204 protein-coding genes, 2 tRNA genes and 1 riboswitch (1 of these 207 cut by a window edge) are annotated in these 230,686 nt (G+C 58.5%); of the genes, 97 read left to right on the top strand and 109 right to left on the bottom strand.

From position 1 onward, the window contains the following. From hldE to ACQR3R_RS28275, 4 genes are all read left to right on the top strand, one after another. On the top strand, positions 1-878 hold the 3' portion of the coding sequence (gene hldE / locus ACQR3R_RS28290) for a bifunctional D-glycero-beta-D-manno-heptose-7-phosphate kinase/D-glycero-beta-D-manno-heptose 1-phosphate adenylyltransferase HldE (protein ID WP_428277621.1). The gene continues 532 nt to the left of window position 1, outside the view; only the last 878 of its 1,410 coding nucleotides appear in the window; its start codon lies beyond the left edge, outside the window; its stop codon occupies positions 876-878. Positions 879-977: 99 nt separating this feature from the next. Further along, positions 978-1,952 carry a glycosyltransferase family protein gene (locus ACQR3R_RS28285; protein WP_428277619.1) on the top strand — a complete coding sequence of 325 codons (975 nt, stop codon included), beginning with the start codon at positions 978-980 and terminating at the stop codon, positions 1,950-1,952. Then, on the top strand, positions 1,953-2,666 hold the full coding sequence (locus ACQR3R_RS28280) for a hypothetical protein (RefSeq protein WP_428277617.1): 714 nt from the start codon (positions 1,953-1,955) through the stop codon (positions 2,664-2,666). It abuts the gene before it with no gap. Between the two features lie 37 nt (positions 2,667-2,703). Continuing rightward, a complete protein-coding gene (locus tag ACQR3R_RS28275) occupies positions 2,704-3,516 on the top strand; it encodes a hypothetical protein (RefSeq protein WP_428277615.1) in 813 nt (270 codons plus the stop codon). Positions 3,517-3,543: 27 nt separating this feature from the next. Here ACQR3R_RS28275 and ACQR3R_RS28270 read toward each other — a convergent pair whose 3' ends face one another. The 4 genes from ACQR3R_RS28270 to ACQR3R_RS28255 form a co-directional block, all read right to left on the bottom strand. Then, positions 3,544-4,509: a hypothetical protein gene (locus ACQR3R_RS28270; RefSeq protein ID WP_428277613.1), complete on the bottom strand. Its 966-nt coding sequence runs from the start codon at positions 4,507-4,509 to the stop codon at positions 3,544-3,546. A gap of 32 nt (positions 4,510-4,541) precedes the next feature. Then, positions 4,542-5,354, bottom strand: coding sequence for an aldo/keto reductase (locus ACQR3R_RS28265; protein ID WP_428277611.1), 813 nt, complete (start codon positions 5,352-5,354; stop codon positions 4,542-4,544). Next, positions 5,351-6,526: an FAD-dependent oxidoreductase gene (locus ACQR3R_RS28260; RefSeq protein ID WP_428277609.1), complete on the bottom strand. Its 1,176-nt coding sequence runs from the start codon at positions 6,524-6,526 to the stop codon at positions 5,351-5,353. The genes ACQR3R_RS28265 and ACQR3R_RS28260 overlap by 4 nt, the downstream gene beginning before the upstream one ends. 102 nt (positions 6,527-6,628) lie before the next feature. Next, positions 6,629-6,961 (bottom strand): DMT family transporter, encoded by a 333-nt coding sequence (locus tag ACQR3R_RS28255; protein WP_015093202.1) that lies wholly within the window; start codon positions 6,959-6,961, stop codon positions 6,629-6,631. 104 nt (positions 6,962-7,065) lie between these two features. Here ACQR3R_RS28255 and ACQR3R_RS28250 point away from each other — a divergent pair, with 104 nt between their 5' ends. Together ACQR3R_RS28250 and waaA are read left to right on the top strand one after the other, a co-directional pair. After that, positions 7,066-7,986 (top strand): LysR substrate-binding domain-containing protein, encoded by a 921-nt coding sequence (locus ACQR3R_RS28250; RefSeq protein ID WP_428277606.1) that lies wholly within the window; start codon positions 7,066-7,068, stop codon positions 7,984-7,986. Beyond that, complete coding sequence (waaA, locus tag ACQR3R_RS28245; RefSeq protein WP_428277604.1) at positions 7,979-9,256, top strand: lipid IV(A) 3-deoxy-D-manno-octulosonic acid transferase; 1,278 nt, start codon at positions 7,979-7,981, stop codon at positions 9,254-9,256. Before ACQR3R_RS28250 ends, waaA begins: the two co-directional genes overlap by 8 nt. 40 nt (positions 9,257-9,296) lie before the next feature. On the opposite strand, the gene ACQR3R_RS28240 is transcribed toward waaA, so the two are convergent. After that, the gene (locus ACQR3R_RS28240) at positions 9,297-10,730 is read right to left on the bottom strand and encodes a TolC family outer membrane protein (protein WP_428277602.1); all 1,434 of its coding nucleotides are present in this window, start codon (positions 10,728-10,730) and stop codon (positions 9,297-9,299) included. Positions 10,731-10,934: 204 nt separating this feature from the next. Next, a riboswitch (TPP riboswitch) is annotated at positions 10,935-11,040 on the top strand. 141 nt (positions 11,041-11,181) lie between these two features. Here ACQR3R_RS28240 and thiC point away from each other — a divergent pair. Beyond that, positions 11,182-13,092: a phosphomethylpyrimidine synthase ThiC gene (gene thiC / locus ACQR3R_RS28235; RefSeq protein WP_428277600.1), complete on the top strand. Its 1,911-nt coding sequence runs from the start codon at positions 11,182-11,184 to the stop codon at positions 13,090-13,092. Between the two features lie 149 nt (positions 13,093-13,241). Further along, the gene (cytX, locus tag ACQR3R_RS28230) at positions 13,242-14,534 is read left to right on the top strand and encodes a putative hydroxymethylpyrimidine transporter CytX (RefSeq protein WP_428277598.1); all 1,293 of its coding nucleotides are present in this window, start codon (positions 13,242-13,244) and stop codon (positions 14,532-14,534) included. Here the strand turns inward: cytX and ACQR3R_RS28225 are convergent. Further along, positions 14,503-15,249: a DUF3298 domain-containing protein gene (locus ACQR3R_RS28225; RefSeq protein ID WP_428277596.1), complete on the bottom strand. Its 747-nt coding sequence runs from the start codon at positions 15,247-15,249 to the stop codon at positions 14,503-14,505. The two genes, cytX and ACQR3R_RS28225, sit on opposite strands and share 32 nt — an antisense overlap. Positions 15,250-15,455: 206 nt before the next feature. Here ACQR3R_RS28225 and ACQR3R_RS28220 point away from each other — a divergent pair, with 206 nt between their 5' ends. The 9 genes from ACQR3R_RS28220 (at position 15,456) to ACQR3R_RS28180 (ending at position 24,768) form a co-directional block, all read left to right on the top strand. Then, positions 15,456-16,073: an NUDIX domain-containing protein gene (locus tag ACQR3R_RS28220; RefSeq protein ID WP_428277594.1), complete on the top strand. Its 618-nt coding sequence runs from the start codon at positions 15,456-15,458 to the stop codon at positions 16,071-16,073. Next, a complete protein-coding gene (locus ACQR3R_RS28215) occupies positions 16,064-16,516 on the top strand; it encodes a DUF1249 domain-containing protein (protein ID WP_428277592.1) in 453 nt (150 codons plus the stop codon). Before ACQR3R_RS28220 ends, ACQR3R_RS28215 begins: the two co-directional genes overlap by 10 nt. Positions 16,517-16,604: 88 nt before the next feature. Next, a complete protein-coding gene (gene cpdA, locus ACQR3R_RS28210; protein ID WP_428277590.1) occupies positions 16,605-17,444 on the top strand; it encodes a 3',5'-cyclic-AMP phosphodiesterase in 840 nt (279 codons plus the stop codon). A gap of 93 nt (positions 17,445-17,537) precedes the next feature. Continuing rightward, the gene (locus ACQR3R_RS28205) at positions 17,538-18,146 is read left to right on the top strand and encodes a YqiA/YcfP family alpha/beta fold hydrolase (protein WP_428277588.1); all 609 of its coding nucleotides are present in this window, start codon (positions 17,538-17,540) and stop codon (positions 18,144-18,146) included. 42 nt (positions 18,147-18,188) lie between these two features. Continuing rightward, complete coding sequence (parE, locus tag ACQR3R_RS28200; RefSeq protein ID WP_428277586.1) at positions 18,189-20,093, top strand: DNA topoisomerase IV subunit B; 1,905 nt, start codon at positions 18,189-18,191, stop codon at positions 20,091-20,093. After that, on the top strand, positions 20,093-21,082 hold the full coding sequence (locus tag ACQR3R_RS28195) for an esterase-like activity of phytase family protein (RefSeq protein ID WP_428277584.1): 990 nt from the start codon (positions 20,093-20,095) through the stop codon (positions 21,080-21,082). Before parE ends, ACQR3R_RS28195 begins: the two co-directional genes overlap by 1 nt. Next, positions 21,079-21,603: a TIGR02281 family clan AA aspartic protease gene (locus ACQR3R_RS28190; RefSeq protein ID WP_428277582.1), complete on the top strand. Its 525-nt coding sequence runs from the start codon at positions 21,079-21,081 to the stop codon at positions 21,601-21,603. The genes ACQR3R_RS28195 and ACQR3R_RS28190 overlap by 4 nt, the downstream gene beginning before the upstream one ends. Before the next feature lie 7 nt (positions 21,604-21,610). Beyond that, positions 21,611-23,878, top strand: coding sequence for a DNA topoisomerase IV subunit A (gene parC, locus ACQR3R_RS28185; protein ID WP_428277580.1), 2,268 nt, complete (start codon positions 21,611-21,613; stop codon positions 23,876-23,878). A 176-nt stretch (positions 23,879-24,054) separates the two neighbouring features. Further along, complete coding sequence (locus ACQR3R_RS28180) at positions 24,055-24,768, top strand: ABC-type transport auxiliary lipoprotein family protein (RefSeq protein WP_428277578.1); 714 nt, start codon at positions 24,055-24,057, stop codon at positions 24,766-24,768. A 230-nt stretch (positions 24,769-24,998) separates the two neighbouring features. On the opposite strand, the gene ACQR3R_RS28175 is transcribed toward ACQR3R_RS28180, so the two are convergent. Continuing rightward, positions 24,999-26,534, bottom strand: a complete 1,536-nt coding sequence (locus ACQR3R_RS28175; protein WP_428277576.1) for an AhpA/YtjB family protein — start codon at positions 26,532-26,534, stop codon at positions 24,999-25,001. Between the two features lie 135 nt (positions 26,535-26,669). Between ACQR3R_RS28175 and serB the strand changes: the two genes are divergently transcribed. Next, a complete protein-coding gene (gene serB, locus ACQR3R_RS28170) occupies positions 26,670-27,884 on the top strand; it encodes a phosphoserine phosphatase SerB (RefSeq protein ID WP_428277574.1) in 1,215 nt (404 codons plus the stop codon). A gap of 128 nt (positions 27,885-28,012) precedes the next feature. Here serB and ACQR3R_RS28165 read toward each other — a convergent pair whose 3' ends face one another. The 4 genes from ACQR3R_RS28165 to ACQR3R_RS28150 form a co-directional block, all read right to left on the bottom strand. Then, the gene (locus tag ACQR3R_RS28165; protein ID WP_428277572.1) at positions 28,013-29,800 is read right to left on the bottom strand and encodes a hypothetical protein; all 1,788 of its coding nucleotides are present in this window, start codon (positions 29,798-29,800) and stop codon (positions 28,013-28,015) included. Positions 29,801-29,866: 66 nt separating this feature from the next. After that, positions 29,867-30,727: an archaetidylserine decarboxylase gene (gene asd, locus ACQR3R_RS28160; RefSeq protein ID WP_428277570.1), complete on the bottom strand. Its 861-nt coding sequence runs from the start codon at positions 30,725-30,727 to the stop codon at positions 29,867-29,869. 18 nt (positions 30,728-30,745) lie between these two features. After that, on the bottom strand, positions 30,746-31,561 hold the full coding sequence (gene rhdA, locus ACQR3R_RS28155; RefSeq protein ID WP_428277568.1) for a thiosulfate sulfurtransferase: 816 nt from the start codon (positions 31,559-31,561) through the stop codon (positions 30,746-30,748). Positions 31,562-31,603: 42 nt separating this feature from the next. Continuing rightward, complete coding sequence (locus ACQR3R_RS28150) at positions 31,604-33,142, bottom strand: HDOD domain-containing protein (RefSeq protein WP_428277566.1); 1,539 nt, start codon at positions 33,140-33,142, stop codon at positions 31,604-31,606. A 165-nt stretch (positions 33,143-33,307) separates the two neighbouring features. On the opposite strand from ACQR3R_RS28150, the gene motA reads away from it, so the two are divergent. Then, on the top strand, positions 33,308-34,159 hold the full coding sequence (gene motA / locus ACQR3R_RS28145) for a flagellar motor stator protein MotA (protein ID WP_428277564.1): 852 nt from the start codon (positions 33,308-33,310) through the stop codon (positions 34,157-34,159). A gap of 3 nt (positions 34,160-34,162) precedes the next feature. Further along, entirely contained in the window at positions 34,163-35,203 is a 1,041-nt protein-coding gene (gene motB / locus ACQR3R_RS28140) for a flagellar motor protein MotB (protein WP_428277562.1), read from the top strand. Positions 35,204-35,257: 54 nt separating this feature from the next. Here the strand turns inward: motB and rsgA are convergent, their stop codons facing one another. After that, a complete protein-coding gene (gene rsgA / locus ACQR3R_RS28135; protein WP_428277560.1) occupies positions 35,258-36,289 on the bottom strand; it encodes a small ribosomal subunit biogenesis GTPase RsgA in 1,032 nt (343 codons plus the stop codon). Between the two features lie 107 nt (positions 36,290-36,396). Here rsgA and orn point away from each other — a divergent pair, with 107 nt between their 5' ends. Together orn and ACQR3R_RS28125 are read left to right on the top strand one after the other, a co-directional pair. Then, complete coding sequence (gene orn, locus ACQR3R_RS28130) at positions 36,397-36,939, top strand: oligoribonuclease (RefSeq protein WP_428277558.1); 543 nt, start codon at positions 36,397-36,399, stop codon at positions 36,937-36,939. Positions 36,940-37,159: 220 nt separating this feature from the next. Next, the gene (locus ACQR3R_RS28125) at positions 37,160-37,771 is read left to right on the top strand and encodes a TRIC cation channel family protein (protein ID WP_428277556.1); all 612 of its coding nucleotides are present in this window, start codon (positions 37,160-37,162) and stop codon (positions 37,769-37,771) included. A gap of 4 nt (positions 37,772-37,775) precedes the next feature. Here ACQR3R_RS28125 and queG read toward each other — a convergent pair whose 3' ends face one another. Next, complete coding sequence (queG, locus tag ACQR3R_RS28120) at positions 37,776-38,837, bottom strand: tRNA epoxyqueuosine(34) reductase QueG (RefSeq protein ID WP_428277554.1); 1,062 nt, start codon at positions 38,835-38,837, stop codon at positions 37,776-37,778. A 63-nt stretch (positions 38,838-38,900) separates the two neighbouring features. On the opposite strand from queG, the gene ACQR3R_RS28115 reads away from it, so the two are divergent. From ACQR3R_RS28115 to ACQR3R_RS28060, 12 genes are all read left to right on the top strand, one after another. Then, entirely contained in the window at positions 38,901-40,400 is a 1,500-nt protein-coding gene (locus tag ACQR3R_RS28115) for an NAD(P)H-hydrate dehydratase (RefSeq protein WP_428277552.1), read from the top strand. Continuing rightward, on the top strand, positions 40,388-40,858 hold the full coding sequence (tsaE, locus tag ACQR3R_RS28110; RefSeq protein ID WP_428277550.1) for a tRNA (adenosine(37)-N6)-threonylcarbamoyltransferase complex ATPase subunit type 1 TsaE: 471 nt from the start codon (positions 40,388-40,390) through the stop codon (positions 40,856-40,858). Before ACQR3R_RS28115 ends, tsaE begins: the two co-directional genes overlap by 13 nt. Positions 40,859-40,873: 15 nt before the next feature. Further along, positions 40,874-42,286, top strand: a complete 1,413-nt coding sequence (locus ACQR3R_RS28105; protein ID WP_428277548.1) for an N-acetylmuramoyl-L-alanine amidase — start codon at positions 40,874-40,876, stop codon at positions 42,284-42,286. Next, on the top strand, positions 42,283-44,193 hold the full coding sequence (mutL, locus tag ACQR3R_RS28100; RefSeq protein ID WP_428277546.1) for a DNA mismatch repair endonuclease MutL: 1,911 nt from the start codon (positions 42,283-42,285) through the stop codon (positions 44,191-44,193). The genes ACQR3R_RS28105 and mutL overlap by 4 nt, the downstream gene beginning before the upstream one ends. Beyond that, entirely contained in the window at positions 44,193-45,164 is a 972-nt protein-coding gene (gene miaA / locus ACQR3R_RS28095; protein WP_428277544.1) for a tRNA (adenosine(37)-N6)-dimethylallyltransferase MiaA, read from the top strand. Before mutL ends, miaA begins: the two co-directional genes overlap by 1 nt. A gap of 94 nt (positions 45,165-45,258) precedes the next feature. After that, positions 45,259-45,519 (top strand): RNA chaperone Hfq, encoded by a 261-nt coding sequence (hfq, locus tag ACQR3R_RS28090; RefSeq protein WP_007902656.1) that lies wholly within the window; start codon positions 45,259-45,261, stop codon positions 45,517-45,519. A gap of 12 nt (positions 45,520-45,531) precedes the next feature. Continuing rightward, positions 45,532-46,833 (top strand): ribosome rescue GTPase HflX, encoded by a 1,302-nt coding sequence (gene hflX, locus ACQR3R_RS28085; protein ID WP_428277541.1) that lies wholly within the window; start codon positions 45,532-45,534, stop codon positions 46,831-46,833. Between the two features lie 96 nt (positions 46,834-46,929). Further along, entirely contained in the window at positions 46,930-48,102 is a 1,173-nt protein-coding gene (hflK, locus tag ACQR3R_RS28080; protein ID WP_428277539.1) for an FtsH protease activity modulator HflK, read from the top strand. Then, on the top strand, positions 48,102-48,971 hold the full coding sequence (hflC, locus tag ACQR3R_RS28075; protein ID WP_428277537.1) for a protease modulator HflC: 870 nt from the start codon (positions 48,102-48,104) through the stop codon (positions 48,969-48,971). Before hflK ends, hflC begins: the two co-directional genes overlap by 1 nt. 317 nt (positions 48,972-49,288) lie before the next feature. Continuing rightward, the gene (locus ACQR3R_RS28070; protein ID WP_428277535.1) at positions 49,289-50,476 is read left to right on the top strand and encodes an ATP phosphoribosyltransferase regulatory subunit; all 1,188 of its coding nucleotides are present in this window, start codon (positions 49,289-49,291) and stop codon (positions 50,474-50,476) included. A gap of 54 nt (positions 50,477-50,530) precedes the next feature. After that, a complete protein-coding gene (locus ACQR3R_RS28065; protein ID WP_428277533.1) occupies positions 50,531-51,820 on the top strand; it encodes an adenylosuccinate synthase in 1,290 nt (429 codons plus the stop codon). Between the two features lie 151 nt (positions 51,821-51,971). Continuing rightward, a complete protein-coding gene (locus tag ACQR3R_RS28060) occupies positions 51,972-53,906 on the top strand; it encodes a methyl-accepting chemotaxis protein (RefSeq protein WP_428277531.1) in 1,935 nt (644 codons plus the stop codon). Positions 53,907-54,010: 104 nt separating this feature from the next. Here ACQR3R_RS28060 and ACQR3R_RS28055 read toward each other — a convergent pair whose 3' ends face one another. From ACQR3R_RS28055 to ACQR3R_RS28040, 4 genes are all read right to left on the bottom strand, one after another. Further along, positions 54,011-55,576: an ABC transporter permease subunit gene (locus ACQR3R_RS28055; RefSeq protein WP_428277529.1), complete on the bottom strand. Its 1,566-nt coding sequence runs from the start codon at positions 55,574-55,576 to the stop codon at positions 54,011-54,013. Beyond that, entirely contained in the window at positions 55,576-56,586 is a 1,011-nt protein-coding gene (locus ACQR3R_RS28050; RefSeq protein ID WP_428277527.1) for an extracellular solute-binding protein, read from the bottom strand. The genes ACQR3R_RS28055 and ACQR3R_RS28050 overlap by 1 nt, the downstream gene beginning before the upstream one ends. 305 nt (positions 56,587-56,891) lie before the next feature. Further along, positions 56,892-56,978: transfer RNA gene (locus ACQR3R_RS28045), tRNA-Leu, on the bottom strand. Between the two features lie 164 nt (positions 56,979-57,142). Next, positions 57,143-57,229: transfer RNA gene (locus ACQR3R_RS28040), tRNA-Leu, on the bottom strand. Positions 57,230-57,454: 225 nt separating this feature from the next. On the opposite strand from ACQR3R_RS28040, the gene rnr reads away from it, so the two are divergent. The 11 genes from rnr (at position 57,455) to ACQR3R_RS27985 (ending at position 74,285) form a co-directional block, all read left to right on the top strand. Further along, entirely contained in the window at positions 57,455-60,085 is a 2,631-nt protein-coding gene (gene rnr / locus ACQR3R_RS28035; protein WP_428277525.1) for a ribonuclease R, read from the top strand. Beyond that, on the top strand, positions 60,082-60,849 hold the full coding sequence (rlmB, locus tag ACQR3R_RS28030) for a 23S rRNA (guanosine(2251)-2'-O)-methyltransferase RlmB (RefSeq protein WP_428277523.1): 768 nt from the start codon (positions 60,082-60,084) through the stop codon (positions 60,847-60,849). The genes rnr and rlmB overlap by 4 nt, the downstream gene beginning before the upstream one ends. 315 nt (positions 60,850-61,164) lie before the next feature. After that, positions 61,165-61,587 carry a 30S ribosomal protein S6 gene (rpsF, locus tag ACQR3R_RS28025; protein ID WP_003217491.1) on the top strand — a complete coding sequence of 141 codons (423 nt, stop codon included), beginning with the start codon at positions 61,165-61,167 and terminating at the stop codon, positions 61,585-61,587. Positions 61,588-61,615: 28 nt separating this feature from the next. Further along, on the top strand, positions 61,616-61,846 hold the full coding sequence (rpsR, locus tag ACQR3R_RS28020; protein WP_002551829.1) for a 30S ribosomal protein S18: 231 nt from the start codon (positions 61,616-61,618) through the stop codon (positions 61,844-61,846). Between the two features lie 36 nt (positions 61,847-61,882). Continuing rightward, entirely contained in the window at positions 61,883-62,776 is an 894-nt protein-coding gene (locus ACQR3R_RS28015) for a hypothetical protein (RefSeq protein WP_428277519.1), read from the top strand. Between the two features lie 19 nt (positions 62,777-62,795). After that, positions 62,796-63,242 (top strand): 50S ribosomal protein L9, encoded by a 447-nt coding sequence (rplI, locus tag ACQR3R_RS28010; protein WP_003197251.1) that lies wholly within the window; start codon positions 62,796-62,798, stop codon positions 63,240-63,242. Positions 63,243-63,376: 134 nt separating this feature from the next. Further along, positions 63,377-64,771 (top strand): replicative DNA helicase, encoded by a 1,395-nt coding sequence (gene dnaB, locus ACQR3R_RS28005; RefSeq protein ID WP_428277517.1) that lies wholly within the window; start codon positions 63,377-63,379, stop codon positions 64,769-64,771. 125 nt (positions 64,772-64,896) lie between these two features. Beyond that, positions 64,897-67,203: a YgiQ family radical SAM protein gene (locus ACQR3R_RS28000; RefSeq protein ID WP_428277515.1), complete on the top strand. Its 2,307-nt coding sequence runs from the start codon at positions 64,897-64,899 to the stop codon at positions 67,201-67,203. Between the two features lie 341 nt (positions 67,204-67,544). Further along, positions 67,545-70,820 (top strand): transglutaminase family protein, encoded by a 3,276-nt coding sequence (locus ACQR3R_RS27995; protein ID WP_428277513.1) that lies wholly within the window; start codon positions 67,545-67,547, stop codon positions 70,818-70,820. Positions 70,821-70,908: 88 nt separating this feature from the next. Continuing rightward, the gene (locus tag ACQR3R_RS27990) at positions 70,909-73,395 is read left to right on the top strand and encodes a circularly permuted type 2 ATP-grasp protein (protein ID WP_428277511.1); all 2,487 of its coding nucleotides are present in this window, start codon (positions 70,909-70,911) and stop codon (positions 73,393-73,395) included. Then, positions 73,395-74,285: a transglutaminase N-terminal domain-containing protein gene (locus ACQR3R_RS27985; RefSeq protein WP_428277509.1), complete on the top strand. Its 891-nt coding sequence runs from the start codon at positions 73,395-73,397 to the stop codon at positions 74,283-74,285. The genes ACQR3R_RS27990 and ACQR3R_RS27985 overlap by 1 nt, the downstream gene beginning before the upstream one ends. A 216-nt stretch (positions 74,286-74,501) precedes the next feature. Here ACQR3R_RS27985 and ACQR3R_RS27980 read toward each other — a convergent pair whose 3' ends face one another. Together ACQR3R_RS27980 and ACQR3R_RS27975 are read right to left on the bottom strand one after the other, a co-directional pair. After that, positions 74,502-74,693, bottom strand: coding sequence for a hypothetical protein (locus ACQR3R_RS27980; RefSeq protein ID WP_428277507.1), 192 nt, complete (start codon positions 74,691-74,693; stop codon positions 74,502-74,504). A 68-nt stretch (positions 74,694-74,761) separates the two neighbouring features. Further along, a complete protein-coding gene (locus tag ACQR3R_RS27975) occupies positions 74,762-75,349 on the bottom strand; it encodes a cytokinin riboside 5'-monophosphate phosphoribohydrolase (RefSeq protein WP_428277505.1) in 588 nt (195 codons plus the stop codon). Positions 75,350-75,692: 343 nt separating this feature from the next. Here ACQR3R_RS27975 and azu point away from each other — a divergent pair, with 343 nt between their 5' ends. After that, a complete protein-coding gene (gene azu / locus ACQR3R_RS27970; protein WP_428277503.1) occupies positions 75,693-76,139 on the top strand; it encodes an azurin in 447 nt (148 codons plus the stop codon). Between the two features lie 164 nt (positions 76,140-76,303). Here the strand turns inward: azu and nadE are convergent, their stop codons facing one another. The 3 genes from nadE to ACQR3R_RS27955 all read right to left on the bottom strand — a co-directional run bounded on the left by nadE (position 76,304) and on the right by ACQR3R_RS27955 (position 79,513). Then, entirely contained in the window at positions 76,304-77,131 is an 828-nt protein-coding gene (gene nadE / locus ACQR3R_RS27965; protein WP_428277501.1) for an ammonia-dependent NAD(+) synthetase, read from the bottom strand. Between the two features lie 4 nt (positions 77,132-77,135). After that, entirely contained in the window at positions 77,136-78,371 is a 1,236-nt protein-coding gene (gene pncB, locus ACQR3R_RS27960) for a nicotinate phosphoribosyltransferase (protein WP_428277499.1), read from the bottom strand. Between the two features lie 236 nt (positions 78,372-78,607). Further along, positions 78,608-79,513: a LysR substrate-binding domain-containing protein gene (locus tag ACQR3R_RS27955; protein ID WP_428277497.1), complete on the bottom strand. Its 906-nt coding sequence runs from the start codon at positions 79,511-79,513 to the stop codon at positions 78,608-78,610. Between the two features lie 174 nt (positions 79,514-79,687). Here ACQR3R_RS27955 and amaB point away from each other — a divergent pair, with 174 nt between their 5' ends. The 10 genes from amaB (at position 79,688) to ACQR3R_RS27905 (ending at position 90,636) form a co-directional block, all read left to right on the top strand. Beyond that, on the top strand, positions 79,688-81,178 hold the full coding sequence (gene amaB, locus ACQR3R_RS27950) for an L-piperidine-6-carboxylate dehydrogenase (protein WP_428277495.1): 1,491 nt from the start codon (positions 79,688-79,690) through the stop codon (positions 81,176-81,178). Between the two features lie 157 nt (positions 81,179-81,335). Continuing rightward, entirely contained in the window at positions 81,336-82,619 is a 1,284-nt protein-coding gene (gene amaA / locus ACQR3R_RS27945) for an L-pipecolate oxidase (protein WP_428277493.1), read from the top strand. A gap of 363 nt (positions 82,620-82,982) precedes the next feature. Continuing rightward, entirely contained in the window at positions 82,983-84,116 is a 1,134-nt protein-coding gene (locus ACQR3R_RS27940) for an ABC transporter substrate-binding protein (protein ID WP_428277491.1), read from the top strand. A gap of 284 nt (positions 84,117-84,400) precedes the next feature. After that, the gene (locus ACQR3R_RS27935) at positions 84,401-85,315 is read left to right on the top strand and encodes an ABC transporter permease subunit (protein ID WP_428277489.1); all 915 of its coding nucleotides are present in this window, start codon (positions 84,401-84,403) and stop codon (positions 85,313-85,315) included. Between the two features lie 3 nt (positions 85,316-85,318). Beyond that, positions 85,319-86,602: a high-affinity branched-chain amino acid ABC transporter permease LivM gene (gene livM, locus ACQR3R_RS27930; RefSeq protein WP_428277487.1), complete on the top strand. Its 1,284-nt coding sequence runs from the start codon at positions 85,319-85,321 to the stop codon at positions 86,600-86,602. Beyond that, entirely contained in the window at positions 86,599-87,471 is an 873-nt protein-coding gene (locus ACQR3R_RS27925; protein ID WP_428277485.1) for an ATP-binding cassette domain-containing protein, read from the top strand. Before livM ends, ACQR3R_RS27925 begins: the two co-directional genes overlap by 4 nt. After that, positions 87,468-88,187, top strand: coding sequence for an ATP-binding cassette domain-containing protein (locus ACQR3R_RS27920; RefSeq protein WP_428277483.1), 720 nt, complete (start codon positions 87,468-87,470; stop codon positions 88,185-88,187). Before ACQR3R_RS27925 ends, ACQR3R_RS27920 begins: the two co-directional genes overlap by 4 nt. Positions 88,188-88,390: 203 nt before the next feature. After that, on the top strand, positions 88,391-88,792 hold the full coding sequence (locus tag ACQR3R_RS27915) for a hypothetical protein (protein ID WP_428277481.1): 402 nt from the start codon (positions 88,391-88,393) through the stop codon (positions 88,790-88,792). A 143-nt stretch (positions 88,793-88,935) separates the two neighbouring features. Next, positions 88,936-89,700, top strand: coding sequence for an SDR family NAD(P)-dependent oxidoreductase (locus tag ACQR3R_RS27910; protein ID WP_428277479.1), 765 nt, complete (start codon positions 88,936-88,938; stop codon positions 89,698-89,700). 30 nt (positions 89,701-89,730) lie between these two features. Then, on the top strand, positions 89,731-90,636 hold the full coding sequence (locus ACQR3R_RS27905) for a cation diffusion facilitator family transporter (RefSeq protein WP_428277477.1): 906 nt from the start codon (positions 89,731-89,733) through the stop codon (positions 90,634-90,636). 30 nt (positions 90,637-90,666) lie between these two features. Here ACQR3R_RS27905 and ACQR3R_RS27900 read toward each other — a convergent pair whose 3' ends face one another. The 7 genes from ACQR3R_RS27900 to ACQR3R_RS27870 all read right to left on the bottom strand — a co-directional run bounded on the left by ACQR3R_RS27900 (position 90,667) and on the right by ACQR3R_RS27870 (position 96,080). Further along, on the bottom strand, positions 90,667-91,794 hold the full coding sequence (locus ACQR3R_RS27900; RefSeq protein WP_428277475.1) for an AGE family epimerase/isomerase: 1,128 nt from the start codon (positions 91,792-91,794) through the stop codon (positions 90,667-90,669). 430 nt (positions 91,795-92,224) lie between these two features. Continuing rightward, complete coding sequence (locus tag ACQR3R_RS27895) at positions 92,225-92,797, bottom strand: HupE/UreJ family protein (protein ID WP_428277473.1); 573 nt, start codon at positions 92,795-92,797, stop codon at positions 92,225-92,227. Between the two features lie 35 nt (positions 92,798-92,832). Continuing rightward, positions 92,833-93,447, bottom strand: coding sequence for an urease accessory protein UreG (gene ureG, locus ACQR3R_RS27890; RefSeq protein WP_428277471.1), 615 nt, complete (start codon positions 93,445-93,447; stop codon positions 92,833-92,835). 23 nt (positions 93,448-93,470) lie between these two features. Then, positions 93,471-94,145 carry an urease accessory UreF family protein gene (locus ACQR3R_RS27885; protein ID WP_428277469.1) on the bottom strand — a complete coding sequence of 225 codons (675 nt, stop codon included), beginning with the start codon at positions 94,143-94,145 and terminating at the stop codon, positions 93,471-93,473. Then, entirely contained in the window at positions 94,142-94,642 is a 501-nt protein-coding gene (gene ureE, locus ACQR3R_RS27880; RefSeq protein WP_428277467.1) for an urease accessory protein UreE, read from the bottom strand. Before ureE ends, ACQR3R_RS27885 begins: the two co-directional genes overlap by 4 nt. 185 nt (positions 94,643-94,827) lie before the next feature. Then, positions 94,828-95,460, bottom strand: coding sequence for a TetR family transcriptional regulator (locus ACQR3R_RS27875; protein ID WP_428277677.1), 633 nt, complete (start codon positions 95,458-95,460; stop codon positions 94,828-94,830). Positions 95,461-95,651: 191 nt separating this feature from the next. Further along, the gene (locus tag ACQR3R_RS27870; protein WP_428277465.1) at positions 95,652-96,080 is read right to left on the bottom strand and encodes a hypothetical protein; all 429 of its coding nucleotides are present in this window, start codon (positions 96,078-96,080) and stop codon (positions 95,652-95,654) included. Between the two features lie 385 nt (positions 96,081-96,465). Here ACQR3R_RS27870 and ACQR3R_RS27865 point away from each other — a divergent pair, with 385 nt between their 5' ends. Next, positions 96,466-98,541: an AsmA family protein gene (locus tag ACQR3R_RS27865; protein ID WP_428277463.1), complete on the top strand. Its 2,076-nt coding sequence runs from the start codon at positions 96,466-96,468 to the stop codon at positions 98,539-98,541. A gap of 446 nt (positions 98,542-98,987) precedes the next feature. On the opposite strand, the gene ACQR3R_RS27860 is transcribed toward ACQR3R_RS27865, so the two are convergent. Next, positions 98,988-99,518 carry a ferritin-like domain-containing protein gene (locus ACQR3R_RS27860; protein WP_428277461.1) on the bottom strand — a complete coding sequence of 177 codons (531 nt, stop codon included), beginning with the start codon at positions 99,516-99,518 and terminating at the stop codon, positions 98,988-98,990. Between the two features lie 208 nt (positions 99,519-99,726). On the opposite strand from ACQR3R_RS27860, the gene ACQR3R_RS27855 reads away from it, so the two are divergent. Continuing rightward, the gene (locus ACQR3R_RS27855; RefSeq protein ID WP_428277459.1) at positions 99,727-100,617 is read left to right on the top strand and encodes an alpha/beta fold hydrolase; all 891 of its coding nucleotides are present in this window, start codon (positions 99,727-99,729) and stop codon (positions 100,615-100,617) included. Positions 100,618-100,641: 24 nt separating this feature from the next. On the opposite strand, the gene ACQR3R_RS27850 is transcribed toward ACQR3R_RS27855, so the two are convergent. Continuing rightward, positions 100,642-101,529 (bottom strand): EamA family transporter, encoded by an 888-nt coding sequence (locus ACQR3R_RS27850; protein WP_428277457.1) that lies wholly within the window; start codon positions 101,527-101,529, stop codon positions 100,642-100,644. Positions 101,530-101,624: 95 nt separating this feature from the next. On the opposite strand from ACQR3R_RS27850, the gene ACQR3R_RS27845 reads away from it, so the two are divergent. The 3 genes from ACQR3R_RS27845 to ACQR3R_RS27835 all read left to right on the top strand — a co-directional run bounded on the left by ACQR3R_RS27845 (position 101,625) and on the right by ACQR3R_RS27835 (position 104,001). Further along, the gene (locus tag ACQR3R_RS27845) at positions 101,625-102,407 is read left to right on the top strand and encodes a helix-turn-helix domain-containing protein (RefSeq protein WP_428277455.1); all 783 of its coding nucleotides are present in this window, start codon (positions 101,625-101,627) and stop codon (positions 102,405-102,407) included. A gap of 116 nt (positions 102,408-102,523) precedes the next feature. Further along, positions 102,524-102,829, top strand: coding sequence for a PsiF family protein (locus tag ACQR3R_RS27840; protein ID WP_428277453.1), 306 nt, complete (start codon positions 102,524-102,526; stop codon positions 102,827-102,829). 158 nt (positions 102,830-102,987) lie between these two features. Next, positions 102,988-104,001, top strand: coding sequence for an AI-2E family transporter (locus tag ACQR3R_RS27835; protein WP_428277451.1), 1,014 nt, complete (start codon positions 102,988-102,990; stop codon positions 103,999-104,001). A 312-nt stretch (positions 104,002-104,313) separates the two neighbouring features. Here the strand turns inward: ACQR3R_RS27835 and ACQR3R_RS27830 are convergent, their stop codons facing one another. Further along, on the bottom strand, positions 104,314-105,588 hold the full coding sequence (locus ACQR3R_RS27830) for an Hsp70 family protein (protein WP_428277449.1): 1,275 nt from the start codon (positions 105,586-105,588) through the stop codon (positions 104,314-104,316). 297 nt (positions 105,589-105,885) lie between these two features. Here ACQR3R_RS27830 and ACQR3R_RS27825 point away from each other — a divergent pair, with 297 nt between their 5' ends. Continuing rightward, positions 105,886-106,833 (top strand): DnaJ C-terminal domain-containing protein, encoded by a 948-nt coding sequence (locus tag ACQR3R_RS27825; protein ID WP_428277447.1) that lies wholly within the window; start codon positions 105,886-105,888, stop codon positions 106,831-106,833. A gap of 23 nt (positions 106,834-106,856) precedes the next feature. After that, complete coding sequence (locus ACQR3R_RS27820) at positions 106,857-107,162, top strand: chaperone modulator CbpM (protein ID WP_428277445.1); 306 nt, start codon at positions 106,857-106,859, stop codon at positions 107,160-107,162. Positions 107,163-107,182: 20 nt separating this feature from the next. Here ACQR3R_RS27820 and ACQR3R_RS27815 read toward each other — a convergent pair whose 3' ends face one another. From ACQR3R_RS27815 to ACQR3R_RS27805, 3 genes are all read right to left on the bottom strand, one after another. After that, positions 107,183-108,106, bottom strand: coding sequence for an RHS repeat-associated core domain-containing protein (locus ACQR3R_RS27815; protein WP_428277443.1), 924 nt, complete (start codon positions 108,104-108,106; stop codon positions 107,183-107,185). A gap of 104 nt (positions 108,107-108,210) precedes the next feature. After that, positions 108,211-108,507, bottom strand: a complete 297-nt coding sequence (locus ACQR3R_RS27810; RefSeq protein ID WP_428277441.1) for a DUF6124 family protein — start codon at positions 108,505-108,507, stop codon at positions 108,211-108,213. 89 nt (positions 108,508-108,596) lie between these two features. Then, positions 108,597-109,724, bottom strand: a complete 1,128-nt coding sequence (locus ACQR3R_RS27805; RefSeq protein ID WP_428277440.1) for an ATP-binding protein — start codon at positions 109,722-109,724, stop codon at positions 108,597-108,599. A 334-nt stretch (positions 109,725-110,058) separates the two neighbouring features. Here ACQR3R_RS27805 and ACQR3R_RS27800 point away from each other — a divergent pair, with 334 nt between their 5' ends. Beyond that, the gene (locus ACQR3R_RS27800) at positions 110,059-114,660 is read left to right on the top strand and encodes an NEL-type E3 ubiquitin ligase domain-containing protein (RefSeq protein ID WP_428277438.1); all 4,602 of its coding nucleotides are present in this window, start codon (positions 110,059-110,061) and stop codon (positions 114,658-114,660) included. Positions 114,661-114,681: 21 nt separating this feature from the next. Here the strand turns inward: ACQR3R_RS27800 and ureC are convergent, their stop codons facing one another. The 25 genes from ureC to cbiE all read right to left on the bottom strand — a co-directional run bounded on the left by ureC (position 114,682) and on the right by cbiE (position 139,320). Further along, the gene (ureC, locus tag ACQR3R_RS27795; protein ID WP_428277436.1) at positions 114,682-116,382 is read right to left on the bottom strand and encodes an urease subunit alpha; all 1,701 of its coding nucleotides are present in this window, start codon (positions 116,380-116,382) and stop codon (positions 114,682-114,684) included. A 111-nt stretch (positions 116,383-116,493) separates the two neighbouring features. Further along, complete coding sequence (locus ACQR3R_RS27790) at positions 116,494-116,802, bottom strand: urease subunit beta (RefSeq protein WP_428277434.1); 309 nt, start codon at positions 116,800-116,802, stop codon at positions 116,494-116,496. Then, positions 116,802-117,335 (bottom strand): GNAT family N-acetyltransferase, encoded by a 534-nt coding sequence (locus ACQR3R_RS27785; RefSeq protein ID WP_428277432.1) that lies wholly within the window; start codon positions 117,333-117,335, stop codon positions 116,802-116,804. Before ACQR3R_RS27785 ends, ACQR3R_RS27790 begins: the two co-directional genes overlap by 1 nt. Before the next feature lie 6 nt (positions 117,336-117,341). After that, positions 117,342-117,875, bottom strand: a complete 534-nt coding sequence (locus ACQR3R_RS27780; protein WP_428277430.1) for a GNAT family N-acetyltransferase — start codon at positions 117,873-117,875, stop codon at positions 117,342-117,344. Between the two features lie 9 nt (positions 117,876-117,884). Continuing rightward, a complete protein-coding gene (locus ACQR3R_RS27775; RefSeq protein ID WP_428277428.1) occupies positions 117,885-118,187 on the bottom strand; it encodes an urease subunit gamma in 303 nt (100 codons plus the stop codon). A gap of 158 nt (positions 118,188-118,345) precedes the next feature. Beyond that, complete coding sequence (locus ACQR3R_RS27770) at positions 118,346-119,185, bottom strand: urease accessory protein UreD (protein ID WP_428277426.1); 840 nt, start codon at positions 119,183-119,185, stop codon at positions 118,346-118,348. 41 nt (positions 119,186-119,226) lie between these two features. Continuing rightward, positions 119,227-119,925 (bottom strand): urea ABC transporter ATP-binding subunit UrtE, encoded by a 699-nt coding sequence (gene urtE / locus ACQR3R_RS27765; RefSeq protein WP_428277424.1) that lies wholly within the window; start codon positions 119,923-119,925, stop codon positions 119,227-119,229. Between the two features lie 118 nt (positions 119,926-120,043). Then, entirely contained in the window at positions 120,044-120,913 is an 870-nt protein-coding gene (gene urtD, locus ACQR3R_RS27760) for an urea ABC transporter ATP-binding protein UrtD (protein WP_428277422.1), read from the bottom strand. Further along, positions 120,910-121,989, bottom strand: coding sequence for an urea ABC transporter permease subunit UrtC (gene urtC, locus ACQR3R_RS27755; RefSeq protein ID WP_428277420.1), 1,080 nt, complete (start codon positions 121,987-121,989; stop codon positions 120,910-120,912). The genes urtD and urtC overlap by 4 nt, the downstream gene beginning before the upstream one ends. Further along, on the bottom strand, positions 121,989-123,491 hold the full coding sequence (urtB, locus tag ACQR3R_RS27750; protein ID WP_428277418.1) for an urea ABC transporter permease subunit UrtB: 1,503 nt from the start codon (positions 123,489-123,491) through the stop codon (positions 121,989-121,991). Before urtB ends, urtC begins: the two co-directional genes overlap by 1 nt. A gap of 192 nt (positions 123,492-123,683) precedes the next feature. Continuing rightward, the gene (gene urtA / locus ACQR3R_RS27745; protein WP_428277416.1) at positions 123,684-124,949 is read right to left on the bottom strand and encodes an urea ABC transporter substrate-binding protein; all 1,266 of its coding nucleotides are present in this window, start codon (positions 124,947-124,949) and stop codon (positions 123,684-123,686) included. 215 nt (positions 124,950-125,164) lie between these two features. Next, positions 125,165-126,175 (bottom strand): iron chelate uptake ABC transporter family permease subunit, encoded by a 1,011-nt coding sequence (locus ACQR3R_RS27740; protein ID WP_428277414.1) that lies wholly within the window; start codon positions 126,173-126,175, stop codon positions 125,165-125,167. Next, complete coding sequence (locus tag ACQR3R_RS27735; RefSeq protein ID WP_428277412.1) at positions 126,172-127,131, bottom strand: ABC transporter substrate-binding protein; 960 nt, start codon at positions 127,129-127,131, stop codon at positions 126,172-126,174. The genes ACQR3R_RS27740 and ACQR3R_RS27735 overlap by 4 nt, the downstream gene beginning before the upstream one ends. Then, positions 127,128-127,916 carry an ATP-binding cassette domain-containing protein gene (locus ACQR3R_RS27730; protein WP_428277410.1) on the bottom strand — a complete coding sequence of 263 codons (789 nt, stop codon included), beginning with the start codon at positions 127,914-127,916 and terminating at the stop codon, positions 127,128-127,130. Before ACQR3R_RS27730 ends, ACQR3R_RS27735 begins: the two co-directional genes overlap by 4 nt. Before the next feature lie 116 nt (positions 127,917-128,032). Continuing rightward, positions 128,033-130,153: a TonB-dependent siderophore receptor gene (locus ACQR3R_RS27725; RefSeq protein ID WP_428277408.1), complete on the bottom strand. Its 2,121-nt coding sequence runs from the start codon at positions 130,151-130,153 to the stop codon at positions 128,033-128,035. A gap of 151 nt (positions 130,154-130,304) precedes the next feature. Then, complete coding sequence (locus tag ACQR3R_RS27720; protein ID WP_428277406.1) at positions 130,305-131,684, bottom strand: PepSY domain-containing protein; 1,380 nt, start codon at positions 131,682-131,684, stop codon at positions 130,305-130,307. A gap of 124 nt (positions 131,685-131,808) precedes the next feature. After that, on the bottom strand, positions 131,809-133,926 hold the full coding sequence (locus ACQR3R_RS27715) for a TonB-dependent copper receptor (RefSeq protein ID WP_428277404.1): 2,118 nt from the start codon (positions 133,924-133,926) through the stop codon (positions 131,809-131,811). A 73-nt stretch (positions 133,927-133,999) separates the two neighbouring features. After that, entirely contained in the window at positions 134,000-134,458 is a 459-nt protein-coding gene (locus tag ACQR3R_RS27710; protein WP_428277402.1) for a DUF2946 family protein, read from the bottom strand. 21 nt (positions 134,459-134,479) lie between these two features. Continuing rightward, entirely contained in the window at positions 134,480-134,959 is a 480-nt protein-coding gene (locus ACQR3R_RS27705) for a copper chaperone PCu(A)C domain-containing protein (protein ID WP_428277400.1), read from the bottom strand. A gap of 48 nt (positions 134,960-135,007) precedes the next feature. Next, the gene (locus ACQR3R_RS27700; RefSeq protein WP_428277398.1) at positions 135,008-135,406 is read right to left on the bottom strand and encodes a DUF2946 family protein; all 399 of its coding nucleotides are present in this window, start codon (positions 135,404-135,406) and stop codon (positions 135,008-135,010) included. A 97-nt stretch (positions 135,407-135,503) separates the two neighbouring features. Then, complete coding sequence (locus ACQR3R_RS27695) at positions 135,504-135,794, bottom strand: addiction module antidote protein (protein ID WP_428277396.1); 291 nt, start codon at positions 135,792-135,794, stop codon at positions 135,504-135,506. A 3-nt stretch (positions 135,795-135,797) separates the two neighbouring features. Next, the gene (locus ACQR3R_RS27690) at positions 135,798-136,100 is read right to left on the bottom strand and encodes a type II toxin-antitoxin system RelE/ParE family toxin (protein WP_428277394.1); all 303 of its coding nucleotides are present in this window, start codon (positions 136,098-136,100) and stop codon (positions 135,798-135,800) included. 193 nt (positions 136,101-136,293) lie between these two features. Then, on the bottom strand, positions 136,294-137,022 hold the full coding sequence (locus ACQR3R_RS27685) for a cobalt-precorrin-6A reductase (protein WP_428277392.1): 729 nt from the start codon (positions 137,020-137,022) through the stop codon (positions 136,294-136,296). Then, positions 137,019-138,116 (bottom strand): cobalt-precorrin-5B (C(1))-methyltransferase, encoded by a 1,098-nt coding sequence (locus tag ACQR3R_RS27680; RefSeq protein ID WP_428277390.1) that lies wholly within the window; start codon positions 138,114-138,116, stop codon positions 137,019-137,021. Before ACQR3R_RS27680 ends, ACQR3R_RS27685 begins: the two co-directional genes overlap by 4 nt. Further along, positions 138,109-139,320 carry a precorrin-6y C5,15-methyltransferase (decarboxylating) subunit CbiE gene (gene cbiE / locus ACQR3R_RS27675; RefSeq protein ID WP_428277388.1) on the bottom strand — a complete coding sequence of 404 codons (1,212 nt, stop codon included), beginning with the start codon at positions 139,318-139,320 and terminating at the stop codon, positions 138,109-138,111. Before cbiE ends, ACQR3R_RS27680 begins: the two co-directional genes overlap by 8 nt. 227 nt (positions 139,321-139,547) lie before the next feature. Between cbiE and ACQR3R_RS27670 the strand changes: the two genes are divergently transcribed. The 6 genes from ACQR3R_RS27670 to ACQR3R_RS27645 all read left to right on the top strand — a co-directional run bounded on the left by ACQR3R_RS27670 (position 139,548) and on the right by ACQR3R_RS27645 (position 145,612). Continuing rightward, complete coding sequence (locus tag ACQR3R_RS27670; RefSeq protein ID WP_428277386.1) at positions 139,548-140,198, top strand: hypothetical protein; 651 nt, start codon at positions 139,548-139,550, stop codon at positions 140,196-140,198. Between the two features lie 37 nt (positions 140,199-140,235). Beyond that, entirely contained in the window at positions 140,236-141,615 is a 1,380-nt protein-coding gene (cobG, locus tag ACQR3R_RS27665; RefSeq protein ID WP_428277384.1) for a precorrin-3B synthase, read from the top strand. After that, a complete protein-coding gene (locus tag ACQR3R_RS27660) occupies positions 141,608-142,234 on the top strand; it encodes a precorrin-8X methylmutase (RefSeq protein ID WP_428277382.1) in 627 nt (208 codons plus the stop codon). The genes cobG and ACQR3R_RS27660 overlap by 8 nt, the downstream gene beginning before the upstream one ends. Further along, entirely contained in the window at positions 142,231-142,965 is a 735-nt protein-coding gene (locus ACQR3R_RS27655) for a precorrin-2 C(20)-methyltransferase (protein ID WP_428277380.1), read from the top strand. Before ACQR3R_RS27660 ends, ACQR3R_RS27655 begins: the two co-directional genes overlap by 4 nt. Continuing rightward, complete coding sequence (gene cobJ, locus ACQR3R_RS27650; protein ID WP_428277378.1) at positions 142,965-144,677, top strand: precorrin-3B C(17)-methyltransferase; 1,713 nt, start codon at positions 142,965-142,967, stop codon at positions 144,675-144,677. The genes ACQR3R_RS27655 and cobJ overlap by 1 nt, the downstream gene beginning before the upstream one ends. A 119-nt stretch (positions 144,678-144,796) precedes the next feature. Beyond that, on the top strand, positions 144,797-145,612 hold the full coding sequence (locus ACQR3R_RS27645; RefSeq protein WP_428277376.1) for a hypothetical protein: 816 nt from the start codon (positions 144,797-144,799) through the stop codon (positions 145,610-145,612). 13 nt (positions 145,613-145,625) lie between these two features. On the opposite strand, the gene ACQR3R_RS27640 is transcribed toward ACQR3R_RS27645, so the two are convergent. The 13 genes from ACQR3R_RS27640 to ACQR3R_RS27580 form a co-directional block, all read right to left on the bottom strand. Then, a complete protein-coding gene (locus tag ACQR3R_RS27640; protein WP_428277374.1) occupies positions 145,626-146,222 on the bottom strand; it encodes a MarC family protein in 597 nt (198 codons plus the stop codon). A 64-nt stretch (positions 146,223-146,286) separates the two neighbouring features. Then, positions 146,287-149,064, bottom strand: coding sequence for a response regulator (locus tag ACQR3R_RS27635; protein ID WP_428277372.1), 2,778 nt, complete (start codon positions 149,062-149,064; stop codon positions 146,287-146,289). A 99-nt stretch (positions 149,065-149,163) separates the two neighbouring features. After that, positions 149,164-150,459, bottom strand: coding sequence for a phosphoribosylamine--glycine ligase (gene purD / locus ACQR3R_RS27630; protein ID WP_428277370.1), 1,296 nt, complete (start codon positions 150,457-150,459; stop codon positions 149,164-149,166). Between the two features lie 153 nt (positions 150,460-150,612). Next, entirely contained in the window at positions 150,613-152,220 is a 1,608-nt protein-coding gene (purH, locus tag ACQR3R_RS27625) for a bifunctional phosphoribosylaminoimidazolecarboxamide formyltransferase/IMP cyclohydrolase (RefSeq protein ID WP_428277368.1), read from the bottom strand. 81 nt (positions 152,221-152,301) lie between these two features. Then, complete coding sequence (gene fis, locus ACQR3R_RS27620; RefSeq protein WP_201062591.1) at positions 152,302-152,613, bottom strand: DNA-binding transcriptional regulator Fis; 312 nt, start codon at positions 152,611-152,613, stop codon at positions 152,302-152,304. Between the two features lie 5 nt (positions 152,614-152,618). Beyond that, a complete protein-coding gene (gene dusB, locus ACQR3R_RS27615) occupies positions 152,619-153,629 on the bottom strand; it encodes a tRNA dihydrouridine synthase DusB (RefSeq protein ID WP_428277366.1) in 1,011 nt (336 codons plus the stop codon). Between the two features lie 185 nt (positions 153,630-153,814). After that, positions 153,815-155,041, bottom strand: coding sequence for a DUF3426 domain-containing protein (locus tag ACQR3R_RS27610; protein ID WP_428277364.1), 1,227 nt, complete (start codon positions 155,039-155,041; stop codon positions 153,815-153,817). Positions 155,042-155,071: 30 nt separating this feature from the next. After that, the gene (prmA, locus tag ACQR3R_RS27605) at positions 155,072-155,950 is read right to left on the bottom strand and encodes a 50S ribosomal protein L11 methyltransferase (protein ID WP_428277363.1); all 879 of its coding nucleotides are present in this window, start codon (positions 155,948-155,950) and stop codon (positions 155,072-155,074) included. Between the two features lie 271 nt (positions 155,951-156,221). After that, a complete protein-coding gene (gene accC, locus ACQR3R_RS27600) occupies positions 156,222-157,580 on the bottom strand; it encodes an acetyl-CoA carboxylase biotin carboxylase subunit (RefSeq protein ID WP_428277361.1) in 1,359 nt (452 codons plus the stop codon). 17 nt (positions 157,581-157,597) lie between these two features. Continuing rightward, positions 157,598-158,056 (bottom strand): acetyl-CoA carboxylase biotin carboxyl carrier protein, encoded by a 459-nt coding sequence (gene accB / locus ACQR3R_RS27595; protein ID WP_428277359.1) that lies wholly within the window; start codon positions 158,054-158,056, stop codon positions 157,598-157,600. 48 nt (positions 158,057-158,104) lie between these two features. Further along, positions 158,105-158,557: a type II 3-dehydroquinate dehydratase gene (gene aroQ / locus ACQR3R_RS27590; protein WP_428277357.1), complete on the bottom strand. Its 453-nt coding sequence runs from the start codon at positions 158,555-158,557 to the stop codon at positions 158,105-158,107. A 183-nt stretch (positions 158,558-158,740) separates the two neighbouring features. Beyond that, the gene (locus ACQR3R_RS27585) at positions 158,741-160,687 is read right to left on the bottom strand and encodes a methyl-accepting chemotaxis protein (RefSeq protein WP_428277355.1); all 1,947 of its coding nucleotides are present in this window, start codon (positions 160,685-160,687) and stop codon (positions 158,741-158,743) included. A gap of 52 nt (positions 160,688-160,739) precedes the next feature. Continuing rightward, positions 160,740-162,410 (bottom strand): diguanylate cyclase, encoded by a 1,671-nt coding sequence (locus ACQR3R_RS27580; protein ID WP_428277353.1) that lies wholly within the window; start codon positions 162,408-162,410, stop codon positions 160,740-160,742. A gap of 287 nt (positions 162,411-162,697) precedes the next feature. On the opposite strand from ACQR3R_RS27580, the gene ACQR3R_RS27575 reads away from it, so the two are divergent. From ACQR3R_RS27575 to ACQR3R_RS27545, 7 genes are all read left to right on the top strand, one after another. Beyond that, positions 162,698-163,765, top strand: a complete 1,068-nt coding sequence (locus tag ACQR3R_RS27575) for a DUF2333 family protein (RefSeq protein ID WP_428277351.1) — start codon at positions 162,698-162,700, stop codon at positions 163,763-163,765. A gap of 3 nt (positions 163,766-163,768) precedes the next feature. Further along, complete coding sequence (locus ACQR3R_RS27570; RefSeq protein WP_428277349.1) at positions 163,769-164,326, top strand: NUDIX domain-containing protein; 558 nt, start codon at positions 163,769-163,771, stop codon at positions 164,324-164,326. Between the two features lie 214 nt (positions 164,327-164,540). Next, a complete protein-coding gene (locus tag ACQR3R_RS27565) occupies positions 164,541-164,912 on the top strand; it encodes a translation initiation factor Sui1 (protein ID WP_033059567.1) in 372 nt (123 codons plus the stop codon). 218 nt (positions 164,913-165,130) lie between these two features. Then, positions 165,131-167,044: an arginine decarboxylase gene (speA, locus tag ACQR3R_RS27560; protein ID WP_428277346.1), complete on the top strand. Its 1,914-nt coding sequence runs from the start codon at positions 165,131-165,133 to the stop codon at positions 167,042-167,044. 233 nt (positions 167,045-167,277) lie between these two features. Next, positions 167,278-168,594 carry a contractile injection system protein, VgrG/Pvc8 family gene (locus ACQR3R_RS27555; RefSeq protein ID WP_428277345.1) on the top strand — a complete coding sequence of 439 codons (1,317 nt, stop codon included), beginning with the start codon at positions 167,278-167,280 and terminating at the stop codon, positions 168,592-168,594. After that, entirely contained in the window at positions 168,591-169,373 is a 783-nt protein-coding gene (locus ACQR3R_RS27550) for a DUF4123 domain-containing protein (protein WP_428277343.1), read from the top strand. Before ACQR3R_RS27555 ends, ACQR3R_RS27550 begins: the two co-directional genes overlap by 4 nt. A gap of 18 nt (positions 169,374-169,391) precedes the next feature. Then, entirely contained in the window at positions 169,392-170,267 is an 876-nt protein-coding gene (locus ACQR3R_RS27545) for an alpha/beta hydrolase fold domain-containing protein (protein ID WP_428277341.1), read from the top strand. Here ACQR3R_RS27545 and ACQR3R_RS27540 read toward each other — a convergent pair. Together ACQR3R_RS27540 and ACQR3R_RS27535 are read right to left on the bottom strand one after the other, a co-directional pair. Beyond that, entirely contained in the window at positions 170,261-171,610 is a 1,350-nt protein-coding gene (locus tag ACQR3R_RS27540) for an MATE family efflux transporter (RefSeq protein WP_428277339.1), read from the bottom strand. The two genes, ACQR3R_RS27545 and ACQR3R_RS27540, sit on opposite strands and share 7 nt — an antisense overlap. A gap of 49 nt (positions 171,611-171,659) precedes the next feature. Continuing rightward, positions 171,660-172,001 carry a hypothetical protein gene (locus tag ACQR3R_RS27535; RefSeq protein ID WP_428277337.1) on the bottom strand — a complete coding sequence of 114 codons (342 nt, stop codon included), beginning with the start codon at positions 171,999-172,001 and terminating at the stop codon, positions 171,660-171,662. 128 nt (positions 172,002-172,129) lie between these two features. Between ACQR3R_RS27535 and ACQR3R_RS27530 the strand changes: the two genes are divergently transcribed. From ACQR3R_RS27530 to ACQR3R_RS27510, 5 genes are all read left to right on the top strand, one after another. Next, the gene (locus tag ACQR3R_RS27530) at positions 172,130-172,432 is read left to right on the top strand and encodes a MazG-like family protein (protein ID WP_017336358.1); all 303 of its coding nucleotides are present in this window, start codon (positions 172,130-172,132) and stop codon (positions 172,430-172,432) included. Then, a complete protein-coding gene (locus ACQR3R_RS27525) occupies positions 172,432-173,181 on the top strand; it encodes a methyltransferase domain-containing protein (protein WP_428277335.1) in 750 nt (249 codons plus the stop codon). The genes ACQR3R_RS27530 and ACQR3R_RS27525 overlap by 1 nt, the downstream gene beginning before the upstream one ends. A gap of 12 nt (positions 173,182-173,193) precedes the next feature. Further along, complete coding sequence (locus tag ACQR3R_RS27520) at positions 173,194-173,799, top strand: DUF4136 domain-containing protein (protein WP_428277333.1); 606 nt, start codon at positions 173,194-173,196, stop codon at positions 173,797-173,799. Positions 173,800-173,853: 54 nt separating this feature from the next. After that, entirely contained in the window at positions 173,854-174,411 is a 558-nt protein-coding gene (locus ACQR3R_RS27515) for a DUF4136 domain-containing protein (RefSeq protein WP_428277331.1), read from the top strand. 189 nt (positions 174,412-174,600) lie between these two features. After that, a complete protein-coding gene (locus ACQR3R_RS27510) occupies positions 174,601-176,457 on the top strand; it encodes a pilus assembly protein TadG-related protein (protein WP_428277329.1) in 1,857 nt (618 codons plus the stop codon). Here ACQR3R_RS27510 and ACQR3R_RS27505 read toward each other — a convergent pair. Both ACQR3R_RS27505 and ACQR3R_RS27500 read right to left on the bottom strand, forming a co-directional pair. Further along, positions 176,454-179,195: an ATP-binding protein gene (locus ACQR3R_RS27505; RefSeq protein ID WP_428277327.1), complete on the bottom strand. Its 2,742-nt coding sequence runs from the start codon at positions 179,193-179,195 to the stop codon at positions 176,454-176,456. The two genes, ACQR3R_RS27510 and ACQR3R_RS27505, sit on opposite strands and share 4 nt — an antisense overlap. Next, positions 179,192-179,632, bottom strand: coding sequence for a TadE/TadG family type IV pilus assembly protein (locus ACQR3R_RS27500; protein ID WP_428277325.1), 441 nt, complete (start codon positions 179,630-179,632; stop codon positions 179,192-179,194). The genes ACQR3R_RS27505 and ACQR3R_RS27500 overlap by 4 nt, the downstream gene beginning before the upstream one ends. A 75-nt stretch (positions 179,633-179,707) precedes the next feature. Between ACQR3R_RS27500 and ACQR3R_RS27495 the strand changes: the two genes are divergently transcribed. Both ACQR3R_RS27495 and ACQR3R_RS27490 read left to right on the top strand, forming a co-directional pair. Continuing rightward, positions 179,708-180,178 (top strand): prepilin peptidase, encoded by a 471-nt coding sequence (locus ACQR3R_RS27495; RefSeq protein ID WP_428277323.1) that lies wholly within the window; start codon positions 179,708-179,710, stop codon positions 180,176-180,178. A 124-nt stretch (positions 180,179-180,302) separates the two neighbouring features. After that, positions 180,303-181,094: a response regulator gene (locus tag ACQR3R_RS27490; RefSeq protein ID WP_428277321.1), complete on the top strand. Its 792-nt coding sequence runs from the start codon at positions 180,303-180,305 to the stop codon at positions 181,092-181,094. Positions 181,095-181,448: 354 nt separating this feature from the next. Here the strand turns inward: ACQR3R_RS27490 and ACQR3R_RS27485 are convergent, their stop codons facing one another. The 8 genes from ACQR3R_RS27485 to cpaB are packed head-to-tail and all read right to left on the bottom strand — an operon-like array spanning position 181,449 to position 188,898. Continuing rightward, on the bottom strand, positions 181,449-181,709 hold the full coding sequence (locus tag ACQR3R_RS27485) for a DUF3613 domain-containing protein (protein ID WP_428277319.1): 261 nt from the start codon (positions 181,707-181,709) through the stop codon (positions 181,449-181,451). A 19-nt stretch (positions 181,710-181,728) separates the two neighbouring features. Then, entirely contained in the window at positions 181,729-182,439 is a 711-nt protein-coding gene (locus ACQR3R_RS27480; RefSeq protein ID WP_428277317.1) for a hypothetical protein, read from the bottom strand. An 11-nt stretch (positions 182,440-182,450) separates the two neighbouring features. Next, entirely contained in the window at positions 182,451-183,341 is an 891-nt protein-coding gene (locus ACQR3R_RS27475) for a type II secretion system F family protein (RefSeq protein ID WP_428277315.1), read from the bottom strand. A gap of 1 nt (position 183,342) precedes the next feature. Further along, entirely contained in the window at positions 183,343-184,227 is an 885-nt protein-coding gene (locus ACQR3R_RS27470; protein ID WP_428277313.1) for a type II secretion system F family protein, read from the bottom strand. 18 nt (positions 184,228-184,245) lie between these two features. Further along, positions 184,246-185,520 (bottom strand): ATPase, T2SS/T4P/T4SS family, encoded by a 1,275-nt coding sequence (locus tag ACQR3R_RS27465; protein WP_428277311.1) that lies wholly within the window; start codon positions 185,518-185,520, stop codon positions 184,246-184,248. Continuing rightward, entirely contained in the window at positions 185,517-186,707 is a 1,191-nt protein-coding gene (locus ACQR3R_RS27460) for an AAA family ATPase (protein ID WP_428277309.1), read from the bottom strand. The genes ACQR3R_RS27465 and ACQR3R_RS27460 overlap by 4 nt, the downstream gene beginning before the upstream one ends. Then, positions 186,704-187,927: a pilus assembly protein N-terminal domain-containing protein gene (locus ACQR3R_RS27455; protein WP_428277307.1), complete on the bottom strand. Its 1,224-nt coding sequence runs from the start codon at positions 187,925-187,927 to the stop codon at positions 186,704-186,706. Before ACQR3R_RS27455 ends, ACQR3R_RS27460 begins: the two co-directional genes overlap by 4 nt. Before the next feature lie 20 nt (positions 187,928-187,947). After that, on the bottom strand, positions 187,948-188,898 hold the full coding sequence (cpaB, locus tag ACQR3R_RS27450; protein ID WP_428277305.1) for a Flp pilus assembly protein CpaB: 951 nt from the start codon (positions 188,896-188,898) through the stop codon (positions 187,948-187,950). A 326-nt stretch (positions 188,899-189,224) separates the two neighbouring features. Here cpaB and ACQR3R_RS27445 point away from each other — a divergent pair, with 326 nt between their 5' ends. After that, the gene (locus tag ACQR3R_RS27445; RefSeq protein ID WP_428277303.1) at positions 189,225-189,428 is read left to right on the top strand and encodes a Flp family type IVb pilin; all 204 of its coding nucleotides are present in this window, start codon (positions 189,225-189,227) and stop codon (positions 189,426-189,428) included. Between the two features lie 105 nt (positions 189,429-189,533). After that, on the top strand, positions 189,534-189,911 hold the full coding sequence (locus tag ACQR3R_RS27440) for a response regulator (protein ID WP_428277301.1): 378 nt from the start codon (positions 189,534-189,536) through the stop codon (positions 189,909-189,911). Positions 189,912-190,793: 882 nt separating this feature from the next. Here ACQR3R_RS27440 and ACQR3R_RS27435 read toward each other — a convergent pair. The 4 genes from ACQR3R_RS27435 to ACQR3R_RS27420 form a co-directional block, all read right to left on the bottom strand. Continuing rightward, on the bottom strand, positions 190,794-192,464 hold the full coding sequence (locus ACQR3R_RS27435; RefSeq protein WP_428277299.1) for a POTRA domain-containing protein: 1,671 nt from the start codon (positions 192,462-192,464) through the stop codon (positions 190,794-190,796). Between the two features lie 166 nt (positions 192,465-192,630). Then, positions 192,631-193,980 carry a collagen-like triple helix repeat-containing protein gene (locus ACQR3R_RS27430; RefSeq protein ID WP_428277297.1) on the bottom strand — a complete coding sequence of 450 codons (1,350 nt, stop codon included), beginning with the start codon at positions 193,978-193,980 and terminating at the stop codon, positions 192,631-192,633. A gap of 347 nt (positions 193,981-194,327) precedes the next feature. Beyond that, entirely contained in the window at positions 194,328-195,182 is an 855-nt protein-coding gene (locus ACQR3R_RS27425) for a MaoC/PaaZ C-terminal domain-containing protein (protein WP_428277295.1), read from the bottom strand. Between the two features lies 1 nt (position 195,183). Continuing rightward, positions 195,184-196,536, bottom strand: coding sequence for a 3-oxoacyl-ACP reductase (locus ACQR3R_RS27420; RefSeq protein WP_428277293.1), 1,353 nt, complete (start codon positions 196,534-196,536; stop codon positions 195,184-195,186). A 253-nt stretch (positions 196,537-196,789) separates the two neighbouring features. Here ACQR3R_RS27420 and ACQR3R_RS27415 point away from each other — a divergent pair, with 253 nt between their 5' ends. Beyond that, the gene (locus ACQR3R_RS27415) at positions 196,790-198,067 is read left to right on the top strand and encodes an acetyl-CoA C-acetyltransferase (protein ID WP_428277291.1); all 1,278 of its coding nucleotides are present in this window, start codon (positions 196,790-196,792) and stop codon (positions 198,065-198,067) included. A 247-nt stretch (positions 198,068-198,314) separates the two neighbouring features. Continuing rightward, complete coding sequence (locus ACQR3R_RS27410) at positions 198,315-199,106, top strand: helix-turn-helix domain-containing protein (RefSeq protein ID WP_428277289.1); 792 nt, start codon at positions 198,315-198,317, stop codon at positions 199,104-199,106. A 457-nt stretch (positions 199,107-199,563) separates the two neighbouring features. On the opposite strand, the gene ACQR3R_RS27405 is transcribed toward ACQR3R_RS27410, so the two are convergent. After that, positions 199,564-201,510 (bottom strand): methyl-accepting chemotaxis protein, encoded by a 1,947-nt coding sequence (locus ACQR3R_RS27405; protein ID WP_428277287.1) that lies wholly within the window; start codon positions 201,508-201,510, stop codon positions 199,564-199,566. Between the two features lie 456 nt (positions 201,511-201,966). On the opposite strand from ACQR3R_RS27405, the gene ACQR3R_RS27400 reads away from it, so the two are divergent. Next, on the top strand, positions 201,967-202,860 hold the full coding sequence (locus ACQR3R_RS27400; protein WP_428277285.1) for a PA4780 family RIO1-like protein kinase: 894 nt from the start codon (positions 201,967-201,969) through the stop codon (positions 202,858-202,860). A 210-nt stretch (positions 202,861-203,070) separates the two neighbouring features. Here ACQR3R_RS27400 and cueR read toward each other — a convergent pair whose 3' ends face one another. The 3 genes from cueR to ACQR3R_RS27385 all read right to left on the bottom strand — a co-directional run bounded on the left by cueR (position 203,071) and on the right by ACQR3R_RS27385 (position 206,326). Next, positions 203,071-203,484, bottom strand: coding sequence for a Cu(I)-responsive transcriptional regulator (gene cueR / locus ACQR3R_RS27395; RefSeq protein ID WP_428277283.1), 414 nt, complete (start codon positions 203,482-203,484; stop codon positions 203,071-203,073). Further along, positions 203,481-205,874: a heavy metal translocating P-type ATPase gene (locus tag ACQR3R_RS27390; protein WP_428277281.1), complete on the bottom strand. Its 2,394-nt coding sequence runs from the start codon at positions 205,872-205,874 to the stop codon at positions 203,481-203,483. Before ACQR3R_RS27390 ends, cueR begins: the two co-directional genes overlap by 4 nt. Before the next feature lie 68 nt (positions 205,875-205,942). Further along, positions 205,943-206,326: a hypothetical protein gene (locus ACQR3R_RS27385; protein WP_428277279.1), complete on the bottom strand. Its 384-nt coding sequence runs from the start codon at positions 206,324-206,326 to the stop codon at positions 205,943-205,945. Positions 206,327-206,484: 158 nt separating this feature from the next. Here ACQR3R_RS27385 and ACQR3R_RS27380 point away from each other — a divergent pair, with 158 nt between their 5' ends. Both ACQR3R_RS27380 and ACQR3R_RS27375 read left to right on the top strand, forming a co-directional pair. Continuing rightward, a complete protein-coding gene (locus tag ACQR3R_RS27380) occupies positions 206,485-206,682 on the top strand; it encodes a cation transporter (RefSeq protein WP_428277277.1) in 198 nt (65 codons plus the stop codon). A gap of 90 nt (positions 206,683-206,772) precedes the next feature. Further along, positions 206,773-207,969, top strand: coding sequence for a Bcr/CflA family efflux MFS transporter (locus ACQR3R_RS27375; RefSeq protein ID WP_428277275.1), 1,197 nt, complete (start codon positions 206,773-206,775; stop codon positions 207,967-207,969). Positions 207,970-207,975: 6 nt separating this feature from the next. Here the strand turns inward: ACQR3R_RS27375 and ACQR3R_RS27370 are convergent, their stop codons facing one another. The 3 genes from ACQR3R_RS27370 to ACQR3R_RS27360 form a co-directional block, all read right to left on the bottom strand. Beyond that, on the bottom strand, positions 207,976-208,143 hold the full coding sequence (locus tag ACQR3R_RS27370) for a hypothetical protein (protein ID WP_428277273.1): 168 nt from the start codon (positions 208,141-208,143) through the stop codon (positions 207,976-207,978). A gap of 146 nt (positions 208,144-208,289) precedes the next feature. Further along, on the bottom strand, positions 208,290-209,303 hold the full coding sequence (locus ACQR3R_RS27365; RefSeq protein WP_428277271.1) for a zinc-binding alcohol dehydrogenase family protein: 1,014 nt from the start codon (positions 209,301-209,303) through the stop codon (positions 208,290-208,292). Positions 209,304-209,335: 32 nt separating this feature from the next. Further along, positions 209,336-209,629: an antibiotic biosynthesis monooxygenase gene (locus ACQR3R_RS27360; protein ID WP_428277269.1), complete on the bottom strand. Its 294-nt coding sequence runs from the start codon at positions 209,627-209,629 to the stop codon at positions 209,336-209,338. 116 nt (positions 209,630-209,745) lie between these two features. On the opposite strand from ACQR3R_RS27360, the gene ACQR3R_RS27355 reads away from it, so the two are divergent. Beyond that, the gene (locus ACQR3R_RS27355) at positions 209,746-210,675 is read left to right on the top strand and encodes a LysR substrate-binding domain-containing protein (RefSeq protein WP_428277267.1); all 930 of its coding nucleotides are present in this window, start codon (positions 209,746-209,748) and stop codon (positions 210,673-210,675) included. A gap of 204 nt (positions 210,676-210,879) precedes the next feature. Next, a complete protein-coding gene (locus ACQR3R_RS27350; protein WP_428277265.1) occupies positions 210,880-211,614 on the top strand; it encodes an ArsR/SmtB family transcription factor in 735 nt (244 codons plus the stop codon). A gap of 50 nt (positions 211,615-211,664) precedes the next feature. Here ACQR3R_RS27350 and ACQR3R_RS27345 read toward each other — a convergent pair whose 3' ends face one another. The 3 genes from ACQR3R_RS27345 to ACQR3R_RS27335 form a co-directional block, all read right to left on the bottom strand. Continuing rightward, positions 211,665-212,618: an adenosine deaminase gene (locus ACQR3R_RS27345; RefSeq protein WP_428277263.1), complete on the bottom strand. Its 954-nt coding sequence runs from the start codon at positions 212,616-212,618 to the stop codon at positions 211,665-211,667. Positions 212,619-212,697: 79 nt separating this feature from the next. After that, positions 212,698-213,666: a 2-oxoglutarate and iron-dependent oxygenase domain-containing protein gene (locus ACQR3R_RS27340; RefSeq protein WP_428277261.1), complete on the bottom strand. Its 969-nt coding sequence runs from the start codon at positions 213,664-213,666 to the stop codon at positions 212,698-212,700. 81 nt (positions 213,667-213,747) lie between these two features. Next, positions 213,748-214,830, bottom strand: a complete 1,083-nt coding sequence (locus ACQR3R_RS27335; protein WP_428277259.1) for a BMP family ABC transporter substrate-binding protein — start codon at positions 214,828-214,830, stop codon at positions 213,748-213,750. A gap of 306 nt (positions 214,831-215,136) precedes the next feature. On the opposite strand from ACQR3R_RS27335, the gene ACQR3R_RS27330 reads away from it, so the two are divergent. Then, on the top strand, positions 215,137-216,225 hold the full coding sequence (locus ACQR3R_RS27330; protein WP_428277257.1) for a calcium:proton antiporter: 1,089 nt from the start codon (positions 215,137-215,139) through the stop codon (positions 216,223-216,225). Between the two features lie 119 nt (positions 216,226-216,344). On the opposite strand, the gene ACQR3R_RS27325 is transcribed toward ACQR3R_RS27330, so the two are convergent. The 3 genes from ACQR3R_RS27325 to ACQR3R_RS27315 all read right to left on the bottom strand — a co-directional run bounded on the left by ACQR3R_RS27325 (position 216,345) and on the right by ACQR3R_RS27315 (position 218,965). After that, a complete protein-coding gene (locus ACQR3R_RS27325) occupies positions 216,345-217,703 on the bottom strand; it encodes an 8-oxoguanine deaminase (protein WP_428277255.1) in 1,359 nt (452 codons plus the stop codon). A gap of 193 nt (positions 217,704-217,896) precedes the next feature. Continuing rightward, a complete protein-coding gene (locus tag ACQR3R_RS27320; RefSeq protein WP_428277254.1) occupies positions 217,897-218,586 on the bottom strand; it encodes an SDR family oxidoreductase in 690 nt (229 codons plus the stop codon). Positions 218,587-218,611: 25 nt separating this feature from the next. Next, entirely contained in the window at positions 218,612-218,965 is a 354-nt protein-coding gene (locus ACQR3R_RS27315; protein ID WP_428277252.1) for a MerR family transcriptional regulator, read from the bottom strand. An 80-nt stretch (positions 218,966-219,045) separates the two neighbouring features. Between ACQR3R_RS27315 and ACQR3R_RS27310 the strand changes: the two genes are divergently transcribed. Further along, positions 219,046-219,477: a hypothetical protein gene (locus ACQR3R_RS27310; RefSeq protein ID WP_428277250.1), complete on the top strand. Its 432-nt coding sequence runs from the start codon at positions 219,046-219,048 to the stop codon at positions 219,475-219,477. Positions 219,478-219,532: 55 nt separating this feature from the next. Here the strand turns inward: ACQR3R_RS27310 and ACQR3R_RS27305 are convergent, their stop codons facing one another. The 7 genes from ACQR3R_RS27305 to ACQR3R_RS27275 all read right to left on the bottom strand — a co-directional run bounded on the left by ACQR3R_RS27305 (position 219,533) and on the right by ACQR3R_RS27275 (position 227,452). Continuing rightward, positions 219,533-220,459, bottom strand: coding sequence for an ABC transporter permease subunit (locus ACQR3R_RS27305; protein WP_428277248.1), 927 nt, complete (start codon positions 220,457-220,459; stop codon positions 219,533-219,535). Continuing rightward, entirely contained in the window at positions 220,459-221,565 is a 1,107-nt protein-coding gene (locus tag ACQR3R_RS27300) for an ABC transporter permease subunit (protein ID WP_428277246.1), read from the bottom strand. The genes ACQR3R_RS27305 and ACQR3R_RS27300 overlap by 1 nt, the downstream gene beginning before the upstream one ends. Positions 221,566-221,576: 11 nt before the next feature. Beyond that, positions 221,577-223,142, bottom strand: a complete 1,566-nt coding sequence (locus tag ACQR3R_RS27295; RefSeq protein WP_428277244.1) for an ATP-binding cassette domain-containing protein — start codon at positions 223,140-223,142, stop codon at positions 221,577-221,579. Positions 223,143-223,674: 532 nt separating this feature from the next. Then, the gene (locus ACQR3R_RS27290) at positions 223,675-224,256 is read right to left on the bottom strand and encodes a YigZ family protein (RefSeq protein WP_428277242.1); all 582 of its coding nucleotides are present in this window, start codon (positions 224,254-224,256) and stop codon (positions 223,675-223,677) included. 7 nt (positions 224,257-224,263) lie between these two features. Continuing rightward, positions 224,264-224,914 (bottom strand): TetR family transcriptional regulator C-terminal domain-containing protein, encoded by a 651-nt coding sequence (locus ACQR3R_RS27285; protein ID WP_428277240.1) that lies wholly within the window; start codon positions 224,912-224,914, stop codon positions 224,264-224,266. Between the two features lie 87 nt (positions 224,915-225,001). After that, entirely contained in the window at positions 225,002-226,396 is a 1,395-nt protein-coding gene (locus ACQR3R_RS27280) for a solute carrier family 23 protein (RefSeq protein WP_428277238.1), read from the bottom strand. A 135-nt stretch (positions 226,397-226,531) separates the two neighbouring features. Next, positions 226,532-227,452: a LysR substrate-binding domain-containing protein gene (locus ACQR3R_RS27275; protein WP_428277236.1), complete on the bottom strand. Its 921-nt coding sequence runs from the start codon at positions 227,450-227,452 to the stop codon at positions 226,532-226,534. 124 nt (positions 227,453-227,576) lie between these two features. On the opposite strand from ACQR3R_RS27275, the gene ACQR3R_RS27270 reads away from it, so the two are divergent. Together ACQR3R_RS27270 and ACQR3R_RS27265 are read left to right on the top strand one after the other, a co-directional pair. Then, a complete protein-coding gene (locus ACQR3R_RS27270; protein ID WP_428277234.1) occupies positions 227,577-228,926 on the top strand; it encodes an omega-aminotransferase AptA in 1,350 nt (449 codons plus the stop codon). A 74-nt stretch (positions 228,927-229,000) separates the two neighbouring features. Beyond that, entirely contained in the window at positions 229,001-230,494 is a 1,494-nt protein-coding gene (locus tag ACQR3R_RS27265; protein WP_428277232.1) for a CoA-acylating methylmalonate-semialdehyde dehydrogenase, read from the top strand. Positions 230,495-230,686 lie beyond the last annotated feature (192 nt).

Raw genomic sequence — 230,686 nt, 5'->3', positions numbered from 1 at the left:
TCTCGATCTACCGGGGCGCGAGCCTTATTACGCCTAACCTCAGTGAATTCGAAACCATCGTCGGCGGTTGCGTCGATGAGCACGAACTCGTGAGCAAAGGCGCGCAGTTGATGCACGACCTTGACCTCGGCGCCTTGCTGGTCACGCGCGGCGAGCACGGTATGACCTTGCTGCGCCCGGATCATCCGGCACTGCATTTGCCGGCGCGAGCCCGTGAAGTGTTCGATGTCACCGGCGCGGGCGATACCGTGATTTCGACCCTGGCAGCAGCCATTGCCGCAGGTGAAGAACTGCCACACGCGGTCGCCTTGGCCAACCTGGCCGCTGGCATCGTGGTTGGCAAACTCGGTACTGCAGCTATCAGCGCACCGGAACTACGTCGCGCCATCCAGCGCGAAGAAGGTTCCGAGCGCGGTGTGCTGGGCATCGAACAATTGTTGCTGGCGGTCGACGATGCGCGTGCGCATAAAGAGAAGATCGTCTTTACTAACGGCTGCTTCGATATTCTGCATGCCGGTCACGTGACTTACCTCGAACAAGCGCGCGCTCAAGGGGATCGCCTTATCGTTGCGGTCAACGATGACGCTTCGGTCAGCCGGCTGAAAGGGCCGGGCCGTCCGATCAACAGTGTCGATCGCCGCATGGCTGTATTGGCAGGGTTGGGCGCGGTAGATTGGGTGATCAGTTTTGCTGAAGGCACCCCTGAAAACCTGCTGCGCCAAGTCAAGCCAGACGTACTGGTGAAGGGCGGGGATTACGGCATCGAACAGGTCGTTGGCGCTGACATCGTTACCGCTTACGGTGGAACGGTGAAAGTGCTGGGCTTGGTGGAAAACAGCTCGACCACCGCCATTGTCGAGAAGATTCGCAGCCATTGATCAGGTGATTTGCTCACTTATGTGCCGGGTGGGGGCGGGCACAGTTTCAGATACTTCCCGCCCGACCGGTACACACCCAGTGCGTTGGTAAATTAATTTATGAAAGTCATGCTTCTGGTGATGGACGAACAGCGAGTTATTCTCGACCGTTTGTACGAAATCGTGCAGCAGAACTGCGATGAGTGTGATGTCTATCGCCTAAGCAAAGAACAACAGATGAACCTTGGTCCGTTCCTCACTTCGGTGAATTATCAGAACTTCGACCGAGTGGTGATTTTTTCGAGACTCAAGCGCCTGGACCGGCAACTCAGTTTATTGAAGTGCATTCCCGGGCTGGTGTTTCTCGAGCACGACGCCTATCAAAACTACATGCCTGACAGTAAGTACTACGGCGCGTATTCGCGCCTTTACTGTCGTTTACCCAGCGCTCGCGCGTTGGTCTCGGGTGCTGTGGTTGCGCGTCGTATGCAAGCCGAAAACATTGACGCCGTATTCGTCTCCAAGGGTTATGACGAACAAATGCTGCGCAATACCGGTGGTGTTCGCGACATACCCATTGGGTTTCTCGGCAGTCTGAAAAGTACTGAATATGCACAGCGCAAAGCGCTCCTGGAGTCGTTGGCGCAACGTACCGGCATGTTGGTGACGCGTACCAAGTCCGGTGCCGAATACCTCGAAACGCTCAATCGAATCAAGATTTTCGTCAGTGCCGATATCGGCATGGGCGAATTCATGATCAAGAACTTCGAAGCGATGGCATGTGGGTGCGTCCTGTTAGCCTGGAGCCAGGGTGAAGAAGACGCACTGCTAGGGTTCGAGGATATGCACAACACCGTGTTCTATCACAGCGAAGACGAAGCGGTGGAGAAGCTCAAGTTACTGCAGAGTGACCCTGAGCTGGCTTCGCGGATCGCCAGTAATGGCCAGGCATTCGCAGAGAACCAATACTCCTTCGCGCGTGTGGGACGGGCTCTCGCTGTCGAGATACAGCGGGAAATGCGCCCTTGGCAACCACCTTCGGTACTAACCCGTTTGTGGGCCAGGCTACGCCACAGGATCAAGGTTGCAGGGTAGATGACGGACCTTCAATCGCTCCAGACCTGCGCGGAAATGGACCTGGATGCACTGCCTGGCGGCCATCAACCTGTTTTCGATGCGCTGCCAATAGAGCTCAAAGAATGCCTGCGCAACGCCTCGCGTGTGTTGTTGGTGGCCAACAACCCGGCAATTACGGCCGCTGACTTTGAGGCGCTGAATATCGGCGTCGATGATGTTGTCGTCAGTTTTAATACCTGTGTGAAATCTGCGTTGCTCAGCCCGCTGAGCGTGAATGTTTTTGTGCATGGTTTTAATGCCCCGGATGCTTATTTTTTTGGCCTTCCTTATGGGCCTCAAGTGCAGCAACTGTTTGAACAACCGGGCACCCGTTGCTTCACGATGTTGGTCGGTTGCACGGGCGCACTTTGTGCTATGCCGCAAGTGACTCTTTACTGGGAGCGTATTCCGCTGCCGCCGCTGTGGAACTACCCGGTCGATCGGCCGGGAGGTAAACGCTATGTCGGGCCCTCCACCGGATTTAATGCGTTGGTGCTGTTCGATTGGCTGCGCGGGCATGCCGGCTACACCTACCAACTCATGACGCTGGGGTTTTCCAACGAAGCAGGGAAACTTTGGGGCGGGCACGCCTGGGATTACGAGCGCGACTGGTTGAGCAAGTCCAATGTCGTCAGTATTCAACTGCAGCCTCGGCGCAAGCGTTGGTGGCAGGTGTTACTGGGCCGTACATGAATAGTCAGAGGCTTGTTATTTTTTGGGGTGTGGTCGAGTGTTAAAAGTTGCGGTCGCTTTTTTTGGTATCCCTAGAAATTCGGAAATCTGCTTTCCCTCCATTCAAGAAAACGTTCTTGCGCAATTGCCTGCGAACAGTGACGTGAAGTGCTTCTACCACCTCTACGAAATCCAGGAAATACAGAACCAGCGTTCGGGTGAAATGGGTGAGTTGAAGGCCGATAACTACGAGCCCTTTCACGGCATGACTGGAGTGCTCGCCTCAACTGACGGCGTACTTGAGCGCTGGGACTTCGAACGAGTCAAAGCGCTTGGCGATACGTGGGCGGACGAGCATGCGTCGCTCCGAAACCTGATCTATCAGCTGAATTCCCTGCACACCGTCACCGCCATGATGGAGTCTTTCGATCCTGATTTTGTGGTGTTTGTGCGCCCCGACAATTTCTATCACTCCCCGCTGCCGGCTTACGTGTTCGCGCATCCCGCTGCTCGGCGACGCAATGTCTACATTCCTGATTGGCAGTGGTGGGGAGGATTGAACGATCGGTTCGCCATTTGCGGCCGAGATGCGTACCAGGCCTATGGAAAGCGCATCGAACACATCTTCGATTTTTGTGAGGCCACCGGAAGAAAGCTGCATTCCGAGCGGTTGCTGAAATACGTTCTGCAAAAGGCCGGTGCACGGGTCTGCACCATGGACACGAGAGCGTCGCGAGTTCGTATCAATGGCGCGTTTGCTGATGAGTCGTTTTCGCCGAAGCGTGGAATGGGCAAGCGAGAGAATCGCTATTTCCATCTGTTTGCCCGGCTGCGCACGATGATGGACCGCTGGCGATCGAAACACGCTTGAGGTCAGGCGTATAACTTGCCGGACTCGTTACTTTTCTACGGTTCTGCGCACCAGTCCTACCAGGCGCAGTGCCTTGGCTTTCAGGCGGACCAGCCCTTGGCGCTGGGCTTTTGGAACTCCCAACCCTTGTTGAATCACCCAGTCTTTCCAGCGGATGCGTTCTTCACGGACTACCCAGCCGTCCTGAGTTGCAAAGCTCTCTGCCAGGTAAAGTCCTCGGGTGCTGGCTGTTACCAGTTTGTCGCGTTTGAGGGTGTACAACTCGGGTAGCGGCACGCCATCTTCAAGCGGCATCAGGTACAGATCGGGACGCTTGCGATCAAGCCGTGCAACCAATTGATCACCCTCCAGACGCTCGTCGACATGGAACAAACTCAAGGATTTGGCTTCCTTGGGCACTTCCAGTCGCAGGTCATAAATAAGCTGCAGTGAAGCGGTCGGCAAGTGCACATAAGCACGCGGGCGCTCGATCAATTGCATGTTGGCGCAGCGCACCGGCCGCGCCGAACCAGACAAAGGTGTCAGGCGAAACGGCAGGGCTTCACGGTAGTGCAGAGCGGAGGCGTAAGGCGCTGGCAGCCAAGTGTCGTTGAAGCGTCCACCGAGCCAGCCTTCCGGCGTTTCCAGCAGGCATTCTTCGGCGATCTCTTGGATGGCCGTGTGCAGCGGCAGGTTCAGTTCGTGAGCCGGAACATAGCCAGAGATCAACTTCAGCACCACATCGCCACGGTCTTGCCGACGTTGACGAACCAGCACCCAGTAATCGCGACCCTGCCAATGCAGGGTCAGGCGCACCGAAACCCCAAGGTTGGCCAACTCCAGCGCGAACCTTTCGTTGTCGGCCACCGCCACCGGGCGCCGACGTTGCAGGGTCTGGGAGAAATTCAACGGCATCCCGACGCTCTGATAACTCAGGCCTTCGGGTGTCGCTTCGACGAATAACGGCAGGGTCTTGAAGTTGCTCGGGTTCTTTCTGATGAGCGTACGCGGCATGTCGGCTCCTGCTTAAGGCCGCGTGGGCGGCGTCAATTTCTACGTAGGACCTGGGCAACAGTCGAGACGTTGTGGGCGAGGTGCAGCGGATTGATGGTGCCGACAATAGCACTGGCGACGCCGGGGTGTTCAAACAACAATTCGAAACTGGCAAGCACCGGGTCCACGCCCGGGCTCAGGCATACATGACCGCTGGCGAGGGCTTTTTTTACCAGGATGGCTTTGCCGTGAGCAGCAGCATAGTCAATGACCGGTTTCTCGTTCTGTTGGTTCAGATTGTAGGTGACCATCGCGCAATCGCCTTGCTCCAGAGCCTTCAAACCGCCTTCGACGGTTTTGCCGGAAAAACCGAAGCCACGGATTTTTCCTTCAGTCTTCAGCTCGGCGAGGGTTGCATAGACTTCGCTGTCATCGAGGATGGCCAGATCGTTGCCGTCGGAGTGCACCAGTACCAGGTCGATAAAATCCGTTTCCAGACGTTTCAGGCTGCGCTCCACCGACAGTCGCGTATGAGCCGCGCTGAAGTCGTGACTTGATTGGCCGTTGGTAAACTCTTCACCGACCTTACTGACGATCACCCAATCCTGACGCTGACCGCGCAACAATGGGCCGAGGCGTTCTTCGCTGCGGCCATAGGCCGGGGCGGTGTCGATCAGGTTGATGCCCATGTTGTGCGCCAGTTTCAGCAGCATGCGCGCTTCATCGTCGTTCGGGATCTGGAAGCCGTTGGGGTACTTCACGCCTTGGTCGCGGCCGAGTTTTACCGTGCCCAGGCCTAATGGCGACACCAGCAGACCAGTGCTGCCCAATGGGCGATGGAAATCGTGCAGGGTTGGTTGGCTCATGGCAGCAGTTGATCCCAGGCAGGCACGCCCATCGGTGGTGTTGGCAGGGCCGGCAACACCGGTGCCGGACCTGGTTGAATGCCGTCGCGCGCGAGACTGGTAATCACGCGGTCGGCGAAGTCCGGCGCCAGAGCCAGTTTGGTCGGCCATCCGACCAGCAATTTGCCCTCTTCGGCAAGAAACGCGTTGTCGGGCCGTGTCAGCCCAGACTGCAGCGGCTCGGCGCGATCCACGCGCAAGGTCGCCCATTGAGTCGTGCTCAGGTCGATCCACGGCAGTAACTGGCCCACTTCTTTTTGTGCTGTCGCTATTTGCGCGGCGGGCTCGCGGGCCACGCCTTCGGCTTCGGCGATATCGCCGCCCAGATACCAGACCCACTGGCCATCGGCCGCCGGGTGCGTGGTTACGGTAATACGCGGTTTGGTGCCGCCTCCCAGGCAGTGTGCGTACAGCGGTTTGAGGCCTGGCCCTTTGGCGATGATCATGTGCAGCGGGCGGCGTTGCATCGCAGGTTTGCTCAGCCCAAGCGCTTCCAGGAGTGCCGCTGTGCCGGCACCGGCACTGAGGACGATGCGCTGGGCGCGGATCTCGCGTTCATCGACCTTCAGGCCGACCAGTATTCCACCTTCCAGCAACGGCTGGATGTCTTGGCCCGCAAGCAAGCCATCACCCGCCAGGTCAGCGAGACGCTGGATCAGGCTCGGCACATCGACTACCAGCTCTGCCAATCGGTAAACCTTGCCCTTGAAGCGCTTGTCTTGCAGCGCGGGCGGCAATTGGTCGCCCGTGACCTGGTCGACACGGCCGCGCACCGCTTTGCTGGCGAAGAAACTGGTGAGGTTGCCGGCCAGTGTGCCGGGGGACCATAAGTAATGAGCTTCGGACAACAGGCGCACGCCCGACAGGTCCAGTTCGCCGTCACCGGCCAATGCTTCACGCCACCGGCGCGGCATGTCGGCGATGGCTTCCGAGGCGCCGGTCAGCGCCCCGTGTAGCGCATATTTGGCGCCGCCGTGAATGATGCCTTGCGACTTCACGCTTTGCCCGCCACCCAGGCTGGCATTTTCCACCAGCACGGTCGAAAACCCCTGACGGCGCAGACGTGCATTCAGCCAGAGGCCGGCGACACCAGCGCCGACAATCAGAACGTCGGTGGAAATTACGGATGGCATGCAGCGACCTCAGTGTTCAAGACGAGGTCGCAGTATACAGACTCAAAGATTGGGGGGCTGTAGCACATGTGGGCGCGAGCAAGCTCGCGTTTACTATGGGTTTTAGTGCCCGGCGGTTTTGGAGAACAATTGAATCACCACCACGCCCAACACAATCAACGCCATGCCGAGCATTGCCGGCACGTCCAGTTTCTGTCCGTAAATAAACAGCGCCGCGACGCTGACCATCACGATACCCATGCCGGCCCACACCGCGTAAGCCACGCCGACGGGCACGCTGCGCACCACCAACGTCAGCATCCAGAACGCGATGCCATAACCGACGATGACCAACACCAATGGCAACGGTGTGCTAAAGCCTTTGACTGCTTTCATCGAGACGGTGGCGATCACTTCGGCGCAGATGGCGATGGCCAGGTAGTAGTAAGCAGTCATGGGTGAATCCTCATTGGAAGTGTTGCTTTCTGAGCTCGGCATTCTAGAGACTCTTCAGATGCGGTAAAGTCATTACCTATCGATTTTGAAGATGGGTTGGCCTGATGAACACACAATGGAGCCTAGAGCAGTTGCGGTTGTTTGTGAGCGTAGCGGAACAACGCTCGTTTTCTGCGGTGGCTCGTCATCAGCGCAAGGCGCAATCGGCGGTCAGCAGTTCGATTGCGTTGCTGGAAGACGATTTGGGGCTCAGCCTGTTTGATCGCAGCAGTGGCCGCCAGCCCAAACTTACCGAGGCCGGCACCGCGTTGCTGGAGGAGGCGCGAGAGGTGCTGCGCCAATGCGAGCGCCTCAATGGCCGGGCAATGGCAATGATGCGCGGTCAGGAGGCGCGCTTGCGTGTGGCCCAGGATGAGGCCATGCCTTATCAGCCGATCATCCAGAGTTTTGAAGCGCTGGCCGAAAAATTTCCAAGCGTGGAGGTGCAATTGACCAGTGCCGCTCAGGGTGATGTGGCGCGCAAACTGGTGGAGCGGCGGGCGGATCTGGGCTTGTTGTTTTTTCACGATCAAATTCCCGAAGCCCTTGAACGGCGAGTGCTTGGCAGCGTTGAGATGGTCACCGTGTGCAGCGTCGGGCATCCGTTGGCTGCGCAGGCTGAAGTGGATTGTCAGCAATTGGCCAAGCACCGACAGTTGTTGATGTCTACGCAGTCCAGCGTATACCCCGGCAGTGAGGCCGCCAGCCCGCAAGTCTGGCGTGCCGACAGTTTTTACGTGATGGCCGAGTGGTTGGTGCGTGGCCTCGGTTGGGCCTGGCTGCCACGCCATGTGGTGCAATACCCGGCTTATCAGGGGCAGATGGTTGAGTTGGCAAGCGAATGGACTCCGCCGGCGCTGGTGGTGGAACTGGTTTGGCGTCGCGACGAGCCGCTCGGCCCGGCAGCACGCTGGTTGGCAGAACGTTTTGCCGTGCACTTGCAGGCGATCGGCGAAAAAACCGATAAACTCCGCCGCCATGAATAGAACTCTCTACACCGCGCTGTTTTACCTGGGGCTGCCATTGGTAGCGATTCGGCTGTGGTTACGATCACGCAAGGCGCCGGCCTATGCCAAGCGCATCGGCGAGCGGTTTTCCATCGGGCTGCCGACGATGGTACCGGGTGGCATTTGGGTGCATGCCGTCTCGGTGGGCGAGAGTATTGCCGCGGCGCCGATGATTCGCGCCTTGCTGCAACGTTATCCACAGTTGCCGATTACCGTCACCTGCATGACACCCACCGGATCAGAGCGAATCCAGGCATTGTTCGCCGATGAGCCGCGCATTCAGCACTGTTACTTGCCTTATGACCTGCCATGCGCCGCTGCGCGTTTTCTTGATCGAGTAAAACCTGTGCTTGCGGTGATCATGGAAACCGAGCTGTGGCCCAATCATATTCATCAGTGCGCCAAGCGCGCGATTCCGGTGGCATTGGCCAACGCGCGATTGTCCGAGCGTTCGGCCAGAGGTTATGGCCGCTTCCCGAAACTTACCCGGCCAATGCTCGGTGAGATGAGCCTGTTTGCGGTGCAAACCGAAGCCGAAGCACAACGCCTGCGTGACCTGGGTGCCCGGCCGGAAACGGTCGACGTGACGGGCTCGATCAAGTTTGACCTTACGATCGACCCGCAACTGCTGCAGCGCGCAGGCGAGTTGCGCGCCCAGTGGCAAGCGCTGGAGCGTCCGGTGTGGATTGCGGCCAGTACTCATGAGGGCGAAGACGAGGTGGTGCTGGCGGCGCATCGTCAGCTGCTGGCCAATCATCCGGATGCGTTGCTGATTCTGGTGCCGCGCCATCCGGAGCGTTTCAGCACGGTGTTCGAGCTGTGTCGCCAGCAAGGTTTTGCGACGATTCGCAGGTCCACGGGCGAGTCGGTGACTGGCGCAACGCAGGTGCTGCTGGGCGACACCATGGGCGAGTTGCTGTTCTTGTATGCGCTGGCAGACAGTGCCTTTGTCGGTGGCAGCCTGGTGCCCAACGGCGGCCATAACTTACTCGAGCCTGCCGCGTTGGCAAAACCGGTGTTGAGCGGACCACATCTTTTCAACTTCCTTGAAATTGCCGCGCAGCTGCGTAGCGCCGGAGCGTTGCAGGAAGTGGATGATGCGCAAGGATTGGCGCTGGCAGTGCAGCGCTTGTTCGAATTGCCGAGGGATGCGCAGCGGATGGCCGAGGCAGGATTAAAAGTGATGCGCACCAATCAAGGCGCGTTGCAGCGGTTGTTGAACGGACTCGGCAGGCTGATCAACGATTAACCTGCAGGAGCCGGCGCGCCAGGCTCCTGCGGATTGTTTGTCAAGGTCGTGCTTTGAGTTGCTCTGCTGCAGCCTTCGCCAGGTCCGGTGGCAGGAAGTCCTTGTCCGGGTTGTAGTCAGCCTTGAGGTAGCGTTTCAAATCCTGCAAATCCCCCGGATTCAGCGTGCCCGCAGCCTGCTTCAAACGCAGGTTGTCGAGGATGTAGTCGTAGCGCGTGTTGTTGTAGTTGCGCACTGAGGTGTACAGCTGACGCTGGGCATCGAGCACGTCGACGATGTTGCGCGTACCCACCTGATAACCGATTTCAGTGGCTTCTACCGCACTCTGGTTGGAGATGATCGACTGCTTGCGCGCCTGCACCTGTTCCACGTCCGTGTTTACCGCGCGGTGCAGGTTGCGGGTGCTTTCCACCACTTGGCGACGCAGACCTTCGCGCTGCTGCTCGGATTGATCAAGGCGTGCGTAGGATTCGCGCACTTGGGAGTTGATCAGGCCGCCGCTGTAAATCGGGATGTTCAACTGCAAGCCGACGGTCGTTTGTTCAACGTTACCGCCATAGGGCTGGCCGAAGACGCTTGGGTTGCTGAAACCGAACGAGTCGTTGTCGCCTTTTTCATATTTCGCCACTGCATCCAGCGTCGGAGCATGCCCGGCCTTGCGCTGTTTGAGGGTTTCTTCGGCAGCGCTGACAGCGTAATTGCTCGCCAACAAATTCAGGTTCTGCCTGGCGGCCGTATCGACCCAGGCTTTGGCGTCATTCGGTGTTGGCGGCAGGATCGGCAGCGTGTGCACGATGCCTTGAATCGAGTTGTACTGGCGGTTGGTGAGGGTTATCAGTGCTTCAAACGCATCATCGACCTGGCGTTGCGCAACGATCCGGTTAGCGCGCGCGGTGTCGTAACTCGCTTGCGATTGCAGCACGTCGGTCTTGTCCGACAAGCCCACATCGAAGCGCTCGTTGGACTGATCGAGCTGGCGTTTGAACGCGGCCTCTTCAGCCTTGGTCGAGGCCAGGTTGTCCTGGCTGCGAAGCACGTTGAAATAGTTTTCGGCGGTTTGCAGGATCAGGTTCTGTTCAGTTGCCGAAAGCTGCAAGGCCGCTTGCTCGTTGACGTCCTTGGCCGCTTGAAACTGGAACCAGCGGTCTGCGCGGAACAGTGGCTGTGCCAGGGTCGCCTGATAGGAATGCGCGTCGCGATTGGTGGTGGCCGCAGGCTGGTCGAGTTGGGTCCGGACAGCGGCAACGTTGGCCCCGCCAGAAAGATTAGGCAAAAGCCCAGCACGCGCCTGCGGCACGACTTCTTTTTGCGCCCCATATTGGGCGCGGGCGGCAGCCAGGTCGGCGTTGTTATCCACCGCTTCCTGATAGACGCTGACAAGATCGGTGTTGGTCGATAAGGGCGCTTCTGCTGCCCAGGCCATTCCATTGGAAGCACAAGACACGGCGAGAGCCAGTGAAAGTTTGCGCAGCATGAGGCGATCCCTAAAAAAATTACGCTTATAATTTGCGCCAAAGGTACGACGCGGACTTTTCTACCGTCAAGGCAAGGCATCAAGGTGCGGCATGGGTTGCGAGTGTAGTGGCGCACACGTTCGGCAACAATCCTGTAATTACGCCATTCATCACGGTGTTTACAGCGGTGTTGGCGTTCTTTGCCAGTTGTGTCTAGACTGGCCGGGTTCTTGTCGGGGTGCCTTGCTATGAGGCTGAGATCGAATAATTTCGGATCCCGTTGAACCTGATCAGGTTAGCGCCTGCGTAGGGAACAAGATTTCTCGTCACCCGGCGAGTCCTCTTGTGCTTCGTCCGGGATGTTGTTCGACAATCGAACACCCCTCGAGCACTGAGCACAGCACCCGCTAGTTTTAGCGACGCGTGCGTCCATTCGTTACAGGTTTACTCCGACAAAATTCCACTGCCTGGATGCTGTCTGGAGAGCCCGTGATGACGATAAAATTAAAAAACACTACGAACCTTAGTGATTCGGCCCAAGTCGACCAACAATCGGTTCAGCCGTTTACCCGCTCGCAAAAAATCTATGTGCAGGGCTCTCGCCCGGACATCCTCGTGCCAATGCGCGAAGTCAGCCTCGATGTCACTCCCACCGATTTTGGCGGTGAAATCAACGCCCCGGTCGTGATCTACGACACCTCGGGCCCTTACACCGATCCCAACGTGATCATCGATGTGCGCAAAGGCCTGGCCGATGTGCGCTCGCCGTGGATCGAAGCACGTGGCGATACCGAGCGCCTGCCGGGCTTGAGTTCGAATTTCGGGCGTGAACGTCTCGCCGACGCCGAACTGACCAAGCTGCGTTTCGCCCACGTCAACAACCCGCGCCGCGCCAAGGCTGGCGGCAACGTCACTCAAATGCATTACGCCCGCCAAGGCATCATTACGCCCGAGATGGAGTTCGTTGCCATCCGTGAAAACATGAAGCTTGAAGTGGCACGTGCTTCTGGCCTGTTGGACCAACAGCACGCCGGTTACAGCTTCGGCGCCAGCGTGCCGAAAATCATCACCCCGGAATTTGTCCGTGAAGAGATTGCCCGCGGTCGCGCGATCATTCCGGCCAACATCAACCACACCGAACTGGAACCGATGATCATCGGCCGTAACTTCCTGGTGAAGATCAACGGCAACATCGGCAACAGCGCCTTGGGGTCGTCCATCGAAGAAGAAGTGGCGAAGCTGACCTGGGGCATTCGTTGGGGGGCGGACAACATCATGGACCTCTCCACCGGCAAGCATATTCACGAAACCCGCGAGTGGATTATCCGCAACTCGCCGGTGCCTATCGGTACCGTACCGATTTACCAGGCGCTGGAAAAAGTCGGCGGCGCGGCAGAAGACCTGACCTGGGAACTGTTCCGTGACACGTTGATCGAGCAGGCCGAGCAAGGTGTCGACTACTTCACCATCCACGCTGGCGTGTTACTGCGCTACGTGCCGCTGACCGCCAAGCGAGTTACCGGCATTGTTTCGCGTGGCGGCTCGATCATGGCCAAGTGGTGCCTGGCGCATCACAAAGAGAACTTCGCCTACACCCATTTCGAAGAAATCTGCGAAATCATGAAGGCCTACGACGTCAGCTTTTCGCTGGGCGATGGCCTGCGTCCGGGCTCGATTGCCGATGCCAACGACGCTGCACAATTCGGTGAGCTGGAAACCCTTGGCGAGCTGACCAAGATTGCCTGGAAGCACGACGTGCAAACGATGATCGAAGGCCCTGGCCACGTGCCGATGCAGTTGATCAAAGAGAACATGGACAAGCAGCTCGAGTGCTGTGACGAGGCACCGTTCTATACCCTGGGCCCGCTGACCACCGACATTGCACCAGGTTATGACCACATCACCTCGGGCATCGGTGCTGCAATGATCGGCTGGTTTGGTTGCGCGATGTTGTGCTACGTCACGCCTAAAGAGCACTTGGGGTTGCCGAACAAGGATGACGTGAAAACCGGGATCATCACCTACAAGATCGCGGCCCATGCCGCCGATCTTGCAAAGGGGCATCCGGGCGCACAGATTCGCGACAACGCCTTGAGCAAGGCACGTTTCGAATTCCGTTGGGAAGACCAGTTCAACCTGGGGCTCGATCCCGATACCGCACGCTCGTATCACGATGAAACCCTGCCGAAGGATTCGGCCAAGGTCGCGCACTTCTGCTCCATGTGCGGGCCGAAATTCTGCTCGATGAAAATTACCCAGGAAGTGCGCGTCTACGCCGCTAACCAGCGTATCGAAACCATCGACGCCGAAGTCGCCCAGGGATTGGCAGACCAGGCTGAGCGGTTCAAGCGCGAAGGCAGTCAGCTGTACAAGAAAGTTTGAACTGACCTGAAACGGTGGGGCCCGCAAGGCCCCATCGCCAGCAGGCTGGCTCCCACATTGGATCTGTGACGTTCACAGGTCTGCTGTGGGAGCCAGCCTGCCGGCGATTGAGATCTACACAACAACAAATATCCCTCCGAGATAACACCTTGAGCATTCAACCCAGCACTTACTCACCCGACATCGCAGTACCGATCGACAAACGTGTGTTCGGTGGTCGCGACCTGTTTTCCCTGTGGTTCTCCCTCGGCATTGGCCTGATGGTGCTGCAGACCGGCGCTCTGCTGGCGCCAGGCCTGGGCCTGTCCGGTTCGCTGCTGGCGATTTTCCTCGGTACGCTGGTCGGCGTACTGCTGCTGGCCTGTGTCGGCGTAATCGGCAGTGACACGGGCCTGTCGTCGATGGCCGCACTCAAACTCAGCCTCGGCAGCAAAGGCGCGAGCCTGCCGGCGTTACTCAATCTGCTGCAATTGATCGGTTGGGGGTCGTTCGAAATCATCGTCATGCGTGACGCCGCCAGCCTGTTGGGTGCGCGGGCATTCAGCGAAGGCAGCCTGTTTACCAGTCCGTTGCTCTGGACGTTGATCTTCGGTGCCTTGGCCACCTTGCTGGCGGTCAGCGGCCCGCTGACTTTTGTACGGCAAATTCTTCGCAAATGGGGCATCTGGCTGCTGCTGGCCGCGTGCATCTGGTTGACCTGGAACCTGTTCGCCAAAGCGGATCTGGCCGCGTTATGGGCGCAGGCCGGCGATGGCACGATGCCGTTTGCCGTGGGCTTCGACATTGCTATCGCCATGCCGTTGTCGTGGTTGCCGTTGATTGCCGATTACTCGCGTTTCGGCAAACGTGCGAAAAATGTATTCGGCGGCACGGCGGTCGGCTTCTTTATCGGTAATTTCTGGCTGATGAGCCTGGGCGTGGCCTACACCCTGGCGTTCGCGCCGAGCGGTGAAGTGAATGCCTTGCTGTTGGCGTTGGCCGGTGCTGGCCTGGGGATTCCGCTGCTGCTGATTCTGCTGGACGAGTCTGAAAACGCGTTTGCCGATATCCATTCGGCGGCCGTTTCCAGCGGGATTCTGTTGCGCTTGAAGGTCGAGCACCTGGCGTTGGCCATCGGCGTGATCTGCACCTTGATCGCGTGCCTGGCACCGTTGGCGCAGTACCAGAATTTCCTGCTGTTGATCGGTTCTGTATTCGCGCCGCTGTTCGGCGTGGTGCTGGTTGATCACTTCATCCTGCGCAAGCGCAGCGCACGGGTGGCATCAGCCGGATTACGCTGGCCGGCGCTGCTCGCCTGGTTGGGCGGTGTCAGCACCTATCACTTGCTGGCTAATCTGTACCCGGACATCGGCGCAACCCTGCCATCGTTGATCCTGGCAGGGCTGCTGCAACTGGTGCTGGGTCGGGCCTTCAGTTACGGCCGGGGAACAGCTCAGGCTTGATGATGCCGTTCAGGCGAGGGTAGGGGATCTTCAGTTCGACGTGGCCCAACGCGTAAGGCGCAATGGTGCTGGTTTCGTACTTGAGGATCACCCCGCCATAGGTCAGTGCCACGTTTTGGGTTTTCTGGAACGGCCAGCTCTTGACGTACTCGGGCTCTTGATCAAGTTTGGTGCTGATCAGCCAGCTGTTGTGCGCCACTTGTGCAGCCTTCCAGAACGCTTCTTCCTGTCCGGGCACCAACATGTCCGACAGCGTCAGCACCTTGTGTTGCTGGCGCGAATAGTTGATGAAGCTGCGGCCCGGCGTGCCATGCGCGCCGCCGGTGTCCAGGTAGCTGGAAAACTCAACGATCACCAAGCCGTCATGCTGCTCACGTACCTTGGCTTGCAAATAGCTGCTGTAACGCGGGCCGGCGGTGCGCAAAAACTCATCCCGATAAGCCGCCAGCGTGGGTGCAACCGGTGCTTCAGGCGAGGTACGGGTCATTTGCAGCAGGCGTTTTTCAACAATGCCATCCAGTTGCGGTTCGCCCGGGAAGCGCAGTGTGTCGATATTCACCAGCGGGCAATCCGGCGTCGTGCAGCCCGGCTTCAACTGTTCGGAAGCGTCGCGGGTAACGTCCAGCGGCGTCCGGTAATTGGGCTGGAACAGGCTTTGGCACGCACCCAGGGTCAGGGCGATTGCAGCCACGGAGGCGATTTTAAAAAGTGACATGGGCGTCCTTCATAAAACAGGGAAAGGCGAAAAGTTATCCGCTTCGACTATCAACGAAGCGGTCAGTTCGCCACTAAGCTAATTAGAGTTGGTTTCGCCTTCACCGTCTATCCCGCTGACGGGAAAGGGGCTGCATCAAACGTCACGAGCGCGTTAGGATGGCGCGAAGTCGAGGCTGGAGCCTCGGTGCAGATACGAGGATTGTCATGCCTGATTTTGCCAACGCCATACCGACCGTCGTTGATATCGTTCAGCGCGAAAGATGCTACGAGGGCTTCTACAAGCTCGACCGTGTGCACTTGCGCCATGAGTTGTTCGCCGGAGGCATGAGTCGCGAGATCAACCGTGAAGTGTTTTTACGTCACGATGCAGTTTGCGTTCTGCCCTACGATCCGCAGCGTGACGAAGTCGTGCTGATCGAGCAGTTTCGCGTCGGTGCCATGGGCAAGACCGACAACCCGTGGTTGATCGAGCTGGTCGCTGGTCTGATCGACAAGGATGAAGTGCCGGAAGAAGTTGCTCACCGCGAAGCGCAGGAGGAAGCTGGGCTGGTATTCGGGGCACTCTGGCCGATGACCAAGTATTTCCCGTCACCGGGCGGCAGCAATGAGTTTGTGCATTTGTTCCTGGGGCGTTGCGAGACAACCGGTGTCGGCGGCCTGCACGGGCTGGTGGAGGAAGCAGAAGATATTCGTGTAACGGTCTGGGCGTTCGACGATGCCCTGCAGGCCGTACGCGATGGACGAATTGCCAACGCGGCCAGCATCATTGCCTTGCAATGGTTAGCTTTGAACCGCGCTGAAGTGAGGGGGTTATGGTCGTAAACAAGTTGCGCGATCGCTACAGGGTCGATCTTGCGGGGCTGCAAGCCTCCTGCGAGGCGAACTACGCGCGCCTGATGCGACTGTTGCCAGATATGCGCAGCGAGCCTGCGGCGCGGCGCATTGCCGTGACCCATGGCGACCAGATGCTTGGGGTGCTGGCGCTCGAAGTGTTGCAGGTGTGCCCGTACACCACGACGCTGCAAGTGCGCCAGGAGCACAGCCTGCCGTGGCTGCCGGTGCCGCAACTGGAGGTCCAGGTTTATCACGATGCCTGCATGGCCGAAGTCGTGAGTGCCGAACATGCACGACGTTTCCGTGGGATCTATCCTTACCCGAACGCCTCGATGCATCAGCCAGACGAAAAGGCCCAACTGAACCTGTTTCTCGGCGAATGGCTGAGCCATTGCCTGGCGCTGGGGCATGAGTACGAAGTGGTGCGCTAACCTTGAACTGCAGTTGTGAACTGCGTCAGGTTCACAGATTTCCTCTTTTGTTTGTCTCCCAGCATAATTGCGGCACCCGACCCATCCCGTGATTCAGCCCTGGGAGAACGCCTTGCCGAGCGTATCCACATTGACCACAGCCGATTCGGCATTGCTGGTGCAGCTGTCCGACAGTCATCTGTTTGCCGAGGCAGACGGTAGTTTGCTGGGCATGAAAACACGTGAGAGCTTGCAAAAAGTGATCGAGCTGGTGCGGCTGCAACAGCCACGCATCGACCTGATTGTTGCCAGCGGCGATTTGTCTCAGGACGGTACGCTTGAGTCCTACCAGCAATTTCGTGACCTGACGCGGCAGATCGATGCGCCTGCGCGGTGGATTCCCGGCAATCACGACGAACCGCAGGTCATGGCTGAAGCCGCGGTGCAGAGCGCATTTCTGGAGCCGGTGGTCGACTTGGGGAATTGGCGTATCACCTTGCTTGACTCAGCAGTCCCGGGTTCGGTGCCGGGGTACCTGCAGGACGAGCAATTGCAGTTACTGGCCCGGTCGTTGAGCGAGGCGGCGGAACGCCATCATCTGGTGTGCTTTCACCACCATCCGGTGCCGATCGGTTGTGCATGGATGGAGCCTATCGGGTTACGCAACCCGGAGGCACTGTTCGCCGTGCTGGACCGGTTCCCGCAGGTGCGTGCGGTGCTTTGGGGGCATGTGCATCAGGAAATCGACCAAACACGCAACGGGGTGCGATTGCTGGCATCACCGTCGACCTGCATTCAGTTCGAACCGGGCAGTGATGATTTCAAGGTTGGGGAGCAGGCGCCGGGGTATCGCTGGTTGCGGTTGTTACCGGACGGGCGGCTCGAAACCGGTGTGGAGCGCGTGACCGGCTTCGATTTTCAGGTGGATTACGGTTCTAACGGTTACTGACAAAATCTTCGGCGGCTCCTGCAGGGTTCGTGGCACCCAATGTGCCCGATCCCTGTAAACTCCGTGTCTTTACCCGACGCACAGGGAGTCCAAATGGCCGGTTCGATCCTCTATATCCATGGCTTCAACAGCGCGCCGTCGTCCCAAAAGGCGACTCAGCTGGTTGAAGTGATGACGCGTATCGGCTTGGGCGATCAGTTGCGCGTTCCCGCGTTGCATCACCATCCGCGTGAGGCCATCGGTCAGTTGGAACAGGCAATTTCCCAGCTCGACCGGCCACTGCTGGTCGGCAGCTCACTCGGCGGCTACTATGCGACTCACCTGGCCGAGCGCCATGGCCTGAAGGCCTTGCTGGTCAACCCTGCGGTCAGCCCGCACCGGATGTTCGACGGGTATCTGGGGACGCAGAAAAACCTGTACACCGAAGAGACCTGGGAACTAACCCACGACCACGTAACGGCCCTGGCCGAGCTGGAAGTGCCGGCGCCGCAGGATCCTGCGCGGTATCAGGTGTGGTTGCAAACCGGCGATGAAACGCTGGATTATCGCCTCGCCCAGCAGTATTACCGAGCCTGTGCATTGCGCATTCAGGCCGGCGGCGACCATGGCTACCAAGGTTTTGCCGCGCAACTTCCGGCGATGTTGAGTTTTGCCGGCATCGGCGCAGATTTGTATCAGGCGATTGATTTCACTGCACTGTGATTGTTCGCCCCCTTTTTTAACGAACACTGACGACGAGACCCCATGGCCACTCCCAGCGCTAGCTCTTATAACGCAGACGCCATCGAAGTCCTCTCGGGCCTCGACCCGGTGCGTAAACGCCCCGGCATGTACACCGACACCAGTCGGCCGAACCACCTTGCCCAAGAAGTCATCGACAACAGTGTCGACGAAGCCTTGGCCGGGCACGCGACCTCGGTGCAGGTCATCCTGCACGCCGATCACTCCCTGGAAGTCAGCGATGACGGCCGTGGCATGCCGGTGGACATTCACCCGGAAGAGGGCGTGTCGGGTGTTGAGCTGATCCTCACCAAGCTGCATGCGGGCGGCAAGTTTTCCAATAAGAATTACCAGTTCTCCGGCGGTTTGCACGGGGTGGGTATTTCGGTGGTCAACGCCTTGTCGAACGAAGTCCGGGTACGCGTGAAGCGTGACGGCAACGAATACCAAATGACGTTCGCCGATGGTTACAAAAAAACCGAACTGGAAGTGATCGGCACCGTTGGCAAACGCAACACCGGCACCAGCGTGTTTTTTGCGCCAGATCCGAAATATTTTGATTCGCCGAAATTCTCCATCAGCCGCCTCAAGCACGTACTCAAGGCCAAGGCCGTTCTGTGCCCAGGGTTGCTGGTCAGTTTTGAAGACAAGGCCACCGGCGAAAAAGTTGAATGGCATTACGAAGACGGTTTGCGTTCGTATCTTGTCGATGCGGTCAACCAATTCGAACGCCTTCCGGATGAGCCATTTTGCGGCAGCCTGGCCGGTAACAAAGAAGCGGTGGATTGGGCGCTGTTGTGGTTGCCGGAAGGTGGCGACAGCGTGCAGGAAAGCTACGTCAACCTGATCCCGACGGCCCAGGGAGGTACTCACGTCAACGGTTTGCGCCAAGGCTTGCTCGATGCCATGCGCGAATTCTGTGAGTTCCGCAGCCTGCTGCCGCGTGGCGTGAAGCTGGCGCCGGAAGACGTCTGGGAGCGTATCGCTTTCGTCCTGTCGATGAAGATGCAAGAGCCGCAATTCTCCGGCCAGACCAAAGAACGCTTGTCCTCGCGTGAAGCCGCAGCGTTTGTTTCCGGTGTGGTCAAGGACGCCTTCAGTCTGTGGCTTAACGCCAACCCGGAAACCGGCATGCTGCTGGCGGAGTTGGCGATCAACAACGCCGGTCGTCGCCTCAAGGCCAGCAAGAAGGTCGAGCGTAAGCGCATCACGGCGGGGCCGGCGCTGCCAGGCAAACTGGCCGATTGCGCCGGGCAAGACCCGATGCGCTCCGAGCTGTTCCTGGTGGAAGGTGACTCCGCCGGCGGGTCGGCCAAGCAGGCGCGAGACAAAGAGTTTCAAGCGATCTTGCCGTTGCGCGGCAAAATTCTGAACACCTGGGAAGTTGATGGCAGCGAAGTGCTCGCCAGCCAGGAAGTGCATAACATCGCCGTGGCCATCGGTGTCGATCCTGGCTCGGCGGACATCGCGCAGCTGCGTTACGGCAAAATCTGCATCCTCGCCGACGCCGACTCCGACGGTCTGCACATCGCGACCTTGCTGTGCGCGTTGTTCGTCCAGCATTTTCGCCCGTTGGTGGATGCCGGCCACGTCTACGTCGCGATGCCGCCGCTGTACCGGATCGACCTCGGCAAAGAGATTTACTACGCCCTCGACGAAGCCGAGCGTGACGGCATCCTTGATCGTCTGGTGGCCGAGAAGAAACGCGGCAAGCCGCAGGTCACCCGATTTAAAGGCCTGGGTGAAATGAACCCGCCGCAGCTGCGCGAAACCACCATGGACCCGAACACTCGGCGTCTGGTGCAGCTGACGCTGGACGATTTCGAAGCGACCTCGGAAATGATGGACATGCTGCTGGCAAAGAAACGCGCCGGTGATCGCAAGTCCTGGCTGGAATCCAAAGGCAACCTGGCCGAGGTTCTTGGTTGATGCGGGTTGGCTTTGCCCTGGCGTGTGCGTTACTTCTGACCTCGGTGTCGGCATTTGCCGAACCGGCTCCGCAGTTGCGCCTGTTATCCGAGCATGCGGTGGACGGAATGCGCGGCGGCAACCTGTCGGGGTTGGCGCAGTGCGGCAAAGATTTGTGGACGGTTTCTGATCGCGATGATGATCAAATCTACCGTCTCGATACCCGCGAAAACACCTGGCAGGCCGAGGCCGTGCACATCGATGTGCCTGCCGTGCCGCCCAGCGGATTGCCGTGGGGGCTAAGTTCGCGAACCTGGGCTGCGTCGTTCGTGCGCGGTGGCGATCTGGACTTCGAAGGCATCACCTGTGACAGCGCCGGTAATCGCTACATTGTCAGTGAAGCCCATGCAGCAGTGCTGCAAGTGCCGCCCGAGGGGCCTGCATCCTGGTTGAAAATCACCCCCATGCTGGTGCGCGAAGCACGGGCCAGCGGCATGTTGTTGCACTTCAATGCATTGTTTGAAGGCCTGGCGATCAACCCGGCCGGTGACAAACTGTGGTTGGCGGCTGAACGTGAGCGCCGTGGTTTGTTGTTGATCAAACGCCAGCAAACTGTCTGGGACTGCGAGGCAGGCTGCGTGCTGTTGAGTGAGGCGGGGCTGGAAATGCAACCGGCCCAGTTTCCCAAGGCCCGCGCGGTTTCCCGGGACTTTGCCGATCTATCATTATTCAACGGCAAGCTGTTTACCTTGGAGCGCAACGCATTTGAGATTTGTCGTCGCGATGCAGACACCGGCAAGGTAGAGCGCTGCTGGTCTTTTGCTGAAGACGCACTGCAGGAAAACCGTCGTTATCCACAGGCCTATGGCTTGGCGGAAGCGTTGGTCGTGGACGCCGATGGCGCCTGGATAGGCATCGACAACAACAACGGTGCGCGCGCCGATGGTGAAGTCCGCCCGATTGTCTGGCGCTTTGCCGCGCCTGATGGTGGCTGGAGTGCCAAACCGTGAGCCAACAACCGCCGGGCAAGCGTGCCGGCCGAGTATTGCTGGTGTTGGCATGGTGCGCCGGGTTGTTTCTGGCCACGCGTTTTTTTGGTGATTGGGAGGCGCGTCAGCAAAATCCCAACGTCGTCGTCAGCACGGAGCAGGGCGAAGGCTTTATCGAAGTGAAACTGGTGAGTAACACCCAGGGACATTTCGTCGCCAGCGGCCAGATCAATGGCCAGCCGGTAGATTTCATGCTGGATACCGGGGCCACCGACGTGGCGATCCCGGCAGAAATGGCCGAACGGCTGAAGCTGGAACAAGGCTTCGGGGTGACCCTGAGCACGGCCAATGGTCGTACCGAGGGCTATCGAACCCGCATCGAACGGCTGCAACTGGGCGATATTGTGTTGCGTGATGTGCGTGCCATCGTCGTGCCAGGCCTGGATGGCAATCAAGTGCTGCTCGGTATGAGCGCACTGAACAAACTTGAATTTACCCAGCGCGGTGGCACCATGCTGCTGCGCCAGACAACGAACCGATGAGGCCCGCATGAGCGACTCCCTTGATCTCAGCCTGGACGGTGTAGAGCGCCGGTCACTGGCTGACTTCACCGAAAATGCCTACCTCAACTACTCCATGTACGTGATCATGGACCGTGCTTTGCCGCATATCGGCGACGGCCTGAAACCGGTACAGCGACGCATCATCTATGCGATGAGCGAGTTGGGGCTGGATGCCGATTCCAAGCACAAGAAATCGGCGCGTACCGTCGGTGACGTGCTCGGCAAGTTTCACCCGCACGGCGATTCGGCGTGCTACGAAGCCATGGTGCTGATGGCTCAGCCATTCAGCTATCGCTACACGTTGGTCGACGGCCAGGGTAACTGGGGTGCGCCGGATGATCCCAAGTCCTTCGCCGCCATGCGTTACACCGAGGCGCGGTTGTCGCGTTACTCCGAAGTGCTGCTCAGTGAGCTGGGCCAGGGCACTGCGGATTGGGGGCCGAACTTTGACGGCACTCTCGATGAGCCGCTGGTGTTGCCGGCACGATTGCCGAATATTCTGCTCAACGGCACCACCGGTATCGCCGTCGGCATGGCCACGGACGTTCCGCCGCATAACCTGCGTGAAGTCGCTACTGCGTGCGTACGTTTGCTCGATGAGCCGAAAGCAACGGTCGAACAGCTCTGCGAGCACATTCAGGGCCCGGATTACCCGACCGAAGCGGAAATCATCACACCGCGCGCCGATCTGCTGAAAATGTACGAAACCGGCAAGGGCTCGGTGCGTATGCGCGCCGTTTATCACATCGAAGACGGCGACATCATCGTCACCGCGTTGCCGCATCAGGTATCCGGTGCCAAGGTGCTGGAACAGATTGCGGCCATGATGCAGGCCAAACCGTCCAAAGCCCCACAGATTGCCGACCTGCGAGACGAGTCCGATCACGAAAACCCATGCCGGATTGTGATTATCCCCGGTGCTCGCAAGAACTTTGACCACGATGCGTTGATGCAGCATCTTTTCGCCAGCACCGAGCTGGAGTCGAGCTACCGCGTCAACATCAACATCATCGGCCTGGATGGCAAGCCGCAGCTGAAAAACCTGCGGGCGTTGCTGGTCGAGTGGCTGGAGTTCCGCGTTCAAACCGTGCGTCGTCGTCTGCAATTCCGTCTCGACAAGGTCGAGCGTCGCTTGCACCTGTTGGACGGTTTGTTGATTGCCTACCTCAACCTGGATGAAGTCATTCATATCATCCGCACCGAGGAGCACCCGAAAGCCGCATTGATCGCGCGTTTCGCTCTTAGCGAGATTCAGGCGGACTACATTCTCGATACCCGCTTGCGTCAATTGGCGCGGCTGGAAGAAATGAAGTTGCGCGCCGAGCAAGATGAACTGCTCAAGGAACAAGCCAAGCTGCAAGCCCTGCTGGGCAGCGAAGCCAAGCTGAAAAAACTGGTGCGCACCGAGTTGATCAAGGACGCCGAAACCTACGGTGATGATCGTCGTTCGCCAATCGTCGAGCGTGCAGAGGCCAAGGCCCTGACCGAGCACGATCTGCTGCCAAACGAGAAAGTGACCGTCGTGCTGTCGGAAAAAGGCTGGGTTCGCTCTGCCAAAGGGCACGAAATCGATGCAACCGGGCTTTCCTACAAGGCTGGGGATGGTTTCAAGGCCCTGGCTTCCGGGCGCTCCAACCAGTTTGCGGTGTTTATCGACTCCACTGGCCGCAGCTATTCGGTGGCCGCGCACACCTTGCCATCGGCTCGCGGACAGGGCGAGCCGTTGACCGGTCGTCTGACGCCGCCACCCGGCGCCACGTTCGAATGTGTGTTGATGCCTGAAGATGATTCGCTGTACGTGATTGCGTCTGACGCCGGTTACGGGTTCGTGGTCAAGGGCGAAGACTTCCAGGCCAAGAACAAGGCAGGTAAGGCGCTGTTGAGCTTGCCGAACAATTCGAAAGTCATTCTTCCGCGCCCTGTCACGGATCGCGAGAACAACTGGTTGGCTTCGGTGACCACTGAAGGACGTCTTTTGATCTTCAAAATCAGTGACTTGCCGCAGCTGGGCAAGGGTAAGGGCAACAAGATCATCGGTATTTCCGGTGAGCGTGTGGCCAATCGCGAAGAATATGTTACCGATATCGCGGTGATTCCGGACGGTGCCACGTTGGTACTACAGGCCGGCAAACGTACTTTGTCACTGAAAGCTGATGACCTCGAACACTACAAAGGTGAGCGTGGTCGCCGTGGTAACAAGTTGCCACGTGGCTTTCAGAGGGTGGATGCACTGCTCGTCGAAAACCTCAATTAAGCGTACTAGAGCGCTCGATCTACGATTTAACGCGTAGATCGACGCTTTCGCGCTGGAGTCGGAACGCATATTCACGGATGATATGGCCTTTCAAGCGCCGGCGTGGCCGAGCGTTCTTCATATTTATTGAGTATTTTCACTGTGGTTAGCCTTGTGGCAACCACCTGGATGGGACGATGACCGCTCTGCGCCTTCCTTTAATTTTGATGCTCGCTGGCGTTTTAGGCCTGGCGGGTTGCAGCGTTCACCAGCCGGTGTCGCTGTATCAGCTGGACAGTGGAAGTCCGGCTCAGCCTGCGCAAAGTGCAGGCATGGCTGTTTTGCTGGGCCCGGTAACGATCGCCGATTACCTGCAGCGTGAAACCCTGTTGCAGCGTCAGGCGGATGGCAGCCTCCAGGCTTCCACCGACGGTCGCTGGGCGGGCAGCCTGTCTTCGGACATCGATCAATTGTTGCTGCGCCAAGTCGCTGGTCATCTGGACAGCCAGCGCGTGGTGTTGGCCCCGGCCACTCTGGGCTTCGCGCCGGATGTGCAGGTTTTGCTGACGATTACCCGTCTCGATTCCGGGGAGTCGCAACCGGCTATCCTCGATGCGCAATGGCGTTTGATTGACCGCCGTGGTCAGGTCCGCGACAACCGTATTGTGCATTTGCAGGAAGAGCACGCGGGTGGCACTGCGGCGCAAGTTCAGGCGCAAGGTGTGTTGCTGCAGCGCCTGGCCGAGCAGCTTTCGGTGGCCCTCAAGCCTTTGGCCAACCAGCCGCCAATTGCCGAGGCACCGCGCAAACCGGCAGCCAAGCCTGCAGCGCCTGCCGCTGAGCAGGACAAACAGCCGAAGATCCCGATGGCATCGCCTATTCGTACCGATATGGAAGTGTTCAGGTTCTAAGCCTGGATTGATTCAACACAAGGCCCGCAGAGATGTGGGCTTTGTTGTTTCTGTAGCCCAGAGAGATTCAGCGCAGCTTAAGGCCTCATCGCCAGCGGGCTGGCTCCCACAGGGGACATGTGGTCGCCACAGCTCCAATGTGGGAGCCAACCCGCTGGCGATGGGGCCAGAACAGGCAACAAAAAGCCCGCAGACAATCGCTCATCTGCGGGCTTCTTCATTTCAGGGCTTTACGCCCGGCGCTCATGCATCCGCGCCAGTTGTCGTTCCAGCATCGATGGATAAGGCTCCATCAACCGCTCGACGCAGCAAGCACCTTCAGGACTCGCAATCGGACGAATCCGGGCGCGCTGTTTGATCAGCACGTCGTCGCTGATCTTGCGTTCCACCAGCAGCAGGTTGCGGCTGTGTTGCGACAAGGCCAGCGCGTCCTGTGCCGCTTCGGTCAGCAGCAAATCAATTTGACTTAAACCGAACAATTCATCACCCAGCGTCAGGCCCAGTTGCAGTTGCAGGGTAATGCCGCTGTCAGCAACCTCGATCTGTAACTGATGGCCCAGTGCACGCAGCAGCTCGCCGCAGCAGATGGCGTTGGTCAGGTAATCTTCGCCGCTGTCTTCGGTGTGGAACAGCATCAGCGTGCTGCCATCGTTAAGGGTGTGCAGTTCGCTTTGGTAAAGCGAAGCAGCCTGATCGAGGCAGTCGCGATAGCGTTTCAGCAACTCTTCGAGGCGCGTACGTGGCAAACGACGCAGTTGATCCTGGGCGCCCAACTGTACCGCCAGCACTGCGCTGTGTTGCGGCACGTTCGAAATCACTGGTTTTATGACTGGCTTCGGTGCGCTGGAGGCTGATTCGTCGCGCAGATCGGCGAAAGGATCTTCGTCGTCATCGTCGTCTTCGACCGTGCTTACAACGTGCCGTGGCGCAGGCTTGAGGCCGGCTACAGGCTTGGTTTCGTCGAAACTTGGGTCACGCAGATTGCGCACCTCGAACGTCGGCTCGTTATCGTCGGCGTCGTCGTAATCGCTTTCGTCATATTCGGGTTCGGGCGCCGGTTCTGGTTCAACGCGCTCAGGCGCGAAATTGGCATGCAGCTGACGAGCCAGGTCGCCGATTTCATCCTGACGCTCAGTGGCCGGGGTGTATTCATCGATATTGCGCAGCCAGACACGCAATTGCATCAGCGGCGTAGAGATGTGCCGACCCAGGCGCAAGCTCAAGGCCAGCGACAGCGCCAACAGGATAGCGCTCAAAATGCCCATGCTTTGCAGGCTGATGGTCATGGGTTGCTGGAACTGATCCATGTCCAGGCTGATACGCAGTTGGCCCGCGGTCACGTCCTGAAAGGTAATCTTGCTTTCATACATGCCTTCGGCTTCGCCCAACAAGCTGTGCTTGGGGCGCTGGCCGGCTTCGGCAAGGATGCGGTTATCCACGCTGTAGATGGCAGCATGGGCGACCAATTTGTTTTTGGTCAGGTTATTAAGCAGCACGTTAAGACTGAGGATGTCATTGGACACCAACAGCTCCGTGGCGGACGTCGCAGTCTGCGTCGTCAGGCTTTCGCCCAGGGCGTCTGCTTGCTCGTGCATGGCCTGCTTGAACTGCAAACCCATCACACAGGCATAAATAACCAGGGCCAGAGCGACCAGGATCACGTTATGGCTGGCAATGCGTAATGCAATCGGTACACGGCGATGGCGCAGTGCCCGGAAGATCAGCAGAAAGAAGTTATCGGTTTTTACTGGCGTGGGCCGGTTCACTTGCGCTCGGCTCTTTTGTCCGTGAAGTTGACGCGCAGTATAGCGACAGGCCCCAGACCGGCAAAGCGCTGACGGTGCCCGATGGTCACTGAAAGTGGGTAGAATGCGGTTTTTTTCCACTTGCGGGGGTGCGCCTTGCGCGAAATCGTCCTGATAAACATCACGGGAGTCGACCGTCCGGGTCTGACTGCGGCCATTACCGGCGTTCTGGCCCAAGGTGGTGTGAACATTCTCGACATCGGTCAGGCAGTGATCCACGACACGTTGTCGTTTGGCATCCTGGTTGAAATTCCTGATACCGAGCAAGGCAAGTCGGTGCTTAAAGACATCCTGTTCACGGCTTACAAGCTTGATCAGCAGGTTCGTTTTACCCCGGTCTCCGAAGAGGATTACCAGCAGTGGGTTGGCAATCAGGGCAAAAAGCGCCACATCGTGACGCTGCTGACCCGCAAAGTGACCGCCGAGCAATTGCAGGCCGTTAGCGCGATTACCGCCAAGTACGGGCTGAATATCGACCACATTGATCGCCTGTCCGGGCGTATGCCGCTGGACACTCCGGCTGATCAGGGCAAGGGTTGTATCGAGTTTTCGGTGCGTGGCGAAGCAGCTGATCCACAGGCGCTGCGGGCCGAATTCCTGAGCGTGGCCCAGGAATTGAACGTCGATATCGCCTTCCAGGAAGATTCGTTGTTCCGCCGTAACCGCCGTCTCGCGGTATTCGACATGGATTCGACGCTGATCGAAGCCGAAGTCATCGATGAGCTGGCCAAGGCTGCGGGCGTCGGCGATCAGGTGTCTGCCATTACTGAACGGGCGATGGCTGGCGAACTGGATTTTCGCGCCAGCTTCAAGGAGCGCCTGGCCTTGCTGAAAGGGCTGGACGTTTGTGTGCTGGATTCTATCGGCGCTTCCCTGCGCCTGACCGAAGGCGCGGAAACGCTGTTCGCTGAACTCAAGCGCCTGGGTTACAAGACCGCGATCCTGTCAGGTGGCTTTACCTACTTCGCCAAGCAACTGCAGGCCAAACTGGGTATCGACTACGTGTTCGCCAATGAGTTGGAAGTGGTGGACGGCAAGGTCACGGGCGTAGCCATCGAACCGATTGTGGATGCACAGCGCAAGGCGGATCTGCTGCGTGAGTTGGCGCACAAGGAAGGTTTACGCCTGGAGCAGACCATCGCGGTCGGCGACGGTGCGAACGATTTGCCGATGCTGGCGATCGCCGGACTGGGCGTCGCTTTCCGTGCCAAACCGCTGGTAAAACAGTCGGCGAAGCAGGCGATTTCGACCCTTGGGCTCGATGGCGTGCTGTATCTGTTGGGCTTCAGGGACCGCGACGGCCAGCTCTGATTTTGCTGGTTGTCGGAGCGGGCCTCTTCGCCAGCAGGCTCGCTCCCACACGTGGGCTCGGTTTGTTATGGACCCGATGTGGAAGCGAGCCTGCGCGAAGGCAGCGACTTGGTCTCAGGCGCTTACACTCAAAGCGATTTCCATAACGAATCGAAATCCTCTTCGAGATGCGCCGCGCCATTGGCAGCGGCGTTTTCGTTTCTGGTCGTTTCCAGCGAGCGGTAGGCGAACTGATTGAAGCTGTTGGTGCTCGCTACCCGCCGATCCAGCCCTGCACGGCGCTCTTCGCCATTAGTGTTGATCAGCACTTTGTTGCCCTCCTGGAAGGGCAGGCGTGGTGCGAGCAAAGTGGCGGGGAGATCGATGGCGCTGATAGCGGGTAGCAGCAGGCCCCGCAGGTATTGGCTGTGATCGTCACGGGTGCGCACCAATTGCAGGCCACAAGGCTCTGCGTACGGAGCAACCTGCTCGATACCCATTTGTGTACCACCGCCCCGTACCTGGCGAATCCAGCGCACCACCGCAATGCTCCAGCCACCGCCGGCAGTGTCCTCGATGCCGACCATCTCGCCGGCCTGCAGCTCGGCGGGCACAGCGGTTGGCCACGACAGGCAATATCCGCCGGGACTGTGATTGACCACCGGCAACACATACGTCGGAAAGTGCCGATTACTGTCGGCGGCTTCATGATGGTCATCGGCCTGGACTTGCGGGTATTCGATTTCTTCGTAGGGCAACAAGGCATCGGCATTGCCATGGGGCGCCGCATCAAAAGCATGTCGCCATTGATCTTCTGCTTTGGCCGTTGGGGACGTTGCCGCAAATTGGGCATGACGAGAGACGGGGTTCTTCAAAATGTCACTGAACGAACGTTGTCCACCCAGGTAAAAGTGTATCGCGCTCATCCCGACGCACAGGGTCAATGTGCCTTCGCTGGCAGTGCGTTGGAAACTGCGTTCGGCCGTTTGCCCCCACGCGGCATTCAGATGTAACAACGTATCCAGGCTCAGGCCTGCCGGCACTGGCAGCGGCGTTGCGCTCTCGGCTTTTTGCAGATGGGCTTCAATGGCGGCCACCAACGGCTGTGGATTGATCGCCAATAAGCTTTGCTGTTGCTCGGCTCTGAATCGGGAGCGGTAACGTGGCCCGGTATCGAGTTCCGGTGCCACCGCAAACAGCCCGTGTCCCGGTGTTTCAGGTTGCAGTTTGATCCAGTGGCTCCACGGCTCCAACACGTCGGCGACGCGGGCAATCTGATTCTGCCGCAGTTGGTTGCACCGGGCGGCGCCCAAAAGCAGAGCGACCGTGTAGGTCTGTTCAATGCTCAGGTTTTGGGTCTGGCTGGCCAGTTCGTCGCGTAAGCTCAGGTTTTGCAAATTATGAGCGCAGGCGATCCGATACAGCTGATGCAGCTCCAGCCACAGGCCTTCCGGCGCCGGGCAATACAACTGCGTGGCGCGAATCAGCGGCCCGTTCAAGCAGTGCATTGCTCGCTGCAGCGCCTGAGTCAACAGCGGTGCACGGTCCTTGGTGAAGCGCGGGGTGATGCGCACAACGATCTGCTTATAGCCAATCGCCAAGTGGCTTTGCAGCGCCTGGCACAGGTTGGCAATTTTGCGCGAGCGTTCATCGAGCACAATGGCCTGGTGCAGGAAGTGCCGCTCCAGGTGTTTACAGACGTAATGCACCTCGGGTCGCAGCAGTTCGAGCAGTTGTAGGCGATTGTCACTCGGAGTCAGCAGTTGGTTGAGTTCGCTCAAACCTTGGTAGAGCTGGCGAGCGGTTTCGCCGATATTGGCTTTGGGCAGGTTGGCGATCCAGCGTTTCAGGTCGCGCGGGGTGGCCTCACAGAACGACAGGCGTAACTGCGTTGGAATGGGGGCGCGTAACAATAGATGCGGGCTAGTCTCGTTCATGCCCAAAACCATAGCAGGAATCGAATCCTGCAGGAGCAAGCTTGCTCGCTCCTGCAGAAATCTGGATCAAGCGTTTGGCAATCCGAGGCCCTGACCCATCTGCACTGGCGAGCCTGCGACCAGTGTTTCGGCCCATTTCACTTGATCAGGTCCGAACAGTACGACAGCGGTCGAACCCAACTTGAAGCGACCCAGTTCTGCGCCTTTTTCCAGGTGGATCGGTGCGCGGGCTGCTTCGTCGTAGCGGAAGGTTTTAAGTTCGCGCTTCGGAGGGGTTACCAGGCCTGCCCAAACGGTTTCGATCGATGCGACGATCATTGCGCCTACCAACACCACCGCCATCGGTCCGCGCTCAGTGTCGAAAATGCACGCGACACGCTCGTTGCGGGCGAACAGTTCGGGAACGTTTTCGGCAGTGGTCTGGTTAACCGAGAAGATTCGGCCCGGAATGTAGACCATCTCACGCAGGGTGCCGGCCAGCGGCATGTGCACGCGGTGATAGTCTTTGGGCGACAGGTAAATGGTCGCGAAATCGCCGCCCATGAACGGGGCTGCGTTAGCCGCGTCACCCCCCAACAGTTCCAGCACGCTGAAACTGTGGCCCTTGGCCTGGAACACGCGTCCGTGTTCGATCGGGCCGAGTTGGCTGACGGCGCCGTCCGCAGGGCTGAGTATCGCGCCCGGGGTTTCGTCCAGTGGGCGGGCGCCTTCTTTTAATGCGCGGGTAAAGAAGGCGTTGAAGTGCTCATAAGCCGTCAGGTCTTCGACCAGCGCTTGGGACATGTCCACTTGATAACGCTTGGCGAACCAGGCGGTAAAGGCGTTTTTGAACCAGCGCACACGGCATTCGGCAATGCAGCCGGCCAGCCGCGAGAGCAAGTGATGGGGCAGCAGGTATTGGCTGAGGATAAACAGACGCTTATTCATTAACTGTCCTTAAAAACCTTATTTCTCTACAGGCGTATCGGGATGGTTGCCCCATTCGCCCCAGGAGCCAGCGTAGCCCTTGACCCGCGGATAACCGAGAGCCTTGGCCACCAGGTAAGTGAAGCCAGAGCGATGGTGTGTCTGGCAGTGAGTAATAACTTCTTTGTCTTTGCTGATCCCGAGTTGCTCCAGGATCTGCGGCATGTCGGTGCGGATGCGCAAGTTGCGCGCCTGATCCATACCCGCCGTCCATTCGAAATTGACTGCGCCGGGAATATGCCCGGCCTTGGCTGCCAGGACTTTTTCGCCTGCGTATTCCAGTGGCCCGCGTGCGTCCCAGATAGCCAGGTCGGCGGCGCCGAGACGACTTTGCAGGTATTCGCGGGTGGCAGTGGGTTCATCGTGCAGGGTCAGGCTGGCCGGGCCACCCGCAGCTGCAGGGACATCGGTCGACACTGGCAAACCTTCCGCCAGCCATGACAGCAAACCGCCATCCAGGTAGTGATACTTTTTATGACCAATGACGTCCAGCAACCAGATGAATCGTCCCGCCCAGCCGCCGCCCTCGTCGTCATACACCACGTAAACCGCATCCTTGTCATGGCCCAGTTCGCCAAACAGCGTTTCAAGCGCTGCTTGCGACGGCAACAGGCCGGGCGCAGGAGGCTGCCCGAGTTGCGTGCGTTTGGGATCGACAAAACGCGCGCCGGGGATATGCCCTTCGGCATAGCGAGCGCTGCTGGTCAGGTCCACCAGAATCAGTTCGCGGGCGTCGAGACGAGGGAGCAGGTCACTCGGTTCGATGACCAGCGACAAGCCAGAGAAGTCAGACATGTGAGGTCTCCAGAGCACAAAGGGGAGGATTGTAGCGCAGCGTTACTGGCCGCGCTGCGTAAAGCTGTGCAGGGCCTTTTCGATGCACTGTGCGGTTTTACCGAAGGCTTGCACGGTGATTTCCGAGAACGGCCCGCCGCCCTGATCCGCCACCACAATCATGATCACCCGACCGTTGTTCACCAGTGAACGCAGCAGCAGGTGTTCGCCGCTGAACTGCGCGCGCAGGCTGGCGGGTAGCAATGCGGAGAATTGAGCGTTGTTGTCCGGCGTAATGCGCACCTGTGCCTGTTGCGAGAGCAGGCGTTGCAGCACCTTGCTCTGGCTGACCACCAGGTTCAGTCCGAAGGCTTCTTTTGGTAGCCCGGCGGTTTGATTCGCGCGCAAATTGGCATGGGTTCTATCAGCCATCAAAATCATCACCCGGCGCATGCCGCACGCGACCAAGGCGTCCCTGGCCGACAGGGTCAAGTGCATGGCGTTGGTGAAGCGGCTCGGTTCAACCAGCAACTCGGCACATTGTTTACGCCAGTTGCCCAGGTCTTCTGTCGTGGGGGCCTGGGCTGGCAGTAAACCTGCGTGAACGCGCTTCATCCCCCAAGGCCAGATCAACGAGACGGCCGGGTGCCAAAGGTCGGGCATGGCGTGATAGCGCGCACTATTGGCCGCTTGTTGGTGCAACTGCTGCTGCACCTCATCCATCGGCATCTGCAGATAAAGGCTGGTCAGCAATTGCCAGCGCTCACTGTGAGGGCTATCCCAGGCTTGTTGCGCCGACAACGCCAAGCCGTTTGCCAGTAACACGGTATTGGCCGGCTGATTCAGCCAGCGGCGCAGGGTCGGGTCGTCATCAAGGCGATTTTGTTGACGCAGCGGATGATCGATGTCGCGGGCAATGCGCAGTACTTTCACCAACTCCCGCTGTTCGCTGAGCAGCAGCCTGTAGCCCTGCTGCACCCAGATCGGCAGGCGCCAGATTTCCACCAACGCCTGGCAAATTTGCAGCAGGCGTACGCCGAACAGTTGCTTTTCGACTTTGCGTGCAGACTCGCCCTTATGGATGACGCGCAGTTCCCACTCTTCCAGCAACTTTGGATAGGCCAGAGCCATGGGCCACAGTGGCGACAGAAAGAGCAGGCTGCCCCAGTGAATGTCTTGCCACAGCCGTGCCAGGCGACTGGCGAAAAAACCATTGGCCTGCTGGGTTGCGTGCTGACTGATCATCTGTAACTGGCGCAAGGTCGCGGGTATTTCCATTTGCGGCAGCGCGGGCAGGCGCTCGAGCAGTTCTTCGGTGCGCTTCAAACCGAGGCGATTGATCGCCACCTCAAGGTTTTCAGCAGGCTCCGTCACGTTGCCATGGGTATGCCGGTTGGCTTCGCGAATGACGCTTAAGGCCAACGCCGGACTTTCCTGCATCAGTTCGGCGATATCACGCAGAGAGCTGCGGCTGTCGCGAATCGCCTTGCACACCCGATCATGGCTGGCCTGCGGAACGGGCAGGCGCACTCCATCCAAAAGCTTGATCCAGCCTGTCAGATTGGTTGGTTTTGGAGTGGGTACGTTCGTTTCGTTAGCCATGGTTGGACGTGATCATCGTCTGCATTACCTATGCCCTGATGGGCCAAATTGGCTTTTCGCCGGAACTGGCTATAGTCTGGCGCAGTTTTGCCGATAAGTAGAAGAAGAGATTTTTTAACTTCCGAATATGACCTTGAACCCGACTCAGTAAGTGCTCCCCTACCTATGGCTAAAATAATCGGCATCATCGTCGTATTCGCGAGCGTGCTCGGCGGATACGTGCTCTCCCACGGCAAAATTGCTGCCTTGATCCAGCCTTTCGAGGTGATGATTATCGGCGGTGCTGCGCTTGGCGCATTCCTCCAGGCCAACCCCGGCTACATGACGATGCACGTGCTCAAAAAATCCTTGAGCATGTTCAGTTCGCGCTTCAGCCACACGTTCTATCTGGAAGTGTTGGGCTTGATCTACGAGATCCTCAACAAAAGCCGCCGCGAAGGCATGATGGCCATTGAAGGCGACATCGAAGACGCCGCGGCCAGCCCGATTTTCGCCAAATACCCGACCGTGCTCAAGGACGCGCGCATGACCGCGTTCATCTGTGATTACTTGCGCATCATGTCGTCCGGCAACATGGCCCCTCATGAGCTTGAAGGCCTGTTCGACATGGAGCTCTACAGCCTCAAGGAAGACCTCGAGCATCCGTCCCACGCGGTCAACGGTATTGCCGATGCCATGCCGGGTTTCGGTATCGTCGCGGCGGTATTGGGTATCGTGGTCACCATGGCTTCGTTGGGTGAAGGCGACCAGAAAGCCATCGGCATGCACGTTGGTGCGGCGCTGGTAGGTACCTTCTTCGGTATTCTGGCGGCTTACGGTTTCTTCGGCCCGCTGGCGCATTCCCTGGCCCACGATGCCAAGGAAGAGCTGAACGTCTACGAAGCCATCAAGGCTTCGTTGGTGGCTTCGGCCTCCGGCATGCCGCCATCCCTGGCGGTAGAGTTCGGGCGCAAGGTTCTGTACCCGGCGCACCGTCCAAGCTTCGCTGAGCTGGAACAAGCGGTTCGCGGTCGTTAAGTCATGGAAAATAATCAGCCGATCATTATCAAGCGCGTCAAGCGCATCGCCGGTGGGCATCACGGGGGCGCCTGGAAAATCGCTTTCGCCGACTTCGCGACGGCGATGATGGCGTTCTTCCTGGTGCTTTGGCTGCTGTCCACCGCGACGCCTGAGCAGAAGATCGCCATCGCCGGTTACTTCAAGGACCCGGTCGGTTTTTCCGAAAGCGGAACGCCGTACATTATCGACTTGGGCGGTACACCGACGCTGGCGCCGGAGAACACCCTCAATCCTGAGGTGAAGTCCCAGCCTCAGCCCGACAAGGTTACCGTCGACGCCGAACAGGTCGAGGGCATGGCCGAGCAGGTCGAGAAGGAGCGCCTGGAGTTGTTGCTGCAAGAACTGCAGAACAAGGTCGAGGAGAATCCGCAGCTGCAGAAGTTCAAGGACCAGATCCTGTTCGAAATCACCCCGAACGGTTTGCGTATCCAGATCATGGACGCCGAAAACCGGCCGATGTTTGATTCGGGCAGTGCGCGCCTGAAGCCGTATTTCGAAGATATTTTGCTGGCCATGGCCGACACCATTAAAGCGGTGCCGAACAAAATCAGCATCAGCGGCCATACCGATGCCAAGCCTTACACCGGCACCGGTGATTTTGGTAACTGGGAGCTGTCGGCCAACCGCGCCAACGCGGCTCGTCGTGCGCTGATTGCCGGTAGCTATCCGGAATCGCAAGTGGCGCGCGTTGTCGGTTATGCCTCGTCGGCATTGTTTGACCGGGAAAACCCGTTTAACCCGGTCAACCGTCGTATCGACATCGTGGTGCTGACCAAGAAGGCGCAGGCAGCCATCGAAGGTGCACAAGGTGCCGAGCCTGCGCCTATCCCGGGTCAAGGTGCGCCGGGTGAAGCCCCGGGCACGCCGGCTGACCCGAATGCCTTGCCGGCTGACAAACAACCGGTGCCAGCGCATGAACTTCGCGAACGATTGAACCTGTTCGACGACGCAGCGCCCAAACCCGGCGATCCCGCTAAACCGGCTGAACCACCCAAGCAGTGACCTACAAAAAAGCCGCGATTTGATCGCGGCTTTTTTGTCTCTGTGGGAAGCGGCTTAGTAGCTGCTTTCCGGCAGGCTGGCGATGATCGAGCGATAGCTGTTCATCCGTTGCTGTTGCACGCGGCCTTCTTCCAGGGCCTTGAGCAGTGCACAACCCGGTTCGCGGTCATGCTTGCAGTCGCGGAAGCGGCAGGTGCCGATCAGGTCGTTGAACTCGATGAATCCGGCTTCGACGTCGGCACGGCTGACATGGCCCAGGCCGAATTCGCGGATGCCCGGGGAGTCGATCAACTCGCCGCCACCCGGGAAGTGGAACAATCGCGCGGTGGTGGTGGTATGAGTGCCCTGGCCGGACAGTTCGGACAGCGGGCCGACACGGGTGTCGACTTCAGGCAACAGGCTGTTTACCAGCGAGGACTTGCCCACGCCCGACTGGCCGACGAATACGCTGATGCGCCCGTCCAGTTGTTCCTGCAGTTGTTCCATGCCGTTGCCGTGATGCGCCGACACTTCGAGTACCGGGTAACCCAGCGTGCGGTAAACCGCGAGCAAGGCATTCAGCGCCGGGGCATTCTGCTCATCGATCAGGTCGAATTTGTTGAGCAGCAGCAGCGGCCGAATGCCCGCGTGTTCGGCGGCGACCAGGTAGCGGTCGATCAGGTTCGCATGGGGCTCGGGCAGTGGGGCGAAGACAATGACGATCATGTCGACGTTGGCCGCCACAGGCTTGAGCTGGCCACGGCTGTCCGGGCGGCAGAGTTCGGTATTGCGTGGCAACTGCGCCACGATAACGCCGATACCCTGGTTGCCCGCACGCCACACAACCTGATCGCCGGTCACCAGCGCAGGCAGGTTGGCGCGCAAATGGCAGCGGAACACCTGGCCAGCCAAATCGCCATCGAGCGCTTCGACTTCGACTTGTACACCGAAGTGAGCGATTACCAGCCCGGTCTGTTCCGGGCCCAAGTCGCCACCCTCAAGTGCCTCGACAGCCGAGGACTCGCGTTTGGCGGCGCGTGCAGCGCGTTCGCCCTGAATCTTTTCGATGCGCCAGTTTTGACGACGATTGAGTTGGCGTTTGGCCATGGGTGTTCCGTATGAAGAATGCAGCGATTAGGTAAAACGGCCGCGAGTTTAGCACGCCCGGCTGCCTCGCTAGGCTAAACTGCGCAGCATTGCCTAGGAGCCGACACATGCAAAACCCGCAGAATCTGATCTGGATCGACCTGGAAATGACCGGTCTGAACCCCGATACCGACGTCATCATCGAGATGGCAACCATTGTTACTGACAGTAATTTGAACACCTTGGCCGAGGGCCCGGTGATCGCGATCCATCACACTGATGAGATTCTTGCCGGCATGGACGAGTGGAACACCCGTCAACACGGCGGTTCCGGCCTGACTCAGCGGGTGCGCGACAGTCGCATCAGCATGGCCGAAGCAGAAGCCGAAACCATCGCTTTTCTCGAAAAGTGGGTGCCAAAGGGTAAGTCGCCGATCTGCGGCAACAGCATCTGCCAGGACCGTCGCTTCCTTTATACGCACATGAAATCCCTGGAAAGCTACTTCCACTACCGCAACCTCGACGTGTCGACCCTTAAAGAGTTGGCCGCACGTTGGGCGCCGGATGTGCGCGACAGCTTCAAAAAGGGCAGCACCCATTTGGCGCTGGACGACATCCGCGAATCCATCGCCGAGTTGCAACACTACCGCCAGCACTTCATCAAGTTCTGATCCCGGGACGAGGGCTTTTGTGGCGAGGGGATTTATCCCCGTTCGGCTGCGCAGCAGTCGTAAAACCTGCAAATGCGGTGTGACTGGAATGCCGGGGAGCGCTTCGCGCTCCAGCGGGAGCAAGCTCCCTCGCCACAGGTTGCGTGTGATGCGTTCTCGCCCTCTTTTGGTGCCGCGCCGAAATGGCTAGACTGCGCGCCTTCTTGCAAGGACCGCCACCATGTTGCTGATGCTTTACCTGATCGCCATTACTGCCGAAGCCATGACCGGGGCGTTGTCTGCCGGTCGTCGCGGGATGGATTGGTTCGGCGTGGTGCTGATCGCTTGCGTGACGGCGCTCGGTGGCGGTTCGGTGCGCGATGTGCTGCTGGGGCATTACCCGCTGACGTGGGTAAAGCACCCTGAATACTTGGTGCTGACAACCATCGCGTCAATGTTCACGGTTTTCGCTGCGCGCTGGATGCGCCATTTGCGCTCGTTGTTTTTGGTGCTCGACGCCGTGGGGTTGGTGGCGTTTACCCTGATCGGCTGCATGACCGCGCTGGAGATGGGGCACGGCATGTTGGTGGCTTCGGTTAGCGGGGTCATCACAGGGGTTTTCGGCGGCATCCTGCGTGACATCTTCTGCAACGACATCCCGCTTATTTTCCGCCGCGAACTCTACGCCAGCGTCTCGTTTGCCGCCGCGTGGTGCTACATGTTCTGCCTCTATCTGCAAATGCCCGGCGAGCAAGCGGTTCTGGTGACATTGTTTGGTGGCTTCCTGCTGCGCTTGCTGGCGATCCGTTTCCACTGGGAAATGCCGAAATTCGTTTATAACGACGAAGCCTGAACGGCTACAACCCGTGTTGTTTCAGGGCCCACTCAACGTGTTCGCGTACCAGCTCCGAGGGATATTCGCGTCGCGCCTTCAGCGCTTCCAGTACCGGAATGCTCGAAGGTGCGTTGCCCAGGCCTACCGCCAGGTTTCGTAACCAGCGCTCATAACCGGCCCGGCGTAGGGGCGAACCTTCGGTGCTGCCGAGAAATTTCTCCTCATCCCACATAAACAGTTCAGCCAGCTCTGCGTTATCCAGATTGTGCCTGGGTTTGAAGTCGCTTTCGCCGGAGGGGCGGGCGAAACGGTTCCATGGGCAAACGATCTGACAGTCATCGCAGCCAAATACCCGATTACCGATCAATGGGCGTAAATCTTCGGGGATGGCGGTTTTCAATTCGATGGTCAGGTAAGAAATACAACGTCGGGCATCCAGCACATACGGCCCGACGAATGCATTGGTTGGGCAGATATCCAGGCACGCGGTGCAGCGGCCACAGTGTTCAGTGGCGTGGGGCGGATCTATGGGCAGCGGCAGATCGACAAACAGTTCGCTGAGGAAGAAATAACTGCCAGCCTTGCGATTCAACACCAGGGTGTTTTTGCCGATCCAGCCAAGACCGGCCTTCTCGGCAATAGCCTTCTCCAGCACGGGAGCGCTATCGACAAACGCGCGATAACCGAAAGGACCGATCAGCGCCTGAATCTTTTCTGCGAGTTGCTGCACACGTTTACGGATCAATTTGTGGTAATCGCGGCCCAAGGCATAACGCGATACGTAAGCCTTTTCCGGTTGCGCCAGGCGCTTGGCCATTTCGGTGTCGCCGGGCAGGTAATCCATGCGCAGGGAAACCACCCGCAGTGTGCCCGGCACCAACTCCTCCGGGTGGGAGCGTTTGCTGCCGTGGGCGCCCATGTAGTCCATTTCGCCGTGGTAACCGGCCTCGAGCCAGCGCTGCAGATGCTGTTCATGCTCGGCGAGGTCCAGGCCGCTGATGCCGACTTGCTGAAAGCCCAGCTCGCGGCCCCATTCCTTGATGGATTGGGCGAGGGCGGGCAGGTCTGTGGTAATAGCGGGCATGAGGCGAGAGAAACCGGAGCTGAGGTGCGTATAATTCTGCCAGACATCGGAGCCCTAAGACGCATGCCGCACACTAAAGATGATTTACCCGACGCGCTGTACAGTGCCGCACAGGTGCGCGAGCTCGATTCGCGCCTGATCGCGGGTGGCACGCCGGGCTTCGAATTGATGCAGCGAGCGGCTCATGCGACATGGCGTGCGCTGGTTCGTCAGTGGCCCGAGGCACGTGAGCTGACTGTGCTGGCCGGCCACGGCAACAATGCCGGTGATGGTTACCTGGTGGCGTTGTTGGCTGAGCGAGCGGGTTGGTCGGTGCACGTGTTCGCGGTAGGTGATACGCAACGCTTGCAAGGCGATGCGGCGCTGGCACACGCACAGGCCCTGTCACAAAAAGTCTCGATTGAAGCGTGGCATGCCCAACTGCCGTTGCGGGGTGTTGTGCTGGACGCCCTGCTAGGCACCGGCCTGACGGGGCAAGTGCGCGAGCCTTACGTCAGTGCCATTCATGCGATCAACGATTGCGGTTTGCCGGTTGTTGCGGTGGATATCCCTTCAGGCCTGTGTGCCGATACCGGGCGAATTCTGGGGGTTGCTGTCAGGGCGGACCTGACGGTTACATTCATCGGTTTGAAGCTGGGGTTGTTTACCGGCGACGCCGCGGACGTGGTTGGAGAGCTGCTTTTCAATGACCTGCGCGCCGATTCGCAGTTGCTCGCTGACACTGCCGTCAGCGCTTGCCGATTGACCGCCGGCAATCTTCCGCGACTGGCCTCCCGAGCGCCCACGGCGCACAAAGGTAAATTCGGCCATGTGCTATTGATCGGCGGTGATCGCGGATTTGGCGGAGCGATCCTGCTGAGTGCACAAAGTGCGCTGCGCAGCGGTGCCGGCATGGTATCGGTGGCCACGCGTGCCGAGCATGTCCCGGCTGCCCTGGCCAGACTTCCGGAGGTCATGGTGCTGGGCACTTCGTCGGCCAATCAGTTGATGGAGTTGCTGCAAAAGGTCTCGGTATTGGTTGTCGGCCCTGGCTTGGGGCAGGCCGCTTGGGGGCGCAGCCTGTTGTCGGCAGCCGCCAATGCTGCGCTGCCACAGGTGTGGGATGCGGATGCGTTGAATATGCTGGCGCAAGCGCAGGTGAGTTTGCCCCGCGACTGCGTGATCACACCGCATCCGGGTGAGGCCGCGCGGTTGCTGGGGATGAGCATCGCCGAGGTTCAGGCTGATCGCCCGGCGGCTGCGCATGCATTGAGCAAAAAATATACAGCTGTGGTGGTGCTCAAAGGTGCTGGCAGCCTGATCGCCAGTCCCGACGGACGTTTGGCGTTATGTCATCAGGGGCATCCAGCCATGGCTACCGCTGGGTTGGGCGATGTATTGGCCGGTTTGATTGGCGCTTTGCTGGCGCAGGGCATGACGCCGTACGATGCTGCGTGCCTGTCTGTATGGCTGCACGCCAATGCTGGCGCGCAACAAGGTAAATCGGGCCGAGGGCTGGCGGCCAGTGATCTGATTCCAGCCATTCGTCAGTTGTTGGAGGAGCAAGCACCGTGTCTGAAGTAACCCTGTACCTGGCTGATGAAGAGGCGATGACTGCCTTTGGCGAACGCATCGCAAAAACCACCAAAGGGCACGGTCTTATTTTCCTGGAGGGAGATTTGGGGGCCGGTAAAACCACCTTGTCTCGCGGTATCATTCGCGGGCTGGGGCACGTAGGGGCGGTAAAAAGTCCGACGTTTACCTTGGTCGAACCCTACGAGATCGGTGACATCCGCGCCTTCCATTTTGACCTCTATCGGCTGGTCGATCCGGAGGAACTGGAGTACCTAGGGATTCGCGACTACTTCGATGATGACGCCTTGTGTCTCATCGAATGGCCCCAGAAGGGTGCAGGCTTTTTGCCAAAGCCCGACCTGACCATTACCATTAGCCCGCAAGACAGCGGGCGTACGCTGAAAATTTTGCCCCAAGGCGCGCGCGGCGAGTCGTGGTGTGCCGCTTTGGCATTGGAATTCAATTAAATGATGGGGTTAGGTATGCGCTTTCGCGCGATGGTAGCTGCCGTAGGGTTGTTGTTTTTGGCGGTGACCGTCAACGCTGTGGCCGACACAAAGGTCAACAGCGTTCGCCTGTGGCGGGCACCGGACAACACACGTTTGGTGTTCGACCTGACCGGGCCAGTCCAGCACAGCGTTTTTACCCTCACATCACCGGATCGCTTGGTGATCGACATCAACGGAGCGTCCCTTGGCGCCCCGCTTAACATCTCCACGGCCAATACTCCGATCACCGCCATGCGCTCGGCTCAACGCACGCCGACTGACCTGCGGGTGGTTATCGACCTTAAAAAAGCCGTCACGCCGAAGAGTTTTACCCTGGCGCCAAATGCCCAGTACGGCAATCGGCTGGTGGTCGACCTGTTCGATAACGCCGCCGATGCTGCGCCTATTCCGGCGCCGACCAACGTCGCTACCGTGGCGCCGGTACCGGTTACACCGATCGATCCGCCGGTCAAGCTGCCGCCCGCGCCTGCCGGCAAGCGCGACATCATTGTCGTGATCGATGCTGGCCACGGCGGTGAAGACCCGGGCGCCTCGGGTTCACGTGGCCAGCGCGAGAAAGACGTGGTATTGGCCATCGCTCGCGAATTGCAGCGTCAGGTAAACGGCATGAAAGGTTTCCGTGCCGAACTGACCCGAACCGGCGATTACTTCATCCCTCTGCGCGGACGCACTGAAATCGCCCGTAAAAAGGGTGCCGACCTGTTCGTTTCGATCCATGCCGATGCGGCGCCGTCAGCGGCCGCTTTCGGTGCATCGGTGTTTGCCTTGTCTGATCGCGGTGCCACCTCGGAAACCGCTCGTTGGTTGGCTGACAGCGAAAACCGTTCTGACTTGATCGGCGGCGCCGGCAACGTCAGCCTCGACGACAAGGACCGCATGTTGGCGGGTGTATTGCTGGACCTGTCGATGACCGCTTCGCTGACCTCCAGCCTGAACGTTGGTCAGAAGGTCCTGAGCAACATTGGCCGCGTAACGCCTTTGCACAAGCAACGTGTGGAGCAAGCAGGGTTCATGGTGCTGAAATCGCCGGATATCCCGTCGATCCTGGTCGAAACCGGCTTTATTTCGAACGCTAACGAGGCATCGAAGCTTGCCGCCGCAAGCCATCAGCAAGCGCTGGCACGTTCAATCAGCAGCGGTGTACGCCAGTTCTTCCAGCAAAATCCTCCACCGGGCACTTACATCGCCTGGCTGCGAGATTCCGGCAAAATCGCACAAGGCCCGCGTGATCACCGTGTCAACCCTGGCGAAACGCTGGCGATGATTGCCGTGCGTTATCAGGTATCGCCGGCCACGTTGCGCAGCGCCAACAATCTTAAAAGCGATGAGCTGAAAATTGGTCAGACATTGACCATTCCCGGCACTGAACTGGCCTCCAAGCAATGAACCAGGTGCTGACCAATACTGCTCGTATCGAGCTGCTCAGCCCGAGGCTGGCGAACCAGATAGCCGCCGGTGAGGTGGTTGAGCGCCCGGCATCGGTGATCAAGGAGCTACTGGAAAACAGCCTCGACTCCGGCGCCAAACGTATCGATGTCGATGTCGAGTTGGGCGGCGTCAAACTGCTGCGGGTGCGTGACGACGGCAGCGGTATATCTGCCGATGACCTGCCGCTGGCGCTGGCTCGCCACGCCACCAGCAAGATCCGCAACCTGGAAGACCTCGAACAGGTCATGAGCCTGGGGTTTCGTGGTGAAGCCCTGGCCTCAATCAGCTCGGTCGCGCGCCTGACCCTGACCTCGCGTACCAAAGACGCCGACCAGGCATGGCAGGTCGAGACCGAGGGGCGGGACATGGCGCCTCGCGTGCAGCCCGCCGCCCATCCGGTCGGCACTTCGGTGGAAGTGCGCGACTTGTTCTTCAATACCCCGGCGCGGCGCAAATTCCTTAAAACTGAAAAAACCGAATTCGATCACCTGCAAGAAGTGATCAAGCGTCTGGCGCTGGCGCGTTTTGACGTGGCGTTCCATTTGCGTCACAACGGCAAAACCATCCTCAGCCTGCATGAAGCCCATGACGACGCGGCCCGTGCACGGCGCGTGGCGGCTATCTGTGGTTCCGGGTTCCTGGAGCAGGCGCTGCCGATTGAAATCGAGCGTAACGGCTTGCACTTATGGGGTTGGGTTGGGTTGCCGACGTTCAACCGCAGCCAGGCAGATTTGCAGTACTTCTTCGTCAACGGACGGGCCGTGCGCGACAAACTGGTCGCCCACGCGGTGCGCCAGGCGTACCGCGACGTACTGTTCAATGGCCGGCATCCTACCTTCGTACTGTTTTTTGAAGTGGATCCGGCAGGGGTTGACGTCAATGTGCACCCGACCAAACACGAAGTTCGCTTTCGTGACGGGCGCATGGTTCACGATTTCCTTTATGGCACTTTGCACCGAGCCTTGGGTGACGTGCGTCCGGAGGATCATCTGGCCGCGCCTGTTGCGACGGCCATCGTGCGCCCGACCGGCATTGATGCGGGTGAGTTTGGCCCTCAAGGAGAGATGCGCCTGGCCGCGAATGCGTTGCTGGAGCAACCCCAGGGCCAGCCGACTTTCAACGCGCCGGCAGGCTCGGGAGCGGGCGCCGGGTATCAGTATCAATACACCCCGCGGCCTCAGTCCGGAGTACCCGCAGCTGAAGCCCAGGCGGCGTACAGGGAATTTTTCGCGCCGCTGCCAGAAGCCAATGCCACTGCGCTACCGGCCGGGCAGGATGATATTCCGCCATTGGGCTATGCGTTGGCGCAGCTCAAAGGCATCTACATTCTTTCCGAAAACGCCCAGGGCCTGGTGCTGGTCGACATGCACGCCGCTCATGAGCGGATCATGTACGAACGCCTCAAGATTGCCATGGCCAGTGAGGGCCTGAGCGGTCAGCCGCTGTTGGTGCCGGAGTCGTTGGCGGTTAGCCAACGTGAAGCCGATTGCGCCGAAGAACACGTAGCGTGGTTCCAGCGTCTGGGCTTTGAATTGCAACGTCTTGGCCCGGAAACATTGGCGATCCGGCAGATTCCGGCCTTGTTGAAGCAGGCCGAAGCCAATCGCTTGGTCAGTGATGTACTGGCCGACCTCATGGACTACGGCACCAGCGACCGGATTCAGGCGCATCTCAACGAGCTGCTGGGCACCATGGCCTGTCACGGGGCGATTCGTGCAAACCGTCGCCTGGCGTTGCCGGAAATGAATGGCCTGCTGCGCGATATGGAAAACACCGAGCGCAGCGGTCAATGCAACCATGGCCGACCGACCTGGACCCAACTGGGCCTGGACGATCTGGACAAACTGTTCTTGCGCGGTCGTTGATGAGCCAGCTCCCACCTGCGATTTTCCTGATGGGCCCGACCGCAGCGGGCAAGACCGATCTGGCGATCGAGTTGACCAAAGTATTGCCGTGCGAACTGATCAGCGTCGACTCGGCGTTGGTTTATCGCGGGATGGACATCGGTACTGCCAAGCCTTCGAAAGAAATCCTGACGGAATTCCCGCACCGCTTGATCGATATTATCGACCCGGCAGAGAGCTATTCCGCCGCCGAATTCCGCCGAGACGCGCTGGAGGCCATGGCTGACATCACTGCGCGAGGCAAAATACCGCTGCTGGTCGGCGGCACAATGCTCTATTACAAGGCTTTGGTGGAGGGCCTGGCAGAGATGCCCGCCGCCGACCCCGACGTTCGCGCACAGATCGAAGAAGAGGCTGCACGCCTTGGCTGGCAAGCCCTTCACGATCAATTGGCGGTAATCGATCCGGTCTCCGCGGCGCGCATTCACCCGAACGATCCGCAGCGTCTCAGTCGCGCACTGGAAGTTTATCGCGTCAGCGGTCAGAGCATGACTGCGCTACGCTTGCAACAATCTGCGCAAAGTACTGAAGCAGCCGCTTCGGGGCGTCAACAATTGCCCTATACTGTCGCGAACTTGGCCATCGCTCCGGCGAATCGCCAGGTACTGCACGAACGAATTAAACAAAGATTCACTTTAATGTTGGAACAGGGATTCATTGACGAGGTCGTAGCCCTGCGTATGCGAAGTGACCTGCATAACGGGTTGCCTTCAATACGTGCGGTAGGCTACCGACAAGTCTGGGATTACCTGGATGGCAAGCTGACGCAAGCCGAGATGCAGGAACGTGGAATCATAGCCACGCGCCAATTGGCAAAGCGCCAGTTCACCTGGCTACGCAGTTGGGCTGATTTACACTGGCTGGACAGCCTGGATTGCGACAATCTGCCGCGCGCCTTGAAATACTTGGGGACCATCTCCATATTGAGCTGAGTCCTTGCAATTGCCGTCTATCCTTGGGGGTGTGACGGCCACAAGCCATCTGTTTACCTATTTTTTATATTGAATCCTTAAAGGAGTGCGGCACATGTCAAAAGGGCATTCGCTACAAGACCCTTACTTGAATACTTTACGTAAAGAGAAAGTTGGGGTTTCCATCTACCTGGTCAACGGGATCAAACTGCAAGGCACGATCGAGTCTTTCGACCAGTTCGTTATCCTGCTGAAAAACACCGTTAGCCAAATGGTTTACAAGCACGCTATCTCGACAGTGGTACCGGTTCGTCCAATTCGTCTGCCTAGCGCAACCGAATCCGAAGCGGGTGACGCTGAGCCAGGTAACGCCTGATAGGAGTCTCCTTTGTTCTTTGAGCGCCACGGTGGTGGTGAGCGAGTAATCCTCGTTCACTTGGATGGACAGGACCCTGAGGCGCGCGAAGATCCGCAGGAGTTTCAGGAGTTGGCTAATTCGGCCGGCGCCGAGACCGTTGCGTTTTTTAACGTGCCGCGTCATCGGCCAACCGCCAAATTCCTGATTGGCAGCGGCAAGGTCGAGGAACTGCGCGACCTGGTCAAAGCCGAAGAGGCCGATCTGGTGATTTTCAATCACATCCTCACGCCCAGTCAGGAACGTAACCTCGAACGTGTTTTCGAGTGCCGCGTGATCGACCGCACGGGACTGATTCTCGATATTTTCGCCCAACGCGCCCGTACCCATGAAGGCAAGCTCCAGGTAGAACTGGCCCAGCTTGACCACATGAGCACCCGGCTGGTTCGTGGCTGGACTCACCTTGAACGCCAAGGTGGCGGTATCGGCATGCGTGGCCCGGGTGAAACCCAATTGGAAACCGACCGCCGTCTGCTGCGGGTTCGCCTGCGACAGATCAAGGGCCGGTTGGAAAAAGTGCGCAGCCAGCGCGAACAGTCGCGCCGTGGCCGTACGCGTGCGGATATCCCGACCGTGTCGTTGGTGGGATATACCAACGCCGGTAAATCCACACTCTTCAATAACGTGACGAAATCCGACGTGTACGCGGCTGACCAATTGTTCGCCACGCTGGACCCGACCCTGCGCCGTCTGGAACTGGACGACTTGGGGCCGATTGTCCTGGCCGACACGGTGGGATTCATTCGCCACTTGCCCCACAAGCTGGTAGAGGCATTTCGGTCTACGCTCGAAGAGTCGAGCAATTCCGACCTGTTATTGCACGTGATCGATGCGGCTGAGCCGGATCGCATGTTGCAGATCGAGCAGGTGATGGTGGTGCTGGGCGAGATTGGCGCCCAGGACTTGCCGATCCTCGAGGTCTATAACAAACTCGATTTGCTCGAAGGCGTTGAGCCACAAATCCAGCGCGACGAAAACGGCAGGCCTCAACGGGTGTGGTTGTCGGCACGTGATGGCAGTGGTCTTGAATTGCTTGAACAAGCCATTGCCGAGTTGCTCGGCGGTGAATTGTTTATCGGTATCTTGCGCTTGCCGCAACGATTCGCCCGACTGCGTGCGCAGTTTTTCGAACTCGGCGCAGTGCAGAAAGAAGAACACGACGAAGAAGGTGTCAGCTTGCTGGCCGTTCGATTGCCGCGCTCGGAGCTCAATCGGCTGGTGAGCCGTGAAGGCGTTGTCCCGACAGAGTTCATCGAACAACACACTTTGCAATAAAAGCCTGAGAAAGCGGTTGTGCCGTGGTGACAGGCATTCTGTAGCATTGGTCGGCGCGCCGTGGGTGCGTCTTTGCTTTATCAGATGGAGAGCGCTATGGCTTGGAATGAGCCGGGTGGCAACTCGAATAATCAGGATCCTTGGGGTGGCAAGCGCCGCAATAACGGCGACCGCAAGGGACCACCGGATCTCGACGAGGCCTTCCGAAAGCTGCAGGAAAGCCTGAACGGGTTGTTCGGTGGTGGTAAAAAACGTGGTGATGACGGCGGTGGCTCGGGCAAGAGTGGTGGCTTCGGCGGCATTCTTGGCATCGTGCTCGTCGTATTGGCGGCCGTATGGCTGTACAGCGCCGTTTACGTAGTCGATGAGCAGGAACAAGCCGTGGTGCTTCGTTTTGGCAAGTACTACGAAACCGTTGGCCCGGGTTTGAACATCTACTTCCCGCCGATCGATAAAAAGTACCTGGAAAACGTCACGCGTGAGCGTGCCTATACCAAGCAGGGTCAAATGCTGACTGAAGACGAGAACATCGTCGAAGTGCCGCTGACTGTGCAGTACAAAATCAGCAACCTGCAGGACTTCGTGCTGAGCGTCGATCAGCCGGAAATCAGCCTGCAACACGCGACTGAAAGTGCCTTGCGCCACGTGGTGGGTTCCACTGCAATGGACCAGGTGCTGACTGAAGGTCGTGAACTGATGGCCAGCGAAATCAAGGAGCGTCTGCAACGCTTCATGGACACCTACCGCACCGGTATTACCGTGACTCAGGTCAACGTACAGAACGCTGCTGCACCGCGTGAAGTGCAGGAAGCCTTCGATGACGTGATCCGTGCCCGTGAGGACGAGCAGCGTTCGCGTAACCAGGCTGAAACCTATGCCAACGGCGTCGTGCCGGAAGCGCGTGGTCAGGCCCAGCGCATCCTTGAGGATGCCAATGGTTACCGCGATGAAACGGTATCGCGCGCCAAGGGTGAGGCAGACCGCTTCACCAAACTGGTCGCCGAATATCGCAAAGCACCTGAAGTGACTCGTGAGCGTCTGTACCTGGACACCATGCAGGAAGTCTTCAGCAATACCAGCAAGGTTCTCGTGACCGGCAACAAGAATGGCCAGAGCAATCTGCTGTACTTGCCGCTGGACAAGATGATCGACAGTGGCCGCAACACCAGTGCACCGGTAACTGCTCCGGCAGCCGCCAGCAGTGAAGCGAATGCACGTGCGGCAGCAGATCTGCAGCAACAGCAAGCACGTACCAGGGAGAGTCGCTGATGAGCAATAAATCGCTGATCGCCCTTATTGTCTGCGTCGTCGTGGCGATCGCAGCCTGGAACTGCTTCTATATCGTGGCTCAGACCGAGCGAGCGGTATTGCTGCAGTTCGGTCGCGTGGTCCAGGCTGATGTCCAGCCGGGCCTGCATGTGAAAGTGCCTTACGTTAACCAGGTGCGCAAATTCGACGCACGCCTGATGACGCTGGATGCACCGACGCAACGTTTCCTGACGCTGGAAAAGAAAGCCGTCATGGTCGATGCCTACGCCAAGTGGCGCGTGAAAGATGCCGAGCGCTTCTACACCGCAACTTCCGGCCTCAAGCAGATCGCTGACGAACGTCTTTCCCGTCGTCTGGAATCGGGCCTGCGTGACCAGTTTGGTAAGCGCACGCTGCATGAAGTGGTTTCCGGTGAGCGTGATGCGCTCATGGCCGACATCACTGCCTCGTTGAATGCGATGGCGGAAAAAGAGCTGGGCATCGAAGTTGTCGATGTTCGGGTCAAGGCTATCGATCTGCCGAAGGAAGTGAACCGTAGCGTGTTCGAGCGCATGAGCTCCGAGCGTGAGCGTGAAGCTCGCGAGCACCGCGCCAAGGGTAACGAGCTGGCAGAAGGCATCCGTGCCGACGCCGATCGTCAACGCCGCGTGTTGCTGGCTGAAGCCTATCGTGAATCTGAAGAGGTTCGCGGTGACGGTGATGCCCAGGCTGCTTCGATCTACTCCAAGGCTTACGGTCAGGACCAGGAATTCTACGGTTTCTATCGTAGCCTGCGTGCCTACCGCGAAAGCTTCGCAAGCAAATCCGATGTCATGGTCCTGGACCCGAGCAGCGACTTCTTCCGTTACCTGGAAAAAGCCAAACCTTGATACGGCGTTGACCTGAATCTTCCCCGCCTGGCGGCTAAAACCTCGGGCGGGGTGATCCTTTCGGAAAACGTGTGTATGATGCGGCAGCCGGGAAATTCCCGGCTTTTTTGCGTCTGCACGTTTGATTGCTGTATGTCATGCAGTCGCCCGAGTTGATTGACTCGACAGATTTTTCGAGGAAAGTGGTTGGCGAAGCCTGGTTCAGGTTTTTTGCCACGTTGTTCATGCGCGCGGTTTGCACGCATGGGCCGACTATTTTCTGCTTCACTCAAGGCTCGCCCAAAGGCTTGCCGCCCGGATCATAGGGGAATGGCGTAATGGCAACGGTAGACCGCTGGCTGCTGCCAGATGGCATCGAAGAAGTACTGCCACCAGAAGCTGCGCGCATCGAAGTTGCGCGTCGTCAGGTGTTGGATCTGTTCCAGAGCTGGGGTTACGAGTTTGTCGTGACTCCCCATATCGAGTACCTGGAATCCTTGCTGACCGGCGCGGGCCAGGACCTCGATCTGCGCACCTTCAAGGTCATCGACCCGCAATCGGGTCGGCAAATGGGCTTCCGTGCGGACATCACGCCGCAAGTGGCGCGCATCGACGCGCACACCCTGCGTCGCGAAGGTCCAAGCCGTCTGTGCTATGCCGGCAGTGTGCTGCATGCCAAGCCACGCGCCTTGTCTTCCTCGCGCAGCCCGATTCAATTGGGCGCAGAGCTGTACGGTGATGGCAGTCCGAGCAGTGATGTGGAAGTGATCAGCCTGATGCTGGGCATGTTGCAACTGGCGGATGTGCCGGATGTGCACATGGACCTCGGTCATGTGGGTATTTACCGTGGCCTGGCCCGCGCTGCCGGATTGTCCGGTGAAGTTGAGCAGCAGTTGTTCGACGCGCTGCAACGCAAGGCCATCGATGAGGTCATTAGTTTGACCGAGGGTTTGCCTGCCGATCTGTCGGGCATGCTGCGAGCGTTGGTTGATCTGTGCGGCGGGCGTGAAGTATTGAGCGCTGCGCGCGAGCGCCTGGCGCGTGCGCCGGCCCCGGTATTGGCAGCGCTGGACGATTTGCTGGCGATTGCCGAGCGTCTGTCTGCGCGTTTCCCGCAATTGCCGCTGTATTTCGACCTGGGTGAATTGCGTGGCTACCACTACCACACCGGTGTGGTGTTCGCGGTGTTTGTGCCAGGCGTTGGCCAGTCCATCGCTCAGGGCGGTCGTTACGACGACATCGGCGCCGATTTCGGTCGCGCTCGTCCGGCAACAGGTTTCTCTACCGATTTAAAAACCCTGGTGACCCTGGGGCGTGCTGAGATCAAGCTACCGTCTGGCGGTATCTGGATGCCTGACAGTACGGATGCGGCACTCTGGCAGCAGGTTTGCCAGTTGCGCAGTGAGGGTCAGCGTGTCGTTCAGGCATTGCCTGGGCAACCATTGGCCGCCGCCCGTGAAGCGGACTGCGACCGGCAATTGATTCAGCAGAACGGGCTTTGGCAAATATTGCCGCTGGCTTCTTGAGTTTTCCTGCCGGCCGCTGCCGGCACCAAGTTTGCGCGAATGAGGACAAGTGTTATGGGTAAGAATGTCGTAGTCCTGGGCACCCAATGGGGTGATGAGGGCAAAGGCAAGATCGTTGATCTGCTGACCGAACATGCTGCCGCCGTAGTGCGCTACCAGGGTGGGCACAACGCTGGTCACACCTTGGTCATCGATGGCGAAAAAACTGTCTTGCACCTGATCCCTTCGGGCGTGCTGCGCGAAGGCGTGCAGTGCCTGATCGGTAATGGCGTGGTAGTTGCTCCCGATGCCTTGCTGCGGGAAATCATCAAGCTGGAAGAGAAAGGTGTACCGGTGCGTGAGCGCCTGCGTATCAGCCCGTCCTGCCCGCTGATCCTGTCCTTCCACGTTGCGCTGGACCAGGCCCGTGAAAAGGCCCGTGGCGAGCTGAAGATCGGTACCACCGGTCGCGGTATCGGCCCGGCGTACGAAGACAAAGTTGCGCGTCGCGGCCTGCGTGTTGGTGACCTGCTCAACATGCCGCGCTTTGAAGACAAGCTGCGTGAACTGGTGGATTACCACAACTTCATGCTGGTGGGTTACTACAAAGAGCCTGCCATCGAGTTTGAAAAGACCCTGGCCGAATGCAAGGAATACGCTGAGCTGCTCAAGCCGCTGATGCTGGACGTGACGGCCGAGCTGCACAACCTGCGTCGCGCTGGTAAAGACATCATGTTTGAAGGCGCCCAAGGTTCGTTGCTGGACATCGACCACGGTACCTACCCGTACGTGACCAGCTCTAACACCACTGCGGGTGGCGTTGCTACCGGTTCGGGTGTTGGTCCGATGTTCCTGGACTACATTCTGGGTATCACCAAGGCTTACACCACCCGTGTAGGTTCGGGTCCATTCCCGACTGAGCTCTTCGACGAAGTCGGTGCGCACCTGGCCAAACAAGGTCACGAGTTTGGCGCGACTACCGGTCGCGCACGTCGCTGTGGCTGGTTCGACGCCGTTATCTTGCGTCGCGCTATCGATGTGAACAGCATCTCGGGCATCTGCCTGACCAAGCTGGACGTTCTCGACGGTCTGGAAACCATCAACATCTGCATCGGCTACAAAGATGCCGAAGGTAACGATGTCGCCCCGACTGACGCCGACAGCTACGTAGGCCTGCAGCCTGTGTACGAAGAAGTGCCGGGCTGGACCGAGTCGACCGTCGGTGCGAAAAACCTGGATGAGCTGCCAGCCAATGCGCGCGCCTACATCAAGCGCGTCGAAGCGCTGATCGGCGCGCCGATCGACATTATTTCGACGGGCCCGGATCGCAACGAAACCATCGTTCTGCGCCACCCGTTCGACTGATAAGCTGTTGATGTAAAACACAAAGGCCCCTTAATTGGGGCCTTTGTCGTTTATGCCTGTCAGACGGCATGACCTTTGCGTGTGATGTTGATAAATAGCAACGATTCTGGCGTGCCATCAATTTAATGGCGTCCATGCAGAGGGATATCAAGTGTCGGCCGTTCTCTCACTGTTACAAAGCCGTTTGTTGCGGCCCGTGTTCGTTACCCTTGGTATCGCACTTTTGGTGCAGGTGCTTGTAGCCGTCGCTCTGACCCGGAGCACGGTGACAGCGCTGGAAGCCGACCTGGGGGTGCGCCTGGGCCTCGACAGTCAAAAACTTTCTGGTGAGCTGGAACAGGCCGGTCGAGAAGTCACGTCAAGTCTGGACAGTCTTTCCGCCAGTACTCGCCAGCGCCTGACCGCAGGTTTGTCCTCCAAACTTGAGGACGAACAGGCGCAATTGCGTGCGACGCTGGAAAAAGACCTGAAGGACTCCGCGAACGACATGGCGCAGCTGCTGGCCTCGGTTGCACCGCGTGCCATGTGGGATAGCGACGTGCCCACCCTGTCCGAATTCGCGCGCCGGGCGCAGCGCAATCCAAATGTGTTGTTCGTGGTTTATGACGACGCGACGGGCCAGCATCTGACGCGTTACCTCAATCGCGAAAACCCGATCAACAAGGCTCTGTTGGAAAAAGGCCAGGGCGAACGGGCGCTGGACAAAGTGCTGGATGCGGCGAAGAACGATCCCTCGGTGTATTACCTAGAGGCATCGATCAACCCTAATGGCGTCGAAATCGGCAAGGTGTTGATGGGTGTGTCGACGGCTTCGGTTGAAACTGATCTGGCGGCCCTCGATAAGCGTTTTTCGGCACTGATTGCCAGCAGTGATCAATTGGTGGGCGACAGCCTCAAAGGTGCGGCTGCAGACAGCGCCACGGCGATGCGTGCACGCCTGGCGTCCGCGCAATCCACCGCTTCTGACATGCAGGCCAATACTGCCAGCACCGTGCAGGAGGCGGCGGGCACTTTGCGCTGGCGCATCGGCTTGGGGCTGGCATTGGTCGGTTTTGGCGTGCTCTTGCTACTGGCGGTGGTGTTGGGGCGGCGTGTGGTCAATCGTTTGAAATTGCTGATTGCTGCCATGGATGACCTGGCGGCGGGCGAGGGCGACCTCACCAAGCGTGTGCAAATCAATAGCAAGGACGAAATCGGCGACATGGCGTCGGCGGTTAATCGCTTCGTCGACAAGCTGCAACCCATCGTGCGCGAGGCGGGTGATGTCGCGCAGCGTACTGGCGTTGAAATTGGTGCCATGACGTTACGAAACGCCGGCGCTGATGCTGCTGCGGGCATGCAGCGTGATGAAGTGGCCGAGAGCCTGCGCGCGCTCTCTCAGATGGCGGATGAGGCGCAGTCCGAAAGCAACGCCATGCAGGCGGCGTTGCAGCAAGTGGTGGATATTCGCCAGGCGACCGACGAGAACACCCGGACCTCGGCGAAAGTCGGCAGCTTGATCGAGGCGCTGGCCGGGCAAGTCGACACGGGGGCGAAAGTCATCGAGCGGCTGGCGCAGCAAAGTGAACAGATTGAAGTGGTGCTGACGGTGATTCACGGGATCGCCGAGCAAACCAACTTGCTAGCGCTGAACGCGGCCATCGAGGCGGCGCGTGCCGGTGAGACCGGTCGCGGGTTCGCTGTGGTAGCGGACGAAGTGCGCGCGTTGGCGAGCAAGACTCAAAGTTCTACGGGCGACATCCAGGCGCACATCGTAGCCTTGCAGCAAGGTGCGCGTGAGGCAGTGGCAGCGATAGGGCAAGCCGGGCGTCAGGCCAGCGAAGGTCTTCTGGTGTTGCGTGACAGTGCGCGGTTGCAGCAGTCGGTGCAGGCGTCAGTTGAGCAGGTGCATGCAGCGATTGGTCTGGCGACGCAAGCTGCGGCTCATCAGGCACAAGGTGCGCAGGCGGTGCGGGGGCGAGTCGAGACCATTCATGCTCAGGCTGAAAAGGCTGCGCAGGCCGTGGTGGAGACAACGGCCAGCGGCAAGGTGCTGGATGGCTTGGCGGCGCAGCTTAAGGCAAGCCTGGGGCAATTCAGGGCTTAAACGTAGTTGTTCGCACTGACCCCTTCGCGAGCAACTCCGCCCACATTTGATCGCGGTCTAATGTGGGCGAGCCTGCTCCGGACGGTGTTGCGACGAAAGCAATCTCAGCGGCTCAGATACATCCGCGTCGTCAGCAGATAAACCGGCAACCCTGACACCACGATCAACAATGCCGCGTAGGGCGCTGCTGCCGCGAACTCGACGTTCGCGGTGTGCGCCCACACTTCTGTCGCCAAGGTATTAAGCCCTGTAGGGCTTAGCAGCAGCGTCGCTGTCAGTTCCTTCATGGCGTCCAGAAACACGAGCGCAAATGCTGCGCCCAATGCCGGGAAGATAATGGGCAACGTTACCCGGCAAAATGCACTGAAGGACGACGCGCCCAGAGTGCGGGCCGCTTCTTCCAGTTGCGGCGCGGCTTTGTTGAGTGCCGTACGAATTGGCGCCTGTGCCAACGGCAGGAACAACAGCGCATAAGCGATCAACAGCAGCGCAGAAGTCTGATACAGCGCCGGTACATAGTGCAGGGCGAAGTACACCAGCGTCAGTGCGATCACCAGCCCTGGCAGCGCATGCAGTAAATAAGGCAGGCGTTCGGCCCAGATCGCCAATTGGCCTTTGTGGCGCACCACCAGTAACCCGACCGGTACTGCCAGCACCAGGCACAGCGCCGCGCCTCCCAGCGAAAGTGCCAGTGACGACAACAGCGCCTCGCTGATGGCGGCAACCGGGAAGGCTGCAGAGGAGCCGACCGCCAGCCAGTACGCCAGCATCCCCAGCGGAATGCCGCTGCCAACGATTGCCAGCACCAGGCAATAAACCTGCCCGGCAACCATCCATGATCCCAGACGCACTTGCTCTGCCTGTCGGGCTGCGCCTTGTCCGGTGCGCACGTGTCGACCTTTGCCGCGAACACGCAGTTCAAGCCATAACAGCGCCAGGCACATCGCCAATAACACTGCGGAAAGCATCGCTGCGTTCGCGTTACTGAACTCCAATTCGAACTGTTGATAGATTGCTGTGGTGAATGTCTGCAAGCCGATGATCGACAGTGCGCCGAACTCCACCAGCATGTGCAGTGCAATCAGCAGCGACCCTGCCAATAATGAAGGCCAGAGCAGTGGCAGCGTAACCCGGAAAAACACGCCCCAGCGGTTTTGCCCCAGCGTGCGTGCTGACTCTTCCAGGGCAGGGTCAAGATTGCGCAGGGTCGCGGCCACCGGGAGAAATATCAGTGGGTATTTGGATAAGGTCATCACCAGGATGGCGCCGCCCAAGCCTTCGAAGTGGGCACTCAATGAAACCCAGGTGAAGCTGCTGACAAACGCAGGCACTGCAAAGGGCAGGCACAGGATCACGCCCCATAGGCGTCGCCCCGGCAGGTTGCTGCGCTCCAGCAGCCATGCCAGCGACAGGCCGATAACGCCGCAGGCCAGCGTTACGCCCGCCATCAAAGCCAGCGTATTGCGTAGCAGTCCGAAAACGTAGGGCCGCCATAGCAGATGCAGCGCTTCGGCCCAGCCGGCCTGCCAGGTCTTGAGCCCGACATACGCCAGCGGCAAAAGGCTGAGGATTACCAGCAGCAAAACCGGCAGCAACAGCCAAATGGATGGCCGTCTACGCCGTGGCACGTAACCCCCGCGCGAGGCGGGGGCGGATAACGGTGCGCTCATCAGTTCAAGCCAACGTCACGTTCCAGGTCCAGCGCTTCTTCGGCGTTGCCAAGGTCCGCTGGCGTCACTTTCGGAGGTTCAAGTTCGCTGAACGGTTTCAAGCCGCGATCTGATTGCATGCCTTTGTGCAGAGGGTATTCGGCAGTGGTCTGGGTAATGACCCGCTGGCCTTCTTCGCTGGCCATGTAGGCGAGCAATTGTTGGGCTTCTTTCGGATGTTTGCTGGATTTCAATACCGCAGCGCTGGAAACCGTAATCAAACCGCCGACGTCGCCGCCAGTGAAGTAATGCAGTTTGGAGTCGAGTTGGCCTTTCTCGCGTTGCAGGGCGAACCAGTAATAGTTGTTCACCAGGACGGTTGCGACTTCACCATTTTCTACCGCCTTCAGGGCCACCATGTTGTTGCTGTAGGTTTTGCCGAACGCACGAAGGCCGGTCAGCCACTCTTCAGCTGCATCCATGCCGTGAACCTTGATGATCGCCACGGCTTGTTCCTGAAACGCGCCGCTGGTAGGCACGAAGCCAACCTTGCCTTGCCATTTGGGGTCGGAGAATTCCATCACCGATTTTGGCAGGTCTTTTTCGTCGATCAGTTTCGGGTTGTAGGCAACTACCCGAACTCGGGCAGTAATGCCGATCCAGGTGCCGTTGCCGGCCACATATTCTTTCGGCAAAACGGCCAAGGTGGCAGGATCGGCCGGAGCCAGGATGCCTTGTTCGCCAAGTTTGTTCAGGGGTGGCGATTCTTCGGTGTAAATCACATCGGCAGGCGAGCGATCACCTTCTTCGACGACCTGGCTGGCTAACTGATTGCTACTGCCTTTGCGCACATTGACGTGAATCCCGGTCTTGGCTTCGAAGGCTTTGGCAACAGCGTCGCCGACTTCCTTGTGTTGACCGTTATAGAGTGTCAGGGAAACTTTATCGGCTGCCTGGGTGAGAGGGGTGGCGAGTGCCAGGCCGAGCAGGGTGATGGTCAGGCCGCGGCGCAGGGTATTTCGAAACATCATTCGCAGGGTTCCTCACTGTCGCATTGCAAAAACTTGCAACAATGATAAACGATATTAGTTCTCAAGTGCGCCTTGCAGGGCTGGGGAGACTTTGCTAGCGCGTTTGTTTCGGCCCCTGTGGAAGCGGGACTTGCGCGCGAAATCAATATGTCAGCCACATCAATGTCAGCAGAGGCGCCGCCTTCGCGAGCAAGGGCGCTCCCACAACGGTTGGATAGGGGCAAAAGAATTTTTGAAGGTCAGAAACGCAAAAACCCGCTTTCGCGGGTTTTTGGTGAATTCCAGATCCACTCTGAAATTTGAATTGGTGCCCAGAAGAAGACTCGAACTTCCACGACCTTGCGGTCACCAGCACCTGAAGCTGGCGTGTCTACCAATTTCACCATCTGGGCATATCTTCAGCGTTGCCGCTGTTGATGTGGCGCACTATACGGAGCGCCTTTTGATCTGTAAACCCCTGATTTGGTTTTAATAAATCAGATAGCTTGAATGCAAAAACCCGCTTTCGCGGGTTTTTGTGTGAGCCTTGAAATTGATCTAATCTCAAGCTCGAAATTGGTGCCCAGAAGAAGACTCGAACTTCCACGACCTTGCGGTCACCAGCACCTGAAGCTGGCGTGTCTACCAATTTCACCATCTGGGCAATATCGACATGCGTGTGCGTCGTCGATGGCGCGCACTATACGGAGCGTCTTTTTAACTGTAAACCCCCGGCACTAAAAAAACCTGGAAAATAGTACCAGCGGCATTTAAATACGCTTTGTGGTGCCGATTAAGGGCTTTAGATGGGCTGTCACAGCCTGAAATTTCCCGTTTCATTACGCCTATGCCAAACTAACCCGCATATAGACAAGGTGAAAACTCTCTAATGGCCGATTGGCAATCCCTCGATCCCGAGGCCGCTCGTGAAGCGGAAAAATATGAAAACCCTATTCCTAGCCGCGAACTGATCCTTCAGCACCTCGCTGATCGAGGTTCGCCTGCTAACCGCGAGCAACTGGTGGAAGAGTTTGGTCTGACCACAGAAGACCAGATCGAAGCCCTGCGTCGCCGTCTGCGCGCCATGGAGCGCGATGCTCAACTGATTTACACCCGTCGCGGCACGTATGCGCCGGTGGATAAGCTTGACCTGATCCTGGGCCGCATCAGCGGTCACCGTGACGGCTTCGGTTTCCTGGTGCCGGATGACGGCAGTGACGACCTGTTCATGAGCCCTGCGCAAATGCGCCTGGTGTTCGATGGCGACCGTGCTCTGGCTCGTGTCTCCGGCCTGGACCGTCGTGGTCGCCGTGAAGGCATGATCGTCGAAGTGGTATCGCGCGCTCACGAGACCATCGTCGGCCGTTACTTCGAAGAGGGCGGTATCGGTTTCGTCGTCGCAGACAATCCGAAGATCCAGCAAGAAGTGCTGGTCACGCCTGGCCGTAACGCCAACGCCCAGGTCGGTCAATTCGTTGAAGTGAAGATCACTCACTGGCCGACTCCACGCTTCCAGCCGCAAGGCGATGTGGTTGAGGTTGTGGGTAACTACATGGCGCCGGGCATGGAAATCGACGTTGCCTTGCGCACCTACGATATCCCGCACGTTTGGCCTGAAGCTGTCTTGAAAGAAGCTGCCAAGCTCAAGCCGGAAGTCGAAGAGAAAGATAAAGAGAAGCGCATCGACCTGCGCCATCTGCCATTCGTGACCATCGACGGTGAAGACGCTCGAGACTTCGATGACGCCGTTTACTGCGAAGCCCGCCCGGGCAAGCTCCGTCTGTTCTCCGGTGGCTGGAAGTTGTACGTGGCGATTGCCGACGTCTCCAGTTACGTCAAGATCGGCTCTGCGCTGGATAACGAATCGCAAGTGCGCGGCAACTCGGTGTATTTCCCCGAGCGCGTGATCCCGATGTTGCCAGAGCAGCTGTCCAACGGCTTGTGCTCGCTGAATCCGCACGTTGATCGTCTGGCCATGGTCTGCGAGATGACCATCTCCAAATCCGGCGAGATGACCGACTATTGCTTCTACGAAGCGGTCATTCATTCCCACGCTCGCCTGACTTACAACAAAGTCAGCGCGATGCTGGAAACGCCGAAAGCCACCGAAGCACGCAAGCTGCGTGGCGAATACACCGACGTGGTGCCGCACCTCAAGCAGCTGTACTCGCTGTACAAAGTGTTGCTGGCGGCCCGTCATGTGCGTGGCGCGATTGATTTCGAGACGCAAGAAACCCGAATCATCTTCGGTACCGAGCGCAAGATTGCCGAAATCCGCCCAACCACCCGCAACGATGCGCACAAACTGATCGAGGAATGCATGCTGGCGGCCAACGTGGCCACCGCAGAGTTCCTGAAGAAGCATGAAATTCCTGCGTTGTATCGCGTCCACGATGGCCCGCCCCCGGAGCGCCTGGAAAAACTGCGCGCCTTCCTCGGCGAACTTGGCCTGTCGCTGCACAAAGGCAAGGATGGCCCCTCACCGAAGGATTATCAGGCGCTGCTGGCCAGCATCAAGGATCGTCCGGATTTCCACCTGATCCAGACCGTCATGCTGCGTTCGTTGAGTCAGGCTGTGTATAGCGCGGATAACCAAGGCCACTTCGGTTTGAATTACGAGGCCTACACGCATTTCACTTCGCCAATTCGTCGTTACCCGGATTTGCTCACGCATCGGGCGATTCGCAGCGTCATCCATTCGAAACTGGATACCCCGCACGTTCGCCGTGCAGGCGCGATGACCATTCCGAAGGCGCGCATTTATCCGTACGACGAGGCCACTCTGGAGCAGCTCGGCGAGCAGTGCTCAATGAGCGAGCGACGTGCCGATGAAGCCACTCGCGACGTTGTGAACTGGCTCAAGTGCGAGTTCATGAAGGACCGTGTGGGTGAGTCGTTCCCTGGCGTGATCACAGCTGTCACCGGGTTTGGCCTGTTCGTTGAACTGACCGATATCTACGTCGAAGGCCTGGTGCACGTCACCGCGCTGCCGGGCGATTATTACCACTTCGATCCTGTGCATCACCGCTTGGCGGGTGAGCGTACCGGGCGCAGTTTCCGTCTTGGCGACACCGTTGAAGTGCGCGTGATGCGCGTTGACCTCGACGAGCGCAAGATTGATTTCGAGATGGCCGAAAAAACCATCAGCGCACCGATCGGTCGCAAAAAACGTGGCGCCGAAACCGCCGCGCCCGCTGCGAAAACAGCGGCAGAGCCCGCGCCGGCGAAAACCGGTCGTCGTCCAGCCAAGGAAAAAGCGGTCGAAGCTTATCGCCCGAGCGATGCAGCGGCGAAAAACGCTGAGCTGCGTAAAAGCCGTGAGATGAAACAGGCGTTGTTGTCTGAAGCGAAAAGCGGTGGTAAAGCGGCGTCTGGGGGAAAGACCGGACGGTCGGCGCCTGACAAGGCTCCCGGCGGCAAGCCAGCAAAACCGAGTAAACACCGTAAAGGCCCGCCAAAAGCGGGTACTGCCCCTGCTGCCAAAAGTGGCGGAGTGCGTAAACCTAAGGCCAAGTCATGAGTCAGTTGGAAAAGATCTACGGCGTACACGCCGTAGAAGCGTTGCTGCGCCACCACCCGAAACGCGTCAAGCAGATCTGGCTGGCTGAAGGGCGCAGTGAACCGCGTGTGCAGGCGCTGATCGCGCTGGCGAACGAAAATCGCGTGCCTGTCGGCAACGCTGAGCGTCGTGAACTCGATGCCTGGGTTGATGGCGTGCACCAAGGCGTGGTGGCGGACGTGAGCCCGAGCCAGGTCTGGGGCGAGGCGATGCTCGACGAGCTGCTTGATCGATCCGAAGGCGCACCGCTGTTGCTGGTGCTCGACGGCGTGACCGATCCGCACAACCTTGGCGCTTGCCTGCGTTCCGCCGATGCGGCCGGTGCGCTGGCAGTGATCGTGCCTAAGGACAAGTCAGCCACGCTGACCCCGACCGTGCGTAAAGTGGCTTGTGGCGCTGCGGAAGTGATTCCGTTGGTGGCCGTTACCAATCTGGCGCGCACCCTCGAAAAGCTCAAGCAGCGCGGCTTGTGGGTTGTCGGTACGGCAGGCGAGGCTGAGCAGAGCCTGTATCAACAGGACATGACTGGCCCGACTATCTTGATCATGGGTGCCGAAGGCAGCGGTATGCGCCGCCTTACCCGCGACCTGTGCGACTACCTGGTGCACTTGCCGATGGCCGGCAGCGTCAGCAGTCTCAACGTGTCGGTGGCGACTGGCGTTTGCCTTTTTGAAGCTCAGCGTCAGCGCAGTGTCAAAGCGGCTGCGGGCAGCAAGAAGTCCTGAGTCATTGCGTTAGCCCTGTGGGAGCAAGCCTGCTCGCGATAGTGGAGTAGCATTCAGCATCAATGTTGAATGTTCAGTCCCTTCGCGAGCCGGCTTGCTCCCGCAGTGGTTTTTGGCATGGCGAATATTTTGCGTGCCGCTCAACTGTTCAAATAATCACCAATTGCCTTGCGCCTCTTCTGTCCCTTCTCTACAATTGCGCCCCTTGCTGTGACGGCAGGCACGCATGTGTCTATCGCAGGCAAGTCCATAAGTGTCATTCACTCCTTGTCTGACCGCTTTTTAGCGGCAGGCTACAACCCGTAAGGAGCATTCATGCGTCATTACGAAATCATCTTTTTGGTCCACCCGGATCAAAGCGAGCAAGTCGGCGGCATGGTAGAGCGTTACACCAAGCTGATCGAAGAAGACGGCGGCAAAATCCACCGTCTGGAAGATTGGGGCCGTCGTCAACTGGCCTACGCAATCAACAATGTTCACAAGGCTCACTACGTGATGCTGAACGTTGAGTGCACTGGCAAGGCCCTGGCCGAGCTGGAAGACAACTTCCGCTACAACGATGCAGTGATCCGTAACCTGGTCATCCGTCGCGAAGAAGCCGTTACTGGCCAATCCGAGATGCTCAAGGCTGAAGAAAACCGCAGTGAGCGCCGTGAGCGTCGCGACCGTCCTGAGCACGAAGGCGCTGAAAGCGCTGATAGTGATGACAGCGACAACAGCGATAACGCTGACGAGTAATCCACGGACCTTTTGAGGAGCCTATTACATGGCACGTTTCTTCCGTCGTCGTAAATTCTGCCGCTTCACCGCTGAAGACGTGAAAGAGATCGATTACAAAGATCTCAACACTCTGAAAGCTTACGTATCCGAGACCGGCAAAATCGTTCCAAGCCGTATCACCGGTACCAAAGCACGTTATCAGCGTCAGCTGGCCACCGCTATCAAGCGCGCCCGCTTCCTGGCCCTGCTGGCCTACACCGACAGCCACGGCCGCTGAGACCGGGCAGTCGACACGTAGCAAAGGATTGAATGCATGCGCGCCTTAGCTGAGTTCATCATGCGCGGCCGCATGCAAGCCACTCTTGTAGTGGCTGGATGCGCGACATTGCCGCTGTTGTATTGGTTGGGTGCTGCCGCTGGGTGCTTCGTGCTCCTGCGGCGCGGATTGAAGGACGCCTTGAGCGTTCTTGCTCTGGGACTGCTGCCAGCATTGGTCTGGTGGTTTTACGCCGAAGACCCACGCGCACTTCTGGTGCTGTTGGGGTCTTGGAGCCTTGCGTTGGTTTTGCGCGCAAGTGAGTCCTGGAACCGCGTGCTGCTGGTCAGCATAGCGATGGGAGTGGTGTTTTCAGTGGTGCTGGGGATCGCGTTCGGTCCCCAAATCGAGATGCTGGCGCAGGCTTTGATAAAAGTCATGCCGTCGCTACTCGGTGATGTCTACCAGAAGTTGTCGGTAGACGAGCAAGCGCATTTTGCGTCCCTGATCGCACCGGTCCTGACCGGCCTGATTGCGGCCTTGTTGCAAATCGTCAGTGTGCTGAGCCTGATTGTCGGGCGCTACTGGCAGGCGTTGTTGTACAACCCGGGTGGTTTTGGTCGCGAGTTTCGCGCCATCCGCTTCCCGCTGGGGCTGGCGATGTTACTGCTAGCGTTCATGCTTCTGGGGCCGAACATCGGTCCGCAGATGGCCATGTTGACGCCGTTGTGCAGTGTACCGCTGGTGTTCGCCGGGCTGGCCCTGATTCATGGGCTGGTGGCGCAAAAGCGACTGGGCCGGTTCTGGCTGGTGGGGTTGTACGTAACGCTGTTGCTGTTCATGCAGCTGATCTATCCGTTGCTGGTGGTCTTGGCCATCGTCGACAGCCTGATTGATTTTCGCGGTCGTCTCGCGTCGAAAGACGCCGATAACGCGAACGGTGAAGGTTAAAAGTTAAGAGGATTTTCACATGCAACTGATCCTTCTGGAAAAAGTCACCAACCTGGGCAACCTGGGTGACAAAGTGAACGTTAAGGCTGGTTACGGTCGTAACTACCTGCTGCCTTACGGCAAAGCTACCGCTGCGACCGCTGCCAACCTGGCTGCGTTCGAAGAGCGTCGCGCTGAGCTGGAAAAAGCCGCAGCAGACCGCAAAACTTCGGCTGAAAGCCGTGCCGCCCAACTGGCTGAGCTGGAAGTGACTATCACTGCCACCGCTGGTGACGAAGGCAAGCTGTTCGGTTCGATCGGTACTCACGACATCGCTGATGCACTGACCGCCTCTGGCGTTGAAGTTGCAAAAAGCGAAGTTCGTCTGCCGAACGGCACTATCCGCAACGTAGGCGAATTCGACGTAGCCGTGCACCTGCACGCCGAAGTTGAAGCCACCGTACGCGTTGTCGTGGTAGCAGCTTAAGCAGCACTGTCGGCTGGCACCCTCGGGTGCTTGTCGGTAACATCGGGCACGATCCTGTTTACAGGTCGTGCCCTTTGTCTTTCTGCAGTTCCTGATTCTTACAATTCCTGCTTTTCCTGATAAACCAAGTGGCCATGAACGATATTTCCGCTCCCGAGCAATATGATCTGCAAACTGCGTCCCTGAAGGTGCCGCCGCATTCCATCGAGGCCGAACAGGCCGTGCTCGGTGGTTTGATGCTGGACAACAACGCTTGGGAACGCGTGTTGGATCAAGTCTCCGATGGCGATTTCTATCGGCATGACCACCGCCTGATTTTCCGGGCAATCGCTAAACTCGCGGACCAAAACTCCCCGATCGACGTCGTGACCCTTGCCGAGCAATTGGACAAGGAAGGTCAGACTTCGCAAGTCGGTGGTCTTGGTTACCTCGGCGAGCTGGCGAAAAACACACCGTCCGTCGCCAACATCAAGGCCTATGCGCAAATCGTTCGCGCGCGGGCAACGTTGCGACAACTGATCGGCATCGCTAGCGAAATCGCCGATAGCGCCTTCAATCCGGAAGGTCGCACCGCAGAAGAAATTCTCGACGAAGCCGAACGGCAGATTTTTCAGATCGCTGAGGCCCGGCCAAAAACCGGCGGCCCGGTGAGTGTGAATGACCTGCTGACCAAGGCCATCGACCGTATCGACACCTTGTTCAACACGGATAACGCCATTACCGGTCTGTCGACCGGCTACACCGACCTTGATGGCATGACGAGTGGCTTACAGCCCTCCGACTTGATCATCGTTGCGGGCCGTCCATCGATGGGTAAAACCACCTTTGCGATGAACCTGGTGGAAAACGCCGTACTGCGCAGCGACAAATGCGTGCTGGTTTACTCGCTCGAGATGCCAGGCGAATCGCTGATCATGCGTATGTTGTCTTCCCTCGGGCGTATCGACCAGACCAAGGTCCGCGCCGGCCGGTTGGAAGACGACGACTGGCCGCGCCTGACCTCTGCGGTCAACCTGCTTAACGACCGCAAGCTGTTCATCGATGACACGGCCGGCATCAGTCCCTCTGAAATGCGTGCGCGCACCCGACGCCTCGTGCGTGAGCATGGCGACGTTGCGCTGATCATGATCGACTACCTGCAGTTGATGCAGATCCCGGGCTCGGGCGGCGACAACCGTACCAACGAGATTTCCGAGATCTCGCGTTCCTTGAAGGCCCTGGCCAAGGAATTCAATTGCCCGGTCGTCGCGCTGTCCCAGCTCAACCGCTCCCTTGAGCAGCGTCCGAACAAACGCCCGATCAACTCCGACTTGCGGGAATCCGGAGCGATCGAGCAGGATGCCGACGTCATCATGTTTGTGTATCGGGATGAGGTTTATCACCCCGAAACCGAACACAAGGGCATTGCCGAAATCATCATCGGCAAGCAGCGTAACGGTCCGATCGGTACGTCCCGACTGGCGTTTATCGGCAAGTACACGCGTTTCGAAAACCTCGCGCCGGGCAGCTACAACTTCGACGACGAGTAACTTTTTCGCACCGCAGCACTTACAAGGGGCCGCGCAATTTCCGACCATTGCGGTCGGAATTGGTCATTTTTTGTGCTATATTCCGCGCCCGCGAAATTCAATGAAAGCCAACACCGGTTATCGACATGATGCAATCAGCCAAGCCGCTATTTGACTATCCCAAGTACTGGGCCGAGTGTTTCGGACCAGCGCCGTTCCTGCCCATGAGCAGGGAGGAGATGGATCAACTTGGCTGGGATTCCTGCGACATCATCATCGTCACCGGTGATGCCTACGTTGACCATCCGTCGTTCGGCATGGCGATCATCGGCCGGCTGCTGGAGTCGCAAGGCTTTCGCGTCGGGATCATTGCCCAGCCAAACTGGCAGTCCAAAGACGATTTCATGAAGCTAGGTGAGCCGAACCTGTTCTTCGGTGTCGCGGCCGGCAACATGGACTCGATGATCAACCGCTACACCGCCGACAAAAAAATCCGTTCCGATGACGCCTACACACCAGGCGGCATGGCGGGTAAACGTCCGGACCGTGCGAGCCTGGTTTACAGCCAGCGCTGCAAGGAAGCCTATAAAAACGTACCGATCGTGCTCGGCGGCATCGAAGCGTCGCTGCGCCGCATCGCTCACTACGATTACTGGCAGGATCGGGTGCGTAACTCGATCCTGATCGACGCCTGCGCCGATATCCTGCTTTACGGCAATGCCGAGCGCGCGATTGTCGAAGTCGCCCAGCGTCTTTCCTATGGCCACAAGATCGAAGACATCACGGACGTGCGCGGCACCGCGTTCATTCGTCGCGACACGCCAAAAGACTGGTACGAAGTCGACTCCACGCGTATCGATCGTCCGGGTAAGGTCGACAAGATCATCAACCCGTACGTCAACACCCAAGACACCCAGGCCTGCGCTATCGAGCAGGAAAAGGGGCCGGTCGAGGACCCGAGCGAAGCCAAGGTCGTGCAGATTCTGGCCAGCCCGAAAATGACCCGCGACAAGACCGTGATTCGTTTGCCGTCGGTTGAAAAGGTTCGCGGTGACTCGGTTCTTTACGCTCACGCCAACCGCGTGCTGCACCTGGAAACCAACCCGGGTAATGCCCGTGCGTTGGTGCAGAAGCATGGCGAAGTTGACGTCTGGTTCAATCCGCCGCCGATTCCGATGACCACCGAAGAAATGGACTACGTGTTCGGCATGCCTTATGCGCGTGTTCCGCACCCGGCGTACGGCAAGGAAAAAATCCCTGCTTACGACATGATCCGCTTCTCGGTGAACATCATGCGAGGCTGCTTCGGCGGCTGCACTTTTTGCTCGATTACCGAGCACGAAGGCCGGATCATTCAGAACCGCTCCGAAGAATCGATCATTCGTGAAATCGAAGAGATTCGCGACAAGGTGCCAGGTTTTACCGGTGTTATTTCCGACCTCGGCGGCCCGACTGCGAACATGTATCGCATCGCGTGCAAGACCCCGGAAATCGAATCGGCGTGCCGTAAGCCTTCGTGCGTGTTCCCTGGCATTTGCCCGAACCTGAATACCGACCACTCGTCGCTGATTCAGCTGTACCGCAGTGCGCGTGCGCTGCCAGGCGTGAAGAAAATCCTGATTGCTTCCGGCCTGCGCTATGACCTTGCGGTCGAGTCACCGGAATACGTCAAAGAGCTGGTGACCCACCACGTCGGTGGTTACTTGAAGATCGCCCCGGAACATACCGAGGAAGGTCCGCTCAATCAGATGATGAAACCGGGCATTGGCAGCTATGACAAGTTCAAGCGCATGTTCGAGAAGTACACCAAGGAGGCCGGGAAAGAGCAGTACCTGATTCCTTACTTCATCGCCGCGCACCCTGGCACCACCGATGAAGACATGATGAACCTGGCCTTGTGGCTCAAGGGCAACGGTTTCCGTGCAGACCAGGTGCAGGCGTTCTACCCGTCGCCGATGGCGACCGCCACCGCGATGTACCACTCGGGCAAGAACCCGCTGCGCAAGGTCACTTACAAAAGTGACGGCGTGACCATCGTCAAGAGCGAGGAGCAGCGCCGTCTGCACAAGGCGTTCTTGCGGTATCACGACCCGAAAGGCTGGCCGATGCTGCGTGAAGCGCTGACTCGTATGGGCCGTGCCGACCTCATTGGGCCGGGCAAGACCCAGTTGATTCCGTTGCACCAGCCAGCAACCGACAGCTACCAGAGCGCGCGTCGCAAGAACTCGACGCCAGCCGGCAGCCATAAGGTCGCGGGTGAGAAGACCACCAAGATCCTGACGCAACACACCGGTTTGCCACCTCGCGCCAGCGATGGCGGTAATCCGTGGGACAAGCGTGAGCAGGCCAAGGCTGCGGCATTTGCCCGCAACCAGCAAGCCGCCAAGGATCGCAAGGACGCGGCCAAAGGCAAGGGTCCCAAGCCTACGCGCAAGCCAGTCGTGCCGCGCTAAGCCTCGCTTGCTCTAAACAGAACGCCAACCTTCGGGTTGGCGTTTTGCGTTCCAAGGGGCGAGTAATCATTGTGGCGAGGGAGCTTGCTCCCGTTCGGCTGCGAAGCAATCGTCTACTTTCAGGGCCGCTGCGCGCCCCAGCGGGAGCAAGCTCCCTCGCCACAAAAGCTATCAGCCATGCTCCTGCGCCACATTTACGTGCAATCCCCTCCAACCTATTTCCCGCATTGCGCGATTTTGGTGCTGTACTGCCTCAAGCAATTGCAAAAAGCGCCAGCGCTGCTGGATGGCATAAGTCTTGCGCGCTTTGCAATACGCTTTAGGCTCGCAGGAGGCACGCCGTGTCGATACATGTCGCATTGCACCATGTCACGCATTACCGCTACGACCGCGCCGTCGAGCTCGGACCGCAGATTGTTCGCCTGCGTCCGGCCGCCCACAGTCGTACGCGGATACTTTCCTATGCGTTGAAAGTCTCGCCCGAGCAGCATTTCATCAACTGGCAACAGGATCCCCAGGGCAATTACCTGGCGCGATTGGTGTTCCCGGAGAAAACCGATGAACTGCGCATCGAAGTTGATCTGCTGGCCGAGATGGCCGTTTTCAACCCCTTCGACTTCTTCCTTGAGCCTTACGCGGAACACATTCCTTTCACTTACGCCGCTGATGAGCGCAAGGAACTGGCGCCCTATCTTGAAACATTGCCCCTGACGCCAAGGTTCCAAGCCTATCTGGATGGCATCGACCGCACGCCCCTGCCGAGTGTGGATTTTCTGGTTGCGCTTAATCAGCGGCTGAGTGAGGACATTGGCTACCTGATCCGCATGGAGCCGGGTGTGCAAACTCCCGAACACACGCTCGAACACGCGTCCGGCTCCTGCCGTGACTCGGCCTGGCTTCTGGTGCAGTTGCTGCGCAATCTCGGCCTGGCGGCGCGCTTCGTTTCCGGCTACCTGATTCAACTCACCGCCGACGTCAAAAGCCTCGATGGGCCATCGGGCACCGAGGTCGATTTCACTGATTTGCATGCTTGGTGCGAGGTCTATTTACCCGGTGCTGGCTGGATCGGCCTGGACGCGACTTCAGGGCTGTTTGCCGGTGAAGGACATATCCCTTTGGCGTGTAGTCCCGATCCGGGCTCTGCGGCGCCGATCAGCGGCTTGGTGGAGCCGTGCGAATGTGAGTTCACCCACGAAATGTCCGTCGAACGGATATGGGAGGCGCCCAGGGTTACAAAGCCCTACACCGAAGAGCAATGGCTGGCGATTCAGGCGCTGGGTCGGCAAATTGATGCTGATCTGCTGGAAGGCGACGTGCGCCTGACCATGGGTGGCGAGCCGACGTTCGTTTCCATTGACGACCCGGATGGCGAGGAGTGGAACACCGCAGCGCTGGGGCCGGACAAGCGTCGCTTGTCTGCCGAATTGTTCCAGCGCATGTGCAAGCACTACGCGCCCAAAGGCCTGGTGCATTTCGGTCAGGGCAAATGGTATCCGGGTGAGCAACTGCCGCGCTGGTCGTTGAACTGTTACTGGCGCCGCGACGGTGTACCGATCTGGCACAACAGCGCGCTGATCGCCGATGAGCAGGAAGATTACGGCGCCGATGGCGAATTGGCCGGGCGCTTTCTGGCCAGTGTCGCTGAGCGTCTGAAAATTCCTGCGCGGTTTGTGTTTCCGGCTTACGAAGACAATTTCTATTACCTGTGGCGTGAGGGCACGCTGCCACTGAACGTCAGCGCTGAAGATTCGCGTCTTGAAGAGCCGCTGGAACGTGCACGTCTGCGCAAGGTTTTCAGCCAGGGCCTGGATAAAGTCATCGGCCAGGTGCTGCCATTAGCGCGCACCGCCAAGGGCGATCAATGGCAAAGCGGTCGCTGGTATTTGCGCGATGAACATTGCCGGTTGGTGCCGGGGGATTCTCCGCTGGGTTATCGCTTGCCGCTTGGCTCACAGCCTTGGGTCAAGGCTGCGGAGTACCCGTTCATCCATCCCAATGATCCGAACCAGGCATTTTCGCCGCTGCCGGACACTGTTCAATTGAACAGTCCCGGCGCATCGGCGCAAGCGCTAGAGCGTGAGCCGAAGATAGACGAATCAGCGGACTGGCTGACCCGCACCGCATTCTGCGCCGAGGCTCGAGAGGGGCGGTTGTACGTGTTCATGCCGCCGCTTGAGCGCCTCGAGGATTACCTGGAACTGGTCACGGCCATCGAGGCCACTGCTCAAGAGTTGCATTGCCGGGTATTGCTGGAGGGTTACGAGCCGCCGAGCGATCCGCGCCTGAGCAATTTCCGTATCACCCCGGACCCGGGCGTGATCGAAGTCAACGTACAGCCCAGCGCGACATGGGACGAGCTGGTCGAACGCACTGAGTTTTTGTACGAAGAAGCACGCCAAACTCGACTGACCACTGAAAAATTCATGATCGACGGCCGACACACCGGTACCGGCGGCGGTAACCATTTTGTGCTGGGGGGCGCGACACCGGCAGACTCGCCGTTTCTGCGTCGCCCGGACTTGCTGCGCAGCCTGATCAGCTATTGGCATAACCATCCGTCCTTGTCCTACCTGTTTTCAGGATTGTTCATCGGCCCGACGTCCCAGGCACCCCGTGTCGACGAAGCGCGCAACGACGCGTTGTACGAACTGGAAATCGCTTTTGCCCAAATGCCCGAGCCAGGCGAGGAGTGCGCGCCATGGCTGGTTGACCGCTTGCTGCGCAACTTGCTGATCGATGTCACCGGCAACACGCATCGCGCCGAATTTTGTATCGACAAACTGTATTCGCCGGATGGCGCGACGGGGCGTCTCGGCTTGCTGGAACTGCGCGCCTTTGAAATGCCGCCGCATGCGCGCATGAGCCTGGCCCAGCAGTTGTTGTTGCGGGCATTGGTTGCGCGTTTCTGGCGTGAACCCTATGCGCCGCCGAAACTGGCGCGTTGGGGCACTGAATTGCACGACCGTTTTTTGTTGCCGCATTTTATCGAGCAGGATTTCGCCGACGTCATCGTCGATTTGAATGCTGCCGGTTATGCGTTGCGGGCGGAGTGGTTCGCTGCACACCTGGAATTCCGTTTTCCCAAGGTTGGCGATTACGCCGTCAGTGGTATCGAGCTGGAGTTGCGTCAGGCCCTGGAGCCTTGGCATGTGCTGGGCGAAGAGGGGGCGGTTGGCGGCACGGTGCGTTACGTCGATTCATCACTGGAGCGGTTGCAGGTCAAACTCTCTGGCTTGCCGCCACAGCGTTATCTGCTGACGTGCAATGGCATTCCGGTGCCGCTGCAGCCCACCGGGCGAGTCGGCGAGTTTGTTGCCGGGGTGCGGTTCCGTGCCTGGCAACCGGCTAACTGCCTGCAGCCGACCATCCCGGTCCACGCGCCGTTAGTATTTGATTTGCTCGACACCTGGATGCAACGCTCGGTGGGTGGTTGTCAGTATCACGTTGCGCACCCTGGCGGGCGTAACTACGACAGCTTGCCGGTGAACGCCAATGAGGCCGAGAGTCGGCGAATGGCGCGTTTCTTCCGCATCGGCCACAGTCCGGGAAAACTGCCCGTGCCACTGCTGCAAATTAATGACGAATTGCCAATGACCCTCGATTTACGACGTTTCTGAACCGTACGCGACGCCCGGGTTTTTCGTCTATCCGGGCGTCACAAGCCTGCGTTAGTCTGACCGTTCTTTGCTGTCTGCCGAGCTCTCCATGCCTGACCTGCTTGACCGATACCCGCTGACGGCGGGCACTTACCACGAACTGCTCGACCCCAACGGCGCCGTGCGCCCGCACTGGCGTCGTCTGCTCGATCAACTGCAACGCAGCACGCCAGCACAACGGGTGCAGCGTCAGGCGCTGCTGAGTCGGCAGATTCAGGAAAACGGTGTGACCTACAACGTCTACGCCGACCCCAAAGGTGCAGATCGGCCGTGGGAGCTGGACCTGCTGCCGCACGTGATACCGGCCGATGAATGGCAGCAGTTGGCGGCCGGGATCGCGCAGCGGGCACGCCTGCTGAACGCCGTGCTCGCGGACTTGTACGGCCCACAACGATTGATTGCTGAAGGCCTGCTGCCTGCCGAGCTGGTATTCGGACACAACAATTTCCTCTGGCCTTGCCAAGGCATAATGCCGCCCGATGGGGCGTTTCTGCACCTGTATGCGGTAGACCTGGCGCGTTCACCCGACGGTCGCTGGTGGGTGACGGCGGACCGGACTCAAGCGCCCTCCGGTGCCGGTTACGCGCTGGAAAATCGCACGATTGTGTCCCGGGCTTTCCCTGAGTTGTACCGTGATTTGAAGGTGCAGCACCTGGCGGGCTTCTTCCGCACTTTGCAGGAAACCCTGGCCCGTCAAGCGCCCAGCGGTGATGAAGCACCGTTGGTGGTGTTGTTGACGCCAGGTCGTTTTAACGAAAGTTATTTCGAACATCTTTATCTGGCGCGACAGCTGGGTTATCCGCTGGTGGAGGGTGGCGACCTGACCGTGCGCGATGCAACGGTGTACCTGAAAACCCTCAGCGGGCTACGCCGGGTCCACGCCATCATGCGGCGACTGGACGACGATTTCTGCGATCCGCTGGAGCTGCGCACGGACTCGGCCCTCGGCGTGCCCGGGCTGCTGGAGGCCGTGCGACGTGGTCGGGTGCTGGTCGCCAACGCGCTCGGCAGTGGGGTGCTGGAATCACCGGGGCTGTTGGGCTTCTTGCCCAGAATCAATCAATTCCTGTTTGGCGAGGAACTGTTGCTGCCGTCGATCGCAACCTGGTGGTGCGGCGAGGCGCCCGTACTGGCTCAAGCGTTGGAGAAACTCCCCGAGCTGCTGATCAAACCGGCGTTTCCCTCGCAGAGCTTTGCTCCGGTGTTTGGCCGTGACCTGAATGAAAAACAGCGCAAACACTTGGCTGAGCGCATGCAGGCACGCCCTTATGCTTACGTTGCGCAAGAATTAGCGCAGTTGTCCCAAGCCCCCATCTGGCAGGCTGAAGATGGACAATTGCAACCACGCGCCATTGGTATGCGCGTGTACGCGGTGGCCAGCCGTGATGGTTACCGAGTGTTGCCGGGCGGTTTGACCCGGGTCGCCGCCGAGGCCGATGCCGAAGTGGTGTCGATGCAACGCGGTGGCGCGAGCAAGGACACCTGGGTGTTGGGCGATCGGGCGCCGAGCGGTGAACAATGGCAAACCCAGCGCCCGATTGGGGTCCACGACCTGGTGCGTCGTGACCCGTATCTGCCGTCGCGCGTAGTGGAAAACCTGTTTTGGTTCGGCCGCTATTGCGAACGTTGCGATGACAGCGCGCGATTGCTGCGCATCATGCTGGCGCGCTATATCGACGGTGACGACCCGCAGGCCTTGCAGGCTGCGGTCGATCTGGGTGAGCGATTGAATTTGCTACCGGACGAAGGCGAGTTGCCTGAGCGTTTGTTGGCGGCATTGCTCGGCGATGACTGGCCGTTCAGCCTGCGCTCCAACCTGCAGCGTCTGCAGTGGGCGGCGTCCCAGGTTCGCGGCAAGCTGTCGCGGGAAAACTGGCAAGCGTTGGTCGAGTTGCAACGCGAGGCCATTGAACTTGAAACCCAAGAGCCGGATTTCGGTGAGTTGCTGGATTTTCTCAACCGGTTGGTGATGTCGTTGGCGGCGCTGTCCGGTTTTGCCCTGGACGACATGACCCGTGATGAAGGCTGGCGCTTCCTGATGATCGGTCGCCGAATCGAGCGGCTGCAGTTTCTTAGCGCCAGCCTGGCGGCGTTCCTGCGCGGCGCCGGTGCTTTCGATCAGGCCGGACTCGAATGGCTGCTGGAGTTGGGCAACAGCAGCATCACCTACCGCTCACGCTATCTGGCGGTAGCGCAATTGCTGCCGGTACTCGACCTGCTGCTGCTCGACGAGCAGAACCCGCACGCGGTGTTGTTTCAGTTGAAATTGGTGACCCGGACCTTGAAACGCCTGAATGACGACTTCGGCGCCCCGCGTGAAACGGGTCTGCCGCGGTTGGTTGAGCGTTTGGCGCAGTTTGATCTGGGCTGCCTGGAAAACTCGCTGTTCGGTGAAGCCAGTGTTCACGCCGCCATCGAGGGGTTGGCCGATTTGCTACAAGAGATTGCCGATGCCAGCGGATCGGTGTCGGATCGTCTGGCGCTGCGCCATTTTGCGCATGTCGATGACGTGAGCCAGCGCACGGTGTCCGTCTGATGAGCGCCCACTATCAGATTTTTCACGATACTCATTATCATTACGACAGCCCCGTTTCCCTGGCGCAACAACTGGCGCACCTGTGGCCACGGCCTTGTGCGTGGCAGCGCTGTACTGCGCAGCAATTACAGATCAGCCCATCGCCGACGTCGCGACGCGATGAACTGGACGTGTTCGGTAATCCGCTGACGCGCCTGGCATTTGAACGTCCGCACGATGAACTGTTGGTCAATGCCAGCCTGACCGTTGAGGTGCTGGCCCGGCCGCTGCTGGACTTCAATCGGTCGCCGGCCTGGGAAGCTACTCGCAATGCACTGACTTACAGCGGTCAGCCGCTTTCGGCCGAGCTGCTGGAAGCCTGCCGATATCGGTTTGAATCGCCTTATGTGCACTTGAAGCGCAACTTCGTCGAGTTCTCTGAAAGCTGCTTCGCACCGGGTCGGCCCCTGTTATCGGGCGTGCAAGCGCTGATGCAGAAAATTGTCAGCGAATTCACCTTCGATGCCGAAGCCACTCAAGTGGCCACGCCACTGGTCGAAGTGCTGGAGCGTCGGCGCGGTGTTTGCCAGGATTTCGCTCACTTGATGCTCGCTTGCGTGCGATCCCGTGGCCTGGCGGCGCGATACATCAGCGGCTATTTGCTGACGCAGCCACCGCCCGGCCAGCCACGTCTCATCGGCGCCGATGCATCGCATGCGTGGGTTTCAGTGTTTTGCCCGGTATTGGGCTGGGTGGATTTTGATCCGACGAACAACGTGCAACCGGCGCTCGAACACATCACGTTGGCCTGGGGCCGTGATTTTTCCGACGTGTCGCCGTTGCGAGGGGTAATTCTGGGAGGCGGCAATCATGACCCGGAAGTTCGAGTCACCGTGATGCCACTGGAGTAACAAAAATCAAATGTGGGAGCGAGCCTGATCGCGAAAGCGATCTGACAGTTACAGGAATTTTAGATGTGCCGCCGGCTTCGCGAGCAGGCTCGCTCCCACAGGGGATATGCGTTTTTTCGGGGGTATTTCAGATCGGCCTGTGAGGGTCAGCAAAGGTTATGCTGACCCTGGACACAGATCCGGTGGGCCTGATCAGATCATCCGGCCCTGAGGGTCTCAGGCGTCGGGCGCCTGATCTTTCGGTGCTTCTACATCACTGTCTGCTGCCACTTCACCTTCTGCTTCCGGGTTCAGTGCTGCTGCTTCTTCTTCAGCTGTAGCTTTCTTGCGCTGAAGCTTTTCCTCTTTCTTCTGCTCCTTGGCCAAGTCTCTCTGACGTTTGGCGAAGGAATAATTAGGTTTAGCCATGGGCGATCCTCTGGGGTCGAAGGTGAGGTTGAGCGGCGCATATTCTGCCCTGTATCGGTGCCGAGCCGTTAGCTGGGTTTTTCTTCGGCCCATTTTGGCGGTACCGAAGGTTGCCAGGCGTCCAGTGCATCGAGCAGGGTTTGCGGCGATTCGCTCACTTGCAGCATGTCACGGTGCGGTTCGCGAACGAAGCCTTCGCCGACGATATGATCAAGAAAACCGGTCAATTGGCTATAGAAACCGTTTACTTCGAGCAAACCGAGTGGTTTGCCGTGGTAGCCCAATTGGCCCCAGGTCCACACTTCGAACAGTTCCTCAAGCGTACCCAAACCGCCCGGGAGCGCGATGAAAGCGTCGCTGAGCTCGGCCATTCGTGCTTTACGCGCGTGCATGCCGTCGACCACTTCCAGGCGCGTGAGACCACTGTGGCCGATTTCCTTGTCTTTAAGGCTTTGCGGGATGATGCCAATGACTTCGCCACCCGCTTCGAGCGCGGCGTCGGCGACGACGCCCATCAGGCCCACGGCGCCGCCGCCATACACCAGGGTCAACTGGCGCTCAGCGAGTGCTCGGCCGAGGGCCACGGCGGCTTCACGATAAGCCGGGTGGGTGCCGGTGCTGGCACCGCAAAATACACAAACGGACTTTAGAGGCATGCTTCACTCCCTGATTTTCAGCACCACAGAGTAAAGGCAGGCTGGCGTCGTTCCAAGTTTTAAACGTCGCGTTCAGGTTTTTCGTAAGTACCGCTGGCTCCGCAGGCATAGGCGGCCAGCAAGCTGTTTAAAAGGCTGTTCCAAGACATGTCAGGCGCTCCGGGTAAGTGATGAGGCCCCGAGAATAGGCCCGACCCAGACGCTTTGGCTGTTAGTTTGTTTGAATGAGAGCCATAGCGCTAAAGTTGTATACAATTTTTGACTCAAGTCATAGGAACTTGCGAAGATTTCAGGCAGTCTTCTGTCCATTCGCACTTCGTTAACCCTGCCTTGGAGATTCACCATGTTTGCCAAACTTGTTGCGGTATCCCTGTTGACACTGGCCAGCAGCCAATTGATGGCTGCTGAGTGCAAGACCACCATCGACTCCACCGACCAGATGTCTTTCAACAGCAAGGCCATTGAAATCGACAAGAGCTGCAAAACCTTTACCGTTGAGCTGACCCACTCCGGCAGCCTGCCGAAAAACGTGATGGGCCATAACTGGGTGTTGAGCAAAACTGCCGACATGCAGCCAATCGCAACGGCGGGCATGGCGGCCGGCATCGATAAAAATTACCTGCCGGACGGTGATGCACGCGTCATTGCCCACACCAAAATCATTGGGGCTGGCGAAAAAGACTCGGTGACCTTTGACGTGTCGAAGCTGGCTGCTGGCGAGGACTATGGTTTCTTCTGCTCGTTCCCAGGCCACATTTCGATGATGAAAGGCACGGTTACGCTGAAGTAAGCGAATCACGCGCATAAAAAAAGCGTCCACTTCGGACGCTTTTTTTGTGCCTGACGTTTGACCGCGTCATCGTTCATCGCTAGCAGGCTAGCTCCGACAGGTACTGCGCTGTGCTTGTGGGAGCTAGCCTGCTAGCGATGGCGTCAGTCCAGACGCCGGCTTACTTATGGTGCGAACGGCATCACGCGTTTGTGATGGGTCTTTCTGTAAGTGTCGCAAATAATCTTGAACGCTTCCTCGCGCACCGGTTGGCCATGCAGGAACGCGTCAATCTCGGCGTAGGTCACGCCATGTGACGCTTCGTCCGGTTTGCCGGGCGACAGGTCTTCAAGGTCGGCCGTCGGGATTTTCTCGACCAGTGATTCTGGGGCCCCGAAGCTGCGCGCAATGTTGCGTACCTGATTTTTCACCAGGCCACTCAGGGGCGCGAGGTCACAAGCGCCGTCACCAAACTTGGTGAAGAAACCCATCACCGCTTCTGCCGCATGATCGGTTCCGATCACCAGTCCATGCGCCGCACCGGCAATGGTGTACTGGGCGACCATGCGCATCCGTGCCTTGGTGTTACCCAGGACGAAGTCCACCGAGACCGCGTGCTTGCCTTCGAAGGCTGCAACTTCATTGGCCAGGGATTTGACCGCTGGGCCGATGTTGACTGTGTGGCGCTCATCGGGTGCGATGAAATCCACCGACGCCTGGGCGTCGTGTTCATCGAACTGGGTTTCGTACGGCAGGCGCACAGCGATGAACTTGTAACTGTTGTCGCCGGTGCGCACGCGCAATTCACGCATGGCGCGTTGGGCCAGCAGGCCGGCGGTCAGGGAGTCGACACCGCCGCTGATGCCCAGCACCAATGTCTTGAGCCCGGAATTGACCAGGCAATCCTGAATGAAACTGACCCGCCGGGCGACTTCAGCTTCAAGCGCGGCGTCGTTGGCGAACGGGGGTTGAACCTTGAGCTGCTCAGCAATCTCACGCTGTACGGCTTGCATGAATTCACTCCTTGCTAGATGTGCCAGATAGGCTGGAAATGGCGGCAGGTACTTTGAATACGTGTCGCAAGTAGGCGACGAAATTCGGGTCTTTACAGTGAGTCTTGCCTGGCTCGTCGGAGATCTTTGCCACCGGCTGGCCGTTGCAGGCTGTCATTTTAAGCACGATGCTCATGGGTTCGACACCTGGAATATCGCACGTCAGGTTGGTGCCGATGCCAAAGCTGACATTGATCCGCCCGCGCAACGCCCGGAATATCTCCAGCGACTTGGGCAGCGTCAGGCTGTCGGAGAACACCAGCGTCTTGCTCATTGGGTCGATACCCAACTCGTGGTAATGGGCAATCGCCTTTTCCGCCCAGATGATCGGATCGCCGGAGTCATGGCGCAGGCCATCGAAGAGCTTGGCAAAGTACAGGTCGAAATCGGACAGGAAGGCGTCCGTGGTGATGCAGTCGGTGAGTGCAATCCCCAGCAGGCCGCGGTATTCGCGGACCCAGCAATCGAGGGCGGCAATCTGGCTGTCGATCAATCTCGGGCCGAGTTGCTGGTGCGCCATGATCCACTCGTGGGCCATGGTGCCGAGGGGTTTCATGTCCAGTTCCCGCGAGAGATGCACGTTGCTGGTGCCGACGAAACGCCCCGGGAAGTCGTGTTTGAGTACGCTGACGACTTCTTCCTGCACGCGGTAAGAAAACCGACGGCGGGTGCCGAAATCGGCTACCTGCAATTCGGATAATTCTTCGCTGCTGGCATTCGCAGTCAACCAGTCGAACTTGCGATAGAGCTGTTCGCGGGCCTGCTCCAGCACTATTTCCCGGTAGCGATAACGGTTACGTACTTCGCTGACGATGGACAGCAACGGCACTTCGAACAGAATCACGTGCAGCCAGGGGCCACGCAGACGGATATACAGTTCACCGTTTTCGATACCGGTGTGTACGTAGCGCAGGTTGAATCGAAACAGCCCTAGAAAGCGCAGGAAGTCCGGTTTCATGAAGCTGATGCGCTCCATGAAGCTCAACTGATCGGCGCTCAGGCTCAATTCTGCGAGGCGCTCGATCTGATAACGGATCTCCGCCAGGTACGGGCGCAGGTCCTCACTGTTACGGCAACGAAACTCCCATTCGACTTCAACGTTGGGGTAGTTGTGCAGCACCGCCTGCATCATCGTCAGTTTGTAGAAGTCGGTGTCGAGCAGGTTCTGCACGATGCGATCGGCAAACACACTCTCGCTCATAACGGGTTTCTCCAGGCTGGCCGCGACCCGTGGTCGCAACGTTTCAGCTGTTTCAATGATTGGGGCTAGTGGCGCATATCCGTGGCGGTTATTGCCAGCGATTTTTTAGACCGCACAGATCCTTGTGGGAGCGGGCTTGCTCGCGAAAGCGGTTTATCACTCAACATCAATGCCGACTGACAGATTACGTTCGCGAGCTAGCCCGCTCCCACAGCAATTGTGTGACCGGCTCAAATCTACGGCGAATCCGGACCATCAATCTGCTCCAGCATCCACTTCACAAAGTCCCGGACCTTGGGCACTTCGGCGGAGTGCTCGGGGTACGCCAGGTAATAAGCGTCGGAGCTGGGCATCGCATGCTGCCAGGGTATGACCAGTTTGCCGTCGGCCAATTCCTCTTCCACCAGAAATCGTGGCAACAGCGCCACGCCGCAGCCGACCTGCGCTGCGCGGATGCACATGTAGAAGGTTTCGAAGCGAGGGCCGTGGTAACTGTGCTCGGTGTGGTAACCCTGACTGTCGAACCAGTCATGCCAGGCTTGCGGTCGGGAAGCGTTTTGCAGCAGCACTAGGTCGGTGAGCTGGGTCGGATCGGTGAACGGCGTGTCGGGCAGGCTGCCGGGTGCGCACACTGCCACCAGCTCTTCACTAAACAGTTTCAGGCATTCGGTGCCCGGCCGGGAGCCTTGGCCAAAGTAGAACGCCAGATCACTGCGCCCTTGCAGCAACTCATCGGCCTCCTGCTCGCTGCACAGGTCCAGGTGAATGGAGGGATGACGCAGTCGCCAGCCTTTCAGGCGGGGCACCAGCCAGCGCGCTCCGAAGGTTGGAGGCGTAGAGACGCGCAGGACCTCAGTCTCACCGCCGTAGGAACGCAGGTAATGCGTCGACATTTCGACCTGTGTAAGGATTTTTCTGACCTCAACCAGGTACAAATCACCGGCCGGTGTCATTTGCAGGCGTCGGCGCACCCGGCGAAACAGCAGGTGCTGCAGCAATTCTTCGAGCTGCGCGACCTGTTTGCTGACCGCGCTTTGGGTCAGGTTCAGCTCTTCGGCTGCCCGGGTGAAGCTCAAATGCCGGGTCACGGCCTCAAAACACTGCAGGGCAGTGATCGACGGCAGGTAGCGTTTATTCAGCATGAGGGGTCCTTTTCTTGTTTCTTTATCACCGGTAATGCACAGCATGAATAAACGGAATGATATCTCTCTTAAAGGTCGTTTGTTGGGTAACCTCCCAAGCGCTAAAACTACAAGTCTGATCAGCCGATATTTTCCGGCTGCACACTTTCTGTTTTTTGCTTGAGGAGTGATCCCATGGTTGCCGCATTGCTTGATCGTCTTGGCGTAAACCCGGCGCTGTACCAGAACGGCAAAGTGCCCGTGCATTCGCCGATCGATGGCAGCCAGATTGCCGCCGTGAACTGGGAAGGCGCTGCTGAAGTCGAGCAGCACATCAGTCGTGCAGATCATGCGTTCGAGTTGTGGCGCAAGGTCCCGGCGCCGCGCCGTGGCGAACTGGTGCGCCAATTGGGCGATATCCTGCGTGAATACAAGGCTGACCTGGGTGAACTGGTTTCCTGGGAGGCGGGCAAGATCACTCAGGAAGGTTTGGGTGAAGTTCAGGAAATGATCGACATCTGCGACTTCGCGGTCGGCCTCTCGCGTCAGTTGTACGGGTTGACCATTGCCTCCGAGCGTCCTGGCCACCACATGCGCGAAACCTGGCACCCGCTGGGCGTTGTCGGGGTGATCAGTGCATTCAATTTTCCGGTGGCGGTCTGGGCCTGGAACACGACCCTGGCCCTGGTGTGCGGTAACCCGGTGATCTGGAAGCCGTCCGAAAAAACACCCTTGACCGCACTGGCCTGTCAGGCCCTGTTTGACCGCGTGCTGAAAAACTTCAGCGACGCGCCTGCGCACTTGAGCCAGGTGATCATCGGTGGCCGCGAGGCCGGCGCCGCATTGGTCGATGACCCGCGTGTGGCACTGGTCAGCGCCACGGGCAGCACCCGCATGGGGCGCGAGGTTGCGCCGAAAATCGCCGCGCGTTTTGCCCGCAGCATTCTCGAACTGGGTGGCAACAACGCGATGATCCTCGGCCCAAGTGCCGATCTGGACATGGCCGTTCGGGCGATCCTGTTCAGCGCTGTCGGCACGGCTGGCCAGCGTTGCACCACGCTGCGTCGTCTGATCGCGCATGAGTCGGTGAAAGAAGAAATCGTCACTCGTCTCAAAGCTGCCTATTCCAAGGTGCGCATCGGCCACCCCCTGGAAGGCAATTTGATCGGCCCGCTGATCGACAAGCACAGCTTCGAAAACATGCAGGACGCCCTGGAGCAGGCACTGAGCGAAGGCGGCCGGGTGTTCGGCGGCAAACGTCAGTTGCAAGACAAATTTCCCAACGCGTACTACGTCTCGCCGGCCATTGTTGAAATGCCTGAGCAAAGCGACGTGGTGTGCAACGAAACCTTCGCACCGATCCTTTACGTGGTCGGCTACAAGGACTTCGATGAAGCGCTACGCCTGAACAATTCGGTGCCACAAGGCCTGTCATCGTGCATTTTCACCACGGACGTGCGTGAGGCCGAGCAGTTCATGTCGGCCGTCGGCAGTGACTGCGGGATCGCCAACGTCAACATCGGGCCGAGCGGCGCCGAGATCGGTGGCGCGTTTGGCGGTGAGAAAGAAACGGGCGGTGGCCGTGAGTCCGGCTCCGATGCCTGGCGCGGTTACATGCGTCGTCAGACCAACACCGTGAACTACTCGCTGGAGCTGCCATTGGCGCAAGGGATTACGTTCGACTAACGCTCAAGTCGAGCAGTGATTCCCTTTCGGGGCCTGCTTGCTCGCGAATGCAATCTGTCAGTCGACATTGATGTTGCCTGGCACACCGCGTTCGCGACCGAGCCCGCTCCCACACTGGGAACTGTGTGTTGGTTAGGTTTCTGATTGGAGTCTGGCAATGCCGTTACGCGAAGAGTGTCTGTGGGAAAAACTGACGCCGCAAAGGCCTGACAATGCCGCGCTCAGGGGCGAAGTAACGGTTGATGTGTGTGTCATAGGCGCCGGGTTTACCGGGCTGTCGGCAGCGGTACACCTGCTGGAACAGGGCAAGCGAGTGTGTGTTCTGGAAGCGCAGCGTGCGGGCCATGGTGGTTCGGGGCGTAATGTCGGGCTGGTCAACGCCGGCATGTGGATACCGCCGGACGAGATTGAAGCCGGGTTCGGCGAAGCGGTCGGCAGTCAGCTCAATCGCATGTTGGGCGCAGCGCCATCGCTGGTGTTCAGCTTGGTGGACAAGTACAAAATCGATTGCCAGTTGCGCCGCGAAGGCACGCTGCACATGGCGCACAACGCGCGCGGTGAAGCCGATTTGCGCAGTCGAGAACAGCAATGGAAACGTCGTGGCGCCCCGGTTGAACTGCTGACCGGGCACGCCTGCGAGCAAGCCACCGGTACCCAAAAAATCGCCGCCGCACTGTTGGATCGACGTGCCGGTACGCTCAACCCGATGGCGTACACCACGGGGCTGGCCAAAGCAGCCATCAGCCTGGGTGGCCAGTTGTTCGATCACTCGCCAGTGACTCGACTTGAGCGCCAGGGCCAGCGCTGGTCGGTGCAAACTGCTCAAGGCTCGGTGCTCGCCGAACAGGTAGTGATCGCCTCCAACGCTTATACCGAAGGTGACTGGACCGAGCTGCGTCGCAACTTTTTTCCCGGTTACTACTATCAAGTGGCATCGGTGCCGCTGACCGAAGACGCTGCCCGGCAAATATTGCCGGGCGGTCAGGGTTCCTGGGATACGCGCCAGGTACTCAGCAGCATTCGGCGTGATCAGGACGGTCGTCTATTGCTTGGCAGTCTTGGCAATGGCAATCAGAAACCTGCCTGGTTCCTCAAGGCCTGGGCCGATCGCGTTCAGCAGCATTATTTCCCTTACCTCAAGCCCGTGGAGTGGGAATGCACATGGACCGGTTGCATCGCGTTTACCCCCGACCATCTGATGCGTTTGTTCGAGCCAGCGCCCGGTTTGGTGGCAGTCACTGGTTATAACGGCCGTGGAGTCACCACGGGAACAGTGGTGGGCAAAGCCTTTGCCGACTATTTGTGTAACGGAGACCCGCACGCCTTGCCGATTCCTTTCGCGCCAATGCAGCCGTTGTCCGGCGTTGGCATTCGCAGCTGTCTGTATGAAGCGGGCTTCTCGCTGTACCACGCAGGCCAGTGCTTGCGGATCGTTATCTGATTGTTGAAATTTGTTGCTGAAAGCGGCGCTTTTCGGCGCAGCGACTAGCCTGTAATGGTGCGGGTTGTAGCAGTCCCGCACCAGCAGTGTGCACTTCGGTGACGCGTGCTGTTACAGGCTGGTTGCACGTCGTTTGGCGCCGCGGTTGCAATGATGGCGCGTGCGGGTTGCGCCTTTTGATTTAAACGGTTTCACCTTCCGCGGTTTAGACGGTTGCACGCCCAATAAAAATGGGATCAAAACAGTCGAAATAACAATAAAGCAGCGACTTTTTTCAGAATAAAAAACCGATGGCACGGCCCTTGCTCTGAGCATTCGGAGAACTCGCAGTGCCAACTAAAAAAAACCTTGGAGCACCACCTCATGTCCCAGACGTTTTACAAGAAAGGCTTTCTGGCCCTCGCAGTGGCAGCTGCGCTGGGTGTTTCTGCGTTTGCACAGGCTGATGTGAAAATCGGTGTGGCGGGTCCAATGACTGGCGCCAACGCGGCATTTGGCGAGCAGTACATGAAGGGTGCGCAAGCGGCGGCCGATGCGGTCAACGCAGCGGGCGGTGTCAACGGTGAGAAAATCGTACTGGTGAAAGGCGATGACGCTTGCGAGCCTAAACAGGCCGTGACCGTTGCCAAAGACCTGACCAACCAGAAAGTTGCCGGCGTTGTCGGTCACTTCTGCTCCTCCTCCACCATTCCGGCCTCCGAGATCTACGACGAAGCGGGCATCATCGCAATCACCCCAGGCTCTACCAACCCGCAGGTTACTGAACGCGGCCTGAGCGCCATGTTCCGTATGTGCGGCCGTGACGACCAGCAAGGTATCGTTGCCGGTGACTACATCGTCGATGTGCTGAAGGGCAAGAAAGTCGCGGTCATCCACGACAAAGACACCTACGGCCAGGGTTTGGCGGATGCCACCAAGGCTCAACTGATCAAGCGTGGTGTGACGCCGGTTATCTACGAAGGCCTGACCCGTGGCGAAAAAGACTTCAGCGCCCTGGTCACCAAAATCCGCGCTGCCGGTGCTGACGTTGTTTACTTCGGCGGCCTGCACCCTGAAGCCGGTCCACTGGTTAAACAACTGCGCACTGAAGGCCTTAAAGACGTGAAGTTCATGTCTGATGACGGCATCGTGACCGACGAACTCGTGACCACCGCTGGCGGCCCGCAATACGTTGACGGCGTGCTGATGACCTTCGGCGCCGACCCGCGCATGTTGCCGGAGAGCAAGGCTGTCGTTGAGCAATTCCGCAAGGCCGGCACCGAGCCTGAAGGCTACACCCTGTATGCCTATGCTTCGATTCAGGCACTCGCCGCAGGCTTCAACGGCGCCAAGTCCAACAAGGGCGAAGACGCTGCCAAGTGGCTGAAAGCCAACCCGGTCAAAACCGTGATGGGCGAGAAAACCTGGGACGCCAAAGGTGACCTGAAAGTCTCCGACTACGTGGTTTACCAGTGGGACGCGACCGGCAAATACCATCAGCTGGAAAAACAGAAGTGATATGAGCTGCTGATCTGCTGTGGTGAGGGGATTTATCCCCGTTGGGCGGCGTAGCTGCCCCTGGACCCGCGATCACACACGTGGTCGCCGGACTTGCGACTGCTTCGCAGCCGAGCGGGGATGAATCCCCTCGCCACAGTGTTCCCCCTTCAGCAGACTTAAATCAGTCATGGCTCGTCTGTCTTTTCTCGTAGAGCTGCACACATCCGTGTTGCCCCGGTGGCTGAACCCCAGTCCGTAGCACCCGGTTTCTGTGCAGTCTCTCAAATGCGTGAGATTGCGTTATGGATGGTATTTTCCTGCAGCAACTGGTCAACGGCCTGACCCTCGGGTCGGTCTATGGCCTGATCGCCATCGGCTACACAATGGTCTATGGCATCATTGGCATGATCAACTTCGCCCACGGCGAGGTTTATATGATCTCTGCGTACCTCGCGGCGATCAGTCTGGCACTGCTGGCATACTTCGGTATTGAATCCTTCCCTCTGCTGATGCTTGGCACACTGATCTTCACCATCATCGTCACGGCGGTGTATGGCTGGGTGATCGAGCGTGTCGCCTACAAACCCCTGCGAAACTCCACACGCCTGGCTCCGCTGATCAGCGCCATCGGTATTTCGCTGATCCTGCAAAACTATGCACAGATTGCCCAAGGCGCACGCCAACAAGGTGTTCCAACACTGTTGACGGGCGCGTGGCGGATTGACGTCGGTACCGGCTTCGTCCAGCTCACCTACACCAAGATATTCATCCTGGTCGCTGCATTCGCCGGGATGGGTTTGCTGACCTACGTCATCAAGTACACCAAGCTGGGACGCATGTGTCGTGCTACCCAGCAAGATCGCAAGATGGCCTCTATCCTGGGGATCAACACCGACCGCGTGATTTCCTACGTGTTCATCATCGGTGCAGCAATGGCGGCCCTGGCCGGCGTGCTGATCACCATGAACTACGGCACGTTCGACTTCTATGCAGGCTTCGTCATCGGTATCAAGGCGTTCACCGCGGCGGTACTCGGCGGGATCGGCTCGCTGCCCGGTGCGATGCTCGGCGGGATCATTCTCGGGATCTCCGAGTCGCTGTTCTCAGGTTTGGTCAATTCGGACTACAAAGACGTTTTCAGCTTCTCGCTGCTCGTACTTGTTCTGGTCTTTCGACCTCAAGGCCTGCTCGGCCGTCCTCTTGTGTCGAAGGTGTAAGCGATGTCTTCAGCCCCTAAACATACGATTGAAATCAAAAAAAGCCTGGTCGACGCCATTCTTGCCGGCCTCATTGCCTTGATTGTGTTCGGCCCGATTGTGGGCATTGTCCTGGACGGGTACAGCTTCAACCTGCAACCGGTTCGGGTGGCGTGGATCGTCGCTATTGTGATGGTCGGCCGTTTTGCCCTGAGCCTGTTTCTGCAAACCCCAAAAGGGCGGCAGATTCTCGAAGGGTTTGAAACCACGGGGTCCGGTGTGCACGTGTTGCCACCCGATTACAAATCCCGACTGCGCTGGATCATCCCGCTGATGATCGTGATTGCCGTGGTGTTTCCATTCTTCTCCAACTCTTACTTACTTGGCGTGGTTATTCTTGGGCTGATCTACGTGCTATTGGGCCTGGGCCTCAACATCGTGGTGGGCTTGGCCGGTCTGCTCGACCTGGGTTACGTGGCGTTTTATGCCATCGGCGCCTACGGCCTCGCGCTCGGTTATCAATACCTCGGGTTGGGATTCTGGACGGTGTTGCCGCTGGCGGCGATCACGGCCGCATTGGCCGGGTGCATTCTGGGTTTTCCGGTGTTGCGCCTGCACGGTGACTACCTCGCGATCGTGACCTTGGGTTTCGGTGAAATCATCCGGTTGATCCTCAACAACTGGCTGTCACTGACTGGTGGTCCAAACGGCATGCCTGCACCGCTGCCGACTTTCTTCGGCCTGGAGTTCGGCAAACGGGCGAAGGAGGGCGGTGTACCGTTCCATGAGTTCTTCGGTATCGCCTATAACCCCGACGTGAAGTATTACTTCATCTACGCGGTGTTGTTCCTGGTCGTCCTGGCGGTGCTGTACATCAAGCACCGCTTGACCCGCATGCCGGTTGGCCGCGCCTGGGAAGCATTGCGTGAAGATGAAATCGCTTGCCGCTCAATGGGCTTGAACCACGTGCTGGTGAAGCTTTCGGCATTCACCCTTGGCGCATCGACTGCCGGCCTGGCGGGCGTGTTCTTCGCCACCTATCAAGGTTTCGTCAACCCGACCTCGTTTACCTTTTTCGAGTCGGCGTTGATTCTGGCGATTGTGGTACTCGGCGGCATGGGTTCGACCATCGGCGTGGTGATTGCAGCGTTCGTGCTGACGGTCGCACCGGAGCTGTTGCGTGGCTTTGCCGAATACCGCGTGCTGCTGTTCGGGATCCTGATGGTGTTGATGATGATTTGGCGACCGCGCGGCCTGATTCGAATCAGCCGTACCGGTGTGACCCCGCGTAAAGGAGTAGCGCCATGAGCGAAGTCGTACTCTCGGTCGAGAAGCTGATGATGCACTTTGGCGGCATCAAGGCGCTTAGCGATGTCAGCCTGCAGGTGCACCGCAATTCCATCTTCGCCCTGATCGGCCCTAACGGAGCCGGCAAAACGACGGTATTCAACTGCCTGACCGGGTTCTACAAAGCCTCCGGCGGCAAGATCGAGCTGAATGCCCGGGGCGAAAAAACCAACGTCATCCAGCTGTTGGGCGAGTCATTCAAGGCGACCGATTTTGTTTCACCGAAATCTTTCGCCAGCCGCCTGTACTACAAAATGTTCGGTGGCACCCATTTGGTAAACCGAGCGGGATTGGCGCGAACCTTCCAGAACATTCGCCTGTTCAAGGAAATGTCGGTACTGGAAAACCTGTTGGTCGCCCAGCACATGTGGGTCAACCGCAACATGTTGGCCGGCATTCTCAACACCAAGGGCTACCGCAAAGCAGAAAGCGATGCGCTGGACCACGCCTTCTACTGGCTGGAAGTGGTGGACCTGGTGGATTGCGCGAATCGGCTGGCCGGTGAATTGTCCTACGGGCAGCAGCGTCGACTGGAAATCGCCCGGGCCATGTGCACGCGGCCGCAGATCATCTGCCTTGATGAGCCGGCCGCCGGCCTCAACCCTCAGGAAACCGAGGCGCTGAGCGCGATGATCCGGTTGCTGCGCGATGAGCACGACCTGACCGTGGTCTTGATCGAACACGACATGGGCATGGTCATGAGCATCTCTGATCACATCGTGGTACTGGACCACGGCATCGTTATTGCCGAAGGCGGGCCTGACGCTATTCGCAACGATCCGAAGGTGATTGCGGCCTATCTGGGCGCAGATGAAGAGGAGCTGGTATGAGCAACGGCGCAATCCTCGAGTTGAAGGAACTGGATGTGTTTTACGGGCCGATTCAGGCCCTGAAGAAAGTCTCGCTGCACATCAATGAAGGTGAAACTGTCAGCCTGATCGGCTCCAACGGCGCCGGCAAGTCGACCCTGTTGATGTCGATTTTCGGTCAGCCGCGAGCGGCTGGCGGCCAGATCATTTATCAAGGCGTGGACATCACTCACAAATCGTCTCACTACATCGCGTCCAACGGCATCGCTCAATCGCCTGAGGGCCGGCGCGTATTCCCCGACATGACCGTTGAGGAAAACCTGCTGATGGGCACCATCCCCATTGGCGACAAGTACGCCACCGAAGACATGCAGCGCATGTTCGAGCTGTTCCCGAGACTCAAGGAGCGGCGTACGCAACGGGCCATGACCATGTCGGGTGGCGAGCAGCAAATGCTCGCCATCGCGCGTGCGCTGATGAGCCGGCCCAAACTGCTGTTGCTGGATGAGCCGAGCCTGGGTTTGGCGCCGATCGTGGTGAAACAGATTTTCGCGACGTTGCGGGAGCTGGCAGCCACCGGCATGACGATTTTCCTGGTGGAACAGAATGCCAACCATGCGCTGAAGTTATCGGACCGGGCGTACGTGATGGTCAACGGCGAGATTCGCCTCAGCGGCACCGGTAAGGAGCTGTTGGTCAACGAAGAGGTGCGTAACGCTTATCTCGGCGGGCACTGATTACACGCGAAGTATCCACAGCCCCGGCGAGCGATCGCCGGGGCTTTTTTATAGGGCCAGACGTGCAAAATATGCCGTGGACACAAGCTTTCTGGAAATTGTGGAAAACAATATTGGAGACCTCTGAAAGCGCGACATAAAGCCGCTGCAAATAGTTGTTTTGTCACACTTTTGACTTGTCCCCGTTTGCTGTGGAGCTGGCTGTGAATAACGTGGGAGTAGCTGTCTACACGCCTTTGAATACGCGGGTTGTAGCGATGCGGTTGTTTTTTGATCAGTCGCTTTTGCGCGACCGAGAGGTGACTTTGTCAACCTTTTTATTAGGGGTGAAAGCGCTCATGAATCGCACTGGCCAGCCTGTGGATAAGTCTGTGGTTAAACTCTGGAAAGACTTGGCTGAGGGCCGTAGTTACTGGCGTGGCGCCATCGTTGGTTTGGCTCGTTCAAGGCTGAAATTGCGATGGGCTACACAGCCAGCCTTTCAGGGTCAAGCAAAAAAATTTCCAAATGCCTCGCAAAGCCTTGTACACAGCGGGTTTGGGCTTTTCCACTTGCCCCCGGAATGTGTGGATGGGGTTGTGGATAAGGTGCGCGCAAATGCCTGAAAGCCACGGCAGGTAAGGCGTCGCGAAGATTGGTCGTTTTTTGTACAGTTGCAGCGTGGTTGCCGCTCCGGGCAAGGCCGGGCATGCTGCCAGCTGATTTTCTATTTCAATGGCTGATTGTCAGCCGAAGCAAGGAGAACACGATGTCCAACACCCTGTTTATTACCGGCGCGACGTCCGGTTTTGGCGAAGCCTGTGCCCGTCGCTTTGCCGAGGCTGGCTGGAAACTGGTGCTGACCGGCCGTCGTGAAGAGCGCCTGAATGCACTGTGCGCCAAATTGTCGAAGCAGACTGAAGTACACGGCGTGGTGCTCGACGTGCGTGATCGCAAAGCCATGGAGGAAGCCATTGCCAACCTGCCGCCATCCTTTGCCAAGTTGCGCGGGTTGATCAACAACGCAGGCCTTGCGCTGGGCGTTGATCCGGCACCGAAGTGCGATCTCGATGATTGGGACACCATGGTCGATACCAACATCAAAGGCCTGATGTACAGCACTCGACTGTTGTTGCCGCGCCTGATCGCTCACGGTCGTGGTGCCGGCATCGTCAACCTGGGCTCCATTGCCGGCAACTACCCGTACCCGGGCAGCCACGTGTATGGCGCGAGCAAAGCGTTCGTTAAACAGTTCTCGCTGAACCTGCGCTGCGACCTGCAAGGGACCGGCGTACGCGTCAGCAACATCGAGCCTGGGCTGTGTGAAAGCGAATTTTCGCTGGTGCGTTTTGCCGGTGACCAGGAGCGTTATAACGCGACCTACGCCGGCGCCGAGCCGATTCAGCCGCAAGACATTGCCGACACCATTTTCTGGGTGCTCAACGCCCCGGCGCACATCAACATCAACAGCCTGGAGCTGATGCCGGTCAGCCAGACCTGGAGCGGCTTCGCCATCGAGCGTAACGCCAAGTAATAGCGTTAACAGATCAGGCTGGAGGGGCATGTGAGTAACCGAGGCGAGCAAACGCTGCTCAAGCAATCAACGATCCTGATGCTCGCCGTGGCGGTGGCCGGGATCGTCACCGGTGTCGTCTCAGGTGCCCAATCCATCCTGTTCGACGGTTTTTTTTCGTTGATCGCGACCTTCATCAAGGTCTTGATGCTGATTACCGCGAAGCTCATCGCCAAGGAAAGCAACGAACGCTTTCAGTTCGGCTTCTGGCATCTAGAGCCGATGGTGCTGTTGATCGAAGGCAGCTTTCTGTTTTTGATCGCGATCTATGCGTTTCTCAACGGCGTATTCGGCATCATCAATGGTGGGCGCGAGATTGAACTCGGGCTGGTGATTGTTTACGCCGCGGTGTTCACGGTTGTCGAGTTCGCTTATTTTTTCTACGTGCGGCATCGCAATCGAAAGCTCAAATCAACGCTGATCCAGTTCGACAACATCAGTTGGCTGGTGGACGCGATGCTTTCGGTGGGACTGCTGGTCAGTTTTCTCGCAGCGCTGCTGCTCAAATCTCAGGGTTACGGCGCGTGGGCGGTGTACGTCGACCCGCTGATCCTGATTCTGTTGGCGCTGAGCATGCTCTGGCCAGCGTTCAGGATTCTCGGCCCGGCCTTGCGCGATGTGCTGGGGATTGCACCGGATCAACTCGACGACAAAGTGCGTCAGGTGATGGACGCGGCCAAGCTCGAACATGGTTTCGATGACTACATCTCTTACGTGCAGAAGCACGGGCGAGCACGTTTTATCGAAATTCATGTGGTGTTACCGACTGATTACCCGCTGCACAGCGTGGGCCAACTGGACAGTCTGCGCGAAGACATTTCCGCGAAGCTCGGCAAAGCCGATGCGGCGAGGTGGCTGACCATCAGCTTCACCGGCGACAGAAAATGGATTGCCTGATCGGCACTCTAGCAGCGTGCTGCTTGCTGGTTAACGCAGGTACTCGGCCAAGCCGTGGTAACACGTTGCCAAGTGATAGGGCGTCGTGGAAGGCATGTCCTGGCGGCTGACATTACCGTTTTCGTCACGGCACTCATGCCAGCCGCGCGGATGCAAAGAGTACTGTTGCAACGCCTTCAGTTGGCGCAACACGGCGTCTTCGCTATTGGGCCGCAAGGTCAGTGACCGAAGGTATTCAGCTTGGGCCCAGATGCGTTGGGTGGCGTCTTTGGTCTGGCCGTCCAGCGTGAGCATCGCCTGTACCGCACCGGTTTGTTGGTTGACGCCCAACTGTTCGGTGAATGCAAAAGCGCGCTCCAGTGAAGCGTGCAGCGTCGAGCCGCGCAGCAACGATGAAGACTCCAGCAGGAAATACCACTCGAACTGATGCCCCGGTTCAAACCAGTTATCAACAGCCCCCAGCGGTTTTTCCATCAACACACTGTGTTCCGGGTCGATAAAGCGCTGCTGCATGGCTGTGCATAACGCGAGCAGTGCATGCTGCACGGCCAGGTCATCTCGCACCGCAAGGATGGCGAGGAAGGCTTCGGCAAGGTGCATCAGCGGATTCTGCAATGGCCCGGCATTCAGCGAAGCCCAGTTGCGGTCGAGGGTGGCTTCGTACAGGCCGTCGCCTGTTGCGAAATGCCGCGCAACCACTTCAAGGGCGGCGTTAAGTGCCGATTCCACCTGCGGTTCGCGGACCTTTTCCCAATAGTGGGCGCAGGCAAACAGGATGAAGGCGTGGGTGTAAAGATCTTTGCGCTGATCCAGTGGGGCCCCGTGCGGGTCGACGCTGTAAAACCAGCCGCCGTGCTCGGCGTCATGAAAATGCTGTTGCAGTGAATTGAACAACGCTGCGGCGCGTTGTTCCGCCCCTGGTACCTGACCTATCAGGCTCGCAAACACGTACAGCTGACGCGCGCAGGCCATGGCCCGGTAGCGTTGCGGCGGTAGCGGCTGATGCTGGGCGTCCAGCGCTTCATAAGGCAATGCCAACTCGGCATTCCAGCCGGGGCCTTGCCATAAAGGCACGATCACGTCATTGAAATGCTGTTGCACGGTGGCGAACAGAGCGGTCAATTGAGGTTGGGAAGCAGAGCGGGAAACAGGCGGCATTGGCTGGCGTCGTCACGGCAGGGTTGATTGCGCGACATGTTAACAGCCTCAGATATGCAGTGTCTGTCAGGCCGCCATCGCGAGCAGGCTCGCTCCCACATTGGAGCGGTGTCGAACACAGGGTTGGTGTTCACTACAGATTCATGTGGGGTCTGTGTCGAACACAGGGTTGGTGTTCACTACAGATTCATATGGGGTCTGTGTCTAACACAGGGTTGGCGTTCACTACAGAACCCTGTGGGAGCGAGCCTGCTCGCGATGAGGCCGGCACATTCAATATCAGTATTGGCAGGTACATTGCCATCGCGAGCAGGCTCGCTCCCACATTGGAGCGGTGTCGAACACAGGGTTGCTGTTCACTACAGAACTCTGAGGGAGCGAGCCTGCTCTGGGTGGCTCTGACGATGACGGCATCGCAGTCGGAACAAAATCAGCCGGCCAGCAACCACACGCCGGTCGCCGCAGAGGCAGCGCCAGCGACCCGGACCAAGGGCGCCGCTGCTTGCGGTAACACGCGCACCACCGCATAGCCCGCTGCATGCAGCGCGGCGGTTGCTGCGACAAAACCTACGGCATACGCCCAAGGGCTGGACATGTCGGGCAGCTCCAGGCCATGCGCCACGCCATGGAACAGCGCAAACAGCGCTGTAGCCCCGACCGCGACGCTCAATGGCGGACGTACTGCCAATGCCACCGCCAGTCCCAAGGCCAATACTGATGCAGCAATCCCACTTTCCAGCGCCGGCAAGTTCAGCCCTTCAAAACCGAGCAGGCCACCGATCAGCAGGGTGCCGACGAACGTGCACGGTAGCGCCCAACGCGCGGCGCCCTGTTGTTGCGCCGCCCACAAACCGACCGCGACCATGGCCAGCAAGTGATCGATGCCACCGAACGGGTGGCTGATACCGGCGATCAAACCGTTGTCACCGTGGCCTGGATGGGCGAAGGCAATGGCTGGGGTCAGCAGCAGGGCCAGGGCGCCCAGGATGCGTTTGAGTGTCATGGTTAAGCGTCCTTGTTGATAAAAGTTAATCGTGATCAGGCGCCAGTCAGCAGACCTTGGCGCTCGATGAAGGCGATGATTTCTTCCAGGCCCAGACCGGTTTTCTGGTTACTGAAAACGAAGGGTTTGCCGTTGCGCATGCGTTTGGTATCGCTGTCCATCATTTCCAGCGAGGCACCCACCAATGGCGCGAGGTCGACCTTGTTGATCACCAGCAAGTCGGACTTGCAGATCCCCGGCCCGCCCTTGCGTGGCAGTTTGTCGCCGGCCGAGACGTCGATCACGTAGAGGGTCAGGTCCGACAGCTCCGGGCTGAAGGTTGCTGAAAGGTTGTCGCCACCGGACTCCACCAGAATCAGATCCAGACCCGGAAAGCGGCGGTTGAGTTGATCCACAGCCTCAAGGTTGATCGAGGCGTCTTCACGGATTGCCGTGTGCGGACAACCGCCGGTCTCCACGCCGATGATTCGTTCCGGTGCCAACGCTTCGTTGCGTACCAGAAAGTCCGCGTCTTCGCGGGTATAGATGTCGTTGGTCACGACCGCCAGGTTGTAGCGGTCGCGCAGCGCCAGGCACAGGGCCAGCGTCAGGGCGGTTTTTCCGGAACCGACCGGGCCGCCGATGCCGACGCGCAAAGGTTGTGTGTTCATTTGATTCTCCAAGATAGCGGGCCCTAGGAACGGAACAGGCGGCTGTACTGGCGCTCATGGGCCATGCACGCCAGGGACAGGCCGAAAGCGGCGCTGCCATAGTGTTCGGGGTTGATTTGGGTAGCGTTCTGCTGGGCCTCTTGCAGCAGCGGCAGCAGTTGACTGGTCAGGCGTTGCGCAGCCTGCTGACCCAGCGGCAGGGTTTTCATCAACACCGCCAGTTGGTTTTCCATCCAGCTCCAGAGCCATGCAGCCAACGCGTCTTGCGGGCTGATACGCCAGGCACGCGCGGCCAGCGCCCAGCACAACGCCAGATGCGGCTCGGGCCGTTGCTCAAGAAAAGTGCGGGCGGCGGCATCGAGTTCCGGCAAGCCATCAAGCAGTTGCTTCAGGGAATAGCCCATCTGCCTGCTTTCCAGATGCAGTTCACGGGTTTCCCGGCTGGCGCGGTGTTCTTCGCAGCGTTGCAGCAACTCGCCCCAATGCTCCTCTGTTGCGGCCATGCAATGGGCGAGTAACAACGGCGCTTCGAAACGGGCCAGGTTCAACAGCAGTTGATCGCTGATCCAGCGTCGCGCGCTGTCGGCATCGTTCACCCGGCCATTATCCACAGCCATCTCAAGCCCTTGGGAATAGCTGTAGCCACCGATCGGCAACTGCGGGCTGGCCAGGCGCAAAAGCGCCCAGGCCGGATTCATGGCCGTACGCCAAATTGATGCAGTTTGGGCGGGTAATTGAAATCTTCGTCGCCGTGACGCGAATGATGATGTCCGCCGCCGTAAGCACCGTGTTCCGGTTGGAAGGGGGCTTCGAGGTTTTCAACCACGGCGTCAAGCTGTTCGAGCATGGCCTTGAGCACGTAGTCGTCGAGCAAGCGCAACCAGCCGTCGCCGACTTGCAGCGCGACATGCCGATTTCCCAAGTGATAAGCCGCGCGAGTCATTTCGAAAGCATTGGCGCAGGTAACGTGCAGCAATTGTTCGGGGCGGGCGCACACGCGCACGATGCGTCCGTCTTCGGCTTGCAGGCATTCCCCGTCAAACAGTGGCGGTTGACCGCGCTCCAAAAACAAGCCGACGTCTTCACCCTCGGCACTGAAACAGCGCAAACGGCTTTTGCTCCGGGCTTCGAAGGTGAGGTGCAACTCAGCAGCCCAGTCGGGTTGAGGGTCGATTCTGCGATGAATCACCAGCATCGGGAAGGCTTCCAGCAATGGACAATGCTCTGGCTAGAGCAAGGAGCTTGCCAATCGTGGGATATCTTGGAAATGCCTTGCGGAGCTTAGTGTGTGTTTCAGGATGTTGCGGATTTTTGAATTGATTTGGTGCGCAGGCGGATTTGGCGCACCAGATTGACGCGCTGGCCGATATGGAATCTGTCCTATTCGGTGCTGCCCAAGCCTTGCCAATGCTTGAGGCCAATAAAGATAAACCTCAACTGTTGGGTAATCTTGGCTTGCGGCGTCAAGTGCTCGGGCAACGCCTGTACCGGCGGATCGATAATATCCGGCAAGGTTGCGAACACACTTTTAACAATCAGATCGGCCATCACATTAAGGCCGGCGATGTCCAGGTGATGCAGTTTTGGCATCAGCGACAAATCGGCGGCAAGGTCCGAGCTGATGTCTTCGCGCAACCGCCCGATAGCTTGCCGCACCGGGAGTGATCCACCGTATTGCTCGCGCGCAAGAAACAGAAATTGCGAACGGTTGGCCGACACCACGTCGAGAAAAATCCGCACCGAAGCGTCGATAATGCCGCCCATGACGAACTCGTTGTGGCGCACCAGGCGAATGGTTTCACGGAACGTCTGGCCAACTTCGCTCACCAGTACCAGGCCCAACTCGTCCATGTCGGCAAAATGCCGATAAAAACCGGTGGGCACGATCCCGGCGGTCTTCGCCACTTCGCGCAGGCTCAGGCTGCCGAATCCTCGGCCGCACTCCATCAAATGGCGGGCAGCGTCCATCAAGGCGTTGCGGGTTTGTTGTTTCTGTTCGGCGCGGGGCAGCATCACAAAGGTTTTTCTGAGGAGGGACAGCGACGCACTCTAGCAAATCGGCTTTGCTGGCGTCGAACGACTCTCTATAAGGAGGCGCAGCGTAAGGAGGCGCAGCGGGGGGATAGTCGGGCTGAAAGTCGCAACATCCGGAAAATCAAAAGCCCAATCCAGTGATTGGGCTTTTTTTGAAGGCCGCCATGGGCTTAGCTCAGAGCGCTGTTGCGTTCGATTACGCGATCACCACCGCCTTCAGCAACGGCTTGGCCTTGTGGGGTTTTGTCAAAGCCATCTTCAGCAACGGCTTGGCCCTGTGGGGTTTTGTCGTAGCCATCTTCAGCAACGGCTTGGCCCTGTGGGGTTTTGTCGTAGCCATCTTCGGCAACGGCTTGGCCTTGTGGAGTCTTGTCGTAACCGTCTTCAGTAATCAGGCCTTTTTCTTTCAGGCGATCGTTACCGCCTTCAGCAAGGGTCTGGCCTTGTGGCGTACGGTCCGAACCATCAGCGGCGATGGTCTGGCTGAATACAGAGTGGCTCGATTTAACTTGTGGAGTGGCCTGCTCAGCGGCTGGCAAAGCGAAAGCGGTGCTGGCCAGCATTGAGAGGGTAAGACTAAGCAGTAATTGACGTTTCATGATTGGGTGCTCCGTAGGAGGGCGATAAAATGGGTACGAGGTCAATGCTACTCTCGATAAGTCGATATAAAAGTTCATAAACGCAATGGTAATAATCAACGGAATTGATTGTTCTGCGCGAGGGCTCTAGAACGGGCCTTTGCGGCGGGTGTTTTTGCACCGAGGTGGGTATTTTCGACCCACTCGCGCCGCACAAACGTGCGCGAGCGGTAACGATGGACGATGAGAGGGTCGACGCAGACGGGCTAATTACGCGCAAAGAGCGCTTTCGATTAAACCTGCGAGCCGATTGCGAGTCGTAGTTTTCATGGCAGGCCGTTTATGGCCTAACGTTTCATATGTGCGTCGCAGTCAGGGCGCTCAGTCGTATCAGGAGCCCTGTGCAATGACGCGCACCCCAAAAATCTTCGGCTGGATCGTTGGCAGCCTTGTTGTACTGCTGGCTGTATTGGTTCTGATCATCGTGTTCTTTGATTGGAACCGGATAAAACCGCCGCTCAACGCCAAAGTATCCGAGGAGTTGCACCGACCGTTCGCTATCAACGGCAACCTGGCGGTGATTTGGCAGCGTGAACCTGATGAAGGCGGCTGGCGTGCCTGGGTGCCATGGCCGCATGTGGTGGCGGAGGATTTGAGCCTCGGCAACCCGGATTGGTCGAAGAAACCGAACATGGTCACCCTCAAACGCGTCGAGTTACGTATCTCGCCGCTGGCGCTGTTGGCGCAGCGTGTGGTGATCCCTCGTATCGACTTGACCGAACCCAATGCCGACCTGCAGCGTCTGGCCGATGGTCGTGCCAACTGGACGTTCAAATTCGATCCCAAAGACCCGAATGCAAAGCCTTCAAACTGGGTGGTTGATATCGGCGCAATCGGCTTCGATAAGGGCCACGTCACGCTGGACGACCAGAGCCTGAAGACTCAGCTCGACGTATTGATAGATCCGCTGGGCAAACCGATTCCCTTCGGCGATATCGTCGGCGACAAAGCGGCAAAGTCTGCGATGGAGAAGGGCGCTGCACCGCAGGATTACGCGTTCGGCCTGAAGGTCAAAGGCCAATACCACGGGCAAAAACTCGGGGGCGAAGGCAAAATCGGTGGTTTGCTGGCGTTGCAGGACGCGGCCAAACCGTTTCCGCTGCAAGCTCAAGTGCAGATTGCTGACACCCGTGTCGAGCTGGCCGGTACGTTGACCGACCCGCTTAATCTTGGCGCGCTCGACCTGCGTTTGAAACTGGCGGGCAGCAGTCTTGGCAACCTGTACCCGCTGACGGGTGTGACATTGCCGGATACACCACCCTATTCCACCGACGGGCATTTGATTGCCAAGCTGCATGAGCCCAGTGGCGCGACGTTTCGCTATGAGGCGTTCAACGGCAAGATCGGCGAGAGCGATATTCATGGCAGCCTGGCCTACGCTGCCAGTCAGCCGCGCCCCAAACTCAGCGGTGCCCTGGTTTCCAATCAATTGTTGTTTGCCGACCTGGCACCTTTGATCGGCGCGGATTCGAACGCCAAGCAAAAGGCCCGTGGCGGAGACAGCAAGCAACCGTCAGACAAGGTGTTGCCGGTTGAAGAATTCAAGACTGATCGCTGGCGCGATATGGACGCCGATGTCGAGTTCACCGGCAAACGCATTGTCCACAGTGAAAAGCTGCCGTTCACTGACCTTTATACGCACTTGGTGCTGACCGACGGCGTGCTCAGCCTGGAACCGCTGCGTTTCGGTGTGGCGGGCGGCAAACTGGACGCACAGATTCGCCTCAATGGTCATACCGAGCCCTTGGAAGGGCAGGCCAAGCTGACGGCGCGCGGCTTCAAGCTGAAGCAGTTGTTCCCGACTTTCGAACCGATGAAAACCAGTTTCGGCGAGCTCAACGGCGACGCTGATATTTCCGGGCGTGGCAATTCGGTTGCAACCCTGCTGGGTACCGCCAATGGCAACCTGAAAATGCTGATCAATGACGGCGCGATCAGCCGCGAGTTGATGGAGCTGGCGGGGTTGAACGTAGGTAACTATGTGGTCGGCAAGATTTTTGGCGACAAGGAAGTGAAGATCAATTGCGCGGCAGCGGATTTTGATATCAAGACGGGATTGGCGAGCGCGCGGTTGTTTGTCTTCGATACCGAGAACGCGATTATCTACATTGATGGCACCGCGAACATGGCCACGGAACAGTTGGACCTGACGGTAACACCGGAGTCCAAGGGCTGGAGGCTGATTTCGTTGCGTTCGCCGTTGTATGTGCGCGGTAAATTCATCAAACCGGACGCCGGCGTGAAAGCCGTGCCGTTACTGCTGCGCGGGGCGGGAATGGTGGCGTTGGGAGTGATAGCAGCACCGGCCGCAGGATTGCTGGCGCTAGTGGCGCCGAGCGGCGGAGAGCCGAATCAGTGTGCGCCCTTGCTGCAGCAGATGAAGGCAGGTAAAGCGCCAGTGACAGTCAAGCCAACCCGGTGATTGTTCGGCGTCTGAAAGGACGCCATCGCGAGCAGGCTCGCTCCCACAATGGGCCAGCGTCGTAACCAGGTTCAGCATTCACCGAGCATCCCTGTGGGAGCTGGCCTGCCAGCGATGAATACACCTCGGTTCATCGAGATGAACTATCGAACAAGCAGACGCCATCGCGAGCAGGCTCGCTCCCACAGTGGGCCAGCGTCGCCCTAAGGTTCAGCATTCACCAGTAGGCCAGCGTCGCCCTCAGGTTCAGCATTCACCGAGCATCCCTGTGGGAGCTGGCCTGCCAGCGATGGATACACCTCGGTTCATCGAGATGAACAATCGAACAAGCAGACGCCATCGCGAGCAGGCTCGCTCCCCCATTGGATCTGTGGGGCGCACGTATTCAGCGTGCACCGAAGATCCCTGTGGGAGCGAGCCTGCTCGCGATGGCTGTAGCGCAGCTATTACAGGTCTTTCAGAATATCGGCCATGTCGTCGGCATGTTCTTCTTCCTGAGCCAGGATGTCTTCGAAGATGCGTCGGGTGGTCGGGTCTTTTTCGCCGATGTATTGAATGATCTCGCGGTAGCTGTCGATGGCGATTCGCTCGGCAACCAGGTCTTCGTAGACCATTTCCTTGAGGTTCTTGCCGGCCACGTACTGCGCGTGGGAGTTCTTCGACAGCAAATCCGGGTTGAATTCTGGCTCACCGCCCAACTGCACAATGCGCTCGGCCAGACGGTCGGCGTGTTCGGCTTCCTGATTCGCGTGTTCAAGGAATTCATCGGCCGCGACGTGGGCTTTCAAACCATTAGCCATGAAGTAGTGGCGCTTGTAACGCAACACGCACACCAGTTCTGTGGCCAGCGATTCATTAAGCAGGCGCAATACTTCTTCGCGGTTGGCACTGTAGCTTTCGGTCACTGCACCGTTTTCGACATTTTTGCGGGCGCGTTCGCGAAGGGTATTTACATCAGATAACTGCATGTCGCTCATCTCGTTCTCCTGGAGGCTAATCCGGTTTGCGTCACCTTCTAGAGAAGTGATCGCTACGTAGGGTGTGAGTGATGAGCGCGGCGAAAAGTTTTATGCAATTTGGCAATCGATGACATTAAACGACCTGCTGTCATGTTTGATGACCATGCTTGGCTGATGTCTTGCATCGAGCCTTGCGCTACTTCGCCGATCACAAGGAAGTTCGCCCATGTCGCAACATTGCGCTACGCGTTACCCGTTGGTACTGATTCCGGGAATGCTCGGGTTTGTCCGCCTGCTGCTTTACCCCTACTGGTACGGAATAATTTCGGCACTGCGTGACGGTGGTGCGACGGTGTTTGCAGTGCAGGTTTCGCCGCTGAACTCCAGCGAGGTGCGTGGTGAGCAACTGCTGGCGCGAATCGAAGAGATTTTGCGTGAAACCGGGGCTGATAAGGTCAACCTGATCGGCCACAGCCAGGGCGCGTTGACGGCTCGATATGCCGCCGCCAAGCGACCGGATCGAGTCGCCTCCGTCACCTCGGTGGCGGGCCCGAACCATGGGTCGGAACTGGCGGATTACCTGGAAAAAAACTACCCGGCGGATAGCGCCAAGGGTCGCCTGCTGAGCGGAGTGTTGCGCCTGGTCGCTGCGGTGATGAGTTTTCTGGAAACCGGCTATCGCGGGCCGAAACTGCCCGTGGATATTCACGCCTCCCATGCTTCCCTGACCATGGCTGGGGTGGCGCTGTTCAATCAGCGTTTCCCGCAAGGTTTGCCCGAAACCTTTGGTGGTCAAGGCCCGGAGGTAGTCAACGGCGTGCGCTATTACTCGTGGTCCGGAACGCTGCAACCGGGCAAAACCGATCGGGGGCTTAACCTGTTTGACGGGACTAACCGCAGTTGCCGGTTATTTGCCAAAACGTTCGTCCGCGAAATAGGCCACTGCGACGGCATGGTCGGGCGGTACAGCTCACACCTTGGGACGGTGATCGGCGACGAATATCCGCTGGATCATTTCGACATCGTCAATCAGTCACTGGGATTGGTTGGCAAGGGCGCAGAGCCGGTGCGGTTGTTCGTCGACCACGCGGCGCGGCTAATAGCTGCCGGAGTGTAAGCCGTAAAACCGCGTTTTCGTTCTTCAGGCAACACGTACCTTGCGCCCGAGCACCGTGGTCCAACGTTCGGACACAATCACCCCGCCCAGCGTCAACACGCCACCCACCAGGTGATACATCGCCAATTGTTCATGCAGCACGCCTGCCGCAATCAGCGCAGTGAGCACCGGCAGCAAGTTGAAAAACAGCGTGGTTCGGCTCGGCCCCAGGCGCACAACGGCTTGCATCCAGGCCAACGGTGCAATCATTGAAGCCAGCAGGCAGGCGTAAAGCACCAAGGGAATGTTCTGCCATGTCGGGCCGATTTTCGGTGAGACAGCAAACAGCGGAAACAGCACCACCACCGCGACCAACACCTGCAAGTACAGCAGCACCAGCGGAGGTAAACGCAGCTGCCATTTTTTCAGCAGCGTGCTGTAGATCGCATAGGCCAGTGTGGCGATCAGCATCATCGCATCGCCCAGGTTCACGCCATGCTCGATCAGCGTTCCAAGACTGCCGGATGACACCACCACCAGCACGCCGGCGAAGGACAAAACGGCCCCGGCCAGTGCACCCGCAGTCAGCCGCTGGCCGAGGCTGACAATCGCCATGGTCAGTGACATCAACGGCATCAGCGACAGGATGATGCCCATGTTGGTGGCCGATGTCCGCGTCGCGGCAAAGTAAGCCAAGCTTTGATAAACCGCCATGCCCAGCACACCGAGGATGAAAATCTTGCCAAGGTTGGGGCGGATCGACGGCCAATGGGCGATCACCGGTTTAAGCATGAAGGGTGTGAACAAAATGCCCGCGAGCAGCCAGCGATAGAAACCGATCTCGGCGGGGTAGATCGCCCCGGCCGACATTTTGGTGATGACCGTGTTGCCAGCCCAGATAAAAATGGCCAGCAGGGGATAAGCGTATTGCATCGGGAAAACCAGAACGTTAATGAGGGGCAATTATCCCCTGTCTGGATGAAAGCCTATACTTTGATCCAGACAACACGACGCGGTATACGGACAGCATGAGCACGAAACACATCGATCTGCTGGATTTCAGCGAATTGCCGGCACCGGTGTATTTCCGCTACGCCGATTTTGATACGCATGAGTACGCCTCGGCCCATCGCCATCCTTGGGGCACGCTCGAGTATTCGGCGAACGGTGTGTTGCACATGGAAATAGGCAACAGCCGTTTCATGTCGCCGCCGCAGTACGCCGTTTGGGTGCCGCCGCAGATCGAACACAGTTTCTACAGTAACCAACCGGTGAATTATCGCGCGGTGTGCCTTGCGCCTTCGCTGTGCCGCGATTTGCCGAAGCAGGCCTGTACCTTGGCGATCAGTGACATTCTCAAAGCGATCCTCAAGGATTTCGCCGCCCGCGATGTGAAAATCCCGAAGCACGAACCTGATGTCCGACTGGCTCAGGTGCTGGTAGACCAGTTGCAACTGGCGCCGGTACACCAGTGTTATTTGCCTTATGCGAGCAGTCCGGGTTTGCTCGCGATTCTGGAAACGTTGCAAGCCGAGCCTGGCGATAACCGGCCGCTGGCGCATTGGGCCGAGCTAATCCATGTCAGCGAGCGCACGTTAGCGCGCCAGTGCGTGCGCGAATTGGGCATGAGTTTTGGCGAGTGGCGCCAGCGTCTGAGGTATTTGGCAGCGATTGAAGCACTGAGCAGCCAACGCAGCATCCAGGAGGTCGCGTTCGACATGGGGTACAGCACCGCTTCGGCATTTATCGCAATGTTCCAGCGACAGGCAGGATGTACACCCGAGCAGTATCGGCGACAGCGATTTGTGTAAGCCTGTGTACGAGGCTATCTGGATCAGTACGGGCCTGCATTCAGCGGTGTAACACGCTTTGTCTACACTCCAGAATGAGGCCGTGCCCCTCGGTGCGGCGACAAGGAGAAAACTCCATGAAGATGCTGCGTGTCCCTTTGTTGATGATCGGTTTGTTGCTCTGCTCCCAAGGCTTCGCCGCCACGGCTCAACAAAACAAGATGACCACCTGCAATGCCGACGCCACGACTAAAAGCCTGAAGGGCGATGAGCGCAAAGCCTTCATGAGCACTTGCCTCAAAGCCGCGCCGGCCGCTAATGACGCGAAGGTGTTGACCCCTCAACAGGAGAAGATGAAAACCTGCAACGCCACCGCCGCTACCCAAGCGCTGAAGGGTGATGCACGCAAAACCTTCATGAGCGATTGCCTGAAGAAAAAATAGCCATTGAGTTGCTGAATACAGGGGCGGCGATGAGGGCGGCAAGGACGCCGCAAAAAGCCATGCGGGCCTCGACCAAAGTCGTCCTGCACATTCTCTAGTGCTGGCACCGGAAGGCTGGCAGACTGCCCATCCTTTTACGCTGTTCGTTTTGAGGCTGTATGCCAACGTTTTCTCAACGCCACGTTTTGCTGCTGATCAGTTGGGTCATCATTTTTGGTGGTTTGCTGTTGGTGATCCCATTGCGATTGCTGCCTAGCCTGTTGGCGGGGTTGCTGGTATTCGAACTGGTCAACATGCTGACCCCGCAATTGCAGCGACTGATCGAAGGTCGCCGTGCGCGCTGGCTGGCGGTGGCGTTGCTGGGAACCTTGGTGGTCAGTGTACTGGCGCTGATTTTTGCCGGTGCCATCAGTTTCTTGCTGCACGAAGCGGAAAATCCCGGGGCTTCTCTCGACAAATTCATGGGCGTGGTTGATCGCGCGCGCGGCCAATTACCGCCATTCCTAGACGTCTATCTGCCAGCCAGTGCTGCCGAATTCCGGGTGGCCATCGGTGACTGGTTGAGCAAACACCTCAGCGACTTGCAACTGGTGGGCAAGGACGCGGCGCACATGTTTGTGACGCTCCTGATCGGCATGGTACTGGGGGCGATCATTGCCCTGCAGCGGGTGCCGGATGTGACCAAACGCAAGCCGCTCGCCGCTGCGCTGTTCGACCGTTTGCATTTACTGGTGCAGGCGTTTCGCAACATCGTTTTTGCGCAAATCAAGATTTCGCTGCTCAACACCTTTTTCACCGGGATATTCCTGGCGGTGATCCTGCCCATGTTCGGGATCAAGCTACCGCTGACCAAAACCCTGATCGTGCTGACCTTCCTGCTCGGCTTGTTGCCGGTGATTGGCAACCTGATGTCGAACACCCTGATCACCATCGTCGGGCTATCCCTGTCGATCTGGGTGGCGGTGGCGGCGTTGGGCTATCTGATTTTTATCCACAAGCTCGAGTACTTCCTTAACGCACGCATTGTCGGCGGCCAGATCAGCGCCAAGTCGTGGGAGTTGCTGCTGGCAATGCTGGTGTTCGAGGCCGCATTCGGCCTGCCGGGAGTGGTGGCGGGGCCGATTTATTACGCCTATTTGAAGAGTGAGTTGAAACTGGTGGGGATGGTTTGATCCGCTGTTGATCTACTGTGGAGTGGGGATGGTTTGATCCGCTGTGGATTTAATGTGGCGAGGGGATTTATCCCCGATGGGGCGCGAAGCGGCCCCAATGCATGCGACCGCTTCGCCGCCAAACGGGGATAAATCCCCTCACCACAAGTCAATGCCTTCAGACGGGGATAAATCCCCTCACCACAAGTCAATGCCTTCAGATCGGGATAAATCCCCTCACCACAAGTCAATGCCTTCAGACCGCGTTCCTGCAGCTGGATGCGGTCCCTGTGGGAGCGAGCCTGCTCGCGATGACGTCTCCCAGGTGTTGGATCAATCCATAGCGCCATAGCGTTTCATGGCTTCAATCGCCAAGCCGCTACCAATGCTGCCGAAGATGTTGCCTTCCACGTGCCGCGCATTCGGCAACATCGCCGATACGCTGTTGCGCAGTGCCGGAATGCCGCTCGAACCGCCGGTGAAGAATACGGTGTCCACTTGATCAACCCGTACGTTGGCGTCGTTCAGCATCTGCGTCACGCTGTTGCGCACGCGTTCCAGCAGGGCGTCGATCGCTGACTCGAACAGGGCGCGGCTCAGCTCCACGCTCAGGCCCGGCTCTATCCGGTCCAGCGGCACATGTCGGCTGTCGGCGTGAGTCAGGTGGATTTTTGTTTCTTCCACTTCCATCGCCAGCCAGTGCCCGGCACGTTGATCGATCAGCTTGAACAGACGGTCGATGCCGCCCGTGTCCTCGATGTCGTAACGCATGCTGCCAAGGGCCAGTGTCGACTTTTGCGAGTACACCGAGTTGATGGTGTGCCAAGTGGCCAGGTTCATGTGGTGGCTGGTCGGCATGTAGGCGCCGCTCTTCATGCGGCTGCCGTAGCCAAATAGCGGCATCAGGCCTTGCAGGCTCAGTTGCTTGTCGAAATCGGTACCGCCGATGTGCACACCGCCCGTGGCGAGGATGTCGTCGTGACGGTTGTCGTGGTTGCGGCGCTCCGGCGACAGGCGCACCAGCGAGAAGTCGGACGTACCACCGCCGATGTCGACGATCAGTACCAACTCTTCTTTCTCGATGGTTGATTCGTAATCGAACGCGGCCGCGATGGGCTCGTACTGGAATGAAACATCCTTGAAGCCAATGGCCCGCGCTACATCGACCAGGGTATTTTCGGCTTCCTGGTCGGCCATCTCATCGTCATCGACAAAAAACACCGGGCGGCCCAGCACCACTTCTTCGAATTCGCGGCCTGCCGACGCTTCAGCACGCTTCTTCAACTGACCGATAAATAACCCCAGCAGGTCCTTGAACGGCATCGCCGTGCCGAGGACGCTGGTGTCGTGCTTGATCAATTTGGAACCCAGCAGGCTCTTCAGCGAGCGCATCAGCCGGCCTTCGTACCCTTCCAGGTACTCGTGCAACGCCAGTCGACCGTACACCGGGCGGCGTTCTTCCATGTTGAAGAAGACCACCGACGGCAAGGTGATCTTGTCATCCTCCAGCGCGATCAGCGTTTCCACGCCGGGGCGCAACCAACCGACGGTGGAGTTGGACGTGCCGAAGTCGATGCCGCAGGCACGGGCTGGAGATGCGTTTTTCATGTCTATCGAGTTCCGGTTAAAAAACGGCCGCGCAGTGTATGTCAGCGCGGCGAATAATCGAAGGCCGACTATCCGCTAAATCTCATCGATTAGCGCCTTGAAAGCGCGTCCATTACCCCCAAACTACCCTGCATAGGCTTGGCAGCCAGTGGGCGAGCACAAGAACCGCCTGCCGCTGCCGATAAACTTCTGATGCGCTGCCCGGTCACACTTTTGAGATCGGTCAAACCAAATGCCGTAAACAAGAGCATGCTGTGTCCCGGCTGCGCGATTTCGATAACGGATGGTGATCCTTAGATGGACTTCAAAGACTATTACAAGATTCTCGGTGTAGAGCCGACTGCTGACGATAAGACCATCAAGGCTGCTTATCGCAAGCTGGCGCGCAAATACCACCCAGACGTCAGCAAGGAAAAGGATGCCGAGGCCAAGTTCAAGGACGCCTCGGAAGCATATGAGGCGCTGAAAAGTGCCGACAAACGCGCCGAATATGATGACTTGCGCAAATATGGCCAGCACGGCCAGCCGTTCCAGGGCCCACCAGGTTGGCAGGGGCGTGGGGCTGGCGGTTTTGGCGGTGGTCAGGACACGGGCGATTTTTCGGACTTTTTCAGTTCGATCTTCGGCAACCGTGGCCCTGGTTTTGGTGGTGGACAGTCGGGCCGCAGTGCCGGGCGTCGAGGACAAGACGTGGAAATGGAATTACCGGTTTTTCTGGAAGAAACCCTCTCGAACGAATCGAAGAAGGTCTCTTTCCAGGTGCCTCAGTACAACGCTGCCGGCCAACATGTAAGCAATACCAGCAAAAGCCTGAACGTGAAGATCCCGGCCGGCGTGACCGACGGCGAGCGAATTCGGCTCAAGGGCCAAGGTGCTCCGGGCATCGGTGGCGGCGCCAATGGCGACTTGTTCCTGATTATTCGCTTCGCGCCGCACCCAAAATTTGATGTAGAAGGTGAGAACCTGATCATCACGTTGCCGCTGGCGCCGTGGGAGTTGGCGCTGGGCACGGAAGTGGCGGTGCCGACGCTGACCGGCAAGATCAACCTCAAGGTACCCGCTGGCAGCCAGAATGGTCAGCGTATGCGCGCCAAGGGGCACGGTTTGCTGAACAAGGCAGGCGAGCGCGGCAATTTGTTCGTGCAGCTGAAGGCTGTGATGCCCAAGACTTCAGACGATGAGGTCAAGGCGCTGTGGCAGGAACTGGCTAAAAAAGCCGCGTTCGACCCTAGAGAAAATTTCTGATCCAAGAGACGGAGTAGCCCATCATGAGCAACCCCCTGATCGTTCACCTGGACCTGGCAGAATTCTGTGAGGCGACTGATTTATCGGACGTCTACGTGATCGAGATTGTCGAGCACGGCATCCTCGAACCTCAGGGCTCCGTTCCCAAGGATTGGCGTTTCAACGATTACGAACTAGTCCTGGCCAAGCGCGCCGCCAAGCTGCGGCGCGACCTTGACCTGGAATGGGAAGGTGTCGCCCTGGCGCTGGACCTGCTCGATGAGGTGCAGCAACTGCGGGCCGAGAACCGCATGCTCAAGCAGCGGTTGGGAAGGTTGGTGGTGGAGTAAGGGGCTCAAACTCTCAGCATCTAGTTCCGCACATTTCTCAGGGCATTCTGCAGTTGAGACACATCAAATTTTTGCACACTGCTCTGGTGGGGGTTGCCGTTGGAGTCGTAATTCACTCGGTAGTGAAGCGTACTGCCATCTGACAACGTTCTGGTAGGTGGAACGGGAGCAAAAGGACGCTCAAATGGTTTGCTGCTCCATACCTTATGGTAACGATAATCTTCATTTTCCTTCCAGTTGGGGCTGATAATTCCTGCCTGTCCGCCAGTGTCATTAAAACGGGGCTGTTGTCTGGACGGAATCGGAGGGGGCGCGCCGCCTCTAAGCCTGGAAGTGGTGGGATTTTGAATGGTTACTGCCGTATAACGCTTCTCGGTGTTTGTCGGTATGTTTTCGTACCTCGGCATAGACGCTTGCGCGTTCTCAACGAGACCTGGATTCGTTACACCCCGCGCCGTTCCCTGGAGCCGCGACGTGGGTGGGTAACCGACTGGAGGCACCGAGGGGTTGTTTGAGATAAGAGGGCTCAGACTGGACGTGCTGGGTGACCGAGATACGCTGCGCGATTGCCCAGTAAGAAGTTTGAAAAGACCTACGTGCCCCGTCGGATCCGAACAATTCACCGGATCTCCCACACAATACGCATAAGCATTCAAGCCACCCGCCCCAAACGGACTCCAACTGTCCGGGCTATGAAAACGCATCAGTCGCGGGTTGTAGACGCGATAACCGTTGCCCAGGAAATACCAGCCGATGCGCGGCTCGCGTAACTGGCCATTGAACCCGACTCCCGCCATGACCTCATGTTGCACCGACTGATGACCATAGGTGGAATACGCCCTGCGATGAGTCGTGTCGGCAACGATTTCGGCGAGCACCGAGTTTTTATTATCGGTGGCCAACAAGACAGTGCGTTTCTGGCACGAGTGACCGGAGTTGAGCATTGGCTGACTTCCTTGATCGTGGTTGGTTTGCGTACAGCGCACCTTCCCTTTTACGCGCACCATTTCACATCGGGAACTATCAGTTCTGATAGTCCGGTTCAGCATTAAGGCTCGAGTGGGTCCAGTGCACGGTTCACCGAAATTTCTGCCGTCATGACGATTTGGGCGATTCCCAGCAGGGTGTTGCGACCGGGCCCCGTTTCCCGGTCAGCCAGGTCCATGGTGATCACGCAGGCTGCAGCCAGCGACTCGCTGGCAAAACCCAACAGTGCTTGAGTATCGATCTCAGGATTGACGATGAACATCGTGGACGGCGTGCGCGGGGTGGCGCGGATGTCGGCAAAGGAAGAGTGGTCGACTGCGATGCCGGTGTCGTCTGCTGTGGGAAGATCGGGAGTCACCTTGCGCACCAACCATGTGCTGATTTCAACCAGGAAACCGGGAAATTTCTGACGTGTTTCTTGGCCCGGTTCGGCGCAGTGCGATCGTCTTAAGCCTTTTTAGGTAAAACCACCGTAAACAGCGTGCCGTCGTTCTGGTTGGAAGTGACGTCGATGGTGCCACCGTGTGCATCCACCACTTCCTTGACGATGAACAGGCCCAAGCCAAGGCTTGTGGACGGCGCGCCAAGCTCTTCATCGGAACTGCGGACCAGCGGGTCGAATATCGTCATGATTGCGTCTTCGGGAATCGGAACGCCGAAGTTGTGCACCGTAATACGCACCGCATCAGGTTCGCCACTGAGCCTGACGGTCACATCCCGTTTGTTCGAACCGTGCTGCAGCGCGTTGCCGATCAGATTTTGCAGCAGTTGACTGAGCCGTCCGCCGTCCCACACGCCTTGTGTATCGCCCTCTATCTGAATCGTCGGGTCGCACTCGGGATTACCGGCACAGGCTTCGGCAATTGCTGCGCGCGCGCTGTCCGCCAGGTCCATCGGCACGGGTTCGATGGGCAGGCTCTTGCCCAATCGGCTGCGAACCAGCTCCAGCAGGTCACTGACCATCACCGCCATGTGCCTTGCGCCACGCTTGATATTGTTTGCGCAGGCCAGTGCATCGCCTTCGAGTGTGGTTTTGCGCATCAAGAGTTCGGCGGACATGCTCACGGCCTGCAATGGGGCGCGCAAATCATGGCCGAGGATCGCGAGAAAGATATCTCGCGAACGATTGACCTGCTCGGCATAGGCCGCCGTGGATTCGGCAAGCGCTTCGTCGATGGCCTCGTTGAAGCGGATCATGTCCTGGAAATAAGCCAGGTCCGGTAACTCCAGGCTTTTGACCCACAAGCGGATAACGCACGCGCGCAGGTGGCGAAATTCACTGGTCATCTGTACCAGGTCAAACCCTACCGTATGGCGCAACTCGCCATGACTGGCGCCGGCTTCGACCAGGCTTGGAGTTTTTTCCGGGCCTTCACCCTTGGCCTTGGCGAGCTGTTCGCTGGCGGTTTGGGCGGTGGTCATGTCTCGCGCCGCGGCCAGCAAAATCTCCTTGGCGTGGTCACGTAGCGCTACCCGCGCCATGTTGTCTGCCGCAGGGGTGATGGATTTGGCGAACTGTTCCCATTCATCGACGATACGGTCTACGTGCTGCCTGATGAAGTCCGATAAGCGCATGGCTCATTACCTGGCTGGAAAGTCAGGGCATCTTAGCCCCTTTGTGCTCGGGTAAAAACTACTGCTGACAGCCCCGTTCATGTTTGTGCGCTGTCGGGGCAGTAATTAATTATATTTTAGATTTTGAAGTTCGATAAGGGTTTCGTTTTATGAGTGTTTTATCTTCGGTTATTTAATCTTTTATATTTTCAGGTATTCAATAAGCTGGTGGCTCTTATTGTCGCGCATGGATGATTGCGAAATGAATGGGTCTGATGAAAATGTTCACCTGCAGTACTTGGTCAGTAAAATACCGACGCCGTTAAAAGGCGCGCCTTTGTCAAGGTTAGTTTCAATGGCCAATAAAGAGACCTCGGTTCCTGACTGGTATGTCAACGCACGCCGTATTGATCGTCAGTATTTAAAACAACTCAGCAGTGAACGCTGGCGACTGCAAGACACATTGGATGGCACGCTTGCAGACTTGCAAAAGGATATCGGTGAGTTTGCTGAACCCTTGCTTGTTCAGGCATTGGAACAACAATTGAGTCTGAAGCTTGACGTTAATAAAGTATTGATCAAACTTTATATTCCCTCGCCCTTGGGGCTTGGAATTGATAATAACGCCAGTCGAGTCAGGCAGTCGACACTGCTGCAAGCTGCGCTGCACAACTTCGAAGATTCTGAAACCCGGGAGGGAGCCTATCGTGATGGCTCCGGAATCTTCGTGGTCGATGCGCAAGGGGCACTGGAGCGCCATTCGTTAACCGTCGCTGCATTTGCAACGTTGTGTCGGCAGCTGGACTTGGGCGCACAGTATCATCGCCATGTTATCGGGTTGCTGAAACCTGCAGACACTGATGCCAGACAGTCAGTTGCGCGGCACTTCAGTGACGCCGAGAAGGCAGCGTTCAGTGAGTCGGCATTGATCGCGCACTTGAAGGGTGATGTATCCGCGCACGCATACGGTAAATTAAAGCAACTGAGCGACAACCAGCAAGATATAACGTTGGGTGGTCGTCCGTTACTTGCTCATCGGTTGTCGCTCTTGGGGGTGAAGCTCACAGGTATTGTGTTATTCAGTGCTGTTGCGGATCCAACCTATATTAAAAGGATCTACGATAGCCTGATTCCAGTGCACCAGCGTTTGATGATGGCGTGGTCACGGCAATTGGCAATACTCCCCGGACAAGAGTTTGATCAATTCAAAATTCTGCAGGGCTTTTTTGCCAATGGCCCCGGCAGCGTTGTTGAAGACATGCTGCGCAGAGACGATGAATACAAGCAATCACGTCTTGATGGAAAGTTGATCGCTTACGTGCCTGACGACCCTGATCATCCCCTCAAGGAGTACGACTCTTTTACCGACTTTATGAAGGAACTCACCCGCCAACTTCGTCTATCGGATTATCAACAGTTTTTCAGTCGTTTTGTGCCGCAAAAAGACAAGGGCCACTTTTTTTCACGCGTACGGGAGCGCTTTACAACGTTCACCTGGCAGCAACGCGAACCCCTGGATATGGGGCCGTGGTGGCGTGAAACCTCAGTGGAGAATCCCGACGCCCAGCCGATTACAGTCCCGATAGAGGGCGACCTCTGGTGGCAAATCAGTCAGTGGCGGTGCAACAAGGCGATCGCCGATGCGCGACAAATTGCCGTGCCTACAGGCGATGAAGATGCAAACGCCCGATGGGCGCGACTCAGCAGTTACGCGAACATTGGCTGGAATGTGTTTATTTTCGGCGCAATGTTGGTGCCTGGCGTGGGGGACGCGGTACTCGGCATTATGGTCGGACAAATGATGTTCGAGGCCATGGAGGGCGTCGAAGACTGGAGTAGAGGCGACAAAGAGGAAGCGGCTGGCCATCTATGCGGCGTGCTGATCAATTTTGCCCAACTGGCAATCATGGCGGCAGGGCACGTATTACCCGCCGGTGCTGCAGCCGTCCGGCCTTCGACTTTTGTCGACCAACTGAAACCGGTTGAACGTGCCGATGGCACAGTCAGCCTCTGGAACCCTGACCTGAGTCCCTACGAGCACACAATGTCTGCGGGCCGCCAATACCTGCCCAATGAGCGAGGTCTACTGCTTAATAACGATCAAGAGTTGCTCTCGCTTGACGGCAAGTATTTCTCTGTAAAAGACGATCCACACACCGGGCAATCCCGGGCCCTGCACCCGGACCGGCCGAATGCCTATCAACCAAAGCTTGCACATAATGGAGCTGGAACGTGGTACACCGAACTCGACCGCCCGATCGAGTGGGACAAGACAGCGCTCATGCGACGTCTGGGAATGATGGTGGATGCGTTCGATGATGCGACGCTCGAGCAGATACGCATCGTCAGTGGTGTAGAAGAGAACCTGCTACGCAGGCTGCACGTTGAAAGTGAAGCGCCACCGGCCTTGTTGATCGACACGATCAGCCGGTTCAAGGCAAGGGCGCAAACGGGGAAATTGCCAGAGAGCGTTCCATCGTCCTCTGCCAATGCCTCGGCAGCGGTGCTTCAGGACGCTTACGCGCAATTACCCACCCCTATTGCCGAAGAGCTGCTGGCTAACGCTGAAGCGGGCGACGTGCAAATACTTGCCGAGCATAAGCGTATTCCGTTACAGCTACGGCAGCAGGTGCGTGCAGCCTTGCTCGAGGTCCGTGTGGCCCGAGCCTATGAAGGACTTTTCCTCGATGCGCTGCAAGCCCCCGATACCGAGCGGCTGGCGCTGCATTCCTTGCAAGCACTGCCGAACTGGCCGAGCGATGTGCGCATCGAGATTCGCGAGCATTCCTTCACCGGTCGCTTGCGTGACGCAATCGGCCCGCAAGACGCGCAGGTGCAAAAAGTGCTGGTCAGCACAGAGGGGCATTACGAAGCGCGGGATGCAGCCGATCATCATCTTCACGGCCCTGACAACCTCTTTGCTTCTGTCTTGCACGCCTTGCCTGATGAAGAGCGTCAAGCGCTGGGTTATGAAATCAATCAAGCCGCGACCTTGCGACAAGCAGTTCAACGCGCGCCACTGACACGCAACACGTTCAAGCCAATGCTTGCGGAAAACCCGTTGCAAAAGCCGATCTATGATCCGCTGACCATGCGTTTACGCGGAGGTGTGCGCGGTTATCCGCAGATTTCATACAGCAGTGAGGTGTTTGGTCGACGGGTCAGCTCCCTGTATCCAGCGTTCACTGCAGAGCAGGTTGATGAGCTATTGAGTGGATTCGGCAGTCAGGCCGACCATCGCTTGAAACTATTGGAAGCGGAGTTCAGTTCTATGTGCCGCTCTTTTGAGCGGTGGGTGAATTCACCCACGGCTGCGTTTCGTTTAAGCCCGAGGGGCGTTGCACAGTGGAACTCAAGAAACACGCTGTACCGCAGGTTCAGGCAATGCTGGCAGCGCACCGGCCCAAGAGGTAGCGACGCTACGGGCATCACTCACCCGCAAAGGCTTGATCTGAGTGGTTTACACATGGACCAGCACTTGGCTGGAATGCCTGAACTCAGGGCCAATTTTGACCATGTGACGTTACTCGACATGTCTGATGCTAAGTTGCTCGATAGCCAGCAGGACTTCCTCAAGTCCTTTCGGAACCTGCGCAGCCTTACCTTGGCGAAAAATCTTTTAACGAGCATCCCCGAGGCCATCACTGATATGCCGTTTCTTATCGATCTGATGCTTGACGACAATCAGATACGGTTAACGGACGTGGGAGTCGCGCGACTGAAGTCAATGACTCAACTAAGGTCGTTGCGCTTGAGTAACAACCCGCTCGGGTTGGCCCCGGATATCAGCCGAATGCCTTACATGCAAGCCCTGACACTGGACAGCACCGGTCTCGATAGTTGGCCCACGGGTTTGTTTGCCCAGCCGCGCCCGCGCAGTATTTATCTGAATCTTCGCTACAACCCAATCACGCGAATTCCGCAGGTGGCGCCGGGTTCCTTTCGGGCCGAGTTGCTCGCTCGGACATTCTTGAGCCGCGAGCCGCGGTGGATGTCTGCGCAGAATCTTGCACAGCTCAAGGACTACATCGAGTCCGTGGGCATGGAGCCGGACCGGCCTTATCCCCCAAGAGGCATGCTGGACAGTGCGGATTGGGTGGGGGATCTCTCTCAGGACGAATGGAATGCCAAGCAAGAGGCGTGGGATACCGTTGAAGACGAATTCGACTCCGTGCCTTTTTTCAATGAAATCAGGAAATTGACCCAGTCAGCCGATTTCGGGGCGCAGGACACTACGTATCGATACCAACTCTCCTCCAAGGTCTGGCGCATGCTTGCAGCGATGGAAAGGGACACCGAATTGCGAGAGTCCATTTTCGCCCAAGCGGTAGTAGCCACCGAGTGTGCTGATGGTGGTACGCAATTGTTCAACGCCATGGGCTTTCAGGTGTTGGTTCATGAGGCTTACGGTTTGATCAACCCAGCGCTTGTGGAGGCCGAACTGGTGACGCTGGCCCAAGGTAAATCACGGCTGAATGAGCTCGGCAGCATCGCGCGTCGTCGTGTAGCTGAACGTTTGAATGCCGGAGAAGCATTCCGGTATGTTGATGGTATGGGCCTCGTAGTCGGGACGATTGACGAGGTAGAGGTTCACCTGGCGTACATGACTGATTTGGCCGCGCGTCTGGATTTACCGTGGCAATCGCGGGGCATGCTGTTCAGAAAAATGGCCGGTGTCAGCAAGGTGATGATAGAGGCGGCTTTTGTGCGAGTACTTGCACTGGAGCAAGGCGAGTTGCTTGCCGATCTGATTCTCGAACAACCGTTCTGGGAGACCTACCTCGAAGAGGCTTACCGCCGTGAATTCAACGACCTCAAGCTGAGCCTCGAAGACGCTGACGAGATGGAGCAGTTTGCCGCAATCAAAGCCCTGTCTAAAACCTTGACGCAACAAGCCATTGATCGTGCCCGACTGCAAAGAGTTGAAATACCCTTTACCGTCGAGCCTCCCCGTTGAGCGCTGGCTGCGCTGGTCACTTCAAAACAGGAAGTAGCGCTGCGCCATGGGCAGTACATCGGCAGGTTCGCACCACAACAAAACACCGTCGGCCTTGACCTGATAAGTCTGCGGGTCGACGTCGATGTCTGGCAGATAGTCGTTGTGAATCAGGTCGGTTTTTTGCACTGACCGACAGCCTTTGACCACGGCAATCTTCTTCTTCAAACCCAGGGCTTCCGGCAGCCCTGCCTCTTGAGCAGCCTGGCTGATAAAAGTCAGGCTGGTGGCGTGCAGCGAGCCACCGTAGCTTGCAAACATCGGACGGTAGTGCACGGGTTGTGGCGTGGGTATCGAGGCGTTGGCATCACCCATCAGGCTGGCCGCAATGGCGCCACCCTTGAGAATCAGCGTCGGTTTTACGCCAAAGAATGCCGGGCGCCAGAGCACTAGATCGGCCCATTTACCCACCTCTACCGAGCCCACTTCATGGCTGATGCCGTGAGTGATCGCCGGGTTGATGGTGTACTTGGCGATGTAGCGCTTGGCGCGGAAATTATCGTTGCCCTCACCGTCACCGGGCAGAGCGCCGCGTTGTTTTTTCATCTTGTCGGCGGTCTGCCAGGTGCGTGTGATGACTTCTCCGACGCGGCCCATGGCCTGGCTGTCGGAGCTGATCATCGAGAACGCGCCGAGGTCGTGCAGGATGTCTTCGGCGGCAATGGTTTCGCGGCGGATACGGCTTTCGGCGAAGGCCACGTCTTCGGCAATGCTCGGGTCCAGGTGATGACACACCATCAGCATGTCGAGGTGTTCATCAATGGTGTTTCGGGTAAAGGGCCGCGTCGGGTTGGTGGAACTCGGCAACACGTTGGCAAAGCCGCAAGCCTTGATGATGTCCGGCGCATGACCGCCACCCGCACCTTCGGTGTGATAGGTGTGGATAGTGCGGCCCTTGAAGGCGGCGAGGGTGGTTTCAACGAAACCGGACTCGTTGAGCGTGTCGGTGTGGATGGCGACTTGAACATCGTATTGATCGGCAACGCTCAGGCAATTGTCGATGCTCGCCGGCGTGGTGCCCCAGTCTTCGTGCAACTTGAGACCGATGGCGCCAGCCTTGACCTGTTCGATCAACGGTTCCGGCAGGCTGGCGTTGCCCTTGCCGGTGAGGCCGATGTTCATCGCGAATGCATCGGCGGCCTGTAGCATGCGCGCCAGGTGCCACGGGCCCGAAGTGCAGGTGGTGGCATTGGTGCCGGTGGCCGGGCCGGTGCCGCCACCAATCATGGTGGTGATGCCGCTCATCAGTGCTTCTTCGATCTGCTGCGGGCAGATGAAGTGAATGTGGGTATCGATGCCGCCTGCGGTAAGGATCATGCCTTCGCCGGCGATGACCTCGGTGCTGGCTCCGATAGCCATGGTGACATTCGGTTGTACGTCCGGGTTGCCGGCCTTGCCGATGCCTGCAACGCGACCGTCCTTGAGGCCTACATCGGCTTTGACGATGCCCCAGTGGTCGATAATCAAGGCATTGGTGATGACGGTATCGACGACCTCGGCGGCCAGCAATTGACTCTGGCCCTGGCCGTCGCGAATGACTTTGCCGCCACCGAATTTTACTTCTTCGCCATAGGTGGTGAAGTCTTGTTCAACTTCGACCCACAGTTCGGTGTCGGCCAAGCGTACCTTGTCGCCGACGGTTGGACCGAACATGTCAGCGTAGGCTTGACGGGAGATTTTCATTGCAATTCCTTGCACAAATTTAACGTGGTGAGGGGATTTATCCCCTCACCACAGAGTTCTGCTTGTCTGAAGATCATCTAAGTGAACAGCATTACCCGACACAGGGGACGATCAGTCGAGCTCGCCCATGATCCGCCCGGCAAACCCGAACACCCGTCGATGCCCGGCCAGGTCTACCAGTTCCACTTCGCGGCTTTGACCGGGTTCGAAGCGCACGGCGGTACCGGCCGCAATGTTCAGGCGCATGCCACGGCTGGCGCTGCGGTCGAAGGTCAAGGCGTCGTTGGTTTCGAAAAAGTGATAATGCGAGCCGACCTGAATCGGTCGATCCCCGCTGTTAGCCACCTTCAGGCTGAGGGTGCGGCGGCCGACGTTGAGCTCGATGTCGCCAGGCTGGATCTGGTATTCACCGGGAATCATCAATGCGCTCCTTGGAGAATCTTGTAGTAGAGGGCGGTGGGTTTGTAGTGCCCGCTCGGGTCGCAGGCGTAGTCGGGAATTTGCCCGGCGCAGGTGTAACCCAGCGCTTTGTAAAAGTCTTCGGCGGGTGAGCCGGCCTCGGTGTCGAGGTAAAGCATGCCGCGTTTGTATTGACGGGCGGCAAGCTCCAGGGCACTCATCAGTTGTTGGCCCAGGCCACGCCGCCGCGCCTGTTCGCGCACCAGCAGTTTCTGTACTTCGGCACGGTTCATACCATTGGCTTTCTGGCACAGCGTCAGTTGTACGCTGGCCTGCACCTGTTCATCCTTGACCACCACCCACAGCAGCACGTCACCCTTGTTCAGGTTCTCCTGAACCTCATCAAAATAGGCGCGAGCCTGAGCGGCATCCAGGTCGGCCATGAAGCCGACGCTGGCGCCATAGCCGACAGCGTCCAGCAACAATTCGATCAAACCCTGGCGGTAGTGCGCGAAGCTTTCAACATTGACGCGACGCAATTGGGCGGCGTTCATCAGCAGTTACTCCTGCTGGGCGGGCGGAGGCTCCGCGCCAGGATTAAGGGTCAGTTGCATGAACGTCAGGTCCAGCCAATGCCCGAATTTTGTACCCACTTGGGGCATCTGCCCGGTGATCACGAAACCGGCTCGCTCATGCAGGCGTATTGAAGCGGCATTGCCGCTTTCGATGGCCGCGACCATGACGTGCTTGTCGCAACCCTTGGCGCGTTCGATCAGCGCCGTCATCAATTGTGGGCCCAGGCCATTGCCACGCTGGTTGCTGCGCACATAAACCGAGTGTTCAACGGTGTGGCGGAAACCATCAAACGGCCGCCAGTCACCAAATGAAGCGTAGCCCAGCACGCCGTTATCGCCGTCAACGATCACCAGCACCGGATAACCTTGAGACTGCCTGGCGCTGTACCAGGCCTGGCGATTGCCCAAGTCCACCGGTTGTTCGTTCCAGATCGCGGTGGTGTTCAGCACGGCGTCGTTGTAGATGTCACGTATTGCCGGCAGGTCGGCGTGCACCGCGTCACGGATGTCATAAGTCATGGCGCGTCCTCAGGCGATGGGTTGATGAACGGTGACCAGTTTGGTGCCGTCCGGGAACGTCGCCTCCACCTGGATTTCCGGGATCATTTCCGGGATGCCTTCCATCACTTGTTCACGGCTGAGCAGCGTGGTGCCAAAGTGCATCAAGTCGGCCACGGTCTTGCCGTCACGTGCGCCTTCAAGCAGGGCCGCGGAAATGTACGCCATGGCTTCCGGGTAATTGAGTTTCACGCCGCGCGCCAAACGCCGTTCGGCGACGAGGCCGGCGGTGAAGATCAGCAACTTGTCTTTTTCGCGTGGGGTCAGGTCCATCGTAAAAATCCATTGTCGGCAGATAAAAAAGTATTCGGATCAGTGAATATGTTCGTTGTGGGCTTGGGCCTGCTTGCGAAAGTGGTCTGTCAGCCAACATTGATGCTGACTGACACAACGCCATCGCGAGCAGGCTCGATCGCACATCTGAACGTGTTTCAGGTGCTCCATATTCTTGGGGCCACGGCTTCTCGGCCCAACAATGCAGGCCTGAGCAACCGCCATAAATCAATCATCCAGCCTCGCGCCAACAGCGCTTCACTGGCCAGGCAGCGGGCCACCAAAAGGCCCGGCAATTGGGTCAGGTCTCCACGCACATCATTGGGCAGCGACCTGCACTTTTCCAGTAATTCGCTTTCGATTTCGCCGGTCACCAACAACGTCGCAAACACCGGTTGGCCGTCCAGCCCGATGGGTGAATCCAGCAGTCCGTCATTCCCGACAATGCGCTGGCGTTCGTGCCAGATCAACTGGCCGTCGCGGCGAATGTCCAGTTGCGCCTGAAAATGCCCGAGGTCAAAGCGCTCACCACTGGCCGGACGTCCCAGCGCCACAACGTCCCAATAAAACAAACGGGCGTCGCCCTCAAGGTCAATTGCGGTACTGAGTTCGGCGTGTGCAGCGCTGAAAATAATCGTCTCTTGCGGCACCCACTCAAGCGTTGCACCCGCCGCCACTTTCAGCGCCAGCGTTTGAAACGCCGGCCCCGCCGCGCGATACCACTTGGCGGCGCCCGGACTGGTAATTTGCGCCCACGCAGCCGGGCCGACGTTGACCGAGATGTCCAGCCGATCACCTCCGGCAATCCCGCCTGGCGGATGCACGATGATGTGCTGGCAAACTTCAGGGCCTTCGGCATACAGATGTTTTTGCACCCGCAACGGACCCTTATGGCGTCGCTGGACCGGGCGTGTCGTGTCGCTGAATCGCGCATAGCCCAACTCCAGCTCGGCGTGCCAACTGGGGGTGAAGAGGGCAGTGGGAATAGGTGAATTCATATTTTCCAATAATCGTCTGTGCTGCAGATCAGACCGTAACCTTAGATAGTAACCAGCCCGCGCACACCCTCGGCTTCCATATTTTCGCCACGCCCCTGCTGCACGATCTCGCCTCGTGACATCACCAGGTACTGATCGGCCAGTTCGGCGGCGAAATCGTAGAACTGCTCGACCAGCAAAATTGCCATGTCACCACGCGCCGCAAGTTTTTTGATCACGGCGCCGATCTCTTTGATCACCGACGGCTGGATGCCTTCGGTGGGCTCATCAAGAATCAGCAGGCGTGGACGGCTGGCCAATGCACGGCCAATTGCCAATTGCTGTTGTTGACCACCGGACAAGTCACCGCCGCGACGTTGCTTCATTTGCAGCAGCACCGGGAACAACTCATAGATGAACGCCGGCACTTCCTTGGCGTCGGCGCCGGGGAAACGCGACAGGCCCATCAGCAGGTTTTCTTCAACGGTCAGCCGACCGAATATCTCACGGCCCTGAGGCACGTAGGCGATCCCGGCGTGTACCCGTTGATGCGGCTTGAAGGTGGTAATCGGTTTGCCTTCCCAGTTCACCGCGCCTTCTTTGGCCGGCAACAAGCCCATCAGGCACTTGAGCAGCGTGGTTTTACCAACGCCGTTACGCCCGAGCAGGCACGTGACTTCGCCGACCTTCACCTCAAACGTCAGGCCTCGCAGGATGTGGCTACCGCCGTAATATTGGTGCAGCTTGTCGACTTGAAGCATGTCTTGATTCCTTAGATTTCAACCAGAGCCCTGTGGGAGCTGGCCTGCCAGCGATGGGGGCGGCACATCCAGCATTGATGTTGTCTAAACAGCTCCCACAGTGACCGTGTTTGCAGGTCTAGCGACCGAGGTACACCTCGATCACGCGCTCGTTGTCCTGCACCTGCGCCAGTGACCCTTCGGCCAGCACACTGCCTTGGTGCAACACGGTTACGTGGTCGGCGATGGAGCCGACGAAGCCCATGTCGTGTTCCACCACCATCAGCGAATGCTTGCCGGCGAGGCTCTTGAACAACTCGGCGGTAAACTCGGTTTCAGCGTCGGTCATGCCGGCTACCGGCTCGTCGAGCAACAGCAATTGCGGGTCCTGCATCAACAGCATGCCAATCTCCAGAAACTGCTTCTGGCCGTGGGATAACAATCCCGCCGGGCGATTGACCGAGGCGCTCAGGCGTATGGTTTCCAGCACCTCGGCGATGCGATCTTGCTGTTCACCGCTTAGCCGCGCACGCAGGCTGGCCCACACCGACTTGTCGGTTTTCTGCGCCAGTTCGAGGTTTTCAAACACGCTCAAGGCTTCGAACACGGTGGGCTTCTGAAACTTGCGACCGATGCCGGCCTGGGCGATTTGCACCTCGCTCATGGACGTCAGGTCCAGGGTTTCGCCGAACCAGGCTTTGCCGTGACTGGGACGGGTCTTGCCGGTGATGACGTCCATCAGCGTGGTTTTGCCTGCGCCGTTGGGGCCGATGATGCAGCGCAGTTCACCGACGCCGATGTACAGGTTCAGATCGTTCAAAGCCTTGAACCCATCGAAGCTGACGCTGATGTCTTCCAGCGTGAGGAGGGTCCCGTGACGGGTGTCCAGGCCTGGCGTAACACGTTGCCCAAGTCCGATGACGTCGCGACTGCTGCCGGCATCCTTGTTGGGTTCAGGTGGGAAAAACACCGGTTCGAGCATGAATTCGGCCGTGGCAGTCACTCTCATTGTTCGCCCCTTTTTTTCAGCAAACCGATCACGCCCTTCGGCAGATACAAGGTCACAACGATGAACAGCGCGCCCAGGAAGAACAGCCAGTATTCCGGGAAAGCGACGGTGAACCAGCTCTTCATGCCGTTGACCACACCCGCGCCGAGCAGCGGGCCGATCAGTGTTCCGCGACCGCCCAAGGCTACCCAGACGGCCGCTTCAATGGAGTTGGTCGGCGACATTTCGCTGGGGTTGATGATCCCCACTTGTGGCACATACAGCGCGCCGGCCAAGCCGCACAACACCGCACTCAAGACCCAGACGAATAGCTTGAAACCGCGTGGGTCGTAGCCGCAGAACATCAGGCGGTTTTCTGCATCGCGCAGCGCCGTCAGCACTCGGCCGAACTTGCTTTGCGCCAGCCGCCAGCCGATAAACAGGCTGGCTACCAGCAACACCACGGTGGCGAAAAACAACACGGCGCGTGTGCCGGGTTCGGTGATGCCGAAGCCGAGAATGGTGCGAAAGTTGGTAAAGCCGTTATTGCCACCAAACCCGGTTTCGTTGCGGAAAAACAGCAACATGCCGGCGAACGTCAGCGCTTGGGTCATGATCGAGAAATACACGCCTTTGATCCGCGAGCGGAAGGCGAAGAACCCGAACACCAGCGCCAGTAGCCCGGGAGCCAATACCACCAGGCACATCGACCAGATGAAGCTGCTGGTTCCCGTCCAGTACCACGGCAACTCGGTCCACGAGAGAAATGTCATGAACGCCGGCAGTTCATCCCCGGAGGCCTGGCGCATCAGGTACATGCCCATCGCGTAACCACCGAGGGCGAAAAACAGTCCGTGGCCCAGCGACAGAAGGCCGGCGTAGCCCCACACCAGGTCAAGTGCCAGGGCAACAATGGCGTAGCACAGAATCTTGCCCACCAGCGTCAAGGTGTACGCCGAGACATGCAGTGTGCTGTCGGGCGCGAGCAGCGACAGCAACGGCAGCGCCAGCAACAGCACAAGAATCACCGCGCCGACTGCAATCGTGATTTTGGGGCCGGCCTTTTGCGTGGCCGTGAGCATCAGAGGCTGATTCATCAGTCGATCACCCGTCCTTTCAGTGCGAAGAGGCCTTGCGGACGCTTCTGGATGAACAGAATGATCAGCGCCAGGATCAGGATTTTGCCGAGTACCGCGCCGATCTGCGGTTCGAGAATTTTGTTGGCGATGCCCAGCCCGAAAGCGGCCATCACGCTACCGGCCAACTGACCGACACCGCCGAGTACCACCACCAGGAACGAATCAATGATGTAGCTCTGGCCGAGGTCCGGCCCCACGTTGCCGATCTGGCTCAGGGCGACGCCGCCGAGCCCGGCAATGCCTGAGCCGAGGCCGAAAGCGAGCATGTCGACACGCCCGGTGGGCACGCCGCAGCAGGCTGCCATGTTGCGGTTTTGGGTGACGGCGCGAACGTTCAGGCCCAGGCGCGTCTTGTTCAGCAGCAGCCAGGTGAGTACGACAACGAACAGCGCGAAAGCGATGATCACAATGCGGTTGTACGGCAGCACCAGATTGGGCAGCACTTGAATGCCGCCCGACAACCATTCGGGGTTTGCCACTTCAACGTTCTGCGCGCCGAAGATCAGGCGCACTAACTGGATCAGCATCAGGCTGATGCCCCACGTGGCGAGCAATGTTTCCAACGGGCGGCCGTAAAGATGACGGATGACCGTACGCTCCAGCGCCATGCCAATGCAGGCAGTGACAAAAAACGCGACCGGCAACGCAATCAGTGGGTAGAACTCAATGGCCTGCGGTGCGAAGCGCTGGAACATCAGTTGCACCACATACGTCGAGTACGCGCCGAGCATCAGCATCTCGCCATGGGCCATGTTGATCACGCCGAGCAGACCAAAGGTAATGGCAAGGCCCAGTGCCGCCAGCAGCAGGATCGAGCCCAGTGACATGCCACTGAACGCTTCTCCGAGAATTTCGCCGATCAGTAGTTTGCGTTTGACCTGGGCAAGGCTGGTTTCGGCGGCAGTGCGTACGCCAGCGTCGGCTTCGACGCCGGGCGCGAGCAAACTTTCCAAGCGTGTGCGCGCCAGTGGGTCGCCGGTTTCGCCGAGTAGACGCACTGCGGCCAGACGTACCGCCGGGGCGGTATCCACCAATTGCAGGTTGGCCAGCGCCAGGCTGAGGGCGGCATGCACGGACGGGTCTTTTTCGCCAGCCAACTGCTGGTCGAGGAATTTCAGCTGCGCCGGTTTGGCACTTTTTTGCAATTGTTGCGCGGCAGCGAGGCGGACTTTGGCGTCGGCGGCGAGCAATTGATGGCTGGCCAGCGCGGTGTCGATCAAACCCCGCAGGCGATTGTTCAGGCGCAAGGTTTTAGGTTGACCATCGACGGTCAATTCACCTTGTTGCAAGGCATTGATCAATTCGATGCGCGCCGGCTCGGGCTGCGCGGCCCAGGTTTCCAGGAGCTTGGCTTGCTGCATGGGATTGGCCGCAACGAAATCTTCGGCATCACCGGCATAAGCAGCCATCGGCAGTAAAAATGCGATGGCGAGAAATAGGCGGTAAAGGGCAGTGGGCATAGAGAGTCGCCTTGACGCGGACATTGTGGGAGCGAGCTGTGTGGTGAGGGGATTTATCCCCGATGGGGCGCGAAGCGGCCCCAATAATGGGGGCCGCTGGGCAGCCCTTCGGGGATGAATCCCCTCGCCACAAAAACCCTTCCAACAGATATATGTGTCGGACCAGAAAATCAGACCCCGACACCCAGTGGCTTAGTTGCTCTTCACTGCATAATCCGGCTTCTTGTCGTTACCCGCGATGAACGGGCTCCAGGGCTGGGCACGGATCGGCCCTTCGGTCTGCCATACCACGTTGAACTGACCGTCGGCCTGAATCTCGCCGATCATCACAGGCTTGTGCAGGTGATGGTTGGTCTTGTCCATGGTCAGCGTGTAACCGGACGGCGCGGCGAAAGTCTGGCCCGCCAAGGCTTCGCGGACTTTGTCGACGTCGGTGGACTTGGCTTTCTCAACCGCTTGCGCCCACATGTGGATGCCGACGTAGGTGGCTTCCATCGGGTCATTGGTTACCGCTTTGTCAGCGCCCGGCAGGTTGTGTTTCTTCGCGTAGGCTTTCCAGTCAGCAACGAACTTGGTGTTAACCGGGTTCTGCACCGATTCAAAATAGTTCCACGCCGCGAGGTTGCCCACCAACGGCTTGGTGTCGATGCCGCGCAACTCTTCTTCGCCGACCGAGAACGCCACAACCGGCACGTCGGTCGCTTTCAAACCCTGGTTGGCCAGTTCTTTATAGAACGGTACGTTGGAGTCGCCGTTGACGGTGGAGATCACTGCTGTCTTGCCACCGGCCGAGAATTTTTTGATGTTGGCCACGATGGTTTGATAGTCGCTGTGACCGAACGGGGTGTAGACCTCTTCGATGTCCTTGTCCGCCACGCCTTTGGAGTGCAGGAACGAGCGCAGGATTTTGTTGGTGGTGCGCGGGTAAACGTAGTCGGTGCCCAAGAGGAAGTAGCGTTTGGCGCTGCCACCTTCTTCGCTCATCAGGTATTCAACCGCTGGAATCGCCTGTTGGTTAGGCGCAGCGCCGGTGTAGAAAACGTTGGGCGACATTTCTTCGCCTTCGTATTGCACCGGGTAGAACAGCAAGCCGTTCAGTTCTTCGAACACCGGCAATACCGATTTACGCGACACCGAGGTCCAGCAGCCAAACACGACCGCTACCTTGTCTTGCGTCAGCAACTGACGGCCCTTTTCAGCGAACAGCGGCCAGTTGGAGGCCGGGTCGACGACGACCGGTTCGAGCATCTTGCCGTTCACGCCACCCTTGGCGTTGATTTCGTCGATGGTCATCAACGCCATGTCTTTAAGCGACGTTTCGGAGATCGCCATGGTGCCGGACAACGAGTGCAGAATACCGACCTTGATGGTTTCGGCAGCCTGGACAGTCCAGGTCATGCCCATCGCGGCGATAGATGCCGTGAGTGTGAAAGCCTTGATCAAACTGCGACGCTTCATTGTGCGATCTCCATCAACATTGAATTTTTTTTGGTTGGCAGATGCGGACTACTGAAGGGTCATTAGCAAGGGCTGTGCCTGGTCGGCAAAACGTAAGGAAATGTCGCTTTAGAGCGGTTGCGCCGGTCAGCGGCGCACCATGAAGGGACGAGGTCGGGGCAGTGGTGCGTCGTGGTGCGCTACATTGGGGCGCACGGGTTTTTGCAAGAGGTGGCTCAGCGGCGGCGCATCAGGCCAATGAAGAACAGTCCGCCAATGGCCGCGGTGGCGACGCCAATGGGTAAATCTTCGGGGGCGATCAAGGTGCGTGCTGCAACATCCACCCACACCAGGAAGACACTCCCGAGCAGCACGCACACCGGCAATAACCTGCGGTGTTCCGCGCCGACCAGTCGCCGCGCGATGTGCGGCACCATCAGCCCGACAAAACCGATAGAGCCGCTGATTGAAACCAGTACGCCGGTCATCAACGAGGCAATCAGAAATACCCGCAAACGAACGGTGCGCGCATTCAAACCCAAGGTCACAGCGGTTTGTTCGCCAGCCATCAGTGCGTTGAGGGGCCGCGCCATTCCCAGCAGCAAAACCAACCCGAGCAACACACTGGCAGCGGGCACAGCGAGTAATTCCCAACGCGCTAACCCGAGTCCGCCGAGCATCCAGAACATGACTGCCGAACTCGCACGGTGATCGCCCATGAACAGCAGCAGGTTGGCGATCGCCATCATCACAAACGATACCGCCACGCCGCACAGCAGCAAGCGATCACTGTCGAGCCGGCCATTGCGGTTGGCGATCATCAGCACAATCAACATGCTCAATAACGCGCCGATGAACGCTGCAATGGGCAACGTCAGCAAGCCAACGATTTCGCCGACATGCAGCACCACGATCACCGCGCCAAGGGTGGCGCCGGACGTCACGCCCAGCAAGTGCGGATCGGCCAGCGGATTGCGCGTGACCGCTTGCAGCACGGCGCCGATCAACGCCAGGCCAGCGCCCACCAACGCGCCGAGCAACATGCGCGGTACGCGAATCAGCCAGACGATGTGTTCCTGCCCCGGCGTCCAGCTCACCTCGCCAATACCGAGTGTCTTGTGCAGCACTATCCGCCACACCACGTCCACCGGTACTCGCGCCGGTCCGAAACCCAGCGACACCACGCACGAAACCAGCAGCAACGCGCCGAGGGCCACCAGCAACAAGGCGTATCGACGGTTGATCATTCGCCGTGGAAACCTTTGGCCAGGGTTTCGACGGCCAGCACGTTGTCGATGCCCGGCGTGGCCTGCACGTAAGGAATCACGATGAAGCGCTGGTTCTTGATCGCATCCACCGATTGCAGCGCCTTGTTGTCGAGCAGGAATTGCTCCTTCTGTTCGGCAGTGACTTCGCCGTAGTCGACAATCACGATCACTTGCGGATTGCGCTCGACCACGTTCTCCCAGTTAACGCGAGTCCAGCTCGACTCGACGTCATCCAGGATATTGCGTCCGCCTGCGGCATCGATCAGCGCTTGTGGCATGCCGAGGCGGCCGGAGGTCATGGCACGGTCCTCACCGCTGTCATAGAGGAACACCCGGGGTTTGTCGGCAGGCAGGTTCTTGCGCACCTCGGCGACTTGCGCCTGCATCCCGGCGATCACGGCGTTGGCACGGTCTTGCACGTCGAAGATTTTACCGAGGTTGCGCAGATCGTTGTAAGTGTCATCCAGCGTCGCTGCCGGGCGCTTCATCACGAACGCGCAGGACTCGGTCAACTCGTAGACGTTGATCCCCAACGGTTGAAGTGTTTGCGGCGTCAGGTCACCGCCCACACGCATGCCGTAATCCCAACCGGCGAAGAAGAAATCGACGTTGGCATCAAGCAGGGTTTCCACCGATGGGTATTTCGCCGCCAACTCTGGCAAGCCATCGAGCAAGGACTGCATGTCGGGCGTGACCGACTTCCATCCGGTCACACCGCTGTAGCCTGCCATCTGCGATTTCAAGCCGAGGGCGAGCATCATCTGGGTCATGTTGATGTCATGGCTGACCGCGTGTTTCGGTGCCTGCTTGAAAGTCACCTCGCGGTTGCAGCTTTGAATCGTCAGCGGGTAATGAGTGGCCTCGGCAAACGCCTGGGCGCTGCCCGACAGCAGCGCGAAACAGAGACTGGCACGCAGCAGGGAACGCAAAGTCATGGTTGGGTTATCCAGGTGATTCGTGGGTAGCCGTGCAGGGGATGTTCATCGATCAGTGCTGCAACGCCGAATACATCGCGTAACAATGACTCGGTCAACACTTGCTTGGGCGTGCCGCTGGCGACGATGCGACCGTGATTGATCACGTACAACCGGTCGCAAAAAGCCGCCGCAAGATTGAGGTCGTGGATGCTTGCGAGGGTGCCGATGTTTAGCTGTTTGACCCCTCGCAACAGCTCGAGCTGATAGCGCGGGTCGAGGTGATTGGTCGGCTCGTCGAGGATCAACAACTGCGGTTGTTGGGCTAAGGCCCGGGCGAGAATAACGCGCTGTTTTTCACCGCCCGAAAGAGTGGCGAAAGCGTGATCTTCGAAGCCGTCGAGGCCAACCGAGTGCAGCGCTTGCTGCGCGATGTTTCTGTCTTCCAGCGTGTCGCCGTCGAACAAGCCTTTGTGTGGCGTGCGGCCCATGGCCACAACCTCCCGCACGGTCAGGCCAAACGCATCGGGAAACTCCTGCAGCACGACAGCGATGCGTTGAGCACACCAGCGAGAAGAGTGTTTCCAGACGCTTTGATGGTCGAGCATGACCTCGCCACTGGCCGGTTTGCTGAAGCGATAGGCGCACCTCAGCAGGCTGGTTTTGCCACTGCCGTTGGGGCCGATCAACCCGACAAATTCTCCGGCGGCCACGTGCAACGATGCATCACGCAGCTGAAACTGGTGATGACAATGGCCGTGGCCCAAAGGTGTCCAGGCGAGGTTGTTGAGGTTCAGCGAGGTCATGCATTAACTCTGAAATATTCGTTGTGGCCGATGGACCCATCGCGAGCAGGCTCGCTCGCACATTTGATCGTATTCCAATGTGTGAGCAGGTTCGTTCGAGAACGCGGCAGCACGGTTTAAAACTGATAATCAGCAGTGACGAAGAAACAACGAGGTTCGCCGAGAATCCATTGTTGGCCCTCATTGTATTGGCTTTGCGCATACTGGCGATCAAACAGGTTGTTCACCTGCAAGCCCAGCGTCGTATTGCGCAGCGCTTTCCATGACAGCGTGGCGTCGACCACGGTGTAGCTCGGCAGCTCATTCTGGTTGGCCATGTCGGCGTAACGCGCATCGACATAACGCACGCCTGCACCCGCCTTCACGTCATCGTTGATTGCTTTGCTCAGCCACAGGTTTGCGGTGCGCCGCGGTACGTCCACCGGGCGATTACCGTTGCGCGACACCGGAACACCCCCCACGCTTTGTGCAAAGTCGTCGTACTTGGCTTTGACGATGGCGGCATTGGCCTGCAGTTGCCAGGCGTGCGGCAGTTGCAGGTCAAGGCTGGCTTCGAGGCCGTTGGACGATTGCTGGCCAACCTGTTGCTTGAGTGTCGGGCTGCTCGGGTCGTCGGTCAGCAGTTTCTTTTTGACGATCCGATAAGCCGCCAGTGTCCACTCACCGCGTTGGTCCCAGAACATCTGCTTTAGGCCAATCTCGGTTTGTCTGGCGGTGGACAAGTCGTATTGCTGCTGGTTTGGATTGAGGGAAATCAACCCCCCGACACCGTCGGTGCTGGTCGCGTACTGGCCGTAGAACGAAGTGTCTGGTGTGACGGCAAAGACCAGGCCGGCCTTCCAGTTGTTGCCGGTCAGCGTTTTGTCGCTTTGGCTGCCATCGATCAGGTCGTCGCGATCGACATGTACATAGTCACGGCGCACACCGGTCACCAACGACCAGCGCTCGCTCAACTGCGTGCGGTTTTCGGCAAACGCCGACATTTGTTTTGTCGTGGTCTGGAATTGATCGCGATACGGATCGACGCTTTCAAACCGGCCTGATTGCGGGTGGTGCAGGTCAATAGGCTGGCCATCCGGTAATACGTCCTGGAACGGCGAATTGCTGTTGAGCTGAAAACGAATCCGGTTGTAATCGACACCGGTCACGGTCTGGCTGTCGAGGCCCAACAGCGTGTGTTTGAAGGTGAAGGTCTGCCGGTCGCCCACCTGCTCCTGCTGATGGCCGATGCCGTAATACCCGCTGCGGCTGAGCTGCTGGGTGTCGCGGTCGAAGTTGTAGTTCTCGGCGTTCTGCCAGCGGCGTTGTGCCTTGAGGTAATACAGTTCGTTGCTTGAACTGACGTTTTCGGAAATCTGCCAGTCGCTGGTCAGGCGTGTCCATTGATCGTTGTAGTGCTGTTTGTCGTTGCTGATGTTGTAGTTTTTGTCCCGCAGGCCTTCGTGGAAATGGCCATTGATCAGCGGCGTACCGAAGTAGTTCATCGGGCTCTGATCACCGTAATCGTGGGCGAGGGTGAAGCTCAGGTCGTCGTTGGCCTGCCAGCGCAATGCTGCGCTGATGAAGTCGCTGGACGAATCGCCGCGATCCACCCAACCGTTGCTGCGCAGGCGATTGAGGTTCAAACGATAGCTCAGCGTGTCGGTCAGCGAGCCGCCGCTGTCGAAGGCCTGTTGCTGGCTGTCGTATGAACCATATCCAAGGCGAATATGGTTTTCGATCTCGCCGGTGAACGGTTTTTTCGGAATCACGTTGACCACCGCGCCCGTCGCGCCTTCGCCGTACAGCACCGAGGCCGGTCCGCGTAATACATCCACGCGGTCGACCGACCAGGTGTCCACCGGGAACGTCACTGTGCCCATGCCGGTGTACAGGCGATTGCCGTCGTACAACTGCATGACCGAACTTTGACCAGTGAAACCACGCGCCGACAACGACGTGCCACCATCGCCGGGTGTGCCGGTGCGACTGATGCCGGTGCTGCGCGAGACCGCGTCCTGCACGCTGCGATCACCGCGCGCGCGAATTTGCTCGCCGGTCAGGCTTTCGACGCTGGCGGGTGTTTCCAGTGCCGTAAGATTCAGGCGCGAACCGGCGGTGGTTGGCGTCTTGAGACTGACTGTCTGATCGCCAACGGCCTCGGCGGTGATGGTGCCGGTGGGCAGCGTCAACGGTTGCGCATTGGCGTTGTTGTTCATGGCGAGCAGGCAAAGGCCGGACAAGAGGTACTTGTTCATCGGGACGGTGAATCACTTCTTCAAAAGAAAACCCGCAACATCCTGCTGCGGGTAGGGTGGTCATTTAGTGTTATACAGTAACACTAAAAAAAGACCAGGCGTTAAGCGCGCGAAGTCTACAGAACCCTCTAAATCGCGCATCTCGCCTGCTTCATGATGAAGGTGAGGCAGATTCAGTTTGCCGGTTGAAGCGCGACAGCAGCACTTTATCCAGCAGCCAAACGACGACCAGCGATGCGCCGACCAAGGGAAATGCGACGGCCAGGATGAAGATGGTGACCATCGCGGTTTTCCATTTCGGCAAGTCGTGGCGCAGCGGTGGCACTCCCAACTTTCCCTCGGGGCGACGCTTCCACCAGATCACCACGCCGCTGATCGCGCTGAGCAAAATCATCAGGCAAATCAGCAGCACGATGATCTGGTTGAGCACCCCGAACATTTTGCCTTCGTGCAGCATCACACCCATTTCCGTGGCGCGAGCGACATTGCCGTAATGCTCCCAGCGCACGTCGGCGAGCACATTGCCGGTGTATTGATCGACGTGCAGTGTGGCGTCATTGCGCGGGTCGTCGGCGAACACCGCAATGGTGAATACGCCGGTCGCCGTGGTGGGCAAGGTGATGCTGTAACCCGGCTCAACCTTGCGTTGCTCAGCGATATCTTGCACTTGCTGCAGGCTAATGATCGGCGCTGCCGGACCGGCCTGTGCGTCGCCATGGTTCATGTGCTCGGCGTGGTCGCCAGACATCGGCATCGGCGTGTTTTCCATCGCCCACGGCACTGTCTGGCGCGCAGCGCTATTGAGGCTGCGGGCCTCGACGTCGGACTTGGGCATGTCATTCCACATGGCATCCGGGAACACATTCCAGACGCCTGCGTATTGCTTGCCCCAGAAACCGGTCCAGGTCATGCCGCTGAGCAGCATCACCAACAGCAACGTGGCGCCCCAGAAACCGGTAACCGCATGCAGATCACGCCACAGCACGCGTCCGCGGCTGCTTAAACGTGGCCATAAGATTCCGGCTGCCTGGCCGCGTGGCCACCACAGGAAAACACCGGAGACCACCAGCACGATGCCCCAGCCGGCGGCCAGTTCGACCAGACGATCACCCACAGTGCCAATCATCAATTCACCGTGAATGGCGCGTGCCACGGCTTGCAGGTTCCATTTGGCGTCTTGCTCGCCGAGGATGTCGCCGTGTGATGGGTCGACGAATACGTTCAGTTCATTGCCGGCATTCGAGAGCACAAATTGAGCGCTGCGTTCGGGGTTGATGGGCGGCAAGTACTGCTTGACCTGGGCCTGTGGATAAACCTCTTTCACGCGTTTGAGCAGCTCATCGGCGGATGCCGTGTGATGGCCGGCCTGAACGTTCAGCAGGTTGCCGTACATCAGCGGGTCGAGCTGCGGCTTGAACAGGTAGATAACGCCCGTCAGTGCCAGCATCACCATGAATGGGGCAACGAACAGGCCTGCATAGAAATGCCAGCGCCAGGCCAGGTTGTAGAAATTCACTTTGGGTTGTTTCATCAGGGTGCTCCGCTTGGCTTGGATCTTTTAGTTGTTGTCTGGTGACCGCTGCGCAGTCATTCGCGAGCAGGCTGGCTTCTACATGGGCGGTGAGCCCGCAGGAGCGAGCCTGCTCGCGATGCACTTAAAAACTCATGTCGACTTTGGTCCAGAGCGTGCGCCCCGGTTCGTTGATGGCTTGCGGGTCATTGGCCGGGTAGCCAAAACCGGCGTTGCCCGCCAGGTTCAAATGCTCGGCGTAGGTCTTGCCGAGGAGGTTGTCGACGCCGCTGCTGACCTTCCAGTTTTTGTTGATGCGGTACGCGCCGTTCAGCGAGAACACACCGAAGCCTGCGGTCTTGTCGAAGTCCTTGCCAACGACGTTGCCTTTGTTCTGGTCGATGCGGTTTTGCGCCGCGACGACTCGCCACAAGGCGCCAACGCTCCAGTTGTCTTCGCTGTAGGTCAGGCCGAAACGAGCATCCAGTGGTGGCATTTGCGGCAATGCATGGCCGTCGCTGCTGTTCTTGCCCCACGCATACGCCAGGGTTGCATCGGCTTTCCAGTGGCGGGTCAACGCGTAGGCAGCCCCCAATTCACCACCCATGATTCGCGCGTCGATGTTCTCGGCTTGCGAGGTCATGCCCATCATCCCTGGCGTGTAGTTGAAGAGGATGTAATCGCGCACTTGCCCGACGTAACCCGAGGCCCAGGCTTGGAGGTCTTCGGTTTTGTACTGCAGGCCGAAGTCGAGCTGGGTGGTTTTCTCGGGTTTGATCGAGTCAAAGGCATTCACCGAACCTGCGGGGCCTGAGTCCGGCGAAAACAACTCCCAGTAGTCCGGGAAACGTTGGGTATGACCGACGCCGGCATACAACGTGGTCGGGCTGTCTGCCAGGTCGTGTTCATAGCGTACGAAGCCACTGGGCAGAGTGTCCGCTCGCGTATCGTCGGCCGTCGGGTTGGCACGGGCCATCATTCCGGAATCGGTCGTCTGGCGATAATCCTTGGCCGAGGCGCGATCCAGGCGCGCGCCGGTGATCAGCCGGTCACGCTCGGCGGCGTACCAGGTCAGTTCACTGAACACACCATAATTGTGAAACTCGGCGTCTTTTGTGTACGGCAGGGCCTTGTAGGTGTCGATGCCCATGCTGCTGCGTTCACGATGCTCGTTGGTCTGCGCATCGAGGCCGCTGATCAACTGCACATCGGCCCAGCGCCAAGTGGCTTTGATGCGCGCGCCAAGGGTTCGGCGGTCGACGTTGGCGGCCATCGGCCCTGCCATCATTCCTGTGCCGGACGGTGTGCGCAGGCTGTAGTTGTCCATCACGTGATCGGCGTAGTTGTAGTAGACCTGCGCTTCGATCTTGTCCAGCACATCGCCAATGTTCGACTTCTCAAAACGCAGCCCCAGGCTTTCGCGTTTGAACTGTGAACCGTCCATGCCGCGTCCGGCGTAACGTGCTTCTCCATCACCTTTGCCGGAGGTCAGTTCCAGCAAGGTGTCGGCGTCCGGGGTCCAGCCGAGCGCAACGTCGCCGTTCCATTTGTCGTAACGCGAGGGCACGGTGTCGTGGTTGCCATCCTTGTAATCGTCGGAATGCGCTGTGTTGCCGATCACTCGCACGTAACCCAAAGGCCCACCTGCGGCGGCATCCACGACTTTGTCGAAACGACCGTTGGAACCGGCCAGCACACTGGCATTCACCCGGGTGCCGAGTGCTCCGAACGTTTCCGGCTCGCGGTCAAAAAGCACAGTGCCGGCTGATGCACCCGGTCCCCACAGCACCGTTTGCGGACCTTTGATTACGGTGAGTTTGTCGTAGGTTTCCGGCGAGATGTAGGAGGTCGGCGCATCCATTCGGCCGGGGCAGGCGCCGAGCATCATGCCGCCGTTGGTGAGGATGTTCAGCCGTGAGCCGAACATGCCGCGCAGCACCGGATCACCGTTGGTCCCGCCATTGCGGACCAATGCGAAACCGGGAATGGTTTTAAGGTAATCGCCACCGTCACTCGCCGGCACCGGTTGGCGCGCATCCTTGGGGTTGGTCACGATGGTCAAGGGCGAACTCGGTGCGATAGCAGTAATTACCGTAGGGCTCAGTTCTTCGCCGTGACCTGCGTGTTCATCGGCCAGCACCATCGGTGCGAGCAGAGCGCCGCAGAGGATGGCCGTGGCGTGCTTGAATCGAACGCGAGTTTCATTCAGGGCGAAAGACGCCTGGGCAGCGCTTAAGCTTGGTGCAGCAGAAAACCTGGACATGACAATTTCCATCGAGCAGTCGTAAACGACACGGCCGGCTGATTGGCGGACCGCGTGAGATCGGGATCAGTGTTTACGTGGCGATCGGTGGGGCGCGGGTGCGGGCGCCTGGGAAGAACGTCTGCCGGGCGTGGCCCAATCGGGGCGATTGGGGGGTGAAGGTGGTGGAGGCTGGCGTTTCAAAGTCTGTGAACGAAACACCGCCCGTCAGCGCCGGGCAATTGAACAACAGACTGCAATAACCGCATTTCTCCCACAGTGCGTGATGGTCGGCTTTCGCAGAGCAATGCTCGGCAGCAGGTTGTGCGGTGTGGTCGGCGTGCGCCATCGCCGACATGTCCATGCTCATGTCCATCGACATGTTCATGGCGCTTGGCATCAACATTGAAGCGCGTTGATTCATCGGCATCGACTGAGAAATCAGCGGGCCGATAAAAATCATCAACATGGCGAACAGGCTGATCCAACTGCCGCGTGTCAGGCTCAATGGCTGACGACGCTGTGCGGATGGCCTGGCGCGAAGTGAGCGCATGGGCGAATTCAGCGCAGAGGTTTACTGGGCGTGCATGTGTTCTTGCATGCCATCCGGAGCTTTCTTCTGCACGGCAACTTCAACCGTCACATCGCCTGACTTTTCGAAATGCAGCGTCAGTGGGAAGCGTTTGCCGTCGCTCAGCAGGCTGCGGTCTTTGAGCTCCAGCAGCATCACGTGATACGCCATTGGCGCAAAGGTGACAGCGCCACCTGCTGGCACATCGACGCTGTCGACTTGCTGCATTTTCATCAGGTCATTTTGCATCACGTGTTCGTGCAGCTGGGCCAGCCCGGCAATGGGCGAATCAACACTCAGTAGTTTGTCGGCTGTTTTGCCGGTGTTGTTAATCACGAAATAGGCGGCAACCGTTGGCGCATTGGGCGGAAGTTCTTGCGACCACGGATGGGCGATTTGCAACTCGCCGGCCTTGTATTCGTGCGCATTGGCAAAACAGGCAGGCAGCAACAGTGCGGCCACAACGATAAGTTTGTTCAACATGGCAGTTCTCCAGGACGATTCAAAACGCAGGTCAATTGCGAGAAAGAATCACACCAGAGGGGAAGCACGAGGATTGAGGCTAGGCCATTGCTGGCGTGGGTTGGGCGTTTCGAACGTGGCGATGGCGCGGTGTGAGTAACTATCGAACTGGGTGAAATACAACTGAGGCACATGCCCTGGCAACGCCACCAGAGGTGCGGAACCTGCGCAGCACCAGCAATGTTGCATGTTCGAATGTTGATCGCCTTGTGGCGCTTTCTGCTCAACCGAACCCAGCGAGATCGCCACCATCTTGGTGCCGCTGGATGTACAGAAACTGCCCCACAACAATTGTTCGACAGGTGATTTTGCCGTTTGCGCCATCGCACTGGTCATCGGCATGGCGAGCAAGTTGAACAGCACTGCGAAGCAGGCGATCCATGCAAATGCGAGCCGTTGTCGGGACATGGGCAAATCCGGTTGGGTGGGGGATCAGGCGCGGCTATTTAGCCTGATCAATGCCGATAAGTAAAAAAGCTGTGTGCGGTTTGGTGTCGCAGTACATTCAAATAGCCGCAGCATGCAAGCGCAGACCCAAGGCTTTCATCACCTTCATGATAGTCGCGAATTCTGGATTGCCAGTGCGGCTCAGTGCCTTGTACAAACTTTCTCGGCCGAGACCTGCGTCGCGAGCAATCTGGGTCATGCCTTGTGCGCGCGCTATATCATTGAGCGCCGCGCGTATCAAAACGCCGTCGCCTGCGTCTTCTTCAAAGCAAGCGTCAAGGTAGGCTGCCATATCTTCCGGTGTTTTGAGAAACTCGGCGGCGTCGAATCGAGTGAATTGTTCGGCCATGACTTACTCCTCATTACCGATGTCTTGCACCATTTGAATGGCACGTTTGATATCCCGTTTTTGCGTCGACTTATCACCTCCGACCAGGAGCAGGTAAACCACCTCTCTTCGACGAGTGAAGTACATCCGGTAGCCGGGACCGTGATGAACGCGCATTTCATGAACAGCTTCGCCGACGTGTTCGCAATCGCCGAAACTCCCCAACTCGGCGGCTCGTAGTCTTGCGACTATCCTGGCTTTGCCAACTGTATCTTTCAATGAGTTCAGCCAATCGGCAAATGCTCTGGATCGTTCAAAGTTGAACATGTCAGATCGTATTCCTTGGGATACATATTCGCAAGCGGCGCTTTTCTCCTTCCAGTAGTTTCCCGTATCTGCAAGCGCAGATTCATTCTTGCCTGGAAGGGATGAGGGGCTGGAATATAGATTTACAGCGACCGGGATTACAGTCGGCGCTTTCTGGGAATACTGACGGCAAAGTCGCGAGTTTCCGCGAATGTCAGGAAAAGTCCGACATGGATAGGGCGTACAGCATTTCAACTCCTGTCTCGAACTCCCGATCCACCCCCGGCAACGCCGGACGCTTCAAAACAATCACCGGTACGCCACGCTCACGCGCGACTTCGAGCTTCGGTTCGGTGGCGGTACTGCCGCTGTTCTTGCTGATCAGCACGTCGATCCGCCGACGCTCGAACAGCGTGCGTTCATCGTCGATCAGGAAAGGCCCGCGAGCGCCAATGACTTCGCAGCGTTCGTTGCCCGGGTAAACGTCCAGCGCGCGTAACGTCCAGAATTGCTCTGGCGGTATTTCATGCAGGTGTTGCAAGGGTTCGCGGCCGAGGGTGAACAGTGGGCGGCGGAACGGTTTCAACGCTTCGATCAACTCGGCCCAGTCACTGACTTCACGCCAGTCGTCCAGGGCTTGCGGTTGCCAGGCCGGACGACGCAGCGCCCAGCAAGGAATGCCGGACACCTGAGCGGCGGTCGCAGCGTTCTGACTGATTTGCGCGGCGTAAGGGTGAGTCGCGTCCAGCAGCAGGTCGATGCGCTCATCGCGAATGAACTGTGCCAGCCCATCAGCCCCCCCATAACCGCCGACCCGTACCTGACACGCCAAATCGGTCGGTACGCGCCCGACGCCGGCCAGGCTATAGATGTGTTCTGGTCCCAGGGTGCGCGCGATGGCGAGGGCTTCCGTGACACCGCCAAGCAACAAGATTCGTTTCATTGAAAAGCCCCTGCACGACCTACAATCCCGCCCTGGCGATCAATCGCAAACACTTCGACCTGTACCTGCGCAGGTACCACGCTGCGCGCAAATTCCAGTGCGTGCTGGCAGACGGCGTCGCCCAACTGGATGCCCGCCGCACTGGCCATGGCCAAGGCTTGTTGACTGGTATTGGCCTCGCGGATCGATTGCTGCAGCGCCTCGTTTGCGCCCACGGCGGCGGCCCATTCGGCCAACTGCGGCAAGTCGATGCTGGAGTGACGGCTGTGCAGATCCATATGCCCTGCTGCCAGTTTGCTGATCTTGCCGAAGCCGCCGCACAGGCTCAGCCTGGCGACTGGCACTTTGCGTAAATGTTTGAGCACTGCGCCGACAAAATCGCCCATTTCGATCAGCGCGATTTCAGGCAGGTTGTAGACCTGGCGCATGGTGTCTTCGCTGGCATTGCCGGTACAGGCCGCGATATGCAGGTAACCGTTGGTTGTCGCGACGTCGATGCCTTGGTGGATCGAGGCAATATAGGCCGCGCAGGAAAACGGCCGGACGATGCCGCTGGTGCCCAAAATCGATAAACCACCCAGTATGCCCAACCGCGGATTCATGGTTTTAAGCGCCAGCGCCTCGCCGCCTTCAACGTTTACTGTCACCTCGAAACCGCCCGGGTAACCAAGTTCTTCGGCCAGTCGCGTCAAGTGCTCGGTGATCATCTTGCGCGGCACAGGGTTGATTGCCGGTTCGCCCACACCCAGCACCAGCCCTGGTCGAGTGACCGTGCCGACACCACGCCCCGCACTGAACCGAATGCCGGGCGCTCGATCAAGCCGCACCTGGGAATAAAGCAATGCACCGTGGGTCACGTCCGGATCGTCGCCTGCGTCCTTGATGGTCCCGGCCTCGGCGCCATCACCCTGCAGGCGACAAAACTCCAGGCGCATCTGCACGTGCTTGCCTTTGGGCAGGACGATTTCCACAGCGTCCGAGCCCATTCCGCTGAGCAGCAGGCGAGCGGCCGCCAGGCTGGTGGCGGTGGCGCAACTGCCGGTGGTCAGGCCACTGCGTAGCGGTGCCGGTTGTTCGGCGGTTTCGTCACGCATCAAGAGCTTTGACCATGTCCAGAAGGGTAATGGGCAAGGCTTGGCGCCACGTGTCGAAATCACCCAGCGGTTGCGCCTGAGCGATGTGAATACGCGTCAGCTCGCCGCCATGCTGCTCGCGCCACGCCATCAAGGTCATCTCGCTTTGCAGCGTGACGGCGTTGGCGACCAGTCGGCCACCGGGCTTCAATTGTGCCCAACACGTATCGAGTACGCCTTCACCGGTCACTCCGCCGCCGATGAAGATCGCGTCCGGTCGTTCAAGCAAGGCCAAGGCTTGCGGCGCACTGCCACGAATCAGTTGCAGGCCGGGAACCCCAAGCGCGTCGCGGTTATGTTCGATCAACAGTTGCCGCCCTTCATCAGCCTCGATGGCCAGTGTCCGGCACGCGGGGTGCGCACGCATCCACTCGATGCCGATTGAACCGCTGCCAGCGCCCACGTCCCACAACAATTCGCCGGGCAGCGGTGCCAAACGGGCAAGCGTGATCGCCCGTACGTCGCGCTTGGTGAGTTGGCCATCGTGCCTGAACGCAGAGTCAGGCAGGCCGGCCAGTTTCGACAGTCGCTGGGTGTTCGGCTCGCAAACGCACTCGATGGCAATCAGGTTCAGATCGGCAATTATCGGATTGCCCCAATCGCTGGCGATGCCGTCGATGCGTCGTTCGGCGTCACCGCCCAGATGCTCGAGCACGCTCATGCGGCTTGGACCAAAACCGCGCTCGGTTAACAGTGCGGCAATCGCGGCGGGGCTTTGACCGTCGTTGCTGAGTACCAGCAAACGGACACCGCTGAACAATTGAGCATTAAGCGCAGCGAGGGGCCGAGCGACCACGGACAGCGTGACCACGTCCTGCAAGGGCCAACCCATGCGGGCGGCGGCAACAGAGCAAGAGGAGGGCGCGGGCAAAACCAGCATTTCTTCGCTGGGCAGTACCCGCGCGAGACTGGCACCGACACCGAAGAACATCGGATCGCCGCTGGCTAATACGCACACCGGTTCGCCGCGCCGCGCCATCAGCCCATCGAGTGAGAAAGGTGAGGGCCAGCATTCGCGTTCGCCACGGATGCACGCTGGCAGTAAATCCAGTTGGCGTTGGGCACCCACAATCCGCGATGCGGCCAGCAGGGCATGACGAGCGTTTTTGCCCAGGCCCTTGAAGCCATCTTCACCGATACCCGTTACGGTCAGCCACGGAGTCATGTCCATCCTCTATTCAATTGCCAAATCCTGCGTCGTGACAGGCGTGCATATGATAGCCCGGCGAGTGTGGTCAGGGTTGGCCTGTTTTATAGGGAGAAAGTCCGTTTTAAAGTAATTTTGTGGATGGGTTTTATTTGGAATTGCAATGCAGTCTTGTCAGTGTTTTTTTAAGTGGCCTAGTCTTCAGAGCAGTTCATTCAATAAAAGTGTATGTCATGGAGGACACTATGCGCAGTGCAGTTATTACCGGGCCCAATATAGTTTCCATGGAGAGCGAGTCTCTTCAAGACTTTGACGACTTTACCGATTGCACGATGGTTTCATCACTGAATGCCGATCGGGAGGCTAATCGCTTCAAACAACCTGGACAATGGTTCAACGGTTACGGCAGTTGCCTCGACTGGATTGGCTGGGAGCCGGTTGGCAATACTTATACCCGACGCCAGGACGTCATCTGGGGCAACGTGGTGCAGACGTACCTGCAATCAGTGTCGGCCCGCCAGAACTTTAAACTCGGCAGCCCTATTATCAACGTGTTGGTTGATTCTTTTAATGCGATAAACAATAACAGCGCTGTCGCCTATGCCTTGGATGAAGAAACAGCCAAAGGCGAACTTTTCCAGGTGACGCCGCTGTGGCGAGATCGCACGGGAAAGTTGCGAATGCAAGTGAGTCGATTGCAGTTGGTCACACGGGCGAGGGCGGACCAGTTTCTGTTTGCGAGGCTTGAAGATCGTTCGGCCAGCCTTCTACAGTACTACGCAGAGTTTGTGCTAAATGAAAAAACACTGAATGAGAAGAGAGGACTCATCCAGCAAAAACTCAGGGAAAACACAATGGCCAGGTTCAAGTTGAGGCTGAGCGCTTCACGTGCTTGAGCCCCGCGTGACGGGTTGTGCGACACGCGGGCTTTTCATGCTGGCCAGCAAAGCAGGCATAATAGCGACCTTTCGCCCAGTTGCCGGTCATCTTGTGAACCCACCTCAGCACTCTCCGTCCATACGTCCTTCGGCATGCCCGGGGTTGCTGCGTATCGTCCGGGCACTGGACGGGGGTATTTGTCGAATCAAGTTGAACGGCGGTTCGATAATGTCGACACAGGCCGAGGCCATCGCAGACGCGGCCGAACGCTTTGCCGGTGGTGTTATTGAGGCAACCAATCGGGCCAATCTGCAGATTCGCGGTATTGGTAGCGAGCAGTCGGCGCTGACCGACAGCTTGCTCGCCGCAGACTTGGGGCCGCGCACCGCCGCTGGGGATGATGTGCGCAACCTCATGTTGAGTCCGAGTGCCGGTATTGATCGGCAGATGCTGTACGACACGCGCGAGTTGGCCGAACAGATCCTCACGACGTTGCAACGACATGCACGCTTTCATGAGCTGAGCGCAAAATTCGCCGTGCAACTGGACGGTGGCGAAGCCTTGGCGATGCTCCAGCACCCGCATGATCTGTGGTTGTCGGCAGTCGACGTTGACGGTGAGTTGCGGCTGGCTTTCGGTCTGGCGGGATGCCCGACGGATGCGGCGGCCGGTTCGGTTTCACTGGAGGATGGGCATGCTTTGGTAGTCGCCGTGCTTGAGTTGTTTCTTCAAGCGGCACGCCCCGATCAACACCGAATGCGCCAGTTGCTCAGCGAACTGCCGGTCAGCGAGTTTCTAGCGCGGCTGGCCGAACGTGTGCCCTTCGCTCAAGTGAAAGCCTGGCAGCGGTCGTCACGCTCGCAGGTTCTGCACATCGGTGCTCACCCACAACGGCAGGACAGTCTGGTTTACGTCGGTGCGGTGCCCCCGGTCGGGCGACTTGATAGCACCATGCTGCGCGGCGCGGCCCGGCTCGCGCAGGAGTTCGGCGACTCATCGCTACGGTTCACGCCATGGCAAAGCGTGCTGTTGCCGAACGTTCGCCATGAAAACGCGCCTGCAGTCATTCGGCGCCTGCAACTACTTGGTTTTTTGTGTGAAGCCGACCAGCCGTTGTCACGTTTGATCGCCTGTACCGGTTCGGCGGGCTGTAGCAAAGGCCTGGCCGACACCAAGTCCGATGCCTTGCAGCTGGCGGCGCTGTTACAGCGGCATGGTGTGCTGGTGAACGTGCACCTGAGTGGTTGCGCACGTTCTTGCGCCGCCGCACATATCGCTCCGGTCACGTTACTGGCCGTCAATCCTGGTCATTACGACCTCTATTTTCGCGAAGCGGGGCTGCCGGGTTTCGGTGCCCTGCACGCACGCAACCTTACTATTGAAGCGGTCGCAGCCTTGCTCGACGCCCGCTCACGGAGCCACCTTGATGCTTGATTACATCCGCGACGGTCAGGAGATCTATCGCAACTCCTTCGCGATCATTCGCGCTGAGGCGAATCTGGACCGAATCCCGGCTGACCTGGAAAAACTCGCGGTACGAGTGATCCACGCCTGCGGCATGGTCGACGCCATCGACGGTTTGCAATTCTCTGAAGGTGCAGGCAAGGCCGGGCGCGATGCACTGGCCGCCGGGGCCCCTATTCTGTGTGATGCGCGGATGGTGTCCGAGGGCGTAACGCGCACGCGTTTACCGGCGAACAACCAGGTTATCTGCACCTTGCGCGATGACAGCGTTCCGGACCTGGCGCGTGAGCTCGGCAATACCCGTTCTGCGGCCGCGCTGGAACTGTGGCGCCCGCATCTGGCAGGCAGCGTGGTGGTCATCGGCAACGCCCCGACCGCCCTGTTTTATCTGCTGGAAATGCTGGATGCCGGCGCGCCGAAACCAGCGCTGATTCTCGGTTTTCCGGTGGGCTTCGTCGGTGCTGCCGAATCCAAGGCAGCGCTCGCGGCCGACAGCCGTGGCGTGCCTTTTGTCATCATGCAAGGCCGGTTGGGCGGTAGCGCCATGGCCGCTGCCGCTGTCAATGCACTCGCCACGGAGATCGAATGATGCATCAACCGGGACGTTTGATCGGCCTTGGCGTCGGCCCTGGTGATCCAGAACTGATTACTGTCAAAGCCCTGCGCCTGCTGCGCGAGTCTCCGGTGGTGGCGTACTTCGTCGCCAAAGGAAAAAAGGGCAACGCATTCGGCATCATCGAGGCTCACCTGCAAGGTGCTCAAACCTTGCTGCCGCTGGTCTATCCGGTGACTACCGAGGCGCTGCCGGCACCGCTGTCTTACGAGCAAGTGATCAGTGATTTCTACGATGCCGCCGCCGAAGAACTTGCAGCGCATCTGGATGCGGGTCGTGATGTGGCAGTGATCTGCGAAGGCGATCCGTTTTTCTACGGCTCCTACATGTACCTGCACGATCGACTGGCCGAGCGTTATCAAGCCGAAGTCGTACCCGGTGTGTGCTCGATGCTCGGCGGCGCTTCGGTGCTCGGTGCGCCGCTGGTTTATCGAAATCAAAGTTTGTCGGTGCTGTCCGGTGTATTGCCGCATGACGACCTCAAGCGTCGACTGGCAGACGCCGATGCCGCTGTGATCATGAAGCTGGGCCGTAACTTTCCAAAAGTGCGTCAAGTGCTCGAAGAGCTCGGCCTGGCCGAGCGGGCGCTGTACGTTGAGCGCGCGACCATGGCCAATCAGAAAATTGTCCCGCTGGATCAGGTCGAGCCGATGTCATCACCGTATTTCTCGCTGATTATTGTTCCCGGCGAACGGTGGCAAGGCTGATGACTCGTCCAGTTCCGGCAATTGTCATTCTCGGCAATGGCAGCCTTGCGACCGCGCGCAGGATTCAGCAGGTTTACCCTGGTGCATTGGTCCACGGTCTGGCTGATCGGGTTCAAGACGCGGACCGTCTCTATCATGAGTTCGGTGCCACGCTGCGTGCGATGTATCAGCAGGACACGCCGATTATTGCGTTGTGCGCCGCCGGCATCGTGATTCGAACGCTGGCGCCATTGTTGCTGGAGAAAGGTGCCGAGCCGCCAGTGCTCGCGGTCGCTGAAGACGGCAGTGCGGTAGTGCCGCTGCTCGGAGGCCTGGGCGGCGTAAACGTCATGGCGCGTGAAATCGCTGCGGCGCTGGAAGTCGCGGCGGCCATCACCACCAGTGGTGAATTGCGTTTTGGCACCTGTTTGTTAAACCCGCCCAGCGGTTACGCCCTCGGCGATCTGGAACTCGGCAAACGCTTCGTTTCTGATTTGCTGGCCGGTGAGACCGTTCGCGTAGAAGGCCAGGCGCCATGGCTGGCACAGGCGCAGTTGCCGGAGCACCCCGATGCACGGCTGGCCGTACATGTGGGTCATGCTGAGCGAGAGCCTTCTGCCAATGAGTTGCTGATCTACCCGCGCAACGTTCTGGTGGCGGTGCGTGCCATCACCGCCTCGCCAGACGCTATTCGCGATGCGTTGCGGGGCGCAAAAATCGCTGTGCAATCGATCGCTTGTTTGTTGGCTGGCGACAGCGAAATGGCCACGCCTGCGCTGCATGAAGCGGCCCTCGAACTGGGCGTGCCATTGCGTTTTGCCCCGGGCGTTGGCGCGCTCTGTGATCTGGCGCGGCATGCTGTCGGGCTACCTGTTGTAATCCACGGCGACGAGAACATCGCCATCGCGGTGGCCGAGCAACCGTTGGCAGTGTCAGTGATCGGTCGTGCTCGTGGCCGCTTGGCGGTGATCGGTTTGGGGCCGGGCGCTGCCGAACTGATGGTGCCAGCGGTCAAGACTGAACTGGCGCGTGCCAACGACGTGCTGGGTTACGAAACTTACGTGCGCATGGCAGGGCCATTTCGCGCCGACCAGGTGCTGCATTGCACCGATAACCGCGAAGAGATGCAGCGTGCTCGCCACGCTTTCGAGCTGGCGGCACAGGGGCGTTCGGTGGTGGTGGTTTCATCTGGCGACCCGGGTGTTTTTGCCATGGCCGCCGCAGTGCTCGAAGCGCTGCATGAGTCCACCGATGATGCGTGGCACAACGTCGATCTGGAGATTCTGCCGGGGGTTTCAGCTTCATTGGCAACGGCCGCGCAGGCCGGTGCGCCGCTGGGTCATGACTTCTGTGTGTTGTCGCTGTCGGACAACCTCAAGCCGTGGGCGATCATCGAAAAACGCCTGGATCTGGCGGCGCAAGCTGATCTGGCATTGGCTTTCTACAATCCGATATCGCGCTCGCGTCCATGGCAACTGGGCCAGGCGCTGGGTATCGTCGCCAAACACCGCACGCCACAAACGCCTGTGGTGTTGGGCCGCGACATCGGCCGCCCGGGCCAGACATTGCGCGTAACGACGCTGGGTGAACTGACGCCCGACCAAGTTGATATGCGAACCATGGTGCTTATCGGGTCTTCGACAACACGCGTGATTGCGCGTGCCGATGGCCGGCTATGGGTTTATACCCCGCGTAGTTATGGTGATAAGCTGTTGCCGATAACAACCCGTTGACAGAGCGTGTGCTGAGTTACATGCAGTGTTTTTATTGGCGTTGTTGCTGTTAATTCCCTGCGTTAGATTGGATCGGCTCCCAAGTATGGGGGCCACTAACTAACAAGGGAATGTTATAGATGGATGTTTACGAAAGCTCTATTACCCCGGCATGCAGCGCGGACTTCGTCCGGGGGTGCATTCAAAAGCGCCAGCCGATGTTAAAAATAATGCCTCGCTCCAGAATGCTGGGCATGACCGTGGCTGAAAGTCCTACGCGAGCGCTGGATGCATTGGTCCTTGGCAATAGCATGATTGGTTACGGCGACCAAATAAGCCTGGAAAACATGGCGATCATTGAAAACATAATAACCATGTCGAAGATGGAGGCGAACTTTGAAGTTCCGGGCAATAAAGATCCCAAGGCTTGGTACCATGCGTTTACTCAATGCATGGAAGATCTCGGTTGCTTTGTTCCGGATAAAGGATTTTCCAAATACAATGCAAGTTCTCTGAATGTCACCATGGACAATATTGTTGTCGACATTGTTCAAGCAGCGGCAGAGGCGGCCAAAGCTGCTGTTCCGGGGGCTTCAGTGTTGAGTGCTATTACCAGCACCACGCTGAATGGTTTGAAGAACGACCCTGAAGCAATCAAGTTACTGAGTCTTGAATCTAAAACCATTGAGGGCATGCGACTGAGCACCATTCCGTGCGAGCAGATGTCGAACGGCATCATTCTTGTCGCACTGGCAGCAGTCGATCATCAGGGGGACAGTCGCGCTGATGGCGTGCTGTTTTTTGACTGGAAAATCTCGACCCTCAATGTCTTTCACGGCAAGGCGTTCGCCACCTTCAACCCCACACGTTATTCGGCGATAAAAACCGATATCGAGGAATACCTCGGCGTGCACCGCAAAGAGGTATTGGTCAAGCGCTTCAGCCGCCGCAAGTAAGGCGGGAGGTGCATCAAGGCACCAAATATCCCCTGACCCCGGTGAAAATGATCTGCGCCGCCAATGCGCAGACAAACAGCCCCATCAACCGGCTGACAATCTGCAGCCCCTGATCCCCGAGAATACGTTCAATGCGGTTTGACAGATAAAGCACCACGCCTACGGTGAAGCTGGCCAGCGCAATGCTGAGAATAGCGGTGAGCTTGTCGTCCCAGTGCGGCTGGCTCACGCCCATCACCAGCAAGGCCCCGATGGTTCCGGGGCCGACTGTCAGCGGGATGGTCAGCGGGACAATGGTGACGTCCTGCTGCACGTTATCGGTTTGCACGGCTGACTTGCCTTGGGCCATGCCCAGTGCCGAGATAAACAGCACACTACCGGCGCCGATACGAAAGGCGTCGACGGTGATGCCGAACACACTAAAAATCACTCGGCCAAACAGGTACAGCAATACGCTGGAAACCAGGGTTGCGACGGCCACTTTCCAGGCTAGCCGACGCTGTTCCTTGCGCGAATAGCCGCGTGTCAGGCTGATGAAGCAGGACAACACGAAGAATGGGCTATAGAGCACCAGCATCTTCAGGTAAACGCTGAACAACACGTGGAGCATGGTGCAGGCTCACAGGCTAGGAAAGTCGAGGGGAAGTCTATCAGGCGCTGCCGAGTCTGTCGGCTCAGGAAGTTTGAGGCGTCGTGCGACTTTGTAGATCGCGTTGTGCAACCCAGTGTTCGATCAGTTCGCGCAACTGCGACAGCTCGACCGGTTTGGCCATGTGTCCGTCCATGCCCGCCTGGCGCGCACGTTCTTTGTGCTCGGCCAGAATATGGGCGGTCAATGCCACCACCGGGGTGCGGACCCGTTTGTTTGCGACTTCCCAGGCGCGCAATTGCTGCGTCGCCGAGAACCCGTCGAGGATCGGCATTTCGCAGTCCATCAGGACCAGATCGTAGCGCTGGGCTTTCATCGCCTGCAGCGCCTCTTCGCCATTGCTGGCGGTGTCCGGTTGCAGGTTCAATTTACCCAGCATGCCACGGATAACCTTGGTCGAGATGCTGTTGTCTTCGGCCACCAGAATGCGGAAATCGCTGGGCACCTTCACCGGCGTCATCGGGCCGGTGGGCGGCACCTGCGACACGGCAAGGCCTTTGTTGCGTTGGTTCAGTTCATCCGCCAGCGTGGTCTTTAACGTGTAGCCGGCGACAGGTTTGGCGAGAATGCGCTTGATCCCGGAGTTGCGTGCGATGATCTTGCTCGGCGCATTGCTGATACCGGTCAGCATCACCAGCAGGATATCGTGGTTAAGGCTCGGGTCTTCCTTGATCTTTGCCGCCAGTTGCATGCCGGTCATGCCTGGCATGTTCTGGTCCAGCAGCACCACGTCGAAGTAATCGCGCAGGTGAGCCTTGGTGCGCAGCAGCGCCAGCGCTTCCTTGCCGGACGCTACGGCGCTGACGTTCAAGCCCCAGGCGGTACATTGCTGCACCAACACCTTGCGGCAGGTGTCGTTATCGTCCACAACCAGCACGCGTGCACCTTGCAGCGGGCCATCGAGATCGTTCGTCGGGTGCTCCAGGCGATCGGGGTCCAGGGGTAAGGTCAGCCACAATGTGCTGCCCTGGCTGGCGCCACTTTTGATGCCGAATTCCCCATGCATCAGGCGAATCAATTGGCGGGCAATCACCAGTCCCAGATTGCCTCCCAGGCGTGTCGCCGACAAAAAGTGTTTGCTGTGCAGTTCAGCGTGCATCAACGCGTCGCGCTCTTGCGCGTCCATCGGTTCGCCGCTGTCTTGCACGGCGATGCGAAGGCGTGGTTTGGCACTGCGTTCGTCCAGAGCAACCACGATCAGGATTTCGCCTTCATCGGTTTTCTTCAGTGCGTTTTCCAGCAGGCTCAGCAAGGTTTGCCGCAAACGCGTGGGGTCGCCACTGATGACGCGCGGCACTTGTGGCTGGATGAAGCTGATCAGCTCGACGTTCTGTTGTTCGGCCTTGGCGCGGAAGATGCTCAAGCAGTCTTCAATCAGCGCGTTGAGATCGAACTGCACGTCGTCGAGTTCAATTTGCCCGGATTCAAGCTTGGAGATGTCGAGGATTTCGTTAATCAGTGTCAGCAATTCGTTGCCGGCGCTGTGAATGGTCTGCACATAATCGCGCTGCTTGACCGAGAGTGGAGTCCCCAGCAGCAGCTCGGTCATGCCCAATACACCGTTCATCGGGGTGCGAATTTCGTGGCTGATCTTTGCCAGAAACTCGGCCTTGGCGTTGATCTCGGCATTGCTGGCGGCCAGGTCACGGCTGATGCTGAAACGGTCTTCGGTGATGCTGCGCTGGCGTTCGCTCAGGGCGATGCTCATCAACAGGCCGCTGATACAGATGAACACCAGCAAGATAGTGATCAGCCCCTGCGGCTCGATCAGGGTCAACCCCAGCAATGCGGGCAGGATGATCAGCGTGCCCAGGTTGAACACCACCATGGCCGCGACGAACAGTCGGGCCGGGCGATAGCCTTTTTGCCAATGCCAGGCACTGACAAACAACATGCTCAGGCCCGCCAGGGCGATCAATGCGTAAGTGATGATATTCAGTGGCAAGGTGTTTACGAACAACAACAGCATGCCGCATGCCGAGATGATCAGGATGTCGCCCAGCAGCAGTTTATTCAGCGGGTGTGGGCCGAGTGGGGCGAAGAAACGATAGGTAAACATCAGCCCGCATGGCGCGGTCAGCAGCAGCGCGATGTAGGATCCAGGCGTTTGTATTGAATACCCGTTCGGCAACCACGGCCCCAACAGATTCAACAGAAGCGCGAGGCTGAGCATCAACAAGCCTTCGCACGCGGACAGCCAGAGGCTGCTGCGTGAGCGCGAATAGGCGTAGCGGATGAGGTTGTGCAGGATCAGCATGCCGAGACAGCCGAACAGGAGACCGAAAATCAGTGACTGGTTCTGGTTGGCCGCCGCCATTATCGCCGACTGCAGGGTGATAAAAGGCCGCATCTGGTGTTCCGACACCAGGCGCAGATAAACATCGAGGGGTTTATCGCTTTCAGGAAGCGGCAGCATGAAGTCGCTGCTGGGCAGTGGTCGATCAGCCTGAGGCTGTTCGGTGCCGGTGTTCAATTGTTCGATCAGTTTGTCGCCGTCAAGCACGTAAAGACTCAAGTGCGACAGGTCGGGCGCAAACACTCGCAGCAACTGTTCATGTTTGCCGGGTGCGAGTCTGAAGCGCAGCCATAACGCGCCATCGGGCTCGGCCGCAGTGAGGCGCTCAAGTTCGATGGGGCTGAATTGATTGGTGTAGCGAGAGGAGCGGATGTCGCTTAGCTGCAGGTCGCCCTGTTCATCGAGCAATACCGCCCAACCACTGCCTTGCGCAGCCTGGGCTGGAAGCATGCAGAGCAAGGTCAGCAGCGTGACAGTGAAACCTATGGCAATCCTGAGCCAGCGCACGGCGAAATCCCTTCGTAGGTTGATGCCAGATTACAACTATGCGCGGCGACAGAATAGTCCGGCAAGGGCCAGAAGCCCTTGCTCGGCCGAATGGATAAGCTATTCCTGATTTTCGCCACGCTCGCGGGCAATGGCACGGTAGCCAATGTCCTTGCGATAGAAACAACCTTCCCAATCAATCTTTGCCGCCAGCTTATAAGCTTGCTGCTGAGCAGCATCTACGCTGGCACCCATGGCAGTGGCGCACAACACGCGACCACCGGCGGTCACGACTTTGCCATCCTTCAGTGCAGTGCCTGCATGGAACACTTTGCCTTCCAGCGCGGCGGCTGCATCCAGACCGTTGATAGCAACGTCCTTGGCATAATCACCAGGATAACCGCCGGCGGCCAATACGATGCCGACGCTCGGACGTGGATCCCATTGCGCTTCGACCTTGTCCAGTGCCTGCGCCAACGCCGCTTCGACCAGCAACACCAGGCTCGACTGCAAACGCAGCATCACCGGTTGGGTCTCAGGGTCGCCGAAACGGCAGTTGAATTCGATGACTTTTGGGTTACCGGCCTTGTCGATCATCAGCCCGGCGTACAGGAAACCGGTGTAGACGTTGCCTTCCTCCGCCATGCCGCGCACGGTCGGCCAGATGACCAGGTCCATCACACGCTTGTGCACTTCGCTGGTGACCACCGGAGCAGGGGAGTAAGCACCCATGCCGCCAGTGTTCGGGCCGGTGTCGCCGTCGCCGACGCGTTTGTGGTCCTGGCTGGTGGCCATCGGCAACACGTTCTTGCCGTCGACCATCACAATGAAACTGGCTTCTTCGCCGTCGAGGAATTCTTCGATAACAACGCGCGAGCCGGCTTCGCCGAATGCATTGCCCGCCAGCATATCGCGCACGGCGTCTTCTGCTTCGGTCAACGTCATGGCAACGATCACGCCTTTACCGGCAGCCAGGCCGTCGGCCTTGATCACGATCGGCGCACCTTTTTCACGCAAGTAAGCCAGCGCGGGCTCGATCTCGGTGAAGTTCTGGTAGTCAGCGGTCGGGATCTTGTGACGAGCCAGGAAGTCTTTGGTGAACGCTTTCGAACCTTCCAGTTGCGCGGCGCCAGCCGTCGGGCCGAAGCAGTCGAGGCCGCGTGCGCGGAACAGATCGACGACACCAGCGACCAGTGGCACTTCCGGGCCCACGATGGTCAAGGAAACGTTTTTCTCGGCAAAGTCTGCCAACTGCTCAAGGGCCAGCACATCGATTGCGACGTTTTCGCACTTGGCTTCAATCGCGGTGCCGGCGTTGCCTGGCGCAACAAAAACCTTTTGCACGCGCGGATCCTGAGCCACTTTCCAGGCCAGGGCGTGTTCACGGCCACCGCTGCCAATGATCAAAACATTCATTTCAAAAACCTCGGATGACGCTAATTCTGTTGAGCGCCGCTGGGGCGCTTTTCTGTGGGAGCTGGCCTGCCAACGATGCAGGCAACTCGGTTTTTTAGCTAAACCGAGGGGATGCTATCGCTGGCAGGCCAGCTCCCGCAGTGGATCGTGTGCTTAGTGACGGAAGTGGCGCATGCCGGTGAATACCATGGCAATACCGGCTTCGTCAGCGGCGGCGATAACTTCCGCATCACGCATCGAACCACCTGGCTGGATCACCGCTGTAACGCCAGCCTTGGCGGCATTGTCCAGGCCGTCACGGAACGGGAAGAACGCGTCGGATGCCATGACCGAACCCTGTACTTGCAAGCCAGCATGCTCAGCCTTGATTGCAGCGATGCGCGCAGAGTTCACGCGGCTCATCTGGCCGGCGCCGACGCCGATGGTCTGACGATTCTTGGCGTAGACGATGGCGTTGGACTTCACGTATTTGGCGACTTTCCAGGCGAAGATCAGGTCGTGTATCTCCTGTTCGGTCGGCGCGCGCTTGGTCACGACTTTCAGGTCGTCGGCACCGATCATGCCGATGTCCCGGCTCTGCACCAGCAAGCCGCCATTGACGCGTTTGTAGTCCCAGGCAGCGGCGCGGTCTGCCGACCACTCGCCGCAGGCCAGCAAGCGCACGTTGGCTTTTGCTGCCACGATGGCGCGGGCTTCTTCGCTGACGCTTGGGGCGATGATCACTTCGACGAATTGACGCTCGACGATGGCCTTGGCCGTCTCGGCGTCCAGTTCGCGGTTGAACGCAATAATGCCGCCGAACGCCGATTCGGTGTCAGTGGCGTACGCCAGTTCGTAAGCCTGGCGGATACCGCCTTCGGCATCCGGGCTTACGGCAACACCGCACGGGTTGGCATGCTTGACGATGACGCAGGCTGGCTTGACGAAGCTTTTCACGCATTCCAGCGCGGCGTCGGTGTCGGCCACGTTGTTGTACGACAGCTCTTTGCCCTGCAGCTGGGTAGCCGTGGCAATGCCAACTTCGGCAGGGTTGGTTTCAACGTAGAACGCGGCACTCTGGTGCGGGTTCTCGCCGTAACGCATTTCCTGCACCTTGACGAACTGGCTGTTGAAGGTCCGCGGGAACTCGCTGCGACCCTCAGTGCTGAGGGTTTCAGCTGACTGGTTCACGGTGCCCATGTAGTTGGCGATCATGCCGTCATAGGCAGCGGTGTGTTCGAAGGCCTTGAGCATCAGGTCGAAACGCTGTGCGTAGGTCAAGCCGCCGGCCTTGAGGCTTTCCAGGACACTGGCGTAATCGCTGGCGTTCACCACGATGGCCACGTCTTTGTGGTTCTTGGCGGCGGAGCGAACCATGGTCGGGCCGCCGATATCGATGTTTTCGATAGCGGTCGGCAAGTCGCAGCCTGGCTTGTTGATGGTGGCTTGGAACGGGTACAGATTGACGGCAACCAGGTCAATCGGCTTGATGCCGTGCTCGTTCATGATGGCGTCATCGATACCGCGACGACCCAGGATCCCACCGTGGATTTTCGGGTGCAGGGTTTTCACCCGACCGTCCATCATTTCTGCGAAACCGGTGTAATCCGCGACTTCCACTGCGGCGACGCCGTTGTCGCGCAGCAGCTTGAACGTTCCGCCGGTGGAGAGGATCTCGACGCCCAGAGCTTCAAGCTCTTTGGCGAACTCGAGGATCCCGGTCTTGTCGGAAACGCTGATCAAGGCGCGGCGGATCGGCAGGCGGGTAGTCTGGTCGGTCATTTCAATTTCCATCAAAAGCAAAGGAGTCAGCAAAAAAGGCGACCGTTTTTACGCGGGCGCCTTTCTGGTTTGATTGAATGCTTACAGCAAATCGTACTGCTTGAGCTTCTTGCGCAGCGTGCCTCGGTTGAGTCCGAGCAGTTCGCTGGCCTTGGTCTGGTTACCCTTGACGTAGTTCATCACGCACTCGAGCAGGGGAGCCTCGACTTCGGAGAGCACCAGGTTGTACACATCCGTGACGGCAGCGCCCTCAAGGTGGGCGAAATAATTGTGCAGCGCCTTCTCGACACTCCCGCGAAGGGTCTGACCTTCTTCGCTTGGCGTATTGAGGTGCTGTTTCAAATTCACGTTGTCGCTCACGGGTGTTGTTCCACTCACTAAAGTCTCGGTCATCATCGTCATGCGGCCACCCCTTCTCCGTCCCCTGTCAGGCTCTTGTAACGCTCGGCGAAGAAGGCCCGAACGTTGGCGCATTGTGCTTCCGTTTCATCCAAACGATTGAAGTGGGCGCGAAACTCCTTGGCGCCCGGCAAGGTTGCGAGATACCAGCCCACATGCTTTCGAGCAATGCGCACACCCATGACATCTCCGTAGAAGACATGCAGCGCGGCCAGATGCTCTAGCAGAATGCGTTCCACCTCGATCAGATTCAGCGCCGGGAGTTTTTCGCCGGTACGCAGAAAATGGTCGATCTCACGAAAAATCCATGGCCGCCCTTGGGCAGCTCGGCCAACCAGCAGGCCATCGGCACCGGTCGCATCAAGCACGTACCGGGCTTTTTCAGGTGAATCTATGTCGCCATTGGCGAACACCGGAATCGACACCGCCTGCTTGATCGCGGCAATCGTGTCGTACTCGGCTTCACCGGTGTACAAGTCGGCTCGGGTGCGGCCATGGACCGCCAACGCCGTAATGCCTGCCTGCTCGGCAATTTTCGCTACCGTCAGGCCATTCTTGTTGTCCCGATCCCATCCGGTACGGATCTTCAGGGTGACCGGCACATCAACCGCAGCCACGACGGCCTGCAGGATCTCGGTGACCAACGCCTCATCCTTCAACAGGGCGGAGCCGGCGGCCTTGTTACAGACTTTTTTCGCCGGGCAGCCCATGTTGATATCAATAATCTGTGCGCCCAGCTCAACGTTGGCCCGGGCTGCATTTGCCAGCATTTGTGCATCACCACCGGCGATCTGTACCGAGCGTGGCTCGGGATCACCTTCGTGGATCATGCGCATGCGAGATTTGCGGGTGTTCCACAAACTCATGTCGCTGGTGACCATTTCCGACACTACAAGCCCTGCGCCCAGACGCTTGCATAGCTGACGAAAGGGCTGGTCGGTGACACCCGCCATGGGGGCGAGGATCAAGCCGTTGTGCAATGTATATGGACCGATGCGTACCGCCGACATAGGACTTCCCTGTTGTGGGGCCGGATCATTAGAGTTCGAAAAAGGGTTGGCATGATACCCGCTCTCGATGACTGGATAAAGGCTGAATTGAACAAAATCTGAACAGTTATTTTGTTATCGCCAGCGGTTTGGTCTTCGAGGGTAAAGTCAGAAAGCTGCCGTCAATTCTGGAACGATGAACCGTTTCACTCGGGGGAATGAAAGCTCAGGCTGTAGTTCACCGCTTTAGGGCCCGGATCGAGAATATCCAGTGCGATGTGGATCGGTGTTTGCGGTGGCATTTCAGCCATGCCTTCAAGATCGCCGTTGAGGTACTCGCCGGGCTTGAAGCGACGGCTGGCGATCAGGTGGCCGTTGAGGTCGGCAAAGCGCAGTTCCAGCAACGGGAACGGCTGTGAAAAGGTTGCCCGGTTATAGATGATTGCATCGACGACCAGTGCGCCACTGAAGTCGGGGTGACTGCGCACCACCAGGTTACTGCTTTTGATTTTTGCAATATCGACTTTGGAAGGCACTGTGCAGCCAATTTGCGGGCACAGTTCCTGGAACCATGGACGGTACTGATCCTGGCGCGCCAGCTCGTCGAAATGATAAGCGACGTACTGACCGATCAGGCCTGCGGCGCCGAGTACAATCAGTAATAACCAGAAAAACCGGCGACCCCACGGTGAACGACGCTTTTGCCAATCCAGTTGCAGCGGATCGTCGGTCAGGTCTTGTAAAACCTCGGCGCGGACGGCCGGCTCACTGCGTTCACGTTTTTTACGCAGCGGGGCTATCGAAGGCAGGTCATCGTCGTCGAGGTCGCTGCTGGCCGACAGACGTTCGTGATGCGTTGGAGCATCAAGTGGGTCATGCAAGCGCAGCTGCGGGGGTTGCGGTTCGTCGTCCAGGTCTACCGGTTCCAGCGAGAACGACGGTTCGGTGCGTTTGATTTTGCCAGCGTCGATATCTGGCTCCGGCAATTCGTTGTCGACTGCCGGTGCGCGGTCGGCGGCGGACTCGCTGTACAGGCTGTCGGGCCAGGATTCTTCGTCCGGTTCTGCACTATCCCTGCGAGCACTTAATGTGTCTTCGCGGTGACGGCCAAATTCGGTTGTCGGCTGGATTTCACGCTGTTCCAGCCTGGCAAGTTCTTCGTCGAGGTCCAGGTTGTCCAGATCCAGCTCGGCGGCCGTCCACTGCTTGAGGCTGATTGCGCGCTGTTCCGGCAATTCGACGACGGCGGGGGCAATCGGCTTGACCGCCGTGCCATTTTCGTTGCTGGCTTGCTCAAGCAGCTGTTTAGCCGCGTTGAACACCTGCAGGCACGAGCCACAGCGAACCACTCCGCGCGCCACGCTCAATTGAGCATGGCTGACGCGAAAACTGGTTTGGCAATGCGGGCACTGAGTGACGAAGCTGTCGGTCATGCGGCGATCCGGTGTATGCAGGCGCTCATTCTAGCGCCGACGGCCAGTGATGCGCACCCAGCCATCGCGATTGGCGATCGGGTCCAGATCGAAGTCCTGCGCGTAGGCGGCAGCGACGTCTTCACCTTGTTCAGCGAGGATGCCCGACAGTGCCAAGCGACCACCGGGCTTGACCAGGCTGGACAGCTGCGGTGCCAAGGAAACCAGTGGGCCGGCAAGGATGTTGGCAACCAGTACATCGGCCTGAACCTGTGGCAGATCTTCCGGCAGATAGAGCGGGAAGAGTGCCTCGGCAATATTGTTACGCCCGGCGTTGTCGCGGGAGGCTTCCAATGCCTGCACGTCGATGTCGGTACCCACCGCTTCCTTGGCGCCCAGCAGCAGGGCGGCAATGGCCAGGATTCCCGAACCGCAACCGAAGTCGAGCACGTTGCAGTCTTTCAGGTCCTGACCGTCGAGCCATTCCAGGCACAGCGCGGTGGTGGGGTGAGTGCCGGTGCCGAAGGCCAGGCCCGGATCCAGCAGCAGGTTGACCGCATCAGGTTCCGGCGCGGCGTGCCAGCTCGGCACGATCCACAGGCGCTGACCGAAACGCATTGGCTGGAAACCGTCCATCCAGCTACGTTCCCAATCCTGGTCTTCAATGGTTTCGCTGTGATGCTCGGGCAGCGGGCTGCCGGTCAGCAATTCAAGATGCGCGAGTACGCTGGCGGCTTCTGTGCCGCCTTCGAACAGCGCTAATAAATGAGTGTGCGACCACAGCGGAGTGGTGTTGAGTTCTGGCTCGAAGATCGGTTGATCTTCGGCGTCCATGAAGGTCACCGACACGGCGCCCACTTCAAGGAAAGCGTCTTCGTAGGTTTCGGCTTGTTCTGGGCTGATGGCGAGACGGACTTGCAGCCAAGGCATGGCGGGCACCTTTGAAAAATATTGATTGCAGCCTAGCGGGCTGCGAGAAGCGCGCAAGTTTACGCGAGCGCGGACGGTTTGTGGGAGTCCGCTGTACCTGTGTGTGTGGGCTTGCCCGCGAAAGCGTTCTAACGTTCACATTGATGTTGAATGTGCCGACGCCTTCGCGGGCAAGCCCGCTCCCACAGGGAATGAGCAGAACTGCAAATTTGATGAAATGTGCAGAAACAATAAAGCCGCCCGAAGGCGGCTTTGTTGATGGGGTCGAAGCTTAGTGCTTGTCGCCAGCCAGCTTGTGTTCCAGGTAGTGGATGTTGACTCCACCTTTGCAGAAGCCTTCATCACGGACCAGATCGCGGTGCAGCGGGATGTTGGTTTTGATCCCGTCGACAACGATTTCGTCCAACGCATTGCGCATGCGTGCCAGCGCTTCATCACGGGTTGCACCGTAAGTGATCAGCTTGCCGATCAACGAATCGTAGTTCGGCGGAACGGCATAACCGCTGTACAGGTGCGAATCGACGCGAACGCCGTTGCCGCCTGGAGCGTGGAAATGCTTGACCGTGCCCGGGCTAGGCATGAAGGTTTTCGGGTCTTCGGCGTTGATCCGGCATTCCAGCGAGTGACCGCGGATAACCACATCTTCCTGGGTGTACGACAACTTGTTGCCAGCGGCGATGCTGAGCATCTCCTTGACGATGTCGATGCCAGTCACCATTTCCGAAACCGGGTGTTCAACCTGAACACGGGTGTTCATTTCGATGAAATAGAACGCGCCGTTTTCGTACAGGAACTCGAAAGTGCCCGCGCCACGGTAGTTGATGTCGATGCATGCCTTGACGCAGCGAGCGAGGACTTCAGCGCGTGCTTTTTCGTCGATGCCCGGTGCCGGCGCTTCTTCGAGAACCTTCTGGTGGCGACGTTGCAACGAGCAGTCGCGGTCGCCCAGATGGATGGCGTGACCCTGGCCATCGGAAAGCACCTGAACTTCCACGTGACGTGGGTTGGTCAGGAATTTTTCCAGATAGACCATCGGGTTGCCGAACGCCGCGCCTGCTTCAGTGCGGGTCAGTTTTGCGAAAGAAATCAGGTCTTCTTCTTTATGCACAACACGCATGCCGCGACCACCACCGCCGCCGGCGGCTTTGATGATCACCGGGTAACCGACTTCGCGACCAATGCGCAAAGCGGTTTCTTCGTCTTCAGGCAGTGGGCCGTCGGAACCCGGAACGGTTGGGACGCCGGCAGCGATCATGGCGTGCTTGGCCGATACCTTGTCGCCCATCAGGCGAATGGTGTCGGCTTTCGGGCCAATGAACGCGAAGCCGGAGTTCTCGACCTGTTCAGCGAAATCAGCGTTTTCGGCAAGAAAACCGTAGCCTGGGTGAATGGCGGTAGCGCCAGTCACTTCGGCTGCGGCAATGATCGCCGGAATGTGCAGGTAAGACTGGGCGGCCGATGCCGGACCGATGCAGACGGATTCGTCTGCCAGGCCCAAGTGCATCAGTTCTTTGTCGGCCTTGGAGTAAACGGCGACGGTCTTGATGCCCATCTCTTTACAGGCGCGCAGAATCCGCAGGGCAATCTCACCGCGGTTGGCGATCAGAACTTTTTCCAACTTCGCAGTCATCAAAGTTTCTCCGCGGTTCAAACGATGGTGAACAGCGGTTGGTCGTACTCAACCGGCTGGCCGTCTTCGACGAGGATGGATTCGATCACACCGCTGGTTTCAGCTTCGATGTGGTTCATCATCTTCATCGCTTCAACGATGCACAGGGTGTCGCCTTTCTTCACGGTCTGGCCGACTTCAACGAAGGACGGCGAGCTTGGCGAGGATTTGCGATAGAACGTGCCGACCATTGGCGAACGGGCAACAGTGCCGTTCAACACAGGTGCGGCTGGAGCTGCTGGTGCAGCGGCGGCAACCGGTGCAGCGGCAGGTGCTGGAGCAGGAGCCTGCATCGGCGCCGGAGCGTAATACTGCTGAGCCGGGGTTTTGCTATGACGGCTGATACGTACAGACTCTTCGCCTTCCTTGATCTCGAGCTCGTCGATGCCGGACTCTTCCAGCAATTCGATCAGTTTCTTAACTTTACGGATATCCATGAATCATCAACTCCCAAGGGTCGGTCAGGGGCGTTCAACGCTTGTTGTTCAAGCCGTTGCCTGTCTTTCAAGCTGCTCTAGTGCGGCCTCCAGGGCCAGTCGATAACCGCTGGCGCCAAGGCCGCAGATCACTCCTACCGCTACGTCGGAGAAGTAAGAGTGATGGCGGAAAGGTTCGCGTTTGTGCACGTTAGACAAATGCACTTCGATGAATGGGATGCTCACCGCCAGCAGCGCGTCACGTAACGCGACACTTGTGTGTGTAAAAGCTGCTGGATTGATCAGAATGAAGTCCACACCTTCGCTGCGAGCGGCGTGGATACGATCTATCAATTCGTACTCGGCGTTGCTTTGCAGGTGCAGCAAGTGATGGCCGCTTTCACGGGCGCGGCGTTCCAGGTCCTGGTTGATCTGCGCCAGAGTCGTAGCGCCATAGGTGCCCGGTTCACGGGTGCCGAGCAAGTTCAGGTTGGGTCCGTGCAGAACCAGTAGGGTTGCCATCTGCTGTTCCTTGTTATCTATGTGCAGTTGTCAGAACCCGGCGACTATGCCGCAAAGCCTTTGTGACTGTCCAGTTCTCTGCAATAGCCAGCACGATGTCCGATGATTGCGCGAGATATGTGACCGGCTACCTGAATCCGGTCATTCGCGTTAGCAACACGCTCGGCGAAGACAGTCCACTTATCAGACGCGAAAGGCCTGCACGGCGGTGTGCAATCGGCCACCCAACACCAACAGATGTTCACCTTGCTCGCGCCCTTCACCGATCCTCAGCAGGTTATCGCCGCCCAATTGGTGAATTCGCTCGCTGTGGTCGCGGATCTCGCTGACGGCGCCACTTTGCTGCGCAGTGACATCGGCGATGCGCACCGCCGTGTCAGCAATGGTCTGTATGGCGCCGACGATTTTATCCAGCGCGCCGTCGGCGGCCTGAGCTTGATTGGCAGTGGCTTCGGCGTGCTCGACCTGAGCGCGCATGCCTTCTACCGATTGCCGTGCAGCGGTCTGAAGGCCGGCAATCAAGGTCTGGATTTCCGCCGTAGCGCCGGCCGTGCGTTGGGCCAACGAGCGAACTTCTTCCGCCACTACGGCAAACCCTCGGCCCATTTCTCCGGCACGGGCTGCTTCGATGGCGGCGTTCAACGCCAGGAGATTCGTCTGGTCGGCAATCGAGCGGATAACGGTCAGCACACCGCCAATGGTCGCCGACTCTTCCGCCAGGTGTTCGATCATCTGCGCATTGCCTTGCACTTCGCCCACCAGTGCATGCAATCCGTTGAGACTCAAACCGATGACTTTCTGACCATGTTCCACCGCCAATCCGGCATGACGGCTGGCGTCCGCTGCCTGGCTGGCGTCGCCGGCGACCTGTTGGATTGTCGCTTCCAGTTCGCCGAGAGAGTCGCGGATCAGTGCCGTATCGCCGGCCTGATGTTCGGCGCCGCTGTGCAAGTCATTGCTCAGTTCGGCCAGCGTACGGCTGCTGCCGGCGACTTGTTCGGCATTGAGACGAATCGTGCCCACCAAGTCGACCAAATAGGCGCGCAGGCGGTTGAGCGAGGCTTGAATGTCATGCAGTTCGCGATTGGTATTGCCCAGCTCGATGTCTTGGCTGAAATCGCCTTCGGCCCAGGTCGAGAGAGCCGGTGCCAGATTGGTCAGTGTGCGGGCCAGCCGGCGTTGCAAGGTATCGATCAGCAGTGCGATCAACAGAATCAGGCCAATCATAACGCCTTGCATCAGCCGCACTTCGCTCTGGATTTGCCCATGCTGGGCGCGCACTACCGGTTCCAGCCCGGCAATGGCTTGCTGTACAGCGGTGATTTTCTGGTGAGTGGCGGTGCTGAGTTCCGTGCGTTTCTGGATCTGGTCACGGGTGCGCGAAAGTTCGGCAGGGTAGCGAGTCAGCAGGCTGTTCAATTCTCGCTTGAGGCCGACACCGGCGTCTTCAGCGACGGCTTTTTCGCCGCTTTCCAGGCCCATCATCGAGGCGAAATCGTCGGTGCCCGATTCGCTGCTGGTGGTCACGCCGAGCAGTGGTAGTGCGTCCAGTCGTTCGGCCTGCGCGCGCAGGTTGCCGACTTCACGCTCGACGTCGGCCGCCAGCTCGCTGCGACCGCTGCTGACCAGTTTGTCGCGGGCCAGTGACAGTTTGCCCAAGTGCTGCGAAGCGGCGAGCAGCGGTGTCAGATAAGCAGGATTAGCGCTGGCGTATTGGCTGAGTTGGTCCAGGCTGGCGCCTAGCTCTCGTTCGGCCTGCAGCAGCAGTGCTTGTGGGTCGCCCGCCAATTTACCCGCCGCCAACAGATCGGTTTTGCTGAATTCTTCCAGGTTCGACAGGCTGGGGCGCAAGGTGTCGGCCAAGGGCTGCGGCAACTCATTCAGCTCTTTTTGCAAGCCTTCGATGGCTTGTCGAGCAGCGCTCAGGCGCAGCGCGTCACCATTGGCCAGGTAGTCCTCGACGTTGCGAGCCACCTCATTTTGAAACGTCCCGGACAGCCCGAGGTAGCGCTCCATCAACAGATAAGGGCGCTCCAGGGCTTTTTGCGACCACCAGAGGGTCGCGCCTAACGCCATGCAGACGGCAACTAATAGAAGGGTATTGAGATTGGTCAGCAACTTCAGGCGCATTGCGGGACTACCAGCGGCAGAGTGGTAAGCGCCTGAAGTTATTGCGTTTCTGTTACAGGGTTATGACTGATTCGGTGGATTCAGATGAAAAAGTGGCACTTTGCTTTGATTCGCGTGCGGCCTGTACGCGGTTGCGTCCGGCGTGTTTGGCCCGGTACAGCGCTTCATCCGCCTGACTCGCCATCATCAGGCTATCGGAGCCCTCGCGCAGTTCGACGACGCCGGCGCTGAAGGTGCACCAAAGGTCTTGTGGCTGCGCAGGGTAGTGAATCTCGGCGAAGCGCTGGCGAATCTCATCAAGCACGTTGTAAGCCGCTTCGATATCGGTGTCGGGCATGACGATGGCGAACTCTTCGCCCCCGTAGCGGCCAATAAAGTCGGTTTTACGCAACCGCTGCTTGAGGAACAGCGCCAGGCTCTTGATCACCCGGTCGCCCATGGGGTGGCCGTGGCTGTCGTTGACCCGTTTGAAGTGATCAATGTCGAGCATCGCAAAGCTCAACGGTTTGTTCTCACGGCGGGAGCGGAAGCTGCAGTCTTCCAGCAATTGCAGGATATGGGTGTGGTTGTACAAACCGGTGAGGCTGTCGCGCACCATCCGCGCCTTCAGGTTTCGTGCCCGTGCCGCGCGGTTACGCACGGTGGTAATCAGGTGGCGCGGCTTGATCGGTTTGGTCAGGAAGTCATCGCCGCCCTCGCTCATCGCGTCCAGCTGCTTGTCCAGATCGTCTTCAGCCGACAGGTAAATGATCGGCACGCTGACATAACGGTCGTTGTGGCGAATCACTTTTGCCAGCTCAGTGCCGGTGCAGGCCGGCATGTACATATCAAGGATGATCAGGTCTGGCTGGAAGTCCGCCAGCTCGGCCATTGCCTGGATCGGCTCGATCAATGTGCGGGTGACGATGCCGGCGCTGTTCAACAGGCGCTCGGTGTGCAAGGCCTGCGCGCGGGAATCGTCAATGATCAGCACTTTATAAGGCTCGTACTGCGCGACGCAGGTCAGCACCTCTATTTTTTCCAGCAGGCTTGAGGCTTCAAGTGTGCCGGTCAGAAATTCCTGGCCGCCGGCACGCACGGCGGCGAGCCGGGTAGGGGTGTCGGTTTCGAGCAGGCTGAAGAACAGCAGCGGCAATTGGTGATCAAGCCCTTCCTGCGCTTCGGCGGCCAGTTTAAGACCGATGCCTTGGCCACTGAAGTCCACGTCCATGACGATCGCCGCCGGCAAGCGCTCGATCATCGAGGCGCGAAACGCCGCCACGCTGTCCAGAGATTGGGCGCTGAGGCCGAAGAACTCGAGCTGCTTGGCCAAACGCTCGGCGCGTTCGTGATCTTGCAACATCACATAGATGGGCTTGCGCAGCGGCGGCAGGAGCGTTTGATCGAGTTGGTCGCCATGGCGCAGGCCGGTTCGCGACAGGCGCTGCATCAACCGGTTGAGGTCCGTAATCAACGCGCTGCTCAGACGTCCGCGATTGGCATCGACAGCCTCCAGCGACGTGCCGATGTTGCGCGCCAATAGAGAATGCTCCGGTTGTTCGAAGCGCTCGGCGAAACGCAGCAGGCGCAGGTTGGCCTCGCTCAGTTCGGCTAGATCGGTGATGGACCATTCGCTGCGCTGCAGGCGTTGCCAGATTTCAAGAATTTGACGTGCCTGATGAATTACCCGCTGGGCAAAATGGTGCTTGAGGCGCTCACGGCTGGGGTCTTCTGGCTCGGTCATATCCTGACTACTAGTTAGGGTGCATGCTGAGGTCGACTGGTGGCTCTATGCTAGCACCTCTTTTGTATTGGATGAGTGTCGTACGTCAATAATCTATAAAGCGACTTCATTCAGTTTCTGACCGACTGGTCGGATAGGATCGAAGCCGGGCTTCATTTATAGTGGCCACTGATCGCGGCTGTTGTGCCGCTCGCTGCTTTGCGCGGTATTAATGCGCGGCAAACGAGGCACGATGGCGTAGGGTTGTGGTCGAACCGATGAACTCAAGTGATTGAAAGGATATCGCCATGCTGGACTGGAAGAACCGCGCGGGCAGCGCGCCTGAACGTGCCGCTGAACCAAAATCAGCCACCCGCAGCTATATAGGTGGCGTTTTGTTCAGCCGGGCGTTGGCCACGTTGGTCGGTTTGTATTTGTTGGTGACCATTGCTCTGGGCTGGTACTGGAGCGAAGAGCCGGCACTGTTTCCGGTTCAGCAGAATGCGCAAATGGCCGCCGAGCGAGAAGGCAAGCAAATGGTCATCGGCTACACCACGGTGGAAACCCTGAAGACCGTAGCCGGCACCTTGCTCAACAAACCTGGCGGCTATATTTCCAACGATCGTTTCCCGCCCGGTCTCTGGATGGATAACACGCCGAGCTGGGAATATGGCGTGCTGGTGCAGGTGCGTGACTTGACGCGCGCCTTGCGTAAAGACTTTGCGCGTTCGCAATCGCAATCCGCTGAAGACGCCGATCTGGCCAAGGCCGAGCCGCGCTTCAACTTCGATAACAAGAGCTGGATCCTGCCGTCCAGCGAGTCCGAGTATCAGGAAGGCATTAATTCCCTGAGCCGTTATCAGGCGCGTCTGTCTGATCCTTCGCAAAAAAATGCACTGTTTTATGCCCGCGCCGACAACCTGAATAACTGGTTGGGCGACGTCGGTACGCGGTTGGGCTCACTGTCACAACGGCTGTCGGCGAGTGTAGGCCGGGTCAAATTGAACACCGCGTTGAAAACCGAAGTCGTCGCACCGGGCGAAGTACCGCAGGTTGACGAAGAAATCGTTGAAACGCCGTGGATGCAGATCGACAACGTGTTCTATGAAGCGCGCGGCCAAGCCTGGGCCTTGTCCCATCTGTTGCGTGCCATCGAAGTCGATTTCGCCGATGTACTCGCGAAGAAGAACGCCACGGTCAGCGTGCGCCAGATCATTCGTGAACTGGAAGCATCGCAAGAGCCGGTCTGGAGCCCGATGATCCTGAACGGCAGCGGCTTCGGCATATTGGCCAACCACTCGTTGGTCATGGCCAATTACATCTCCCGGGCCAACGCCGCAGTGATCGATCTGCGTCAATTGCTCAATCAGGGCTGAAGCATGGTGGATAACATCAAAGAGGCTGCGCACCGCGCGGCCTCGGATGCTGAACACATCGCCTGGGTCGACGAACAGGACAACCTGCTGGGCGCGCTGGTGCGGTCCGACCTGCGTGAGCGTGGGCTGATCGGGCGTGGCACCTACATCATGCTGTTCAATTCGGCGGGTGAGCTGTGTGTGCATCGACGCACGTTGAGTAAGGCCATTTATCCTGGCTACTGGGACGTCGCAGCGGGCGGCATGGTGCTCGCCACTGAAACCTACGCCGAGTCCGCTGCACGTGAGCTGGAAGAAGAACTGGGTGTCAGTGGCGTCGAACTGAAGGCCCACGATCATTTTTTCTTCGAGGACACCGGTAATCGCCTGTGGTGTTCAGCGTTTTCGGCGGTGTGGGACGGACCGTTGGTCTTGCAGCCTGAAGAAGTGCTTGAAGCACGCTTCATCCCTGTCGATCAGGTGATGCAGGAAATAAAGCAGAAGCCTTACTGCCCGGACTCCTTGGCCGCGTTGAAGCGCTATCTCCGGGCGCATGGGGATGACGTCGCAAAAGAGGCATAAATTGGCGCCGATTGGCTCTTAGCAAGTCGGTATTTTGCCGTTACACTGCGCGACCTTTTCAAGCTGAACCGGTAGTGCTTTTTGCAGGAGCGAGCTTGCTCCCATTTGGGTTTTACCGTTTCAGTAGCGCTGCCCCTGCCTGAGTGGGGCTTCGCGGTCGATGGCACTTGCCCAAGTGCCGCGACCAGTCTTTGTCCTCCCAAGAGGATTGCCGGTGGCCAAAAAAGCCGCATCCTTCGCCGCCCTTGGTGGCTTGGTATTTTCCACCGACGCAGGTCGTCATTGCCCGGATTGCAGTAAACCGGTGGATGCCTGCATCTGCAAACAGACCGTTATCCCGGCCGGCGACGGCATTGCGCGCGTGCGTCGCGAAAGCAAGGGCCGTGGCGGCAAGACGGTGACCACCATCACCGGCGTGCCGTTGGCTGAGGACGCGCTTAAGGATCTGGCCACTACGTTGAAAAAACGTTGTGGAACCGGTGGTGCGTTGAAAGACGGGATCATTGAAATCCAAGGCGATCATGTCGAGCTACTCTTGGCGGAGCTGATCAAGCACGGTTTCAAAGCGAAGAAGTCCGGCGGCTAGCAGCCTCTGTGAAAACCACCCTCGGCTTGATCCGGTGCTGATTCAGTTCTGGCCCGGCGTCGTCTACATGGTTTTCACAGAGCCTGTTCTGACTGGTTTCTAAACTCACCGCGGTCAGCGAGGTCTATCCCCTCGTTGACGAACCGTCATTTTCATACTTTAGACTGCGCCGGCCTGAACCCAGGCGACGCTCTATGACTTCTTTATAGGGGACTTCAATGTCCGTACGACGCACACGCAAAGACGATGGCAGCCAATGGACAGTTGCGGACAGCCGCAGTGTTTACGGGATTCGCCATTGGGGGGCCGGGTATTTCGCGATCAATGACGCCGGTCGCGTCGAAGTTCGTCCTAACGGTCCGACCAGTTCGCCTATCGACCTGTTCGAGCAAGTCGACCTGCTGCGCAAAAGCGGCTTGTCCTTGCCATTGCTGGTGCGGTTCCCGGATATCCTGCAAGACCGCGTGCGTCAGCTGACCGGCGCGTTCGATGCCAATATCGAGCGTCTGGAATACCAGAGCAAATACACCGCGTTGTACCCGATCAAGGTTAACCAGCAAGAAGCGGTGATCGAAAACATCATCGCCACCCAGGACGTGTCCATCGGTCTGGAAGCGGGCTCCAAGCCTGAGTTGCTCGCCGTACTGGCGTTGGCACCGAAGGGCGGCACCATCGTCTGCAACGGTTACAAGGACCGTGAGTTCATTCGCCTGGCGCTGATGGGCCAGAAGCTGGGTCACAACGTGTTCATCGTGATCGAGAAAGAATCTGAAGTTGAACTGGTGATCGAAGAAGCCGCCTCGCTGAAGGTCAAGCCTCAGGTTGGCCTGCGTGTGCGCCTGTCGTCCCTGGCCTCCAGCAAATGGGCTGACACCGGTGGCGAGAAATCCAAGTTCGGCTTGTCGGCTGCTCAGTTGCTGTCGGTGGTCGAGCGTTTTCGCGCGGCAGGCCTGGACCAAGGCATTCGCCTGCTGCACTTTCACATGGGCTCGCAGATCGCCAACCTGGCGGACTACCAGCACGGCTTCAAGGAAGCGATCCGTTACTACGGCGAATTGCGCAACCTTGGCCTGCCGGTCGACCACATCGATGTCGGTGGCGGTTTGGGTGTCGACTACGACGGTACCCATTCGCGCAACGCCAGTTCGATCAATTACGACATGGACGATTACGCCGGCGTCGTGGTCGGGATGCTCAAGGAGTTCTGCGATGCGCAGAACTTGCCGCACCCGAACATTTTCTCCGAAAGTGGCCGTTCGCTGACGGCTCACCACGCGATGCTGGTGGTGCAGGTGACCGACGTCGAGAAACACAACGACGACGTGCCCGAGATTGAAAACAAGGAAAACCTGCCAGAAACCGTGCAGTGGCTGGTTGACCTGTTGGGCCCGACTGACATCGAAATGGTCACCGAAACCTACTGGCGCGCCACTCACTACATGAGCGACATCGCTACCCAGTACGCCGATGGCAAGCTGACCCTGGCCGAGAAAGCGCTGGCCGAGCAATGCTATTTTGCCGTGTGCCGTCGCCTGCATAACTCATTGAAGGCTCGTCAGCGTTCACATCGTCAGGTGCTCGACGAACTCAACGACAAACTGGCCGACAAATACATTTGCAACTTCTCGGTGTTCCAGAGCCTGCCGGATACCTGGGCCATCGGCCAGGTGCTACCGATTCTGCCGCTGCACCGTCTGGACGAAGAGCCGCTGCGCCGCGCTGTTCTGCAAGACCTGACCTGCGACTCCGACGGTAAGATCAAGCAATACGTCGACGAACAGAGCATCGAAACCAGCCTGCCGGTGCACGCGCTGAACGAAGGTGAGGATTATCTGCTGGGGATCTTCCTGGTCGGCGCCTATCAGGAAATTCTGGGTGACATGCACAACCTGTTTGGTGACACCGATTCGGTGAACATCTACCAGAATGCCGATGGCAGTGTTTATCACGCGGGTATCGAGACCCACGACACCATCGAGGACATGCTGCGTTATGTGCACTTGTCACCAGAAGAACTGATGACTCACTACCGTGACAAGTGTGCCAGCGCACGCATCACCGCTGCCGAACGTACTCAATTCTTGGACGCGCTGCGTCTGGGGCTGACCCGTTCTTCTTACCTCTCTTCTTGAGGTAAGTGTTCGCTTGCATCGGGTTGTCTGAAATTGCTCCGCACGCCGCGGAAATTTCAGATGACCCGGTGGGACGAATCTCTTTTTTTGCTCGAAAACACCTACGCATCAGACCATAAAAGCCAGATGGTCTTCTTTTCGCGTAGGCCATTTCCTAAGTTGTATTTCGGTACTCTACTCGGCCATGCCTCTCGGAGAGAATCCCCGGCCGCCCCTCCTGTAGAGAATTGCCGATGTTCAATCCAGTCAACGAACCTCCATTTCGTCTGGATATAGCAGGTCTGCCCGATGCCTTCGAAGTGCTGGCCTTTACCGGTAGAGAAGCGATAAGCGAGCCGTTTTTATTCGATGTCGATCTGCTTATCGAGGACCCGACGCTAGACCTTGCCAGCCTGTTGTACCGGTTCGCGTCGTTGCACTTCGGGCCGTCAGGAAACGTCGTCCACGGGCAACTGCAGCAGCTTGTTCAGCGTAACCCTGGCGGCAGTGATCGACGTTGCCGTGTGCAGTTGCGGCCGAAACTGGCCTGCCTGGCCCAGCGCTTCAGCCAGCGTATTTTCAGCGCACTTACAGTGCCGCAGATCCTCGACCAATTGCTGCTCGAGCATGGCATTGTCGACAGCGCTCGGCGTTTTCAACTGAGTGGCGAATACCTGCCCCGTAACTTCTGTACGCAATATCGGGAATCGGACCTGCAGTTTTTGCAGCGGCTGTGCGCTCAGGAGCGGCTGCATTACTACTTCGAGCATCAGGCGCACAGACACTGCGTGGTGTTCGGTGAGCGCCCTGAACATTTTCGCACGCTAGAACCTGCCGTGTTCCAGGCCACCGAAGGGCCGCCTGCGGTGCGCCAGCTTGGGTATCGACACAGGCCACACCACACTCACAATGTGGAAGGTCGTTCGGACCTGCCAACACTGCGCAGCGGTCACTTGATGCCGCTGACGGGGCATCCGGTGCCTGAGTGCAATGACCTGTGGTTACTGACTCACATTGAGCATTCTGGCTGTCGGCAATCAGCCAATCCTTACAGCAACCAGCTACGCGCCATCCATGGTTGCGAGCAATTCTGGCCCTCGCAACCGGCAACAAAACCGCTGATGCACAGCCCGCAACGGGCCTGGGTAGTCGACGTGGATGAGCCGCATCCTGATCCGGCGAGGCACGTTGCCGTGCAGTTCGACTGGCTCTATCAAGGGGAGGGTGCGACGCCTAGCCATTGTTGGCTAGCGCTGGATGAATCACTGGATTGTGCAGGCAGCGAGCCGTTGATCGCGGGTACCGAGGTGGTGGTGAAGTTCATCGGGGGCGATCCCGATCAGCCGCTCATTACCGGTTTTCTACACGTTGCGACGTGTGTTGAAAAAACACAAAAGGCGAGGCCTCAGATTGCACATCCGCTGACTGTGGATTTGCAGGCGCTGCTGCGCTCGGGTGAGCCGCTGATGCTGATTTGTCTGCTGCCCGGTGGTGGCAGTTTCAGTCACTGCCCTCGTTCCTTTTGCGCCTGCCGCTTGGTGACAGGGCATGACCAGAACGGTGCCGCATGAGCGCCGCCGTACCGCAATGGTTGCTGATGGATGTGCCGGGGACATCGTTGGCGGGCTTGAGGTTGCCGCACGCATTTGACCAAGTGCCAAGGTTTTGGTTGTTCGAAGGCACAGAGTTTCATTTGTTGCGAGAACAAGGTCCGCAACTGATAGACCTTAGGTCCAGTCCGGCACTGGTTGAGTCATGCCACAGCGAACAGCATCTGTGGCGTGGTCTTCTGGTGGTCAGCAAGGCTCCGGCGTCACAGTTGCTGGCGCATTTTCGGCGAATGCTCATGGTCATGCCCGGCCTGCATCATCGGGCCTTGTTGAGTTATTACAGCCCGTACACCGCCAGCTATTTTTTTGATGCCTGCAATGCGTTGGAGTTGAGCCGATGGTTGGGGCCGATCAATCAGTTGCGCTGGTTTGGCGGAACCTGGGCCGATCACGCGCTCGGCAGCCAGTGTTGGCAACAGTTGAGCAACCCGGGGCTCGCCGTCAGCCCATTGGAAATCGAAGAAAGTCTAAGCCCCAGGCAACTGGAAAAACTGCAAACCTGCCTGTTGGAACACCACGCCTGGCGTTGGAGCGAATCTACGGGGACCGATTACAACTGCTTGTGGTCCCATGTTCAGGAAGGGCTAGCACTGGGGTTTAGCGAACGGCCGGCGCTTGATGGCTGGCTATGGCTACGTTTGCAGCACCCCGGCGCACTGCCTGCCCGGACGTTACCTGGACTGACCCAGCAGGAACGTCTCGATGCCTTGCGTTACCTGTGGCAGAACAACCAACCCTGAGCGCGAGGTTTCACCTTGATGGCTAACAAAGTCCGGCGACTGTTCAAACTGGCAATCGGCGGTTTTTTGCTGGCTGTCATGACGGCATGCTCGCCGCTGAAAATGCTTAACGCCTTCACCCCCGACGGCACCTTCGACAAAACCGAAGGCATAGCCTACGGCAGCGACCCGCGACAAAAACTCGATGTTTACGTGCCGCGCCATCCCATGCAAAACGCGCCGGTGGTGGTGTTTTTCTATGGCGGTAGCTGGAACAGCGGTTCACGCGGTGATTACAGTTTTGTCGGCGAGGCGCTGGCGTCGCGGGGAATCGTTGCCGTGCTGGCTGATTATCGGTTGTACCCGCAAGTTCGTTATCCGACGTTTCTTGAAGACAACGCCAAAGCCGTGGCCTGGACCCACGACCACATCAGCCAATTCTCTGGTAATCCGCAGCGCTTGTACTTGATGGGCCACAGTTCCGGGGCCTATAACGCCTCGATGCTGGCGCTCGATCCCAGCGTGCTCGGGGCGGTGGGCATGTCGCCGCACGACCTCAGCGGATGGATCGGATTGGCCGGGCCTTACGACTTTTTACCTATCGAAAACCGGGACGTGCGCCCGGTGTTTTTCTGGCCGGATTCGCCCCCCTTATCACAACCGATCAACCACGTGAGTCGCGGTGCGCCACCGGCCTTGTTGATGGCTTCACGCGACGACAACCTGGTTAATCCGACCCGCAATACCGGTGGCCTGGCGCGCAAACTGCGCGAGGCCGGAGTGCCCGTTCAAGACCTGTATTTTTCGCGCACCAACCACGCCACGCTAGTGGCCACATTGTCGCGACCCTTGCGCCGTTTGGCGCCGGTACTGGATGAGGTCGAAGGGTTCATTAAAACCACGCCGACTCAGTGAGCCTTGCCGGCAAACCAGCCGTCGTTGTTGCGCAATTGCCAGGCGAAAGCACCCAGCGTCAGGCTGCGCAGCACCATGAACAGCAGGAAGGTTATCCACAGTCCATGATTGCCCAAACCTTGTAGCGCCCAGGCGCACGGCAGCAGCATTATCACGCTCAGCAGCATGCCATTGCGCATTTCACGCGCCCGGGTAGCGCCGATGAACAGCCCGTCGAGCAGGTAGCTCCACACCGCAATCAGCGGCAGTGCGGCGAGGTAGGGCAGGTAGGCGAACGCGGTATCACGCACGCTCTGGATGTCGGTTTGCATCTCGATAAACAGGTGTCCGGCGAACAGGAAAAGCGCAGCAAAACCCAGGCTCGCGAGCAGCGACCAGCCACACGCAACTACCAGGGAGCGGCGCAGGGCTTCGCGGTCGCGAGCCCCGATGGCGTGGCCGCACAGCGCTTCTACCGCGTGAGCAAGTCCATCCAGTGCGTGGGCGGTCAGCAGCAGGCCATTGAGCAACAGCGCATTGGCCGCGACGGTTGCATCTCCAAGCCGCGCACCTTGCACCGTGATCAAGAAAAACACCGATTGCAGCGCGAGGCTGCGAATGAAGATGTCTCTATTTACCGCCAGCAGTGGGCGCCAGTTCTGCCACATCGCTAACGCCGCCCAGAGAATATGACCCGGATAAGCGCGCAGGGCCTTGCGAGTCAGCAGCAGGCCGATCACGGCACCGGTCCATTCCGCGATGACTGAAGCCCGGGCGGCGCCGACCACGCCCCATTCCAGACCGAGGACAAACCACAGGTTAAGTGCAATGTTAACCAGGTTGGTGCTCAGCAGAATCGCCAGCGGCGCACGAGCGTTTTGCGTGCCGAGGAACCAGCCGACCAGCGCATAACTGGCCAGCGCTGCCGGCAAGCCGAACAGTCGTGTATGGAAGAATTCGCGGGTGAGCTGATCAAGCTCCGCCGACGGTTGCATGAAATGCAGTGCTACGCCGCTGAGTGGAACGCCTAAGGCGCCCAACACTATCGCCAGCCCCATCGCCAGCAACAGGCCCTGCAGCAATATCTGCCGCAATGCCGCACCGTCGCCGCGCCCGGCAGCCTGCGCGGCAAAACCAGTGGTGCCCATGCGCAGAAAACCCATGCCCCAGGCCAGAAACGTGTACAGGCTGGCGCCAACGGCAACGGCGCCCAGTTGATGGGCATGGGGCAAATGGCCGATCACCGTGCTGTCGACCAGGGCCACCAGCGGTACGGAAATGTTCGACAGAATCATCGGTGCGGCGAGCGCCCAGACCCTGCGGTGGGTTGAGCGGTCGCGCCAGTCGGCAATCAGCTTGGACATGCAGGCTCCTTCAGGAGCGGGCATTGTAGCGGGACAAGGGAGCGTCGTTTTAATGAATAATCCAGCTCAACAGCCACAACCCCAGCATCAGCCAGATAATCCCCATGATGATCGATGCATTCATGAACGCCCGAATCGCCGACCACAGCAGCATCAGGCCAAGAATCAACGCGATGATGCTGATGATCGATGTGTCCATTCCCAGCGCTCTGGACAAGCCCTCGACAAAATTACCGCCCGCATGGCTTAGCAGATTGAACAGGCCGCTGAGGCCATCAACGATGAAGCGGATCACCGAGCCAAGCGCTTGGCCGAGCCATTCGAAAAAGCTTTCTACCTGCATGTCGTGGATGTCCTGATGGAAGTGATTGAGCCTTGGGCCATTGATCACAGTGGCGAGTTCCCTGCGAGGCCCGCAACGCTGGGATCTTTTGATTATGGTGCAAAGAGGTGCGCCGCAGCGAGACACTTGCCTTCGCCCCTCATCCCCCCGAAGCTATACGCCTTCAGGAGAGCCCGATGAACCTTGTTGAACTGACCGAACGCCTGCACGCCATCCGAGATCGCAATGACTGGCGGCAATTTCACAGCCCGAAGAACCTGGCCATGGCCGCAAGCGTGGAAATGTCTGAGCTGGTGGAAATTTTCCAGTGGCTGAGCGAAGACCAGTCACGGCAGTTGCCGGCCGACAAACTCGCGCATGCCGGTCAGGAAGTCGGCGACATCGTGCTTTATCTATTGCTGCTGTGCAGCGAGTTGGGGTTGGACATGAATGAAGTGGTACGCAGCAAACTCGCAGACAGCGAACGGCGGTTCAGCTGATGAGCGACCGTCATTTCGATCAGTTGGCAACGCGTTTCGCCGAAAAAATCTACGGCGGAGCCAAGGGCGCCATTCGTCTGGCAGTGCTTCAGGCCGACCTGGCGGAAACCTTGCCAGACCGGCCATTGCGCGTGCTGGACATCGGCGCTGGCCTGGGCCACATGTCGCTTTGGCTGGCTGAACGCGGGCATCAGGTGACCTTGGCTGAGCCCGCCGAGCCGATGCTTGACGGTGCGCGCCAGCGTTTCGCCGATGCCGGGCAAACGGCGACGTTTATTCAGGCTCCATGGCAAGACCTGCTGGGGCAACTGACCGAACCTTACGACCTGGTGCTGTGCCACGCCGTGTTGGAGTGGCTGGCTGAGCCGCATGCGATTCTGCCGGTGCTGCACCAACTGACCCAACCGGATGGCTGGTTGTCCCTGGCCTTCTACAACCGGGACGCGCTGATCTATCGCAACCTGCTCAAAGGCCACTTCCGCAAAATGCGCAAGAACGACATGGCCGGCGAGAAGCAAAGCCTCACGCCGCAACAGCCACTTGATCCGCGTGAACTCGCGGCGCAACTTGAGGGCCTGTGGCGGGTCGAAACTCAAAGTGGAGTGAGGGTTTTTCACGATTACATGCCGGTGGAATTCCAGGCCCGCGCCGAACTGATGGATTTGCTCGAAATGGAACTCGCTTACCGTCGCCACCCAAGCTTTGCCGGGCTAGGGCGTTATTTGCACTGGATCTGTCGGCCGGTCTGATCGGAGCATGCTATGAAAAGTCGTTCAGGGTTATTGATCATCTGTCTGGGGTTGGCGGCCTGCCAGGGCAGCAACCCGTATGTGGCGACGTCCAATCCCTTGCCGCCGGCGCCTCCTCAAGCGGCCAATACCTTTGACCGCAGCGCGTACCCGGCGCCGCCACGTGACTATGGCCGTTACCGCAGTTGGGCCTGGTTGAACGGACGCCTGCCGCCAGGAACGGCCTGGGCGGATTCGGCTCAAGTTGCGGAAGCGGTGAGCAATGCCCTCGATCAACGCGGCCTGCGCCCGCTGCATGACAATCGCCCGGCCGACCTGTTTGTCAGTGCCGACCTGCGCCTGGAAACGCGCTTGCGCCAGGTTCAGGACGACTACGGTTATTACGGCGGCGGCTATGGTGGCTACAACCGTTACGGCGGTGTGTACAACACGGTGCCCATCGTGCGGACTTATCAGGAACAAGTCGTGGTGGTGCGGGTAGACATGTTCGACGCGGGCACCGGCCAACCGGTGTGGAGCGCCAGTGCTGAAACCAGCAACAAGGGCAATCAGAGCGAGCGAGCCGACGCGATTCGAGAGGCTGTGGAAAAGGCAATGTCGGCGTATCCTCCCAGTTAGCTTCTGTAGATAAGAAGCATTTCGCAGGTTCATGTCTTCAATCGGAGAAATATCATGTTCCGCCGTCTCGCATTACTGGCCATGGCTGCGCTGCTCAGTGCTTGCGCCTCCAACCAGGTCAATCATGACTTCGACGCCAGCCGCGATTTTGCGGCCTACCGCAGTTGGAGCTGGAAAGAACCCGCGCTGCAATATCGCCCTGATGACCCGCGTATCAAGAGTGACCTGACCGAACAACGCATCCGCCAATCGGTGGCCGATCAACTCGATCAACGAGGCCTGCGTCCGGCCGCTGCGGGTGCCAAGGGTGACGTGTATGTACAGACCTACCTGATCATTGAGGAACGTCAGCAACAAGTGACGACCAACTATGGCGGCGGTTGGGGTGGCCCATGGAATGGTTATTGGGGTGGTCCGATGTACAACGAAACCCGCAACGTCAGCTACAAAGTCGCCACCATCCAGATCGATTTGCTGGATGGCAAGGACGGCAAACTGGTATGGCGTGGCAGCGACGAGCAAATGCTCGCCAGCACCCCCAATCCAACGGATCGCAGCAATGCCGTGCGCGAAACCGTCACCCGGATATTGGCTAACTACCCGCCAAGATAAGCGATAACCCGCTGTAGGCGCCTGGCTTGCCAGCGATGGCGCCCGCGAAATCGCGATCAACGGCAAGCCGCTGGCGCCAGGTTTTTTTGCCCGCAATAGCGAGTTGCCAGCAACCTGGCAAACCCTTGTCTACACTGTTTCTCACCTAAGGAGCTCGTCCTCGGCACTGTGCCGGCAAAGGAGTGCGCGATGTCGCAATGCTTGCAGTTTCGTGGCCCGACCCGGCAGCGCGGAGCTATCGGTTTGATAGCCGCGCTGACATTGGGGCTGGCGATGATGTTCATGCTGCTGGTGGTTGATAGCGGCAGGCTTTACATGGAACAGCGCAGGTTGCAACGCGTCGCTGATGTTGCTGCATTGGAGGCCGTCAGCCGCAACGGTGACTGTTTACCAGGCTTGAGTGCTGCCGGATATGCCACCCAAAGTGCGGTGCGCAACAGCTTCACGGTCGGTGTCGACAGTACGCTGACAGTCAGTTGTGGGACCCTGCAGACGGGTGCCGACAACCTTCGCGCGTTCGTGCTCAACCCGGCAAAAAAAGACGCGATCAAAGTTATTGCGGCGCGCAATATCACCACCAGCCTGGCATCAGGCATTGGGGCGTTGATGTCTGGCGGCCCCGTCAGCCTGACAACCCGACTCAGCGCCACTGCTGTCGCCGCAAGCCCTCTGGCGCCCGTTGCGCAGTTAAGCATTCGCAGTACCTTGGTCGATGTCAACTTGCTCAATCCGCTGTTTAGCGCGCTGCTCGGCAGTTCTGTCAATCTAAGCGTTGCGAGCTGGAATGGCTTGGTGGGAGCCAATATCAATTTGCTCAGTTACCTGGATCAATTGGCGATCGACCTGCATGTAACGGCGGGTGATTACGACCAGTTGCTGCAGACCAACGCGACCGTCGGGCAATTGATCAAAGCCGCAGCCACCGTTGCACAACTGAACGGTGCGACTGCCGACGTACTGGCAGGGCTAAATTCGCTGGTCACGGCGGCTGTCAGTCCGGTCAAACTGCATTTGGGCGATCTGTTGGCCTTGCAGACGGGCGGACCTTCTTCCGGTCTCGATGCTGATTTGAATGCGCTGCAATTGGTCCAGGCGTTCGTGCAGTTGGCTAACAGCAAGGGTGCCGTAGCGGCAACGCTGCCGGTCAATCTATTAGGCTTGGGCCTCGGTGCGACGGCCTCAATCAAGGTCATAGAACCGCCGCAATTTTCAGTGGTAGGCAACCCTGCATTGGCAAGACTTGCGCCGCTTGGGACAAACCGAATTTATGTACGCACGGCGCAGGTGCGGGTGTTGGTTCAGTTGGACCTGTCACTCGTCACCAATTTGATTGGCCTCGTAACGGGCACATTGTCGGTAGTGACGGGTTTGCTGGGTCTTGATTTGCAGGTGTTGCCGAGCCCCAATCTGGACGTCAGCCTTGAAGCGGGCGGTGGCAACAGCTATGTCACCGATTACACCTGCGTCAGCGACACCAACAAAAGTCTGGTCGTGAGTGCGACAACATCGGTCGCCACCCTGCGGGTCGGCAAGCTCAATTCCGATTGGGCGTCATCGACAGCACCACTGAGTGTCACGCCGATCACCTTGCTTGATATCGGTCAAAAACCATGTGGCAGTTGCGCGCGTATTCCATTTGCCGGAGGCGGTGCCGATCTGATGATCAACAGCCCCGCATTACAAACCACCGACAACCACACCTTTATGAACCCGTCGCAAGTCGGGCAGCCTCCCGTGTCGCCCTACACGCTGAGCGCATCGAACGCAATTGCGGGTCTGTCCCAGGCAGTCAGCGGCATTCAGCTGACGGTGCACGCCCCGACATTCAACCCCGGAGCTTTACTGCAGGTTCTTTTCAATACACTGCTGGGGTTGGTGAATGGTGTACTGGCACTGCTGACCAATACCTTGAGTTCAATACTCAGTCCATTGCTGGACAATCTGCTGAATAATGTTTTGAAAACCTTGGGGATCAATGTCGGAACCATTCAGGTCGACGCCAACCTCACCTGCGGACAACTCGGCAAAGCTTACCTGGTGATTTAAGCGTCAACCATGATTGGCAACTCGATACAAAACCGCGCGCCCTCGGCCGAGTTGCTGACGCTCAGTCGGCCGCCCATGTTCTCGATGATGCCGTAGCTCACGGAGAGTCCCAGACCGGTGCCGACGCCCACTGGTTTGGTGGTGAAGAACGGTTCGAAAATCTTCTCCAGCAGCCTTGGATCAATGCCGCCGCCGTTGTCCTCGACCCACAGGCGCACCGAGTGTTCATCACGTTCGGCCTGTACCGAGATCCACGGTTTGAACTCGCGGTCGGCTTCGCGTTTGCCCAACAACGCATCCCGCGCATTCACCATCAAATTGATCAACACCTGCTCCAGTTGATCGACATAACCGCGCACCTGCACTTCAAAACAGGCCTCGCCGACCCGCAGATCAACGCCTTTGCCGCGCATGCCATCGGCCAGCAACGACAGGGTGCCTTCAATGGCTTGCAGTGGATTGAAGGGGTGTTGTTCGATCTCTGAACGGCGTCCGAACACGCGCATGTGATCCACCACTCGCGCCGCGCGTTGCACCTGTGAGTCAATGCGATTGAGCTTGTCGGTCAGGTAGTCGATTTGCACATCACCGTTACTCAAACGCTTGAGTACGTTGACGATGGCCATGCGCATCACGTTCAGCGGCTGGTTGATTTCATGCGCAAGACCGGTGGCCATTTCGCCGAGGGTGGCCATTTTTGCGCTCTGGGTCAGCTGCTGCTGCGAGCGTCGGACTTCAGTGTTGTCGCGGCCCACCGCTTGAACTTCAAGCAATCGACCTTGCTCATCGAACATCCCGCGATCCGACCAGATCCACCAGGCGTTTTCGCGCCCTGGCAGTTGCAGGTTGATTTCTGCAGTGCTGACCGGTGTTTCCGGGGTCAGTTGGTCGAGGCGCTGCAGAAACGCTTCACGTTGTTCTTGCGACATCCAACTGCCCAGGTTCACGCCAGGTAGTTGTTCGGGAAGGCTTTCCAGATAGTTTGCCAAGGGCCGATTGCCGAACGTTAGCGTCAGGTCGGGGCGATAACGGCAGATCATTGCCGGCGAGTCCTCTACCAGAATCCGGTAGCGCTCCTCACTCTGCTTCACCTGCTCGGCGGCCAGCGTCGCCTCGGTCACGTCCAGCCATAGCCCGACCGCTTCGACTGGCAGGCCGAGGTCGTCACGCAGCAATTTGGCTTCATCGAGCAGCCAGTGGTAGTCACCGCGATTGTCACGCATGCGATAGCGCGCTCGCACCGAGCCTTCGCGCAACAGGCGCCGGGTGCGTTCGAAATACTCGTCGCGATCCTCAGGATGTACCCGTTCAACGAGTGCCCCGTTGGCGCAGTCGGCCAGCGTCCAGCCCAGCAATGGCAGCAAGCTGTCGCTGAAAAATGTCGGTTGCAAGGCACCTTCAACGTAGCGCTGTACGTAGATCACCGCAGGCGAGCTGGCGATCAGGTTATCCAGACGGGCATGCGCCGTCGCGGCGTTCTGTTCCTGATTTTTGATGTCGCTGATGTCGAGCATGAAGCCGACCAGGCGTCGCTGTTTGCCCATTCCCAGCGCCTGGCCTTGCACGCGATACCAGAGCGGCATTGATGCCGTGTCCGGCCGATTCAGACGTACACACACCAGCAACTCAGTGCCTTCGTTTTGCAAGGCTTGCAACCGACTTTTCAGCTCTTCACGGTCGGCGGGGTGTATTTGATCCAGCCATTCGTGCAGCGGCAAACGCGCACTCGCAAGGGTCAGGGAGTCGGCCAGCGAAGGCGCCAGTTGCACGTGGGAAGTGTCAGCAAAAAACTCCCACCAACCGGTGCCGAGCAGTGCTTGCAACGACTCCAGCCGTTCCAGTTGCAGATGATTCTGGTGCTCGCGTAAACGCGCAAGCAACGGGCCGGCGAGGGCGGCGGTGAGTTGCAACCAGTCACGCTCACTCTGGTCGGCGGCTTGTTGCTGTGAGGGGTAAAAACCACACAGCAACCAGGCGACCACACCTTGAGCGTCGTGATAGGGCACGGCAAAACCTTCGGCATTGCCGAACGTACTTTGCAACCTTGGATGGGCTCCCACGATAAGTTGTTGAGGGGCCGAGCCGTTCAAGCTGTCCAAGCCTGTACCGAGGTGCTGGCTGCGTTGCCACAACTGTGGCGCATCATGCGCGGCGTAATGCTGATGAACCTGCCAGCCTTCCTCCTGCTCATCGAGCAAGGCCATCGCAATACACGGGATGTGAAAACGCTGGGCCAGCGCCTGCAATTGTTCGATGAGCACATCGGGCAGGCGTGCGAGGCTGCACTGGCGCAACTGTTCGCTGATGTGAGAGGCGAGCAACTGACATTGTTCACGGTTGCGTGACTGGCGGCGTTCGAGCAACAAATCACCGACGTCCAGTAACTGCATCAACCAGGTTTCGGCGAGTGGCTGAACCCATCCGCGCAGGTGCAGCGGTTGTCCGCCAGGGCTGTAAAAATCCAGGTCCAGGTTCTGCCCCTGCCAGTCGGCAGGCACACCTTCAACAGTCAGTGCGCTATGCGGCATGAGCAAATCGAGCAGATGTGGAGAGTGGGCTGCGGGCATCTGCTGGACCAGCAGGTGACGCAACGGGCCGCTCATATGAAGTACCAGGCCTTGGGCATCAAGGTACAGCTGCAAGCCGACACTTTGTACGCTCAGCGGCACAGGTGCTTGCGCCGGCGTTGGCGGTTGACGATTGAGCAAGCGCCCGAAGAGTGTATCCCCGGACTTCAAAACTGCAGGCTCGACTGGGCGCTGAGCGTGGTGGGTAAATTGGGCACCGGGCCTATCCCCGGCAGCACCAGCGAGGGCAGCACTTGATTCAACTTGCTGCTGGGATAGTCGATACGCACCGTCAAAATCCCATTCGCGTAAACAGCCGAGGTATCGCTGGCGACACTGAATTTCAACGAGGCAGGAATCCATGACAAAAGCTGGGTCAGCACATCGGTCGCACGTTGTTCCACCACTTGTTTGTAACCGGTAACAGTCGGGTCTACGGCCACTCCGCGCCGGACAGCTTCGGCGGTCGACTCGTTAAACGACTGCATCAGCAACAACGGCAAGCTGTAGCTGATAATGCCGTACAACACCGCAAAAAAAATCACGAACACCAAGGCGAACTCTATCGCCACGGCACCTTTTTGCTTACGGGGGAGGCCGGTTTTCATGTGTGCGTCTACCCTGACATTCACAACGTAATATCAGCATAGAATCATTCAGCCAAAACGGACGTTTTTTACCGAATGCACAGCTTTTTTCTGGTGATCTGGTTGACGCTATGCGCGGCGCAAGATGCTCGAGAACGACACATCGCCAACGTTCTGACATTGGGCGCAGGCGCGTTGGCGCTGGCCTATATGTTATGGACCTCAAGTACATGGTTGGGCGCCGAGGCCCGGCAAGGTGGCGTTGCTTTTCTGACAGCGCTGGCCTTCACGCTACCGGGTTACTGGATGAGGCGTTTAGGTGCCGGCGATGTGAAATTAATGACAGCTTTAGGACTTGCGACAGACGGTATGCACGTCTTGGGTACATTTATCGGCGCAGGGTTGAGCAGTGTCCTTTGGTTAGTTATCGCGCCAAAAGTCTGGCCTTATATGAGTCAGTCACTTAGAGCGCGTTTGCGTTATATGGAACCGAAGTTGTCAAAAAAGCAGCCATTTGCACCGTTTGTTTTAATAGGGTTTTTGCTCACGCTCGGTTGGATCCATTAGTCGCCAAGTGCGCTGCGCCCTCTATACATAGTTAAAAAGTGCGTCTACTTTCAAATCAGCAGTTAAACAGCCTGTGGCTGTGACTAAAGGAATGGTCAGCGTTGACCCGGGCATGGAGTAGCGTGTGAATAAGATTTCTTCGGCAATAAAGGTCCTTATCGTCGACGATCACTCGTTAATCGTCGAAGAGCTTACCGAGTTCCTCGAAAGTAGCGGCTATCGTTGTGTTCCTTGTACTTCCAGCGAAGAAGCGATTGAGTCTTTCAGCGAAGATCAGAGCATTGGTCTGGTGCTGTGTGACTTTCACATGCCCGACATGGACGGTATCCAGCTCGTCCAGCATTTGCGGCGTTTATGCGGTAAACAACGCGTATTCGAAGCCATCATGTTGACCGGCCGGGCGGATAAACAGGACGTGATCAAAGCGCTGCGTGCAGGCTTCGCTGATTACTATCAGAAGCCCATTGACCTGGACGAATTGCTGGAAGGTCTGCATCGCCAGGAAGTGGCGTTGCAGGACCGACAAAAGAGCTTGCAGTTAGGGCATTTGAATCAGAAGTTGCAATACCTCTCGGAGTCGATCGACGACCTTTATCAAGACCTGGACAAAGCTCGGCGTCATCCGCAATCAGCGGGAGCGTCGGACGCCAGCGATAGCGAAATAAGTGACGCGGATCGTGCGGAAATGCCGGCGATTTTCAATCAATTGTCTCCCAGGCAGTTGGACGTGGCACGCCTGGTCGGTAAGGGACAGACTAACTATCAAATAGCCTGTGAGTTGGGCATCACCGAGAACACGGTGAAGTTGTATGTGTCGCAGGTTTTGCGATTGACACATATGCACAATCGCACGCAGCTGGCGCTGGCGTTATCGCCGAGTAATTCTGGATTGCGGCAGCGGGTTACTGCGCATTAAGATTTTCGGCGACTGTTTCAAACGCCTGCTTACCGGCGATGACATCCTCAAAATCGCCATCGCTGGCAAGCCAGGCTCCTACAGGGGAACTCGTTAAACCTTCAACCGGGTTTCTACAGGGGCCTTGTTAAACCTTCAAATAGGCTGTGTTTAAGAGGCGGTTGTAGGACCGATGTGAGATTACATTGGCGTGCGCCGTTGCCTACAAAGATTAAACCTACCCCTGTGACGAGAGAGCTTGCTCGTGTTGGGTCGCGAAGCGGCCCCAAAAGGTATCGCTACGCAGTCCAACGGGAGCAAGCTCCCTTGCCACAAAGAAAAAGTGACAGCAGCGTATTCGCGCCATCCGCCATCTCACTTGCTCTCCATTTGCCCGCCCGCGTCCTGCTCGTAAAACTCCGGAATGTCGTGTTCGTAATTTTTCAGCCAGCGTTGCATGGCCTTTTCGCGTTCTGCAGCAGTGGCGGTCTGGGGGGTGGTGGAGGCAGCCTGATTACGGCTTTGCAGCACCAGCCAGCCTTCGGTTTCCTTTTGTTGCAGCGAAGACGGGCCGTCGTCGATGGCCAGTGCGGGAAAGCTCAGCAGGCTCAAGCAACACACGATTATCAGCTTCATGATTGTTTCTCCTGCGAGGCTACGGAATAAGCTCGGTGACTGCAGCGACCTGGCCGCTGGTTGAAGGATGAGGTCTGGCCGGGGCCTTCAGGTTTTCGGCGCGGGACTTGGCGTCGCTGAATTGTTCCGGGCTCAATCCGGCGCGACTGACCACTTCAGCGGCTTGCTGCCAGTTGTCCTGATAAATCAGCAGCGACACCAGATTCACCGCCGCCAACTGATCGGCCTGTTTCAATTCCATGGCTGTCAGGAATTCGAAACGCGCATCGTCCAGGCGAAGTTGATTGAGATAGACCACGCCCAGGTCATTGCGGATTTTTTCGTCGGTGGGCGACAGGCGCGCCGCGCGTTGCAGGTGTGCCTGGGCCTGACCGTTATCGCCTCGTGCGGCGGCCAACTGTCCCAGCCCATGTTCGGCTTCTGCTGCGCGGCAGGTGCCGAGCAAGCTGCGATACAGAGGCTCGGCCTCGCTGCGCCCCAGCAAGCGGTAAACCCGGGCCTTGCGCAAGCGCACATCCGCCAGGTTATCGGGCAGGTTTTGCAGGTTGGCGAGGCTGGCGTGCAGCTTGCCGTCCTTGGCCATGTCATCGGCCAGGTTGAGCGCCAGCTCTTGATCGGCGCTAGGTTTGGCACAACTGGCCGAGGAGGTGAGGGCCGACCACGGCGCCTGACCATTGGTGGCACAACCGCTCAGCATCAGCAGGCTCAGGGCAGCAAACAATACTTTCATCAGGAACCTCTTCAGGACGCGAAAGCGCGGGCAATGGCGATAAAACCGGGCCCGGCCAAAACAATCAGCAAGGCTGGAAACAGAAACAACATCATCACTACCGACATCTTCGCCGACATTTTCGAGATGTATTCCTGCAGGCCGGTCAGGCGTCGGTCATCCAGTAACTGCTTGAGCGTAAGCAGCGATTTCATCGCTCCGCCGCCCTGCTGAATAAGCTGCTGAAGGATGACGCAGGTGTCGGTGAACTCGTCGATGGCCAGCACATTGGCGGCCTGGTTCAGTTCTTGCCCCAACTCCAGTCCAGAGTCGACCCGGGCCAGAATCAGAGTCAGTTCCTGGGTTGTCTGCGGCAATAATTGTCGGGCTTCAGTGCTTAGCACGCGTAAGGATTGCTCCACTGCCATCCCTGACTCGAACAAGATTCGCAGCAGCGGAATCAGCGTGGAGATTTCTACGGCGATTTGTTTCTGACGTCGTTTGGCCGCGTAGGCGAGCACCCTTTTGGGGAGCAGATAGCCGATGCCCAGCGCAAAGAAAGGGGCGATCCAATGGTTTTTTACCTGAGGGTAAAACAGCTCCTGAACGAGGATGACCAAACCGACGGCCAGCAACGGAGTGCCGATCTGTAATGCGGCATACATCGAGCGCTGCCGGGCTCGGCGCCATCCCAAGCGGTTGAGTAGCACTTGGGTTTCATTGTCGAGGCTGACCGTGCGCTGTCCCAATTTGCTGTCGCCAATCACGCGTAGCCATTGACCCAATCGGCTGCTGCGTACCATCTGGCCTTGAAGTCGCTGGGTGACCTGACGCTCGCGCTTGTGTCGCTCTAACAAATTGGCCAGCACCAGCGCCAATGCGCCGATCAACAGCAGCGAACTCAACATCAGCGCATTGGCCATCTCAAATGCTCCGCAACATGCGCCACAGCGCCAGGCAGCCGAAAATTTCCAGGCAGGCTGCGGTGATCAGCAAGTGTCGCCCGCTTGCGTCATGCCACATCCCGAGCATGTAACCGGGATTGGTCAGCATGAAATAGCTGACCAGAATCACCGGTAACGAGCCCAGAACCCAAGCGGTCAAGCGGGTTTCACCGGTCAGTGCGCGCAATTGGCGAGCGCCTTGTTCGCGCTCTCGAATCAGCTTGATAAGGTTTTCCAGCAGTTCGCTCGCGTTGCCGCCGTATCGATGGTTGACCTTCAACCCGAGGGCAAACATGCGCAGTTCATCCTGATCGTACAGCTCGGCAAAATCGTTCACTGCGTCCGGCAAATTGACCCCCAGTTGAACGTTGCGCTGGATGCGTCCCATGGCGGTTTTGAGCGGGTCTTCGCTGGCTTCGATGCCGCCCAGCACTGCATCCGCCAGGGTCCGACCGGATTTGAGGCTGCGGATCGCGTGGTCCAGCAGTGGCGGTAATTGTTCGATGATGCGTTGCAGGCGCTGCCGATAGCGCCATGAAACAAAAACCCGCAAGACCAGCGGCGGCAGCACCGCGAGTATCAGCAAACCTCGCCACCCGGCAATCGCGTACCCCAGCAGCATGGCGGTCGCCCACAGCGCCAGCCAAATCCCCAGCCGCTCGGTGGGACGGCCGAGGCCGGCGCGCAGGAACGCTCGCTCCAGTCCGGTCCATGAGGTCTTGACCGGGGCCAGCTCCGGTTGGCCTTGGGCAAGTCGTGCGAGCACACGCTCGCTGCCGGTTTTGCGAATGCCCTGGTAAAACAGGCGAACCGAAAATGCCAGCAGCAACAGGCACATCAGGCACAGCAACAGAGGGCCGAACATGGGTAGGCACCTCGCGGTTCAGTGATGGGGCAGTATCGGCTCGCGGCGTAATTTGTCGCCGGCGGGATTGACCGCCTCGCGCAAAAAGCCGAAACCGGTGCGTCGGTCGAGACGAAACAGGGTGTTGGTGACGTACACGTCTTCGCGCAAACCGACCACTTCCACCACTTCGCTGACGCAGCGGCGGCCATCGGGCATGCGCGTCAGCTGGATCACTACGTCGAGCGCCGCGCAGATCATTTGTCGCAAGGTGCGTTCGGCGATGGCGCGGCCGGTCAGGCCCACCAGGGTTTCGAGGCGCAACAAGGCATCTTGCGCATTGTTGGCGTGCACGGTGCTCATGGAACCGTCGTGACCGGTGTTCATCGCGGTGAGTACATCCACCACTTCGACACCCCGAATCTCGCCGAGGATAATCCGGTCAGGGCGCATTCGCAGGGCGTTGCGGATCAAGTCACTGGCCTTCACTTCGCCGTGCCCTTCAGCATTCGGCGGGCGTGTTTCAAGGCGCACAACGTGCGGATGACCGAGTTGCAATTCGGCGACGTCCTCGATAGTCACCAGTCGTTCCTGTGGATTGATCAACTGGCTGAGAATGTTCAGCAGCGTGGTTTTGCCGGTTCCCGTGCCGCCGCTGATCAAAATATTGCAACGCTTGCCCACCGCTTCCTGGATGAAATCGAAGATCGCCTGATCGATGGTCTGCATCGCCATCAAATCGTTGCTTTTAAGCATGTCCTTGCGGAATTTACGAATCGACAGGCACGGGCCGTCGAGGGCAATCGGCGGGATGATTGCGTTGACCCGGCTGCCATCGGGCAGGCGCGCGTCGACCATTGGCGAAGACTCGTCGAGCCTGCGCCCGAGGGGCGCGAGGATCCGTTGCATGACGCGTTCTACGTGGTGTGCATCGATGAAGCGCAAATCACTTTGATGCAGTACGCCGTCACGTTCGATGAACACCCGATGGGGTCCGTTTACCAGAATCTCGGTCACGGCCGGGTCGCGCAGCAGTACTTCCAGCGGACCGAACCCGGTGAGCTCGTCGACGATTTCTTCGGCCAGGCGTTCCATTTCATAGCGGGAAATCGCCAAGTGCAGCCTGGCGATGTACTCGGCAATCTTGTCGATCACGAACTGCGACAGTAGCTGCCGGGAACCTTCCAGCAGATTTTTGCCGGACTCCTCGATCGCGTCGATGATGTAGCGGTGCAGCACCAGTTTCAGACCTTCGTGATCGGTGTTGCCGACCGGTCCGCGTTGCGCTGCGCCGAACAGTTTTTCGCCGGTCATTGGGCACCTCGCAACCGGTTGAACCAGCCTGCCTTGGGTTTGGCTAATCCTTCTGAGCGTTTGGCCAGGCGTTCGCCGAGCGTGCGCAGGCTTTGGGTCAGGGCTTCGCGTGGGGCCAGTTCGAACAGGGAGACGCCCTGGTTCTTGGCGTTCAAGCGGATCTCGGGACTGAACGCCAATACCGCAATGACCTCCATGCCGAAGCTCTTGCCCAGCGTGTCCGAATCCGGCGCGACGTTGCGCAAGTAGCGGTCCACCAACAGCCGCGCGTGATCAAGCTTCATGCCTTTTTCGCGCCACAGATTAAGCACCGCCAGGTTGCGCCGGCAGTCGAGTACGTTCTGATCGGTGTACCACAACAACTTGTCGCAATGGCTGACGAAGGTGCGCAGGGCCTCGCTGTCGGGTTGGCCGGTGAGGTTCACCACGATGTGCTGGAAGTGTTGGCGCAAAGCACTGAGCAGCATGTACAGCTCGGCAGCGCTGGTACGTTCCAGCGGCTCATCGTTGGTGGCGTAGGCAAGAATCCGCAAGCCACCATCGTTGCTGGTGAAGGCACTGTCGATCAGCGTTGTATCCAGGCGCCGCAAATGCCGCAGCGCATCACCGAAGTGAAACGAACTTTCCAGCCCAAGCAACGCCAGGCTGTCGCCGCGTGGCAGGCCCAGATCCAGCAACAGGGTTTGCTGGCCGCTCTTCTGCACCACTTGCGCCATGTGATTGGCCAGCAACGCGCCGTCGGCGTTGCTTTGCACACCATAGAGCACGGTCAAGCCACCCAGTTGCGTGTTCGGCGCCACGGGTGGCAGGCGTTTGCTGAGGCGTCGCACCAGGCCTGCTACTTCGCTGGAGCGCGAGCCGTAAGCGACAAAATCACGCGCGCCGGCACGCATGGCATTCAGCACAAGCTGATTATCCATCCCGTCGCCCAATGCGACGATGGCGAGCATTGGTTTGGCCTCCAGCGCACCTTCGATCAATGCGCTCTGAGCCACCACGTGTTCACGATCCAGGCCGACGAACACCAGGCTGGCGAAGGTCACGTCCACCAGCGCCAACAGTTCATCGAGGCTGCCGCCGCCAGCGCTGACCACTTGGCCCAACGGGGCGAGCGCACCTTGCAGCCACTCAAGGTCAGTGGGATTGCGGGTGATCGCCAGGAAGGTCTGGCTAAGGCTCTGGCTCATTGCGATAACCCACTGCGTTTGTCGAAATTCCCGTCTTCGAGGAAATACATGCGGTAGAAATTGGGGTCGTAGTTACGCAGCTTCTCACCGGGCAGCGAAGGCAACTGTGCATTGGCGGCCAGCGGCTGCACCAGGTGCGGAGTGACGATCATCAACAGTTCGCGCTCTTCGCGGTTAATGTTCGAATCACGGAAAAACGCGCCCAGAATCGGGATGTCGCCCAGGCCTGGAAACTTGTTCACCTGCGAGCTGTTGCGGGTGCTGATCAAACCGCTGATGACAAAACTTTCGCCATCGGCCAGGGAGATGCTGGTGTCGGTGCGCCGCACCGTCAGCGCCGGAACTACCGTGCCGGCGATCTGCACGCCGTTGCTGTAATCGAGTTCACTGACTTCCGGCGCCACTTTAAGAGCAATGCGATTGCGCCCGATGATGGTTGGGGTCAACGTCAGGCGAATACCGAACTCCTTGTACTCGATTGATACGTTATCGCTCCCGGAGCTGGGCACCGGGATCGGGATCTCGCCACCGGCCAGAAAACTTGCGCTCTGACCGCTTAAGGCCACCAGGCTGGGACGGGCCAGAGTGTAGGCAAAGCCGCTGCCCTCCAAGGCATTGATCATCACCATGGTTTTGCCGCCAATCCACGAGAAATTGAACTGGTCGTTGTCCACCGGCAACCTGGGCGTGACCACGCCGTTAATCGTGGGCAGGGTGTTGGGTGAACCAAACAGGAAGTTGCCACGGGTGCCGAAAATCGAGGTCGACGCTTCCTTGAGTTTGGTGCGGCTGACTTCGACAAAACGGATATCGGTTTGTACCTGCGCCGGCAGCGACAAGTCTTCGGAAGGCGCTACCGCTGCGCCGATCATGGCGGCCGTGGCTTTACCCTGGACGAACACCATGCTTTGGCGCGGCGCAGTGGAGCACGCGGTCCAGACCATCAGGCTGGTTGCGCCAGGTGCCATGCCGGTCAGCAGGAAGCCGTCGGTGCCCGTGGCGTGTACATCGGCGATCTTCGGATCACCCACCGCCAGGCGCGTGATTGTCACGGGTGATTGCAGCTGCTGCTGCAACCCTTCGCCCACCTCCAGCACGGCGGGTAACGGCCCCAATGCCGAGCAGTTACCTGAGGCAGCCAAGGTGTTTTCGACAGGCACTGTCGCCAACATCAGGCAGCCGAGCAGCGGGTACAACAGCGGCATGGTACGACTGGGCATGTAGCTGCATCCTTGCTTGATCAGGGAGTTTGTTGGGAAACCTGGTTGCCGCGAATGACTTCCACGGCGCGATGCGCAGTGGCCGCGTTAACGGTGTGGGTGGCAGCAGGTTTCGGCGCGCCGGCCAAGGCCAGTTGGGTGAACTGGAACAGGCTGTTGTTAGTGGCTGCCAATTGCCCGGAGGTGTCGTTTTCTCCTGCCCAGTATTTGGCCAGGCGTTGCTCTTCACTGCTGCGCACGGCCAGGCGCAATGTGCCGACCTGAGTCGCCAGCATCAGCCGGCTCAGCAATTGTTCGGGCACGGCCAGCAGCACCGTACGCGCGGCGATCTTGCGCTGGTCTTGTTTGAGTTTTTCTTCGGCGCTTTGGGCGGGCGTCGCAGGCTTGCCGTCGTTGGTCAGGCCCAGCTGATCGCCCACGCCCAACACACGCATGGCCGGCACGACAATCTGCGCCGACTGCTGCAAATTGCTGGTGTCCTGATGCAGGTACAGCAACACGTCGACGTAGTCTCCCGGCGCCAATTGACCGGCCGCGCCGATCACTTCATCGACGGCGACGGCTAGCGCGCGTTCATCGCTGTGAATCATTCGCGCCAGCGTACCGCCGGCTTCGAAGCTGTCATTGCTGAGCCAGGTGCCGGCAGTGAGCACGCGCCACGGTGTGCGGCCGACAGCCTGCTCGATAGTGCCGAGGCTTCCTGCCGGCGCACTGCGCAGTTTTTCCACGGCGAGGTCGGCAGCGGTCAGGGGCACGAACGGCGCAACGTCGTGCACCAGGACCACCACGGATTGACGGGTCTGGTCTTCGGCACTGGCAACGGTTTTTTCGAGGGTGATGGGGGCGCTGGGTGCGGTGGCAGGTTCGGGGGCTGGCGCCGGTGCGCGGCTGAGCATCAAGCCCCAATATCCGGCGATGACAGCACCGATCAGCAGCAGCGCGGCCAGGCCCATGGTGACGCGACTGTTCATGACGGCTCTCCCTTTCCGACTGCAAAACTGTCCCGTGATCCCGACGGGATGATGGGTGATAGGCAGCTCTGAACATTCCAACTATTTCGCTATTTGAAGGTAGCGCAGCTAAGACGAAACGCCATTAGACCTGGCGAAAATAACCTTCAGAATCTGCGAACTGACCGAAATGGCGGATTTTTTTGCCTTTATATAAGCCACTAATCCTTTGTGATTAATCCGTTCTTACAGTTGCTGGGGTTGGGTTTGTTGACAATGCTTTGGTGGCGAAGAGGAATCATGTCGCAGTCTGTAATGCTGGGCCTTGGGGCCTAAGGAGTAGTTTGATGATCCTTCAACTTTACGTAAAAACCCGGGTATTTTTTGAAAGCACCGAAGGGGCTTCAGCGCTTGAGTATGCGATCGTTGCGGCAATGGTTGCGGTGATGGTGGTGGGGTTCATGACGCCGATCGGTGATCGGGTGTTCGCTATTTTCACCAATCTTAATACTGCAATCCAAGGGACTGCGGTGACTAAACCGGTGCCTTGAAAAAAACCGCCATTCCCGTGTTCGTGGGCTACTGTGGTTTAACCTGGGTTTACGGCATCGGTACTCCACATGACAGTCACTTCACTCCCACGCCAGCAGTTGCTTTTGGTCGACGACGAAGAGGATGCGCTGCTGGAATTGGCGGAATTATTGGAGGGCGAGGGCTTCAGTTGCTTTACTGCAACGTCGGTCAAACTCGCCCTGCATCATTTGACTCGACATCCGGATATTGCGTTGGTGATTACTGATTTGCGCATGCCGGAGGAGAGTGGGATGTCGTTGATCAAGCGGTTGCGTGAGCATACTTCGCGTCAGCATTTGCCGGTGATTGTGACGTCGGGGCATGCGGACATGGAAGATGTGAGTGATATGTTGCGGTTGCAGGTTCTGGATTTGTTTCGTAAGCCGATTTATCACGTGCGGTTGTTGGAGACGTTGAATAATTTGTTTCCTCAGCCGAAGTTGGGGGTTGTTGGGTCTTGATCGGTTTTGGTGTGTGTATCCGTTGTTTTGGTGATGGCTGATTATGGTTTCGCCCTTACGGCGAGTCCCTTTTGTCAAACGCCACAAAAGGAACCAAAAAGTCTTGCCCCAGCGTACGGCACGTCGCTTCGCTCGGTGTTCCCTCGCTCCGGTATTCATCTGGGGGCATCGCCTCCGGTCTGCTTCGCGACGACCTCCTCTCGATGTGTGCGGCTTCGCCGCCCGGCGCTGCGCGCCTCCCCCCCAGATGAACACCTCCACTCGGCCTGCCGAAGGGGCCTGTGTATCAAGGTCAAGTTCAAGAGCTTGCAGGCGAGCTAACGCTCGGCCTGTTGAGTGGTTAGGGGCAAGAGCAACGGCTTGTGCGGGGGAATATGGTTTTTCGTTGATGTTGTAGAGACTGGCTTGCCGGCGATGGCGTCTTTGAAGTCGCTATCACCGGCAAGCCGGTTTCCTACAGGTTCGTGTTGATACCCGAGCCTCGGCGTTCATCACCGATCCGGTTTGCGTTGTTACCCGAGCCCGGAATTCACCACAGATCCGTAGGAGACTGGCTTGCCAGCGATGGCGTCTTTGTGAAATCGCTATCACCGGCAAGCCGGTTTCCTACAGGTTCGTGTTGATACCCGAGCCTCGGCGTTCATCACCGATCCGGTTTGCGTTGATACCCGAGCCCGGGAATTCACCACAGATCCGTAGGAGACTGGCTTGCCAGCGATGGCGTCTTTGAGATCGCTATCACCGGCAAGCCGGTTTCGTACAGGTTTGCGTATACCCGCCCGAATCGTAAATCCATCACGAATCTGTGCCCCCGAATTGTGGGGCTTGCGCGATCCGTAGGTGCGTGGTTTGCCCGCGATGGTGGCCGCGGGACGCCCGGTTTTATAGCTGGTAACTGAAGCTGATGCTGTAGCGCGGTCTGCGGTTGAAGGTGTCCAGTGCTTCGTCTGACATGGGTTTGGCGGCTTCGAGTGCGATGTTGTAGTACTTGGCGTCGCCAAAGCGCAGGCCAATGGCGGCGGAGGACAGGTTGTTGCCTTTGACCGGCAGTTCGTTGAACCAGGTTTTTGAGCGGTCCAGTACCACGTAGGGTTGCAATACCTTTACCCAGTTTCCGTCGCGGTTGAAGCTGTAGTTCAGTTCGTAGGCAACGCCCCAGCCTTTATCTCCCGAGGCTTGGTCGTCGGGGTAGCCGCGGCCGAAGTTTTGGCCGCCGAAGACCGCGCGTTCGCTGTCGGGCAGGGTGTCGTCGCTCCAGTACAGCGCGGCAGATAGCACGCCTTGCCAGTTGTCGAAGAACTTGTCGCTCTGGACGCCCGATAAGCGCAAGCGGAAGAAGTCGAGGTCGATGGCGCTGTTGTTGGTTTTTGCGCCCATGCCGTTGGTGCCTTGGTACAGCCCACCGCTGAGGATGCGCAGTTGTTTTTCGTCAGCCTTGCGCCAGTCGCTCTCGAGGGCGAGGGCGCGGATGTCGGTGCGCTCTTCCACATTCAGCGGCAAACCGATGACCTGGTAGCGCGTTTTGTCGTTGACCGCGTACAAACGTGCGCCGGCGCTCAGGAGTTCGTTGGGCGAGGCGATGATCGGGTGGCTGAAGCCGATGGAGTAGCGATCGTTCTCACGGTGTGGCTTGAGTTCCAGGCCATTGTCCAATTGCACATTGGTGCCCGGGTCTGCGCGATAGCGTGAAGCAGAGAGAGCAAGTTGAGTGCCCTCGGCATTGAGGAACTGGTTGTAATCGAGGCGGTAGTAATGCTCTTCGTCATCGCCCGGCGGGAACAGTCCGCTGAGACTCAATTGCTCTCCCATGGCGGTCTGGGAATTGCTGCTGATGCCAAGCAAGGCCTGGGTGCCGTTGCGGTTGTCTTCGGTGGTGCTGAGGCTGCTGGTGAACGGTTTGCGACTGGCCTGGGCCACCAGGTACGCAGCGCCGTCAGTGGTGCCCGGAGGCGGCACTTGTGCTTGCAAGGTGACCCCGGGAATGCGGCTCATCAACGTGGTGTAGCGCTCGAAAGTCTTGCGGGTCAGTGGCCGCTCGGCCTGGAGTTTGGCCACCAGTTTATCGAGCAGGCCTTTGACCCGTCCGACATCGCCCTGCAGTTGGTAGTCCTTGATGTATCCCTCCACCAGCACCACTCGCACCACGCCGTTATCGAAAGACTGCTGTGGCAAAAACGCATAGGACAGCAAATAACCGTCCTGCTGATAACGGCGGGTGATGCTGCGCGTGGCTTCGATCAGATCGGCAAGGCTGGTTTCGTGGCCGAGCAAGGGTTGGTAGAGCGCCGCCAGTTCGCTCAGCGGGTAGACGGTGCCGCCTTCGATCTGAATGTTTTTGATCGTGACCTTGGTGTCCATCATCAACGGTTGCGCCTGCGCAGCCCCGGGTTCCGGTACTTGCAACGGCGTGGTCGTGGGGCGGTAGGCGTCGGCAGGCAGATTGGGAACAGGCAAGTTACGAATGGTTTCGTTGCTGTTGAGAAAGCTTGGCAGGGTATCAGCGAGAGCGCAGGAACTGACGGTTAGCAACAGCAAAGAAGCCATAACGCGCATAGGACACTCCATGGTCAAATCGCAACATTCCGTGCATCGGCAACTGTCTCAACCAGCGCCACGGCCTGTCATGCTCCAAAAGAAAAAACGGAAGACTCATTCGAATCTTCCGCCTTCAACCAAGCGTAGGCGCTGCAGGTTCGGCCGTCGACTCGGCCAGGTGCAATTAGTGTTTATTGCCCGACAGGCCACTGGTAAGACCGTTGAGAAGACCGGTCACGCCACCGAGCCCACCGCCAGTACCGTTCGTTGCGCCACCGACAGCGGCGACGGTATTGCCCACTGTGGTCACTGTATTTCCGAGTACGGTGGTGACAGGGTTGGCGTTGCTGGCAGCAATCGAGTTGCCAAGGCTTGCCACCGCGCCGCCAGTCTGTCCGGTCAAGCCTGAGACGGCGCCGCCAAGGTTACCCAAGGCGCCTGTGCCACCTGAAGCACCGGCGTTTTGAGTGATCCCGGTGACGATATTGGTCACTGGGCTGAGGACGGTGCCGAGGCCCGAGCCAGAACCGTTAAGCCCGCCGCCGACCGATACCAGCAGACCGCCGCCAGTGCCCGATGTGGTGCCGTTGGATAGCAGGCCGCCGGCTTTGCCCACGGTGGTGCCGACGTTGCTCAGGGCGCCACCGACCGTGTTGGTCAGGGCGTTGCCATTACCGGCAGTGGTGACTTTGTTGCCGACGCCGTTGACGGTGTCGCCGACTTGTTTGATCAGACCGTTGACCGGGGTGCCGAGGCCGGTTGCGTCGCCGACTTTGTCGGTGGTGTTCTCAACCAGGGCAATGACCGGCACCAGTTTGTTGCCGACCTGCGAGGTGACCGAGCCCAAGGGGCCGGTGGTGGTCGCGGTGCTCAGTGTGTCGCCGAGCATGGTGACTTTTTCGCCGACGCCATTCAGTACTGGCGCGACTTTGGTCACGACACCCCCCACCAGCGGGATGCTGTCGGTGGCGGTGGCCAGTTTGCCGCTGACATCGGAAACGCCGTTGCCCACGTCCTGCACCACGCCACCAACCGAGGCGGCGGTGACGCCCAGGCCGTTAGGGTCGGTGCCCAGTTTACCCAAGCCGTTCGCCACGCCGTCACCGAGTGTGGTGACTACATTGCCGGCAGTATTGGCCACGCTTTGCACAACACCGCCGACCACCGGAACGGTGCTCAGGGAGTCGCCGACCTGGCCGACGCCATCACCCAGGCCGCTGACGGTTTTACCGGTGTCCTGGATCAATGTGGTGGTCACCAACGGCGTGACGGTCGGGTTGGTTGGATTGGTCGGGTTAGTGGGATCTGTCGGATTGGTTGGGTTGGTTGGATCGGTGGTGCCACCGCCAGTACCACCGGTACCGCCTGTGCCACCGCTGCTGCCACCCGTGCCGCCGGTACCCGCCGTGGAGCCGTCCGAAGCGCTGCCGGAGCTGCTGTGATGACCGCCACCGCCACTGCTGCAACCGGCCAGGCCGAGAGCGAGGATGAGCGCCAATGCTGTTGCTGATTTGCACCACACTTGAGTTTTCATGAGGGGTATTCCTTGCACCTGTTACAACGTTCGTTGTCTTCGATGGCCTGCCGATTCTGTCGCCGGCAATGCCTTCGTCCGTTGTTCACATATCAATCGCAAGGGCGTTTTCACGCCATTCTCAAGTTGGTATTAACGCCTTATATACGGGTGCGCATTTGCTGCCTAAGGACTAATCCTTTAGGCATGGATTTCGGCTTTGTAAAAAAGGAAATTCGTTTTAAATCAACGGATGGGAAATTGAGAGTGGTGTGCGGTGCGGGCGGAAAAACTTAAGTTATATAGTCGTAATTAACCAGGTTGCGCCGCCAGGAGTCGCTTGCGAAACGGCTCCTGGCGGGGCAGGTTCACGCAATAGGTCGCCAATGCCCCACCATGTGCTGCAGGTCTGCGGCACCGTTCAACTGGAAGTCGCCGCTTGAACCTGCGGCGCTGGCGAGCAAGGTCACTTCGCTGGGCAGCCGTACCGGTTTCTTGAACTGCACCGCGATGTCGAGGTTGGCCGCTGGCAAGTGGTCGGCGAGTGCTGCGAGGGTTCGCGCCTTGTTCCACAACCCGTGAGCAATCGCCGATGGGAAACCAAACAGCTTGGCACTCATGGCGCTCAAGTGAATCGGGTTGTAGTCGCCGGAGACTTTGGCGTACTGCCGGCCAATGTCCGCAGGCGCTTTCCAGCGTGTGATTTCTGTCAGCGCCATTGTTATCGCCAGGTTTTCCTCGAGCGGTTCGCCCTCAAGTTTGACGCCTCGGCAAAGCATCTGGCTTTCGGCCTCCCACAACGGGCCGATTTGATCGTCCAGCGAGGTCACCACATCAAACGTGGCCCCTTTGGCATGCGGTTGCAGATTTTGCACCTGCACGCTGACCCGCACACGGCTTACGCCGCCCATGGGCCGCAGCACCCGAATACGATTGCTCAGGTGAATCAGCCCCAGCAGAGGAAATGGAAACTCCTTCGCGGTGAGTAATTGCATCTGCAAGGCGAAGGCAAGGATGTGCGGATACGTGGGCGGCAGCAGGCCATTGTCGGCAAAACCGCAGACCTTGCGATAAGCCGCCAGCCGTTTCGGATTGACGTCTACCCAGCACCTCAAACCTGAGTCGGGCAGGACAGTGCCGGTTATTTTGCGGCGTGTTGCCGCATGCACGTACAACGCGGGCAGGCTGGGTTCGCTGCTAAGTGTGTGCCAGTCGGTGATCATTTTACGCTCCCAAAACACTTTGCCCGCAAACGCGCAACGCTTGTCCGGTGAAGGCGCCGGTGCCGGGTTGCGCCAGCCATGCCACCGCTTCGGCAACGTCTTGCGGCAAACCGCCCTGGCCCAATGAGCTCATGCGCCGGCCCGCCTCACGCAGGGCAAAAGGAATATGCGCGGTCATTTGGGTTTCGATAAATCCTGGGGCCACTGCATTGATGCTGATACCGCGCTCGCTCAACAGAGGAGCCCAGGCTTGCGCCAAACCGATTAGCCCGGCCTTGCTTGCCGCGTAATTGGTTTGCCCGCGATTACCGGCAATGCCACTGATTGACGCCAGCAGAATCACCCGGCCGTTGTCGTGCAAGGTGCCGTTATCGAGCAGGGCTTTGGTCAATACCTGCGGCGCGTTCAGGTTAACCGCGAGCACCGCATCCCAGAATTCCGGCGTCATGTTGGCCAGGGTTTTATCGCGGGTGATACCGGCGTTGTGCACCACGATGTCGATGCCGTCGGGCAGGTGCTCGATCAGTTGTGCCGCGGCGTCTTCAGCACAGATATCCAGGGTGATGCTGTGCCCGCCGAGTCGTGCCGCAAGCGCATCAAGATCGGTTTTAGCCTGGGGCACGTCCAGCAGGATTACCTCGGCACCGTCGCGCGCCAGGGTTTCGGCAATCGAGGCGCCGATGCCGCGTGCGGCGCCGGTCACCAAGGCCTTGCGTCCGGACAGCGGCCGCGTCCAGTCCTGCACGGGTGTGTCGCAAGCCGTCAGGCGAATCACTTGCCCGGACACAAATGCGCTTTTTGGCGAGAGGAAAAATCTTAATGGGCCTTCCAGTTGATCTTCGGCGCCTTCGCCGACGTAGATCAATTGCAAGGTGCCGCCACTGCGCAGTTCCTTGGCCAGCGAGCGGCTGAAACCTTCCAGTGCGCGTTGCGCGCTGGCGGCAAAGGGATCGCTCAATGTCTCTGGCGCCCGCCCGAGGATGGCGATGTGTGCACTGCTATCGAGGTTTTTCATCAGTGGCTGAAAGAACTCGCGCAGCTGTTTGAGTGAGTCGGTATGGACCAGTTCGCTGGCGTCGAAAACCACCGCTTTCAGTTTTGGGCCATGGCCAGGGATCCACGCAGTGGCCATCGATGGTTCGGTGCCATAGCTGTAAATCGCATCGGTCAGACGGTGGGCGAACGTGCTGACTTTTTCCGCCAGCGCACCGCCGCCGATTAGCAGGGCACCGTCTACAGGCCTTAACCGGCCGGCCTGCCAGCGCTCCAGACGAACCGGCGACGGCAGCCCCAAAGCACCGATCAGGCGATGGCCAAGGGAAGAATTGGCGAAGTCGATATAACGGTCAGACATGGAACGCACTCCGGCAGCTGGGGTTCAAAGTGTGGACCATGAATGGCGATCAGTCGTTCGATTCGCTAGATAAGGCCTACGCTTGAACCACTGCAGAGTGGGACATTCGGGGCGCTGAATACCTTTTGGGGAGCGAGCTTGCTCGCGATTGGGTTGGCACATCCCGTAATAATTTTATCGATACACCGCTATCGCGAGCAGGCTCGCTCCCACAAGGGACGGTGTTTCAAACAGCTATTAAAAGGAGCTTTTCATGACTCAGCTGCGCCGCGTCGCGATTATCGGCGGTAACCGAATTCCTTTCGCCCGCTCCAACGGGCCGTACGCCACTGCTAGTAACCAGGCAATGCTTACCGCCGCACTGGAAGGTTTGATCGAGCGTTTCAACCTGCACGGTTTGCGCATGGGCGAAGTGGCGGCGGGTGCGGTGCTCAAGCATTCACGTGATTTCAACCTGACCCGAGAATGCGTGCTTGGCTCGCGGCTGTCGCCGACCACGCCTGCCTATGACATTCAACAGGCGTGCGGCACAGGGCTGGAAGCGGCGTTGCTGGTGGCGAATAAAATTGCCCTTGGCCAGATCGACTGTGGCATTGCGGGTGGCGTCGATACCACGTCCGATGCGCCAATCGGGGTCAATGAAGGGCTGCGCAAAATCCTCTTGCAGGCCAATCGCGCCAAGACCACAGGCGACAAGCTGAAAACGTTCCTGCAATTACGCCCTCATCATTTAATCCCCGAACTGCCACGTAATGGTGAGCCGCGCACCGGTCTGTCGATGGGGCAGCATTGTGAGCTGATGGCGCAAACCTGGAATATTCCACGTGCCGAGCAGGATCAACTGGCACTGGAAAGTCACCAGAAAATGGCCGCCTCATACACCGAAGGCTGGCACAACGATCTGATGACTCCGTTCCTTGGCCTGACGCGCGACAACAACCTGCGCCCGGACCTGACCCTGGAGAAACTCGCCGCACTGAAACCGGCGTTCGAAAAGAGTGCCAAGGGCACGTTGACGGCGGGTAACTCCACGCCGCTGACCGACGGTGCATCGCTGGTGTTGCTGGGCAGTGAAGCGTGGGCGCAAGAACGCGGCTTGCCGATCCTCGCGTATTTGCGTGACGGCGAGGCCGCCGCCGTGGATTTCGTCAACGGCGCCGAAGGCTTGTTGATGGCGCCGGTGTACGCAGTGCCGCGTTTGCTGGCACGCAACGGCCTGAGCTTGCAGGACTTTGACTACTACGAAATTCACGAGGCCTTCGCGGCACAAGTGCTGTGCACCTTGAAGGCCTGGGAAGATCCCGAATACTGCAAAACGCGCTTGGGACTGGACGCGCCACTGGGTTCGATCGACCGTAGCCGACTCAACGTCAAAGGCAGTTCGTTGGCTGCCGGGCATCCGTTTGCCGCCACCGGTGGGCGTATCGTCGCCAACCTGGCCAAGTTGCTCGACGCCGCCGGAAAGGGCCGTGGACTGATCTCGATCTGCGCGGCTGGCGGTCAAGGCGTCACTGCAATCATCGAGCGCTGAGGCCTTACCCAGGGGCTCAGTTTTGGCCAGGGGGCTTGCTCTGTTGAGTCGCGAAGCGGCACCAAAACCTGCAACCGCAATGCTTCAGACACACCGCGTTGCAGGGTTTACGACGGCTTCGCCGCCGAGCGGGGGCAAGCCCCCTCGCCACACAAGTCCGCTCTCTCAGGGGGGAATGTGTTTGTCAGAGAGGGAGAGTTGGCCTAACGTCGGCGTTATCTGCTGCTTTGCGACACAGGGGCCATCAATGCCGTCTAACGGACAACTTTCACTTGAGCGTTCTATTCCAGCTCTAACAGTGCTGCCTCGCGCGTTGTATGCACGTGCGGAAAGCCTGAACGCGGGATCGTGGACGCCGCCTCATTGCCACGATTGGGTGCAGTTTTCATACGCCATCAGCGGCGTTCTTGGCGTGCATACCGCTGAGGGCAGTTTCTTCGCGCCACCGCAGTGGGGGATCTGGATTCCGGCGGACGTAGAGCATCAAGTGGTGACGTCGATGCGTGCCGAGATGCGTAGCCTTTACGTGCGGCGCGAAGATTGTGCATGGGCCGAAAGCCGTTGTCGGGTACTGGAAGTCACGCCGCTGGCTCGGGAGTTGATCAAGAGTTTTTGCGCGCTGCCAGTAGAGTATCCGCAAGGCGACAGCCCGCAGGCGCGTTTGGTGAATGTTCTACTGGATCAGTTGGCGAATTTGCCGGAGGTCGGGTTTTCCCTGCCGTTGCCAAGGCATGCGCGGTTGCTGGGTTTGTGTAACGAACTGATCGAAAGCCCTGAGCGCAGCGTGACATTGCAGGAGTGGTCCAAGCGGCTGGGCACCTCGGAAAAGACCTTGATGCGATTGTTCCAGCGTGAAACCGGCCTGAGTTTCCGCGGCTGGCGCCAACGGATGCGCTTGCTGTCTTCGTTGAGTTTGCTGGAGGACGGCGACAGCGTGACCAATGCTGCGCTGTCATGCGGGTATGACTCTACCTCGGCGTTTATTGCAGCCTTCAAGGGCTTGTTCGGGTTTACTCCGGGCGATTTGTTCCGGCAGTAACCCCATCGCTGGCAGGCCAGCTCCCACAGGTATTGCAGTGCTCTTGCTGGGAAATAACAGGCCAGCGCCCCCAGGAGTTGCGGTGTTTTTGCTGGGGGCTAACAAGCCAGCCCCCCTAGCAATTGCAGTGCTCTTGCTGGGAAATAAAAGGCCAGCTCCCACAGGAGTTGCGGTGCTTTTTTTGGGAGCTAACAAGCCAGCTCCCACAGGTATTGCGGTGCTCTTGCTGGGAGCTAACAGGCCAGCTCCCCTAGCAATTGCAGTGCTCTTGCTGGGAAATAAAAGGCCAGCTCCCACAGGAGTTGCGGTGCTTTGCTGGGGGCTAACAGGCCAGCTCCCACAGGTATTGCAGTGCTCTTGCTGGGAGCTAACAAGCCAGCTCCCACAGCAATTGCAGTGCTGTTGTGGGAGCTGGCCTGCCAGCGATTGGCTGCGAAGCGGCCAGCCAGATATCGGATCAGGTTTTGAAGCGACGAACCAACCCGTCCAGCTCATTTGACAGCCCTGCCAGGCTCTGGGAATCAAGGCGTGCCGAGTTCGCGAGCTCTGCCACCAATTGCGCATCGCCGTGAATCTGGCTGATGTGCCGATTGATGTCTTCGGCGACTTGATGCTGTTCTTCCGCTGCCGTCGCTATCTGCGTATTCATGTCGCGAATCACATCCACCGACTCGCGAATTTGCCCAAAGCTGTTACGTGCTTCACCAATACGGCTGACCGATTGCTGAGACACTTCCAGGCTCGCGTGCATCTGCTGGGTCACCTGACTGGTGCGTTTGGCGAGGTTGCCGAGCAGGCCGTCAATTTCCGCCGTCGAGTCGGCAGTCCGTTTCGCCAGCGCACGCACCTCATCGGCAACCACTGCAAACCCGCGGCCCTGCTCACCGGCCCGCGCCGCTTCGATGGCCGCGTTCAGCGCCAGCAGGTTGGTTTGTTCGGCGATCGAACGAATGGTGCCCAGAATCGACTGGATATCGTTGCTGTCGCGCTCAAGCTGCTGCATCGATTGCGCCGACTGCTCGATTTCCTGGCTCAAGCGATCAACGCTGGTCACCGCTGCATCGATCTGCTGCTGACCTTCGCGTGCCTGACGCTGGCCGCTGTCAGCCGACTCTGCCGCTTGACTGCAGGAGCGGGCGACTTCGTTGGCGGTCGCCACCATTTCGTGGAACGCAGTAGACACCATGTCCACGGCTTCTCGCTGGCGCCCGGCGGCTTCGGCCATGTCGTTGGACACTTGGGTCGAGCTCTGGGAGGTTGCGAGGATCCTGCTGGCGGCGCCGCCGATGTTTTGAATAAGGCTGCGGATCGCCGCCAGAAACTGGTTGAACCAACTCGCCAGTTGCGCGGTTTCGTCACTGCCACGGATGTGCAGGTTCTTGGTCAGGTCGCCTTCGCCCTGGGCGATGCCTTCCAGGCCGCTCGCTACGCTTCTGATCGGGCGCACGATGAGGCTGGCAAAACTGGCGCCGACAATGGCGAAGAACACTGCCAACACGGTGGCAATAATCGCGATCAGCCAGGTCAACTGAGTGGCGGAACTCATCACCTCGGCTTGTTTGATCAAGCCAATAAAGGTCCAGCCCAGTTGCTCCGACGGCCAGACGTTGGCCATGTAGCGCTCGCCGTTCAGCTCGACTTCCACCAGCCCTTTACCTGCCTTGGCCAGTTGCGCGTAGCCGTCGCCGAGACCGTTCAATGCCTTGAAGTTATGCTCTGGCTGCTTGGGATCGACCAGGACCGTGCCGTTGTTTTCCACCAGCATCAGGTAGCCGGTTTCACCGAGTTTGATCTGTTTGACGATTTCGGTGAGCTGCTTCAACGAAACGTCGATGTTCACTACGCCGCCCTGAGCGCCCAACTGATTGGCGACCGCACGCACCGTACTCACCAGCACGGCATCGTCACCGGCCCAATAGTAAGCCTCGGTACGCAGGGTTTTGCCCGGGTTGGCCATGGCCGTTTTGTACCAAGGACGGGTGCGTGGATCGTAGTTGGACATTTTCGGGTCGCCCGGCCAAAACGCATAACCGCCACTGCTCAAACCGTAGGACACGTAAGAGTAGGCCGGGTGGCTGGCGGCGAGGCTGGCGAACAAGGCAAACAGCTGTTTGTCGACATCACTGTCCGGCAAGTCGGCGGCATTCGCGCTCACGCGACTTTTGACACTGGCGTCGGCGTTCTTCACCAACGGTTGCGCGGCCAGGTAATCGACGTTTTGGCTGATGCCGTCAAAGAACAACTGCATGGCGTTGCTGACCTGGCGAATTTCGCGACCACTGCCGTCGACAAAATTTTCCTTGGCATCACTGCGCAAGTTCAGCACAACCAGGGTGGCGACCAGCACCACGGGTAAGCAGGCGATGATTGCAAACGCCCAGGTCAACTTCTGTTTGATGTTCATCCGCGCTCCAGATTTTCTTGTAGGCCCACGCAGTGCAGATGACTCGCGGATTATTGGCAGCTGTAAACGTTGGTGATCAACCCGGCTCCTTGGGGTGACATCGTTTTTTTCTGTCGAAACGATTGCCGGAGAAATCAGTCCATGTCAGATGACTTCGGCTGATCGCGGGGGAAATTGAGTCCGGTCGTGAAAAAACCGGCGAAGGGTATGTTTCAAGGTGTCAGTTTCTGTCTTAAATGCCCGCATGAACCAACGACAACACATGGCGCAAGCTCGGCTATGATCTTGTTCGGCCACTCAGTGACGTCGTGTTTGCCGGTAATTTCGGCACATTGTGTGCATCTTGATGCTCATGACAGCGTTCATAGGTCGGCAACCCCTCCCACCAGCGAGTGGATTGCCGTATAACGAATGACTTTCGCGTGTTTGGTAATAAAGGACCCACAATAAAAGCTGATGAAGACTCCAAAACGCATTGAACCCCTGATCGAGGACGGTCTGGTCGACGAGGTGCTGCGCCCACTCATGAGTGGTAAAGAAGCAGCTGTTTATGTGGTGCGCTGCGGCAACGAGTTACGTTGCGCGAAGGTCTACAAGGAGGCGAATAAACGCAGTTTCCGTCAGGCGGCCGAGTATCAGGAAGGCCGCAAGGTGCGCAACAGCCGTCAGGCTCGTGCCATGGCGAAGGGCTCCAAGTTTGGCAAGAAAGAAACCGAAGACGCTTGGCAGAACGCTGAAGTGGCTGCGCTGTTCCGTCTGGCCGGCGCCGGTGTTCGAGTGCCTCAACCGTACGACTTCCTGGAAGGCGTGCTGCTGATGGAACTGGTGGCTGATGAGTATGGCGATGCCGCACCGCGTCTGAACGACGTGGTGCTAGAGCCAGATCAGGCGCGCGAATATCACGCGTTTTTGATTTCCCAGATCGTGCTGATGTTGTGTACCGGTCTGGTGCACGGTGACCTGTCCGAGTTCAACGTTTTGTTGACGCCGACCGGGCCTGTGATCATCGATCTGCCGCAAGCGGTGGATGCAGCGGGCAACAACCATGCGTTCAGCATGCTGGAACGGGACGTCGGCAACATGGCGTCCTACTTCGGGCGATTCGCGCCGGAGTTGAAAAAAACCCGGTACGCCAAGGAAATGTGGGCCTTGTACGAAGCCGGCACCTTGCACCCGGCCAGTGCCTTGACCGGTGAGTTCGATGAGCCGGAAGAGTTGGCCGATGTGGGCGGGATCATGCGCGAGATCGAGGCCGCACGCCTCGATGAAGAACGCAAGCAAGCGGTTCGCGCGGCAGACGACGCACCACCTGGTAAAACCGAAGAGCCGCCTCCGCCCTGGATGCAGTGATCGGTTAAAGAAAAACCCGGCTCCGGCCGGGTTTTTTGTCGATGTTTTTTTGGGGGACCGCGGCGTCAGACCAGACAATCCACATCGGCCATACACCCCCACACACAAGGACTGAATGTGAACATCTCCACGCGTAACGCCGGCCGATCATAGTGGCTCGTCTGATTTCGGACTTCGGCGCTTTTCTCAGCATGGTGAAAGGATTGGCAATCAGGCGTGAGCGGCTGGCTCGCAGCAGCCTGACTCCAGGCTCTTGAGAATCGGACAGTCGGGCCGGTGGTCGCCATGGCAATGTTCGACCAGGTCTTGCAGGGTGTCGCGCAACTGACCGAGTTCGCGGATCTTCTGGTTCAGCTCCTCGATGTGCTGCCGGGCCAGGGCTTTCACATCAGCGCTGGCCCGTTGGCGGTCTTGCCAAAGGGCCAGCAACTTGCCGACTTCCTCCAATGAAAATCCCAGGTCCCGCGAGCGTTTGATAAACGCCAGCGTGTGCAGGTCGTCATCGCTGTACAGCCGATAACCGCTGTCGGTGCGATGAGCAGCCTTGAGCAACCCGATGGACTCGTAGTAACGAATCATTTTCGCGCTCAGGCCACTGTGTCGGGCTGCTTGACCGATGTTCATTGGTCGTCCTCCAGGTCCTTGGGTTTCCAGGTTTTCAACAGTAGCGCATTGCTCACCACGCTGACGCTCGACAATGCCATTGCGGCGCCTGCCAGCACGGGGTTGAGGAAGCCAAACGCGGCCAGCGGAATGCCGATCAGGTTATAGACGAAGGCCCAAAACAGGTTCTGCCGAATCTTCGCATACGTCTTGCGGCTGATTTCCAGCGCTGCGGGCACCAGGCGTGGATCGCCGCGCATCAGGGTAATACCGGCGGCATGCATGGCCACGTCGGTGCCGCCGCCCATCGCAATGCCAATGTCTGCGGCCGCGAGGGCCGGCGCATCGTTGATGCCGTCGCCGACCATGGCCACCACACCGGTCTTCTTCAGTTGGCTAACGGTGGCGGCTTTGTCCGCTGGCAGCACTTCGGCATGCACGTCTTTGATGCCCAAGGCCTCGGCAACCACTTTGGCGCTGCCACGGTTGTCTCCTGTCAGCAGATGGCTGCTGATGTGGCGGGCATTGAGTTGTTGCACCGCTTGCAGCGCGCCTGGTTTAAGCGTGTCACCGAAGGCGAACAAGCCAAGCACTTTCGGTTCAGGACTTTGTTCGATCAGCCACGACAACGTCCGGCCTTCGGTTTCCCATGCGGTTGCCGAATCGGCGAGTTCACCTGCACTCAGGCCGCTCTCTTCCAACAACCGACGATTGCCCAGCGCCAGACGGCGACCGTCGAGCGTGCCGGCAATGCCGCGCCCGGTCAGCGATTGGCTGTCGACGACGTCGGGTACGGCCAAATTGCGCTCGGCACAGGCATCCAGTACAGCCTTCGCCAGTGGATGTTCGCTGCCGCGTTGCAAGGCGCCCGCGTGTTGCAACAGCGCCGCTTCGTCACCCTCGATGGCACTCAAGTGAGCAATGCGCGGGGCGCCCGAGGTCAGGGTTCCGGTTTTATCGAACACCACAGCGCTGACTTCATGAGCACGTTCCAGCGCCTCGGCATCCTTGATCAAAATACCGTAGCGCGCCGCGACACCGGTACCGGCCATGATGGCTGTGGGCGTCGCGAGACCCAACGCGCAGGGGCAGGCGATGACCAATACCGCAACGGCGTTGATCAATGCAGTTTCAATCGGCGCGCCGTACAGCCACCAGCCGATCAAAGTAGCGAATGCGATTACCAAAACGGTGGGCACAAACACCTGGCTGACCTTATCCACCAGTTTCTGGATTGGGGCTTTGGCGGCCTGAGCGTCTTCGACCAGCCGGATGATTCGGGCCAACACGGTCTCGGCGCCCAACGCCTGGGTACGAACCAGCAACCGGCCTTCACCGTTGATCGCGCCGCCGGTGACCTTGTCTCCGGGCTGTTTCGGTACCGGCAGACTTTCGCCGCTGATCAGGGCCTCGTCGGCGTGGCTCTGACCTTCAACGACTTCGCCATCGACCGGGAAGCGCTCGCCGGGTTTGACCATCACCAGATCATCGAGGCGCAGCGCACTGATGGCGACGTCTTGCTCGCGGCCGTCGATCACCTGAATGGCCCGTTCCGGACGCAACGCTTCCAGCGCGCGAATGGCGCTGGCGGTCTGGCGTTTGGCGCGGCTTTCCAGGTATTTGCCCAGCAGCACCAGTGCAATCACGACCGCTGACGCTTCAAAGTACAGATGCGGCATGCGCCCGGCAGCGGTTGCCCATTCGTATAGGCTCAAGCCGTAACCGGCACTGGTGCCCAGCGCTACCAACAGGTCCATGTTGCCGGCACCGGCGCGCACGGCTTTCCAGGCTGCGACATAAAAGCGTGCGCCAAAGATGAATTGCACGGGCGTGGCCAGCGCGAATTGCGCCCAGGCCGGTAGCATCCAGTGAATACCAAAAGGTTGCAGCAACATCGGCAGCACCAGCGGCAAGGCGAGCGCGATGGCCATGATCAAAATCCAGCGTTCACGGTGCAGGCGTTGCTGTTGAGTGTCGTTTGAGGGCTGCTGCGCTTGCCACACGCTGGCTGAATAGCCGGCCTTACTCACCGCCTCGATCAAGGTCTGTGGCTCGATTTTGCCGAGCAGTTCGAGATGAGCGCGCTCGTTGGCCAGGTTAACGCTGACGCTTTTAACGCCCGCTACCTTGCTCAATGCTCGTTCGACCCGGCCCACGCAACTGGCGCAGGTCATGCCTTCGATGCTCAGTTCCAGCGTCTGCTGTGGCACGCTGTAACCCGCCTGATGCACCGCGTCCATCAGCGCCGGCAAGCTGTCGCTGGGCGCCTGAACGCGAGCTTGCTCGGTCGCCAGATTGACGCTGACGGCCGTGGCGCCGATGACTTTGCTCAAGGCACGCTCGACACGCCCGGCGCAACTGGCGCAGGTCATGCCGGCAATCGGCAGATCGAATGTAGTGGATTCAGACATCGGTCACGCTCCCTGTAGTGAATGCCTACAGGATCAACCTTGCCACGCTGGCAAGGTCAAGCGCCATGTCAATATTCGAGTGCCGCAGGCTTGAGGTACATCCCTTCCTGGGTCATTGCGATGCGGAACTTCAACACATCGCCGGCCCTGAGCGTGATGTTCTGCGAGCCCGGAGCCAGCATGCCCGGGTTGCAACCTGGCGCCTGGCCCGGGAGCAATTTCAGCCGAAGCGACACATTGCCCGGCGGCAGGTTGAACGATGTGCTCTGTTCCTGAAACAACCTGGCCGACAGTTGATCCTGAATGTACACACCAATCTCGCAATTGGTCGACACCTCGAGACGCTCGCGGGAAATGATCAACACACCATAATCCTCCCCAGTGGCATTGGCCGAGGGCATGGCGGCGAAAAGGCTGAGGAAGCCAAACAGGCTGAGAGCTGACCAGCGCATGGCTGAATCTCCTGATGTCGAGTCATTAATGCGCTCAGCTTGGCCGAGCGCGACGCCGAATGCCAGCCCGGCAGCTTATTTCAGAACTTGACCTTGCCACGATGGCAAGCTTGAGACTGCTGCTAACTGATGAAACATCCTCAACAAGGAGTCATTCCATGCAAGTGTTCAACGTTCAAGGCATGTCGTGCGGTCACTGCGTCAAAACCATCACCCAGGCCCTGCAAGGCAAGGATCCGGCTGCCAGCGTGCGGGTCGATCTGGCAGCAAGGGAAGTCGGAGTCGAAAGCGCTTTGACGCCTGAGCAGGTGATCGAAACGATCACTGAAGCGGGCTACGAAACCAAAGTTGCCTAGCGTTTCTGATAGTTAGCGAGCTATCGGAATGTTCAAGGCGTTCATGCGCGGCTAGACTGTCGGGCTGCCGACTCTGTTCCTGGATGCCTGATGAACTTGCGCACTATTTTAATTCTCGGCGCTTTGAGCGCTTTTGGTCCGTTGGCGATAGATTTCTATCTGCCTGCTTTTCCGGCCATGGCGCTCGCTTTCGGCACTGATGAGCAACACGTACAACTGACACTCGCGGCCTATTTTTTGGGCCTCTCTATTGGCCAATTGGCCTACGGTCCGGTCGCGGATCGCTTTGGCCGGCGCATTCCGTTGCTGGTCGGCGTCGGGTTGTTCACCGCGGCCTCCCTGGCCTGTGCCTTTGCACCTAACCTTGAGTGGCTCATCGGCGCGCGGTTTATCCAGGCGTTAGGAGGTTGCTCGGGTATGGTCATTTCGCGGGCGATCGTCAGCGACAAATGCGATACGGTGGGCGCCGCGAAAGTCTTTTCGCAACTGATGCTGGTCATGGGCCTGGCGCCGATTCTGGCGCCCATGTTAGGTGGTCTGCTGGTCAATACCTTGGGCTGGCAGTCGATATTCGTTGCGCTGACCTGTTTCAGTGCCCTGGCGGGATTGGCTGTTGCATTGGGGTTGCCAGAAAGCATGCCCGCGCATTTGCCACGCCAACCGTTGTCGGGATCGCTGCGCCAGTACGGCCGATTGCTGACGGACCCCATTTTCCTTGGCTACGCCTTTACGGGCGGCATTGCCATCGCCGGCATGTTTTCTTACATAGCGGGTTCGCCGTTCGTCTTCATCAAGCTATATGGCGTGCCCGCCGAGCATTTCGGCTGGTTGTTCGGACTCAATGCGGTGGGATTCATCCTGACGGCGCAAATTAATGCGCGACTGCTGGCCAAGCGTGGCCCGGCGTTTTTGCTGGCGCGTGCGATGTGGGTCTATCTGGGTGCCGGCCTGGCACTGCTCGCCGTCAGTTCGCTGCACACCACGCAACTTTGGCCCCTGTTGATTCCGTTATTTGTCTGTATTTCCAGTTTGGGCTGCATTCTGCCCAACACGTCGGCTTGCGCCATGAGCGGGCAGGGTGCTCGCGCAGGCAGTGCATCGGCGATGCTCGGCTTCTTGCAATACAGTGTGGCCGCGGGGGCCGCAGCGCTGGTCGGGATTTTGCACGATGGCAGCGCAATGCCGATGGCCATGGTCATCAGCTTGTGCGCCATTCTGGTGGTGAGCGTTGGGTTGTTCACCCAGCGTTTACAAAGGGCCCGGACATTGGCAAACGCCCAGGTCTGAAACGGTTCAGCCTGCGGAGCGTTGCTGATCGAAAATTGTGTGCGGGGCTTGCAGTCGCGCCTCAAGGGTGCGGGTGAAGGCGCGAGCTTCCGCTTCGCTGCGAAACGTTACTGCGTGTTGGTCCAGGCGGACCTGCCACTGGGATTTTGCCATTTCTTTTATCAGGATCTTCATTGCTGACCTCCTCAATTAAAAGACTGCATCGCAGAGGCCACGATTGTAGACCCGAATGCGATCGCAATTGTGACAAGGGTCAACCTTCTGACTGACGGCAAAAAATCGCAGGCTGCGTCACCCGCCTGCGATTTTTTTATGGGTGCCTAGAACCCTTCTAGCACGATCTTGCCCTTTGATTTACCGCTTTCCAGCAGCTCATGGGCACGCCGCAGGTTACTGGCATTGATAGTGCCGAAGTGTTCGCCGACTGTGGTTTTCAGGGTGCCAGCGTCGATCAGCTCCGCAACGCGGTTAAGCAGTTTGTGCTGCTCGATCATGTCAGCGGTTTCAAACAGCGAGCGGGTGTACATGAACTCCCAGTGCAACGACAGGCTCTTGCGCTTGAGTTTAGTTATATCCAGTGCTTTTGGATCATCGATCAATGCCAATTTGCCCTGTGGCGCCAATGCTTCGACCAGTTGATCCAGGTGCTCATCGGTTTGGGTCAGGCTGGCGACGTGCGTCACCTGCGCGATACCTGCACGCTTGAGTTCTTCACTCAGCGGTTGGCTGTGGTCGATGACCAGGTCGGCGCCCAGTTCACGTACCCAACGTTGGGTTTGCGGGCGCGAAGCCGTGCCAATGACTTTCAGCCCGGTAAGCTGGCTGGCCAATTGCGTGAGGATAGAACCGACGCCGCCGGCCGCGCCGACAATCAGCAGGCTTTGTGCCTCGTCGGTTTGGCCTTTGCGCACTTGCAGGCGTTCGAACAGCAGTTCCCATGCGGTGATGGCGGTCAGCGGCAGCGCGGCGGCGTCGGCAAAACCGAGGGTTTTCGGCATATGGCCGACAATCCGTTCATCCACGACATGCAGCTCGCTGTTGCCGCCGGCGCGAGCGATGGAGCCGGCATAAAACACCTTGTCTCCAGCCTTGAACAAGGTGACTTCGCTGCCGACGGACTTGACCACCCCGGCCACGTCCCAACCCAGTACCTTCGCCGCGCCAGCTTCGGGCTGGACGTTCTGCCGAACCTTGGTATCGACGGGGTTGACCGAGATGGCTTTGACTTCCACCAGCAGGTCGCGCGGGCCGGCGACCGGTTCCGGCAGTTCAATGTCTTGCAGGGAGTTTGCGTCACTGATTGGCAAAGAGGCGTAGTAAGCAATGGCTTTCATAGTGGGTTCCAGAACAGTCATTAAAGAAAAGATCAGACCAGGGAGCGCAGGCGCTTGAGGTCGAAGTGTTCGAGCAAGTCACCAGCCTTGGCCCGAAAGTTCTGGATATGGGCGCTGGCGTCATGCGCTTGCAGAGCTTCGTCGCTGCTCCAGTGTTCGATCATGTAAAAGGCATGAGGGTTGGCAAGGTCTTGATGCAGGTCATATTGACCACAACCGGCTTCGGCGCGAGTCGGTTCCAGCAAGGCGCGCAGTTGCAGTTCAAGAGCGTCTTGTTGACCGGTTTTGGCGATCAGAGTGGCAATGGCGGTAAAAGGCTGGGACATGGTCGACTCCGGGAGCGATTGATTTCGATGGGGTAGATGATTAGCTATTTCTCTGCAAGATAAAACCCGCTAAAAGAGCAGTCTCTTTCAATATTTTTTTGATAATAGGGGCTGAAATGCTGCGTTTCGATGATCTGCAATTATTCGTTCGGGCTGCAGACCTTGGCAGTCTGTCGGCCGCCGCGCGGGTCATGGACATGTCGCCAGCGGTTGCCAGCGCCGCGTTGAAACGTATCGAACTACAACTCGGCGCTCGCTTGCTGGCCCGCTCCACCCGCAGCCTGCGTTTGACAGCAGAAGGTGAGGGGTTTCTTGAGTACGCGCGCGCGGCGCTCAGTAACCTCGATGAGGGACGGCGTTTGCTGGCCAGCGGACAGGATCAGGTGAGCGGGGTTCTGCAACTGTCGGCGCCATCGGACTTCGGGCGCAACTTGCTACTGCCCTGGCTGGATGAGTTTCAGCGCGAGCACCCAAAACTCACGGTGCGTTTGCTGCTCGGCGACCGCATCGCCGATCTCTTCCGACAGCCGGTGGACATTGCGCTGCGCTATGGCGAGCCGGAAGATTCAACCCTGGTGGCGTTGCCCATTGCCCCGCAAAACCGGCGTGTGCTGTGCGCTGCGCCGGCTTATTTGGCCAAGCACGGCGAACCGCGGCACCTGGAGCAACTGGCGCAGCACAATTGTTTATTGTTCATGCTGGGTAGCCGGGTCCATGATCACTGGAGCTTTCATGACGGTAAGCGCGAGGTCAGCCTGACGGTGAGCGGCGATCGCTTCAGCGACGATGCCGATGTAGTTCGCCTATGGGCGGTGGCGGGCGCTGGGATAGCCTACAAATCCTGGCTCGATGTTGGTGCCGATGTGCTGGCCGGGCGTTTGAAAGTGCTGATGCCAGAACTGCTGTGTGAGCGGGCACCGCTGAATCTGCTGTGCGCTCATCGCGCACAACTGAGTAAGCCGGTAAACCTTTTGCGAGAGATGCTTGCCGGTCGATGCGCTCAATTAAGCAGGCAATATCCATCATGGGCGGGCGAGGATCATTAGTCGCAGGCAAATAAAGAAATTTCCCTCAGGAACTGTCACCCGCAATGGATTCTGGACGGCAGGCACCTTTGTTCAACACGCTTATACTGCGCTCGCTTCAAGTGCGCACCGTTGCGGGGCAATCTCCACGCTTTGGGCGAGGACACATTACTGGTCTGGATGTCCGTGAGCAGTAGACGAATTGATTCAACAGGGAGTGAATACATGGAACATGCACCTTGCATCAGCCAGATCGCCACATTACTGGCTGACCCAAAGCGCAGCGCAATGATGTGGGCCTTGATGGACGGCTCGGCACGCCAGGCCGAAGAGCTGGCATTACTGGCCGGCCTTTCGCCGTCGTCGGCCAGCGCACACTTGGGGCGTTTGTCCGCAGGAGGTTTGTTGAAAGTGGAAATCCGCGCGCGTAAGCGGTTCTTCCGGATTGCCGCTCCCGAGGTCGGCGCTGCGATAGTGGCGTTGGCCAGCGCCACGCTGGCTAGCACACCCAGAAATATACCCACCGTGCTCGAACGCAAAATGCCCACCACGCAGCGCCCTGCAGCTCCTTCGTCACTCTTGTGTGCACGGCTTTGTGACGATCACCTGGGCGGCACGCTGGCCGCAGACCTGTATCAGCGTCTACTGGAGGCGGGCTGGATAGAGCAGTTCGATAAGCGAGTGTCTATCACTCACAAGGGCGCCACGCGATTGGCAGCGCGCGGGGTATTCGTGCAGGCACTGGCGCGCAGCAACAGCAATGCCGCATGCGCGTGCCCTGACTGGAGTGAGCGCCGCCCACACATGGGCGGCACTTTGGGTGCGGCGCTGTTACAACTGTTCATGCAATCTGGGTGGTTAACCCTGCAGATTGATTCACGAGCGTTGCAGGTCACACCGACAGGCCAGCGAGAAATCCATCTGTTTGCTAAACAGAACGAACTCGAAATGGCCCTCTAGAGCGGTTTGCAGGTGGCGTCCGGAACCTAGCGTTCCGGACGTTGCGCCGTTTACGGTTTGATCAACCGCGCATCCAGGCTGTTCTGCGCCAAGCGCTTTGCCTGATCCTGGGTCATGCCCAGGTCGGTGTAGAGCGCGTGGAAGTTCTCGGTCACGTAACCGCCGAAATACGCTGGATCGTCGGAGTTCACGGTCACTTTTACGCCGCGCTCGAGCATGTCGAGAATGTTGTGCTGCGACATGTGATCAAACACGCAGAGCTTGGTGTTCGACAGCGGGCACACGGTGAGCGGGATCTGCTCATCGATGATCCGCTGCATCAAGCGCTCGTCTTCAATGGCGCGCACGCCATGGTCGATGCGCTGGATTTTCAGCAGGTCTAGCGCTTCCCAGATGTACTCGGGCGGACCTTCTTCACCGGCGTGAGCGACCGTCAGAAAGCCTTCGTGACGGGCACGATCAAACACTCGCTGGAACTTGCTTGGCGGGTGTCCCATCTCCGAACTGTCGAGGCCGACGGCGACAAATGCATCGCGGAACGGCAACGCCTGGTCGAGGGTTTTCTCAGCTTCTTCTTCGCTCAAATGGCGCAGGAAGCTGAGGATCAAACCGCTGGTGATACCCAGTTGTTGTTCACCATCCTTCAGCGCGGCGGCAATGCCGTTAAGCACCACTTCGAACGGTACGCCACGGTCGGTGTGCGTTTGTGGGTCGAAGAACGGTTCGGTGTGAATCACGTTCTGCGCCTTGCAGCGCAACAGATAAGCCCAGGTCAGGTCGTAGAAGTCCTGAGAGGTGCGCAGTACATCAGCACCTTTGTAGTACAGGTCGAGAAACTCTTGCAGGTTGTTGAAGGCATAGGCTTTGCGCAGGGTGTCGACATCGTTCCACGGCAGGGCGATTTTATTGCGCTCGGCCAGGGCGAACATCAGCTCAGGCTCCAGCGAGCCTTCCAGGTGCAGGTGCAGTTCTGCCTTGGGCAGGGCGTTCAGCCAATCGTACATTGTTGAAAATCTCATCAGGTGCAATGGCGGCATTCTACAGGTGCTCGCCGCAACAATTGGTAAAACCTGACCAGCAGGTTCATCCCATGGCTTCCTGCTCTCGTCGGTAAGCGTAGGTATCGGAGAAGCGTGAAAGCAGAAATTCGGCGCAGGTAGTGGCCGGGTACTTTGCCGGGTGCAGTTGATCCTGACAGCCGGGAAGGCATTCGATGCGTGTGTCGGGGTGCGGCTCGGCGAAGAACGGCATCGAGTAGCGGTCTACGCCCAACGGGCTGATCACCCGGTGCGGCGTCGACAGGTAACGGTCGTTGCTCCAGCGCGCCATCATGTCACCGAGGTTCACCACAAATGTGCCTTCGATGGGCGGCGCGTCAATCCATTCGCCGTTGACGTTTCGTACCTGCAGGCCGCCGGTAGCGTCTTGATACAACAGGGTGATGCAGCCGTAATCGGTGTGAGCACCGGCGCCTTGTTGCTCTGCGGAGCTTGCGGTGTGGCGCGGCGGGTAATGGATCATTCGCAGAACGCTCACCGGTTGATTGAAGCGAGTATCGAAAAAGTCGCGCTCAATGTTCAGTGCCAGCGTCATGGCGCGCAACAAGGTTTGCGCCAAGGCCTGCATGTCGACGTAATGCTGTTCCATCAACGACACCCAGCCCGTCATTGCGGGATGGCGGTTGGGGCCGCGCAACGGCTTTTGCGCCAAGACGTCTGGGTGATCGGCCGGCAAATGCAGGCCCATGTCGAAGGTCTCTTTCAGGTCGCTGGGTTTGCCGGGGTCCAGTTGTTCGGTGGCGATAGCGCCATAGCCTCTGTGGTGTCGGGTTTGGGTGATGTCGATCTTCAGCTTTTCGGTGGCAGGCAGGGCGAAGAAGCGCTTGGCGTTATCGAGCACCGCGTCAATGCGTGAGGTGCTGATCGGATGACCCTTGATGTAGAAAAAGCCCCACTCGCGACAGGCGCGGTCGATTTGGCTGGCGACGAATTGCAAAGCGCTCGGGTCGTCGCTGTAGAGCGGTGCAATGTCGATGATCGGGAGCTGGTTCATGCGCAGTCCTTACAAACGCTGAAAGTCTAATGTGGGAACGGGCAAACCCGCTCCCGCAATGGCTGTGTGTTGGCTGGGGAGTTACTTCGGTATGTCGGCCTTCATGCCTTCGACGTAGTAATTCATCGACGCCAGTTCTGCATTGCTCGCCGTTATGCCCGCTGCAATTTTCTCGACACCGGCCTGATCCTTGATCGGCCCGGTGAACGGGTGGAAGGCGCCGCTCTTGATGTCCGCGATGATCTGCAAGGCTTCGGCTTTTACCGGCGCGGGCACCAGATCGCTGATCGGCAACTCAACCGTGCCTTCTTTCAAGCCACCCCAGTAATCCTGCGATTTCCACGTGTGGTCGAGCACGCTCTGGGTGGCCTGAATGTAGTGCGGCCCCCAGTCGTTGACGATCGATGTGAGTACCGCTTTCGGACCAAAGTGCGCCATGTCCGATGCGTAGCCTACGGCATACACGCCGCGACGTTCAGCAGCCTGGATCGGCGCCGGGCTGTCGGTGTGCTGGAACACGACGTCAACGCCTTGGTCGATCAGCGCGTTGGCCGCATCGGCTTCTTTGCCGGGATCGAACCAGGAGTTGACCCACACCACTTTGATCTCGGTGCCTGGGTTGTACTTATTCAAGGCCAGTTGAATGGCGTTGATGTCGCGGATCACTTCCGGGATCGGGAAAGACGCGACATAGCCGATTTTTTTAGTCTTGGTCATCTTCGCCGCGAGGAAACCACTGACGTAACGCCCTTCATAAGTGCGTGCCAGGTAAGTGCCCAGGTTCTTGTCCTGCTTGTAGCCGGTGGCGTGCTCGAACGTCACTTTCGGAAATTGCTTGGCGACCTTGAGCGTCGGGTTCATGTAGCCAAACGAGGTGGTGAAAATCAGGTCGTAGTTGTCCTTGGCCATGTTGCGGATCACCCGCTCGGCGTCGGCGCCTTCAGCGACGTTCTCTACGTAGTTGGTGGTGATCTGGTCGCCAAACTTCTCGGCCAGCACCTTGCGCCCTTGTTCATGCTGATACGTCCAGCCGTGGTCGCCGATCGGGCCGATATAGACGAAGCCGACTTTCAGCGGGTCGGCAGCACTGGCGGTCAGGCTGGCGCTCAGACCAATGGCTGCGGCGACGGCGCAAAGCAGCTTCTTCAACGGACGTTTGTGCATGAATTCGAACTCCATGTTGTTTGAGGTTTGCAAGGCCAATGCAAATTGCTGACCAACAAGACAACAAACCAGGTGATCGCGGGATTTGTGCAGGTTGAGGGGCGCCATTGCTGGCAAGGCAGCTCTAACAGGGGCGCGGTGATTTGATTTTTGTAGGCGCTGGCTAGTCAGCGATGGCGCACCGCGGTGCACCGATGCATCTGCCTGCTTGCGACTGGTGCGCTAAGGTGTAACGAAACGTTAGCGCCGCTCCGCAGTCAGTAGCTCATCGCTCTGATTTCGCTCCACTCGGCAAAAAGGCCTGCAATGCTCACACTTATCAAGCAAGAAAGTTTTCTGTTGCTGGCCGTGCTCGCCGCCGTCGTCGCCTACCCGCTGGAGCCCTGGATGCTGCACAGCGGCCAGCCCATCGCGTTGGCCGCCGGGCTGGTGCTGATCGCCTTCATCGTCGCCGCCTCGATGCGCGTGGCGCATCACGCCGAACTGCTCGCCGAAAAAGTCGGCGATCCCTACGGCACGATGATCCTGACCCTGGCTGCGGTACTGGTTGAGGTGGTGATCCTGGCAATCATGATGAGGAACGAGGCCTCGCCGACGCTGGTGCGCGACACGATTTATTCGGCCGTGATGCTCGACATCAACGGCATCCTTGGCCTGGCAGCATTGATGGGCGGCATCAAACACGGCGAACAGTCCTACAACGACGACTCGGCGCGCAGCTACAGCGTGATGATCCTCACCGCCATGGGCGTTTCGATGGTGGTGCCGGAGTTTATTCCCGAGGTGCACTGGAAGGTTTATTCAGGTTTCACGATCGGCGCGATGATGGTGCTTTACGCATTGTTCCTGCGGATGCAGGTCGGCCCGCACAGTTACTTTTTCAGTTACAGCTACCCGCAAAAACGCCGCAAAAAACTCCCGGAGCAAGCGCCTGATCCGGTCAATCTCGGGCTGAGTATTGCAACTTTGGTGTTTGGTGTTGTGGTGATTGGCGCACTGGCCGAGGTGATGTCCAAGACGCTGGATCTGGGCCTGGAAGGGACGGGCGCACCGCCGGTGATCACTGCGATTCTGGTGGCGGCGATTTCGGCGGCGCCGGAAATTTTGACCGCATTACGCGCAGCATTGGCCAACCGCATGCAATCGGTGGTGAACATCGCCATGGGCGCATCGTTGTCGACGGTGATCCTGACCGTGCCCGTGATGGAGGCGATGGCGCTGTACACGGGGCAGCCATTTCAGATGGCAATGACGCCCGTGCAAACGGTGATGGTTTTCCTGACCTTGCTGGTCAGTGCGATCAACCTCAACGATGGCGAAACCAACGCCATCGAAGGGATGACCCACTTTGTGCTGTTTGCGACGTTCATCATGTTGTCGTTGTTGGGACTCTGAGCCCAACACACAAGACCTGTGGGAGCGGGCGGCTCGCGAAGGCGACGTGTCATGCAACATTAATGTCGACTGACACTCTTTTTTCGCGAGCAAGCTTGCTCCCACAAGTCTCTGTCGACTCAGACGCCGGCAATCAGCTGCCGCGCAGCCTGGCTGTGATCGGCAATCAGGCCTTTGAGGTCCAGGCCTTCAACCTGGCCATCGATGACCCGCCACTTGCCGCCAACCATTACCCGGTCTGCACGATCCGCACCGCACAGCAGCAACGCCGACACCGGATCATGGCTGCCCGAGAAGCGCAATTCATCCAGTTTGAACAGTGCCAGATCCGCCTGTTTGCCCACTGCCAGCTCACCGATATCGGTACGCCCCAGCAAACTCGCCGAGCCCTTGGTCGCCCAGCCCAACACCCGTTCCGGGGTGATCTTTTCTGCGCCGTAACGCAGTCGCTGGATGTACAGCGCCTGACGCGTTTCGAGCATCATGTTCGAGGCATCGTTGGACGCCGATCCGTCCACGCCAAGCCCCAGCAACGCGCCGGCAGCGGTCAGGTCCAGCGTCGGGCAAATACCAGAAGCCAGGCGCATGTTCGAGCTCGGGCAATGACAGATGCCGGTGCCGGCCGCGCCGAGCCGGGCGATTTCATCCGGGTTGAAGTGGATGCCGTGCGCCAGCCAGGTACGCGGGCCGAGCCAGCCGACACTGTCGAGGTAGTCGACGGTGCGCAGGCCGAAGCGTTGCAGGCAGAAGTCTTCTTCGTCGAGGGTTTCCGCCAGGTGGGTATGCAGGCGCACGTCGAGTTTGTTCGCCAGTTCAGCGCTGGCCGACATGATTTCTGGCGTCACCGAGAACGGTGAGCACGGCGCCAAGGCGATCTGTATTTGCGCGCCATCGCCACGCTCGTGGTATTCGGCGATCAAGCGCTGGCTGTCGGCCAGGATCACTTCACCTTCCTGAACCGTTTGCTGCGGTGGCAGGCCGCCGTCCTTTTCGCCAAGGCTCATGGAACCGCGAGTGAGCATCGCGCGCATGCCCAGTTCGCGAACACTTTCGACTTGCACGTCGATTGCATTTTCCAGGCCTTGCGGAAACAGATAGTGGTGATCGGCTGCGGTGGTGCAGCCAGACAACAGCAATTCGGCCAAGGCCACTTTGGTGGCGAGGGCCAGTTTTTCAGGCGTCAGGCGGGCCCAGACCGGGTACAGGGTTTTCAGCCACGGAAACAATGGCTGATTGACCACCGGTGCCCAAGCGCGGGTCAGGGTTTGATAAAAGTGGTGATGAGTATTGATCAGGCCCGGCAGGATCACATGCTCGCGAGCGTCGAAGACATGTGCGCAAGGCGTGGAAGGCTGCTGGCCGGCGGCTAGCACTTCAACGATCACACCGTCTTGCAGGACCAGGCCGCCACGGGCGTCGAGCTCGTTGGCCGTGAAGATGGCAAGGGGATTTTTTAACCAGGTACGGGTCGCAGGCATGTTGGCCGGCTCCTCTGAAAATTGGGTTCAGGGTTGCCAGCTCAGTTTTGTCCTGTCTGCTGATCCAGGTTCGCCGCGGGGGCGAGGTGCGAAGTTTCGGACAAAAGCTTGCTGTGGGCAAGTCCTGCCCGACCAGTCGACGCAATTCAATTGTAGGCGCTGGATTGCCGGCGCCTACAGAACGGCGGGGTATTTACCAGGGAATCGTTTCACCTTTGTAATTGATGAAGTGGTGTCCACCCTTGCCGGTGTAGGCGTTTACCTGGTCAATCAACCCGCGTGTGCTGGTTTCCACATCAAGGTCTGCGCCTTCGCCGCCCATGTCGGTTTTGACCCAGCCAGGGTGCAGTGACAGCACGGTGGGTTTCTGATCGCCAAGTTGCGCGACAAAACTGTTGGTCATGGAATTCAGCGCGGCTTTGCTGGCCTTGTACAACGCCAGGTCAGGAGCATCCGCTATGGTCACGCTGCCGAGTACTGAACTCATGAAGGCCAGCACACCCGATTGCGGGCGGATCTGCCCGACAAAACGCTGAGCCAGATTGATCGGTGCCACCGCGTTGGTGAAAAACAACTGGCCCACTTCGGCCATTGTCGCGCCACCGTCCGGCGTTTGCACCGCTGGGCCTTTGACCCCGGCGTTGACGAACAACAGGTCAAACACTTCGCCCTTGAGCTGTTGGCTCAAGGCAATGACTGCCTGTTGATCGTCCATGTCGAGTTTTTCAATTCGCACTTTGCCCAACGCTTGCAAGGCGTCAGCCTTCTGCGGGTTGCGCACTGTGGCGGTGACTTGCCAGCCGTCAGACAGCAGGGTTTTCACCAGGCCGAGGCCCAAGCCCCGGGATGCACCGATGATAAGTGCGTTTTTTGCCTTGGACATGGGTGGTTTCCTTGATAGTTGAGGATCACGGATTTAATGGACAACGTTGCCCCAGCCGTTGCTGCAATTCTTGTCGCAACACGCCCAGTTCATCCATTCGGGTTTCAATCAGTTTGAGTTTGTCGCGCAGCAGTTGTGTGACGGCGCTGTCCGGGTCGGGTGATTGCCATAAGGCGCCCACGCTGCTGCTAATCTCGCCGAGGGTAAAGCCCAGCCGTTGCGCCGTTTTGATGTACAGCACCAGTTGCACCATCTCTGCCGGGTAGTCGCGATAGCCGTTGGCGCTGCGTTGCGCCGCGATCAATCCGCGTTGCTCGTAGAACCGCAATGTGTCGCGGCTGACGGCGCTGGCCTGGGCTAATTCACCGATGCGCATCATGAGGTCTCAAGAAGGGCTTGACCCTGGAGCATACTCCAGGCTTTAGCCTTGTTGCTCCCTGAATTTATGGAGCGAGACGGATGTGGACTTCAACCCAATATCGACAGTTGGTGCGTGGCAGCGCCTGGTACGACTTGATCGTGACAGCGGCATTTGCAACGCCGTGGAGTTTTGCCGCGTTGCATGGCCTGATGTCGAGCGTAAGCCAGGCCTTCGATCTGCCGGGAGCGCTGCCGCCGTTTGCACCAATGCACCTGCTGATGGCGAACCTGTTGGGTTCGATCGTGTGCGTGTGGGCGGTGCTGCGCATTCGTGATCCGCAGCAGGTGTTTGGCCGGTATGACGCCGCTGGGCGTTTCCTGTTCGCCACTTGGCAACTCTATGCCTTGCTCCATGGCGCCAGTTCGCTGTTGGTGGTTTTCCTGTTTTTTGAAGTGGCGTGGGGCGTGGCTCAGGTGTTGCCTGTGCGGACGCCTTCGCGAGCAGGCGCGCTCCCACAGGGGGCGTTGTGAGCCCGATCCATTGTGGGACCGGGCCTGCTCGGGAAGAGGCCGGATCTGCTGACCGTTAATGCCCGGCCTGCCACGGTTGCCCCAGCGACATCGGTGCATACAACCGCGTGCGCACCGCATCGCGCGACAGCAATACCAACACCACAATAGTCGCGACGTAAGGCAGCATCGCCAGCAGGCTCGACGGAATCGCCAGCCCCAAACCCTGTGCCACCAGGTGCAGGATGCTGGCGAGCCCGAACAAATAGGCGCCCAGCAGCAAGCGCCACACACGCCAACTGGCGAACACCACCAAGGCCAGGGCAATCCAGCCACGGCCAGCGCTCATGTTTTCCGCCCACATCGGCGTGTAAGCCAGCGACAAATAAGCCCCGGCCAAACCGGCCATGGCCCCGCCAAACACTACCGCCAGGGTGCGCACACCCAACACCGGCAACCCCATGGCACTGGCCGCATCCGGGTTTTCGCCGACAGCCTGAATGATCAGGCCAACACGACTTTTCAGAATCACCCAGGCCACCAACGCAAACAGCGCAAACGACAAATACACCAGCAAATCTTGCGCAAACAGCATTCGCCCGATCAACGGGATGTCACTCAAATAAGGAATCGCCACGGGCTCAAAACCAGCCAGCGGTTTACCGACCCACGCCGCCCCGACAAAAGTCGATAGGCCGACGCCGAAGATCGTCAGCGCCAAACCGGTTGCCACCTGATTGGCGTTGAACACCAGCGCGACCAGTGCAAACAGCGAAGACAACAACATTCCGGCGAGCATCGCCAGCAACACACCTAGCCACAGGTTGCCGCTGTTCAGGGCGACGATAAAACCGATCACCGCGCCAAACAGCATCATGCCTTCCTGGCCCAGGTTCAGAACGCCACTTTTTTCGCAGATCAATTCGCCCAGCGCTACCAACAACAACGGTGTGCCGCAGCGAACCATGGCGTAGAAAATATTACTCAGCAGATCGATGTCCATCACAGTGCTCCTGCGGGTACAGCGGTGGCTTGCGCACGTCGAGCCCAGCGCAGGTTCAAACGCGGTCGGTAGAGAATCAGCACGTCACTGGCCAACAGGAAAAAAAGCATCATTCCCTGGAACAACTGGGTGATTGCTTGCGGCAGGTTCATGCTCATTTGCGCGCTCTCGCCACCGATGTACAGCAGCGCCATCAACAGACTGGAAAACAAAATACCGATCGGGTTCAGCCGTCCGAGAAACGCCACGGTGATCGCTGCGTAGCCGTACCCCGGCGAAACTTGCGGCACCAGTTGACCGATAGGCCCGGTGACTTCACACACGCCGGCCAACCCCGCCAGACCACCGCTGATCAGCAATGCCAGCCAGATGAGCCGCTTTTCGCGGAAGCCGACGAAACCGGCCGCGCGCTTGTCCAGGCCCAGCACTTTGATCTGAAACCCGATAAAGCTTTTCTGCAGCAACACCCACACCGCTACCAGCGCAAGCAAGGCGAAATACACGCCGGCGTGCACGCGACCGTCCTCTATCAACAGCGGCAGGCGACTGGCATCGCCGAACATTGCCGACTCCGGAAAGTTGAACCCGGCAGGATCTTTCAGTGGCCCATGCACACAAAACAGCAACAGGTTCAGGGCGATGTAATTGAGCATGATGCTGGTAAGGATTTCATTGGCGTTGAAGCGTGTGCGCAACCACGCCGTGAGCCCGGCCCATGCGGCGCCGGCCAACGTGCCGACGAGCAGGATCATCACCAATGACCATCGGCTTTGCATGTCGATAATGTTGACCGCCAGCGCACTCCCGGCCAGCGCCCCGAGCAGCAGTTGCCCTTCAGCGCCGATGTTCCAGATTCGTGCTTGATACGCCACTGCCAAACCCAATGCACACAGCAGGATCGGCAATGCTTTGACCAGTAATTCGGAAACGCCATACAGGTCGCTGATCGGTGCGATCAGCAGCGTGTGCAAGGTCAGCAACGGGTCATGACCCAACGCGATAAACAGCAGCGAGCCGCAGCCAAGTGTCAGGACTGCCGCCAGCAATGGCGAGCACCACAGCATCAGGCGTGATTGCTGGCCACGGGGTTCGAGAGAAAGCAGCATGTGAAACTCCGTTAAGCCGTGGCAGGAACAGGTGATTGAGGGGCATCGAACTGACCGGCCATCCAGCCGCCGACATCGATCAGCCGGGTGTCGCCCGTGGCCTTCAGTGGCGACAATTTCCCGCTGCACAACGCGCCGAGTCGGTCGCAAATCTGGAACAGTTCGTCGAGGTCTTCAGAGATCACCAGAATTGCTGCACCGGCGTCGCGCAAGGCAATCAACGCGCGGTGAATGGTGGCGGCCGCTCCGACGTCCACGCCCCAGGTCGGGTGCGCGGCGACCAGTAATCGCGGTTGTTGAAGAATCTCGCGGCCGAGAATGAATTTTTGCAAATTGCCGCCGGACAGGCTGCGGGCCGGCGCTTGGGCATTAGGTGTCTTGACCCCGAAGCGGCGGATGATGTCGTCGGCCAACGCGTGCACTTTGCTGCGCTGGATCAACCCGTTGCTGACCAGGCCCTGTTGAAAAGCGGTCAGTAACGCGTTGTCAGCCAGGCTCAGTTCCGGCACTGCGCCGTGCCCCAGGCGTTCAGCGGGAACGAAGGCCAGCCCCAGTTTTCGGCGCGCATCGGGCCGCAAATCGGCGACTGCCTGGCCGGCAAAATTGATGGTCAGGCCGCTGTTGCGATCCAGTCGAATTTCGCCACTGAGCAACGCCAGTAATTCATCTTGGCCATTGCCCGCGACGCCGGCGATGCCGACTATTTCGCCGCTGCGCACCTCAAGATTGATGTGCGCCAATGAGCAGCCGAACGGGTCCGGGTTGTGCCACGACAAGTTCTTCACGTTAAGAAAAACGTCGCCGCCAGTGACCTTTGGATATGGGGTGATTAACTCGGCTGCTTCGCCCACCATCAGCCGCGCCAGTTGTTGATCGGTGCACTCGGCGGGTACGCAATGCCCTGCCACCCGACCGCTGCGCAACACGGTGGCGCTGTGGCACAAGGCGCGTACTTCACCAAGTTTGTGGCTGATGAACAGGATGCTGCAGCCCTCGGCCGCGAGCCGGCGCAGCGTGACAAACAATTCGTCGGCCTCCTGCGGCGTGAGCACCGAGGTCGGTTCGTCGAGAATCAGCAGGCGTATGTCCTGCATCAGGCATCGAATGATCTCCACCCGTTGCCGTTCGCCAATCGACAAGCTGTGAACAAGTCGCTCCGGTTCCAGCGCCATGCCGTACCGCTGGGACACTTCACGAATTTTTGGCTCCAGCTGTTTCGGGGTGCCGGCCGCAGCGCCCATTGCCAGTGCAATGTTTTGCGCCACGCTCAGGGTTTCAAACAGCGAAAAGTGCTGGAATACCATGCCGATCCCCAGGCTGCGCGCCTGAGCCGGGTTGCGCATGTTGACTCGTCGTCCTTGCCAGATCATTTCACCGGAGTCGGCGTGGGTAACGCCGTAGATGATCTTCATCAAGGTACTTTTGCCGGCACCGTTTTCACCGAGCAGGGCATGTATTTCACCGGGGGCAATGCTCAGGTCGATCGCGTCGTTGGCCAGGCAACCTGGGTAGCGTTTGCTGATTGCGCGCAATTGCAGGCGCGGTGTTGGGTCGGGGATCGGCACGGGGTTGGGCATGACAGGCTCGGGTCGATGAGAGGTATGCCTGTGGATAAAGCAATTTCCTGGCCATTGAGTCAGGAAAACCTCTGGCACTTGCTCTTGCGGGCTTTAACGACGGTGTCGTTGGCTGTTCGGTTTTGCAAACCGGCACCACTTGGGTGCGAAGTCGTTGATCAGGCGCCTATTTTGCTCGCTGTAAATTGATCAAAAAACGAGCAATCTTTCGCAAGCCATGCCGGGCATGCGACGGCGACAGCCATGAACGGGTTATCCACAGATTGTTCCACAGTATTTGTGTGCAAGCCCGACGCTCGGGCATAAGCACTGCAGCGCTTTCTTCTAAAGGTGCTAAACCGCGCTAACTTATTGTTTTTTAGTGAAATTAACCTGGTCGTGGGCAAATTGGCTGAAAAATGAGCAAAGCCCGCGAAGCCGCATGACAGAAGGGTTACAGCCGAGTGTGCTCAGGTTATCCACAGCCGGGTGCACAGCAGATGTGGGCAACTGGGTCGTCAAGGCAAACGGGTGGTGGGCGTTGTTGGTGCAGTCAGCGTTGCAGCAAAATGCGCCCGCGACTCAAATCAGCGAGCAGTGTTTGCAACAGATCGATCTGCGCTTCGCCGATCGCCAATTTTAACTCGACACCGTTGGCGGTGAAGTCTTCCGTTACAACCAAACCCGCAAGCTCCGCCACGCGTAACTTCACCAGAGCCAACTCGCCGAAAGCACACGCACAGCTCACGGGCACCCGGCTGATCAGCTCAACTTTTGGTGCGGCTTGCAGGCATTTGTTTGCCCCACCGCCATAGGCTCGGGCGAGGCCGCCGGTGCCGAGCTGGATGCCGCCATACCAACGAATTACCAGCACCGCGACCTGGTCGCAATCCTGGGCATCGATGGCCGCCAGAATCGGACGGCCAGCAGTGCCGCCGGGCTCGCCGTCATCGGTACTGCGGTATTGATCGCCCAGTTTCCAGGCCCAGCAATTGTGCGTGGCGTTCGAGTCGCTGTGTTGCTCGATGAACGCTTGGGCTTCAGCGGCGCTGGATATCGGCGCGGCGAGGGTGATGAAGCGGCTTTTGCGGATCTCTTCTCGGTATTCGCAAAAGTCGCTGAGGGTAAAAGGCATAAGAGTCTTAGATAACTGGGGTGAGGCCGCAGCCTTTGAGAATAATACGGATCAGGTTGTTGCCAGCGTCTTCCATGTCTTGCTTGGTCAATTTGGTGCGTCCGCTGACACGGCAAATTTGCGTGGCGAAGTCGGCGTAATGTTGAGTGCTGCCCCATAACAGAAAGATCAGGTTCACCGGGTCAACCGGGTCCATTTTACCGGCGTCGATCCAGGCCTGGAATACCGCTGCGCGGCCCTGGAACCAGGCGCGATAATCCTGGTTGAAATACTCGGTCAGGCATTCGCCGCCGCTGATGACTTCCATCGCAAATATGCGCGACGCCTGTGGCTGGCGACGCGAAAACTCCATTTTGGCGCGGATATAGCGCGTTAGCGCCTCGCCAGGATCGTCTTGCGCTGTGAGTGTGTTGAAGGTGCTGTCCCACAACTCGATGATGTTGCTCAGCACCGCCACGTACAAACCCAGTTTGTTGGTGAAGTAGTAATGCAGGTTCGCCTTGGGCAGCCCGGCATTCAAGGCAATGGTGTTCATGCTCGTGCCTTTGAACCCATGACGGGCGAACTCGTCTTCGGCGGCTTTGATGATGGTCTCTTCGTTCTTCTGACGAATGCGGCTGGCGGGTTTGCCGCCATGAGCTGGGACTTCAAAGGTCATAGACACTTCCGAGCAAGTGGGTGGATGCAGCCAATGCGTTGATAGCGCACCCACCGAGTTCAGACAAGTCCTGTTGCTATAAAAGCTCTACACGTGCTCGATCGGGTCGCTTTTGGGTACGGAATTTGCCTCAAGCGCAGTCGTTTTCGATTCAGGCAACAACAGGCACATCAGGATTGCTGTGAGGCCACCGCTGGTGATTGCCGAGTCGAACAGGTTTTGCGCCAGTTTCGGCAGCAAATGCAAAAGACCGGGTTGTGCAGCAATGCCCAAACCGACGCCGAACGAGGTGGCGATAATCAGCATGCTGCGCCGATCCAGCGGCGCTTGGGCCAGGATGCGGACACCAGCCGCCGCGACGCTGCCGAACATGACCAGCGTTGCGCCGCCCAGAACCGGTTTCGGAATCTGTTGCAGCATCGAGCCGATCAGTGGAAACAGCCCGAGACAAAACAGTACGGCGCCAATATAGAGGCCGACGTAACGACTGGCGACGCCGGTTAACTGGATCACTCCGTTATTTTGCGCAAACGTGGTGTTGGGGAACGCACTGAACGTGGCAGCGATCAGGCAACTGACACCGTCACCGAGCACACCGCCCTTCAGCCGGTTGATATAGGTCGGCCCCGTGATAGGTTGCCGCGCGAGCATGCAGTTGGCGGTAAGGTCGCCGACGGTTTCGATAGTGCTTATCAGGTAAATCAGCGCGACTGGCAGGAATGCGCTCCAGTCGAAGTTGAATCCAAACTTGAATGGCACAGGGACGCTGATCAATGGCAGGTCAGGCAATGGTTGCAGCACCAGTTTGCCGCTGAAGTAGGCGGCGATGCTGCCCAGCACCAGCCCGATAATAATGGCCGAAAGCCTTACCCAGGGCGTGTTCGAGCGATTGAGCAGGATGATTGTCAACAACACGAACAGACCCAGTGCCAGATTGCCCGGCGCGCCGAAGTCGGGGGCGTTGAAGCCACCGCCCAGATCAGTCACGCCTACCTTGATCAAGCTGATGCCGATCAGCGTGATCACAATCCCGGTGACCAACGGTGTTATTACCCGGCTCAGTTGGCCAACGAAGCGGCTCAGAACGATCTGCACCACGGCACCGAAAAAGCACACACCGAAAATCATCGCCAGTATGTCTTCAGGGCTACCGCCTCGTTGTTTGACCAGAAATCCGGCGGACAACACGGCACCTAAAAACGCAAAACTGGTGCCTTGCAGGCAGATCATCCCGGCCCCGATCCCGAACGGCCGGCGTGCCTGGATGAACGTGCCGACACCGGACACCATCAACGCCATGCTGATCAAATAGGGCAGGTGGGCGGTCAGCCCGAGCGCCGAACCGATCACCAGTGGCGGGGTGATGATGCCAACGAAACTGGCGAGCACATGCTGCAACGCGGCGAGGATCGCGGCGAGCGGTTTGGGGCGGTCGTTGAGGCCGTAGATCAGTTCGCTGGGAGATGACGATTCTGGTTGCATGGGCGTAGGTCTTCTTTTTTGTAAGCAGGGCTGACGGGGCGCGTTCATCCTGCTTTGCAAAAAGCTGTCCAACTGCTCAGGTTATTGTCCTGCGGCCGGACTGCAGACCTTTGTTTACGGGGTTGAAGAAGATTCTCAGCGGGTTGCTGCCAGGCTCTCGAGAAAGCTTTCCAGCACCAAATGAGGGCGCCGGCCCTTACGCGTGACCGATGCGAGGCTCAGGTCATAGAAGCGTGCTTTTGGTTTCAGTGCACGCAATCGACCTTGTTGCACCCAGAGACTGGCGTAGTGATCCGGCAGGTAGCCGATGTAACGCCCGGTAAGGATAAGAAACGCCATGCCTTCACGGTCGGAAGCACTGGCGGTGCAATTGAGCGCTTGATAATGGGCCTGGATGTCGGCGGGTAAGCGGAACGTCGGCGCGATGGCGTCCTGACAGTTCAGGCGATCATCATCGAGTTGCTTGTCATCGACATAAAACAACGGGTGACCGACCGCGCAATACAGCAGCGAGCGCTCGCTGTAGAGCGGTTGATATTCCAGACCGGACAATGCGCTGGCTTGCGGCACCACGCCGACATGCAAGCGGCCGTCGAGCACACCTTGTTCGACCTCATTGGGCGCGATCATGCGGATTTGAATCTGAACGTCGGGTCCGCGCTCCTTCAATTGTGCCAAGGCGTGAGTGATGCGCATGTGGGGGAGCGTGACCAGGTTATCGGTCAGGCCGATGGTCAGTTCGCCGCGCAGGTGCTGGTGCAGGCCATTGACCTCGGTGCGGAAACTTTCCAGCGCACTTAATAGCTGCAAGGCTGACTGGTAAACCTCGCGACCTTCTTCGGTCAGCGAAAATCCCGCCCGCCCACGTTGGCAGAGCCGCAAACCCAGGCGTTGTTCAAGGTCGCTCATCTGTTGGCTGATGGCGGATCGACCTATGCCGAGCACCGACTCGGCGGCAGAAAAACCACCGCATTCCACCACGCTGCGGAATATCCGTAGCAGGCGAATATCAAAGTCGCTGACCTGTGCCAGCGGATCGGGGCGGCGAGTGCTCATAGTTTAGTAAAGGCCTGACTGAAGGTTTGAAAAATTGAATTTCACAGACTTTATCTCCGTGGCAATTTAGCTGCAAGAACGCTTTTGATCTCTACGCCGCTTATTGCCCTGCGAGGTTTTGCTGATGAACATGCCCGAAAACGCCCGCTCTCCTTTGGCCAGCCAGCTCAAGCTTGATGCTCACTGGATGCCTTACACCGCCAACCGCAATTTTCAGCGCGACCCACGCTTGATCGTCGCCGCTGAAGGCAGTTGGCTGACCGACGACAAGGGGCGCAAGGTGTATGACTCGCTGTCCGGTCTGTGGACTTGCGGCGCCGGGCACACTCGTAAGGAAATCCAGGAAGCGGTGGCCAAGCAATTGGGCACGCTCGATTACTCGCCTGGCTTCCAGTACGGCCATCCGCTGTCGTTTCAACTGGCGGAAAAAATCACTGACCTGACCCCGGGCAACCTGAACCACGTGTTCTTTACCGATTCGGGTTCCGAGTGCGCGGATACCGCGGTCAAAATGGTCCGCGCTTACTGGCGCCTGAAAGGCCAGGCGACTAAAACCAAGATGATCGGTCGTGCGCGTGGTTATCACGGCGTAAACATTGCCGGCACCAGCCTTGGCGGTGTGAACGGCAACCGCAAAATGTTCGGCCAGGCGATGATGGACGTCGATCACCTGCCGCACACCTTGCTGGCCAGCAATGCTTACTCGCGTGGCATGCCAACGGAGGGCGGTATCGCGCTCGCCGATGAATTGCTCAAGCTGATCGAGCTGCATGACGCTTCCAATATCGCCGCCGTGTTTGTCGAGCCTATGGCGGGTTCTGCGGGTGTGCTGGTTCCGCCTCAGGGTTACCTGAAACGCCTGCGTGAAATCTGCGACCAACACAATATTCTGCTGGTGTTCGACGAAGTGATCACCGGTTTTGGCCGTACTGGCTCGATGTTCGGTGCGGACAGCTTCGGCGTGACGCCGGACCTGATGTGCGTCGCCAAGCAAATCACCAACGGTGCAATCCCGATGGGCGCGGTGATAGCCAGTTCCGAGATCTATCAGACGTTCATGAATCAGGCGACGCCTGAGTACGCGGTCGAGTTCCCGCACGGTTATACCTACTCCGCGCACCCGGTGGCTTGCGCCGCTGGGCTGGCAGCACTTGACCTGCTGCAAAAGGAAAACCTGGTACAGAGCGTGGCCGAGGTCGCCCCGCATTTCGAAAATGCACTGCATGGCCTGAAGGGTTCGAAAAACATCATCGACATCCGTAACTACGGTCTGGCCGGCGCGATTCAGATTGCCCCGCGTGACGGCGACGCGATTGTGCGTCCGTTCGAAGCAGGCATGGCGCTGTGGAAAGCAGGGTTCTATGTACGCTTTGGTGGCGACACTCTGCAGTTCGGCCCAACGTTCAACAGCAAGCCGCAAGACCTGGATCGCCTGTTTGATGCGGTCGGCGAAGTGCTGAACAAGATCGACTGATTTCTCATCGAGTCCCTCTATATAGAAGGGCGCTCTTTAAAGGGCGCCCGTGAGTAAACTTTTTGGAGTTTTGCATGAGCCTTATCCCGCATTTGATCAATGGCGAACTGGTGACCGACAACGGCCGTACTGTTGACGTGTTTAACCCGTCGACGGGTCAGCCGATCCATAAAGTGCCATTGGCCAGCCGCGAAACCATTCAACAGGCGATCGACGCGGCCAAGGCTGCATTCCCGGCCTGGCGCAACACGCCACCGGCCAAACGTGCGCAGGTGATGTTCCGCTTCAAGCAACTGCTGGAGCAAAACGAAGCGCGCATCTCGCAATTGATCAGCGAAGAGCATGGCAAGACACTGGAAGATGCCGCGGGTGAGCTGAAGCGCGGGATCGAGAACGTCGAGTTCGCTTGCGCTGCCCCGGAAATCCTCAAAGGCGAATACAGCCGTAACGTTGGGCCGAACATTGATGCCTGGTCGGACTTCCAGCCGTTGGGCGTAGTGGCCGGTATCACGCCATTCAACTTCCCGGCGATGGTGCCGTTGTGGATGTATCCACTGGCAATCGTCTGCGGCAACTGCTTCATCCTCAAACCGTCCGAACGTGATCCAAGTTCCACGCTGCTGATTGCCCAGTTGTTGATCGAAGCAGGTTTGCCTAAAGGCGTGATGAGCGTTGTGCACGGCGACAAGACTGCGGTGGATGCGCTGATCGAAGCGCCGGAAGTCAAGGCACTGAGCTTTGTCGGTTCGACGCCGATCGCCGAGTACATCTACGCCGAAGGCACCAAGCGTGGCAAACGTGTTCAGGCGCTGGGCGGCGCGAAGAACCATGCGGTGCTGATGCCGGATGCCGATCTGGACAACGCTGTCAGTGCATTGATGGGCGCCGCTTATGGTTCTTGCGGTGAGCGTTGCATGGCGATCTCGGTTGCTGTGTGCGTGGGTGATCAGGTCGCTGATGCGTTGGTGGCCAAGTTGGTGCCGCAGATCAAGGCGCTGAAAATCGGTGCGGGCACCTCTTGCGGCCTGGACATGGGGCCACTGGTTACCGGGCAGGCGCGCGACAAGGTCAGCGGCTATGTCGATGATGGCGTTGCTGCAGGTGCCACACTGGTGGTCGATGGTCGTGGCCTGAGTGTTGCGGGTCACGAAGAGGGCTTCTTCCTGGGTGGCTGCTTGTTCGATAACGTCACGCCGGAAATGCGCATCTATAAAGAAGAGATTTTTGGGCCAGTACTGTGTGTCGTCCGGGTGAGCAGCCTGGAAGAGGCGATGCAACTGATCAACGATCACGAGTATGGCAACGGTACCTGCATCTTCACCCGTGACGGCGAAGCGGCACGTTTGTTCTGCGATGAAATCGAAGTCGGTATGGTTGGCGTCAACGTGCCACTGCCAGTGCCAGTGGCTTATCACAGCTTTGGTGGCTGGAAGCGTTCGCTGTTTGGCGATCTGCACGCCTACGGTCCGGACGGCGTGCGGTTTTACACGCGCCGCAAGGCCATTACCCAGCGCTGGCCGCAACGCGCCAGCCACGAGGCTTCGCAATTCGCGTTCCCTAGCTTGTAAGTAGAAGGGTAAGAGGCCGGCACTCCTTATCGGTAAGGGGCGCCGGCCTTCGTGTTTCTGGGGTTTTTTGACCGATATGACAGATTTGTGAATTTAGGTGTTGACGGGAAATCCTGGACGTCTATAATTCGCCCCACTTCCGGCGCAGTCGAAACGGAAAACTCCTTGGTAAACAATGAGTTACGCAGTTTT

It is taken from the genome of Gordonia sp. IEGM753, from assembly GCF_050321825.1.
Classification (GTDB): domain Bacteria; phylum Pseudomonadota; class Gammaproteobacteria; order Pseudomonadales; family Pseudomonadaceae; genus Aquipseudomonas.
This window is presented reverse-complemented; position numbering and strand designations above follow the sequence as displayed.

Excerpts from the sequence above, each read along its gene's own strand:
- ACQR3R_RS27860 (WP_428277461.1), bottom strand. The coding sequence starts at position 99,518 with ATGAGCGACATGCAGTTATCTGATGTAAATACCCTTCGCGAACGCGCC.
- ACQR3R_RS27955 (WP_428277497.1), bottom strand. The coding sequence starts at position 79,513 with ATGCTGAATAAACGCTACCTGCCGTCGATCACTGCCCTGCAGTGTTTT.
- ACQR3R_RS27495 (WP_428277323.1), top strand. The coding sequence starts at position 179,708 with ATGCACAGCTTTTTTCTGGTGATCTGGTTGACGCTATGCGCGGCGCAA.
- dusB (WP_428277366.1), bottom strand. The coding sequence starts at position 153,629 with ATGTCGGCGGTACGCATCGGTCCATATACATTGCACAACGGCTTGATC.
- parE (WP_428277586.1), top strand. The coding sequence starts at position 18,189 with ATGGCCACTCCCAGCGCTAGCTCTTATAACGCAGACGCCATCGAAGTC.
- asd (WP_428277570.1), bottom strand. The coding sequence starts at position 30,727 with ATGAATAAGCGTCTGTTTATCCTCAGCCAATACCTGCTGCCCCATCAC.
- ACQR3R_RS27300 (WP_428277246.1), bottom strand. The coding sequence starts at position 221,565 with ATGCTGCTTTCTCTCGAACCCCGTGGCCAGCAATCACGCCTGATGCTG.
- ACQR3R_RS27935 (WP_428277489.1), top strand. The coding sequence starts at position 84,401 with ATGGATGGTATTTTCCTGCAGCAACTGGTCAACGGCCTGACCCTCGGG.
- ACQR3R_RS27365 (WP_428277271.1), bottom strand. The coding sequence starts at position 209,303 with ATGAAAGCCATTGCTTACTACGCCTCTTTGCCAATCAGTGACGCAAAC.
- ACQR3R_RS27865 (WP_428277463.1), top strand. The coding sequence starts at position 96,466 with ATGACGCGCACCCCAAAAATCTTCGGCTGGATCGTTGGCAGCCTTGTT.
- ACQR3R_RS27370 (WP_428277273.1), bottom strand. The coding sequence starts at position 208,143 with ATGAAGATCCTGATAAAAGAAATGGCAAAATCCCAGTGGCAGGTCCGC.
- rhdA (WP_428277568.1), bottom strand. The coding sequence starts at position 31,561 with ATGTCTGACTTCTCTGGCTTGTCGCTGGTCATCGAACCGAGTGACCTG.
- ACQR3R_RS27295 (WP_428277244.1), bottom strand. The coding sequence starts at position 223,142 with ATGCCCAACCCCGTGCCGATCCCCGACCCAACACCGCGCCTGCAATTG.
- ACQR3R_RS27825 (WP_428277447.1), top strand. The coding sequence starts at position 105,886 with ATGGACTTCAAAGACTATTACAAGATTCTCGGTGTAGAGCCGACTGCT.
- ACQR3R_RS27900 (WP_428277475.1), bottom strand. The coding sequence starts at position 91,794 with ATGCCGCCTGTTTCCCGCTCTGCTTCCCAACCTCAATTGACCGCTCTG.
- fis (WP_201062591.1), bottom strand. The coding sequence starts at position 152,613 with ATGACCGAGACTTTAGTGAGTGGAACAACACCCGTGAGCGACAACGTG.
- purH (WP_428277368.1), bottom strand. The coding sequence starts at position 152,220 with ATGACCGACCAGACTACCCGCCTGCCGATCCGCCGCGCCTTGATCAGC.
- ACQR3R_RS27980 (WP_428277507.1), bottom strand. The coding sequence starts at position 74,693 with ATGGCTAAACCTAATTATTCCTTCGCCAAACGTCAGAGAGACTTGGCC.
- ACQR3R_RS27550 (WP_428277343.1), top strand. The coding sequence starts at position 168,591 with ATGAGCGCCGCCGTACCGCAATGGTTGCTGATGGATGTGCCGGGGACA.
- ACQR3R_RS27720 (WP_428277406.1), bottom strand. The coding sequence starts at position 131,684 with ATGAAACAACCCAAAGTGAATTTCTACAACCTGGCCTGGCGCTGGCAT.
- ACQR3R_RS27405 (WP_428277287.1), bottom strand. The coding sequence starts at position 201,510 with ATGAACATCAAACAGAAGTTGACCTGGGCGTTTGCAATCATCGCCTGC.
- ACQR3R_RS28255 (WP_015093202.1), bottom strand. The coding sequence starts at position 6,961 with ATGACTGCTTACTACTACCTGGCCATCGCCATCTGCGCCGAAGTGATC.
- ACQR3R_RS27315 (WP_428277252.1), bottom strand. The coding sequence starts at position 218,965 with ATGATGCGCATCGGTGAATTAGCCCAGGCCAGCGCCGTCAGCCGCGAC.
- ACQR3R_RS27940 (WP_428277491.1), top strand. The coding sequence starts at position 82,983 with ATGTCCCAGACGTTTTACAAGAAAGGCTTTCTGGCCCTCGCAGTGGCA.
- ACQR3R_RS27435 (WP_428277299.1), bottom strand. The coding sequence starts at position 192,464 with ATGCGCGTTATGGCTTCTTTGCTGTTGCTAACCGTCAGTTCCTGCGCT.
- ACQR3R_RS28055 (WP_428277529.1), bottom strand. The coding sequence starts at position 55,576 with ATGAGCGCACCGTTATCCGCCCCCGCCTCGCGCGGGGGTTACGTGCCA.
- ACQR3R_RS27270 (WP_428277234.1), top strand. The coding sequence starts at position 227,577 with ATGAACATGCCCGAAAACGCCCGCTCTCCTTTGGCCAGCCAGCTCAAG.
- azu (WP_428277503.1), top strand. The coding sequence starts at position 75,693 with ATGTTTGCCAAACTTGTTGCGGTATCCCTGTTGACACTGGCCAGCAGC.
- ACQR3R_RS27555 (WP_428277345.1), top strand. The coding sequence starts at position 167,278 with ATGTTCAATCCAGTCAACGAACCTCCATTTCGTCTGGATATAGCAGGT.
- ACQR3R_RS27350 (WP_428277265.1), top strand. The coding sequence starts at position 210,880 with ATGGAACATGCACCTTGCATCAGCCAGATCGCCACATTACTGGCTGAC.
- ACQR3R_RS27715 (WP_428277404.1), bottom strand. The coding sequence starts at position 133,926 with ATGTCCAGGTTTTCTGCTGCACCAAGCTTAAGCGCTGCCCAGGCGTCT.
- ACQR3R_RS27820 (WP_428277445.1), top strand. The coding sequence starts at position 106,857 with ATGAGCAACCCCCTGATCGTTCACCTGGACCTGGCAGAATTCTGTGAG.
- waaA (WP_428277604.1), top strand. The coding sequence starts at position 7,979 with ATGAATAGAACTCTCTACACCGCGCTGTTTTACCTGGGGCTGCCATTG.
- ACQR3R_RS27320 (WP_428277254.1), bottom strand. The coding sequence starts at position 218,586 with ATGTCCAAGGCAAAAAACGCACTTATCATCGGTGCATCCCGGGGCTTG.
- ACQR3R_RS27575 (WP_428277351.1), top strand. The coding sequence starts at position 162,698 with ATGCTGGACTGGAAGAACCGCGCGGGCAGCGCGCCTGAACGTGCCGCT.
- ureG (WP_428277471.1), bottom strand. The coding sequence starts at position 93,447 with ATGAACACACAACCTTTGCGCGTCGGCATCGGCGGCCCGGTCGGTTCC.
- ACQR3R_RS28265 (WP_428277611.1), bottom strand. The coding sequence starts at position 5,354 with ATGAGCCAACCAACCCTGCACGATTTCCATCGCCCATTGGGCAGCACT.
- ACQR3R_RS27845 (WP_428277455.1), top strand. The coding sequence starts at position 101,625 with ATGAGCACGAAACACATCGATCTGCTGGATTTCAGCGAATTGCCGGCA.
- speA (WP_428277346.1), top strand. The coding sequence starts at position 165,131 with ATGTCCGTACGACGCACACGCAAAGACGATGGCAGCCAATGGACAGTT.
- queG (WP_428277554.1), bottom strand. The coding sequence starts at position 38,837 with ATGCCCGCTATTACCACAGACCTGCCCGCCCTCGCCCAATCCATCAAG.
- ACQR3R_RS27570 (WP_428277349.1), top strand. The coding sequence starts at position 163,769 with ATGGTGGATAACATCAAAGAGGCTGCGCACCGCGCGGCCTCGGATGCT.
- ACQR3R_RS27705 (WP_428277400.1), bottom strand. The coding sequence starts at position 134,959 with ATGTTGAACAAACTTATCGTTGTGGCCGCACTGTTGCTGCCTGCCTGT.
- ACQR3R_RS28125 (WP_428277556.1), top strand. The coding sequence starts at position 37,160 with ATGTTGCTGATGCTTTACCTGATCGCCATTACTGCCGAAGCCATGACC.
- ACQR3R_RS28220 (WP_428277594.1), top strand. The coding sequence starts at position 15,456 with ATGCCTGATTTTGCCAACGCCATACCGACCGTCGTTGATATCGTTCAG.
- ACQR3R_RS27780 (WP_428277430.1), bottom strand. The coding sequence starts at position 117,875 with ATGACTTATGACATCCGTGACGCGGTGCACGCCGACCTGCCGGCAATA.
- ACQR3R_RS27815 (WP_428277443.1), bottom strand. The coding sequence starts at position 108,106 with ATGCTCAACTCCGGTCACTCGTGCCAGAAACGCACTGTCTTGTTGGCC.
- hflK (WP_428277539.1), top strand. The coding sequence starts at position 46,930 with ATGGCTTGGAATGAGCCGGGTGGCAACTCGAATAATCAGGATCCTTGG.
- ACQR3R_RS27515 (WP_428277331.1), top strand. The coding sequence starts at position 173,854 with ATGTTCCGCCGTCTCGCATTACTGGCCATGGCTGCGCTGCTCAGTGCT.
- mutL (WP_428277546.1), top strand. The coding sequence starts at position 42,283 with ATGAACCAGGTGCTGACCAATACTGCTCGTATCGAGCTGCTCAGCCCG.
- motA (WP_428277564.1), top strand. The coding sequence starts at position 33,308 with ATGGCTAAAATAATCGGCATCATCGTCGTATTCGCGAGCGTGCTCGGC.
- ACQR3R_RS27855 (WP_428277459.1), top strand. The coding sequence starts at position 99,727 with ATGTCGCAACATTGCGCTACGCGTTACCCGTTGGTACTGATTCCGGGA.
- urtC (WP_428277420.1), bottom strand. The coding sequence starts at position 121,989 with ATGAATCAGCCTCTGATGCTCACGGCCACGCAAAAGGCCGGCCCCAAA.
- ACQR3R_RS27885 (WP_428277469.1), bottom strand. The coding sequence starts at position 94,145 with ATGAATCCGGCCTGGGCGCTTTTGCGCCTGGCCAGCCCGCAGTTGCCG.
- ACQR3R_RS28240 (WP_428277602.1), bottom strand. The coding sequence starts at position 10,730 with ATGCTGCGCAAACTTTCACTGGCTCTCGCCGTGTCTTGTGCTTCCAAT.
- motB (WP_428277562.1), top strand. The coding sequence starts at position 34,163 with ATGGAAAATAATCAGCCGATCATTATCAAGCGCGTCAAGCGCATCGCC.
- ACQR3R_RS28000 (WP_428277515.1), top strand. The coding sequence starts at position 64,897 with ATGATGCAATCAGCCAAGCCGCTATTTGACTATCCCAAGTACTGGGCC.
- amaA (WP_428277493.1), top strand. The coding sequence starts at position 81,336 with ATGCCGTTACGCGAAGAGTGTCTGTGGGAAAAACTGACGCCGCAAAGG.
- ACQR3R_RS27770 (WP_428277426.1), bottom strand. The coding sequence starts at position 119,185 with ATGAATTCACCTATTCCCACTGCCCTCTTCACCCCCAGTTGGCACGCC.
- cobG (WP_428277384.1), top strand. The coding sequence starts at position 140,236 with ATGCTGGCCAGCAAAGCAGGCATAATAGCGACCTTTCGCCCAGTTGCC.
- ACQR3R_RS27470 (WP_428277313.1), bottom strand. The coding sequence starts at position 184,227 with ATGTTCGGCCCTCTGTTGCTGTGCCTGATGTGCCTGTTGCTGCTGGCA.
- rsgA (WP_428277560.1), bottom strand. The coding sequence starts at position 36,289 with ATGGCCAAACGCCAACTCAATCGTCGTCAAAACTGGCGCATCGAAAAG.
- ACQR3R_RS28150 (WP_428277566.1), bottom strand. The coding sequence starts at position 33,142 with ATGGCTAACGAAACGAACGTACCCACTCCAAAACCAACCAATCTGACA.
- ACQR3R_RS28070 (WP_428277535.1), top strand. The coding sequence starts at position 49,289 with ATGGCAACGGTAGACCGCTGGCTGCTGCCAGATGGCATCGAAGAAGTA.
- ACQR3R_RS27355 (WP_428277267.1), top strand. The coding sequence starts at position 209,746 with ATGCTGCGTTTCGATGATCTGCAATTATTCGTTCGGGCTGCAGACCTT.
- ACQR3R_RS27775 (WP_428277428.1), bottom strand. The coding sequence starts at position 118,187 with ATGGACCTGACCCCACGCGAAAAAGACAAGTTGCTGATCTTCACCGCC.
- ACQR3R_RS27400 (WP_428277285.1), top strand. The coding sequence starts at position 201,967 with ATGAAGACTCCAAAACGCATTGAACCCCTGATCGAGGACGGTCTGGTC.
- ACQR3R_RS27870 (WP_428277465.1), bottom strand. The coding sequence starts at position 96,080 with ATGAAACGTCAATTACTGCTTAGTCTTACCCTCTCAATGCTGGCCAGC.
- ACQR3R_RS27700 (WP_428277398.1), bottom strand. The coding sequence starts at position 135,406 with ATGTCCCGACAACGGCTCGCATTTGCATGGATCGCCTGCTTCGCAGTG.
- ACQR3R_RS27725 (WP_428277408.1), bottom strand. The coding sequence starts at position 130,153 with ATGAACAAGTACCTCTTGTCCGGCCTTTGCCTGCTCGCCATGAACAAC.
- ACQR3R_RS27385 (WP_428277279.1), bottom strand. The coding sequence starts at position 206,326 with ATGCGCTGGTCAGCTCTCAGCCTGTTTGGCTTCCTCAGCCTTTTCGCC.
- ACQR3R_RS27360 (WP_428277269.1), bottom strand. The coding sequence starts at position 209,629 with ATGTCCCAGCCTTTTACCGCCATTGCCACTCTGATCGCCAAAACCGGT.
- accB (WP_428277359.1), bottom strand. The coding sequence starts at position 158,056 with ATGGATATCCGTAAAGTTAAGAAACTGATCGAATTGCTGGAAGAGTCC.
- cueR (WP_428277283.1), bottom strand. The coding sequence starts at position 203,484 with ATGAACATCGGTCAAGCAGCCCGACACAGTGGCCTGAGCGCGAAAATG.
- rpsF (WP_003217491.1), top strand. The coding sequence starts at position 61,165 with ATGCGTCATTACGAAATCATCTTTTTGGTCCACCCGGATCAAAGCGAG.
- ACQR3R_RS27455 (WP_428277307.1), bottom strand. The coding sequence starts at position 187,927 with ATGCCCAGTCGTACCATGCCGCTGTTGTACCCGCTGCTCGGCTGCCTG.
- ACQR3R_RS27585 (WP_428277355.1), bottom strand. The coding sequence starts at position 160,687 with ATGCGCCTGAAGTTGCTGACCAATCTCAATACCCTTCTATTAGTTGCC.
- cbiE (WP_428277388.1), bottom strand. The coding sequence starts at position 139,320 with ATGACTCCGTGGCTGACCGTAACGGGTATCGGTGAAGATGGCTTCAAG.
- ACQR3R_RS27580 (WP_428277353.1), bottom strand. The coding sequence starts at position 162,410 with ATGACCGAGCCAGAAGACCCCAGCCGTGAGCGCCTCAAGCACCATTTT.
- ACQR3R_RS27500 (WP_428277325.1), bottom strand. The coding sequence starts at position 179,632 with ATGAAAACCGGCCTCCCCCGTAAGCAAAAAGGTGCCGTGGCGATAGAG.
- hflC (WP_428277537.1), top strand. The coding sequence starts at position 48,102 with ATGAGCAATAAATCGCTGATCGCCCTTATTGTCTGCGTCGTCGTGGCG.
- ACQR3R_RS27460 (WP_428277309.1), bottom strand. The coding sequence starts at position 186,707 with ATGAGCCAGAGCCTTAGCCAGACCTTCCTGGCGATCACCCGCAATCCC.
- ACQR3R_RS28250 (WP_428277606.1), top strand. The coding sequence starts at position 7,066 with ATGAACACACAATGGAGCCTAGAGCAGTTGCGGTTGTTTGTGAGCGTA.
- ACQR3R_RS27480 (WP_428277317.1), bottom strand. The coding sequence starts at position 182,439 with ATGAAAGTATTGTTTGCTGCCCTGAGCCTGCTGATGCTGAGCGGTTGT.
- ACQR3R_RS27660 (WP_428277382.1), top strand. The coding sequence starts at position 141,608 with ATGCTTGATTACATCCGCGACGGTCAGGAGATCTATCGCAACTCCTTC.
- ACQR3R_RS28260 (WP_428277609.1), bottom strand. The coding sequence starts at position 6,526 with ATGCCATCCGTAATTTCCACCGACGTTCTGATTGTCGGCGCTGGTGTC.
- ACQR3R_RS27425 (WP_428277295.1), bottom strand. The coding sequence starts at position 195,182 with ATGATCACCGACTGGCACACACTTAGCAGCGAACCCAGCCTGCCCGCG.
- ACQR3R_RS27735 (WP_428277412.1), bottom strand. The coding sequence starts at position 127,131 with ATGACTTTGCGTTCCCTGCTGCGTGCCAGTCTCTGTTTCGCGCTGCTG.
- ACQR3R_RS27645 (WP_428277376.1), top strand. The coding sequence starts at position 144,797 with ATGGATGTTTACGAAAGCTCTATTACCCCGGCATGCAGCGCGGACTTC.
- ACQR3R_RS27475 (WP_428277315.1), bottom strand. The coding sequence starts at position 183,341 with ATGGCCAATGCGCTGATGTTGAGTTCGCTGCTGTTGATCGGCGCATTG.
- ACQR3R_RS27335 (WP_428277259.1), bottom strand. The coding sequence starts at position 214,830 with ATGCACAAACGTCCGTTGAAGAAGCTGCTTTGCGCCGTCGCCGCAGCC.
- ACQR3R_RS27410 (WP_428277289.1), top strand. The coding sequence starts at position 198,315 with ATGCCGTCTAACGGACAACTTTCACTTGAGCGTTCTATTCCAGCTCTA.
- ACQR3R_RS27345 (WP_428277263.1), bottom strand. The coding sequence starts at position 212,618 with ATGTACGATTGGCTGAACGCCCTGCCCAAGGCAGAACTGCACCTGCAC.
- ACQR3R_RS27430 (WP_428277297.1), bottom strand. The coding sequence starts at position 193,980 with ATGAAAACTCAAGTGTGGTGCAAATCAGCAACAGCATTGGCGCTCATC.
- parC (WP_428277580.1), top strand. The coding sequence starts at position 21,611 with ATGAGCGACTCCCTTGATCTCAGCCTGGACGGTGTAGAGCGCCGGTCA.
- urtE (WP_428277424.1), bottom strand. The coding sequence starts at position 119,925 with ATGCTTCAAGTCGACAAGCTGCACCAATATTACGGCGGTAGCCACATC.
- ACQR3R_RS27920 (WP_428277483.1), top strand. The coding sequence starts at position 87,468 with ATGAGCAACGGCGCAATCCTCGAGTTGAAGGAACTGGATGTGTTTTAC.
- ACQR3R_RS27910 (WP_428277479.1), top strand. The coding sequence starts at position 88,936 with ATGTCCAACACCCTGTTTATTACCGGCGCGACGTCCGGTTTTGGCGAA.
- aroQ (WP_428277357.1), bottom strand. The coding sequence starts at position 158,557 with ATGGCAACCCTACTGGTTCTGCACGGACCCAACCTGAACTTGCTCGGC.
- ACQR3R_RS28015 (WP_428277519.1), top strand. The coding sequence starts at position 61,883 with ATGCGCGCCTTAGCTGAGTTCATCATGCGCGGCCGCATGCAAGCCACT.
- ACQR3R_RS27390 (WP_428277281.1), bottom strand. The coding sequence starts at position 205,874 with ATGTCTGAATCCACTACATTCGATCTGCCGATTGCCGGCATGACCTGC.
- ACQR3R_RS27280 (WP_428277238.1), bottom strand. The coding sequence starts at position 226,396 with ATGCAACCAGAATCGTCATCTCCCAGCGAACTGATCTACGGCCTCAAC.
- ACQR3R_RS27840 (WP_428277453.1), top strand. The coding sequence starts at position 102,524 with ATGAAGATGCTGCGTGTCCCTTTGTTGATGATCGGTTTGTTGCTCTGC.
- prmA (WP_428277363.1), bottom strand. The coding sequence starts at position 155,950 with ATGCCTTGGCTGCAAGTCCGTCTCGCCATCAGCCCAGAACAAGCCGAA.
- ACQR3R_RS27975 (WP_428277505.1), bottom strand. The coding sequence starts at position 75,349 with ATGCCTCTAAAGTCCGTTTGTGTATTTTGCGGTGCCAGCACCGGCACC.
- ACQR3R_RS27680 (WP_428277390.1), bottom strand. The coding sequence starts at position 138,116 with ATGCGTGACGAAACCGCCGAACAACCGGCACCGCTACGCAGTGGCCTG.
- ACQR3R_RS27800 (WP_428277438.1), top strand. The coding sequence starts at position 110,059 with ATGGCCAATAAAGAGACCTCGGTTCCTGACTGGTATGTCAACGCACGC.
- ACQR3R_RS28195 (WP_428277584.1), top strand. The coding sequence starts at position 20,093 with ATGCGGGTTGGCTTTGCCCTGGCGTGTGCGTTACTTCTGACCTCGGTG.
- ACQR3R_RS27445 (WP_428277303.1), top strand. The coding sequence starts at position 189,225 with ATGATCCTTCAACTTTACGTAAAAACCCGGGTATTTTTTGAAAGCACC.
- ACQR3R_RS28215 (WP_428277592.1), top strand. The coding sequence starts at position 16,064 with ATGGTCGTAAACAAGTTGCGCGATCGCTACAGGGTCGATCTTGCGGGG.
- ACQR3R_RS27325 (WP_428277255.1), bottom strand. The coding sequence starts at position 217,703 with ATGCCTGCGACCCGTACCTGGTTAAAAAATCCCCTTGCCATCTTCACG.
- ACQR3R_RS27790 (WP_428277434.1), bottom strand. The coding sequence starts at position 116,802 with ATGATTCCCGGTGAATACCAGATCCAGCCTGGCGACATCGAGCTCAAC.
- ACQR3R_RS27380 (WP_428277277.1), top strand. The coding sequence starts at position 206,485 with ATGCAAGTGTTCAACGTTCAAGGCATGTCGTGCGGTCACTGCGTCAAA.
- ACQR3R_RS27275 (WP_428277236.1), bottom strand. The coding sequence starts at position 227,452 with ATGAGCACTCGCCGCCCCGATCCGCTGGCACAGGTCAGCGACTTTGAT.
- ACQR3R_RS28285 (WP_428277619.1), top strand. The coding sequence starts at position 978 with ATGAAAGTCATGCTTCTGGTGATGGACGAACAGCGAGTTATTCTCGAC.
- ACQR3R_RS27895 (WP_428277473.1), bottom strand. The coding sequence starts at position 92,797 with ATGACACTCAAACGCATCCTGGGCGCCCTGGCCCTGCTGCTGACCCCA.
- ACQR3R_RS27830 (WP_428277449.1), bottom strand. The coding sequence starts at position 105,588 with ATGAAAAACGCATCTCCAGCCCGTGCCTGCGGCATCGACTTCGGCACG.
- amaB (WP_428277495.1), top strand. The coding sequence starts at position 79,688 with ATGGTTGCCGCATTGCTTGATCGTCTTGGCGTAAACCCGGCGCTGTAC.
- ACQR3R_RS27510 (WP_428277329.1), top strand. The coding sequence starts at position 174,601 with ATGTCGCAATGCTTGCAGTTTCGTGGCCCGACCCGGCAGCGCGGAGCT.
- ACQR3R_RS28050 (WP_428277527.1), bottom strand. The coding sequence starts at position 56,586 with ATGATGTTTCGAAATACCCTGCGCCGCGGCCTGACCATCACCCTGCTC.
- ACQR3R_RS27925 (WP_428277485.1), top strand. The coding sequence starts at position 86,599 with ATGAGCGAAGTCGTACTCTCGGTCGAGAAGCTGATGATGCACTTTGGC.
- accC (WP_428277361.1), bottom strand. The coding sequence starts at position 157,580 with ATGACTGCGAAGTTGGAAAAAGTTCTGATCGCCAACCGCGGTGAGATT.
- ACQR3R_RS27525 (WP_428277335.1), top strand. The coding sequence starts at position 172,432 with ATGAGCGACCGTCATTTCGATCAGTTGGCAACGCGTTTCGCCGAAAAA.
- ACQR3R_RS27415 (WP_428277291.1), top strand. The coding sequence starts at position 196,790 with ATGACTCAGCTGCGCCGCGTCGCGATTATCGGCGGTAACCGAATTCCT.
- ACQR3R_RS27850 (WP_428277457.1), bottom strand. The coding sequence starts at position 101,529 with ATGCAATACGCTTATCCCCTGCTGGCCATTTTTATCTGGGCTGGCAAC.
- pncB (WP_428277499.1), bottom strand. The coding sequence starts at position 78,371 with ATGAGCGAGAGTGTGTTTGCCGATCGCATCGTGCAGAACCTGCTCGAC.
- rlmB (WP_428277523.1), top strand. The coding sequence starts at position 60,082 with ATGAGTCAGTTGGAAAAGATCTACGGCGTACACGCCGTAGAAGCGTTG.
- ureE (WP_428277467.1), bottom strand. The coding sequence starts at position 94,642 with ATGCTGGTGATTCATCGCAGAATCGACCCTCAACCCGACTGGGCTGCT.
- ACQR3R_RS28180 (WP_428277578.1), top strand. The coding sequence starts at position 24,055 with ATGACCGCTCTGCGCCTTCCTTTAATTTTGATGCTCGCTGGCGTTTTA.
- ACQR3R_RS27340 (WP_428277261.1), bottom strand. The coding sequence starts at position 213,666 with ATGAACCAGCTCCCGATCATCGACATTGCACCGCTCTACAGCGACGAC.
- urtB (WP_428277418.1), bottom strand. The coding sequence starts at position 123,491 with ATGCCCACTGCCCTTTACCGCCTATTTCTCGCCATCGCATTTTTACTG.
- ACQR3R_RS27835 (WP_428277451.1), top strand. The coding sequence starts at position 102,988 with ATGCCAACGTTTTCTCAACGCCACGTTTTGCTGCTGATCAGTTGGGTC.
- nadE (WP_428277501.1), bottom strand. The coding sequence starts at position 77,131 with ATGCAAGCCGTACAGCGTGAGATTGCTGAGCAGCTCAAGGTTCAACCC.
- ACQR3R_RS27290 (WP_428277242.1), bottom strand. The coding sequence starts at position 224,256 with ATGCCTTTTACCCTCAGCGACTTTTGCGAATACCGAGAAGAGATCCGC.
- ACQR3R_RS28205 (WP_428277588.1), top strand. The coding sequence starts at position 17,538 with ATGGCCGGTTCGATCCTCTATATCCATGGCTTCAACAGCGCGCCGTCG.
- cobJ (WP_428277378.1), top strand. The coding sequence starts at position 142,965 with ATGACTCGTCCAGTTCCGGCAATTGTCATTCTCGGCAATGGCAGCCTT.
- purD (WP_428277370.1), bottom strand. The coding sequence starts at position 150,459 with ATGAATGTTTTGATCATTGGCAGCGGTGGCCGTGAACACGCCCTGGCC.
- ACQR3R_RS28115 (WP_428277552.1), top strand. The coding sequence starts at position 38,901 with ATGCCGCACACTAAAGATGATTTACCCGACGCGCTGTACAGTGCCGCA.
- ACQR3R_RS27875 (WP_428277677.1), bottom strand. The coding sequence starts at position 95,460 with ATGCTGCCCCGCGCCGAACAGAAACAACAAACCCGCAACGCCTTGATG.
- ACQR3R_RS27520 (WP_428277333.1), top strand. The coding sequence starts at position 173,194 with ATGAAAAGTCGTTCAGGGTTATTGATCATCTGTCTGGGGTTGGCGGCC.
- ACQR3R_RS27420 (WP_428277293.1), bottom strand. The coding sequence starts at position 196,536 with ATGTCTGACCGTTATATCGACTTCGCCAATTCTTCCCTTGGCCATCGC.
- miaA (WP_428277544.1), top strand. The coding sequence starts at position 44,193 with ATGAGCCAGCTCCCACCTGCGATTTTCCTGATGGGCCCGACCGCAGCG.
- hfq (WP_007902656.1), top strand. The coding sequence starts at position 45,259 with ATGTCAAAAGGGCATTCGCTACAAGACCCTTACTTGAATACTTTACGT.
- ACQR3R_RS27610 (WP_428277364.1), bottom strand. The coding sequence starts at position 155,041 with ATGACCGACAGCTTCGTCACTCAGTGCCCGCATTGCCAAACCAGTTTT.
- ACQR3R_RS27485 (WP_428277319.1), bottom strand. The coding sequence starts at position 181,709 with ATGAAGCTGATAATCGTGTGTTGCTTGAGCCTGCTGAGCTTTCCCGCA.
- dnaB (WP_428277517.1), top strand. The coding sequence starts at position 63,377 with ATGAACGATATTTCCGCTCCCGAGCAATATGATCTGCAAACTGCGTCC.
- ACQR3R_RS27375 (WP_428277275.1), top strand. The coding sequence starts at position 206,773 with ATGAACTTGCGCACTATTTTAATTCTCGGCGCTTTGAGCGCTTTTGGT.
- ureC (WP_428277436.1), bottom strand. The coding sequence starts at position 116,382 with ATGAAAATCTCCCGTCAAGCCTACGCTGACATGTTCGGTCCAACCGTC.
- ACQR3R_RS27540 (WP_428277339.1), bottom strand. The coding sequence starts at position 171,610 with ATGTCCAAGCTGATTGCCGACTGGCGCGACCGCTCAACCCACCGCAGG.
- ACQR3R_RS27740 (WP_428277414.1), bottom strand. The coding sequence starts at position 126,175 with ATGATCAACCGTCGATACGCCTTGTTGCTGGTGGCCCTCGGCGCGTTG.
- rnr (WP_428277525.1), top strand. The coding sequence starts at position 57,455 with ATGGCCGATTGGCAATCCCTCGATCCCGAGGCCGCTCGTGAAGCGGAA.
- ACQR3R_RS27330 (WP_428277257.1), top strand. The coding sequence starts at position 215,137 with ATGCTCACACTTATCAAGCAAGAAAGTTTTCTGTTGCTGGCCGTGCTC.
- livM (WP_428277487.1), top strand. The coding sequence starts at position 85,319 with ATGTCTTCAGCCCCTAAACATACGATTGAAATCAAAAAAAGCCTGGTC.
- ACQR3R_RS27465 (WP_428277311.1), bottom strand. The coding sequence starts at position 185,520 with ATGACCGGCGAAAAACTGTTCGGCGCAGCGCAACGCGGACCGGTCGGC.
- ACQR3R_RS27990 (WP_428277511.1), top strand. The coding sequence starts at position 70,909 with ATGCCTGACCTGCTTGACCGATACCCGCTGACGGCGGGCACTTACCAC.
- ACQR3R_RS28065 (WP_428277533.1), top strand. The coding sequence starts at position 50,531 with ATGGGTAAGAATGTCGTAGTCCTGGGCACCCAATGGGGTGATGAGGGC.
- ACQR3R_RS28280 (WP_428277617.1), top strand. The coding sequence starts at position 1,953 with ATGACGGACCTTCAATCGCTCCAGACCTGCGCGGAAATGGACCTGGAT.
- ACQR3R_RS27785 (WP_428277432.1), bottom strand. The coding sequence starts at position 117,335 with ATGAACGCCGCCCAATTGCGTCGCGTCAATGTTGAAAGCTTCGCGCAC.
- ACQR3R_RS27685 (WP_428277392.1), bottom strand. The coding sequence starts at position 137,022 with ATGAAACGAATCTTGTTGCTTGGCGGTGTCACGGAAGCCCTCGCCATC.
- ACQR3R_RS27545 (WP_428277341.1), top strand. The coding sequence starts at position 169,392 with ATGGCTAACAAAGTCCGGCGACTGTTCAAACTGGCAATCGGCGGTTTT.
- ACQR3R_RS28225 (WP_428277596.1), bottom strand. The coding sequence starts at position 15,249 with ATGTCACTTTTTAAAATCGCCTCCGTGGCTGCAATCGCCCTGACCCTG.
- ACQR3R_RS28165 (WP_428277572.1), bottom strand. The coding sequence starts at position 29,800 with ATGAACGAGACTAGCCCGCATCTATTGTTACGCGCCCCCATTCCAACG.
- rpsR (WP_002551829.1), top strand. The coding sequence starts at position 61,616 with ATGGCACGTTTCTTCCGTCGTCGTAAATTCTGCCGCTTCACCGCTGAA.
- ACQR3R_RS28270 (WP_428277613.1), bottom strand. The coding sequence starts at position 4,509 with ATGCCGCGTACGCTCATCAGAAAGAACCCGAGCAACTTCAAGACCCTG.
- cpaB (WP_428277305.1), bottom strand. The coding sequence starts at position 188,898 with ATGAACAGTCGCGTCACCATGGGCCTGGCCGCGCTGCTGCTGATCGGT.
- ACQR3R_RS28105 (WP_428277548.1), top strand. The coding sequence starts at position 40,874 with ATGCGCTTTCGCGCGATGGTAGCTGCCGTAGGGTTGTTGTTTTTGGCG.
- urtD (WP_428277422.1), bottom strand. The coding sequence starts at position 120,913 with ATGAGAGTGACTGCCACGGCCGAATTCATGCTCGAACCGGTGTTTTTC.
- ACQR3R_RS27805 (WP_428277440.1), bottom strand. The coding sequence starts at position 109,724 with ATGCGCTTATCGGACTTCATCAGGCAGCACGTAGACCGTATCGTCGAT.
- ACQR3R_RS27985 (WP_428277509.1), top strand. The coding sequence starts at position 73,395 with ATGAGCGCCCACTATCAGATTTTTCACGATACTCATTATCATTACGAC.
- urtA (WP_428277416.1), bottom strand. The coding sequence starts at position 124,949 with ATGAAGCGTCGCAGTTTGATCAAGGCTTTCACACTCACGGCATCTATC.
- thiC (WP_428277600.1), top strand. The coding sequence starts at position 11,182 with ATGCTGTCTGGAGAGCCCGTGATGACGATAAAATTAAAAAACACTACG.
- ACQR3R_RS27265 (WP_428277232.1), top strand. The coding sequence starts at position 229,001 with ATGAGCCTTATCCCGCATTTGATCAATGGCGAACTGGTGACCGACAAC.
- rplI (WP_003197251.1), top strand. The coding sequence starts at position 62,796 with ATGCAACTGATCCTTCTGGAAAAAGTCACCAACCTGGGCAACCTGGGT.
- ACQR3R_RS27285 (WP_428277240.1), bottom strand. The coding sequence starts at position 224,914 with ATGACCTTTGAAGTCCCAGCTCATGGCGGCAAACCCGCCAGCCGCATT.
- ACQR3R_RS27640 (WP_428277374.1), bottom strand. The coding sequence starts at position 146,222 with ATGCTCCACGTGTTGTTCAGCGTTTACCTGAAGATGCTGGTGCTCTAT.
- orn (WP_428277558.1), top strand. The coding sequence starts at position 36,397 with ATGCAAAACCCGCAGAATCTGATCTGGATCGACCTGGAAATGACCGGT.
- ACQR3R_RS27730 (WP_428277410.1), bottom strand. The coding sequence starts at position 127,916 with ATGACCTCGCTGAACCTCAACAACCTCGCCTGGACACCTTTGGGCCAC.
- ACQR3R_RS27670 (WP_428277386.1), top strand. The coding sequence starts at position 139,548 with ATGCGCAGTGCAGTTATTACCGGGCCCAATATAGTTTCCATGGAGAGC.
- ACQR3R_RS27655 (WP_428277380.1), top strand. The coding sequence starts at position 142,231 with ATGATGCATCAACCGGGACGTTTGATCGGCCTTGGCGTCGGCCCTGGT.
- ACQR3R_RS27310 (WP_428277250.1), top strand. The coding sequence starts at position 219,046 with ATGTGGACTTCAACCCAATATCGACAGTTGGTGCGTGGCAGCGCCTGG.
- ACQR3R_RS27695 (WP_428277396.1), bottom strand. The coding sequence starts at position 135,794 with ATGGCCGAACAATTCACTCGATTCGACGCCGCCGAGTTTCTCAAAACA.
- ACQR3R_RS27710 (WP_428277402.1), bottom strand. The coding sequence starts at position 134,458 with ATGCGCTCACTTCGCGCCAGGCCATCCGCACAGCGTCGTCAGCCATTG.
- ACQR3R_RS27530 (WP_017336358.1), top strand. The coding sequence starts at position 172,130 with ATGAACCTTGTTGAACTGACCGAACGCCTGCACGCCATCCGAGATCGC.
- ACQR3R_RS27690 (WP_428277394.1), bottom strand. The coding sequence starts at position 136,100 with ATGTTCAACTTTGAACGATCCAGAGCATTTGCCGATTGGCTGAACTCA.
- ACQR3R_RS27305 (WP_428277248.1), bottom strand. The coding sequence starts at position 220,459 with ATGGACATCGATCTGCTGAGTAATATTTTCTACGCCATGGTTCGCTGC.